Origin of the sequence: Citrobacter sp. Cf087 (assembly GCF_030334285.1) — a bacterium.
GTDB classification, from domain to species: Bacteria; Pseudomonadota; Gammaproteobacteria; order Enterobacterales; family Enterobacteriaceae; genus Citrobacter; species Citrobacter freundii.
On record NZ_JAOWED010000031.1, the window covers coordinates 808328 to 994847 of the forward strand.

The 186520-nt window shown below is 51.4% G+C and carries 192 protein-coding genes, 2 tRNA genes, 2 other RNA genes, 3 pseudogenes and 1 riboswitch; of the genes and pseudogenes, 106 read left to right on the forward strand and 93 right to left on the reverse strand.

Going from position 1 to position 186520, the window contains the following annotated elements:
* Positions 1–279 (forward strand): HumD family translesion DNA polymerase (locus tag OGV57_RS20610; protein ID WP_286531637.1); only part of this gene is annotated, 279 nt, incomplete at its 5' end.
* Positions 280–326: 47 nt separating this feature from the next.
* On the opposite strand, the gene OGV57_RS23735 is transcribed toward OGV57_RS20610, so the two are convergent.
* From OGV57_RS23735 to OGV57_RS20620, 3 genes and pseudogenes are all read right to left on the reverse strand, one after another.
* The gene (locus OGV57_RS23735) at positions 327–443 is read right to left on the reverse strand and encodes a YnaM/YnfT family protein (protein WP_349813808.1); all 117 of its coding nucleotides are present in this window, start codon (positions 441–443) and stop codon (positions 327–329) included.
* Between the two features lie 348 nt (positions 444–791).
* Positions 792–887 (reverse strand): annotated as a pseudogene (locus OGV57_RS20615) (hypothetical protein); the annotation flags it as partial.
* The gene (locus tag OGV57_RS20620; protein WP_003841685.1) at positions 884–1450 is read right to left on the reverse strand and encodes a hydrolase; all 567 of its coding nucleotides are present in this window, start codon (positions 1448–1450) and stop codon (positions 884–886) included. The gene OGV57_RS20620 and the pseudogene OGV57_RS20615, both read right to left, overlap by 4 nt.
* Before the next feature lie 266 nt (positions 1451–1716).
* Between OGV57_RS20620 and aspS the strand changes: the two genes are divergently transcribed.
* The 6 genes from aspS to ruvB all read left to right on the forward strand — a co-directional run bounded on the left by aspS (position 1717) and on the right by ruvB (position 6973).
* Entirely contained in the window at positions 1717–3489 is a 1773-nt protein-coding gene (gene aspS, locus OGV57_RS20625) for an aspartate--tRNA ligase (protein WP_003034862.1), read from the forward strand.
* 1 nt (position 3490) lies between these two features.
* Positions 3491–3934 (forward strand): dihydroneopterin triphosphate diphosphatase, encoded by a 444-nt coding sequence (gene nudB, locus OGV57_RS20630; protein ID WP_003034863.1) that lies wholly within the window; start codon positions 3491–3493, stop codon positions 3932–3934.
* 28 nt (positions 3935–3962) lie between these two features.
* Positions 3963–4706, forward strand: a complete 744-nt coding sequence (locus tag OGV57_RS20635) for a YebC/PmpR family DNA-binding transcriptional regulator (protein WP_003034865.1) — start codon at positions 3963–3965, stop codon at positions 4704–4706.
* Between the two features lie 34 nt (positions 4707–4740).
* The gene (gene ruvC, locus OGV57_RS20640; protein WP_003034867.1) at positions 4741–5262 is read left to right on the forward strand and encodes a crossover junction endodeoxyribonuclease RuvC; all 522 of its coding nucleotides are present in this window, start codon (positions 4741–4743) and stop codon (positions 5260–5262) included.
* 80 nt (positions 5263–5342) lie between these two features.
* On the forward strand, positions 5343–5954 hold the full coding sequence (gene ruvA / locus OGV57_RS20645; protein ID WP_003034869.1) for a Holliday junction branch migration protein RuvA: 612 nt from the start codon (positions 5343–5345) through the stop codon (positions 5952–5954).
* An 8-nt stretch (positions 5955–5962) separates the two neighbouring features.
* Complete coding sequence (ruvB, locus tag OGV57_RS20650; RefSeq protein WP_003034872.1) at positions 5963–6973, forward strand: Holliday junction branch migration DNA helicase RuvB; 1011 nt, start codon at positions 5963–5965, stop codon at positions 6971–6973.
* A 78-nt stretch (positions 6974–7051) separates the two neighbouring features.
* On the opposite strand, the gene znuB is transcribed toward ruvB, so the two are convergent.
* Complete coding sequence (gene znuB, locus OGV57_RS20655) at positions 7052–7837, reverse strand: zinc ABC transporter permease subunit ZnuB (protein WP_003034874.1); 786 nt, start codon at positions 7835–7837, stop codon at positions 7052–7054.
* Positions 7834–8589 (reverse strand): zinc ABC transporter ATP-binding protein ZnuC, encoded by a 756-nt coding sequence (znuC, locus tag OGV57_RS20660; RefSeq protein ID WP_003034877.1) that lies wholly within the window; start codon positions 8587–8589, stop codon positions 7834–7836. The genes znuB and znuC overlap by 4 nt, the downstream gene beginning before the upstream one ends.
* A 78-nt stretch (positions 8590–8667) precedes the next feature.
* Between znuC and znuA the strand changes: the two genes are divergently transcribed.
* The 3 genes from znuA (at position 8668) to lpxM (ending at position 12038) form a co-directional block, all read left to right on the forward strand.
* Entirely contained in the window at positions 8668–9612 is a 945-nt protein-coding gene (gene znuA / locus OGV57_RS20665; protein WP_003844151.1) for a zinc ABC transporter substrate-binding protein ZnuA, read from the forward strand.
* A gap of 15 nt (positions 9613–9627) precedes the next feature.
* On the forward strand, positions 9628–10947 hold the full coding sequence (mepM, locus tag OGV57_RS20670; RefSeq protein ID WP_003034883.1) for a murein DD-endopeptidase MepM: 1320 nt from the start codon (positions 9628–9630) through the stop codon (positions 10945–10947).
* 119 nt (positions 10948–11066) lie between these two features.
* Positions 11067–12038, forward strand: coding sequence for a lauroyl-Kdo(2)-lipid IV(A) myristoyltransferase (gene lpxM / locus OGV57_RS20675; RefSeq protein WP_032935377.1), 972 nt, complete (start codon positions 11067–11069; stop codon positions 12036–12038).
* Positions 12039–12081: 43 nt separating this feature from the next.
* Here the strand turns inward: lpxM and pyk are convergent, their stop codons facing one another.
* The gene (pyk, locus tag OGV57_RS20680) at positions 12082–13524 is read right to left on the reverse strand and encodes a pyruvate kinase (RefSeq protein ID WP_003034890.1); all 1443 of its coding nucleotides are present in this window, start codon (positions 13522–13524) and stop codon (positions 12082–12084) included.
* A gap of 118 nt (positions 13525–13642) precedes the next feature.
* Positions 13643–14512: a MurR/RpiR family transcriptional regulator gene (locus tag OGV57_RS20685; RefSeq protein ID WP_003034893.1), complete on the reverse strand. Its 870-nt coding sequence runs from the start codon at positions 14510–14512 to the stop codon at positions 13643–13645.
* A gap of 367 nt (positions 14513–14879) precedes the next feature.
* Between OGV57_RS20685 and zwf the strand changes: the two genes are divergently transcribed.
* The 3 genes from zwf (at position 14880) to kdgA (ending at position 19076) form a co-directional block, all read left to right on the forward strand.
* Entirely contained in the window at positions 14880–16355 is a 1476-nt protein-coding gene (gene zwf / locus OGV57_RS20690) for a glucose-6-phosphate dehydrogenase (protein WP_003034896.1), read from the forward strand.
* A 233-nt stretch (positions 16356–16588) separates the two neighbouring features.
* The gene (edd, locus tag OGV57_RS20695) at positions 16589–18400 is read left to right on the forward strand and encodes a phosphogluconate dehydratase (protein WP_003841668.1); all 1812 of its coding nucleotides are present in this window, start codon (positions 16589–16591) and stop codon (positions 18398–18400) included.
* Positions 18401–18434: 34 nt separating this feature from the next.
* The gene (gene kdgA, locus OGV57_RS20700; RefSeq protein ID WP_003034901.1) at positions 18435–19076 is read left to right on the forward strand and encodes a bifunctional 4-hydroxy-2-oxoglutarate aldolase/2-dehydro-3-deoxy-phosphogluconate aldolase; all 642 of its coding nucleotides are present in this window, start codon (positions 18435–18437) and stop codon (positions 19074–19076) included.
* A 67-nt stretch (positions 19077–19143) separates the two neighbouring features.
* Here kdgA and purT read toward each other — a convergent pair whose 3' ends face one another.
* The gene (purT, locus tag OGV57_RS20705) at positions 19144–20322 is read right to left on the reverse strand and encodes a formate-dependent phosphoribosylglycinamide formyltransferase (RefSeq protein WP_054528504.1); all 1179 of its coding nucleotides are present in this window, start codon (positions 20320–20322) and stop codon (positions 19144–19146) included.
* A gap of 131 nt (positions 20323–20453) precedes the next feature.
* Here purT and yebG point away from each other — a divergent pair, with 131 nt between their 5' ends.
* The 4 genes from yebG (at position 20454) to ptrB (ending at position 24114) form a co-directional block, all read left to right on the forward strand.
* Positions 20454–20744 carry a DNA damage-inducible protein YebG gene (gene yebG / locus OGV57_RS20710; protein ID WP_003034906.1) on the forward strand — a complete coding sequence of 97 codons (291 nt, stop codon included), beginning with the start codon at positions 20454–20456 and terminating at the stop codon, positions 20742–20744.
* A 121-nt stretch (positions 20745–20865) separates the two neighbouring features.
* Positions 20866–21219 carry a protein YebF gene (yebF, locus tag OGV57_RS20715; protein ID WP_054528503.1) on the forward strand — a complete coding sequence of 118 codons (354 nt, stop codon included), beginning with the start codon at positions 20866–20868 and terminating at the stop codon, positions 21217–21219.
* Positions 21220–21313: 94 nt separating this feature from the next.
* Complete coding sequence (locus tag OGV57_RS20720; protein WP_054528502.1) at positions 21314–21973, forward strand: tellurite resistance TerB family protein; 660 nt, start codon at positions 21314–21316, stop codon at positions 21971–21973.
* A gap of 86 nt (positions 21974–22059) precedes the next feature.
* Positions 22060–24114, forward strand: coding sequence for an oligopeptidase B (gene ptrB / locus OGV57_RS20725; protein WP_191218788.1), 2055 nt, complete (start codon positions 22060–22062; stop codon positions 24112–24114).
* On the opposite strand, the gene exoX is transcribed toward ptrB, so the two are convergent.
* From exoX to OGV57_RS20740, 3 genes are all read right to left on the reverse strand, one after another.
* Entirely contained in the window at positions 24105–24767 is a 663-nt protein-coding gene (gene exoX, locus OGV57_RS20730) for an exodeoxyribonuclease X (RefSeq protein ID WP_003833802.1), read from the reverse strand. The genes ptrB and exoX overlap by 10 nt on opposite strands.
* Positions 24768–24790: 23 nt before the next feature.
* A complete protein-coding gene (locus OGV57_RS20735) occupies positions 24791–25447 on the reverse strand; it encodes a carbon-nitrogen hydrolase family protein (protein ID WP_003841657.1) in 657 nt (218 codons plus the stop codon).
* A 106-nt stretch (positions 25448–25553) separates the two neighbouring features.
* Positions 25554–25784, reverse strand: coding sequence for a DNA polymerase III subunit theta (locus tag OGV57_RS20740; protein WP_003034925.1), 231 nt, complete (start codon positions 25782–25784; stop codon positions 25554–25556).
* Positions 25785–25927: 143 nt separating this feature from the next.
* On the opposite strand from OGV57_RS20740, the gene yobA reads away from it, so the two are divergent.
* The 4 genes from yobA (at position 25928) to pphA (ending at position 28591) form a co-directional block, all read left to right on the forward strand.
* Positions 25928–26302 carry a CopC domain-containing protein YobA gene (yobA, locus tag OGV57_RS20745; RefSeq protein ID WP_003034928.1) on the forward strand — a complete coding sequence of 125 codons (375 nt, stop codon included), beginning with the start codon at positions 25928–25930 and terminating at the stop codon, positions 26300–26302.
* A 3-nt stretch (positions 26303–26305) separates the two neighbouring features.
* Positions 26306–27178: a copper homeostasis membrane protein CopD gene (copD, locus tag OGV57_RS20750; protein WP_032935389.1), complete on the forward strand. Its 873-nt coding sequence runs from the start codon at positions 26306–26308 to the stop codon at positions 27176–27178.
* 20 nt (positions 27179–27198) lie between these two features.
* Complete coding sequence (locus tag OGV57_RS20755; protein ID WP_003034934.1) at positions 27199–27537, forward strand: YebY family protein; 339 nt, start codon at positions 27199–27201, stop codon at positions 27535–27537.
* A 412-nt stretch (positions 27538–27949) separates the two neighbouring features.
* Positions 27950–28591 (forward strand): protein-serine/threonine phosphatase, encoded by a 642-nt coding sequence (pphA, locus tag OGV57_RS20760; RefSeq protein ID WP_054528459.1) that lies wholly within the window; start codon positions 27950–27952, stop codon positions 28589–28591.
* Here the strand turns inward: pphA and OGV57_RS20765 are convergent, their stop codons facing one another.
* The 5 genes from OGV57_RS20765 to yebS all read right to left on the reverse strand — a co-directional run bounded on the left by OGV57_RS20765 (position 28592) and on the right by yebS (position 34609).
* Entirely contained in the window at positions 28592–28783 is a 192-nt protein-coding gene (locus OGV57_RS20765) for a YdfD/YebW family protein (RefSeq protein WP_003034941.1), read from the reverse strand.
* A 102-nt stretch (positions 28784–28885) separates the two neighbouring features.
* On the reverse strand, positions 28886–29122 hold the full coding sequence (locus OGV57_RS20770; RefSeq protein WP_029139506.1) for a YebV family protein: 237 nt from the start codon (positions 29120–29122) through the stop codon (positions 28886–28888).
* Between the two features lie 100 nt (positions 29123–29222).
* Positions 29223–30644: a 16S rRNA (cytosine(1407)-C(5))-methyltransferase RsmF gene (gene rsmF / locus OGV57_RS20775; protein WP_071684131.1), complete on the reverse strand. Its 1422-nt coding sequence runs from the start codon at positions 30642–30644 to the stop codon at positions 29223–29225.
* A 79-nt stretch (positions 30645–30723) separates the two neighbouring features.
* The gene (locus OGV57_RS20780) at positions 30724–33357 is read right to left on the reverse strand and encodes a PqiB family protein (RefSeq protein WP_054528458.1); all 2634 of its coding nucleotides are present in this window, start codon (positions 33355–33357) and stop codon (positions 30724–30726) included.
* The gene (gene yebS, locus OGV57_RS20785) at positions 33326–34609 is read right to left on the reverse strand and encodes a membrane integrity lipid transport subunit YebS (RefSeq protein ID WP_003841983.1); all 1284 of its coding nucleotides are present in this window, start codon (positions 34607–34609) and stop codon (positions 33326–33328) included. Before yebS ends, OGV57_RS20780 begins: the two co-directional genes overlap by 32 nt.
* Before the next feature lie 128 nt (positions 34610–34737).
* Between yebS and msrC the strand changes: the two genes are divergently transcribed.
* The 4 genes from msrC to htpX all read left to right on the forward strand — a co-directional run bounded on the left by msrC (position 34738) and on the right by htpX (position 39160).
* The gene (gene msrC / locus OGV57_RS20790) at positions 34738–35235 is read left to right on the forward strand and encodes a free L-methionine (R)-S-oxide reductase MsrC (RefSeq protein ID WP_003034953.1); all 498 of its coding nucleotides are present in this window, start codon (positions 34738–34740) and stop codon (positions 35233–35235) included.
* A 96-nt stretch (positions 35236–35331) separates the two neighbouring features.
* Positions 35332–36018: an RNA chaperone ProQ gene (proQ, locus tag OGV57_RS20795; RefSeq protein WP_003034957.1), complete on the forward strand. Its 687-nt coding sequence runs from the start codon at positions 35332–35334 to the stop codon at positions 36016–36018.
* A gap of 19 nt (positions 36019–36037) precedes the next feature.
* Positions 36038–38086 (forward strand): carboxy terminal-processing peptidase, encoded by a 2049-nt coding sequence (gene prc, locus OGV57_RS20800; protein WP_054528457.1) that lies wholly within the window; start codon positions 36038–36040, stop codon positions 38084–38086.
* A 192-nt stretch (positions 38087–38278) separates the two neighbouring features.
* Complete coding sequence (gene htpX, locus OGV57_RS20805) at positions 38279–39160, forward strand: protease HtpX (RefSeq protein ID WP_286531642.1); 882 nt, start codon at positions 38279–38281, stop codon at positions 39158–39160.
* 46 nt (positions 39161–39206) lie between these two features.
* Here the strand turns inward: htpX and OGV57_RS20810 are convergent, their stop codons facing one another.
* On the reverse strand, positions 39207–40580 hold the full coding sequence (locus OGV57_RS20810) for an MFS transporter (protein WP_054528456.1): 1374 nt from the start codon (positions 40578–40580) through the stop codon (positions 39207–39209).
* Between the two features lie 174 nt (positions 40581–40754).
* On the opposite strand from OGV57_RS20810, the gene kdgR reads away from it, so the two are divergent.
* On the forward strand, positions 40755–41546 hold the full coding sequence (gene kdgR, locus OGV57_RS20815; protein WP_003833778.1) for a DNA-binding transcriptional regulator KdgR: 792 nt from the start codon (positions 40755–40757) through the stop codon (positions 41544–41546).
* A gap of 114 nt (positions 41547–41660) precedes the next feature.
* On the opposite strand, the gene OGV57_RS20820 is transcribed toward kdgR, so the two are convergent.
* Complete coding sequence (locus tag OGV57_RS20820; RefSeq protein ID WP_003841988.1) at positions 41661–41900, reverse strand: YobH family protein; 240 nt, start codon at positions 41898–41900, stop codon at positions 41661–41663.
* Positions 41901–42064: 164 nt separating this feature from the next.
* On the opposite strand from OGV57_RS20820, the gene mgrB reads away from it, so the two are divergent.
* The 6 genes from mgrB to rlmA all read left to right on the forward strand — a co-directional run bounded on the left by mgrB (position 42065) and on the right by rlmA (position 46407).
* Positions 42065–42208, forward strand: a complete 144-nt coding sequence (mgrB, locus tag OGV57_RS20825) for a PhoP/PhoQ regulatory lipoprotein MgrB (protein ID WP_003034977.1) — start codon at positions 42065–42067, stop codon at positions 42206–42208.
* A 74-nt stretch (positions 42209–42282) separates the two neighbouring features.
* On the forward strand, positions 42283–42567 hold the full coding sequence (locus OGV57_RS20830; RefSeq protein WP_003034980.1) for a YebO family protein: 285 nt from the start codon (positions 42283–42285) through the stop codon (positions 42565–42567).
* 636 nt (positions 42568–43203) lie between these two features.
* Complete coding sequence (locus OGV57_RS20835; protein ID WP_003034983.1) at positions 43204–43347, forward strand: DUF2627 domain-containing protein; 144 nt, start codon at positions 43204–43206, stop codon at positions 43345–43347.
* A gap of 12 nt (positions 43348–43359) precedes the next feature.
* On the forward strand, positions 43360–43569 hold the full coding sequence (gene cspE, locus OGV57_RS20840) for a transcription antiterminator/RNA stability regulator CspE (protein ID WP_001062678.1): 210 nt from the start codon (positions 43360–43362) through the stop codon (positions 43567–43569).
* A gap of 219 nt (positions 43570–43788) precedes the next feature.
* Entirely contained in the window at positions 43789–45534 is a 1746-nt protein-coding gene (gene ftsI2, locus OGV57_RS20845; protein WP_003021017.1) for a peptidoglycan DD-transpeptidase FtsI2/PBP3(PARA), read from the forward strand.
* A 63-nt stretch (positions 45535–45597) separates the two neighbouring features.
* On the forward strand, positions 45598–46407 hold the full coding sequence (gene rlmA, locus OGV57_RS20850) for a 23S rRNA (guanine(745)-N(1))-methyltransferase (protein WP_054528455.1): 810 nt from the start codon (positions 45598–45600) through the stop codon (positions 46405–46407).
* Here the strand turns inward: rlmA and mntP are convergent.
* From mntP to manX, 5 genes are all read right to left on the reverse strand, one after another.
* On the reverse strand, positions 46404–46970 hold the full coding sequence (gene mntP / locus OGV57_RS20855; protein ID WP_003021013.1) for a manganese efflux pump MntP: 567 nt from the start codon (positions 46968–46970) through the stop codon (positions 46404–46406). The genes rlmA and mntP overlap by 4 nt on opposite strands.
* Positions 46971–47100: 130 nt before the next feature.
* A riboswitch (yybP-ykoY riboswitch) is annotated at positions 47101–47205 on the reverse strand.
* 197 nt (positions 47206–47402) lie between these two features.
* Positions 47403–47861, reverse strand: coding sequence for a DUF986 family protein (locus OGV57_RS20860; RefSeq protein WP_003021010.1), 459 nt, complete (start codon positions 47859–47861; stop codon positions 47403–47405).
* Positions 47862–47921: 60 nt separating this feature from the next.
* A complete protein-coding gene (locus OGV57_RS20865; protein WP_008322630.1) occupies positions 47922–48773 on the reverse strand; it encodes a PTS mannose transporter subunit IID in 852 nt (283 codons plus the stop codon).
* Positions 48774–48785: 12 nt separating this feature from the next.
* Positions 48786–49586, reverse strand: coding sequence for a PTS mannose/fructose/sorbose transporter subunit IIC (locus OGV57_RS20870; protein WP_003021004.1), 801 nt, complete (start codon positions 49584–49586; stop codon positions 48786–48788).
* A 58-nt stretch (positions 49587–49644) separates the two neighbouring features.
* Positions 49645–50607: a PTS mannose transporter subunit IIAB gene (manX, locus tag OGV57_RS20875; RefSeq protein ID WP_003841624.1), complete on the reverse strand. Its 963-nt coding sequence runs from the start codon at positions 50605–50607 to the stop codon at positions 49645–49647.
* A 313-nt stretch (positions 50608–50920) separates the two neighbouring features.
* Between manX and OGV57_RS23855 the strand changes: the two genes are divergently transcribed.
* On the forward strand, positions 50921–51079 hold the full coding sequence (locus OGV57_RS23855; RefSeq protein ID WP_370766360.1) for a protein YoaL: 159 nt from the start codon (positions 50921–50923) through the stop codon (positions 51077–51079).
* Positions 51067–52626 carry a CNNM family cation transport protein YoaE gene (yoaE, locus tag OGV57_RS20880; protein ID WP_003844070.1) on the forward strand — a complete coding sequence of 520 codons (1560 nt, stop codon included), beginning with the start codon at positions 51067–51069 and terminating at the stop codon, positions 52624–52626. Before OGV57_RS23855 ends, yoaE begins: the two co-directional genes overlap by 13 nt.
* Positions 52627–52632: 6 nt before the next feature.
* On the opposite strand, the gene pdeD is transcribed toward yoaE, so the two are convergent.
* The 4 genes from pdeD to pabB all read right to left on the reverse strand — a co-directional run bounded on the left by pdeD (position 52633) and on the right by pabB (position 57856).
* The gene (gene pdeD, locus OGV57_RS20885; protein WP_054528454.1) at positions 52633–54234 is read right to left on the reverse strand and encodes a cyclic di-3',5'-guanosine monophosphate phosphodiesterase PdeD; all 1602 of its coding nucleotides are present in this window, start codon (positions 54232–54234) and stop codon (positions 52633–52635) included.
* 130 nt (positions 54235–54364) lie between these two features.
* On the reverse strand, positions 54365–55729 hold the full coding sequence (gene sdaA, locus OGV57_RS20890; RefSeq protein ID WP_003020994.1) for an L-serine ammonia-lyase: 1365 nt from the start codon (positions 55727–55729) through the stop codon (positions 54365–54367).
* A 183-nt stretch (positions 55730–55912) separates the two neighbouring features.
* Positions 55913–56491: a CoA pyrophosphatase gene (locus tag OGV57_RS20895; protein ID WP_003020991.1), complete on the reverse strand. Its 579-nt coding sequence runs from the start codon at positions 56489–56491 to the stop codon at positions 55913–55915.
* Positions 56492–56494: 3 nt separating this feature from the next.
* The gene (gene pabB, locus OGV57_RS20900; protein ID WP_054528453.1) at positions 56495–57856 is read right to left on the reverse strand and encodes an aminodeoxychorismate synthase component 1; all 1362 of its coding nucleotides are present in this window, start codon (positions 57854–57856) and stop codon (positions 56495–56497) included.
* An 83-nt stretch (positions 57857–57939) separates the two neighbouring features.
* Between pabB and OGV57_RS20905 the strand changes: the two genes are divergently transcribed.
* A complete protein-coding gene (locus tag OGV57_RS20905) occupies positions 57940–58119 on the forward strand; it encodes a YoaH family protein (RefSeq protein ID WP_003020986.1) in 180 nt (59 codons plus the stop codon).
* A gap of 6 nt (positions 58120–58125) precedes the next feature.
* Here OGV57_RS20905 and OGV57_RS20910 read toward each other — a convergent pair whose 3' ends face one another.
* A complete protein-coding gene (locus tag OGV57_RS20910; RefSeq protein WP_003020984.1) occupies positions 58126–58470 on the reverse strand; it encodes a RidA family protein in 345 nt (114 codons plus the stop codon).
* 140 nt (positions 58471–58610) lie between these two features.
* Here OGV57_RS20910 and yoaA point away from each other — a divergent pair, with 140 nt between their 5' ends.
* From yoaA to rnd, 5 genes are all read left to right on the forward strand, one after another.
* Positions 58611–60521 (forward strand): DNA repair helicase YoaA, encoded by a 1911-nt coding sequence (gene yoaA / locus OGV57_RS20915; RefSeq protein ID WP_003020980.1) that lies wholly within the window; start codon positions 58611–58613, stop codon positions 60519–60521.
* A gap of 58 nt (positions 60522–60579) precedes the next feature.
* Positions 60580–61275, forward strand: coding sequence for a tRNA (adenosine(37)-N6)-threonylcarbamoyltransferase complex dimerization subunit type 1 TsaB (gene tsaB / locus OGV57_RS20920; protein ID WP_054528452.1), 696 nt, complete (start codon positions 60580–60582; stop codon positions 61273–61275).
* A 94-nt stretch (positions 61276–61369) separates the two neighbouring features.
* A complete protein-coding gene (locus tag OGV57_RS20925) occupies positions 61370–61954 on the forward strand; it encodes a Slp family lipoprotein (protein WP_003020975.1) in 585 nt (194 codons plus the stop codon).
* A gap of 204 nt (positions 61955–62158) precedes the next feature.
* Positions 62159–63844, forward strand: coding sequence for a long-chain-fatty-acid--CoA ligase FadD (gene fadD / locus OGV57_RS20930; protein ID WP_003020970.1), 1686 nt, complete (start codon positions 62159–62161; stop codon positions 63842–63844).
* Positions 63845–63928: 84 nt separating this feature from the next.
* Positions 63929–65044 carry a ribonuclease D gene (rnd, locus tag OGV57_RS20935; protein WP_044711056.1) on the forward strand — a complete coding sequence of 372 codons (1116 nt, stop codon included), beginning with the start codon at positions 63929–63931 and terminating at the stop codon, positions 65042–65044.
* 49 nt (positions 65045–65093) lie between these two features.
* On the opposite strand, the gene OGV57_RS20940 is transcribed toward rnd, so the two are convergent.
* Entirely contained in the window at positions 65094–66179 is a 1086-nt protein-coding gene (locus OGV57_RS20940; protein ID WP_044711053.1) for a tartrate dehydrogenase, read from the reverse strand.
* 103 nt (positions 66180–66282) lie between these two features.
* Between OGV57_RS20940 and OGV57_RS20945 the strand changes: the two genes are divergently transcribed.
* Positions 66283–67200, forward strand: coding sequence for a LysR family transcriptional regulator (locus OGV57_RS20945; protein WP_286531647.1), 918 nt, complete (start codon positions 66283–66285; stop codon positions 67198–67200).
* 86 nt (positions 67201–67286) lie between these two features.
* On the opposite strand, the gene minE is transcribed toward OGV57_RS20945, so the two are convergent.
* The 3 genes from minE to minC are packed head-to-tail and all read right to left on the reverse strand — an operon-like array spanning position 67287 to position 69100.
* Positions 67287–67553, reverse strand: coding sequence for a cell division topological specificity factor MinE (minE, locus tag OGV57_RS20950; RefSeq protein WP_001185666.1), 267 nt, complete (start codon positions 67551–67553; stop codon positions 67287–67289).
* Positions 67554–67556: 3 nt separating this feature from the next.
* On the reverse strand, positions 67557–68369 hold the full coding sequence (gene minD / locus OGV57_RS20955; protein ID WP_003020956.1) for a septum site-determining protein MinD: 813 nt from the start codon (positions 68367–68369) through the stop codon (positions 67557–67559).
* A gap of 23 nt (positions 68370–68392) precedes the next feature.
* Positions 68393–69100 (reverse strand): septum site-determining protein MinC, encoded by a 708-nt coding sequence (gene minC, locus OGV57_RS20960; protein ID WP_003020951.1) that lies wholly within the window; start codon positions 69098–69100, stop codon positions 68393–68395.
* 126 nt (positions 69101–69226) lie between these two features.
* On the opposite strand from minC, the gene OGV57_RS20965 reads away from it, so the two are divergent.
* From OGV57_RS20965 to ycgN, 3 genes are all read left to right on the forward strand, one after another.
* A complete protein-coding gene (locus tag OGV57_RS20965) occupies positions 69227–69520 on the forward strand; it encodes a YcgL domain-containing protein (RefSeq protein ID WP_003020949.1) in 294 nt (97 codons plus the stop codon).
* Positions 69521–69589: 69 nt separating this feature from the next.
* Entirely contained in the window at positions 69590–70249 is a 660-nt protein-coding gene (locus tag OGV57_RS20970; protein ID WP_048217905.1) for a fumarylacetoacetate hydrolase family protein, read from the forward strand.
* Between the two features lie 92 nt (positions 70250–70341).
* A complete protein-coding gene (gene ycgN / locus OGV57_RS20975; protein ID WP_003020944.1) occupies positions 70342–70788 on the forward strand; it encodes a cysteine cluster protein YcgN in 447 nt (148 codons plus the stop codon).
* A 29-nt stretch (positions 70789–70817) separates the two neighbouring features.
* Here ycgN and OGV57_RS20980 read toward each other — a convergent pair whose 3' ends face one another.
* The 3 genes from OGV57_RS20980 to nhaB form a co-directional block, all read right to left on the reverse strand.
* On the reverse strand, positions 70818–71159 hold the full coding sequence (locus OGV57_RS20980) for a TehB family protein (protein ID WP_003020940.1): 342 nt from the start codon (positions 71157–71159) through the stop codon (positions 70818–70820).
* A gap of 110 nt (positions 71160–71269) precedes the next feature.
* Positions 71270–71800: a disulfide bond formation protein DsbB gene (gene dsbB / locus OGV57_RS20985; protein WP_003844060.1), complete on the reverse strand. Its 531-nt coding sequence runs from the start codon at positions 71798–71800 to the stop codon at positions 71270–71272.
* 141 nt (positions 71801–71941) lie between these two features.
* Entirely contained in the window at positions 71942–73486 is a 1545-nt protein-coding gene (gene nhaB, locus OGV57_RS20990; RefSeq protein ID WP_054528450.1) for a Na(+)/H(+) antiporter NhaB, read from the reverse strand.
* 236 nt (positions 73487–73722) lie between these two features.
* Here nhaB and fadR point away from each other — a divergent pair, with 236 nt between their 5' ends.
* Positions 73723–74442, forward strand: coding sequence for a fatty acid metabolism transcriptional regulator FadR (gene fadR, locus OGV57_RS20995; RefSeq protein WP_003020931.1), 720 nt, complete (start codon positions 73723–73725; stop codon positions 74440–74442).
* A 102-nt stretch (positions 74443–74544) separates the two neighbouring features.
* On the opposite strand, the gene OGV57_RS21000 is transcribed toward fadR, so the two are convergent.
* The gene (locus OGV57_RS21000) at positions 74545–76077 is read right to left on the reverse strand and encodes a SpoVR family protein (protein ID WP_003844058.1); all 1533 of its coding nucleotides are present in this window, start codon (positions 76075–76077) and stop codon (positions 74545–74547) included.
* A gap of 322 nt (positions 76078–76399) precedes the next feature.
* On the opposite strand from OGV57_RS21000, the gene OGV57_RS21005 reads away from it, so the two are divergent.
* Positions 76400–77698 carry a D-amino acid dehydrogenase gene (locus OGV57_RS21005; RefSeq protein WP_003841565.1) on the forward strand — a complete coding sequence of 433 codons (1299 nt, stop codon included), beginning with the start codon at positions 76400–76402 and terminating at the stop codon, positions 77696–77698.
* Between the two features lie 12 nt (positions 77699–77710).
* Positions 77711–78781 (forward strand): catabolic alanine racemase DadX, encoded by a 1071-nt coding sequence (gene dadX, locus OGV57_RS21010; RefSeq protein WP_054528449.1) that lies wholly within the window; start codon positions 77711–77713, stop codon positions 78779–78781.
* A gap of 105 nt (positions 78782–78886) precedes the next feature.
* Here dadX and OGV57_RS21015 read toward each other — a convergent pair whose 3' ends face one another.
* The gene (locus OGV57_RS21015) at positions 78887–80620 is read right to left on the reverse strand and encodes a potassium/proton antiporter (RefSeq protein ID WP_054528448.1); all 1734 of its coding nucleotides are present in this window, start codon (positions 80618–80620) and stop codon (positions 78887–78889) included.
* A gap of 97 nt (positions 80621–80717) precedes the next feature.
* Positions 80718–81632 carry a muramoyltetrapeptide carboxypeptidase gene (gene ldcA, locus OGV57_RS21020; RefSeq protein ID WP_054528447.1) on the reverse strand — a complete coding sequence of 305 codons (915 nt, stop codon included), beginning with the start codon at positions 81630–81632 and terminating at the stop codon, positions 80718–80720.
* Positions 81633–81730: 98 nt separating this feature from the next.
* Between ldcA and emtA the strand changes: the two genes are divergently transcribed.
* On the forward strand, positions 81731–82342 hold the full coding sequence (gene emtA, locus OGV57_RS21025) for a membrane-bound lytic murein transglycosylase EmtA (RefSeq protein ID WP_003020914.1): 612 nt from the start codon (positions 81731–81733) through the stop codon (positions 82340–82342).
* Between the two features lie 11 nt (positions 82343–82353).
* Here emtA and ycgR read toward each other — a convergent pair whose 3' ends face one another.
* On the reverse strand, positions 82354–83088 hold the full coding sequence (gene ycgR, locus OGV57_RS21030; protein ID WP_003020911.1) for a flagellar brake protein YcgR: 735 nt from the start codon (positions 83086–83088) through the stop codon (positions 82354–82356).
* A gap of 201 nt (positions 83089–83289) precedes the next feature.
* On the opposite strand from ycgR, the gene OGV57_RS21035 reads away from it, so the two are divergent.
* Positions 83290–83544, forward strand: a complete 255-nt coding sequence (locus tag OGV57_RS21035) for a GlsB/YeaQ/YmgE family stress response membrane protein (RefSeq protein ID WP_003020908.1) — start codon at positions 83290–83292, stop codon at positions 83542–83544.
* A 41-nt stretch (positions 83545–83585) separates the two neighbouring features.
* Here the strand turns inward: OGV57_RS21035 and OGV57_RS21040 are convergent, their stop codons facing one another.
* The 17 genes from OGV57_RS21040 to OGV57_RS21120 all read right to left on the reverse strand — a co-directional run bounded on the left by OGV57_RS21040 (position 83586) and on the right by OGV57_RS21120 (position 104254).
* The gene (locus tag OGV57_RS21040; protein WP_054528446.1) at positions 83586–85556 is read right to left on the reverse strand and encodes a TonB-dependent receptor plug domain-containing protein; all 1971 of its coding nucleotides are present in this window, start codon (positions 85554–85556) and stop codon (positions 83586–83588) included.
* A 23-nt stretch (positions 85557–85579) separates the two neighbouring features.
* Entirely contained in the window at positions 85580–86437 is an 858-nt protein-coding gene (gene modD / locus OGV57_RS21045; protein WP_054528445.1) for a ModD protein, read from the reverse strand.
* A complete protein-coding gene (locus tag OGV57_RS21050; RefSeq protein WP_032935412.1) occupies positions 86434–87246 on the reverse strand; it encodes a class I SAM-dependent methyltransferase in 813 nt (270 codons plus the stop codon). Before OGV57_RS21050 ends, modD begins: the two co-directional genes overlap by 4 nt.
* A 9-nt stretch (positions 87247–87255) precedes the next feature.
* Positions 87256–88017, reverse strand: a complete 762-nt coding sequence (locus tag OGV57_RS21055; protein WP_054528444.1) for an ABC transporter ATP-binding protein — start codon at positions 88015–88017, stop codon at positions 87256–87258.
* Positions 88014–88973, reverse strand: a complete 960-nt coding sequence (locus tag OGV57_RS21060; protein ID WP_369700862.1) for a FecCD family ABC transporter permease — start codon at positions 88971–88973, stop codon at positions 88014–88016. The genes OGV57_RS21055 and OGV57_RS21060 overlap by 4 nt, the downstream gene beginning before the upstream one ends.
* 26 nt (positions 88974–88999) lie before the next feature.
* Positions 89000–90022, reverse strand: coding sequence for an ABC transporter substrate-binding protein (locus OGV57_RS21065; RefSeq protein ID WP_044700219.1), 1023 nt, complete (start codon positions 90020–90022; stop codon positions 89000–89002).
* Between the two features lie 207 nt (positions 90023–90229).
* Entirely contained in the window at positions 90230–91942 is a 1713-nt protein-coding gene (locus OGV57_RS21070) for an alpha,alpha-trehalase (RefSeq protein ID WP_003841545.1), read from the reverse strand.
* A 170-nt stretch (positions 91943–92112) separates the two neighbouring features.
* A complete protein-coding gene (dhaM, locus tag OGV57_RS21075; RefSeq protein WP_054528443.1) occupies positions 92113–93543 on the reverse strand; it encodes a dihydroxyacetone kinase phosphoryl donor subunit DhaM in 1431 nt (476 codons plus the stop codon).
* Between the two features lie 10 nt (positions 93544–93553).
* Entirely contained in the window at positions 93554–94186 is a 633-nt protein-coding gene (gene dhaL / locus OGV57_RS21080; protein ID WP_003020881.1) for a dihydroxyacetone kinase subunit DhaL, read from the reverse strand.
* An 11-nt stretch (positions 94187–94197) separates the two neighbouring features.
* Entirely contained in the window at positions 94198–95268 is a 1071-nt protein-coding gene (gene dhaK, locus OGV57_RS21085) for a dihydroxyacetone kinase subunit DhaK (protein ID WP_003020880.1), read from the reverse strand.
* A 325-nt stretch (positions 95269–95593) separates the two neighbouring features.
* Entirely contained in the window at positions 95594–96868 is a 1275-nt protein-coding gene (locus OGV57_RS21090; RefSeq protein ID WP_003841543.1) for a Glu/Leu/Phe/Val family dehydrogenase, read from the reverse strand.
* Between the two features lie 321 nt (positions 96869–97189).
* The gene (locus OGV57_RS21095; RefSeq protein ID WP_032941266.1) at positions 97190–98158 is read right to left on the reverse strand and encodes a Csu type fimbrial protein; all 969 of its coding nucleotides are present in this window, start codon (positions 98156–98158) and stop codon (positions 97190–97192) included.
* A 13-nt stretch (positions 98159–98171) separates the two neighbouring features.
* Positions 98172–100457, reverse strand: a complete 2286-nt coding sequence (locus OGV57_RS21100) for a fimbria/pilus outer membrane usher protein (protein WP_054528442.1) — start codon at positions 100455–100457, stop codon at positions 98172–98174.
* 55 nt (positions 100458–100512) lie between these two features.
* Entirely contained in the window at positions 100513–101235 is a 723-nt protein-coding gene (locus tag OGV57_RS21105; protein ID WP_003020869.1) for a fimbrial biogenesis chaperone, read from the reverse strand.
* Positions 101236–101249: 14 nt separating this feature from the next.
* Positions 101250–101780 carry a Csu type fimbrial protein gene (locus OGV57_RS21110; RefSeq protein WP_003020867.1) on the reverse strand — a complete coding sequence of 177 codons (531 nt, stop codon included), beginning with the start codon at positions 101778–101780 and terminating at the stop codon, positions 101250–101252.
* A gap of 309 nt (positions 101781–102089) precedes the next feature.
* On the reverse strand, positions 102090–102821 hold the full coding sequence (locus tag OGV57_RS21115) for a MerR family transcriptional regulator (protein ID WP_003020862.1): 732 nt from the start codon (positions 102819–102821) through the stop codon (positions 102090–102092).
* A gap of 203 nt (positions 102822–103024) precedes the next feature.
* Positions 103025–104254 (reverse strand): diguanylate phosphodiesterase, encoded by a 1230-nt coding sequence (locus tag OGV57_RS21120; protein ID WP_286531654.1) that lies wholly within the window; start codon positions 104252–104254, stop codon positions 103025–103027.
* 317 nt (positions 104255–104571) lie between these two features.
* On the opposite strand from OGV57_RS21120, the gene ycgZ reads away from it, so the two are divergent.
* The 4 genes from ycgZ to OGV57_RS21140 all read left to right on the forward strand — a co-directional run bounded on the left by ycgZ (position 104572) and on the right by OGV57_RS21140 (position 106107).
* On the forward strand, positions 104572–104808 hold the full coding sequence (gene ycgZ / locus OGV57_RS21125) for a regulatory protein YcgZ (protein ID WP_003020856.1): 237 nt from the start codon (positions 104572–104574) through the stop codon (positions 104806–104808).
* A gap of 41 nt (positions 104809–104849) precedes the next feature.
* Complete coding sequence (locus OGV57_RS21130; RefSeq protein WP_003844030.1) at positions 104850–105122, forward strand: hypothetical protein; 273 nt, start codon at positions 104850–104852, stop codon at positions 105120–105122.
* A gap of 34 nt (positions 105123–105156) precedes the next feature.
* The gene (locus OGV57_RS21135) at positions 105157–105423 is read left to right on the forward strand and encodes a biofilm development regulator YmgB/AriR family protein (protein WP_003020849.1); all 267 of its coding nucleotides are present in this window, start codon (positions 105157–105159) and stop codon (positions 105421–105423) included.
* Between the two features lie 132 nt (positions 105424–105555).
* On the forward strand, positions 105556–106107 hold the full coding sequence (locus OGV57_RS21140; RefSeq protein WP_032935433.1) for a LuxR C-terminal-related transcriptional regulator: 552 nt from the start codon (positions 105556–105558) through the stop codon (positions 106105–106107).
* A 78-nt stretch (positions 106108–106185) separates the two neighbouring features.
* Here the strand turns inward: OGV57_RS21140 and OGV57_RS21145 are convergent, their stop codons facing one another.
* The 3 genes from OGV57_RS21145 to OGV57_RS21155 all read right to left on the reverse strand — a co-directional run bounded on the left by OGV57_RS21145 (position 106186) and on the right by OGV57_RS21155 (position 109925).
* Positions 106186–107445, reverse strand: a complete 1260-nt coding sequence (locus OGV57_RS21145; protein ID WP_016150363.1) for an MFS transporter — start codon at positions 107443–107445, stop codon at positions 106186–106188.
* Positions 107446–107510: 65 nt separating this feature from the next.
* Positions 107511–108458 carry a PfkB family carbohydrate kinase gene (locus tag OGV57_RS21150; RefSeq protein WP_003844025.1) on the reverse strand — a complete coding sequence of 316 codons (948 nt, stop codon included), beginning with the start codon at positions 108456–108458 and terminating at the stop codon, positions 107511–107513.
* Positions 108459–108488: 30 nt separating this feature from the next.
* Positions 108489–109925, reverse strand: a complete 1437-nt coding sequence (locus tag OGV57_RS21155) for a glycoside hydrolase family 32 protein (protein WP_054528440.1) — start codon at positions 109923–109925, stop codon at positions 108489–108491.
* Positions 109926–110099: 174 nt separating this feature from the next.
* Between OGV57_RS21155 and OGV57_RS21160 the strand changes: the two genes are divergently transcribed.
* Positions 110100–111095: a LacI family DNA-binding transcriptional regulator gene (locus OGV57_RS21160; RefSeq protein ID WP_054528439.1), complete on the forward strand. Its 996-nt coding sequence runs from the start codon at positions 110100–110102 to the stop codon at positions 111093–111095.
* Between the two features lie 200 nt (positions 111096–111295).
* Here the strand turns inward: OGV57_RS21160 and ychF are convergent, their stop codons facing one another.
* The gene (gene ychF, locus OGV57_RS21165; RefSeq protein WP_003020818.1) at positions 111296–112390 is read right to left on the reverse strand and encodes a redox-regulated ATPase YchF; all 1095 of its coding nucleotides are present in this window, start codon (positions 112388–112390) and stop codon (positions 111296–111298) included.
* A gap of 115 nt (positions 112391–112505) precedes the next feature.
* Positions 112506–113090, reverse strand: coding sequence for an aminoacyl-tRNA hydrolase (gene pth, locus OGV57_RS21170; RefSeq protein WP_003020814.1), 585 nt, complete (start codon positions 113088–113090; stop codon positions 112506–112508).
* Between the two features lie 274 nt (positions 113091–113364).
* On the opposite strand from pth, the gene ychH reads away from it, so the two are divergent.
* Positions 113365–113646 carry a stress-induced protein YchH gene (ychH, locus tag OGV57_RS21175; RefSeq protein ID WP_003020810.1) on the forward strand — a complete coding sequence of 94 codons (282 nt, stop codon included), beginning with the start codon at positions 113365–113367 and terminating at the stop codon, positions 113644–113646.
* Positions 113647–113760: 114 nt separating this feature from the next.
* Here ychH and lysC read toward each other — a convergent pair whose 3' ends face one another.
* Entirely contained in the window at positions 113761–115122 is a 1362-nt protein-coding gene (gene lysC / locus OGV57_RS21180) for a lysine-sensitive aspartokinase 3 (protein WP_054528438.1), read from the reverse strand.
* Between the two features lie 608 nt (positions 115123–115730).
* On the opposite strand from lysC, the gene OGV57_RS21185 reads away from it, so the two are divergent.
* Positions 115731–117116, forward strand: a complete 1386-nt coding sequence (locus tag OGV57_RS21185; RefSeq protein ID WP_008784983.1) for a diaminobutyrate--2-oxoglutarate transaminase — start codon at positions 115731–115733, stop codon at positions 117114–117116.
* 15 nt (positions 117117–117131) lie between these two features.
* Positions 117132–118595: a pyridoxal phosphate-dependent decarboxylase family protein gene (locus tag OGV57_RS21190; RefSeq protein WP_054528437.1), complete on the forward strand. Its 1464-nt coding sequence runs from the start codon at positions 117132–117134 to the stop codon at positions 118593–118595.
* Positions 118596–118715: 120 nt separating this feature from the next.
* Here the strand turns inward: OGV57_RS21190 and dauA are convergent, their stop codons facing one another.
* The 4 genes from dauA to lolB form a co-directional block, all read right to left on the reverse strand.
* Positions 118716–120398 carry a C4-dicarboxylic acid transporter DauA gene (gene dauA, locus OGV57_RS21195; protein WP_071684132.1) on the reverse strand — a complete coding sequence of 561 codons (1683 nt, stop codon included), beginning with the start codon at positions 120396–120398 and terminating at the stop codon, positions 118716–118718.
* A gap of 124 nt (positions 120399–120522) precedes the next feature.
* On the reverse strand, positions 120523–121470 hold the full coding sequence (prs, locus tag OGV57_RS21200; protein WP_001518537.1) for a ribose-phosphate diphosphokinase: 948 nt from the start codon (positions 121468–121470) through the stop codon (positions 120523–120525).
* 266 nt (positions 121471–121736) lie between these two features.
* Positions 121737–122588 (reverse strand): 4-(cytidine 5'-diphospho)-2-C-methyl-D-erythritol kinase, encoded by an 852-nt coding sequence (gene ispE, locus OGV57_RS21205; RefSeq protein ID WP_032935447.1) that lies wholly within the window; start codon positions 122586–122588, stop codon positions 121737–121739.
* Complete coding sequence (gene lolB, locus OGV57_RS21210; RefSeq protein ID WP_032935449.1) at positions 122585–123208, reverse strand: lipoprotein insertase outer membrane protein LolB; 624 nt, start codon at positions 123206–123208, stop codon at positions 122585–122587. The genes ispE and lolB overlap by 4 nt, the downstream gene beginning before the upstream one ends.
* Before the next feature lie 211 nt (positions 123209–123419).
* Between lolB and hemA the strand changes: the two genes are divergently transcribed.
* From hemA to kdsA, 6 genes are read left to right on the forward strand one after another with little or no spacing between them, the layout of a single operon-like run.
* Entirely contained in the window at positions 123420–124676 is a 1257-nt protein-coding gene (hemA, locus tag OGV57_RS21215) for a glutamyl-tRNA reductase (protein WP_003020789.1), read from the forward strand.
* 41 nt (positions 124677–124717) lie between these two features.
* On the forward strand, positions 124718–125800 hold the full coding sequence (prfA, locus tag OGV57_RS21220) for a peptide chain release factor 1 (RefSeq protein ID WP_003020786.1): 1083 nt from the start codon (positions 124718–124720) through the stop codon (positions 125798–125800).
* A complete protein-coding gene (prmC, locus tag OGV57_RS21225; RefSeq protein WP_048232145.1) occupies positions 125800–126633 on the forward strand; it encodes a peptide chain release factor N(5)-glutamine methyltransferase in 834 nt (277 codons plus the stop codon). The genes prfA and prmC overlap by 1 nt, the downstream gene beginning before the upstream one ends.
* Complete coding sequence (gene sirB2 / locus OGV57_RS21230; protein WP_048232144.1) at positions 126630–127022, forward strand: invasion regulator SirB2; 393 nt, start codon at positions 126630–126632, stop codon at positions 127020–127022. Before prmC ends, sirB2 begins: the two co-directional genes overlap by 4 nt.
* A 2-nt stretch (positions 127023–127024) precedes the next feature.
* Positions 127025–127834, forward strand: a complete 810-nt coding sequence (sirB1, locus tag OGV57_RS21235) for an invasion regulator SirB1 (protein ID WP_003020775.1) — start codon at positions 127025–127027, stop codon at positions 127832–127834.
* A 35-nt stretch (positions 127835–127869) separates the two neighbouring features.
* Positions 127870–128724 (forward strand): 3-deoxy-8-phosphooctulonate synthase, encoded by an 855-nt coding sequence (kdsA, locus tag OGV57_RS21240; protein WP_003020772.1) that lies wholly within the window; start codon positions 127870–127872, stop codon positions 128722–128724.
* Positions 128725–128822: 98 nt separating this feature from the next.
* On the opposite strand, the gene chaA is transcribed toward kdsA, so the two are convergent.
* Positions 128823–129923 (reverse strand): sodium-potassium/proton antiporter ChaA, encoded by a 1101-nt coding sequence (chaA, locus tag OGV57_RS21245; protein ID WP_003020769.1) that lies wholly within the window; start codon positions 129921–129923, stop codon positions 128823–128825.
* A gap of 403 nt (positions 129924–130326) precedes the next feature.
* Here chaA and OGV57_RS21250 point away from each other — a divergent pair, with 403 nt between their 5' ends.
* Complete coding sequence (locus tag OGV57_RS21250; protein WP_032935458.1) at positions 130327–131022, forward strand: gamma-glutamylcyclotransferase; 696 nt, start codon at positions 130327–130329, stop codon at positions 131020–131022.
* A 54-nt stretch (positions 131023–131076) separates the two neighbouring features.
* Here OGV57_RS21250 and OGV57_RS21255 read toward each other — a convergent pair whose 3' ends face one another.
* Complete coding sequence (locus OGV57_RS21255) at positions 131077–131322, reverse strand: DUF1883 domain-containing protein (RefSeq protein ID WP_003020763.1); 246 nt, start codon at positions 131320–131322, stop codon at positions 131077–131079.
* A gap of 262 nt (positions 131323–131584) precedes the next feature.
* Positions 131585–131938, reverse strand: a complete 354-nt coding sequence (locus OGV57_RS21260; protein WP_003020761.1) for a DsrE/DsrF/TusD sulfur relay family protein — start codon at positions 131936–131938, stop codon at positions 131585–131587.
* 175 nt (positions 131939–132113) lie between these two features.
* Here OGV57_RS21260 and OGV57_RS21265 point away from each other — a divergent pair, with 175 nt between their 5' ends.
* Positions 132114–133499, forward strand: coding sequence for a YchO/YchP family invasin (locus OGV57_RS21265; RefSeq protein ID WP_054528435.1), 1386 nt, complete (start codon positions 132114–132116; stop codon positions 133497–133499).
* Positions 133500–133520: 21 nt separating this feature from the next.
* On the opposite strand, the gene narL is transcribed toward OGV57_RS21265, so the two are convergent.
* Positions 133521–134171, reverse strand: a complete 651-nt coding sequence (narL, locus tag OGV57_RS21270; RefSeq protein ID WP_003020756.1) for a two-component system response regulator NarL — start codon at positions 134169–134171, stop codon at positions 133521–133523.
* On the reverse strand, positions 134164–135960 hold the full coding sequence (gene narX / locus OGV57_RS21275; protein WP_003020754.1) for a nitrate/nitrite two-component system sensor histidine kinase NarX: 1797 nt from the start codon (positions 135958–135960) through the stop codon (positions 134164–134166). The genes narL and narX overlap by 8 nt, the downstream gene beginning before the upstream one ends.
* Positions 135961–136300: 340 nt before the next feature.
* On the opposite strand from narX, the gene OGV57_RS21280 reads away from it, so the two are divergent.
* The 5 genes from OGV57_RS21280 to narI all read left to right on the forward strand — a co-directional run bounded on the left by OGV57_RS21280 (position 136301) and on the right by narI (position 144869).
* A complete protein-coding gene (locus OGV57_RS21280; protein ID WP_003020752.1) occupies positions 136301–137692 on the forward strand; it encodes a NarK family nitrate/nitrite MFS transporter in 1392 nt (463 codons plus the stop codon).
* A 514-nt stretch (positions 137693–138206) separates the two neighbouring features.
* Positions 138207–141950, forward strand: a complete 3744-nt coding sequence (locus OGV57_RS21285; RefSeq protein WP_054528434.1) for a nitrate reductase subunit alpha — start codon at positions 138207–138209, stop codon at positions 141948–141950.
* Positions 141947–143485 (forward strand): nitrate reductase subunit beta, encoded by a 1539-nt coding sequence (narH, locus tag OGV57_RS21290; protein WP_044710948.1) that lies wholly within the window; start codon positions 141947–141949, stop codon positions 143483–143485. Before OGV57_RS21285 ends, narH begins: the two co-directional genes overlap by 4 nt.
* Positions 143482–144192: a nitrate reductase molybdenum cofactor assembly chaperone gene (gene narJ, locus OGV57_RS21295; protein ID WP_054528433.1), complete on the forward strand. Its 711-nt coding sequence runs from the start codon at positions 143482–143484 to the stop codon at positions 144190–144192. The genes narH and narJ overlap by 4 nt, the downstream gene beginning before the upstream one ends.
* Complete coding sequence (narI, locus tag OGV57_RS21300) at positions 144192–144869, forward strand: respiratory nitrate reductase subunit gamma (RefSeq protein WP_003020743.1); 678 nt, start codon at positions 144192–144194, stop codon at positions 144867–144869. The genes narJ and narI overlap by 1 nt, the downstream gene beginning before the upstream one ends.
* A 235-nt stretch (positions 144870–145104) precedes the next feature.
* On the opposite strand, the gene OGV57_RS21305 is transcribed toward narI, so the two are convergent.
* The 6 genes from OGV57_RS21305 to OGV57_RS21330 all read right to left on the reverse strand — a co-directional run bounded on the left by OGV57_RS21305 (position 145105) and on the right by OGV57_RS21330 (position 147172).
* Positions 145105–145236, reverse strand: a non-coding RNA gene (locus OGV57_RS21305) — RtT sRNA.
* Between the two features lie 44 nt (positions 145237–145280).
* Positions 145281–145365: transfer RNA gene (locus tag OGV57_RS21310), tRNA-Tyr, on the reverse strand.
* A 36-nt stretch (positions 145366–145401) separates the two neighbouring features.
* Positions 145402–145533: non-coding RNA, RtT sRNA (locus tag OGV57_RS21315), on the reverse strand.
* 44 nt (positions 145534–145577) lie between these two features.
* Positions 145578–145662 (reverse strand) — tRNA-Tyr (locus tag OGV57_RS21320).
* Positions 145663–145818: 156 nt separating this feature from the next.
* On the reverse strand, positions 145819–146661 hold the full coding sequence (gene purU / locus OGV57_RS21325; protein WP_003020737.1) for a formyltetrahydrofolate deformylase: 843 nt from the start codon (positions 146659–146661) through the stop codon (positions 145819–145821).
* Between the two features lie 55 nt (positions 146662–146716).
* Positions 146717–147172 (reverse strand): YchJ family protein, encoded by a 456-nt coding sequence (locus OGV57_RS21330; RefSeq protein WP_016150345.1) that lies wholly within the window; start codon positions 147170–147172, stop codon positions 146717–146719.
* A gap of 111 nt (positions 147173–147283) precedes the next feature.
* Here OGV57_RS21330 and rssA point away from each other — a divergent pair, with 111 nt between their 5' ends.
* From rssA to galU, 3 genes are all read left to right on the forward strand, one after another.
* Positions 147284–148195, forward strand: coding sequence for a patatin-like phospholipase RssA (rssA, locus tag OGV57_RS21335; protein WP_054528432.1), 912 nt, complete (start codon positions 147284–147286; stop codon positions 148193–148195).
* A 90-nt stretch (positions 148196–148285) separates the two neighbouring features.
* Positions 148286–149299, forward strand: a complete 1014-nt coding sequence (gene rssB / locus OGV57_RS21340; protein WP_003841305.1) for a two-component system response regulator RssB — start codon at positions 148286–148288, stop codon at positions 149297–149299.
* A 204-nt stretch (positions 149300–149503) separates the two neighbouring features.
* Positions 149504–150412: a UTP--glucose-1-phosphate uridylyltransferase GalU gene (galU, locus tag OGV57_RS21345; RefSeq protein ID WP_003020727.1), complete on the forward strand. Its 909-nt coding sequence runs from the start codon at positions 149504–149506 to the stop codon at positions 150410–150412.
* Positions 150413–150549: 137 nt separating this feature from the next.
* Here the strand turns inward: galU and hns are convergent, their stop codons facing one another.
* Positions 150550–150963 carry a histone-like nucleoid-structuring protein H-NS gene (hns, locus tag OGV57_RS21350; RefSeq protein ID WP_003020723.1) on the reverse strand — a complete coding sequence of 138 codons (414 nt, stop codon included), beginning with the start codon at positions 150961–150963 and terminating at the stop codon, positions 150550–150552.
* A 610-nt stretch (positions 150964–151573) separates the two neighbouring features.
* Between hns and tdk the strand changes: the two genes are divergently transcribed.
* Positions 151574–152191, forward strand: coding sequence for a thymidine kinase (gene tdk, locus OGV57_RS21355; RefSeq protein WP_003020720.1), 618 nt, complete (start codon positions 151574–151576; stop codon positions 152189–152191).
* A gap of 237 nt (positions 152192–152428) precedes the next feature.
* Here tdk and adhE read toward each other — a convergent pair whose 3' ends face one another.
* The gene (gene adhE, locus OGV57_RS21360; protein ID WP_054528431.1) at positions 152429–155107 is read right to left on the reverse strand and encodes a bifunctional acetaldehyde-CoA/alcohol dehydrogenase; all 2679 of its coding nucleotides are present in this window, start codon (positions 155105–155107) and stop codon (positions 152429–152431) included.
* A 487-nt stretch (positions 155108–155594) separates the two neighbouring features.
* Between adhE and ychE the strand changes: the two genes are divergently transcribed.
* The 7 genes from ychE (at position 155595) to OGV57_RS21395 (ending at position 163519) form a co-directional block, all read left to right on the forward strand.
* Positions 155595–156242 (forward strand): NAAT family transporter YchE, encoded by a 648-nt coding sequence (ychE, locus tag OGV57_RS21365; protein WP_003020714.1) that lies wholly within the window; start codon positions 155595–155597, stop codon positions 156240–156242.
* A gap of 771 nt (positions 156243–157013) precedes the next feature.
* Positions 157014–158645, forward strand: coding sequence for an oligopeptide ABC transporter substrate-binding protein OppA (gene oppA, locus OGV57_RS21370; protein WP_003844005.1), 1632 nt, complete (start codon positions 157014–157016; stop codon positions 158643–158645).
* Between the two features lie 122 nt (positions 158646–158767).
* Positions 158768–159688, forward strand: a complete 921-nt coding sequence (gene oppB / locus OGV57_RS21375) for an oligopeptide ABC transporter permease OppB (protein ID WP_003020708.1) — start codon at positions 158768–158770, stop codon at positions 159686–159688.
* 14 nt (positions 159689–159702) lie between these two features.
* Entirely contained in the window at positions 159703–160611 is a 909-nt protein-coding gene (oppC, locus tag OGV57_RS21380; protein WP_003020701.1) for an oligopeptide ABC transporter permease OppC, read from the forward strand.
* Positions 160612–160622: 11 nt separating this feature from the next.
* Positions 160623–161636, forward strand: coding sequence for a murein tripeptide/oligopeptide ABC transporter ATP-binding protein OppD (gene oppD, locus OGV57_RS21385; RefSeq protein WP_003833364.1), 1014 nt, complete (start codon positions 160623–160625; stop codon positions 161634–161636).
* Positions 161633–162637 (forward strand): murein tripeptide/oligopeptide ABC transporter ATP-binding protein OppF, encoded by a 1005-nt coding sequence (oppF, locus tag OGV57_RS21390; RefSeq protein ID WP_003020696.1) that lies wholly within the window; start codon positions 161633–161635, stop codon positions 162635–162637. Before oppD ends, oppF begins: the two co-directional genes overlap by 4 nt.
* A gap of 45 nt (positions 162638–162682) precedes the next feature.
* Positions 162683–163519 carry an ion transporter gene (locus OGV57_RS21395; RefSeq protein ID WP_003020693.1) on the forward strand — a complete coding sequence of 279 codons (837 nt, stop codon included), beginning with the start codon at positions 162683–162685 and terminating at the stop codon, positions 163517–163519.
* A gap of 37 nt (positions 163520–163556) precedes the next feature.
* Here the strand turns inward: OGV57_RS21395 and OGV57_RS21400 are convergent, their stop codons facing one another.
* Both OGV57_RS21400 and cls read right to left on the reverse strand, forming a co-directional pair.
* Entirely contained in the window at positions 163557–163886 is a 330-nt protein-coding gene (locus tag OGV57_RS21400; RefSeq protein WP_003020691.1) for an HI1450 family dsDNA-mimic protein, read from the reverse strand.
* 34 nt (positions 163887–163920) lie between these two features.
* The gene (gene cls, locus OGV57_RS21405; RefSeq protein WP_003020687.1) at positions 163921–165381 is read right to left on the reverse strand and encodes a cardiolipin synthase; all 1461 of its coding nucleotides are present in this window, start codon (positions 165379–165381) and stop codon (positions 163921–163923) included.
* A gap of 142 nt (positions 165382–165523) precedes the next feature.
* Here cls and OGV57_RS21410 point away from each other — a divergent pair, with 142 nt between their 5' ends.
* Positions 165524–165697 (forward strand): YciY family protein, encoded by a 174-nt coding sequence (locus OGV57_RS21410; RefSeq protein ID WP_003020684.1) that lies wholly within the window; start codon positions 165524–165526, stop codon positions 165695–165697.
* Between the two features lie 254 nt (positions 165698–165951).
* Positions 165952–167145, forward strand: a complete 1194-nt coding sequence (locus OGV57_RS21415) for a tyrosine-type recombinase/integrase (RefSeq protein WP_048998011.1) — start codon at positions 165952–165954, stop codon at positions 167143–167145.
* Here OGV57_RS21415 and OGV57_RS21420 read toward each other — a convergent pair.
* From OGV57_RS21420 to OGV57_RS21465, 10 genes are all read right to left on the reverse strand, one after another.
* Positions 167138–167341: an excisionase gene (locus OGV57_RS21420; protein WP_286502323.1), complete on the reverse strand. Its 204-nt coding sequence runs from the start codon at positions 167339–167341 to the stop codon at positions 167138–167140. The two genes, OGV57_RS21415 and OGV57_RS21420, sit on opposite strands and share 8 nt — an antisense overlap.
* 42 nt (positions 167342–167383) lie before the next feature.
* Positions 167384–167626 (reverse strand): DUF4060 family protein, encoded by a 243-nt coding sequence (locus tag OGV57_RS21425; RefSeq protein WP_048998010.1) that lies wholly within the window; start codon positions 167624–167626, stop codon positions 167384–167386.
* A 181-nt stretch (positions 167627–167807) separates the two neighbouring features.
* Entirely contained in the window at positions 167808–168152 is a 345-nt protein-coding gene (locus OGV57_RS21430) for a hypothetical protein (RefSeq protein ID WP_048998009.1), read from the reverse strand.
* A gap of 34 nt (positions 168153–168186) precedes the next feature.
* Positions 168187–169278 carry a RecT family recombinase gene (locus tag OGV57_RS21435; protein WP_286531660.1) on the reverse strand — a complete coding sequence of 364 codons (1092 nt, stop codon included), beginning with the start codon at positions 169276–169278 and terminating at the stop codon, positions 168187–168189.
* A gap of 12 nt (positions 169279–169290) precedes the next feature.
* On the reverse strand, positions 169291–172143 hold the full coding sequence (locus OGV57_RS21440) for a RecE family exodeoxyribonuclease (RefSeq protein WP_286531662.1): 2853 nt from the start codon (positions 172141–172143) through the stop codon (positions 169291–169293).
* 139 nt (positions 172144–172282) lie between these two features.
* Complete coding sequence (locus OGV57_RS21445; RefSeq protein ID WP_286531664.1) at positions 172283–172444, reverse strand: YdaE family protein; 162 nt, start codon at positions 172442–172444, stop codon at positions 172283–172285.
* 7 nt (positions 172445–172451) lie between these two features.
* On the reverse strand, positions 172452–172649 hold the full coding sequence (locus tag OGV57_RS21450; protein ID WP_286531666.1) for a DUF1482 family protein: 198 nt from the start codon (positions 172647–172649) through the stop codon (positions 172452–172454).
* On the reverse strand, positions 172649–172849 hold the full coding sequence (locus OGV57_RS21455) for a hypothetical protein (protein WP_286531668.1): 201 nt from the start codon (positions 172847–172849) through the stop codon (positions 172649–172651). Before OGV57_RS21455 ends, OGV57_RS21450 begins: the two co-directional genes overlap by 1 nt.
* Entirely contained in the window at positions 172846–173004 is a 159-nt protein-coding gene (locus tag OGV57_RS21460) for a hypothetical protein (RefSeq protein WP_286531707.1), read from the reverse strand. The genes OGV57_RS21455 and OGV57_RS21460 overlap by 4 nt, the downstream gene beginning before the upstream one ends.
* The gene (locus tag OGV57_RS21465; RefSeq protein ID WP_286531670.1) at positions 172964–173113 is read right to left on the reverse strand and encodes a hypothetical protein; all 150 of its coding nucleotides are present in this window, start codon (positions 173111–173113) and stop codon (positions 172964–172966) included. The genes OGV57_RS21460 and OGV57_RS21465 overlap by 41 nt, the downstream gene beginning before the upstream one ends.
* A 220-nt stretch (positions 173114–173333) precedes the next feature.
* On the opposite strand from OGV57_RS21465, the gene OGV57_RS21470 reads away from it, so the two are divergent.
* Positions 173334–173540 carry a hypothetical protein gene (locus tag OGV57_RS21470; RefSeq protein WP_047715892.1) on the forward strand — a complete coding sequence of 69 codons (207 nt, stop codon included), beginning with the start codon at positions 173334–173336 and terminating at the stop codon, positions 173538–173540.
* A gap of 459 nt (positions 173541–173999) precedes the next feature.
* On the opposite strand, the gene OGV57_RS21475 is transcribed toward OGV57_RS21470, so the two are convergent.
* Together OGV57_RS21475 and OGV57_RS21480 are read right to left on the reverse strand one after the other, a co-directional pair.
* On the reverse strand, positions 174000–175010 hold the full coding sequence (locus tag OGV57_RS21475; protein WP_153647154.1) for a hypothetical protein: 1011 nt from the start codon (positions 175008–175010) through the stop codon (positions 174000–174002).
* 86 nt (positions 175011–175096) lie between these two features.
* Positions 175097–175564, reverse strand: a complete 468-nt coding sequence (locus tag OGV57_RS21480; protein WP_149382773.1) for a helix-turn-helix domain-containing protein — start codon at positions 175562–175564, stop codon at positions 175097–175099.
* A 13-nt stretch (positions 175565–175577) separates the two neighbouring features.
* On the opposite strand from OGV57_RS21480, the gene OGV57_RS21485 reads away from it, so the two are divergent.
* The 22 genes and pseudogenes from OGV57_RS21485 to OGV57_RS23745 all read left to right on the forward strand — a co-directional run.
* Positions 175578–175802: a transcriptional regulator gene (locus OGV57_RS21485; protein ID WP_016066201.1), complete on the forward strand. Its 225-nt coding sequence runs from the start codon at positions 175578–175580 to the stop codon at positions 175800–175802.
* A 2-nt stretch (positions 175803–175804) separates the two neighbouring features.
* Positions 175805–176344 (forward strand): toxin YdaT domain-containing protein, encoded by a 540-nt coding sequence (locus tag OGV57_RS21490; protein WP_286531674.1) that lies wholly within the window; start codon positions 175805–175807, stop codon positions 176342–176344.
* 184 nt (positions 176345–176528) lie between these two features.
* Positions 176529–177521, forward strand: coding sequence for a phage replication protein O (locus OGV57_RS21495; RefSeq protein WP_286531706.1), 993 nt, complete (start codon positions 176529–176531; stop codon positions 177519–177521).
* A complete protein-coding gene (locus tag OGV57_RS21500) occupies positions 177505–178197 on the forward strand; it encodes a replication protein P (protein WP_099531223.1) in 693 nt (230 codons plus the stop codon). Before OGV57_RS21495 ends, OGV57_RS21500 begins: the two co-directional genes overlap by 17 nt.
* A gap of 11 nt (positions 178198–178208) precedes the next feature.
* The gene (locus tag OGV57_RS21505) at positions 178209–178961 is read left to right on the forward strand and encodes a hypothetical protein (protein WP_110497744.1); all 753 of its coding nucleotides are present in this window, start codon (positions 178209–178211) and stop codon (positions 178959–178961) included.
* A 2-nt stretch (positions 178962–178963) separates the two neighbouring features.
* Positions 178964–179275 carry a hypothetical protein gene (locus OGV57_RS21510; protein WP_286531679.1) on the forward strand — a complete coding sequence of 104 codons (312 nt, stop codon included), beginning with the start codon at positions 178964–178966 and terminating at the stop codon, positions 179273–179275.
* Entirely contained in the window at positions 179272–179847 is a 576-nt protein-coding gene (locus OGV57_RS21515; protein ID WP_286531681.1) for a hypothetical protein, read from the forward strand. Before OGV57_RS21510 ends, OGV57_RS21515 begins: the two co-directional genes overlap by 4 nt.
* Positions 179844–180089, forward strand: a complete 246-nt coding sequence (locus tag OGV57_RS21520; RefSeq protein ID WP_181533173.1) for a DUF7446 family protein — start codon at positions 179844–179846, stop codon at positions 180087–180089. Before OGV57_RS21515 ends, OGV57_RS21520 begins: the two co-directional genes overlap by 4 nt.
* Positions 180086–180658 (forward strand): hypothetical protein, encoded by a 573-nt coding sequence (locus OGV57_RS21525; RefSeq protein WP_234105139.1) that lies wholly within the window; start codon positions 180086–180088, stop codon positions 180656–180658. Before OGV57_RS21520 ends, OGV57_RS21525 begins: the two co-directional genes overlap by 4 nt.
* 1 nt (position 180659) lies before the next feature.
* Positions 180660–181037, forward strand: a complete 378-nt coding sequence (locus tag OGV57_RS21530; RefSeq protein WP_071684213.1) for an HNH endonuclease — start codon at positions 180660–180662, stop codon at positions 181035–181037.
* Positions 181034–181822 carry a hypothetical protein gene (locus OGV57_RS21535; RefSeq protein WP_286531686.1) on the forward strand — a complete coding sequence of 263 codons (789 nt, stop codon included), beginning with the start codon at positions 181034–181036 and terminating at the stop codon, positions 181820–181822. The genes OGV57_RS21530 and OGV57_RS21535 overlap by 4 nt, the downstream gene beginning before the upstream one ends.
* A gap of 127 nt (positions 181823–181949) precedes the next feature.
* Complete coding sequence (locus OGV57_RS21540) at positions 181950–182117, forward strand: YdcA family protein (RefSeq protein ID WP_071845320.1); 168 nt, start codon at positions 181950–181952, stop codon at positions 182115–182117.
* A 62-nt stretch (positions 182118–182179) separates the two neighbouring features.
* A pseudogene (locus tag OGV57_RS23860) lies at positions 182180–182278 on the forward strand (DNA methyltransferase); the annotation flags it as partial.
* A 145-nt stretch (positions 182279–182423) separates the two neighbouring features.
* On the forward strand, positions 182424–182657 hold the full coding sequence (locus tag OGV57_RS21545; RefSeq protein ID WP_016236996.1) for a DinI family protein: 234 nt from the start codon (positions 182424–182426) through the stop codon (positions 182655–182657).
* 117 nt (positions 182658–182774) lie between these two features.
* Positions 182775–183023, forward strand: a complete 249-nt coding sequence (locus OGV57_RS21550; protein ID WP_001568777.1) for a hypothetical protein — start codon at positions 182775–182777, stop codon at positions 183021–183023.
* A gap of 34 nt (positions 183024–183057) precedes the next feature.
* The gene (locus tag OGV57_RS21555) at positions 183058–183657 is read left to right on the forward strand and encodes a DUF1367 family protein (protein ID WP_213180595.1); all 600 of its coding nucleotides are present in this window, start codon (positions 183058–183060) and stop codon (positions 183655–183657) included.
* Positions 183657–183863 (forward strand): hypothetical protein, encoded by a 207-nt coding sequence (locus OGV57_RS21560; protein ID WP_048233510.1) that lies wholly within the window; start codon positions 183657–183659, stop codon positions 183861–183863. The genes OGV57_RS21555 and OGV57_RS21560 overlap by 1 nt, the downstream gene beginning before the upstream one ends.
* A 2-nt stretch (positions 183864–183865) precedes the next feature.
* Complete coding sequence (locus tag OGV57_RS21565; protein ID WP_128317033.1) at positions 183866–184471, forward strand: recombination protein NinG; 606 nt, start codon at positions 183866–183868, stop codon at positions 184469–184471.
* A gap of 211 nt (positions 184472–184682) precedes the next feature.
* A complete protein-coding gene (locus OGV57_RS21570; protein WP_286531691.1) occupies positions 184683–185372 on the forward strand; it encodes a bacteriophage antitermination protein Q in 690 nt (229 codons plus the stop codon).
* 155 nt (positions 185373–185527) lie between these two features.
* Positions 185528–186043, forward strand: coding sequence for a hypothetical protein (locus tag OGV57_RS21575; protein WP_019076556.1), 516 nt, complete (start codon positions 185528–185530; stop codon positions 186041–186043).
* Between the two features lie 156 nt (positions 186044–186199).
* On the forward strand, positions 186200–186478 hold the full coding sequence (locus OGV57_RS21580; protein ID WP_230127276.1) for a phage holin: 279 nt from the start codon (positions 186200–186202) through the stop codon (positions 186476–186478).
* Positions 186450–186520, forward strand: a pseudogene (locus OGV57_RS23745) (lysozyme); the annotation flags it as partial. The gene OGV57_RS21580 and the pseudogene OGV57_RS23745, both read left to right, overlap by 29 nt.

Consider the following 186520-nt stretch of genomic DNA (forward strand, 5'->3'; position numbering starts at 1 on the left):
TTCAGGGAAGGGATAATCCAGGGAGCGTTGCTTGTTGTGGATGCGTCACTTTCTCCCTGTGATGGTTCACTGCTGATATGTGCAATCGACGGGGAATTCAGGATCAAGCGATATCGGACTCATCCTCAGCCGCACCTGGTTAATCTGGATAACGGGAGAAGGGAAGCGCTGCCAGCAGATGATGATGGTTACAGTTCTGCACCCGCTATATTTGGAGTGATCACGTACATCATTAATGATGCCAGGAATGCGGAGTTTGATGACTGCCCGGTAATGTGAGCACATCACTGTTAAGTGAAGTATGAAGTGTGGTTACGTGGTTGAGGTTAATTATCATTTCTGTCTGGATTGTTAGACAAACCAATCCCTACCTTTACTGTAGCGAACACCATGATACATAGAGTGACTATTACAGAAGATATCAATGAGAGGCTAGTGATCATAACGCTTCTTAATTTTAGATGGATTCGACTATTAGACTACTACATTGTGGAAAGGTTCCTGGTAATTCTCGCACACTCAATAAAGTAGGTATTGTCGACACCCCGGATGCAAGAATGTAACTCGGTGTGCTATGGATATAGACGACTTGAAGACGTGACTTGTGGGGCATACTTGGGGCAAAAATGTCTGCTTTGGGGCATTTTGGGGCATTTTGGGGCATGAATGGGACATTATTGCACACATGAAGTTTACCGAATTTCATGCGAAACTATTTTTTAATGCATTGAATAAACTAAAGAAAACACATGCTCTTGGGCGTTCTTTAGTGATTTTTAAAATGCCCGCGTCACGCAGTTAAAGTGGCGGGCATACTCTTCAAGACTTGTGATCCCCAAACGCACCCATTTTGGATGCGACCACTGGGGTAAACCGATATAGATCATAGCGCTTGCAAAATCTCTTCCACGCTGCGAACGCGCGCAATGCGGGGGAAAATGTGAGTCATGCTGCCCAGGTGTTGCTCAGCACTGGCGGCACTACAGGCATCCTCTGCAATGATAAGACTGAAACCCAGCTCCCACGCATTTCGCGCCGTCGACTCAACGCCAATGTTCGTAGAGATGCCGCACAGGACGATGGTATCGATACCCCGGCGACGCAGCTGCAATTCCAGATCGGTGCCGTAGAATGCGCCCCACTGGCGTTTGGTTACTTCGAGGTCGCTGGTGCATTTACCCAGAGCAGCCGGGTAATCCCACCAGTTTTCGGGCAATGCTTTTGCTGGAGTCTGAGCATCTACTGGTTGTTTTAGCGCTTCGGCGTAATCGTCAGACCACCCGACGCGCACCATTACCACCGGGGAACCGTGGGTACGGAATTTTTCCGCCAACTGCGCGGCGCGGGCAACCACAGCGTGTGCCGTATGAGGTCCGCCAGCGAAAGGCAGGATCCCTTCCTGTAAGTCAATCACGACAAGGGCGGTTGTTTTTGCGTTCAGTTCCAGCATGGTCACTCCAGTAAAAAAATAGAATTCCGTTACACCTTAAGCGCGAATCAGTGTGAAAGGGGCGACAATTTTTGTTATTTTTTGTGAGATTACGCAATGCCCGTCCAGGAAACAGGCGTACAGTCAGTACCGGACTTATCGTGCGGCAGAATTTCCAGTATAATAGCCGCCTTTTTTCATTCAGTTGTGACATTCAGCTAAAGCTGCGACTTCGTCATCTGCGAGACAGGTGACAATCCGCCTGCGGCAAAGTTAAGGGATATCTCATGCGTACAGAATATTGCGGACAGCTACGTCTGTCCCACGAGGGGCAGCAGGTGACTCTGTGTGGTTGGGTCAACCGTCGTCGTGATCTTGGTAGCCTGATCTTTATCGATATGCGCGACCGCGAAGGTATCGTGCAGGTATTTTTCGATCCGGACCGTGCGGACGCGTTAAAGCTGGCCTCCGAACTGCGTAATGAGTTCTGCATCCAGGTTACGGGCACCGTGCGTGCGCGTGACGCGAAAAACGTCAACGCCGAGATGGCGACGGGCGAAATTGAAGTGCTGGCCTCCGATCTGACCATCATCAACCGTTCAGACTCGCTGCCGTTGGACTCTAACCACGTCAACACCGAAGAAGCGCGACTGAAGTATCGCTATTTAGATCTGCGTCGCCCTGAAATGGCGCAGCGCCTGAAAACGCGTGCCAAAATTACCAGTCTGGTGCGTCGTTTTATGGACGACCACGGCTTCCTCGACATCGAAACACCGATGCTGACCAAAGCGACGCCGGAAGGCGCGCGCGATTACCTGGTACCTTCTCGCGTACATAAAGGTAAATTCTACGCGCTGCCGCAATCACCTCAGTTGTTTAAACAGCTGCTGATGATGTCTGGCTTTGACCGCTACTATCAGATCGTAAAATGCTTCCGTGATGAAGACTTACGTGCTGACCGTCAGCCTGAATTTACCCAGATCGACGTTGAGACTTCCTTCATGACCGCACCGCAGGTGCGTGAAGTGATGGAAGCGCTGGTGCGTAATCTGTGGCTGGAAGTTAAAGGGGTGGATCTGGGTGATTTCCCGATCATGACCTTTGCCGAAGCTGAGCGTCGTTACGGTTCTGATAAACCAGACCTGCGTAACCCGATGGAGCTGGTTGACGTTGCCGATCTGGTGAAAGACGTTGAGTTCGCAGTGTTCTCTGGTCCGGCAAACGATGCGAAAGGCCGCGTAGCTGCTCTGCGTGTACCGGGCGGTGCCGCACTGAGCCGTAAGCAAATTGACGATTACGGTAACTTTATTAAGATTTACGGCGCGAAAGGTCTGGCTTACATCAAAGTCACCGAGCGTGCGAAAGGTCTGGAAGGTATCACCAGCCCGGTAGCTAAGTTCCTGAACGCAGAAATCGTGGAAGCGATTCTGGCGCGTACCGGTGCGCAAGATGGCGACATGATTTTCTTCGGTGCCGACAACAAGAAAGTGGTTGCCGACGCGATGGGCGCGCTGCGTCTGAAACTGGGTAAAGACCTGAACATTACCGACGAAGCCAAATGGGCGCCGCTGTGGGTTATCGACTTCCCAATGTTTGAAGACGATGGTGAAGGCGGACTGACCGCAATGCACCACCCGTTCACCGCGCCGAAAGATATGACAGCTGCTGAGCTGAAAGCTGCGCCAGAAGACGCGGTTGCTAACGCATACGATATGGTTATCAACGGCTACGAAGTGGGCGGCGGTTCCGTGCGTATTCACAACGGCGACATGCAGCAGACCGTATTTGGTATTCTGGGCATTAACGAGCAAGAGCAGCGTGAGAAATTCGGCTTCCTGCTGGATGCGCTAAAATATGGTACACCACCGCATGCGGGCCTGGCGTTTGGTCTGGACCGTCTGACTATGCTGCTGACCGGTACTGACAACATTCGTGACGTTATTGCTTTCCCAAAAACCACTGCTGCAGCGTGTCTGATGACTGAAGCGCCGAGCTTTGCCAACGAAGCTGCGCTGGCGGAACTGAGCATTCAGGTTGTTAAGAAGGCCGAGAATAACTGATATGACATACAAACAGCCTGTCTCGGTGTTAGTCGTGATTTATGCAAAGGACACCGGGAGAGTGCTGATGTTACAGCGACGCGACGATCCTGATTTCTGGCAGTCGGTCACCGGCAGCCTTGAAGAGGGTGAAACCGCGTCGCAAGCCGCTATGCGCGAAGTAAAGGAAGAGGTCGCCATTGATGTTGCATCTGAGCAACTGACCTTAATTGACTGTCAGCGCACGGTGGAGTTTGAGATTTTTAGCCATTTACGTCATCGCTATGCACCGGGAATTGAACGTAATACTGAATCCTGGTTTTGCCTGGCACTTCCCTCAGAACGAGAGATCGTGTTCACCGAACATCTGACCTATCGTTGGGTTAATGCGGTTGAAGCCGCCCAATTAACCAAGTCGTGGAGTAACCGGCAGGCGATTGAAGAGTTTGTAATTAACGTCGCCTGAAAAGGCGCGCTTTTTGGAGATATTATTTATGGCAGGTCATAGTAAATGGGCCAACACCAGACACCGTAAAGCAGCGCAGGATGCTAAACGCGGTAAAATTTTCACCAAAATAATTCGTGAGCTGGTGACGGCGGCAAAACTCGGCGGCGGCGATCCGGACGCTAACCCGCGTCTGCGTGCAGCGGTTGATAAAGCGCTGGCTAACAACATGACCCGTGACACCCTGAACCGTGCAATCGCGCGCGGTGTGGGTGGTGATGAAGATTCCAACATGGAAACCATCATCTATGAAGGTTATGGTCCTGGCGGTACAGCCGTTATGATTGAATGTCTGTCTGACAACCGTAACCGTACTGTTGCGGAAGTGCGTCACGCGTTCACGAAAACGGGCGGCAACCTCGGTACCGACGGTTCCGTGGCTTACCTGTTCAGCAAAAAAGGCGTGATCTCCTTTGAACAAGGCGACGAAGACGCCATCATGGAAGCGGCGCTGGAAGCAGGTGCTGAAGACGTGGTGACCTTCGACGACGGCGCAATTGACGTTTACACCGCGTGGGAAGAGATGGGTAAAGTGCGTGACGCGCTGGAAGCGGCAGGTCTGAAAGCGGACGCGGCTGAAGTGTCTATGATTCCATCCACCAAAGCAGATATGGATGCAGAAACAGCGCCGAAGTTGTTGCGTCTGATCGATATGCTGGAAGACTGCGACGACGTGCAGGAAGTTTACCATAACGGCGAGATCTCTGATGAGGTTGCAGCTACCTTAGAATGAGGTGGCTGTACCGCAACCTGACAGGAGGTGCGTGATGTCTATCATTCTCGGCATTGACCCGGGGTCGCGCATCACCGGTTATGGCGTTATTCGTCAGGTCGGAAGACAGCTGACCTACCTCGGCAGCGGTTGTATCCGCACCAAAGTCGACGATCTCCCGTCACGCCTGAAGTTAATTTACGCGGGCGTGACGGAAATCATCACCCAGTTCCAGCCGGACTATTTTGCCATTGAGCAGGTCTTTATGGCGAAGAACGCTGACTCGGCGCTAAAGCTTGGACAGGCACGCGGCGTGGCAATCGTTGCGGCGACCAATCAGGATCTACCGGTATTTGAATACGCGGCCCGCCAGGTAAAACAGACTGTGGTGGGGATCGGTAGTGCGGAAAAAAGCCAGGTCCAGCATATGGTACGCACGCTGCTAAAACTCCCGGCGAATCCGCAAGCGGATGCCGCGGATGCGCTGGCGATTGCTATTACCCACTGCCATGTCAGTCAGAATGCCATGCAAATGAGCGAGTCGAGGCTGAATTTGGCGCGAGGTCGATTACGTTAGTGACAAATGAGGCTGGATATCTATCCAGCCTTTTTTTATGATAGTGCATTACCTTTTAGCCCTTAACGCAGGAGCGTCACGTGATAGGCAGACTCAGAGGCATCATTATTGAAAAACAACCCCCGCTGGTCCTTCTGGAAACGGGTGGGGTAGGCTATGAAGTGCATATGCCGATGACCTGTTTCTACGAGTTGCCGGAAGCCGGGCAGGAAGCGATTATCTTCACCCATTTTGTGGTGCGTGAAGACGCTCAACTGCTGTATGGCTTTAACAACAAGCAAGAGCGCACGCTGTTTAAAGAGTTAATCAAAACCAATGGCGTGGGGCCGAAGCTGGCGCTGGCGATCCTCTCCGGAATGTCTGCGCAGCAGTTTGTTAATGCCGTTGAGCGCGAAGAGCTTGGCGCGTTAGTGAAATTACCGGGCATTGGTAAGAAAACCGCAGAGCGTTTGATTGTTGAAATGAAAGACCGCTTTAAAGGCCTGCATGGTGACCTCTTTACCCCGGCGGCGGATCTGGTTCTGACCTCTCCGGCCAGTCCGACAACGGACGACGCCGAGCAGGAAGCGGTTGCTGCGCTGGTGGCGTTGGGCTATAAACCACAAGAAGCCAGCCGCATGGTGAGCAAAATTGCCCGCCCTGATGCCAGCAGTGAAACCCTGATTCGTGAAGCGCTTCGCGCGGCATTGTGAGGTAAAGCATGATTGAAGCAGATCGCCTGATTTCGGCTGTCAGCACGACCCCTGAAGACCTGGTGGATCGTGCGATCCGCCCTAAATTGCTGGAAGAGTATATTGGCCAGCCTCAGGTCCGTTCGCAAATGGAGATTTTTATCCAGGCGGCGAAGCTGCGTGGTGACGCTCTCGATCACCTGCTGATTTTCGGTCCTCCAGGGCTTGGTAAAACCACGCTTGCCAATATTGTCGCCAATGAAATGGGCGTTAATCTGCGCACCACGTCCGGTCCGGTACTGGAAAAAGCGGGTGACCTGGCGGCAATGCTTACCAACCTTGAACCCCATGATGTGCTGTTTATCGATGAAATCCATCGTCTTTCACCGGTGGTGGAAGAGGTGCTATATCCGGCGATGGAAGATTATCAGCTGGATATCATGATTGGTGAAGGACCGGCTGCACGTTCGATCAAGATCGATCTGCCGCCGTTTACGCTAATCGGGGCGACGACGCGCGCCGGGTCGTTAACGTCTCCGTTACGTGATCGTTTTGGTATTGTACAGCGCCTGGAATTCTATCAGGTGGCTGACCTGCAGCACATTGTAGGACGCAGTGCGCGTTTTATGGGCCTGGAAATGAGCGATGAAGGCGCGCTGGAAGTGGCACGCCGCGCTCGCGGTACGCCGCGTATCGCCAACCGCTTATTACGCCGGGTACGTGATTTCGCCGAAGTGAAGCATGACGGCACGATTTCAGCAGATATCGCCGCTCAGGCGCTGGATATGCTCAATGTGGATGCGGAAGGATTTGATTATATGGACCGTAAGTTGCTGCTGGCGGTTATCGACAAATTCTTTGGCGGACCGGTCGGACTGGATAACCTGGCAGCGGCGATCGGGGAAGAGCGTGAAACCATTGAGGACGTGCTTGAGCCATATCTGATTCAGCAAGGTTTTCTGCAGCGTACGCCGCGTGGACGTATGGCAACCGTGCGCGCCTGGAACCATTTTGGCATTACACCGCCACAGATGCCTTAATGCATGATGTCGCTACGCTTATAAGGCCTGGGCGATTTTGTAGGCCCGGTAAGCGCAGCGCCACCGGGCAACGCATGCTTAGCTCGCTTGCTTTTTCATCATGCTGAAAATAAACAGCAGCGCGGCACACAGCACCACGGAGGGACCTGCCGGGGTGTCATAGAAGGCCGAGAAGGTCAACCCGCCTGTAACCGCTATCATTCCCACACCAACGGCAACTCCTGCCATCTGTTCCGGCGTACGGGCAAAGCGACGGGCGGTCGCCGCAGGGATAATAAGCAGCGAGGTGATAATCAACGCCCCGACAAACTTCATCGCCACGCCAATCGTTAACGCCGTAACCAGCATCAGCAGCAGCTTCACGCGTTGCAGCTTCACGCCATCGACAAATGCCAGATCCGGACTGATGGTCATCGACAGCAGGTTACGCCACTGCCAGAACAGAATCGCCAGAACAATAACCACGCCGATGGCGATGGAGATAAGATCTTCAGGCGTCACGGCGAGCAAATCACCAAACAGGTATGCCATCAGATCCACACGGATGTTGGACATCAGGCTGACGACAACCAGCCCCAGCGACAATGCACTATGCGCCATAATGCCCAGTAAGGTATCGATCGCAAGGTGAGGGCGCTTTTCAAGCCATACCAGACCGCCAGCCAGCAACAAAGTGACGGCGATAACCGCATAGAAAGGGTTCACATCCAGCAGCAGGCCAAAGGCGACTCCCAGCAGCGAAGCGTGGGCCAGCGTATCACCGAAATAAGACATTCGACGCCAGACCACAAACGAGCCGAGTGGGCCAGCAGCACAGGCCAGCATGATCCCGGCTAACCAACCGGGTAATAACAATTCAATCATGAGTGACCATTTCCCCGGCGTAAGACGATACGACCCTGTAAATCGTGGCGGTGGTTGTGATTATGACGGTAAATTCCGAGTTGTTCGGCGCCGCGTTGCCCGAACATTGAGATGAATTCCGGGTGCATGGAAACCACTTCCGGTGCACCGGAACAGCAAATATGATGGTTCAGGCACAGTACTTCATCGGTTTTGGCCATCACCAAATGCAGGTCATGGGAAACCATCAGTACGGCGCAATCCAGTTCACGTCGCAACTGGTCGATAAGGTCGTACAGTGCGACCTGCCCATTGACATCCACGCCCTGGGTCGGCTCATCGAGCACCAGTAGCTGAGGTTTATTCAATAAAGCACGGGCTAACAGGACGCGTTGCGTTTCCCCGCCAGAGAGCTTTTGCATCGGCGCATTCATCAGATGTCCGGCCTGAACGCGCTTCAGTGCCGGAAGGATATCCTCTTTTTTGGTGCCGGGACGTAAGCGCATAAACCGGCTTACCGTCAGCGGAAGCGTAGTATCGAGGTACAGTTTTTGCGGTACATAGCCAATCCGCAATTGGCCATTACGCTTGATAACTCCCTCATCAGCCGCTACCAGTCCTAATACAACGCGTACCAGCGTAGACTTCCCGGCACCATTTGGGCCGAGAAGCGTTAAAATTTTACCGGGTCGAAGTTCAAGCGATACGTCAGACAGGACGCGGCGTTGACCATAAGAGACCGAGACATTTTCCAGTGAAACCAAAGTCGTCATATCAATTTTAGTCTTGCAGAAGTTATAGAATGTTATAATATCACATTTCTTACATTCATTACGATGATTGGTCGCATTATGTTACATAAAAATACGCTTCTTTTCGCAGCATTATCCGCTGCTCTTTGGGGTAGTGCAACACAGGCAGCAAATGCTGCTGTGGTGGCCTCGCTCAAGCCGCTGGGATTTATTGCTTCGGCCATTGCGGACGGGGTAACAGACACTGAAGTTTTGCTGCCTGACGGGGCTTCCGAACACGACTATTCACTGCGTCCATCAGACGTAAAACGCTTACAGGGCGCGGACTTAGTCGTTTGGATTGGACCTGAGATGGAAGCGTTTATGGAAAAGTCAGTCAAGAATATTCCTAACGCGAAACAGGTAACGATTGCGCAGCTCAATGACGTGAAACCGTTACTCATGAAAGGTGCTGACGACGACGATGACGATCATGGACACAATGATGCTGGCAGTGAAAAAAGTGACGAGCATCACCATCACGGCGATTACAACATGCATCTTTGGCTTTCCCCAGAGATAGCGCGGGCCTCAGCGGTTGCAATCCATGAAAAATTAGTGGAACTTATGCCGCAAAGTCGAGCCAAACTTGACGCCAACCTGAAGGATTTTGAGGCGCAATTAGCCGCAACCGATAAGCAGGTAGGTAACGAGCTCGCACCGCTCAAGGGAAAAGGTTATTTCGTTTTTCATGACGCCTATGGCTACTACGAAAAACACTACGGACTAACACCGCTTGGTCACTTTACCGTGAACCCTGAGATTCAACCTGGTGCGCAGCGTTTACATGAAATAAGAACACAGTTGGTTGAGCAAAAAGCAACCTGCGTTTTTGCTGAGCCACAGTTCAGGCCAGCGGTCGTTGAAGCCGTCGCGAGAGGGACATCCGTTCGAATGGGAACGTTGGATCCGCTCGGTACGAATATCAAACTGGGTAAAACAAGCTATTCAGCGTTTTTGAACCAATTAGCCAACCAGTATGCGAGCTGCCTGAAAGGAGATTAATGAGGAAGTGAATACGTGCAACAGATAGCCCGCTCTGTCGCTCTGGCATTTAATAATCTGCCGCGACCCCATCGCGTTATGCTGGGGTCGCTTACCGTACTGACATTGGCCGTCGCCGTCTGGCGGCCTTATGTTTACCATCCCGATTCTGCACCCATCGTTAAAACTATCGAGCTGGAAAAAAGCGAGATTCGTTCACTGTTGCCTGAGGCAAGCGAACCTATTGATCAGGCTGCACAGGAAGACGAAGCCATTCCGCAGGATGAACTGGATGACAAAACGTCTGGTGAAGCTGGTGTGCATGAGTATGTCGTCTCCACTGGCGATACGCTGAGCAGTATTCTGAATCAGTACGGCATCGATATGGGCGATATCAGTCAACTCGCTGCTTCCGATAAAGAGCTGCGTAATCTGAAAATTGGTCAGCAGCTTTCCTGGACCTTAAGCGCGGAAGGTGACCTGCAGCGTCTGACCTGGGAAGTATCCCGCCGTGAAACCCGTACTTACGATCGCACTGCGACGGGTTTCAAAATGAGCAGCGAAATGCAACAGGGCGATTGGGTTAACAGTCGTATCAAAGGCACGGTGGGCGGAAGCTTCGTCGCCAGCGCCAAAGATGCCGGGCTGACCAGCTCTGAAATCAGCGCAGTGATTAAGGCCATGCAGTGGCAGATGGATTTCCGCAAACTGAAAAAAGGTGATGAGTTCTCGGTGCTGATGTCTCGCGAAATGCTGGACGGCAAGCGCGAGCAAAGCCAACTGCTGGGCGTGCGTTTACGTTCTGAAGGCAAAGACTATTATGCCATCCGTGCTGCAGACGGTAAGTTCTATGACCGTAACGGTACCGGGCTGGCGAAAGGCTTCATGCGTTTCCCGACGGCGAAACAGTTCCGTATTTCCTCGAACTTTAACCCGCGTCGCCTGAATCCGGTGACTGGACGCGTAGCGCCGCACAAAGGTGTCGACTTTGCGATGCCGCAGGGGACGCCGGTACTGTCGGTGGGCGATGGTGAAGTGGTTGTAGCGAAGCGTAGCGGCGCTGCCGGATACTATGTTGCGGTTCGTCATGGTCGCACCTACACCACGCGTTATATGCACCTGCGTAAGCTGTTGGTGAAACCAGGTCAAAAAGTGAAACGTGGCGATCGTATCGCGCTGTCAGGTAACACCGGGCGTTCAACGGGGCCGCATCTGCACTATGAAGTATGGGTTAACCAGCAGGCCGTGAACCCTTTGACGGCGAAACTGCCGCGTACAGAGGGTCTGACCGGCTCGGATCGCACCGATTACCTGGCGCAGGTGAAAGAGGTTATGCCTCAGCTACGTTTTGATTAATTAGCACACTGACAAAGCCGGTACGCTATGCGTGCCGGCTTTTTTATTTTGTACGGCGCACGGTGCGCCGCTACACTATCAGCAGATTTACTTTTCGCGGCACCAGACACTGGAAGAGCATGGAAACGAAAAAAAAGAATATTGAGTATATCCCTGAGTTTCACAAATCATTTCGCCATCCGCGCTACTGGGGCGCCTGGTTGGGGGTGGCGGCGATAGCTGGTATTGCGTTAACGCCGGCAGCATTTCGTGATCCTATTCTGGCAAAACTCGGACGGCTCGCAGGAAGACTGGGAAAAAGCTCCCGTCGCAGAGCATTGATCAATTTATCCCTCTGCTTTCCTGAACGTAGCGAAGCTGAGCGTGAAGCCATTGTTGATGATATGTATGCAACTGCGCCTCAGGCGATGGTCATGATGGCTGAATTAGCAATACGTGGCCCGGAGAAGATTCAAAACCGTGTTGACTGGCAAGGCCTGGAAATCATCGAAGAGATGCGGCGCAACGATGAAAAAGTTATTTTTCTCGTTCCACATGGCTGGGGTGTAGATATCCCGGCGATGCTGATGGCGTCCCAGGGACAGAAAATGGCGGCGATGTTCCACAATCAGGGGAACCCGGTATTCGATTATGTCTGGAACACGGTACGCCGTCGCTTTGGTGGTCGTTTGCATGCGCGTAATGATGGCATCAAACCGTTTATTCAGTCTGTCCGTCAGGGATATTGGGGATACTACCTGCCGGATCAGGACCATGGGCCTGAACACAGCGAGTTTGTCGATTTTTTTGCTACCTATAAAGCAACGTTACCGGCGATTGGACGTCTGATGAAAGTCTGCCACGCGCGCGTGGTACCGCTGTTCCCCGTATACGATGGGAGAACGCACCGCCTGACGATCCATGTTCGTCCACCGATGGATGACATCCTGACGGCGGATGACCACACCATTGCCAGACGGATGAACGAAGAGGTGGAGATTTTTGTCACGCCTCATGTCGAACAATACACCTGGATTCTGAAACTGCTTAAGACACGTAAACCCGGCGAGATTGAGCCCTATAAGCGCAAAGATCTCTATCCGAAGAAATAAAAAAAAGCCTCTCAAACGAGAGGCTTTTTTACATTTAAGCGACTTATTCTACGGTCAGGATACGCGTGGTATTGGTTGAGCCAATGGTGCTCATCACATCGCCCTGGGTCACGATCACCAGGTCACCAGAAACCAGGTAGCCTTTATCGCGCAGCAGGTTCACCGCTTCATTGGCGGCAACGACGCCGTCAGTTTCGCTGTCGAAGTGAACCGGGGTGACACCGCGGTACAGGGAGGTCAGATTCAGCGTACGCTCATGACGGGACATCGCGAAAATCGGCAGGCCGGAACTGATACGAGAAGTCATCAGCGCAGTGCGACCGGACTCCGTCATTGCGATGATAGCGGTGACCCCTTTCAGGTGGTTAGCAGCGTACATCGCTGACATCGCAATCGCTTCTTCAACGTTATCAAACTGCACGTCAAGGCGGTGTTTAGAGACGTTGATGCTCGGGATCTTTTCAGCGCCGAGACAGACGCGCGCCATTGCCGCGACGGTTTCCGCCGGGTACTGACCTGCTGCTGTTTCTGCAGAGAGCATCACGGCATCGGTGCCGTCGAGGACGGCGTTAGCCACATCCATCACTTCCGCACGAGTCGGCATTGGGTTGGTAATCATCGACTCCATCATCTGCGTAGCGGTAATGACCGCACGGTTCAGCTGACGCGCGCGACGAATCAACGCTTTCTGAATACCTACCAGCTCAGGGTCACCGATTTCAACGCCCAGGTCGCCACGTGCCACCATCACTACGTCGGAAGCCAGAATGATGTCATCCATCGCATTCTGGTCGCAGACGGCTTCTGCACGTTCTACTTTGGCGACAATTTTCGCATCGCAACCGGCATCGCGTGCCAGACGGCGGGCATAGTTCAGATCTTCACCGCAGCGCGGGAAGGAGACGGCCAGGTAGTCAACGCTGATTTGCGCTGCGGTAATGATGTCGGCTTTGTCTTTTTCGGTCAGGGCTTCAGCAGAGAGACCGCCGCCCAGTTTGTTGATGCCCTTGTTATTGGATAGCGGGCCACCGACGGTGACTTCGGTGAAGACTTTCATGCCCTGAACTTCCAGCACCTTAAGCTGTACGCGACCGTCGTCGAGCAGCAGGATATCGCCAGGCACGACGTCAGCAGGTAGCCCTTTATAATCAATACCGACTTTTTCTTTGTCGCCTTCGCCTTTGCCGAGGTTGGCGTCTAACAGGAACTTGTCGCCAACGTTAAGAAATACTTTACCTTCTTTAAAGGTGGATACGCGGATTTTAGGTCCCTGCAGGTCACCCAAAATAGCTACATGACGTCCCAGTTTTGCGGCAATTTCACGGACTTTATCCGCCCGCAGTTTGTGATCTTCTGGAGAGCCGTGGGAAAAGTTCATACGTACGACGTTCGCACCCGCGGCGATAATCTTCTCAAGGTTGTTATCGCGGTCAGTTGCCGGGCCTAACGTGGTAACGATTTTGGTTCTGCGAAGCCTTCTGGACATGTAATACTCCGTTGACTGAAACAACTTGGTGTTGCGTGAACATTGATCCGGCCGTTCTCAAACATTAACGGTAAATGAACAACCCGGATGATAAAAGGGTAGAACATTGTTATTGCTTTTAGCGGTCATCACTCTTGATGAGTAATTCTTTATCAAAACGCGATTCCTTGAGCGCTTCCTTGACACGCTTCAAGTTATCTCTAAATTTTGCCCCTCGGCGCAAAGTAAATCCTGTAGCCAGCACATCTATCACGGTCAGTTGAGCAAGTCGAGAGACCATGGGCATATAAATGTCAGTATCTTCCGGTACATCGAGGGTAATTGCCAGCGTGGCTTCCCGCGCCAGTGGTGTACCGGGAGAGGTGAGGGCGATAACCATGGCATCGTTTTCCCGCGCTAACTGCGCCAGTTCAACCAGACTTTTGGTTCTTCCGGTATGAGAAATAAGCACAATGACGTCGTCGTCGCTACAATTCATACAACTCATGCGTTGCAGAACAATATCGTCGGAATAAATTACCGGCACGTTAAAGCGGAAAAATTTATTCATCGCGTCATGCGCTACCGCGGCGGAAGAACCTAAACCAAAGAAGGCAATTTTCTTCGCCTGGGTTAATAAATCTACCGCCCGGTTTACCGCCGCGTTATCCAGCGACTGGCGAACGTGATCGAGGCTTGCCATCGCTGACTCGAAGATTTTCCCCGTGTAAGATTCTACGCTGTCATCCTCATCCACATTGCGATTAACATAAGGGGTGCCATTTGCCAGACTTTGCGCCAGATGCAGTTTAAAATCAGGAAAGCCGCGGGTGTCCATGCTGCGACAGAAACGGTTCACCGTTGGCTCGCTGACATTCGCTTCTACAGCAAGTGCGGCGATGCTTGAATGGATTGCCCGCTCGGGAGAGGCAAGAATAATGTCGGCGACTTTACGCTCTGACTTGCTCAAATGTTCCAGTTTTAACTGGATTTTTTCCAGCATATTCATGATGTAGGTAGACTCATGGGTCATGGGCAAAAACGATTTCAGCGATACGGGGAAACCGATACACAATTTAGTGTATAGATATTACCCCTGCTAATGCAGCAACGGGGCAAAATGGACAGAATAGTTGTTGTTTTTTTTCATTACATGATCGGAGTCGGATTTTCATACTTCGTCATGGGTACGGAAAATACGACTTTTTTATCCATTTTGATGGGTTATACGCCAATAAAGCGGCTGTTCGCGGTAACAGCACGGCTGGATAAGCGTTTACGGTTTCCGGATTCACGTAAAAGCAGTACAGTGCACTGTAATAAAATTACAACCAGTGTCTGGCAAAAGCACCAGGCACTTAATTGAGGAGAATGACATGGCGGTAACGCAAACAGCCCAGGCATGTGACCTGGTCATTTTCGGTGCGAAGGGCGACCTGGCGCGACGGAAATTGCTGCCTTCCCTGTATCAACTGGAAAAGGCCGGCCAGATTAACCCGGAAACCCGTATCATTGGGGTTGGGCGTGCCGACTGGGACAAAGCAGCTTATACCAAGGTTGTGCGCGAAGCGCTCGAAACCTTCATGAAAGAAAAAATCGATGAAGGTTTATGGGAGACCCTCAGCGGTCGTCTGGAGTTTTGTAATCTGGACGTCAATGATACCGCCGCATTTAGCCGTCTGGGTGAAATGCTGGATCAGAAATCACGTACCACTATTAACTATTTCGCGATGCCGCCAAGCACTTTTGGCGCAATCTGCAAAGGTTTGGGTGAAGCAAAGCTGAATGCTAAGCCTGCCCGCGTGGTGATGGAAAAACCGTTAGGAACGTCACTGGCAACATCGCGCGAAATCAACGATCAGGTCGGCGAGTATTTCGAAGAGTGCCAGGTTTACCGCATCGACCACTATCTCGGCAAAGAGACGGTACTGAACCTGTTGGCACTGCGTTTTGCCAACTCCCTGTTTGTGAACAACTGGGATAACCGCACTATCGATCACGTAGAAATTACCGTGGCGGAAGAAGTGGGCATTGAAGGGCGCTGGGGCTACTTTGACCAGGCCGGTCAGATGCGCGACATGATCCAGAACCACCTGCTGCAAATCCTATGCATGATCGCGATGTCTCCCCCGTCCGATCTGAGCGCTGACAGCATCCGTGATGAAAAAGTGAAGGTACTGAAATCACTGCGTCGCATCGATCGTTCGAACGTGCGAGAAAAAACGGTTCGCGGTCAGTACACCGCCGGTTTTGCCCAGGGCAAAAAAGTTCCGGGATACCTGGAAGAAGAAGGTGCGAACAAGAGCAGCAATACGGAAACGTTTGTGGCAATCCGTGTGGATATCGATAACTGGCGCTGGGCGGGTGTTCCATTCTACCTGCGTACCGGTAAACGTTTACCGACCAAGTGCTCTGAAGTCGTGGTTTACTTCAAAACGCCTGAGCTGAACCTGTTCAGAGAATCCTGGCAGGACCTGCCACAGAACAAGCTGACCATCCGTTTGCAGCCTGATGAAGGTGTCGATATCCAGGTACTGAACAAAGTGCCGGGTCTGGATCACAAGCATAACCTGCAAATTACCAAACTTGATCTGAGCTACTCCGAAACCTTCAATCAAACACATCTGGCCGACGCTTATGAGCGTCTGCTGCTTGAAACGATGCGCGGCATTCAGGCGCTGTTTGTGCGTCGAGATGAAGTTGAAGAAGCATGGAAGTGGGTCGACTCTATTACCGAAGCCTGGGCAATGGACAACGACGCACCGAAGCCTTATCAGGCCGGGACCTGGGGACCGGTTGCCTCTGTGGCCATGATTACCCGTGATGGTCGTTCCTGGAACGAATTCGAGTAAAATATCATCTAGCCCATAGGTGTTATTTTACCGGTAACATGATCTAACACAGATTGTAGAATAATTTTTGCACTTTTAAGCCTCGCGTGGATTCACCCGCGGGGCTTTTTTTATTACACTGCCTGAAACGATTTTGCCCCTGAGCTACGGCTAACAAGCGATTCAGCTGTTTTTAACCCAACTGAAACACATTGTTTTTCCAACGCTCTGACAGATAAATTTTAGGAGCCTCTATGAATCCGAATTTGTTACGCGTAACACAACGTATCGTCGAACGTTCTCGCGACACACGTTCCGCCTACCTTGCCCGTATTGAACAAGCGAAATCGACTACCGTTCATCGTTCACAACTGGCGTGCGGTAACCTGGCGCATGGTTTTGCTGCCTGCCAGCCGGATGACAAGGCTTCGCTGAAAAGCATGCTGCGTAACAATATCGCGATCATTACCTCCTATAACGACATGCTTTCCGCGCATCAGCCGTACGAACATTACCCGGACATCATTCGTAAAGCGCTGCATGAAGCCAATGCGGTAGGCCAGGTTGCTGGCGGTGTTCCTGCGATGTGCGACGGTGTGACCCAGGGACAGGATGGGATGGAGCTTTCGCTGCTTAGTCGCGAAGTGATTGCTATGTCGGCTGCTGTGGGACTCTCACACAATATGTTCGACGGCGCGTTATTCCTTGGCGTGTGCGACAAAATTGTCCCGGGTCTGGTGATGGCGGCACTGTCATTTGGTCATCTGCCTTCGATCTTTATTCCCTCTGGCCCGATGGCGAGTGGTCTGGCGAACAAAGAAAAAGTGCGTATCCGTCAGCTGTATGCTGAAGGTAAAGTCGATCGTATGGCGCTGCTTGAATCCGAAGCTGCGTCTTATCACGCACCGGGTACCTGTACGTTCTATGGCACGGCAAACACCAACCAGATGGTAGTGGAGTTTATGGGGATGCAACTGCCAGGATCCTCATTCGTGCACCCGGATGCGCCGCTGCGCGAAGCGTTGACCGCCGCTGCGGCTCGTCAGGTAACGCGTCTGACCGGCAACGGCAATGAATGGATGCCGATCGGTAAAATGATCGATGAAAAAGTAGTGGTCAACGGTATTGTCGCGCTGCTGGCGACCGGGGGCTCCACTAACCATACAATGCACCTGGTCGCGATGGCGCGCGCAGCCGGTATTCTGATTAACTGGGACGACTTCTCCGATCTGTCCGATATCGTGCCGCTGATGGCGCGTCTGTACCCGAATGGTCCGGCAGACATTAACCACTTCCAGGCGGCGGGTGGCGTGCCGGTGTTAATGCGTGAACTGCTTAACGCGGGTCTGCTGCATGAAGATGTGAACACCGTTGCCGGGTTTGGTTTATCGCGCTACACCATGGAACCCTGGCTCAACGAGGGTGAGCTGGACTGGCGTGAAGGTGCGGCGAAGTCGCTGGACAGCAACGTGATAGCCACCTTTGACCAGCCTTTCTCCCACCACGGCGGCACCAAAGTGCTGAGTGGAAACCTCGGCCGCGCAGTGATGAAAACGTCGGCGGTACCGGTAGAAAATCAGGTGATTGAAGCGCCCGCGGTTGTTTTCGAAAGTCAGCATGATGTATTACCTGCCTTCGATGCGGGACTGCTCGACCGTGATTGCGTAGTGGTTGTGCGCCATCAGGGACCAAAAGCAAACGGAATGCCAGAATTACATAAACTCATGCCGCCACTTGGTGTATTATTGGACCGTTGTTTCAAAATTGCGTTAGTTACCGATGGACGACTTTCAGGTGCTTCAGGTAAAGTGCCTTCAGCAATCCATGTAACCCCAGAAGCCTATGATGGCGGGCTGCTGGCAAAAGTACGCGATGGCGACATCATTCGTGTGAATGGACAGACAGGTGAATTGACGCTGCTGGTTGATGAAGAGGAACTTGCTTCTCGTCAGCCTCATATTCCTGACCTCAGCGCATCGCGCGTGGGCACAGGCCGTGAAATGTTCAGCGCGTTGCGTGAAAAGCTGTCCGGTGCGGAACAGGGCGCAACCTGTATCACTTTTTAAGACTTATTTTGTAATCAGGCGAGAGAAAACTCTGATGAAAAACTGGAAGACAAGTGCAGAAGCAATCCTGACCACTGGCCCGGTTGTACCGGTTATCGTGGTTAATAAACTGGAACACGCAGTGCCGATGGCAAAAGCGCTGGTTGCAGGAGGCGTGCGCGTTCTGGAAGTGACCCTACGTACCGCATGTGCGATGGATGCCATTCGCGCGATCGCAAAAGAAGTTCCGGACGCTATCGTTGGTGCAGGTACTGTACTGAATCCACAACAGCTGGCTGAAGTTACCGAAGCCGGTGCACAGTTTGCTATCAGTCCGGGTCTGACCGAGCCGTTGCTGAAAGCCGCAACTGAAGGCACTATTCCGTTGATCCCTGGTATCAGCACCGTATCTGAACTGATGCTGGGTATGGACTACGGTTTGAAAGAGTTCAAATTCTTCCCTGCTGAAGCAAATGGCGGTACTAAAGCGCTGCAGGCGATTGCGGGTCCGTTCTCACAGGTCCGTTTCTGCCCAACCGGTGGGATCTCTCCAGCGAATTACCGCGACTACCTGGCACTGAAAAGCGTGCTGTGCATCGGCGGTTCCTGGCTGGTTCCGGCGGATGCTCTGGAAGCGGGTGATTACGATCGTATTACCAAACTGGCTCGTGAGGCTGTTGAAGGCGCGAAGCAATAATTGCGCAAAATGCCCGGTAATCACTACCGGGCATGGGAATCTGTAACGGGCCATTCGGCCCGTTTTTTTATCCAGTAACTTTCACCTGTGCGGCCGCGTCTTTCGCGCGTATCACCGCATCTTCAATGCTCTGTGCTGTGGCCAGCACAACGCCCAGACGACGGCTCCCGTCGATTTCCGGTTTGCCGAAGAACCTAACTTGCATACCCGCACCTACAGCGGCCTGCACGTTATCAAACGTGATATTCTGACTGGTAAGTTTCGGCAGAATAACAGCGGAAGCAGAAGGCCCATACTGGCGGATTTCGCCAACGGGCAGACCGAGAAATGCACGTACGTGCAGGGCAAACTCAGACAGATCCTGCGAAATTAAGGTCACCATACCCGTGTCGTGAGGGCGAGGGGAGACTTCGCTGAAAATCACCTCATCACCGCAGACAAACAGCTCCACGCCAAATAGTCCGTGACCACCCAGCGCCAGCACCACCTTGCGGGCAATCTCCTGAGCTCGCGCCAGCGCCAGTTCACTCATCTGCTGCGGCTGCCAGGACTCGCGATAATCGCCATCTTCCTGTCGATGTCCAACCGGCGCGCAGAAATGCACGCCATCAACGGCGCTAACGGTTAGCAGGGTGATTTCAAAATCAAAATTCACTACGCCTTCGACGATAACGCGTCCGGCACCAGCCCGACCGCCCTGTTGAGCATAGTCCCAGGCTGCAGTGAGCTGATCGGCTGAACGGATAAAGCTTTGTCCTTTACCGGACGAACTCATTACCGGTTTCACGATGCAGGGATAGCCGATTTCAGCGACGGCTTCGCGAAAGCGGACTTCACTGTCGGCAAAGCGGTAAGAAGAGGTCGGTAGAGACAATTCTTCGGCGGCGAGGCGACGGATTCCTTCCCGGTTCATGGTCAGTTGCGTTGCTCTTGCACATGGCACAACACGCTGGCCTTCCTGCTCCAGTTTTACCAGCATATCCGTGGCGATCGCCTCAATTTCCGGCACGATATAATGTGGTTTTTCACGCTCGACGAGCTGGCGTAATGCTTCGCCATCCAGCATGTTGATAACGTATGAGCGATGGGCAACGTGCATGGCTGGCGCGTCGGGGTAACGATCCACGGCAATGACTTCCACACCCAGGCGTTGACATTCAATTGCCACTTCTTTACCCAGTTCTCCCGAACCTAATAACATCACTCGCGTTGCTGCTGGACGCAGCGCTGTGCCTAATAACGTCATAAATTAATCCCCTGTTTTATCTGGGCGCAGTATATACGAAAACGTTTGCGTCTGTCTTTATTACCAGGTTGATTTCAGGGCTTAAAAAGAATATACTGTACATAAATACAGGTAATTTAAGAGGCTGCAAAATGGCGGTTGAAGTTAAATACGTTGTCATTCGGGAAGGTGAGGAAAAAATGTCGTTTACCAGCAAAAAGGAAGCCGATGCGTATGACAAAATGCTGGATACAGCAGATCTGCTCGACACATGGCTGGAGCAATCGCCGGTAGCGCTTGAAGACGAGCAGCGCGAAGCGCTTTCCCTGTGGCTGGCTGAGCAAAAAGATGTGCTGAGCGCCATTCTGAAAAATGGCAAGCTGCCTTCGCCGCAGGCTGTCGAAAACGATGCGCACGCTGGGGATGATACTCAGGCTGCCTGAAACGACTTGCGCTCCTGACGTTTTGTACCATGCTTTTCCCTGAATCATTGTGCAATCCCTGACGTTATTTCACGTTGCTACAGGCAATCTGAATGACGAAGGGGAGATTAAGGAGAAAAGAATGTATAAAAAAAGAGCGTTATTGAGCCTGCTGCTGCTGTCTGCCAGCGTATCTGTATTTGCGGCAAATATGGAAAGCAAAAACGTCCAGTTCCCCAAGTGTGAGGGACTGGACGCTAACGGTATTGCGGCGAGCGTGAAACGTGATTATCAACAAAATCGCATCGCGCGCTGGGCTGACGATCAAAAGCGCGTCGGGCAAGCCGATCCTGTCGCCTGGGTAAACACGCCCGATATTGCGGGCAAAGACGGGAAATGGTCAGTTCCCCTGACGGTTCGCGGTAAAAGTGCGGATATTCACTATCAGGTAAAAGTCGACTGCAAAGCCGGAACAGCGGAGTATCAGCCGCAGTAACGGAGGTATTTGCACATCTTTTGATGACCTGAACACTTCCTGACATCCCCTCGGGTACGCTTTGATGATTATTCGTCTGTACTTGAGGGGCAAAATGGCTAACTGGCTAAATCAACTACAATCTCTTCTTGGGCAAAAAGGTTCCTCCGCGTCATCTTCTGGCGAGCAAGGGCTGAGTAAACTTCTGGTTCCAGGCGCGTTAGGCGGTCTGGCAGGATTACTGGTTGCCAACAAATCTTCTCGTAAATTACTGAGTAAATACGGCACCAGCGCGCTTCTGGTGGGCGGCGGCGCGGTTGCCGGGACTGTGTTATGGAACAAGTACAAGGATAAAGTTCGCGCAGCGCATCAGGATGAGCCGCAGTTTGGTGCACAAAGCTCACCGCTGGATGAGCGAACCGAACGCCTGATTCTGGCGCTGGTTTTTGCGGCGAAAAGCGATGGCCATATTGATGCCAAAGAACGTAGCGCTATTGAGCAGCAGCTCCGTGAAGCGGGCGTGGAAGAGCAGGGCCGCATTCTGATTGAACGCGCCATAGAACAACCGTTAGACCCTCAGCGTCTGGCGCATGGGATCCGTAACGAAGAAGAAGCGCTAGAAATTTACTTCCTCAGCTGTGCGGCGATTGATATCGACCACTTTATGGAGCGTAGTTATCTCAATGCGCTGGGCGATGCGTTGAAGATCCCGCAGGATGTTCGTGAAGGCATTGAACAGGATCTCAAGGAACAAAAACAGGCGTTACCGGGTTAATTACTTACCGCTAAGGCGCATGTTTCGCTTGCATCATTGCTGTCTTTTGCCACCCTTATAGGATGTTTAAGCAAAAGAACAATGACATGCTACCAAAAGCTTCTCGTATTCCCCACGCCATGACGCAGCATGGCGATACTCGTGTTGATAATTATTACTGGTTGCGAGATGACACTCGCTCGCAGCCAGAAGTGCTGGATTATCTGCAACAAGAAAATGCGTATGGTCGTCAGGTTATGGCCTCGCAGCAGGCTTTGCAGGGTCGCGTCCTGAAAGAGATTATCGACCGTATCCCGCCTCAGGATGCTTCTGCCCCCTATGTGAAGAATGGTTATCGCTACCGGCATATTTATGAACCGGGGTGCGAATATGCCATTTATCAGCGTCAGTCTGCCTTCAGTGAAGAGTGGGATGATTGGGACACTCTGTTGGATGGGAACCAGCGCGCGGCACACAGCGAGTTTTATACGCTGGGAGGGCTGGCGATATCACCGGATAACACCATCATGGCACTGGCCGAAGATTATCTCTCTCGCCGGCAATATGGCGTGCGTTTTCGCAACCTGCAAAGCGGCAACTGGTATCCGGAAGTGCTGGAAAACGTCGAAGCGGATTTGGTATGGGCGAATGATTCTCAGACTTTCTATTACGTGCGCAAGCACGAAACGACGTTATTGCCGTATCAGGTCTGGCGACATACAGTCGGCTCGCCATCGTCACTGGATGAGCTGGTGTATGAAGAAGCCGATGACATGTTTTATGTCAGTCTGCATAAAACCACATCATTGCATTATGTGATTATCCACATTGCCAGTGCGACCACCAGTGAAGTTTTGTTGCTTGATGCAGAACTGGCAGATGCCGAACCGTTGGTCTTTTTAGCGCGACGCAAAGACCACGAATACAGTCTCGATCACTATCAGCACAATTTTTATCTGCGCTCCAACCGTCAGGGGAAAAATTTCGGCCTGTACCGTACCCGTGTTCGTGATGAGCAAGCCTGGGAGATGCTGATCCCACCGCGTGACAACGTGATGCTGGAGGGCTTTACGTTATTCACCGACTGGCTGGTGGTAGAAGAGCGTCAGCGGGGCTTAACCAGCCTGCGGCAGATTAATCGTAAAACGCGCGAAGTGGTCGGGATCGCCTTTGACGATCCGGCATATGTGACCTGGCTTGCCTATAATCCAGAGCCGGAGACATCGCGCCTGCGCTATGGCTATTCCTCCATGACTACCCCGGACACATTGTTTGAACTGGATATGGACACCGGGGAACGTCGTGTGCTTAAGCAGACGGAGGTCCCCGGATTTGATGCGGCGAATTACCGTAGCGAACACGTATGGATAACGGCACGTGATGGCACCGAGGTTCCGGTTTCGCTGGTATATCATCAAAAGTATTTCCTGAAAGGAAAAAATCCGTTACTGGTTTATGGCTATGGCTCATATGGCGCCAGCATGGATGCCGATTTCAGCAGTAGCCGTTTAAGCTTACTGGATCGCGGCTTTGTTTACGCCATTGCCCATGTGCGTGGCGGTGGTGAATTAGGACAACAGTGGTACGAGGACGGTAAGTTTCTGCGCAAGAAAAATACTTTTAATGATTACCTCGACGTCTGTGATGCGCTGCTAAAAATGGGCTATGGCGCGCCTGAGTTATGTTATGGCATGGGAGGAAGCGCCGGGGGCATGTTAATGGGCGTCGCCATTAATGAGCGCCCGGAACGCTTCCATGGTGTTATTGCTCAGGTGCCGTTTGTCGATGTGCTGACCACAATGCTGGATGAATCAATTCCCCTGACGACCGGTGAGTTTGAAGAGTGGGGTAATCCGCAGGACGAAGAGTATTACACCTATATGAAAAGCTACAGTCCGTATGACAATGTAACCGCGCAGGCGTATCCGCATCTGCTGGTCACGACGGGATTACACGATTCCCAGGTGCAATACTGGGAACCAGCAAAATGGGTGGCAAAACTGCGTGAGCTGAAAACGGACGATCGTTTGCTGCTACTTTGCACGGATATGGATTCCGGACACGGCGGTAAATCCGGGCGTTTTAAATCTTACGAAGGTGTGGCTCTTGAGTACGCTTTTTTGATTGGACTGGCGCAGGGAACACTGCCTGCTCAGGCGTGATCCAAATAGTGTTTTAGCGTTAATCGCAGTTCCGGGCTCATATTATCAAGGTTATTAAATAACCAGCGCAGATAGCCCGGATCGCGTTCAGCCACTTCTGATACCGGTTTTCCGCGGTACTTACCAAAAGTGAAAGTAGTGAGTAACGCGGGACGGCCGGTAATATCGACCATTTGATCGGCTGTCCAGCCTGACGTCTGCATGATGTCGATCAGGAGTGCAGCAGTGATGTAGCAGTCGTACAGGGCGCGGTGATGGTGGAGACCCGCTGGCGTCTGTACGCTCAGCTTGCGCGATTTATACAGCGCCATGTTGCTGTATTTGATCCCCGGCCACAAACGACGGGAGAGCTTCATGGTGCAAATCCACTCTCCGGGCATATCGGGTAATACACGGCGGTCAAAGCTGGCATTGTGCGCCACGTACCACTCGCTGCCGTAATACTGCGGGATGACGTCTTCAATCCACGGCTTATCGGCCACCATTGCTTCAGTAATGCGATGGATAGCCATCGCCTGTGGGCTGATGGGGCGGTCAGGGCGTACCAGGTGGCTCATTGGGTTGACTATTTTTCCGTCAACCACATCGACAGAAGCAATTTCAACAATGCCTCCCTGTAGACCACAGGTTTCTGTATCTATTATGCGCAACATGCCATGCTCCTGACCCAAAACGACTAGCGTAATGGAATGATATCACCTTGCCAACCCCGTGGCGTGCGTTGACCGGTTAACAGCAAAGAACCGCTGTCTGCGCGAACAATCAATCGGCCTCGCTCATCCCATAACGCGCTGCTGCCACGCGCGTTGGCCATTAATACAGCTATGGCAAACTTATGCGAGAAACTCTGTAGACGAGATGTGGAGGAGAGCAATTCGGGTTCGCTAATGGACTGACTGCTCGTGAACAGGGAGTAAGCCGGGTCGATATCGATTCCTTCCGGTTGGCTATCCACTACGCTAATGGCATTTTGCTGTCTGGCGATACAGGCTCCGTGACTTTGATGAAACGTTAAGGGCGAGGTCATCCAGGGAGAAAAGAGCGCGATGCCTTTTACGAACCGGTTGTTATGTTCCACCGGTAGTCCCGCAATGATTGTCATACGATAAGTCACGGCGGCATGGGCGAGAGGTTCTAACAGCGCTTCATCGGGCGGGGCAGGAAGCGCGTCATGTTCATCAACACAACCTAACAAGGAGAGGGAAGGAAAGACCAGCAATTCACATTGGCATTGGGCGGCTGCCTGAATGAATTGCAGGTGATGTGCGACATGCTCGGTAACTGAGGTGTGAAGAGGTTCGTACTGCGCTGCTGCGATTTTCCAGTGTGACATAATGATTTCCTTTTCATAGTGTCTACAATCATCCTGAAAGTATAGATTAAGAATATACTTATACTGTAGCAGCCATCATGTAAGGAATCGTAACGTAGTATAAGTTTTATTTAACTTTAGGCTCGTAAGGTAAACGTGAAAGGGAAACGGATGCCAGTCGGTGCGCGATGAGTCTTTCGCGAAACCAGTCGCGTAAATGTTCGGGCTGTTCACGCTCAACAACTTCGGCAACAACCGGCATGTTGTATCGCTCCTTAAACGCTACACCCGCAGCGGCCAGGTCAACATTGACCTTATCCATTTCCGCTTGCTCAAGTTTGGCCAGATTGATGTTCATGGGCTTCTCCTTTTCTCTGTCTTTCGGCGCGCAAAGTTACTAAGAGTGTGCATTAATGGCAAGACCGAAATGATGATTCTCGACTCGATCATTGTAGAAGGTTATTCTCTATAGATTAGACATAACAAAAAGGAATAGTTGAAATGGCTTCATCTGCATCTATGCTTCGCAGCGCTCTCATCGTACTTGCCAGCGTGCTGGCAACGCCCGCCGCCCTGGCGCATGCCCACCTCACAAAACAAAGCCCGGCGGCTAATGCCGAGGTTGCGGCATCTCCTCAGGCGTTGACGCTGAATTTTTCTGAAGGCGTAGAGCCGGGATTCAGCGGCGCAAAGCTAACAGGTCCAAACAAAGAACAGATCAAAACGGGTAAGGCGTCACGCAGTGAGCAGGACAAAACACAGCTGATTGTTCCGCTTGATCAAACACTTGAAGCTGGAAAATATACGGTCGACTGGCACGTTGTTTCCGTGGATGGTCACAAGACGAAGGGGCAATATACCTTTAGCGTGAAATAACCGATGCTGGCATTTACCTGGGTTGCATTACGGTTTATCCATTTTACCACGTTGATGCTGGTGTTTGGCTGTGCGCTTTACGGCGCATGGCTGGCTCCCGTTTCGGTTCGTCGTTTAATGATGCGTCGTTTTTTGCGTCTGCAACGGCATGCCGCAACGTGGAGCTTTATCAGCGCGACGCTGATGCTGGCGATCCAGGGCGGGTTAATGGGCTCAGGCTGGCGGGATGTTATCTCTACAGATGTATGGGGCGCGGTGTTGCAAACGCAGTTTGGCGGCGTCTGGTTATGGCAGATTATCCTCGCGCTGGTCACTCTGGTGGTGGTTATTATCGTACCGCGTAGCATGCCGCGACGGCTGTTAATGCTGACGATTGCGCAGTTTATTTTGCTGGCTGGCGTCGGGCATGCGACGCTGCATAGTGGTATTACTGGGGCAATCCAGCAGGTTAACCATGCCTTGCATCTGATATGCGCCGCCGCCTGGTTCGGTGGCCTGCTACCCGTACTTTACTGTATGCGAATGGCGCATGGCCGCTGGCGAGAACAGGCCATCAGCACCATGATGCGTTTCTCCCGCTACGGGCATCTTTTTGTTATTGGTGTTTTACTTACCGGTATTATGAATGTGCTGTTTATTGTCGGTTTTTCTGTTCCCTGGCACATGGCTTACGGGCGACTGCTTTTGTTAAAAGGTGCCCTGGTCATGCTAATGGTGGCGATTGCGCTGGTGAATCGGTATGTTCTGGTACCACGCATGCAGCAGGATAACCGCGGCATGACTCTCTATTTTATTTGGATGACCAAGCTGGAATGGGGTATAGGAGCCGTTGTGCTGGCAATTGTCAGCCTGTTTGCAACCCTTGAACCTTTCTGATTGATGGACTGGCGAAACGCATGAAAAAAATCATTATCTCTTTATTACTCCTGGCAAGCTCCGGAGCCGCGCTGGCTGCGCCGCAGGTCATTACCGTCAGCCGTTTTGAGGTTGGCAAAGATAAGTGGGCGTTTAATCGGGAAGAGGTGATGCTGACCTGCCGCCCGGGTAACGCGCTGTATGTCATCAATCCCAGTACGCTGGTGCAATACCCGTTGAATGATGTTGCCAGACAGCAGATGGAGAGCGGAAAAACCACGGCAAAGCCGATCGAGATTATCCAGATTGATGATCCGGCGAAACCGGGCGAAAAAATGAGCCTGGCACCGTTTGTGGAGCGTGCAGAAAAGCTCTGCTAATTGTCAGATGTAGCGCTCTGATTTCCAATAAAAAACCGCAAGGTTCTCGCACGAGAACTTGCGGTTTTTGCGTTTGGATGTGTAACAAACGTCCTTTTTTTCCGGCCACTTTAGTCGCGGACTGGAAAACCTGGCGCTGTCATCTATTCTTAAATGGCAGGGTAACTTAGCCTGCATTAATGCCAACTTTTAGCGCACGGCTCTCTCCCAAGAGCCATTTCCCTGGACCGAATACAGGAATCGTATTCGGTCTCTTTTTATGTGGCGAATGCGATGCCATCCAGGGCAAAACACGGCTTATCGCATGCTGCATTCTCCATAAACCATACCATACTCCTGCCCACGATCGTCCAGGCTTTTTTACCATCATTGCTAAAATTATAATCAGGTACCCTTGTACTCTGGAGGCGACATGGGACGACCTGACAATATCTATCAACGAATCGACGGTACGCAGTGGCGTCACGTCTGGGTGGTTGGGGATATCCACGGCTGCTTCTCGATACTGATGGCTAAACTGCGCCAGTACCGTTTTGATCCCTGGCTGGATCTGCTGGTTTCAGTGGGGGATGTTATTGACCGTGGACCAGACAGTTTGCGTTGCCTGAAATTATTGCGTAAACGCTGGATTGTCGCGGTCAGGGGGAATCATGAACAGATGGCGCTGGACGCGCTGGCGACGGGGGATAAATTCATGTGGTTAATGAATGGTGGCTCGTGGTATGCGCAGGCGGAGCAACCGGCAGCGAAATTCGCTCTTGAAGAGTGTTGGCAATTACCCTGGATTCTGGAGCTGCACTGTCAAAACGGCATACACGTTATTGCTCATGCCGATTACCCGGATGATGATTATCAGTGGCTAAAAAAGATCGATTTACAGCGTGTGCTGTGGGATCGTTCGAGGCTAATGAACAACGGTTGTGGGATTCGCGGTGCGGATCACTTCTGGTTTGGCCACACGCCGTTGCGCCATCGGCTGGATCGCGAGAATCTGCATTATATTGATACCGGTGCTGTATTTGGCGGCGAGTTAACGCTGGTACAACTGCAATAATCAAAAATCGCTGTATTCCTGGGCCGGGTGCCAGAAACTATCGATGTAGTCATCCGCGGGTAAACACCCTCCGTTACGAATACGTTGATCGTCCATCGATATCAGGCACTGCTGCTCAGTTTTGTAGACATCAACCACGATATCTTCACAACCGCCATCCAGGTAGCACACAAAAAGAACCAGCGTGAACATTCCATCCTCAAATGGTAAAGCCATAGCTGTAGTGTAGAAGATGTTGATAGATGAGGGAAATTAACCAGGAAATAACCCGTCTGGCGACGGGTTCTTTTTGAATCAGGCAAGGCGCATGATCCAGGCATCTGACTTACGATCGTAGTGTTCGCGAAATAGTACTGAATGTTCTCCGTTCAACAGGGCCGGGACACTGGTATCGGCATCCCAGGCATCCAGTTGCATACATAAATCCGGGTCGGATTTACACGGAATGGTTAACGTTCGGTCCCCCGGCGATTCGCCATGTAACTCGGCGTCGTCGATTTCAAAAGCGCCAATGCGCACACTGGTTTTCATCATCGTGCTCTCCGTTAATTTGCTAATTGTGGTACGACCAGTTAGGTCGTCCATTTTTCAGCGTAGTCAACGTTAGCAAAAGCGCCAGTAAAAACGTGCGTTATCCCGTAAAGAGTTTGCCATCCCGGACAAGATCGCGTGGGTAGCTATTCTTCAGTCGCGATCCAATACGTTTTGCCAGACCGATAGGCTGATGCTGGAATGTAACCAGTACGTCGTCACTCGTCGGTGTGGCTTGTGGGTAGACATCCCGGCCGCGGTACCACTCTTCAGCTTCGGCAAGCGTCAGTTCAAACGCATGGCTGTGATTTGGGTTGGCGAACGCGATGACGGCTTCATGCTGCCAGCGGTAACCTTTATTGTGCGTTTCCGCTAATTTGACGCCGAGTCGGGAAAAGCGGACTTTGCCGATCAGTGGCTCAATTTCTGTTGGGAATAGCCAAATCTCTTTATCGCGCTGCCACAGGCGTAAATTATCTTCCCACTGCAGTCCACAAGCGCTCGCGGCTTGCGCGACAAGCGCGGACTCGCGTCCTTTCAGCGGGCTAAACGGGAAGTTACCGACTTTATATGTCGGCGCAGGTAGTGGAGGGATGGCGGCTGTTTTGCGCAAACGCGCAACGAAGAAACCTTCGCAATCGTAAATTTGCGGAAACACATGCAGGAATCCTTCCGGCGTCAGAGCGCGTTCGGCCTGTGGAAATAAATCGCCGAGTGGTAAAAACTCGACGGCGTCCGGGTAGGTTTCAATCAACCACTGCATGACGTTTTCATTTTCTTCACGGTTAAGTGTACAGGTGGAGTAAACCAACGTGCCGCCGGGGCGCAGAGCGTGAAAGGCGCTGTCGAGCAGTTCGCGCTGAGTCGCGGCAATTTCCAGATTACTTTCTGGTGACCAGTTTTTTAGCGCATCGGGGTCTTTACGCACTACGCCTTCCCCGGAACACGGGGCGTCGAGCAATATGGCATCAAATGATTCCGGCAACGCAGCGCCAAAAACCCGGCCGTCAAAATGGGTCAGGGCGACGTTGGCTATCCCGCAACGGCTGATATTGGCATGCAGAACTTTGACGCGACTGGCAGAAAATTCATTCGCCAGAATGGCGCCTCGATTATTCATTTTTGCGGCAATTTGCGTGGTTTTGGAGCCAGGGGCTGCCGCGACATCCATTACGCGTTCCGGGGTATTGCCTTCGGCAAACAGCGCAGCGACTGGCAGCATTGAGCTGGCTTCCTGAATATAAAACAGGCCGCTTAAATGTTCTGCTGTGCTACCGAGCGGCACTGACTCTTCTTCATCGCGTTCGATCCAGAAACCTTCAGCGCACCAGGGAACCGGAGTGAGAGACCAGTTGTAAGGTGCTGTCAGTGTGAGGAAATCGGCAACGGAGATTTTCAGCGTATTGACGCGAATGCTGCGGCGCAACGGGCGCTGACAGGCAGCGAGAAAATCATCGAATGAGAGCGTGGAAGGCATTGCTTCACGCATTTGGGTCAGAAAGGCATCGGGAAAATAAGCCACTTGGTACCACCGGCAAAAAAACAGGTGCGCAGTGTAGCATAAGTGCTCCGGCGCGAGTACGCCGGAGCAAGTGGAGAGATTATCGTGGCAGGGCTGTTCCCCATTCACGCCACTCTTTCGGTTCGCTTTCGAGCAACAGGAAGTGTTTACCTGCCTGCGCTTTAGGAGCCAGCGGTGTGCCTGGTGGAGTCGCGAAGGCGATGCCGCCGCGGATGAACTGATTGAAGGTACCGGTCTTCACGACACCGCCAGTCAGGCCGAAGTCAAGATTGTAGCCGGATGCCAGCCAGAACACGGAGTTGTTGCGCACCAGATGCTGATAGCGCTGGCTAATGCGCATGGCAACCATCACACGATCGGAAAGCGAGCCCAGCGTCAGCCCGGTGACGGTCCCCACTTCAATACCTCTGAACAAAACTGGGGTTCCGATATTCAGTGAACCTGCTTCCGGTGCTTCCACCACAATACTCAGACCATCGAGGTAACGAGAGTCGGTAATGGTGGCTTCCTGCAGCTCAAAATCACGGCGCGGATTACCGCGTCCGGGTTCAACGTTGATGTACGGTTGCAGGATTGTATCCAGATGCTCCACGCCAGCTGCCGAAATTTGCGGGGTGATCACGGAGAAACGGGTACCGCTTCGCGCGAAGGTCTGCACGTATTCCGGGTACAGAACTGCTTTTGCCTGCACTTCGTTACGGGCGGTGATCAGCTCAAGCGTCTGAATCTGGCCGATATCGATTCCCAGGTAGCGAATCGGCATGCCAGCAGCGAGTTTACCGGCATCGAACGCATGCAGCGTTATCTGGCCACCTACCGCACGCGCGGCGGTTTCCGAAGCATACAGAATGCGCTTGTCGCCTTTGCGTTGGCTGGCGCTGGCACCGCTTAAATTATCGAAGCTAATTGCCCCTTTGAGCGCGCGCGAAAGGGGAGATGCCTGTACGGTTAATCCGCTGCCGTTAAGCTGAACTTTTGCTCCGCCTTCGGCCCAGAACACGCTGTTGCTGGTCAACAGGTTGCGATATTCCGGTTTAATATGCAGATCGATATCAAATGCATCGGCGCGAGGACGAACGCTGATCACTTCACCGACCTCGAATTTGCGGTATAGAACCACCGAGCCGGCCTGCACATCAGGCAGCGTTTCGGCGCTCAGGCTGACCGTGGTGGTTGGCAGATCGCTCAGGCTGTTTTCAATCGCTTTTTCCAGGTTGGCATACAGCGGGTAGCTTTTTTTCATTTCCCCCTTCGTACCGGGCAAAATACGAATGCCGCCGCTGAGCCACTCGCTGGCGCTGGCGCCAAGGAACTCCACGCCATCAAGTCCGACTTTGACGTCCACGCGGCTGTTGACCACGAACTTACTGTCACCTTGCACCAGGTCACGATGCTGCGGTTCGATGGCAACGGTAAATGAAACGCCTTTGCTGGAAAGCGTGCGCTCAATCACCTGACCGACCTGTACGCCGTGGAGAATCAGCGGCTGGCCAGCATCAATACCGTAACTTTCCGGTGCGGTGAGCGTAAATGTCATGACTCCTGGATCGTGTAACAACGACTTCTCTGCGGGGATAACCACAAACTGGCTACGCGGCTCGCCTTCGCCGGGGACCAGTTCAAACGTTTTACCCGTCAGCAGTGAGCTGAGATTGACATCGTTTAACGATAATTTAGGGCTGTGTAATTCAATCCGCGTGTTGTCGCGCAGCAGCGTTACGACGCTGGGGTCGACCGTCATTTCTCCAGTCACTTTACCGCCTGGATTTAAATCCAGTTTGGTGAGTTGGCCGACTTGTAATCCTTGATACATCAGCGATGTTGAGCCAGCTTTGAGTCCGTCCCCGCTGGGTAAGTCAAGCTTGACGATCACCCCGCGCTGGCTGTGCGCGAGATCCTGATATAAACCAAACGTGTCGTCGGCTGCGGCGGGTTTTGAGTCTTCAGGCGAATCAAAAGCAATGGCGCCGTTGACCAGCGCGGCCAGACTCTCCAGTTTGATCTTCGCGCCGCTGAGACTGACATCCGCATTCACACCGGAGACGTTCCAGAAGCGGCTGCCTTTTTTCACCAGATTGGTAAACCGACGTTCAATCAGCACGTCGATAGTTACGCCCTGATTGTTGGGGTTGATAGTGTAGTCATACACTCGGCCCACCGGAATCTTACGGAAATAAACCAGCGAACCGCTATTGAGCGAACCGAGGTCAGGCGCCCGCAGATGCAGCATCAAATCGCCATTATCCAGACGGTATTTGGGCTGTGTGTCGAGGGCAACAAAATGATCTTCTTCCTCGCCGGTTCCGGGCATCATGCCGATATAGTTACCACCAACCAACGCATCCAGACCCGAAACGCCGGCCAGCGACGCTTTCGGCGTGACCAGCCAGAACTGGGTATCTTTGCGCAGTGCATCTTTCATGCTCGATTTGATGCTGACGCGGACTTCAATTTTACGCAGATCTTTGCTGAGGTTGATATCCTGCACCGTGCCCACTTCAACGCCCTGATAACGAACGGGCGTGCGTCCTGGTACAATGCCGTCCGCGGACATGAAGTCAATGGTTACGGTATTGCCGCGATCTTCATAGCTTCCCCAGATAAGCCATCCTGCGATCATCAGTGCAATGAACGGCAGCAGCCAGAACGGAGAGATACGGCGTTTTGTTTTAATCTGCGCTTCAGTCTGCGAAGCGGGCGTTTCCTGACTCATGTGCATCCCAAAGTAAGCGGCTGTCCAGCCATTCCACAGCAAGAATAGTCAATATTACCGCCGCGCCGAAATAAAACGCAGCCGGTCCCATAGTAAAAGCAAGTATCTGATCGCGATTAATCAGCGACATGGTTAAAGCGATAACAAAGAGATCCAGCATCGACCAGCGGCCAATCCAGGTCACCATACGCAGCAGTTTTATGCGGGTACGCAATCCTTGCTCGCAGTTAAAATGGATGCTGATGAGCAACGTAAACATCACAATCACTTTGGTGAATGGCACCAGAATACTGGCGATAAAAACGATCGCCGCCACGCCGACGTTGCTGTTTGCCAAAGACATTATGCCTGACAGGATAGTGTCTTCCTGCCTACCACCGTTGACATAAATTACCGAGATGGGCAGCAGATTAGCAGGCAAAAGTAGGACAATCGAGGCCAGTAGCGCCGCCCAACACTTTTGGATGCTTTGATTCCTGCGCCAGCGCAGCGGGATATGGCAACGAGGGCAGCGACCCCGAGCGTCCGGATAACCTGTAAAGTGACAACCGAGGCAGACGCGGAGCTTTTCATCAGGGCGACGGGCTGGTCTTTGCGGGTAAAATCGGTCCCAAAGCTGCTCTACGTTGAGGTGCGACAGCGTCAAAATACTGAGGATCACCAGCGCAATAAAAGCAAACAGCCCCACACCGGGTTGCAAAAAAGCATAGTCCTGAACTTTGATCGACGCGACGCCAATGCCCACAAGATAGATATCGAGCATCACCCACTCTTTGAGCCTTTCCAGCATCAGCAGCACCGGGCGCAGGTTCATCCCAAGAATATTGCCAAACCACAGATAAGCAATTGAGGTCACGAGAATTAGCGGCGCGCCAGCGACGCAAAAAAGCACGAAAGAAGCAGTGAGGGGGTCACCTTGTCGGGTCATTTGCCAGATGCCTTGCATAACATTGGCATCAATGCGCACGCCTAATAAATAGATGTGCAGGAGTGGCTCTCCCCAGGCAAAGGGCATCAGCAGCAACATGGTGAAAGCCATTGCCGCCAGTCGCGTTAATGACCAGTCGCGTCCGTCGCGAATTTTTGCCTGGCAGCGTGGGCAAAAGGCACTTTGGTGCGAACGCATTTTAGGCAAGCTAAATATCAGGTCACATTCAGGGCAGCGATGATAATGTGCACGAGGTAGTGCCTCACCGATGGACCTGATGGCTATTTTTTTAGTTGGCGTGATGCGTGGTGTCGTTAAGGCCATGTATCGCGAATCAAATTGTTGAAGTAATGTTATCTTAACTCATGACGGGAATGATCTTGAGCATTAACGCATTTAATGTTTATTTTAGTAGGCTGCAGTTTTAAGTAAGACAACTAAGTGATTACATAATGAACAAAATAGAGCTATACACGGATCTGAACCGTGATTTTCAGGCATTGATGGCAGGTGAAACCAGTTTTCTGGCAACGCTGGCGAATACCAGCGCATTGTTGTACGAGCGTCTTGCAGAAGTGAATTGGGCCGGTTTTTACCTGCTTGAGGACGATACGCTGGTGCTTGGTCCCTTCCAGGGCAAAATTGCCTGCGTGCGGATCCCGGTAGGGCGTGGTGTGTGCGGTACAGCAGTGGCGCAGAACCAGGTTCAGCGTATTGAGGACGTACATGCTTTTGATGGGCACATTGCTTGTGATGCCGCCAGCAACGCTGAAATCGTCCTGCCAATCACCGTCGAAAATCAGATAATCGGCGTGCTGGATATCGATAGCACGGCGTTTGGCCGCTTTACTGAGGAAGATGAACAAGGTCTGCGTACACTGGTGGCACAGCTTGAAACCGTGCTTGCAACGACGGATTACAAAAAATTCTTTGCGCACGTCGCAGGATAATCAACGGATAACGTAGCAATTACTGATGACGTCATTATAATGTCGCCTGTTCATGCCTGCGCTTGTTGGCTACGTCCGTTGTAATCAGGAAATTTCATGGAAAATCAACCTAAGTTGAATAGCAGTAAAGAAGTCATCGCGTTTCTGGCCGAACGCTTCCCGCAGTGTTTTAGTGCGGAAGGCGAAGCGCGCCCACTGAAAATTGGCATTTTTCAGGATCTGGTAGAGCGTGTTGAGGGCGAAATGAACCTCAGCAAGACTCAGCTCCGTTCTGCCTTACGTCTCTATACTTCAAGCTGGCGCTATCTGTACGGCGTTAAATTGGGCGCAACGCGTGTTGATCTCGACGGCAACCCTTGTGGTGAGCTGGATGAACAACATGTTGAACATGCGCGCAAACAGCTGGAAGAAGCTAAAGCCCGTGTTCAGGCGCAACGCGCAGAGCAACAGGCGAAAAAACGCGAAGCGGCTGCTGCTGCCGGTGAAAAAGAAGGCGCACCGCGTCGCGAGCGTAAGCCGCGTCCTGCACCGCGTCGTAAAGAAGGTGCAGAGCGTAAACCTCGCGCTGAAAAACCAGCAGCAAAAGCACCGCGTGCTCCTCGCGAAGAACAGCATACCCCGGTATCTGATATTTCAGTACTGACGGTAGGGCAGTCTCTGAAGGTGAAAGCAGGAAATAATGCGATGGATGCCACCGTATTAGAAATCACCAAAGATGGCGTCCGTGTACAGCTGAATTCGGGTATGTCTTTGATTGTACGCGCAGAACACCTGGTGTTCTGAAACGGAGGCCAGGCCTGGCATGAACACTTTTTTTAGGCTTACTGCGTTAGCTGGTCTGCTTGCATTAGCAGGCCAGGCACTTGCTGTGGAAGACATCACGCGTGCCGATCAAATCCCCGTTTTAAAGGAAGAAACCCAGCATGCGACGGTAAGCGAACGTGTGACTTCGCGTTTTACGCGATCACACTATCGCCAGTTCGATCTGGATCAGGCGTTTTCGGCAAAAATTTTTGACCGCTATTTGAATTTGCTCGACTACAGCCACAATGTGCTGTTGGCGAGCGATATCGAACAGTATGCAAAAAAGAAAACGGTCCTCGGCGATGAACTGCGCACCGGCAAGCTGGATGTCTTTTACGATCTCTATAATCTGGCGCAAAAACGCCGATTTGAACGTTATCAGTACGCATTAAGCGTACTGGCACGTCCAATGGATTTTACCGGTAACGACACGTTTAACCTCGACCGAAGCAAAGCGCCGTGGCCGAAGAGCGAAACAGAGCTAAATGCGCTGTGGGACGGCAAGGTTAAATTTGACGAACTCAGCCTGAAGCTGACCGGTAAAACCGATGCGGAAATTCGCGAAACGCTGACGCGCCGCTACAAATTTGCGATTCGCCGTCTGGCGCAGACCAACAGCGAAGATGTGTTCTCACTGGCGATGACAGCGTTCGCCCGTGAAATCGACCCGCATACTAACTATCTCTCTCCGCGCAATACCGAGCAGTTCAATACTGAAATGAGCTTGTCTTTGGAAGGTATTGGCGCGGTTCTGCAAATGGATGATGACTACACCGTCATTAACTCCATGGTGGCAGGTGGTCCGGCAGCCAAGAGCAAGTCGATCAGCGTTGGCGATCGTATTGTCGGCGTCGGGCAGACGGGCAAGGGCATGGTCGATGTGATTGGCTGGCGTCTGGATGACGTCGTGGCACTGATCAAAGGACCTAAAGGCAGCAAGGTACGCCTTGAAATTCTGCCTGCCGGTAAAGGTACCAAGACGCGCACCGTGACGCTAACGCGTGAACGTATTCGTCTCGAAGACCGCGCCGTAAAAATGTCCGTGAAAACCGTTGGCAAAGAAAAAGTTGGCGTACTGGATATTCCTGGCTTCTATGTAGGCCTGACTGATGATGTCAAAGTCCAACTGCAGAAACTGGAAAAACAAAATGTCAGCAGTATTATCATCGATCTGCGTACTAACGGTGGTGGAGCACTGACTGAAGCGGTTTCGCTTTCCGGTCTGTTCATTCCTTCCGGCCCGGTGGTTCAGGTTCGTGATAATAACGGTAAAGTGCGTGAAGACAGCGATACCGACGGCGTTGTGTACTACAAAGGCCCGCTGGTGGTATTGGTCGATCGCTTCAGCGCCTCAGCATCAGAGATTTTCGCTGCGGCAATGCAGGATTATGGCCGAGCGTTGATCGTTGGTGAACCAACCTTTGGGAAAGGCACCGTCCAGCAGTATCGCTCCCTGAACCGTATTTACGATCAGATGCTGCGTCCGGAATGGCCTGCGCTGGGCTCTGTTCAGTATACGATCCAGAAATTCTACCGTGTAAACGGTGGCAGCACGCAGCGTAAGGGCGTTACGCCGGATATCATCATGCCGACAGGTAATGAAGAAACTGAAACCGGCGAGAAGTTTGAAGATAACGCACTGCCGTGGGACAGCATTGATGCTGCGACCTACACTAAGTCAGATAATTTGACGCCGTTCGGACCTGAATTGCTGAAAGAGCACAATGCACGTATTGCGAACGATCCTGAGTTCCAGTACATCATGAAGGACATTGCGCGTTTCAATGCGATGAAGGATAAGCGCAACATCGCTTCTCTGAATTACGCTCAGCGTGAAAAAGAGAATAACGAAGATGACGCAATGCGTCTGGCGCGTATCAACGATCGGTTTAAACGTGAAGGCAAACCGCCATTGAAGAAACTGGACGATTTGCCGAAGGATTACCAGGAGCCGGATCCGTACCTGGATGAAACGGTAAAAATCGCGCTCGACCTGGCGCATCTTGAGAAAGAGAAGCCAGCGGAACAGCCCGCAACCAGTCAATAACCTCGAACAGGCACAAGAAATTGTGCCTGTTTTTTTAACAAGTGCATGAAGACGTCAGCCTGATACGATAAAATGTAAAGTTGTGTCTTTCTGGTGACTTAGCACCTATGGATGCTTGAAAATAGTCATAAGACCCATACGATATGGGTAATCGCATAGTGCGTTTTGTTAAATTGAGGTTAAAAGAAAATTATGATGCGAATCGCGCTCTTCCTGCTGACGAACCTGGCTGTGATGGTCGTTTTCGGGCTGGTATTGAGCCTGACAGGGATCCAGTCAAGCAGCGTTCAAGGCTTGTTGATCATGGCACTGCTGTTTGGTTTTGGTGGTTCCTTCATTTCGCTGCTGATGTCCAAATGGATGGCGTTAAAGTCCGTTGGCGGGGAAGTGATCGAACAGCCTCGCAATGAAAGAGAACGCTGGCTGATGAATACAGTTGCGAATCAGGCCCGCCAGGCCGGGATCGCTATGCCACAGGTTGCAATCTACCACGCGCCAGATATTAACGCGTTTGCGACCGGTGCCCGCCGGGATGCCTCGCTGGTGGCTGTAAGTACTGGCCTGTTGCAAAACATGAGCCCGGATGAAGCCGAAGCGGTTATCGCGCATGAGGTCAGCCACATTGCCAATGGCGATATGGTGACCATGACGCTCATTCAGGGGGTAGTAAACACCTTCGTTATCTTTATCTCACGTATTCTGGCGCAAATTGCCGCTGGCTTTATGGGCGGGAACCGTGATGAGGGTGAGGGTAGCAACGGTAACCCGTTGATCTACTTTGCGGTGGCGACTGTGCTGGAACTGGTGTTTGGTATTCTGGCGAGCATCATTACCATGTGGTTCTCACGTCATCGTGAATTCCATGCGGATGCCGGTTCTGCAAAACTGGTGGGTCGTGAAAAAATGATCGCCGCGCTGCAGCGCCTGAAAACCAGCTATGAGCCGCAGGAAGCGACCAGTATGATGGCGTTCTGCATCAATGGTAAATCCAAATCGTTGAGTGAGCTGTTTATGACTCACCCCCCGTTGGACAAACGTATTGAAGCGCTGCGCAGCGGTGAGTACCTGAAATAATCTGCAGCAGACAACAACAAAAAGCGCGTCGACAGACGCGCTTTTTTTATGACTGAACCCGCGGTTGTGTAATACGTAAGCCACTCACGATTGCGGCCAGCGAAGCCAGAATGCCCGCTGTTATCAGCGAGATGTGCGTTCCACTGTCACCAAACTGATTTAGCATCAGCGCAACCAGTGCGGCCCCGGTACTTTGACCCAGTAAGCGCGCCGTTCCGAGCATACCGCTCGCGCCTCCGCTACGATCTCGCGGCGCGGAGGTGATGATGGTGTGATTATTCGGTGACTGGAACAAGCCAAAACCCGCACCACACAAAATCATTGGCCAGATGATATTAAAATCGGAAGGTGATGCGGGCAGTAACACCAGCGAAAACAGCCCACACGCCATTACTGCCATGCCCAGCGCGCCAAGCAGACCTGCATGAACACGTTCAATCAAATATCCCGCCAGTGGGGCCATCACCATGGTTGCCAGCGGCCACGGCGTCAGCAGCAGGCCCGTTTCAACTTCGCTGCGTCCGAGAACCGTTTGCATAAAAAAGGGCAGGGAAACCATCGCCAGCATTTGTGCGCTGAATGAACAGATTGAGGTGCAAATAGAGAGTGAAAACAGCGGAATGCGTAGTAGATCAACCGGTAATAACGGTACTGGCAATGCGAGCTGGCGGCGGATAAAGAAAAACCCTACCACGAGAAGCCCCACAAGTTCACCACCAATCAGTTTTAGTGACTGTCCCTGTGCAAATCCGCTGAGTGCCGTGATCAACAAACCGAATGTTAAGGCGTTCATTATTGCGCTGGGCAGATCAAAGCGCGGTTTATTGCTACGTGATGAATTGGGTGGCAAAAAACGCATAGCCAGCAGCAGGGCGATGATCCCCAATGGAACGTTAATCAGAAATAGCCATTTCCACGAGGCAATAGAAAGAATTGCCGCCGCAATAGTCGGACCCGCTGCCGAGGATACAGCCACGATAAAGGAGTTAATACCCATCCCGCGGCCAAGCTGGCGCTGAGGATAAATGAGTCGGATCAATGCCGTATTAACGCTCATCAGCGCCGCGCCGCCAAAACCCTGAGCCACGCGCGCTAACGTCAGCATATGCAGCGAGTCTGACAAGGCACAAAACAGCGATGCCAACAGAAACACGACCAGACCACACTTATAAATGCGTCGGTAGCCAAACATATCACCTAAAAAAGAGAGCGATAACAGCGAAACAACGATCGCAATTTGGTAGGCGTTCACAATCCAGATTGAGCTGGCGGGTGAGGCCTGAAGATCGGTGGCGATAGTGGGGAGGGCAACGTTTGCTATTGCGCCGTCGAGTACTGCCATAGAGATGCCAATAACAATGGTTAAAATTGCGCCATATCGCTGGGGCAATGGCAGACCATCGGTCTGAGTTTTTTCCATAGGAAGTCAATACTGTTGGAATTTATGATGAGAATAATAATTTTAGCATTGATATTCAGGCGTTAGGTCGCAGATTTGTAACTAAGTAAGCAAAGAGCGATTGCGAGGGCTGATACGTGAAATTATAATAAAAACCGGTTCTGATTTTTATAAAACACTCGAAAGGGGTGATAAATGGCAATCGCAGATCTGGATAAACAACCCGATTCTGTATCTTCCGTGCTGAAGGTTTTTGGCATTCTGCAGGCGCTGGGTGAAGAGCGCGAAATTGGTATTACCGAGTTGTCGCAACGCGTCATGATGTCAAAAAGCACCGTTTATCGCTTTTTGCAGACCATGAAAACGCTGGGTTATGTGGCACAAGAAGGGGAGTCTGAGAAATACTCACTGACCCTGAAACTATTCGAGCTGGGTGCTCGCGCGTTACAAAACGTCGATCTTATCCGTAGCGCTGATATTCAGATGCGCGAACTTTCGCGCCTGACCAAAGAGACAGTGCACCTTGGTGCACTGGATGAAGACAGCATCGTCTACATCCATAAAATCGACTCTATGTACAATCTGCGCATGTATTCTCGCGTAGGTCGCCGTAATCCGCTGTACAGCACAGCTATCGGTAAAGTTTTGCTGGCATGGCGTGACCGCGATGAAGTGAAGCAGATTCTGGATGGTATCGAGTACAAGCGCAGCACCGACCGTACTATTACCAATACTGATGAGCTGCTGGTATTGCTGGATAAAGTACGCGAGCAGGGCTACGGTGAAGATAACGAAGAACAGGAAGAAGGTCTGCGCTGCATCGGTGTACCTGTGTTTGACCGTTTCGGTGTAGTGATTGCAGGCTTGAGTATTTCATTCCCGACGCTGCGTTTCTCAGAAGAACGTTTGCACGAGTATGTGGCGATGCTGCATACGGCTGCGCGTAAAATTTCAGAACAAATGGGTTATAACGACTATCCGTTCTAATCTGATGTAATAACGTCAACGTAAAAACCCCAGGTATTTTTGTATCTGGGGTTTTTTATGAACAGTCATAATGTTAGTTGGTGCAAATAACGTAGCGGATGTATTGCTGCTATATTAACCGTTATCAATAATGACCGTGCTTTTTCTTAACAAGGGGCAATCCGACAGGCCAATGATACCGCTGTCTGTGTGGACGTATTGCGCAGTGCTGGTTCCGCGGGCGGTCAGATATTGGCATTGCAAGCCCAGGCCTGCTGCATTCTCCTTACTTCCAATCAAAATTCCGTAGCCGCTCAGTAATAAACCGATCCAAACCAGAGCTAACAACACAATAGCGCGGATTATCAGACGCATTACAACCTCTTATCTTTTCTCGTTATTATTAGATTAGCCTGTACATGGGATGAAACAAGTGAATCATTCCTAAAAAGATTGAATGCCGATACAGTTAACGCTGGGTTTAGGTAACGCATGATAATTTATAGGCATAAGATGTTGATTCGAAGAGTGGAGCTGGAGTGAAAAAAATTCGCTGGGTAGTGCTGATAGTTGTCGTGCTGGTATGCATACTGATGTGGGCGCAAGTGTTCAACATCATGTGCGATCAGGATGTACAATTTTTCAGCGGTATTTGTGCCATTAATAAATTTATTCCCTGGTAAGCGCATTTTTGCCACAGTTGATTACCTTCTTGTGCGGCAGTGGTAAACTACGCTGTCTACATTGAGGTGGTGAAATGAACGAAGTTTTGAATTCTGGCGCGTTGAGTTTGGCGTCTTTGGCTGTATCGGTGGTGATTCTGGTTGTCGGGCTTGTACTGTGGTTTTTCGTCAATAGGGCAAGTTCGCGTACTAATGAGCAGATTGAGTTGCTTGAAGCATTGTTAGATCAGCAAAAAAGACAGAACGCATTGCTCCGTCGCCTTTGCGAAGCTAACGAACCTGAAAAATCGGCAGAGCCTGCTGTGGTCACAGCGAAGGACGAAGATGATGACATCATCCGCCTGGTAGCTGAGCGGTAAAAACGGTATGACAGGGTGAGGATCTGTTGCTTACGTTCTCAGATGTTTCATCCTGTCGCCAACATGCCAGATTATTTTCTTCTGCATATGTCGTGTAATTAGCACTCTGATTCTCGTGTTAACTCAGTATTTTCAGATGCTCCAGCCAATTAATATCTTATCCCCGGTCTGATATAAATATAATTTCCCATACGATAAAAATATGATTATGTCATTTTTGTGATAGCGATCGTCTTATTAACAGCGAAACGTTTCTCTTACTTTTTTTGTGCATTGTCATCATTCTTTCATTATTTTGGTGCAAAAGCAGAAGGCAGATCTCATTTTTACGCTTGTGACATTTTATGCATTACTAAGCATAAAAAATGATATTCGGCACACCCTGTAACAGCTAATCTGGAACAACCGAAGCTATTGAGCTATGGTAGAAATGTCCCGGCTATGGTGCAAGCCTGGCGGGGGATGGGGCGAGCGGCGGGAATATAACACTACTCAGTGTGGCGCATAACTGTGCAGTTGCTGTTTGATGAACGACAGGATTTGTGCGACCGATCGAGACACGTTTAAAAATGGCTTGCCATTATTAACGTTGTATGTGATAACACGTTTTGGGTTAAACGAGGTACAGTTCTGTTTATGTGTGGCATTTTCAGTAAAGAAGTCCTGAGTAAACACGTTGACGTTGAATACCGCTTCTCTGCCGAACCTTATATTAGTGCCTCAAGCAGTAATGTCTCAGTTTTATCTATGTTATGCCTGCGGGCGAAGAAAATACTCTAAGGAATTTTGCAAATGGCAAAGATTAAAGGTCAAGTTAAGTGGTTCAACGAGTCTAAAGGTTTTGGTTTCATTACTCCGGCTGATGGCAGCAAAGACGTGTTCGTACACTTCTCCGCTATCCAGGGTAACGGCTTCAAAACTCTGGCTGAAGGCCAGAACGTTGAGTTCGAAATTCAGGACGGCCAGAAAGGTCCGGCTGCTGTTAACGTAACAGCTATCTGATCGACACCACTGATTTGAAGCGCATATGCGCAACCATCTCAGATATAAAGCCTCGCCTATGCGGGGCTTTTTAATTCAAAATACGTCTAAATATTTCTAAATGCCCTCCCATTAGCGCTTTGTTGCAAAGGCGTGATGTTCGTAGCATAGTTTTCCCCGCTTTCTTACGACATTTCTCGTTAAATCAGACACCTGAAAAACTATCTTGCTGGAGTTCAGGTGAAAAAGAAAAACGACGGCGACGCGCGCAATTTTACTCCCGTACGTTTTGCCCTGCTTTGTGTGGCAATATTATTGAGTCTGGGATTGCTGCTGGGTCGGGTTGCATGGCTGCAAATTGTCACGCCGACAAGTCTGGTGAAACAGGAAGACATGCGTTCATTACGTGAGGTAACTATTGCCTCGCCGCGCGGGATGATTACCGACAGAGAAGGGCGACCGCTGGCGGTAAGTGTTCCGGTTAACGCCGTATGGGCCGATCCTAAGACCATCATCAGCAAGGGAGGCGTGGGTTATAACGAACGGTGGCAGGCTCTGGCAAGGGCTCTGCATCTGTCACTGAGTACGCTGGCGGAACGCGTTAACAGTAATCCTGGCGGACGTTTTATTTACCTGGCACGACAAATTTCCCCTCAGCAGGCTGAGTGGGTCGATGATCTTAATCTCCCGGGCATTAACCTGCGCGAGGAATCCCGCCGGTTCTATCCTGCAGGCCACGTAGCGGCGAATCTCATAGGTTTTACCAACATTGATGGACAAGGCATTGAAGGGCTGGAAAAAAGCTTTAATAACCAGTTGATGGGTAAACCTGGCTCCCGTCTGGTACGTAAAGACAAATTTGGCCATGTAATCGAGAATATCACCGAAGTCACGCCTGTTCCTGCACACCAATTACAGCTCAGCATCGATGAGCGCCTGCAGACGGTCACCGAAGATGCGTTGGACAATGCCGTTACGTGGAATAAAGCGGAATCAGGAGCCGCAGTGCTGGTCAACATTGCTACCGGTGAAATACTGTCCATGGCGAGCTTTCCTGACTTCAACCCCAATAACCGTGAGGGCGCGGTACTGGATGATTTTCGTAACCGCGCAATAAGCGATACGTTTGAACCCGGTTCAACCGTTAAACCGCTGGTGATCATGACTGCACTCCAGCAGGGGATAGTACAACCGGACAGCGTGATTGATACCCATCCTTTTTACCTTGATGGACATCGCATTCGCGACGTCGGATTTTACCCGGAACTGTCGTTGACCGGAATTTTGCAGAAATCGAGCGATACCGGCGTGTCGCACCTTTCACTGGCTATGCCTGTTCAAAAGTTGCTGGATACCTATAAGAGCTTTGGTTTTGGCGATCCAACCGGACTGGGATTAACCGGTGAAAGTAGCGGTTTAATGCCTCAACGCCGCTACTGGAGCGATTTGGATCGCGCGACCTTTGCATTCGGCTATGGATTAATGGTAACGCCGCTGCAGTTAGCGCACGTATATGCAACCATTGGTAGTTTTGGTATCTATCGACCCCTTTCGATTACCCGTATTGACCCGCCGGTAATCGGTACCAGAGTGATGCCGGAGGCGCTGGTTCACCAGGTTGAACATATGATGGAAAGCGTCGCGTTACCCGGTGGTGGGGGAACTAAAGCCGCGGTCAGAGATTATCGCGTGGCGGTTAAAACAGGAACGGCAAAGAAAATTGGTGATGACGGTAAGTATGTCGATAAATACGTGGCCTACACGGCAGGCGTTGCGCCAGCGAGCGACCCGAAATTTGCACTGGTGGTCGTCATCAATAATCCGCAAAACGGTGCTTATTATGGTGGGGCTGTCTCTGCGCCTGTCTTCAGCCAGATAATGGGTGATGTCCTGCGTCTGGAGAACGTTAAACCGGATGGCATGCCTGCCGACTCTGATCATCTGCTGGTGATGCACGGCAGTAACGTATCCTCGCCGTCGCTGTAAGTTATTTTCCCTGGGCGCAATTCGCGTTACACTTGCGCCCTTAAGTCACCTGCCGGAGTTGTCATGTCGTTTTCCTGTCCTCTTTGCCACCAGCCTCTTACTCAAGCGAATAACAGTTTTGTCTGCCCCGGGCGGCACCAGTTTGACGTGGCGAAAGAAGGGTATGTCAACTTACTGCCGGTTCAGCATAAGAGGTCGCGCGATCCAGGTGATAGCGCTGAAATGATGCAAGCCAGACGGGCATTCCTTGATGCTGGGCACTATCAACCGTTGCGTGATGCGATTGTGAATGTGCTTAAAGAAAAGTCGAATTCAGAAGATGCAGCGATCCTGGATATTGGCTGTGGGGAAGGGTATTACACCCATGCGTTTGCCGACGCGCTGGCGGGCTGTACAACCTTTGGTCTTGACGTCTCCAAAGTGGCAATTAAAGCCGCAGCCAGACGCTATCCGCAGGTGACCTTTTGCGTTGCCTCCAGCCATCGTCTGCCGTTCGCAGACGAATCAATGGATGCCATCATCCGGATCTATGCGCCCTGTAAAGCGCAAGAGCTGGCTCGCGTGGTTAAACCGGGTGGATGGGTGATCACCGCCACGCCGGGACCGCGTCATTTAATGGAACTGAAAGGGCTGATTTATGATGAGGTGCGTTTGCATGCACCCCATACTGAGCAACTGGACGGTTTTGTTCTGCAACAGAGCATTGCTCTTGGATATCAGATGCAGCTTCAGGGCAGCGAGGCCGTTGCGTTACTGCAAATGACGCCGTTCGCCTGGCGGGCAAAGCCGGAAGTGTGGGAAACGTTAGCGGGGAAAACGACGTTTGACTGCCAGACCGACTTTAGTATTCATGTCTGGCAGCGTCTGAATTAACCGTGGAAGTGTGCCCAGAGGATCTGGGCACCGATACCAATCAGCACCACCCCACCCAAAATTTCAGCTCGTTTGCCCAGCATTGGGCCAATGAAACGACCAATCATCATGCCGAGCGTGGACATAATCAATGTGGCGCAGCCGATGGCCAGCGCTGTGGCAATAATGTTGACCTGCAGGAAAGCCAGACCCACCCCGACGGCCATTGCGTCGAGACTGGTGGCAATGGCGGTGGTAACCAGCAGCCAGAAACCGTGGCGGCGCTGCGGTTCTTCCTCTTCATCGCCGTTGTCGCGAAAACCTTCGATTATCATTCGTCCGCCTAAAAAAATCAGCAGAATGAAGGCGATCCAATGGTTCCACTCCAACACGAATTTGCTGGCCAGCATCCCCATGCCCCAGCCAATCAGTGGCGTAAGCGTTTCAACTGCGCCGAATATCAGTCCGGTGCGCAATGCTTCAGAAAATTTGGGTTTATGCAGGGTGGCGCCTTTGCCAATTGATGCGGCGAAAGCATCCATCGACATGCCGAAAGCGAGAAGAACGGTAGCGGTGAGATTCATAACAGCGTCCTGACCGGGGTATCCATAAAACACATCACTGCCCCCAGTAACCATGCATACAGGCTGGAATCACTGTAAATACAGCGCCATTCAAATATGCATTGCAGTTGATGTGCCTATGGTCTCGCCTGACTGAACCTGTAAGTTCAGTCCGTACGTGCCACGTTTTTCAACGAGTATGTTGACACGTACATTTCCGGAGTCTGGAAATCGGCTACTCCCCAACGACGGGCGCAACCTTAACATATTTTGAGAATATAAAACAAGAAACGCAGAAATAATATTTGACTTCTAGTTGAAAACGATTTTCATTTAGATTTATTTATAAATAAAACGTTAAAATAAATAACATTGAGGACAGTGAAATATAGCCTTGGCTATGTTTGCTTTTACACTGATATATAAAAACATAGTTCAGGCTATATTTATAAGCTATTGATTTGAAATTAATAGTTTATATATTCTCTCAAGATCGTCTATATTTCGTACGCGAATCAACAATCTTCGATGTTCTAATTGCATCACCAATACACCGTCTTCAGATAAATTCATCTCTTTAATGCGGTTATATTCAATCCAGACGTTGGCGAAGAAAAAACCTTTCTGCTTGAAGATGATTTTTGGCGTACGGATCCAGAACAGATACAAACCCATCAATACCAGTGCACATAATAACCATGTGGTAAATTGCGCGCCGTGGCTGGTGATGTTGTTGTAGATAAGAATAGCTACCAGGCCAAGGAAGATAACGCTGTCGACTCTGCTGCGGGGAAGCAGGGCGACAGTAAGCAGAGTAGGGCCATTACGGCGGGGCATGATGAACTGATCGTAAATGGCATACGCCAGCAGCGAAAAGATAAATAGAACCAGCACCAGGTCCGTGATAGTCATGAATCCTCAACCCTCTAAATAGAAAAACCGGGGGCAAGCCCCCGGTGACGTACAACAGTTTTACAGGCCGAGCAGTCCGACAGCGTAGCCCGCGATACCGATGACGAAGAAGCCAACGATGATCCACAGCGGATTCACTTTCTTACGCAGCAGCCACATACAGGCGAATGTCAGCAGCAGAGGAACCAGACCCGGCATCAGCTGGTCAAGGATAGTCTGCACAGTGGTAACACGAGTCTGACCATCCTGACCGGTGATAGTAGAAACCACCAGTGGAATGTTTACGTGCGTCCACTTGTTAACCAATGCCCCCATGACAAACAGGCCGAGGATTGACGCCCCCTCAGTCAGTTTCTGCAGGAAGCCGCCGCCCATATCTTTAACGATATCGACACCTTTACGGTAGCCATATGCCACACCGTAATAACGGGTTGCCAGACGAACCAGGTTAAACAGAACGAAGAACAGCAATGGCCCCAGCAGGCTGCCGCTCATCGCGATACCTGCGCCGAGCGCGGCGAATACTGGGCGAACGGTACCCCAGAAGATCGGGTCGCCGACGCCTGCCAGCGGACCCATCAGACCAACTTTGATACCGTTGATGGCACCATCGTCAATCTCTGCGCCGTTTGCACGCTGTTCTTCCATCGCCAGCGTAACGCCCAGTACTGGAGCCGCTACGTACGGATGGGTGTTAAAGAATTCCAGGTGACGCTTAATCGCTTGCTTACGTGCGTCGTTGTTTTCCGGGTACAAGCGGCGGATAGCCGGCACCATGGAGAAACAGAAACCCAGCGCCTGCATACGTTCGAAGTTCCATGAACCCTGAAACAGGTTAGAACGAATGAACACGCCACGAATGTCACTCGGAGTGAGTTTTTTCTCGGTGGTAGTTTTAGTCATATCAACCATTTCGCTCACCTGCTAGTCCAGTTCGTTATCGAGATCGTTATTGCCAGCCGCCGCAGCAGGTGCACCGGCTACGCGGTTATATTTCGGGCTCAGCTGAATGTAGAGGATCGCCATTACTGCGCCAATCACACCCAGAGCAACCAGGTTGAAGTTAGTAAATGCCGCGGTGACGAAGCCGAGGTAGAAGAATGGCATCAGGTAGCCTGCGCGCATCATGTTGATGACCATCGCATAACCAACCACCACGATCATACCGCCTGCGATGTTCAGACCGCCGGTCACGACTTCCGGAATGGCGTTAAGCATGCTCTGAACTTCACTGGTACCAACAGAAATCGCTACGATTACCGCTGGGATAGCGATACGCATAGCCTGCAGGAACAGAGAGGATACATGCAGCCAGGAGAGTGCCGTCAGGTTACCGTTTTCGGCCGCCTTATCCGCTGCGTGCTGGAATGCTACGGTGATAGTACGAACGATAATGGTCAGTACCTGGCCTGCGGCTGCCAGTGGGATAGCCAGCGCGATACCGGCACCAATGCTTTGGTGACCTGCGATAACCAGAACGGTAGAGATAATTGAGGCCAGTGCCGCATCTGGTGCAACCGCAGCACCGATGTTCATCCAGCCCAGGGCGATCATTTCCAGGGTACCACCGATGATAATACCGGTTTTCATGTCCCCGAGAACGGCACCAATCAGCGTACAGGCCACCAACGGACGGTGGAACTGAAATTCATCGAGTACCGATTCCATACCCGCGATACATGCGACGATGAACACCAGCACAATCTGAAGAGTGGTAATCTCCATTGTACTTCTCCTATTGCTATACAGACTTAAGTGTGAAAACTAAGTAAATGCCAGGGAATTATTTCACCTTGGCAATCAAATCCATCATTTTCAGTTTCTGATCGGTAGAAACCTTACGTGCCTCAAGCTCAATACCGCGTTCGTTGAGTTTCTTGAAGGCTTCGATGTCTTTGTCATCGACAGAAATTGCGTTGTTTACCTGCGTTTTACCCTGACGGAAAGCCATACCGCCAATGTTTACGGAGGTAATTTTCACACCACCTTCAACGATACGTTCTACGTCGGTTGGGTTGGTGAACAACAGCATCACACGCTCACCTGCATATTTAGGGTTGTTGTAGACGCGGATCATTTTCGCGACATCAACCACATGCGCCGTCACACCCGGAGGTGCTACCTGAGTCAGCAGCGTTTTACGCACGGTATCGGCGGCAACTTCATCACTGACGACGATAATGCGTGTTACGTTGGTTTCTTTGGTCCAGCGAGTTGCCACCTGACCATGGATTAAACGGTCATCAATACGCGCCAGGCCGATCTGCATATAATCGTTCGGACCCATCGGTTTGGCGGGAGCTGCTGCTTTGGGTGCTGCTACTGGGGCAGGAGCGGCTTTCTCAACCGGTTTGGCTTTCAGCGCTTTCACGCCTTCGCTACCGGTTTCAACGGCCAGTGCCACTAATTCATCAAAGCTCGGGTTGTCATCACGCGCCATGAAGGTTTCAACCAGCATGGGAATGTTCACACCGGCGATAACTTCGTAATGCTCTTTATCGACGACAATGCGGCTTGCAGCGTTAAACGGGCTGCCTCCCCATGTGTCAACGAGAAACAGCACGCCTTTACTGGTATCGAGTTTTGCCAACTGAGCGTTGTACTTTTCGATCAGCGTTTCGGCATTTTCGCCTGGAACGAAATCTATCCAGCCGACATTTTCCTGCTCGCCTAACAGCATTTCTGCCGTCTTAAGTAACTGCTCTGCAGCCCAACCATGTGTGCCTATTACAATAGCAATGGTCACTTGCTACCTCCTTTATTATCGTTAACACATCAACGTGAAGATGTATTTGAATCGTCGTCCGCAATCGAATCGATTCAGATAAGGGTTACAAAGAAAAACCTATGATTTTCGTGAATTATTTTAGATATCGAAAAAAATATTTTATGTGATGAAGATCCGTAATTTAACTTCCGATTAAAAGAAATTTCGAAGGGTAAAATATCTCCGAAACAACTTATTGCAAAGGAAGGTAAATCTTTGCTAAAAACCGCTTCTCTCTGTTATGTTTAGCATCTGTTTAATTACTCAGGAGTATAGGGCAGTAGCCCACCATATGGATCGTCACCGACGTCATTTCACCTTCAGGCCGTATCAAGCCTGTCAGATTGGCACTTTTTGCCACAAATTTTCTCTGCATATCGCTTTAACGCCTGAGATCCTCAGCGCGCAGTTTGGTCATTCCTTAAGCAGGAGCTTGTCATGGAATTATTAATGGACCCGCAGATTTGGGTGGGTTTGCTCACGCTTGTCGTTCTTGAAATTGTTCTGGGTATTGATAACCTGGTCTTCATTGCGATCCTGGCTGATAAGCTGCCGCCGAAACAGCGAGATAAAGCGCGTTTAATCGGTTTGTCACTGGCACTGATTATGCGTCTGGGCCTGTTGTCCGTGATTTCGTGGATGGTGACGCTGACAAAGCCGCTGTTCACGGTAATGGACTATGCGTTCTCGGGGCGCGATCTGATTATGCTGCTGGGGGGTATCTTCCTCTTGTTCAAGGCTACGACAGAGCTGCATGAGCGGCTGGAAAACCGTGAACATGATACCGGGCAGACGAAAGGGTATGCGAGCTTTTGGGTTGTCGTAACGCAGATTGTCATCCTCGATGCAGTGTTCTCGCTGGATGCTGTGATTACGGCGGTCGGTATGGTCAACCATCTGCCAGTGATGATGGCGGCAGTAGTGATTGCCATGGCCGTGATGCTGTTGGCCTCTAAGCCGTTGACCCGATTTGTGAACCAACACCCGACGGTGGTGGTGCTGTGTCTGAGCTTCCTGTTGATGATTGGTCTGAGTCTGGTTGCCGAAGGGTTTGGCTTCCACATTCCGAAAGGCTATCTGTATGCGGCGATTGGTTTCTCAATCATCATTGAGCTGTTTAACCAGATTGCCCGTCGTAACTTTATTCGTCACCAGTCGACGCTGCCATTGCGTGCTCGTACTGCCGATGCGATTCTCCGTCTGATGGGCGGTAAACGTCAGGCCAGCGTGCAGATGGAATCCGACAATCCGGTACCGGTTCCCGTCCCGGAAGGCGCATTTGTAGAAGAAGAACGCTATATGATCAACGGCGTCCTCTCTTTGGCGTCGCGTTCATTACGCGGCATTATGACGCCTCGTGGGGAGATCAGTTGGGTTGATGCAGACCTGAGCGTGGAGGAAATTCGCGAGCAGTTGCTTTCGTCACCTCATAGCCTGTTCCCGGTATGTCGTGGTGAACTGGATGAAATCATCGGTATCGTGCGTGCTAAAGAGCTGCTGGTGGCGCTGGAAGACGGTGTGGATGTGGCGGCGATTGCCTCTGCTTCTCCGGCTATTGTTGTTCCGGAAACGCTGGACCCGATCAATCTGTTAGGCGTTCTGCGTCGTGCCCGCGGTAGCTTCGTTATCGTCACAAACGAGTTTGGCGTAGTACAGGGTCTGGTCACGCCGCTGGATGTATTAGAAGCCATCGCCGGTGAATTCCCTGATGCCGATGAAACGCCTGAAATTATAGCTGATGCAGGCGGTTGGTTGGTCAAAGGCGGTACCGATCTGCATGCGTTGCAACAGGCGCTGGACGTGGATACGTTAGTGAATGAAGACGAAGACATCGCTACGGTGGCAGGTTTAGTCATTGCGGCTAACGGCCATATTCCTCGTGTAGGTGATGTTATCGAGGTCGCACCGCTGAGCATTACGATTGTCGAAGCGAATGACTATCGTGTGGATTTAGTTCGCATTGTTAAAGAACAACCCGCTCACGACGAAGACGAGTAACCGGGTTTAGCGAAACGGCATGACGGGCATACTGTGTCTCCCGTTATGCCGGGTGGGCGGCGGCGTGCTGCCCGCCAGCCATTTTGGAAAATCGCGCAGCGGCATTGGCTTGGCATACAGAAAACCTTGCAATAAATGTACGCCGTGTCGGCGCAAATGCTGAGCTTGCGCCTGTGTTTCAACGCCTTCCGCCACCAGTTCTATATTCAATTTTTTCCCCAAAGCGATAATGATGTCTGTGACGGTTGAGTTCACGGCGTCTGTTCCTATTGCCGAAGTAAATGATTTATCGATCTTCAGCACATCCGGGCGGAGCTTTTCCAGCCAGGAGAGCGAGCTATTGCCGGTACCGAAATCATCAATCGCCAGTTTTACGCCAAGCCGATTTAATTCGCGTACGACCCGATAATCCACATCCAGTAACGCATCGCGTTCGGTCAGTTCGATAACCAATTGCTGGATTGGGTGCTGGCTGAACCAGTACTGATTAAGATCTTTTAGCAACGTACCATTACGAAAATGGCTGGCGGCGACATTAATCCCAATATGAAACTGGCTGCTCATCGGGAAAACGTGTCGTTGCTGAATGGTTTCTGCGATGACATGGCGGGTAAGCGGTACAATCAGGTTGTGCTCCTCAGCGATGGGAATAAACACTTCCGGAGAGATCCAACCCTGGCGCGGGTTATTCCAGCGTAAAAGGATTTCCACGCCCATGCATTGCTGGGTTTGCGCATTAAGCAGCGGCTGGCAAAATAGTTCGAATTCCCGAGCAGCAAGGGCCAGATTAATCTCCCATGAGAAACTCATTCTGCTGGCGGTAGCCAGCCATGCCAGATAACCCACTAATAAACTTAGGATAACCGCCAGCGGCAGCTGTGTTGGCAGGTGTTTTACCGCCAACTCACTGGGACCGGGGCCGGTGACGCTAATGGTAAACGGAAAATGTTGAGATGAAAGCTGGTAGCGTTTTTCATCATTTAGCTTAGGCAGAGTATCGACAACACCTTGATCATACAGTAGATGCCGATTACCAACGGTTAAGCTGGCATCGGTGATCTGCGGCGGCTGGGGTTCAAGCAACATAGACGACAATAAGTCAATATTGACGATTTCCAGCACGCCATCTTCACCATCGGCAGAGGACGGATACCACTGAGTCAGAATCGGACTGCCTTTAATCAACGAATGGTCGGTAGACAGCAGCAGTTGCGGTTCCCTGCTGGGTAATTCGGGCTGCAGTTGACTAATGGGAACATTACGATAACCAAAAATGCTGGAGCAATAGAGGATCCCGCTTTGAATCAGATTAATAGAACGCACCGTTTGCAACCTTGCGGCATGTTTGCTTAAGGGTAAACGCGCCACTGAGCAGGGGAGGCCAATCAACGGCAGCAATACATCCCGTCCGGTCTGCAAGGGTAAAAGCACGTCATCCAGTTCTTCTACAGCATGGTTGGCAAAGGTGACGATATTTCGGTGATTTAAATTACGCTCCGAAATAAATCGGATAGTTAATGTGAGGATGAGCGTCAGTAGTGCACATACTGTGCAGACGATTAAGCGATTCCGGCGATAATTTTTAATGATCCGTTGTGCTGTTTGCATGCGGGCCGCCCGATAAGCCGTTGGTCACAGAAGCCAACAGCAACAGAGCAAGTGTAGTGGGGAAAATTACAGTAGACGAGGGAGAGGGGGCAAATTCGCCCATCCGTCGCAGATGGGCGAAAATTAAGTATTAGTCACATTGAACTTTGATCGCCAGGCCACCGCGTGACGTTTCGCGGTATTTGGCGTTCATGTCTTTACCCGTTTCGTACATAGTCTCAATGACTTTATCCAGCGAGACGCGCGGCGCGCTGGTACGGCGCATTGCCATACGCGCAGCGTTGATCGCCTTCACTGAAGCAATTGCGTTACGCTCAATGCACGGAACCTGTACCTGACCGGCAACCGGATCGCAGGTTAACCCGAGGTTATGTTCCATGCCGATTTCAGCAGCAACACACACCTGCTCCGGGCTTGCGCCTAACAGTTCAGCCAGACCCGCGGCAGCCATGGAGCAGGCTACGCCCACTTCACCCTGACAACCTACTTCTGCACCGGAGATAGAGGCGTTCATTTTGTACAACGCGCCAATCGCACCGGCCGCCAGGAAATAGCGGGTATAGATATCCGGGCTAACGGACTCAATGAAATGATCGTAATAGGCCAGTACCGCAGGCACGATACCGCAGGCACCGTTGGTTGGCGCTGTCACTACGCGACCGCCCGCGGCGTTTTCTTCGTTAACGGCCAACGCAAACATGTTCACCCAGTCGATCACGTTCATTGGATCGTTGGACAGCTTATCGCTGGAAACCAGCATACGACGCAGGGCTGAAGCACGGCGAGGAACGCGCAGCGGACCCGGCAACACACCTTCGGTGTTCATGCCACGATCGATACATGCCTGCATGGTTTGCCAGACGTGGCCAAAGTACTCTTCAATCTCTTTTTTACTGTGCAGCGCAAGTTCGTTCTGCATTGCCATGCCAGAGAGAGACAGGCCGGTGCTGTTACAATATTCCAGCATTTCAGTAGCGGATTTGAACGGATAAGGCACGCTGACCTCGCCCGAGGCATCCTGACCAAAATGTTCTTCATCAACGATGAATCCACCGCCGATTGAGTAGTAGGTTTTGCTATAAATGACGGTTTCGCCATTGTACGCATGGATCTGCATTCCGTTTTCATGCAGCGGCAGGTTGCCGTTGTGAAAACGCATCCCGTCATTCTGCGGGAAATCCACTTCGTGCTGACCCTGCGCAAGCAGCAGGCGTCCACGCGTTTCTACGTCGCGGATAAATCCTGGGATGCTATCAATATCCACGGTAGCAGGCTCATTGCCCGCCAGACCCATAATAATGGCGATATCGGTGTGGTGACCTTTACCCGTGAGCGACAGTGAACCATACACGTCGACGGCGACACGAGTAACGCTGTCCAGTAATCCTTTTTCGACCAGGTCATCGACGAACTGTTTACCCGCCTTCATAGGCCCTACGGTATGGGAAGATGAGGGACCAATCCCCACCTTAAACATGTCGAATAGACTAATCACGATAATACTCCTACAGGGCGACTGGGCTTTCCAGTAACGATGTTATAACTGCGCATAGTGTAAGAGGGAACGCGGCGATCGGCTTAACTATTCACATGAATTAAACTAATAGATAACCGCGGTTTTACTAATGTTGTGACCTGAGTTTCAAGTTGTCTATTGTGTGCGTAAAGATAAGTATAGTCAGGGCTTGACGCCAATTTGCAGCGCCAGCTCACGAATTATTCCGGCAGTCATTCCCCAGACGAAATATTGCTCATACCAGGAAAGCCATACGCGATGTGAATCGCCACGACGGTAAATATCCAACGGGTGGTAACGACCTAAATGCAGGGCCTGGGCCAGCGGCATTTCGAACACTGCGGAAACTTCATCTTCACTGGCGCGATACGGCAGATTAGGCGGGATAATGCCTACCACAGGGGTGACCTGGAAACCGGTCACGCTGTCGACAGGCGGCAGAACGCCAATCACTTCTACGCATGAAGGTGGGATCGCCACCTCCTCCTGCGCTTCGCGAAGGGCGGCGGCAATTAACGAGGCATCACTGCTATCCACCGCCCCACCGGGGAATGCGACCTGTCCGGCGTGCTTGCGCAGGTGAACGGAACGCTGGGTTAACAGCAACCCCGGCTGTGGGCGACGCACGACGGGGATCAGTACGGCGGCCTGGCGCTGGTTTAACGCGGCATGATTGACCTGCGGGCGCAGGAGTTGAAAGCGCGATAAAAAATCATCAAGCGTCAGGCTGCTGTATTCCACGTGTCAATTCTCCAGTTGGTGCAAAATGCGATTCACTTTATCAAATGTTTCCTGATATTCAGCGTCTTCCTGACTGTCTGCAACAATACCACCGCCTGCGGAGCAATAAATTTTTCCGTTTGTGGCTGTCAGCGTGCGAATGGTAATGCTGGTATCCATATTGCCGCAAAAGCTCAGATAACCAATGCTGCCGCACCAGGCGTTGCGTCTTTGCGGCTCAAGTTCGTCGATAATTTCCATCGCCCGCACTTTCGGCGCGCCGGTAATAGAGCCGCCGGGGAAGGCGGCGCGTAACAGATCGGTGGCGTATAATGACTCTGGCAGACGTGCGGTAATGGTGCTGACCAAATGATGAACGGCAGGGAACGGTTCGACGATAAACAGCTCCGGAACCTGTACCGAACCCGGTACGGCAACGCGGCCAATATCATTACGCATCAAATCGACGATCATTAGGTTTTCCGCACGATCCTTCGGCGAATTCGCCAGTCGCCGGGCCTGCTCACGATCGGCATCGGTATCTTCAAGCCTCGGTAGCGTGCCTTTAATCGGACGCGTCTGTATGTGCTGGTTTTCCAGCAGAATAAATCGTTCCGGCGAAAGGCTGAGGATTGCACCTTCCTCAAGACGAATAAATGCACTAAACGGGGCGCGGTTGGCGTGATTGAGTGTGACAAATGCCTGCCACTCATCGCCCTGGTAATGCGCCTGAAAACGCTGGGCAAGATTGACCTGGTAACAGTCTCCGCTGTGCAGATAATCCTGCACCTGGCGGAATTTTTCGCCGTACTGAGCACGGCTCATATTAGACTGCCACGCCGAAGTTAATGTAAACGGCTCACGCGTTGGCGGTTGTTGCGCGTCGAGCCATTTCAGGCGAGCCTCGACATCGGTATGGCTGAGCAGCGATACGGTCTGCAACTGGTGATCGACAATCAGTGCCCAGTCGTAAATGCCAACGGCCATATCCGGTAGCGTAATATCGCGCTCTGCAATAGTGGGCAGAGATTCGAAGCGTCGGCCAAGATCGTAGCCAAACAGACCTAACGCACCGCCCTGAAACGGCAGGTCGGGGTGATATTCGGGGTGAATCTTGTGTGCGATTAGTGCGGAATGTAATACCGTCATGGGATCATCAAGCGAGCGCGAGGTTGCGTGCCCGTCCTGCACTACGGTCTCTGTAGCTCGCGTAACAAGCGTGGTGACGGGATCCGCCACCAGAATATCAAAGCGGTTATGCGGATGGTCGGCTTGACCCGAATGCAGCAGCATCGCCCAGGGCAGATGGCTTAATGTCGAAAAATAGCGTTCAGCGGCGTCCTGACGCCAGGGTAATGTGATTACTGCGGGAGATAACGTCTTCATCAGTCCTGACTCGTTGCTACTCTACTGGCTAACTGCCCGGTAGCATGAAATAATTAGCGCAGACAATTTAGCAGGAGTTAACAATGTTTGCAGGTTTACCTTCACTCAGTCATGAGCAGCAGCAAAAAGCGGTAGAGCGTATTCAGGAGCTGATGTCGCAGGGGATGAGCAGCGGACAAGCCATTGCTCTTGTTGCTGAAGAGTTACGCGCCAGTCATACCGGCGAGCGGATTGTGGCGCGTTTTGAAGATGAAGACGAATAACGCCGCTTAAACTGCAGCGATAATCTTAATCTCAACTTTGTATTTCGGGTTCATCAACCCGGCCTGAACGGTACAACGTACCGGCGCGTGACCCGCAACAACCCACGCGTCCCAGGCTTTGTTCATGGCGGCAAAATCGTTTTTGTCTGCCAAAAACAGGGTGGCATCAAGAATACGTGACTTGTTGCTGCCTTGTTTTTCCAGCACCGCATCAATTTGCGCCAGCGTATTTGCCGTTTGCTCAAAAGCGTCTGCATCCAGATTTTCCGGCACGCCAGTGTAATACAGCGTGTTGTTGTGGATAACCACGTCGGACCAACGCGCTTCGGCATCAATGCGCACAATCGTCATAAATCATTCCTCATTTACGTGTTTTCAAATGGCTTTGGGTTGCGCCAAGACTGCCATAATGTTGTGCCCACGTCACCTCTTCAACTGGCGAAAGAGCTGCTGGCCTGACATAATCCCTGTTCAAATGAACAGGGGGCAGTGTGACGGACGATTTTGCAGCAGACGGTCAGTTGGCTAAAGCAATACCGGGTTTTAAACCGCGAGAACCACAGCGGCAGATGGCCATCGCCGTCAGTCATGCCATCGAAAAATCACAACCGTTGGTGGTAGAAGCCGGAACCGGGACGGGTAAAACCTATGCTTATCTTGCCCCAGCGCTGCGTGCCGGAAAGAAGGTCATTGTCTCCACGGGCTCGAAGGCGTTGCAGGATCAGCTATACAGCCGCGATCTCCCGACCGTCGCTAAGGCACTAAAGTTCACCGGTAAACTGGCGCTGCTGAAAGGGCGTTCAAACTATCTGTGCCTTGAACGTCTCGAACAGCAGGCGCTGGCGGGTGGTGACTTGCCGGTACAAACGTTAAGCGACGTCATCCTGCTGCGCTCCTGGTCAAATCAAACCCTTGATGGGGACATCAGCACCTGCGTCAGCGTGGCGGAGGACTCTCAGGCCTGGCCGTTGGTCACCAGCACTAATGACAACTGTCTGGGTAGCGACTGCCCGCTATATAAAGAGTGTTTTGTCGTGAAAGCGCGTAAAAAAGCGATGGATGCAGATGTCGTCGTGGTTAACCACCATCTGTTTCTCGCTGATATGGTGGTAAAAGAAAGCGGGTTTGGCGAATTGATCCCGGAAGCTGATGTAATGATCTTCGATGAAGCGCATCAGCTACCGGATATCGCCAGCCAGTACTTTGGTCAATCGCTCTCCAGTCGCCAACTGTTAGACCTGGCGAAAGACATCACCATTGCCTATCGCACCGAGCTGAAAGACACTCAGCAGTTGCAAAAGTGCGCCGATCGCCTTGCACAAAGCGCTCAGGACTTCCGCTTGCAACTTGGTGAGCCGGGCTATCGCGGAAACCTGCGGGAACTGCTGGCCGACCAGCGCGTACAGCGCGCGTTTTTGCTGCTCGATGACACGCTGGAGCTATGTTATGACGTGGCGAAGCTGTCTCTTGGGCGTTCGGCGTTGCTGGATGCCGCGTTTGAACGCGCCACACTTTACCGTGCGCGCCTGAAGCGTCTGAAAGAGATAAACCAGCCAGGCTTCAGCTACTGGTATGAATGCACCTCCCGCCATTTCACTCTCGCGCTGACGCCGCTCACTGTGGCGGATAAATTCAAAGAAGTGATGGAACAAAAGCCGGGCTGCTGGATTTTTACTTCCGCGACGCTGTCGGTAAACGATGACCTTCATCATTTTACCGCGAGGTTGGGGATTGAAGATGCCGAGTCGATGTTATTGCCGAGTCCATTTGATTACACGCGCCAGGCGCTGCTGTGCGTGCCGCGTAATCTCCCGCAAACCAACCAGCCGGGGGCTGCGCGTCAGTTAGCATCCATGCTGCGACCTATTATCGAAGCGAACAACGGTCGCTGCTTTATGCTGTGCACTTCGCACGCGATGATGCGCGATCTGGCGGAACAATTCCGCGCCACCATGACGCTTCCCGTTCTGCTGCAGGGCGAAACCAGTAAAGGGCAACTGTTACAGCAGTTTGTCAGCGCAGGTAATGCGCTACTGGTTGCCACCAGCAGCTTCTGGGAAGGCGTGGACGTGCGCGGTGATACGCTGTCGCTGGTGATAATCGACAAACTTCCGTTTACCTCGCCGGACGACCCGCTGTTAAAAGCCCGAATGGAGGATTGTCGACTGCGCGGCGGCGATCCGTTTGAAGACGTCCAGTTGCCGGATGCGGTAATCACCCTGAAGCAGGGGGTAGGGCGTCTGATACGTGATGCTGACGATCGCGGCGTGCTGGTGATTTGCGACAATCGTCTGGTTATGCGGCCATACGGCGCCACCTTCCTGGCGAGTCTTCCTCCTGCGCCGCGGACGCGTGACATAGCTCGCGCGGTTCGCTTTCTTGCCATACCAACGACTGAGTAATTTGTTACGGAGTGTGGTAAGATGCGCGCCAAATTTATTGATCTGATCACAAACACCCATGCGAATTCTGGCTATCGATACCGCCACAGAGGCGTGCTCTGTTGCCCTGTGGAATGACGGTACTATCAAGGCTCACTTTGAGCTTTGCCCACGAGAACACACCCAACGAATTTTACCGATGGTTCAGGAAATCCTGGCCGCTGCCGATCTCACGTTAACCGATATCGACGCCCTGGCGTTTGGTCGCGGTCCCGGCAGTTTCACCGGCGTACGTATCGGTATTGGCATTGCTCAGGGGCTGGCGTTAGGCGCAAACTTACCGATGATCGGCGTCTCCACCCTGGCGACCATGGCGCAGGGCGCCTGGCGTAAGTCGGGCGCGACTCGTGTACTGGCGGCGATTGATGCGCGAATGGGCGAAGTCTACTGGGCCGAATACCAGCGTGATGACAACGGCAACTGGCACGGTGAAGAAACCGAAGCGGTGTTAACCCCCGAGCAGGTACATGAGCGTTTACTGCAGCTTTCTGGCGAGTGGGTAACTGTTGGGACGGGATGGCCAGCCTGGCCTGAGCTTGGTAAAGACAGCGGTCTGACGTTCAGCGATGGTGACGTGCTGCTTCCTGCGGCTGAAGATATGCTGCCTGTCGCCACGCAAATGCTGGCTGCGGGTAAGACCGTAGCGGTCGAACACGCGGAACCGGTTTATTTACGTAACACCGTGGCGTGGAAGAAACTTCCCGGTAAAGAATGAATCTTAGTAGTACATCCCCGGTTAATTTTCATAGACGTCGGTGCACAGCATTGTGAACAGGCCGGGGCAGAAGCTAAGAAAAGGGAGTCGCAATATGGCGGTGCAAAAGCAGTTATTGAAAGGTGTGTTGGCGGGGGCCTTGGCGTTAATGCTTAGCGGCTGCGTCACCATCCCGGATGCGATTAAAGGTTCGAGCCCGATGCCGCAGCAGGATCTGGTGCGGGTGATGAATGCGCCGCAGCTGTATGTCGGACAGGAAGCGCGTTTTGGTGGCAAAGTGGTGGATATTCAGAACCAGCAGGGAAAATCCCGTCTGGAAATTGCTACCGTTCCGCTCGATAGTGGTGCGCGTCCAGTGCTGGGTGAAGCCTCTCGCGGGCGGATTTATGCTGACGTAAATGGCTTCCTCGACCCGGTGGACTTTCGCGGGCAACTGGTCACCGTCGTCGGCCCGATTAGCGGTACGGTGGACGGAAAAATAGGTAATACGCCGTATAAATTCATGCTGATGCAGGTAACCGGTTATAAACGCTGGCATATTACTCAGCAGATTGTCATGCCGCCTCAGCCTATCGACCCCTGGTTCTACGGTGCGCGTGGCTGGCCTTACGGTGGCTATGGCGGATGGGGCTGGTACAATCCCGGCCCGGCACAGGTTCAGACCATAGTAACAGAGTAACTCTTTGTTTTATTGGTAAAAGAAACAGCGGCCTGTCCGCTGTTTCTGCATTAACGTGGATATAAGAAAAATAAATAGTGACGTGCTTCGCAACCTTGTCTTTGTGTAATAAACAAACTGGTACGCTGAGTTAATATTATGTTAATAGTTTGTTTATTGTCTGGGGTTGTGATGACGACGAATACGCATTTTAGAGGTGATGTATTGAAAAAGGTTTGGCTTAACCGTTATCCCGCTGGTGTTCCTGCGGAGATCAATCCTGACCGTTATCAATCCCTGGTGGAACTCTTTGAACACTCAGTAAGACGGTATGCCGATCAGCCCGCGTTTGTAAACATGGGGGAGGTGATGACCTTCCGCAAGCTTGAAGAGCGTAGCCGTGCGTTTGCCGCTTATTTGCAACAGGGGCTCGGGCTGAAAAAGGGCGATCGCGTCGCGCTGATGATGCCGAATCTGCTGCAATATCCGGTCGCACTGTTTGGGATTTTACGTGCCGGCATGATCGTCGTGAACGTAAACCCGCTGTACACGCCTCGCGAGCTGGAACATCAGCTCAACGATAGCGGTGCGTCGGCGATTGTCATCGTATCTAACTTTGCCCACACGCTGGAAAAAGTAGTCGATAAAACGTCTGTGCAACACGTGATCCTGACGCGTATGGGCGATCAGCTGTCCACCGCCAAAGGGACGCTGGTTAACTTCGTCGTCAAGTATATCAAGCGTCTGGTGCCGAAATATCACCTGCCGGATGCCATCTCGTTTCGCAGTGCGCTGCAAAACGGTTATCGCATGCAGTATGTGAAGCCCGAAGTCGTGTCGGAAGATTTGGCGTTCCTGCAATATACTGGCGGGACAACCGGCGTGGCGAAAGGCGCGATGCTTACACACCGCAACATGCTGGCTAACCTGGAGCAGGTTAACGCCACCTATGGCCCGTTGCTGCATCCGGGTAAAGAGCTGGTGGTAACGGCCCTACCGCTGTATCACATTTTTGCGCTAACGATGAACTGCCTGCTGTTTATTGAGCTAGGTGGTCAAAACCTGCTGATTACTAACCCGCGTGATATTCCGGGGCTGGTAAAAGAGCTGGCGAAGTATCCATTTACCGCGATGACTGGCGTCAATACGCTGTTTAACGCGCTGCTGAATAACAAAGAGTTCCAGCAACTGGATTTCTCTTCACTGCACCTCTCGGCAGGTGGCGGAATGCCGGTTCAACAGGCGGTAGCTGAACGTTGGGTGAAGCTGACAGGTCAGTATCTGCTGGAAGGCTACGGCCTGACGGAGTGCGCGCCGTTGGTAAGCGTCAACCCTCACGATATCGACTACCACAGCGGCAGTATCGGGTTACCGGTGCCTTCCACCGAGGTCAAGCTGGTGGACGACGACGACAACGAAGTGCCGCCGGGAGAACCGGGGGAGCTCTGCGTGAAAGGCCCGCAGGTGATGCTGGGCTACTGGCAGCGACCAGACGCCACTGACGAAATCGTCAAAGACGGCTGGCTGCACACCGGCGATATTGCAGTGATGGATGATGAAGGCTTCCTGCGTATTGTCGATCGTAAGAAGGACATGATCCTCGTGTCCGGCTTTAACGTCTATCCGAACGAAATTGAAGACGTGGTTATGCAACATCCTGGCGTGCAGGAAGTGGCTGCGGTTGGTGTTCCGTCCGGCAGCAGCGGTGAAGCGGTAAAAATTTTCGTGGTGAAGAAAGACGCCTCGTTAACCGATGAAGCGCTGGTCACTTTCTGTCGTCGTCACCTGACGGGCTATAAAGTACCGAAGCTGGTGGAGTTTCGCGATGAGTTGCCGAAATCTAACGTCGGTAAAATTTTGCGACGAGAATTACGTGACGAAGCGCGCGCCAAAGTGGACAATAAAGGCTGAGCGTTAAGTCAGCCAGCAGAAAACGCCGGGTAATCCGGCGTTTTTTTTGGCGCAAACCTAAGAGAGCACGATTTGAATTATCAAATGATCACCACGGACGACGCGTTGGCCACGCTGTGCGAAGCCGTCCGTGAATTTCCGGCGATAGCCCTGGATACAGAATTTGTTCGCACGCGTACCTATTATCCGCAGTTGGGGCTGATCCAGCTGTTTGATGGCAAACACGTTGCTCTGATTGATCCGCAGGGGATCACCGACTGGTCGCCGCTGCGCGATATTCTGCGTGATACTGCCATCACCAAATTCCTACATGCAGGTAGCGAAGATCTGGAAGTGTTTCTCAACACTTTTGGCGAACTGCCGCAGCCGTTGATTGATACACAAATTCTGGCTGCTTTTTGCGGTCGTCCGCTGTCGTGGGGCTTTGCCGCGATGGTGGAAGAGTTTACGGGCGTGGCGCTCGACAAAAGCGAGTCGCGTACCGACTGGCTGGCCAGACCGCTGACCGAGCGTCAGTGTGAGTACGCGGCGGCTGATGTCTGGTATCTATTACCGATCACCACAAAACTGATGGTCGAAACTGAAGCCAGCGGCTGGCTGCCAGCCGCACTGGACGAATGTCGCTTAATGCAGCAGCGTCGCCAGGAGGTTCTGGCACCTGAAGACGCATGGCGCGACATCACCAACGCCTGGCAACTGCGTACCCGCCAGTTGGCCTGCCTGCAACTGCTTGCCGACTGGCGACTGCGTAAAGCTCGTGAGCGCGATCTGGCGGTGAACTTTGTGGTGCGTGAAGAACACCTGTGGTCGGTCGCTCGTTATATGCCAGGGAGTCTGGGTGAGCTGGATAGTCTGGGACTTTCCGGGAGCGAAATTCGCTTCCACGGCAAGACGCTGATCTCCCTGGTAGAGAAGGCACAGGCCTTACCGGAAGAGTCGCTGCCGCAGCCGCTGCTGAATTTGATGGATATGCCAGGCTATCGCAAGGCGTTCAAAGCCATTAAGACGCTGGTTGCTGAAGTGAGTGCGGAACATAATCTTAGCGTCGAGCTGCTGGCTTCACGCCGTCAAATCAACCAGCTACTCAACTGGCACTGGAAATTAAAGTCACAGCAGACTCTACCGGAGCTGATTTCCGGTTGGCGTGGCGAGTTGATGGCAGAACGACTCAACGCGCTGCTGCAGGAATACCCACAGTAGAAAACCTAAAAAAACGGGAGCTGGGCTCCCGTTTTTAATCGGATTCGCGTTAGCGACACAGTGCCTGACGAATGGCTTCACCTACCTGTTGGGTGGTGGCGAAGCCTTTCATATCTGGCGTTTTCGGGCCGCTGGCAATGACCTGCTCAATTGCCGCCAGAATACCGTCGTGGGCGGCTTTATAGTTGGCATCACCGTTGCCAAGGAAGTCGAGCATCATGGCTCCAGCCCAGATAGTCGCTATAGGGTTGGCGATATTCTGACCGTAGATATCCGGGGCCGAACCGTGTACCGGCTCGAACAGGGACGGGAAGGTGCGTTCCGGATTTAAGTTGGCAGAAGGCGCAATGCCAATCGTTCCGGTACAGGCTGGACCGAGATCGGAGAGGATGTCACCAAACAGGTTGGAAGCAACCACGACGTCAAATCGCTCAGGCTGCATGACAAAGCGGGCGCACAGAATATCAATATGCTGTTTATCCCAGCGGATCTCAGGATAGTGTGACGCCATCGCTTCGACGCGTTCATCCCAGTAGGGCATGCTGATGGCCAGCCCATTGGATTTGGTCGCCGAAGTCAACGTTTTGCGTGGTCGACTTTGTGCCAGTTCAAAGGCATAACGCAAAATTCGGTCGACGCCACGGCGGGTGAAGACCGACTCCTGGATCACCATCTCATGTTCAGTACCTTCGCTCACGCGTCCGCCGAGGGCAGAGTATTCTCCCTCGGTGTTTTCGCGTACGACGTAGAAATCAATGTCGCCAGGCTGCTTGCCAACCAGTGGGCAAGGAACTCCCGGAAACAGGCGCACCGGTCGCAGGTTGACGTACTGGTCGAATTCGCGGCGAAACTTAAGCAGCGAACCCCATAATGAGATGTGGTCAGGCACGGTGTCCGGCCAGCCAACCGCGCCAAAATAGATAGCATCGAAGGATTGCAACTGCTCATGCCAGTCATCGGGCATCATCTTGCCGTGATGGGCGTAGTATTCGCAGCTGGCCCATTCCATTTGCTCAAAGCTGAGCGACAACCCCCAACGCTCGGCGGCTGCCTGCAACACATGAATGCCCTCAGGCAGGACTTCTTTACCAATGCCATCTCCGGGGATAGCGGCGATACGCCAGGTTTTCTTCATAGCAGCTCTCACTTGTGCGCCATCAAAATTGACTTTCCCCTTATCCTATAATTGACTGATTAATAGTTAATCCCCCTAACTGGTGAAACATAAAACACAGATCATGAATAATCTGCCGCTGCTAAATGATTTACGCGTCTTTATGCAGGTTGCCCGTCGTGCAGGATTTGCCGCCGTTGCCGAGGAACTGGGCGTATCACCGGCTTTTATCAGTAAGCGCGTTGCCCTGCTGGAGCAAACGCTGAATGTAGTGCTGCTGCATCGAACAACGCGGCGCGTAACAATCACGGAAGAGGGGGAGCGGATCTACGAATGGGCGCAGCGGATCCTACAGGATGTCGATCAAATGATGGACGAGCTTTCTGATGCCAGGCAGGTTCCGCGGGGGATGCTGCGTATAATTAGTAGCTTTGGTTTTGGCCGCCGGGTGGTGGCTCCGGCGCTGTCTGCGCTGGCAAAAGAGTACCCGCAGTTAGAACTGAGGTTCGATGTTGAAGATCGTCTGGTGGATATGGTGAATGAGGGCATCGATCTTGATATTCGTATCGGGGATGATATCGCGCCGAACCTGATTGCCCGCAAGCTGGCGACTAACTACCGTATTTTGTGCGCCTCGCCGGAATTTTTGAGGCAGCATGGGACGCCGAAGCAACTCAACGATCTTGCCACTCTTCCTTGTCTGGTCATCAAAGAGCGCGACCATCCGTTTGGTATCTGGCAAATGCGTAATAAAGAGGGCGCGCATTCGATTAAAGTTACGGGGCCTCTGTCGTCTAATCATGGCGAAGTGGTACATCAGTGGTGCCTTGATGGGCAGGGAATAGCCCTGCGGTCATGGTGGGACGTTTGCGACAACATTGCCAGCGGAAACTTGATACACATATTGCCCGAGTATTATCAACCAGCAAATATTTGGGCGGTGTATGTTTCCCGGCTGGCGACGTCGGCAAAAATCCGTATTACGGTTGAGTATTTGCGCCGCTATTTTACCGAAAACTATCCAAAGTTTACTTTGGAATAAAGGTGCAGCAGCCTGGCAAGAAACAGAAAATAAAAAAGGCAGAATAATCTGCCTTTTTTGTAACGATGACTCTCTGAGCAAAGCCGTTATTTAGATTCTTCGGCTTCAGGTAATGTCACGTTAAGTTCGAGGATAGAAATATCGCCGTCTTTTTGCTCAAGCTGTACGGTGACCATTTCAGGATCAATTTGTACATACTTGCAGATAACCTCGAGAATATCTTTCCTCAACTGCGGTAAATAATGTGGCTCGGCGTCACTACGACGGCGTTCCGCAACAATAATCTGCAGTCGCTCTTTAGCGATGTTCGCTGTGCTCTTTTTCCGCGAGAGAAAAAAATCCAGTAATGCCATAACTTATCCTCCGAACAGGCGTTTGAGGAAACCTTTCTTCTCTTCTTCAATGAAGCGGAAAGGACGTTCTTCTCCCAACAGACGGTCTACGGTATCAGCATAGGCTTTACCGGCATCGGCATTGATGTCGAGAATAACCGGCTCACCCTGGTTAGACGCGCGCAGGACTGACTGATCTTCAGGAATCACGCCAACCAGCTTGATTCGCAGAATTTCCAGTACGTCTTCCATGCTCAGCATGTCACCTTTATTTACGCGGCCAGGGTTGTAGCGCGTCAGCAACAAATGCTCTTTAATCGGATCTTCACCGTTTTCCGCACGACGAGATTTCGACGCCAGAATACCCAGAATACGGTCAGAGTCACGTACAGAGGAAACTTCCGGGTTAGTGGTGATTATCGCTTCATCGGCAAAATACAGGGCCATCAGCGCACCGGTTTCAATACCCGCCGGAGAGTCGCAGACAATGAAGTCGAATTCCATCGTTTTCAGATCGTCCAGAACTTTCGCGACGCCTTCACGCGTCAGCGCGTCTTTATCGCGAGTCTGTGAGGCCGGAAGAATAAAGAGATTTTCGGTACGCTTATCTTTGATTAACGCCTGATTTAACGACGCATCTCCCTGAATAACGTTGACGAAGTCATAAACGACGCGGCGTTCACAACCCATAATCAGATCAAGGTTACGCAGGCCGATATCAAAATCAATAACGACAGTTTTCTTTCCCTTCTGGGCCAAACCTGTAGCGATGGCCGCGCTGGAGGTGGTTTTGCCAACGCCCCCTTTACCCGAAGTAACAACAATAATGCGTGCCATAGAAATTCCTTGTTAAAAAGGGATCAATTCAACGGTTGAACTGTCAAAGCGTTCTCTGCTAATTGCAGACGTGCCGCTTTGCCATAAAATTCTGCTGGGATTTTATCACTCAGCCAATAAACACCTGCGATAGACACCAGTTCTGCCGTCAGATGGGTACAAAAAATTTGCGCTTCCCGATCACCGCTAGCGCCTGCCAACGCACGGCCTCTCATCATTCCATAAACATGAATATTGCCATCAGCGATAAGCTCTGCGCCTGCACTGACGTGGCTTGTAACAATCAGATCACATTGTGGTGCATAAATGCGCTGACCGGAACGAACCGGCACATTTATTAATCGTGTTTTTGTGATGGGAGTAACGTTTTGCGGCGGAGCGACGTGAGTCGGGGCCTCAACGGGCGCAGGACGAATAGCTTTTTCTTTACCTTCAGTCAGTAAAGGAAGACCCATTTCGTCGATTTCAGCCTTGAGTCTGGCGTCTTTGCATCCGCTAACGCCGATAATGCGCAATCCAGTAGACGCGACAACTTTCTGCAACGCTGACCAGTTTACTGGGCTTTCAAGACCACTCACGTTAACCACGACGGGAGCATGTTTTAAAAAAGCAGGTGCCTGCGCGATTTTGTCTTCCAACGCCTGACGAATAACCTCGGGTTCTGCTTCATGTAAGTGAACCACTGATAAGGTGAAGCTACTGCCTTTAAGCTCGATTGGCGTGTTTGACATCCTGGCCTTACTCAATTTGCTATTTATCATCCCCAGCGCGGGGTGATATTCCGAAGACTATAAGGCATGTTATAGTCAGTATTATATTGAGGCAAGCCACCATTCCGTGAATTCAGAGTAAAAGATATGTTTTGTGTGATCTACCGAAGCAGTAAACGTGACCAGACCTATTTATATGTCGAAAAAAAAGACGATTTCTCGCGAGTTCCTGAAGAACTGATGAAAGGATTTGGTCAGCCGACGCTGGCAATGATGTTGCCGCTTGATGGCCGTAAAAAGCTCGTTAATGCCGATCTGGAAAAAGTAAAACAGGCACTCACCGAGCAGGGCTATTATTTACAAATACCACCACCGCCAGAAGATTTACTTAAACAGCATCTGGCTGCGGCGAAACAAAATACACCAGACGCTAAACGTTAAACTGCATCCGGCAGAAGCACGCCCCATCGATGCAGTACCTGAAATCGATAACTACGTTAGGGGAAAATAATGTATCAACATCATAACTGGCATGGTGCTCTGCTGGATTATCCGGTGAGTAAGGTGGTTTGCGTGGGGAGTAACTATGCCAACCATATTAAAGAGATGGGCGGAACCCCTCCGGAAGAGCCGGTGTTGTTTATCAAACCGGAAACTGCGCTGTGCGATTTGCGCCAGCCGCTGGTGATTCCATCTGATATGGGTTCAGTTCACCATGAAGTTGAGCTGGCGGTACTGATTGGCGCGACCCTACGTCAGGCGACGGAAGAACATGTGCGCAAAGCCATCGCGGGCTATGGCGTCGCGTTGGATCTGACCTTGCGTGATATTCAGGGCAAAATGAAGAAAGCGGGGCAGCCGTGGGAAAAAGCGAAGGGTTTTGATAACTCTTGTCCGCTGTCGGGTTTTATTCCGGTGGCCGAGTTTAACGGCGATCCGCAGGATACGATGCTGGGGTTAACGGTCAACGGTGAAACACGCCAGCACGGCTCCACGGCGGATATGATCCATCACATCGTTCCTTTGATTGCCTATATGAGTCGTTTCTTTACCCTCAAAGCGGGCGATGTTGTGTTGACGGGGACGCCAGCAGGTGTTGGGCCGTTAAACAGCGGTGATGAGCTGGCCATCAGTTTTCATGGTCAAACGCTGACGACACGCGTGCTGTAATCTCTTCTTGCCGCCTTTTCGGGCGGCAAAACTTGCATCAGCGTGCCAGACTGGTTATAAGGTGCAGCTTTATTGCAATAGCGGATACCCTGATGAGCGACATACCTTTCTGGCAAAGTAAAACCCTGGATGAAATGACCGATGCCGAGTGGGAGTCATTATGTGACGGGTGTGGTCAATGCTGCCTGCATAAGCTGATGGATGAAGACACCGACGAAATTTATTTTACCAACGTCGCGTGTAAGCAGCTCAATATCAAAACCTGTCAATGCCGTAATTACGAACGCCGATTCGAGTACGAGCCTGACTGTATCAAACTGACGCGCGATAATCTGCCTACCTTTGAATGGCTGCCGATGACCTGTGCGTATCGTCTGTTAGCGGAAGGTAAAGGGCTGCCGGAGTGGCATCCACTGCTGACGGGGTCCAAAGCGGCAATGCACGGCGAGCGTATTTCAGTACGTCATATTGCGGTGAAAGAATCGGAAGTGCGTGACTGGCAGGATCATATTTTGAACAAACCTTCATGGGCGGACTAAGCCGCCCATCGATTAGCAGGCGTAAGGGCTTAAGACTTTTTCGCCTGATACATCTCATCTCCATGGTTGTCATCTTCAACCCAGAAATTGATGTTGAATTGGGCGTCGTCGCTTAATTCAACGCGATGCCAGTACTGCGGCGGGCTGGTCGCGAACTGACCGGCATTAATTACCACTTTTACTTCAGGCTCTTTTGCGTCTTCATTGGCAAAACCGTAATACGTTACCGTACCTTCCATCACACAAAGCTGGCCAAAAACGCCTGCTGCAGTGTTATGGTGAGAAAGAAGTGCTGCGGGGACATTGTCTTTGGTAAAGAAGGGAGTAGAGCGTTTAACTTTCCAGTTTGCCGGGATGCGTAAATGGGACATAAGACATCTCCTTGGTGTGGCATCTATAAGATGTATTTAATATACATCTTATAGATGCCAGCAGGCAATGAATTTAAGCCAAAAAAAACGCTCCCGAAGGAGCGTCTCTGTTAGCGACCGAAGAGGTCACGTTTTTTCGGTTTGAACGGCTGTGCTATCACCACCAGCACGGCGACTACCAGGTAGGCGGCGAAGATCCCCAACAGCCACTGCGGCATTTCCAGGGTTAAAAAAGACCACTGGCGCTCAGCACAGTCACCGGACGCTAAAAACACCTGCGGCAGCCATTTGTCCAGTGGCAGCCAGCTTGGGAAGCGTGCGGCAAAATCACAGGTCATAAACGGGGACGGGTGCAGCTGAATCATGGTGTGCTCATATGCTAACTGAAGTCCGCGCCAGGCACTGTAAATCCAGATTATCATCGCCACATAGCGCAGCGGTGTTTTTGGTGCAATAGCACCCACCAGCCCTGCACCCATCACGCCAAATAATGCGCTACGTTCGTAAATACACAACACGCAAGGTTTTAGCAGCATGACGTGCTGGAACCACAGCGCAACGAGCTCCAGCGCAAAGGCGGTTAACGCCAACAATAACCATGCCCCACGACCTCGGGAGCACTGGTTTAAAAATCGCAACATAATCATTTCCCTGCAACATGCGTAGAGACCGCAGTTTAAACCAATTCACTTTATGCGCCACTAGCGGGAATTGAAAATTTGCGTAATCGGATAATTATCATGCAAAAAGTCAAACCGGGCAGTGATTTGCCCGGTTAATTGTTATGAAAATGTAGCTAACCAGCCCGTTTGGGTCATCCACTCGGTCACCGGGACAAGCGTGAACTCGACGCAAAGCAGACCGACGAGCGTCAGGACGAGAGTATAAGGCAGAGCCATCCACACCATGCGACCATACGAGAGGCGAATTAACGGCGCCAGTGCAGAGGTCAGCAGGAACAGGAATGCAGCCTGGCCGTTCGGAGTTGCCACCGAAGGCAGGTTGGTCCCGGTATTGATCGCCACCGCTAACAGCTCATACTGATTGAGGCTGATGGTCCCCTGTTCCAGCGCGGCTTTGGCCTCGTTAATGTAAATGGTGCCGACAAATACGTTATCAGAAATAGAAGACAGCAGGCCATTGAAGAGGTAGAACAGCGTCAGTTGGGCATGTTCGGAGGATTGCAATACAAACTGAATGATCGGCGAAAAGAGCTGTTGATCGATAATCACCGCAACAACAGAGAAGAACACGGTCAGCAGGGCGGTGAAGGGCAGCGACTCGGTAAAGGCTTTACCTATCGCATGTTCGTCGGTGACTCCCGTCAAGGAGGTTGCCAGAATGATGACCGACAAACCGATCAATCCGACTTCTGCCAGATGCAGGGCCAACGCAACTACCAGCCAGACGCCAATAATAGCCTGGACAATCAGTTTGATTTTGTCCTGGCGGGTACGTTGCTGGCGGCTCTGATCGTCAAACTGTTGCAGGACATCACGAACGGTCTCCGGCAGCGTTTCGCCATAGCCAAACCAGCGCAATTTCTCGACCAGTACACAGGTTAACAGGCCGCAAATCAGTACCGGGACGGTAACCGGCGACATGCGTAGGAAAAAGTCGCCAAAATGCCAGCCAGCCGCTTTGGCGATAATCAGGTTTTGTGGCTCGCCCACCATGGTCATCACGCCGCCTAACGCCGTACCGACACCCGCGTGCATCATCAGGCTACGCAGAAAACCACGGAACTGCTCAAGAACGACCTTATTGTGCTGATCGATATGGCTGTCATCGAGCATGTTGTTGTCTTCCGCGCGGGAAGAGGCAACGCGATGGTAGATGCCATAAAAACCGACCGCAACGCTGATTACCACGGCCACGACGGTCAGCGCATCAAGGAACGCCGAGAGGAAAGCGGCCGCAACACAAAATGCCAGCGACAGCAGCGTTTTGGAGCGAATAGTGAGTAGCAGACGCGTGAAAATAAACAGTAGCAACTGCTTCATAAAGTAGATGCCTGCCACCATAAACATCAGCAGCAATAACACCTCAAGGTTTGCGGCAACCTCTTCACGAACATGCGTTGCGCTGGTCATACCAATAATGACAGCTTCGATAGCCAACAGCCCGCCAGGCAGCAGTGGGTAGCATTTTAACGCCATCGCCAGCGTGAAAATGAACTCGGCCACCAGCAACCAGCCGGCGATAAAGGGGTTGATGAAAAAAATAATCGGGTTAACGACTAAGAAGACAAGCAGTGCAAGTTTGTACCAGTCTGGTGATTGACCTAAAAAATTGCGCCACATCGCGCGGCCCCATGATAGCTCCATGGTGATTTCCCTACCTTTAAAAATGAAATCATATTTTTATGTTTGACCGCAAAGCTTAGCGGGAGGAGGGAGTACAGGCAAGCTATTCACAAGACTGGCAAGATTGGCTGTATTGCAGCGTTATATGGAAAATGAAGCCTTGATCCACTTTTTCTTCATTGCGTCAGCTATCAGCTAAGATACCCATCTGGTATGATGTGTGTAACTATGTTTTGCTGTGTAATGGAATTTTTACTATGGTCATTAAGGCGCAAAGCCCGGCTGGGTTCGCGGAAGAGTACATCATTGAAAGTATCTGGAATAACCGCTTCCCACCTGGCACTATTTTGCCCGCTGAACGTGAACTCTCCGAACTTATTGGGGTGACACGTACCACGCTACGCGAAGTATTGCAGCGTCTGGCGCGAGATGGCTGGTTGACCATTCAACACGGCAAACCGACGAAGGTAAATAACTTCTGGGAAACCTCCGGGCTGAATATTCTTGAAACGCTGGCGCGCCTCGATCACGAGAGTGTTCCGCAGCTGATTGATAATCTGCTGTCTGTGCGTACCAATATTTCGACGATCTTTGTTCGTACTGCGTTTCGCCAGCATCCTGATAAAGCGCAGGAGGTTCTGGCGACGGCAAATCAGGTGGCTGACCACGCTGACGCATTTGCCGATCTGGACTATAACATTTTCCGCGGTCTGGCATTTGCCTCCGGCAATCCGATTTACGGTTTGATCCTCAACGGTATGAAAGGATTATATACCCGCATTGGCCGCCATTATTTTGCCAACCCGGAAGCGCGCGCGCTGGCGCTGAGCTTCTACCACAAGCTGTCAGAACTCTGCGAGCAGGGTGCTCATGAGCAGGTGTATGAAACGGTGCGCCGCTACGGTCACGACAGTGGCGAGATTTGGCATCGTATGCAGAAGAATCTGCCGGGCGATTTGGCGATTCAGGGCCGTTAATCGCTCAAAGCCGGATGGCGACGCCAAAGCGTCTTATCCGGCCTGGAATGCATGCACTTCGTAGGCCGGATAAGGTGTTTACACCGCCTCCGGCAATAAGATTTACAGACCGTTCATCCTTGGCGGACAACGCTCCAACAGCTCCACGCTGCCATCTTCATTCTGCTGCTCCAGCATCACATCAAAACCCCAAAGCCGGTGTACATGCTTGAGCACTTCTTTGCGTCCTTTATCCAACGGTGCGCGGTTATGCGGAATATAGCGCAAGGTGAGCGAACGGTCGCCACGCAAATCGACATTCCAGATTTGAATATTCGGCTCCAGGTTGCTCAGGTTGTATTGCGACGACAACCTGTTGCGGATCTCACGATATCCTTCCTCGTTATGAATCGCAGAAATCTCCAGATAGTTGTGACGATCGTCATCCAGCACGGTGAACAGGCGGAAATCGCGCATTACCTTCGGTGACAGGAACTGGCTGATAAAACTCTCATCTTTGAAATCGCGCATCGCGAAATGCAGGGTTTCCAGCCAGTCGGAACCCGCTATATCCGGGAACCAATATTTGTCCTCCTCGGTCGGCGACTGACAAATACGTTTGATATCCTGGAACATGGCAAACCCCAGGGCATAAGGGTTTATCCCGCTATACCACGGGCTGTTGTAGGGTGGCTGAAATACCACATTGGTATGGCTATGCAGAAACTCCAGCATAAACCGTTCGGTGACTTTACCTTCATCATAAAGGTGGTTCAGGATGGTGTAATGCCAGAAAGTGGCCCAGCCCTCGTTCATCACCTGCGTCTGTTTCTGCGGATAAAAATACTGGCTGACCTTGCGTACAATGCGTAGCACTTCACGTTGCCAGGACTCCAGCAGCGGGGCGTTCTTCTCCATGAAGTACAGCAGGTTTTCCTGTGGCTCAGAGGGATAACGCCGGGCTTCCGCCACGCTTTTCTCTTCCTCTTTCTTCGGCAGCGTGCGCCACAACATATTGACCTGACTTTGCAGATACTCTTCACGACTTTTCTGCCGGGCTTTCTCTTCCTGTAGGGAGATTTTTTGCGGGCGTTTGTAACGGTCAACGCCGTAGTTCATCAGCGCATGACAGGAGTCGAGGAGCTTTTCGACTTCATCCACCCCGTAGCGTTCTTCACACTGGGTTATATAGTTTCGTGCGAAGATTAGGTAATCGACGATGGAACTGGCATCCGTCCAGCTACGAAACAGGTAGTTGTTTTTGAAGAAGGAGTTGTGTCCGTAGCAGGCATGCGCCATCACCAGCGCCTGCATGGTGATGGTGTTCTCCTCCATCAGATACGCGATACACGGATTGGAGTTGATAACAATCTCATAGGCCAGTCCCTGCTGACCATGCTTATACAAGCGCTCGGTTTCAATAAACTTTTTACCAAACGACCAGTGAGGATAGTTGATCGGCATCCCGACGCTGGAGTAAGCGTCCATCATCTGTTCGGAGGTGATCACCTCGATTTGGTGCGGGTAGGTATCCAGTCTGTAGAGTTTCGCCACGCGGTCTATCTCTGCCAGATAGACATCCAGCAGATCAAACGTCCAGTCGGGTCCATCGCTTAACCGTGTGCTGTCCTTGTTCATGGAATCAATCGTAGCCATTCGCGCACCCTCATTGTTGGCGGCACTCTCTGTCTGGAGTACCTCATTTCAAGCATAGATCATGGTGTTAAAAAACGTGCTGCGGCAGAAATTTTTTCTTTGCGATTTCTCGTTAGCGAGGCGTTGAAAAACGGCATGGTCGCAAAATTTTATGCTGGATAAAAATAACGCACAGCAGGAGATGCCAAAGCAGAGAGTTCCCCGCCATCACCGCTATATGTGAGATAAGTCACCATAAAAAAGCCATATGTTGAATAATATTTTCAACTGAGTTATCAAGATGTAATTAGAAGATTGTTCTTTTACTGTTAACGGAGTGGCTATGCGAGTTGTCATACTGGGAAGTGGTGTCGTTGGCGTGACCAGCGCCTGGTACTTAAGTCAGGCTGGACACGATGTCACCGTCATTGATCGTGAGCCCGGTCCGGCACTGGAAACCAGTGCGGCGAACGCGGGGCAAATATCTCCAGGTTATGCGGCACCATGGGCGGCACCAGGCGTACCGCTTAAAGCAATCAAATGGATGTTTCAGCGCCACGCTCCGCTGGCCGTTCGTCTTGACGGAACCCAGTTCCAGTTGAAATGGATGTGGCAGATGCTGCGCAACTGCGACACTAGCCACTACATGGAAAATAAAGGACGCATGGTGCGACTGGCGGAATACAGCCGTGATTGTCTGAAAGCGCTGCGCGCCTCTACCGGTATTGAGTATGAAGGACGTCAGGGCGGAACCCTGCAACTGTTCCGTACCGCTCAACAGTATGAGAACGCCACTCGCGACATCGCCGTGCTCGAAGACGCTGGCGTGCCATATCAGCTCCTGGAAGCAAATCGTCTGGCGGAAGTCGAACCGGCACTGGCAGAAGTAGCGCACAAACTGACCGGCGGTCTGCGTTTACCGAATGATGAAACCGGCGACTGCCAGTTGTTTACCCAGCGTCTGGCGCAGATGGCGGAGCAGGCGGGCGTTAAGTTTCGCTTTAACACCCCGGTCGATAAGCTGCTGAGCGATGGTGAGCAGATTTATGGCGTCCAGTGCGGCGAAGAGATTATCAAAGCCGATGCCTATGTGATGGCGTTTGGTTCGTATTCCACGGCGATGCTGAAAGGGATCGTTGATATCCCGGTCTATCCGCTCAAAGGCTATTCGTTGACTATTCCGGTAGCGCAAGACGACGGTGCGCCGGTTTCTACTATCCTTGATGAAACCTACAAAATCGCTATTACCCGCTTTGACAATCGTATTCGGGTTGGCGGCATGGCGGAGATTGTCGGTTTTAATACAGAGCTGCTACAACCTCGTCGTGAAACGCTGGAAATGGTCGTACGCGATCTCTTCCCGCGCGGCGGTCATGTGGAGCAGGCAACCTTCTGGACTGGACTGCGTCCGATGACGCCGGACGGTACGCCGGTGGTGGGGCGCACCCGCTTTAAGAATCTGCTGCTCAATACCGGCCACGGCACGCTGGGCTGGACCATGGCCTGCGGTTCCGGTCAGTTGCTGAGCGATATCCTTTCTGGCCGTACGCCAGCCATACCTTATGACGATCTGAGCGTGGCGCGTTACAGTCCGGGGTTTACCCCCTCTCGTCCACGACATTTACATGGCGCACATAACTGATAAGGACGTGAGATGACCCGCCCGATACTGGCCAGCATTGACCTGCAGGCGTTGAAACAAAATCTGACCATTACCCGCCAGGCAGCGCCGGACGCTCGCGTCTGGTCGGTGGTGAAAGCCAATGCATATGGACACGGCATTGAACGCGTCTGGAATGCGCTGGGCACAACCGATGGTTTTGCCATGCTCAATCTTGAAGAGGCGATAACCCTGCGCGAGCGCGGATGGAAAGGCCCGATACTCATGCTGGAGGGTTTTTTCCACGCTGAAGACCTGACGGTATATGACAATTATCGACTGACCACCTGTGTACACAGTAACTGGCAGCTAAAAGCATTGCAGAATGCCCGCCTCAAAGCACCGCTCGATGTTTACCTGAAGGTGAACAGCGGTATGAACCGGCTTGGGTTTTTACCGGAAAGAGTTCCAACGGTCTGGCAACAGCTGCGGGCGATGCCCAACGTCGGCGAAATGACGCTGATGTCGCATTTTGCAGATGCAGAGCACCCGGAAGGTATCCAGGAAGCAATGGCGCGTATTGCGCTGGCAACAGAAGGACTGGAGTGCAGACGGTCACTGTCGAATTCGGCCGCCACGCTGTGGCACCCTGAAGCGCATTATGACTGGGTTCGTCCGGGCATTATTTTGTATGGCGCGTCGCCTTCGGGACAATGGCGGGACATCGCCAACACCGGCCTGAAGCCAGTGATGACTCTGAGCAGCGAGATAATCGGCATACAAACGCTGAAAGCTGGCGATCGGGTGGGTTACGGTGGCCGTTACACCGCCAGCGGCGAGCAGCGCATCGGAATAGTGGCTACCGGCTATGCAGACGGTTATCCGCGCCATGCGCCAAGCGGAACGCCTGTGCTGGTGGACGGTGTACGTACCGGGACGGTAGGGATAGTCTCAATGGATATGCTGGCGGTAGATCTGACACCGTGCCCGCAGGCAGGGATCGGGACGCCGGTAGAGCTGTGGGGCAAAGAGATTAAAATTGACGATGTAGCTACCTCAGCAGGAACGGTGGGCTACGAGTTAATGTGTTCTTTGGCGCTGCGCGTACCGGTTGTGACGGTGTAACATTTACGGGGCTGCCTGATGGCGCTGCACTGATCCGGCCTGTAGATTCAGTGCATTTTACAGGCCGGGTAAGGCGCTGCCGCCACCCGGCAAACAACATCCTCTTTACTCATCCTCGTCTTCAGCAACGCGAACACCGACCTTCAGCACTGCATTATCTTCCTTCTCGGCCACCGTCCAGATCATGCCAGCGAATTCCACCTGGTCACCGACGACCGGCGCGGCACCAAGCAGATGCTGGACAATTTCACCCAGCGTTTGCTGCTTATCACGATACTCTGTGCCATCATCCAGGCCATAAATCAGCGCCACATCGGCATATTTCGCGCTGGCTTCCAGAATAAAATCACCGAAGAAGCGCTGGTCTAACGACACTGGTGGTGACTGGCTGAATAGCTTGCCGAGAGCGGGGAGATCGCGCTCGCGACCAATAACACACAATACGTCGCCTTCGCGCAGACGCGTGCTGCCGGAGGGGTGAAACAGCACGTTGTCACGAAACAGGGCGGCTATTCGCGTTTCTTCCGGCATATGCAGGTCGCGCAGCGCGGCACCCACACACCACTTATCTGCGCTGAGCTGATAAACAAACTGCTCCCACGGGTTATCTGGGTGAATATCGAGACCAATGCGCGAAACGGGCCAGCCGACGGGAGGGACCACCACCTTGGCTTTTTTCGCGGCCCATGAAAGTGATGTTCCCTGAAACAGCAACGAGATCAGTACCACGAAGAAGGCGACGTTAAAGAACAAGCGCGCGTTCTCCAGGCCCGCCATCATTGGGAAGACGGCGAGGATGATCGGCACCGCGCCGCGCAAACCCACCCAACTGATGAAAATACGCTCGCGCAGATTAAAGCCACGAAACGGCAGCAGTCCGGCGAAGACCGAAAGCGGGCGGGCAATGAATATCATCCACGCAGACAAAATCAGCGCAGGGATTGTGATAGGCAGCAGGTCGGACGGCGTAACCAGCAGTCCAAGCACCAGGAACATGGCGATTTGCGCCAGCCAGGCCAGACCGTCGAAGTTTTGCAGAATACCAAATCGGTTGCGGATGGGGCGATTCCCCAGCAGGAAACCACACAGATAAACCGCCAGAATACCGCTGCCTTCCAGCGCAGTGGTCAGGGCAAAAATCAGGATCCCACCGCTTAACGCCAAGAGTGGATACAGTCCGGCAGGCAGAGAAATGCGGTTAATCATCTGCTGGAGCATATATCCACCGCCAAGACCGATAACGATTCCTAAGCCAAACTGCTGGATAATGTGCACCGCGAACATCCAGCTTAAACCGGTCTCGTGATTTTGGATCATGGCGATGAGTGTGATGGTCAAAAACACGGCCATCGGGTCATTACTACCGGATTCAATTTCCAGCGTAGAGCCAACGCGTTCGTTAAGCCCCTTACCGCCAAGCAGGGAGAAGACCGCCGCGGCGTCAGTTGAACCAACAATCGCGCCAATCAGCAGCCCTTCGATAAGATCCAGATGAAACAGCCACGCGGCCATCATGCCAGTGAGTCCGGAAGTAATCAGCACACCGACCGTCGCCAACGATAGCGCCGGGCCTAACGCAACGCGAAAAGAGCTGGCCTGAGTGCGCATGCCGCCGTCGAGCAGGATAACCGCCAGTGCCAGGTTACTCACCATGTAGGCGAAAGGATAGTTATCGAAAGGTATGCCGCCAATACCATCCACACCCGCTAACATACCGATAGCGAGAAATATCACCAGAATTGGGATACCGAGACGTGATGAGAATGAACTGAGTAAGATACTGCAGGTGACGAGAACGGAACCTAAAATGAAAAGGCTAATAATTGCTGCGGCATCCAACGTTCGGTTACTCCTGAATTACGCTGTTTCGTATTAATAAACCCTACCATAATAACGACAGAAACAGCGTTTTACTTAGCCCTATTAGCCGCTTTTTTTACGATTTTAGTACCGGATGCCCACTTAAGGTGAGCTGAGTGCTGTTTTTATCGTTTTTCAGCACCGCTCTGGCTCCCAACGGCAGGGTGACGGTGCGTTGTTCATGGCCAAAATCGAGGCCGCCGATCAACGGAACGGACAGTCTGGCGCGCAGAAAATCACAAACTGAATCAAGATTGTAACCAGCGTCGTAATCATTCGGCGCGCTGCCGCTAAAACTGCCGAGGATAATGGCGTTTTGCTGGGCCAGTATTCCCGCGTGGTACAACTGCAGCAGCATGCGCTCGACACGGAATGGATGCTCGTTAATGTCTTCCAGCACCAAAATGCCGTTTTTGATGGCCGGCATCCACGGTGTACCCATCAGCGAAATGATCATCGCCAGATTTCCGCCCCACAGTGTACCTTCAGTCGCGCACTGCGGTCCGTCACCCTGCCATTCGAGGGTGAATTGGGCATTACGCAATGCTTGCCAGAAATGGTGCTCGGTGAATGCGTTCATCTCTTCGGCACCGAAGTTGGCCGCCAGCATCGGGCCGCTGAAGCTAATCACATTCCCTTGAGCCAGCAGACCACACTGGATCGCCGTAAAATCGCTGTGTCCGCACAGCAGCAGCGGATCTTGTTGCTGGCGGGCTGCCAGCCCTTGCCAGTCAATATCTTCCAGTAAACGGCTCGCGCCATAGCCGCCACGTACCGCCATCACAATGGTATCGGGGGTTTTCAGAGTAACGAGCGAGTTCACATCAGCAAGCCTTTCTGCCTCAGTACCCGCAAAACGCTGGCAGCGGCGCGCAATGACCGCTGAATTATCGACCTGATGACCGGCCTCAGTAAGACGTGCAAGCCCACGTAAGGCAGCCTGCTGATTGATACAGTAGCCCGACGGGGCAATTAAGTGAAACCGGGACATGGCATTTCCTTGCTACAACTAAAACCAAATGTATATCATGCCGCGTAGGTATGTCGTTGTCACCTCAGCGACAGGTTCCGGCTATAAGGATAGATGACGTGAAATTGAGATGGTTTGCTTTTTTGGTTGTATTACTTGCGGGCTGTAGTTCAAAACATGATTACAAAAACCCGCCGTGGAATGCTGAAGTTCCGGTTAAACGCGCAATGCAATGGATGCCGATCAGTGAAAAAGCCGGTGCGGCCTGGGGTGTCAGTCCACAATTGATTACCGCTATTATTGCCATTGAATCAGGCGGTAATCCGAATGCGGTCAGTAAGTCTAATGCGATTGGTCTGATGCAGTTAAAAGCCTCGACTTCAGGCCGCGATGTTTATCGTCGCATGGGATGGAGCGGAGAGCCGTCGACCAGCGAGTTGAAAAACCCCGAACGCAATATCTCCATGGGGGCCGCATACCTGAGCATTCTGGAGACCGGGCCGCTGGCAGGGATTGAGGATCCGCAGGTGATGCAGTATGCACTGGTAGTATCGTACGCTAACGGAGCGGGAGCATTGCTGCGAACGTTCTCTTCCGACAGGAAGAAAGCCATCAATAAGATCAACGATCTCAGCCCGGATGAATTTATTGAACATGTTGCGGACAATCATCCGGCGCCGCAGGCTCCGCGCTATATCTGGAAGCTTCAGCAAGCGCTGGATGTAATGTAATTCAGGTGATGTTAATCGCGTACTTTGTTCGACTTTTCCCGGGCCTCGCGCTCAAGGGAAAAAATAATCCGCTGTAAGTTCCGCTCCACCGCCGGGCCGACGTTGAGAAAACGAAAGCTCAGGCGGGGAGTGGTAATGGTTTCGTTTTTACTGTCGATAACTTTGCGTTCGCTAATGGAAATAAGCTGGGCGTCAACGTGATACACTCCCCATTGTTCCATGTTCAGTTCAACCTGCGCGAAGCGTATACCTTCTACCAGTCCTTCTGGTTTTGCCGTTTCTAACAGCCCGCCCATACCGCCAAGCGACAAATCGAATAAGCGAAAGCACAGCGTGCTGTTGTCCGGCATTTTTGCCGTGCAGCGATAGGGAGGATGCAGCGGAGCGCCGATGCGGAAATATTCCCGACGCTGAACAAACCACAGGGAAGGCGGCAAGGATGAAATAAACGCTGGTAGTTGCTGATACTCACCTTTTTTTAACTGTGGCAGGGTGAATTCTACTTTGGCTCCCTGCGTTTCGGCGATAATCGAGATCTGACTGGCCCGCTGTACGGCCTGGTTTTCATATTCCTGGCTACCAAAATCCATGACCAGCTCGTCCGGGCTGACGGCCAGAACTTTGCTGATGAACTGGCCGCCCGACCAGGAGATACGCAGTGGAACCTGCTGCGATTTTAAGTCCCGAAGTACACCTAACACCGCTAACGGATTTTGCTTCAGGAACTGCTCATTGTAGTTACTCACACCTAATGACTCCCGGATGCCTGGTTTGTCGTTGGATTATCGGCATCAATCAACGGAACTTAATACAAATGGATGAAATTTTTTACCAACGCCAATGAATTAAGTCTGCGTGAAAACAGCATATAGCGATGGTTTGCCTATACTTTAAAGGCTGGCGCAAGAATGTCTTGCGCGTGCGTTCACTGGAAAGAGGGCCTGAAAATGGGAATTATTGCCTGGATTATTTTTGGTCTGATTGCGGGGGTTATCGCCAAACTGATTATGCCGGGGCGCGATGGCGGTGGATTTATCCTGACCTGTATTCTCGGTGTTGTCGGTGCTGTGGTCGGTGGATGGCTGGCAACGATGTTTGGTATCGGCGGCGATGTCAGCGGGTTTAATCTCCACAGCTTCCTGGTGGCCGTGGTCGGCGCGATTGTTGTGCTGGGTGTCTTCCGACTGGTGCGGCGAGATTAATCGAACGGCCCCCGCGGGGGCCGTTTCTCTGTATTGCTAAGTCAGAACTGATACTCAATCCCCGCCCAGTAATTACGGCCTTCTTCAATAAATCCTTCACTATAAACGTACTGCGTATCGAACAGGTTATTGACCGACGCGTTAACGCTGAATCCGTGACCGATGGCGTAGTCAGCGCGTAAATGGGTAATGGCGAAACCAGCGGCTTTCTGTGAGCCGTCGCTATTGCTATAGCTCGACGATCGGGCCTCTTCTGACAGCGTAATACTGAGCGGATCCCATGGCTTCAGCGTCATCCAGGCAGTCAGGGTTTGCGTTGGCAGGTCGGTAATCTTGCCGATGTCGCTGCGTTTGACGTCTGCATGAATAAGGCCGTAGCTCAGACCGACATCCAGCATATCAAAGACTTTACCTTTAACGCCTGCATCCAGACCGGTGTAATCCACCCGGCCACTGTTCTGATTCTGGATGGTGTCGGCATCAATATTGTGTGAAAGGATGGCGTCGCTGATGCGGTTGTAATACACGCTGGCTTCGAATCCCCAGTTCTGACTAAGTGACCCATTCCAGGTCAGATCCACGCTGCGGGCGCGTTCAGGTTTAAGCTGCGGATTGACCAGCGCCACCTGGTTATAGGCCGGTTTTGAGGTCGTGTAGCGTTCTTTCAACGTAGGGAAACGCGTTCTGTCAGAATAGGACAGCGCTAATGTGTCTGCATTTTCGAAGTGATATTTGGTCATCATCTGCCAGTTGAAGGCCGACTGATTGTTGTCATCATAGTGGGTGACGCTACCATTTTTTTCGTGCTTCATGCCTTCCAGACTGTCACGCCAGTCATAGCTTATTCCCGCCACTACATCGACATTATCCGCCGCCGCCCACTGATATTCACTGGCAACAGACCAGGTGCGATCTTCGTAGCGGTCATAAGCGGCATTTGGAGCCCCTTTTTCGCGATGAACATCGTCTTTCCAGTTCACGGCGAAAGAGAGCAGGTCGTTCTCCCGCATATCAGCGGAAAGCTGCAAACCTGCGCCGTCGCTATAGTCAGAATAATGGCTGTAGCTGCCTTTCTTATTTTTCAGATCGGCAAGGGAATTGTACATCATCAGTGTATTTTCAAAGGTGTCGCGATACAGGCGGCTTTTCAATGTAAAGCGATCGCCCAAATGCGTGGTGCCCTGATAGTAATAACTTTCTTTATCATATTGCGGCCATTGCCAGTAACGTGATTTCTGGCTGCTGGTCCCGGCATATGGCGGGTTATCTTTTTCGCCGTCCTGATTAATGTAGGTCAGAACATACTCATCATCACCGCGTGGCGTGAACCCCAGTTTCACGATGCCGCGTTTATCATCGGCTGATGAGTTAATCATCTTGCCATTGCTGCCCGCTACCGGGTTATCAACACCATGAGGTAATCCGAGGAAATCCTGTTTTAGCTGGCTACCGCTGAGCTGGATATATCCCAGATCGTTACTGGCGCCAAATGAAGCGTGCATATCGTGAGCGTTGTCTTTGCTACGACTCCAGCCCTGGCGATAACCGATGCTGCCTTCAATTGGTTTGGTGGGCTTTTTGGTGGTGATATTAATGGCACCGCCCATCTGGTTAGGCCCTTGTAGCAGAGATGAGTAGCCTTTGGATACTTCAACTGAAGCGATATCGGATGTCAGAAAACGGCCTAAATCGAGGTTGCCGTCATAGGGGATGTACACCGGCACACCGTCAAAAAAGACGGGAACCTGACGGCTGTCAAAACCGCGTACTTTCACCTGCTGCTCATTGCGGTTGCCCGACTTTTGCAGCACCACGCCGGGGACGACGCTTAGCGCCTGCGCCACGTTTTGTTTATCCAACTGTTGGATCGTTTCCTGGCCGAGAACCGTAGTGGTTGCCGCAGAGGCCGGGCTTGACCAGACGGTCATGGTTTCGCTTTCTTGCCCAGCAAAAGCACTGTGCGCGAAAGCAAACGACAGGGCTGTGTAAAGACAACTTTTGTTGAAATTCATTATTGTTAGTCCATTTTTTAATGTTATATGCCACGTGCGTCCGGGCTCAGGCTAACTTTGATATCCGCAGGTGGAGCGTAATAAGGTGCGGAAGTGATAAAGAGCCTGATGCCACAGTCGAGATAACTCGCCAGCGAGGCGAGGGTAATGCCGCCAGTCAGCGCCAGCGTGCAATGAGGGGCCAGTGAAGGTGCCAGGCGGGCAATGTCTGTCGCCTGCTCAGGGGTGAATTTGTCGAGTTGCAGAACATCGGGCGCGGCGCGTAGCGCGGCTAATGCTTCATCTGGCGTATCCGCCTCGACGACGATCTTTTTTTCTGGCGCATGGCTGCGTAAGCGCGCAACCGCGTTTGTCCAGTCGTTTGGGTTGGTAAGAAAACGGCGGTGATTAGCGAACAGCAGCACCGTTTCGGCGCATCCTCCGCGATGAATAATGCCCCCGGCGGCGAGTATTGCCTGAGTCGCCAACGAACGCGTGCCGGGAATGGCTTTGCGGGTGCAGGCAATCTGCCCATCAGGATAGCGTTGGCGCAGTTGGCTCAACATGCTCTCAAGATAGCCCGAAACTCCGCAGCTCCACTCCAGGACATTTTGTACCGCTTTCCAGCCCTGGTGCAGCGCCGCCGCATTCCCATGCGCACAAATCAATCGCTGTCCTGCACTTACCTGTTCACCATCGGCCACCATGTCGCTGACTGTCAGCCCTAATGACGTCAGCATTTGTCTGGCAACGGCGGTGCCGCTAACACACCCGCCCTGGCGATGGTAAAACGCCATAACGCCCGGCTGTGCGCCAATTCCCAACGCGCGGGTAGTCAGATCGCCGCCCTGAATATCTTCCAGCAGCAGCGCGTCGGTTTGCGCCTGCGAAAAGTAGATCATCGCAGCGCCTCCCGTGGGACGCTGTCCCACCAGATAAGCGCCCAGTCACGGCTGGCAGGGGCAATCGCGCGTGGATCCTGCTGCTGATACCAGGTTTCCAGACGTTCGACCTCGTCGGCGCTTAGTTCGCCCATACTCCAGCGCACGTTTTCCAGAAAGCGCGTCCAGGTACTGTTGTCCTGCTGACAGTTGGGGCCGCGGATAAAATCAACGTGCGCGTGGATCCCCATCTGATACAGGACATTAAGCGCATAGATATAGTTGGGAAGCTCAATCACCTCGCGGCCCAGCGCACGTTGAATGGTGGGGGAAACGAAAGATGAACTGACGAGATGGGTGGTGTAAACCCGCAGCCGGGCCTGATTATTCAGTTTGGTCATCGCCTGGCGCATATCGGCAACCAGCGTAGAGCGCGAGGCGACGGCGATATCGCACTGGGGTAAATCATCCCAGTGTTCTTCCCAGGCCCGCTGCACCCACTGTACGTGACGGGCGTTCATTTGCACAGCGCGGCGGGCAGCAACGCTCAGCATTCCCTGGCTGTAATCTACGCCGTAAATTATTGGTATCTTTTTAGCCAGCGCCAGCGAGACCGTACCGGGACCGCAGCCCATATCAAACAGCGACTCCGCTCCTTGCAGGTCGATTTTCCCCAATAGCTGTAGCAAATAGCTGTCGGTTAATGAGGCGCAATTCTCTGCCATTTTTTCCGCACGTTTATCCCAGTGCTCCGGCTTTTTCTCGGTTCTGTTCGCCAGTTGTAACTGTTTACGGTAAAGATCGGCAAAATCAATGTCGTCAATGAGCATTCTTATTCCTTAATTGTGAGAGCCAAAGAGGTGGTGGGCAATTTGTGACGGTGTAACGTGATACAGCGCAGCCAGGCGATTGGTGGCGAGCTGGTGTTCAGGAAGCCCCTGCGAAACCTCACCGTTCGGTTCAACGCGTACCACGCTGTCGGCGATTGCCCGGGCGTGCAACGGATGATGCGTCGACATCAGCAGGGCCATACCCGAATTTTTCAGCGTCACCAGCGTGTCGAGCAGACGGATCTGATGCCCAAAATCCAGGCTGGAAGCGGGTTCATCCAGCAACAAAAGGCGCGGACGTTGCGCCAGCGCGCGGGCAATCAATACCAGTTGGCGCTCTCCGCCGCTCAGAGTGTTCCAGCGCCGGGGCGCCAGGTGAGAGATCCCCAGCATCGCCAGTTGTTGATGAGCAATTTCGTGTTCTTTAGCCCCGGGAACCGCAAATGCCGCCAGTTGCGGGGCCAATCCCATCATCACCATGTCCAGTGCGCTAAAGGCAAATGCGCCGTCATGCGCCTGAGGGACCCAGGCAATAGTGGCGGCGCGTTGCCGATCGTTGAGATGATTTATGGCGATGCCATCAAGCAAAATGTCACCGTGAAGCGGCGAAAGAACGCCGAGAATGGTGCGCATCAGGGTGGTTTTTCCGCTACCGTTGGCACCAAGCAGACAACAGACTGAGCCGGGCGAAACCTGAAATGAGACATCGCGTAGCACGGGCTGGTTACTGTGGTATCCCAACGACGCATGGAGGACGGTCAGTAGCGTCATGGTCGATTTCCTCGCAGCAAAAGCAGCAAAAAGAACGGTGCGCCAATAAATGCAGTCAGGATCCCCAGCGGAATTTCCGTGCTGCTCAGCGTACGGGCGAGGGTATCGGTGAGCAGCAGCAAAATGGCGCCGACCCCCATGGAAACCGGCAGTAGCTGCTGGTGGTTATTGCCACTGAGGAGTCGGCCGATATGTGGCACAACCAGCCCAATCCAGCCGATGATGCCCGCGATGGCGACGGTGCAGGCGGTGATTAACGTTGCGCAGACGATCAGTACCAGACGCAGTCGGGCGACGTTGATGCCAAGCGATCGTGCTTCATCATCCGACAGGGTGAGCAGGTTCATGCGCCAGCGCAGCAGCAATAGCGGGACCAGTCCTGCCAAGATCAGCGGTGCCGAGAACCACAGATCGTGCAGCGTAATCGTTGATAAACCGCCGAGCAGCCAGAAAGTGATGGAGGGAAGTTGGGTATACGGGTCGGCCAGCGTTTTGATGAGTGAAATTCCCGCGCCGCATACCGTGCCCAGCGCAATCCCGACCAGCACCAGCGTTAACACCGGGTCGTGACGCTTGACTCGCCGGGTAATCAACCAGACACCGGCGACCACGAATAAACCGCCGGTGAACGCATACAGCTGAATGAAAAGGATCGGTAATCCGAAAAGTATTGCCGTACAGGCACCTAAACCGGCACCCGCCGCCACGCCGAGGATATCCGGCGAGACTAGCGGGTTGCGGAACATACCCTGATAGGTGGTTCCTGCGCTTGCCAGCGCCGCGCCAAGCAGCAATGCGGCCAGAATGCGCGGCAGGCGGATTTGCCAGAAGACGATTTTGTCCTGCATCGGGACGTCATCAGTACCTGTAATAAGATTCACAACCTGTTGTGCATTCAGGCGGTATGCGCCCGATACCGCGGCGACGCTCGCGCAAAGCACCACCGTAGCAATCATCAGAAAACCGAGAGTAGATGTTTTCATCAGACTGCCACCAGACGTTGATACTGTGCATCGCTTAGCGTGGTATGCCAGAACAGTTCGCTGTAGCGCTGCATATCGGCTTTAAAGCTCGCGTTAACCTGCGGATCAAGCCAGGCGTGCAGGCGGCGTAATCCCAGTAAGCGGTTGATGCCAGGAGGTGCATCCAACCAGCCAAACGGCAGACCGCTGAGAAACAGAATGCGCCGGTCCGCAACTGCTTTGACTCCTTGCCAGATCGGATCTTCTCGTAGGTGCTGCGCTGTCATCGTATCCTGCACCAAAATAATATCGGGCTGCCAACTGAGCAGATTTTCCATTGAAACCTGTGTGAGCCCCTGTCGTCCGGGGATGTGCGCCACATTCTGTAGCCCCAGCAGTTCTGCCGCTTCGGTATGCAGAGAACCTTGTAAACCTGTCTCCAGTCCTCTGGCACCGCGCGCGGCATAAAAACGCAGATTCGCCGCAGCTGTATGCGAGAAAGCTATTGCATTATCGATAAATCGACGGGCCAGCGCGGCCTGCATTGCGGTACGCGAGACGACGCCCAATGCTTCACCGGCTGCGTGCAACTGCTCTGGGGTATGGCGCAGTTCGCCGTTAATCAGCAGCCAGGGTATGTGAGTTTGTGCGCTCACTTGTCTGGCCTGAGAAAGCCAGGTTTCATCGGCATTACCGCAGTCAATAACCAGATCAGGTTTAAGCGCCAGGAGTGCTTCAAGCGAGAGCGTGCTGGCGCGGCCCGCCAGCCTGCCCAGTTTCGGTAAACTCCGAATATCATCGTGAAACGGGATGGCGGTCTGGCGAGAGAAATCAAAGGAGGAAAAACCCACCACTTTTTCTGGCGCGACAGCCAGCAGTAGCATGTCAGCGGGCGCGCCAGCACTGACCACGCGTTGGGTTATATTCGGCCCTGGCGAGCCTCCAACGGCAACGGTTAGCGGCGTTTGCGCCAATGCGGGAAGATGGCGTAGCAGCAGTGCAGATGCCACGAGTTGGGCAAACATCCGTCTTGTCATTGCCATTATCAGTATCCTGAAGGTTACAAATTCGCTATATATTTACATATACAGCGAATAAAAACATGTTCAGAATCAAATTCTCACGGATGAAAACACCGGATACCCCATAAGGGCTAGAGGGGTTAGAGGCAGCTTAAATGGCGAAAAATATGACAGAAAAATCCGCGACGAAGCGCGGATTCGGGGAGTAAAACGGCTCAGGTAATGACGTTATGGCGTCGGTTGAGTCTGTTTTTTAGGCTCGGCTGGTGGTGTACTTGTCGGTGTTGGCCGCGATGCGGGTACGCTGTCACAGGGCTTCTCTTTGGCGCAGATCAGGTCAAGCATTTTTAGCGTGACGCCGTTGGTCCAGCCAAAACCATCCTGCAATGGATATTCCCCGCCACCACCGCCGGTGCCGGTGGTGCTCACGTCATATTTTTCAACCAGCTTTTTCTCTCGATCGTAGGTGTGCTGCACATTGGTAAGGAATCGCCAGGTCACATCCATCGCAACGTTATCCTGACCGTAATTCTGTAACCCGGATGCTGCGACCCACTGGAGCGGGGCCCAGCCGTTGGGGGCATCCCACTGCTGGCCGCTTTTCACCGACGTGGTAGCAAGGCCGCCCGGTTGCAGCAGATGTGCCTGGGTAGCTGTGGCGACTTTACTGGCGCGATCTTTTGCCGCCGCATTGACATACAGCGGGAACAGGGCGGCGGCCGTGAGCTGATTGCGTACTTTATGGCTTTTCAGATCGTAGTCGGCATACCAGCCTTCTTTGTCGTTCCACAGGTACTTTTCGATCCCTTTTTGTCGGGCATTAGCGAAGCCATCGTACTGCGCCGCTTTGGCATCATCACCGGCAGCCTTGCTGGCGAGGGCGATCATTTTTTCCATTTTGTACATCAACGCATTGAGATCGACCGGAACGATGCTGGTGGTGCGCAGAGTGCCCAGCTGATTAGGATTGTCCATCCAGCGGGAGCTAAAATCCCAGCCGGACGCAGCCGCTGAACGCAGGTCGCGGTAGATTTCTGTGGCAGGGCGATTGGGGTTGCTTTTAGCGGTGGCGATATCCTCGACCCAGGACTCTGGCCTCGGCGTATCGCGGTCATCCCAGTAGCGGTTCAAAATGGTACCGTCATCCAGTTTAACCACGCGCTTATTTTGCTGACCGGGCTGGAGTGTTTCGACGCCTTCCATCCAGTAACTGTACTCTTTGAGCATCTGCGGGAGGTATTTTTTCAGCACGTCATTCCCGTCATGCTGCGCCAGCAGTTCAACCATAAAGGCAAAGAACGGCGGTTGCGAACGGCTCAGGTAGTAGGTGCGGTTGCCGTTAGGAATGTGTCCCCAGGAATCAATCTCGTAAGCGAAGTTTGCCACCATATCCGAGACCTTATCCCAGTGATTGCTTTCGGCAAGCCCCAGCATGGTGAAATAGCTGTCCCAATAATATATTTCGCGAAAACGCCCGCCAGGCACCACATACGGCTCTGGAAGTGGCAGTAGCGAGTCCCATTTTTCAGCGTCAGTTGTCGAGCGGGTGAGGACCGGCCACAGTCCGTCAATATGTTCGCGTAATGATTGCCCGGCCGGGGGAACGTATTTCTCGCCTTCTTTCGGTAAGGTGAAATTCACCTCCACAAAATGGCGTAAGTCGAATCCGGACTGATTTTTCTGCATCCGGTAATCGGCAAGGATCATGAGAGGATCGCTGTTAGGAACTGCGTCAGCAAAGGTTTTCTGGTCTGGAAACAGTTTAGCCGTTTGTACATCGTTAAACAGAGGTCCAAGCAGGATATCTGGCGGCTGCGGTGTAGCGGCTGGCGCGTCTTCTGCATTGACGGCAAAAGAGGAAAGGGCAAAAAAGGTACTGGCGAGAGTCAGTTTTATTGCAACAGAAAGCAGGCCTGGATGGCGAGTTGCAGGCGTTATCATCGGTTAATCTCCTTAGCGGTGTGCCGAAGTAGCGGCATTTACCATGAGAAAACCTTAGTTCAGGATCGACCGTTGCGCGTGATCGACACCCCATTTTGCGAACAAACAGACATTTCCCGACGCGAATAGGGAAGAAGCACACCCTTTGTCGAAAAGGGTGTGCTTCGGTATCAGTTTGCGCGGGTTATCCGCTGTGTGACACAGTCAATGGTCAGAGTATCGCCCATCTTTATGCTATCGAGAGCAGCGCCTTGCTGACACATCCAGCACAGACCCATTTCACGAGCGATAATCGCCGGATGAGAGGCTTCGCTGCCGTCCCGCAGGCAGATACCTTTGATGGTCTTCGGATCGAGTTGCAGTACCGTAGACGGATAAATGACATCAGCGACCAGGATAGTGGGGCGCAAGAACGCGGGAATTTGTGCGCTCTCTCCCGTCAAATGTTGCAGTGAACGAGACAGCAAATCTTCAATATCAATGTATCGCGCCTGCAGATAAGGGTCATCGAGCTGTAAATACTGCTGGCTGAGATCGCTCAGCACCTGATGCCAGGCCCAGGCGGCGCTGCATTGTTTTTCACGCATTACATCGCAGGCCATTTCAAACAGTTCAGGATCGTCCAACAGCGTGTGGTGACCGGAGAAGATGGCGGCGACATCTGCGAAATATCGTTCTTCAGCAAGAGCGGTGAGTTTGCTCAGATCGTTCAGCGTACTTTGGATGGCGGTCTGTAATCGCTGCTGCTCAGCCTGCAGTGATGCGGCGGACTGCGGGTTTACCTTTGGCGAGAACGGCGTGTGACAAAATGCCGTCCCCGTGACTTTTGAGGGAGCCAGAGTTGCCTTGTTATCAGTATGCGCGGGCTCGAGCGATTCACCAAAATTCTCTGCCGCCAACTGTTTAAATGCGGCCAGCGCATCCTCTGCCTGTTCGCCCTTAGCAATCAGGCGTAGCGTGTCATTACAGCGTACCTGCAGCAGGGCTATTTGATTCAGGCTATCAGGGACCACACACTTGCCGTTTTTCTCCAGCCACATGTCGGCGTTAAAACCAGACAACGCAGAAACCAGCCGCGAAGCCGGGCGGACGTGGATGCCGTTAGGGTTTTTCACCACAATGGCAACAGAACGGGCATCAGCGTCGGGAGACAGTTCAGCGGATGCGGGTTTCGCTGCGGATGGCGAAGGTAAACCCAGTTGTTCACATTTGGCGTCGAGGGCGTTCATGGCATCACGGATGACCCGATCGATATCAGCACCTGCGGCGGCGCTAACCGTCGCGGCCAGTGTGCCTTCAACCAGTGGTGCTGCGCACAAACGCACTTTGGCGGCAATGTTAGGGTCGAGCAGTTCCAGCGCGGTTTCCGCACTCAGTAATGCACTACCGATATCCATCATCACCAGCACGTGGTCCGTATCGGCCACGGACTCGATGGCTTCCATCACCTTAATCGGATCGGTGCCAATCGGATTCTCAGGATCGTCAATGCCTGCGGCAATGGCGATTTTGCAACCATCACCCATTAACATCTGCCGGGCCAGCACGCCGACGCCTTCGCCCAGTTGGGCGCTGTGAGAAACAATAACCAGGTTTACCATCGCTTTATCCTTACTCTCTGGACGCCTGAGCCAGCATTTGCATCATAAACATGACCGACGTTGCGCCGGGATCCTGATGCCCAATGCTGCGCTCACCTAGATAGCTGGCGCGGCCTTTGCGAGCCTGCATGGTGATGGTGCTTTGCGCTGCGACTTCCGCTTGTTGGCTTGCCGCTTCCAGAGCCGCCTGGACGCTCAGCTTCTGTTCGCATGACTGGCGTAAAGACTCCACTACCGGCAGCCAGACATCGCACATGGTTTTATCGCCAGGTTCAGCCTTACCGCGGCTAATCACACCTTCTGCGCCATCACGAATCATTTGATACAGCTCTTCAAGCGTCAGGCTTTGATGAGCCTGAGTAACCTGGGCGGCGCGGATAAAAAACGTGCCAAACAGCGGTCCACTGGCCCCGCCGACGCTTGAGAGCAGCACCATACCGGTGTTTTTCAAAATAAAGCCGATGTCTTTGTCTGCGATGGACGGCAGCTTTTCAACGACTTTGCTGAAACCACGATGCATGTTCAGACCGTGGTCGGCATCGCCGATCTCCCGGTCAAGTCCGGTGAGAAAATCACTTTCAGTGGTGAATATTTCACCGCAGCGATAGAGCCAGTTAACAATCTGTGTTCTGTTGAGGGACATCATTAATCTCCTTATTTACCCCAGTTGAGGGCAGGGGTGTGAACCGGTGCATCCCATAAGTTCAGCGTTTCGTCATCCACCTGTAACAGGGTGATGGAGAAGCCGGTCATATCCAGAGAGGTACAGTAAGAACCGATCAGGTTGCGCTCAATGACGATGCCTGCATCCTGGCAACGGCTTTCGAGGCGGTTATACACGCCGAAGAGTTCAGACAACGGCGTCGCACCGAGATTATTGACCAGCGCAATAACCCGATCGCCACTTTGTAACGCACGCTTGCTTTCTTTACCTTCATGCCACGCGCCCTGGACGTTGTCCCAGTGGCGGAGCGTACGGCTGTAGTTACCGTTTTCCAGCAGGGTGTCGAACATTTCATCAACGGTCTGATCGAGAGAGGTGAAGGTGCGGCGGTCAATGCCCGGTTCCCCGTGGATACCTACGCCAAACTCCATCTCGTTATCCTGTAACGTGAACGACGGTTGTCCGGCTGCCGGAACGGTACAGGCGCCAATGGCTATGCCAATGGAGTGGCCCTGGTTATTCAGCTTACGACCCAGAGCCGCACAGGCTTCCAGCGAGTCACCGCGTTCGGCGGCCGCGCCGACCAGTTTTTCGATCAATACGGTATTAGCCACACCACGACGTCCGGCGGTATACAAACTGTCTTTCACCGCCACATCGTCATCCACCACCATGGTGGTGACTTTGACGCCGCTTTCGTGCAGCAGCTCGGTAGCGGTTTCGAAATTAAGAATGTCGCCGGTGTAATTTTTGATTATCAGCAGCACGCCTTCGCCGCCATCAATTTGCATGGCGCATTCGAACATTTTATCCGGCGTGGGGGAGGTAAAAATCTCACCCGGGCAGGCGCCGGAGAGCATGCCCTGACCAATGTAGCCGCAATGCATAGGCTCGTGCCCGCTGCCGCCGCCGGAAAGCAGCGCCACTTTGCCCATCACCGGTGCATCTGCGCGGGTGACATACACTGGGTCCTGATGCAGTGCCAGGGAAGGATACGCTTTCGCCAGTCCGGCGAGTTGTTCATTCAGTACGTCTTCAACACGGTTGATCAATTTTTTCATTATTTATGCTCCGCAGACAGTCCTGGATGGCTGCCAAATTCGGGCAGGCATCTGATGTAGGGTATCGGTTTGTACAACGTCACGGCGACCGCTCGCTGCCGATAAGGTAATTTTGCACACGGGTTTGCAAAAGAAAATTGCTGTGAACAGCGTTTCAATACGAAACATAGCAGCATAATAATGTTCCGTATTGGAACGTCATGGTGCATAAAACAGCGAAAGTGAGAGGTCGGGCGGTATTTGTGCGGAAAGTTTTTGAACGAGTTTTTATGGAAAACAAACCACCTGCAGAACAGGTGGTTTGTAGGCATGGTCGATTTCGGCGTTAACCCGGATAAATTCCGCGATCTTTTCGTGCCAGCAGAATGCGTTCGCAGGCAACGATGTAGGCTGCGGTACGCAGGGAGCAGGATTTCTCAGCTGCTTTTTCCCAAACATGCACCATCGCATCAGTCATAATTTTGTCCATGCGATTGTTGATCTCTTCTTCACTCCAGAAGAAGCTTGCCATATCCTGAACCCATTCGAAGTAGCTGACGGTTACGCCGCCGGCGTTACAGACCACGTCAGGCACAACCACGATACCACGGCTTGCCAGCACATCATCGGCATCCGGATAGGTTGGGCCGTTAGCGCCTTCAAGTACCAGTTTACAGGTCAAGGTTTCCGCACGGTGACGGGTGATCTGACCCTCGAGCGCGGCAGGAATAAGAATATCCATATCCAGGCTCCAGAAGGCCTCGCTGGCGATGGTTTCAGCGCCCGGGAAACCGGCAATCTGTTTGTGCTCTAACTGCCAGGCAGACAACGCGGTCATGTCGATACCTGTGGAGTTAAACAGCGTAGCGGTGTGATCCTGAATCGCGACTACGCGTGCACCAGCTGCCGCGAACAGTCGGGCGGCTTCGCTGCCGACATTACCAAAACCTTGCACTGCAACGCGAGCACCTTCAACTTCGATGTTGGCACGGCGCGCGACTTCCAGACCGCTGACGAAAACGCCGCGACCGGTGGCTTTATCACGACCTAATGAACCGCCAAGGTGAATAGGTTTACCGGTGACCACGCTGGTCACGGTGGTGCCGTGGTTCATGGAGTAGGTATCCATCATCCAGGCCATGACTTTTCCGTTAGTACCTACATCCGGCGCAGGAATGTCTTTCTGCGGCCCAATGATAATGCCGATTTCGCTGGTATAACGACGAGTTAAACGCTCCAGTTCGCCTTCAGACAGCGAGAACGGATCGACGCGCACTCCACCTTTGGCACCGCCGTACGGCAGGTTCAACGCTGCGCATTTGATGGTCATCCATGCGGACAGGGCCATCACTTCATTAAGATCAACATCAGGATGATAACGCACACCGCCTTTGCCCGGCCCGCGGGAGAGGTTATGTTGCACGCGATACCCTTCAAAATGACGGATAGTGCCGTCATCCATCTGCACCGGGATATCGACAATCAGCGCGCGTTTTGGGTGGCGCAGGGTATCCACCCAATGGGAAAGTTCGCCCAGGTAAGGGGCCACACGCTCGATTTGTTGCAGGTAGGTATTCCAGGCAGATGTGCTGCTATCTGAAGCGTAAGATAACTTATCCATGATAAACCTTAGTTATAAAAGTAATATGTTCTTAATTTGGCCGTGGTATACAGTGAATCTCACCATATAAACCTAAATTTAACATTTTTTTCATAGAAGGGCCTGCCCGACCAGCACGAATTATCGCCATGATTAGTATGGGCTTTAACTTGCGATTGAATAGTTATTCTGTGTCTTTGCTTGTAATTGGGTTGTTTTGCAGGGCGCGTAATTTAATATGCAGAATATATAAAAATCGTAATTTGTTAGATTTATGACGCACCTCTAAAAGTAAATAATTTGATAACAAAATGTATTTGCTTTATTGCGGTTAAGATGAGGTCAGTAGGTTACGGCGATGGTAACGGTATCGGCATAGTTGTCTGGCGTGTAGTTCGCGCTGGGGACGGTGGCGTAAACCGGGTAGGTAGTCGTTGTCCCCGTACCGTTACCCGCGACGGTATTGAGTGATGTATTGCCCCAGACCGTACCGGAAGGACCTGGCGTCGAACTAAGCTGGTAGGGGACTTTATCCGTATTTGACCCCGTGCCCGCCATCACGCCGCTGCCTGCCGTATTACCGTTGGAGGGCTGAAGCCCGATGGTGTAAGGCGTGTTATTGGAACATGCTACGCCCACGGTATTTGAAGCCGTAAGGTTACGCCCGGTCGCCCTGGCTGGCGCAAAGCTAATATCGGTTGCAGAGGTGATATTGCACTGTTTGCTTACGGTCGCCGATACGGTGAAAGGCAGCCTGGCGGCAACCGTATCGCCACAGGTTGTTGGCGGGAAAAGCAATCCGGGATTGAGAGTGACAAGGGCTGTTGCCGTCGTATAGTTATCCTGATAATTTCCGGGGACGGCTGCGGTTTGTGGTGTGACGATCTGCGCCGATACCGTGAGTGAACCCGTCACTGGCGTCAGATTCAGCAGGTTAAGCTGTACCATGGGAAAAGTGGTTCCCGACTGATACTGGCTGCCCCAAACTTTGGTGCGCCCGCTATCCTGGTAAAGCTGGTATGCCAGTGTACTGGCAGGCGTTCCGCTTAATGACATATTTCGCGGTGTCACCTGGCCGCTGACGGCCGAGGCGCCAATATTAAAACAGAGATTGATCCCTGCCAGCGCGTCACCAAGCTCTTTGGTGCAGGTGTAACTGAACGTCATTGATGACGTTGCGCCTGTTGCAGACAGTGGATTGACCGAACCTAAATTTATGGGTTGAACATTGCTCACTGAACAGGTAACCGCATGGCTAATAGCCGGACAAAAAAGTACGGCAGCGATGAGTAGCAGATGTCTTAACCTCATGAACGTACTCCTGTTAGTGTGGGCGACAAACCAGTGGGCCTATTTGCATAATCCCCTTTGCTGACACGGGATAGTCAAATTGCACGCGACAACTACCGGTGTCCGTCTCAACGCGCAGCGTGTTGTGCTGCTCCAGGGTGTCGAACCAGGTCATCCCATCAAAACCAACGACAGACGATTGTCCTTTTCCATTGATAGCGTAAGCCATGCTGCCTTCAGGAATTGGCTTACCCTGATTGTCGACGAGGATAACCTGCGCAGCACGTACAGGGGTGATGCCAAAACTAACCAAAGTACCGGAACGATCGGCAGGCGTGGCATTCGTCTCAACGCGTGCGATCCGCATATTGGTGGGGAGATCCATCGGGTCAATGCTGATCAGGTTTTTTTGATAACTGTTGAGCGGCGTGACCAGCAGTAGTCCCTGGTCATCGCTGCGACCAATCAGGTTATTTTGCAATTTGACTGGAACATCAGGCACGCCGTCAGTTGAGACGACGGCAAAACCATTGTTGATTTCTCTTGCTGCAAACAGGCCGCCTCCCATGGTCACCAGCGATCCGGTTGCGCCTGCATAGCCGTAATGGTTATCCGGTAAACGACTGAATCCCGCGTACGCTTTGCCATAACGCCCCAGATATCCTACTTCTCCTTGGCCACTTTGCCGGGAAGCCTGCTGACTGGCGGCCAGATTCCAGCCCCAACCGCCGTCGGCAGGCGGCGTCTTGCTGGCGTTGAGCTGATAGCCGGTTTCATCGTTGGTGCGTTGTAGCGTGCTGCTGGCGCTCAGATTGTTATCAGTGGTAATCGTTACCATCAGATAGAGACTGCGATCGCGGTTATCGTCAATGTTCTGGTTGAGTCCGGCATTCAGTGAGATGTTGTCTGTAACGGATTTGAACCAGCTGGCGTTGGCGTAGCGCACCGCATTTTCGTGTGGATAACGAAACTGCAGGTAACTCAGGCTGACATTTCCGGCAGATTCCAGCGAATAGCCAATGACCGTGTTGCTGTTAAGCGTTGGGGGCGGCTCACCATAATGGGTGGCGACATCGCGGTAATCGCCAGAAGTTGCCGTGGTACTGGTACTGAAATTAAACCGTTCGCCGGACCAACGATAACCAAAACTATACAGAAATCCGTTCTGCCCTGAATCGCTACTTGCGGCAAGGGAGGTCGAAAATGTGCCGCTGCGGGTTCCCGGGATCCAGTCGTTACTGAAGCCTGCATTAATCAGTCCATCGCTGGTTTCCGCGTGAGTCCCGGCGGTGAATGTATTGCTAAACCCACGACGCCACGTAGCGCTCAATACCGGTGTGCTGGCATAGTCAAAAGAGGAATAACCATAATTTTCGCGTACCGTGCCCAATTCTGCCGACCAGGCGGTTAATCCTTCCCGCAGGAGTTGTTGATCGTTGTAGAACGAGAAATTTTGTACGCTCGTTCTGCCCAGCGCGTCTGTCATCATCACCTGACCCGTTCCCGCGCCGCTGATGTTAGGCATGGTGTTGATCTGAAAACTACCTGCGGGGACTTCTCCGTTGTAGTACCTGACGCCGTCCACGTACAGCTCAACGTTTGATGGCAACGTCGCGGATCCCAGATATGCAGGGAGCGGGGTGGTTGGCATATAGGGCTGTAAACCAAAATCGGTGCCTATCTGAATGCCGCCAATACGCGTAGGTCGGGACCAGATGAGTGAACTTGTCAGGGTATCGCCAACGGTTAACGCCAACATCGTATCAGGAAATGAGGTACGCCAGCTGGTATCAAGGCGCTCAAAGCTGTTATCGGCGTATTCCTCGGTGGAGTACTGCGTCAACTGGGTGGTGCTGAGAACGCCGGCAGCATTGAAGGCGCGAAGTTCACTGAAGGTATTGATTGCGCTCTCATCCCCCTGCTGGGTATAGATATCATAATTGAGCAGCGCCCCGCGTGATGTTGTCGCCGTTGGCGCGGTTTCGGTGGGCGAGTTAAGCTGCGTGGTCGCAAGATCGAGTGAACTGAGTGGCGCAGTAAGCGAGAGCGTTTGCAACTGAACGTTGTAGTCAATGGTTAGCTGGGGGATATCGTTCAGGCAGACGGCGTTAGTGGCGTCTGGAGCAAAGCGAAAGCCCATTTTACTCAGGGTATTAGCTCCCGCATAAAGCTTTCCATTATCGTAGCCAAAATGTACCAGCCCAACGGGATTCCCATTTAAGGTGACATCGAGATACAAATCGACTCCCGTAATTTGTGAGGTACTATTAATAACACCATTCTCACTCTGGTTATTATTCAGCGTTTGTGCGCAAACCATTCCCGATATTAATACTCCATTGAGAAAGCAATATTTCACCAGAAGCCAGAATCTGTTACAGATCTTGTACTGTTTTTTGGCCATTGATTGTGACTTCAATTTTCCCGCCATAATGGTTATTACTGGCCGACGGGGAGACTATCCAGCGCATTGTTGAGCCTGGTAAAACGTAGCCTAATAGTCCGGGTGTAATGACTTTTTTAGTACCGTCAGGGCTTATAAATGTTGCAGCAGATAACTGTGCATGCCCATTTCCCTGATTACTGACTTCAATAAATTTTTTGCCATCCAGTTGTTGTAATTTCCATTGCAGTTTTGCCTGCGTTTGTGCCGCTGATGTTGGCTGAATGAAAACGGGAACGGAATAATGCAGCACAAACTGAAGCTTATTTTTTTCAACTTTTGCAGGCGGTAACTCATCTATCGACAAACGATAAGCGTCTTCGGCATGTGCCGAGGGAGGGCTTGTGCGAATAACTCGAATCAACTGACGTTCTCCAGGGGCTAATGCCAACATCGGCGGGCTTATCACCAGCCCCTGAGAGGGGGAAAGTTTGTTGTCATAAGCACTTTGACTCCAGCGAAAAACCCGAACCTGGGCATTGAGCACATTTTCACCTGCGTTACTCAGCCAGATACCATCGGCATTTTGCGTCGCTTGCAACGTTAACGTGACCGGGGCTATTTGCAGCCCACTGGCGGTGGCAAGGTTGGCGCTCGCAACCATCCCTAGCAGGCATGCGCAGGCACACTGCTTAACAGGCAGTTTTACTCTCATTTAGCTTCCTGAAGTTAGTAGTTAACGTTAACCGTTACCGTGTCGGCATAGTCGTCAGGAGTGAAGTTGGCGCTCGGTGCGGTGGCATAAACAGTAAAAGTTTGCACCAGACCGGTCCCTGTCGCTGCTACGCCATTCCCAGGTGCGGTGTCGGTGGCGGTATTTCCCCATACCGGACCTGTTGCTGACGTGCGATTTAGCTGATAGGGCACTTTATCGGTATTGGTGGCAGCGTTAGCCACAGAGGACATAGCGCCCGAGCCCGTCGTCGTCCCTCCATTGGCAGCCGACGGCGCCAGGCCGATAAAATAGGGCGTGGTTTTTGAGCAATTAATTGAAATAGTGTTGCTTGCACTGGTATTTGTCGCCGTGGTATTCACCGGACCAAGTGTGATATTTGAAGCCGAACCCGCAGTCACGGTACAGGCCTTTTGAATCGTCATCAGCACCTGAAATGTTCCGTTAACGGTTGCTGCATTTGCCACAGAGATAATGGAAAAGGCGCAGCAACAAAGAATTAAGCGTTTGTCTAAGACTAGAGCCATATCCTTTACCTTTTTCAAATAACCACATTTATTACTTTAGAAAAACAATAATGTGGCACAAGAAGACATAATTTAACCCTAGAATAAGTATTAGGTGTACGCCAGTTGATCTAATGAATTTTACTTAGGAAAAAGGTGATGTCGTCGACAAAAAAATAATACCAACGGGTGAGTATGTTGTTTTATTTTTATGCTATAGCGGGTGTTAAGTCAGGAGAATAGGGGGCAACATATTCCTTGGATGGTACTCAAAATAACCACCCAAAAAATGAGAGTTGTATGATTTATCTTACACGTATTACGTAATGGCTACGGGCTGTGGAAAATGACCTTATAACCTTGCTCATTCCAGTGTTGTAGCAGTTCATTTTGTCTGCGGGTTGGCGCGATACCGGTCCAGACAAAAAGCGTTTGCCCAGGGAAAAGTTCAGGTCTTGGCGATTCAATGGGTTCAGCCAGAACGGCAATATGCCAACCAGATTGCGATAAACGCCAGGCTTCGAGCCACAGACGGGTTCTGTCTTCAACATCCCAGGCCATCAGGAGAGCATCCTTTCCTGACTTGCGCCGCGTTTCAGACAGCAGTGTTGCAACATATTCAATCAATGCGCCATCAAGCATGCTGTTCATTATGCGGGATGTATTATGGTCAAGTATCAGCCGTTGACGTACGGGAAGATAAACGTGATCAATCAGCGCATCTACGGGGTGAACCCGACCGAGTGCGGTAATTTTGGCTCGCAGCTTCGGTGGATGCGCCATGCGAAGAATGCTCATCATCTCTTCTTGTAATTGATTCCAGTCGTCGTCAGCTTGACGGGTACTGGTTTCCAGCAACGCCTTAACTTTGCCAACAGGTATGCCATTGCTAATCCAACGTTTTATTTCTTCAATACGCTGAATATCTTCTTCATCAAAGAGTCGGTGGCCACCTTCACTGCGTTGAGGTTTGAGTAAACCGTAACGTCGTTGCCATGCCCGAAGGGTGACAGGATTTATCCCGCAACGTTCTGCGACATCCCCAATGCTGTAATAAGCCATAGTTCCCCCGGACACTCCTGATTCTCCGTCACCGATATTCGGTTCCTGCTACTTTGTACAACATTCATCAAATTGTACAAAACATATATAAGATTCTAGCAAAATTAAGATTTACTTTACTATCATGCAAGGAGTAAATGCTGTTTTTTTATGTTCAGCATGAGGGCGGTTGTGGTGATTGTTGATTTATAACAATGCGTTAGTTATTTTGACGCTGAGAAATCATTTTTCTCTGGCCATGCAACAGATGGAATACCATTCAGGCGGGCTTGTGCAAAAAGGTTACCCTGGAAGATTTCAATGCCCGCGGATTCAAGCCACATCCACTCTTCGGGTTTTTCAACGCCGACTGCGGAAATCATAATTTCCAGTGAGGCGCAGCATTTGATAATTGCCTGAATGATAGCCTGCCGCGGTCCACTTTTATGCACATTCGTGATCAGCTCGCGGCTTATCTTAATTCGGTCGGGTTGAAAACGAGACAGAAGCTGAAGCCCGGCAAAACCTGCCCCAAAATGGTCTATCGCCACACAGATCCCCGCAGCCTTGAGTGACTTCACGGCCTGCGCGAACGTATCAAAGCGAGAAATAACTTCACTTTCGGTAAACTCTACAATGATTTGTTCAGGCACTAGCCCGTGCGCAGCGATTTCGTTTATAAGAAAGCTGACTGCATTGGGTTTGTTTACCAGGGTCATGGGGAGCAGATTGACTGACAGCATTTTGTCGTTAAGTCCCAGCGCGCTTGCCATTGCAAAAGCAGTCTTTTTGCTCTGCAGATCCGCGGTATACAGTTCCTCAGGATTTAAGTTGTCAAAATAAGTTGCGGGCGTTTCACCGTCTCTACCACGAATAAGTGCTTCCAGAGCAATGACGCGTTGCGACATAGGATCGATAATTGGTTGAAAAGCAAAGCTGAAATCGATATCGGATGGGAGTGTGTTTTCATCCAGGAGAGTACAAGAGTTGTCGGCAATAAAACTCCAGCAATCTGGCGCTGGTATTTCAAAATAGCTCGATTTTTCCGTCGCAAGGACAAATGTGCGGAAAAACTGTAACGCCCTGTCATCATAGGTGAGCTGAAATTTTGATGTTCCCTTATTCAGCACAGCTTGCAGAACGTCATTGCGTTCATGTTTTTGTAGATCAAATAACTCCATTCCCACTTTTCCGAATCTTCTCGCAGGAGCGTAATCACACATCAGCTCAACGATATTGTGGTGCCGTGGATCGTTACAAATACAACAATAAATCTCTTTTACCTGCTCCTCAGGGCCTTCAAGCAGTTGGAAAAAGTGGTGACCGTTAAAGAGTAAGATTCCCGTAACATCAGATCGCCTGTTTTTGATATTTGCGGCTGTCACCATATCCTCAAGCGCTTTGAGGGGGGCGTCATCACGTAGATGGCTGCGGTAAATAATGGTCGTGAGCATGGACAGTCCGGGAATAAGGGAGAGGAAGATATATGACAGTATCAGACAACCCAGGTTATGTCCTGATTTTAATACATTATTCTAACTTTAATTTCACAATTGAACGGTCTGATTAAGATGAAATTTAGCCATGTTACGACGTGGTTTGTACAGTGATCCTAATGTTTATATCAATCGATACAACTATAACTAATTGATTTATATCATTTAGCACATTTTGGTAAAAACAAATTAATCTTGTTGTACACATTTTTGGTACAACTTTGCTACTGTTATAAAACTTAATATTCACCAGCATTTTGATACAGGAGCATGACATGCAGCAGCATAACGTTCGCACTGATACTGCAAGCGCGATTTCTCGTTACTTTGCAAAGGCGCATCTGCCAACTCAACAGGAAACATTGGGAGAAATCGTCACTGAGATACTCAAAGATGGACGTAATCTGAACCGCAAATCACTTTGCACTAAGCTTTTGTGTCGTCTTGAAAAAGCATCAGGGGAGAAAGAACAAAAACATTACAATGCGTTAATTGGTCTGCTCTTTGAATAAAATAAACCCCTTATATGATAGGGGTAAGTAGTGAAGGCGTTATGAAGAAAACTGATAGTGAACGCTTGAAACATGAAATTACAGGTTTGGCTGTGCTAGAAATTCTGCGAATGCATAGAGACGTTTCGTTAGCTGCAGTGATTAAGCAATTGCGACTTATGCAGGCCAGTGAAATAGATGGCACACGCAAGCAATTAATTGACAGCGTTATCAATGATTTTACAAACATTAATCCGGAGAAAATAAGCAGAAAACCGGATAAAACCAGAGATGAGAGTGCATTCAGTGCCAGCAAAAACCCTAAATTACATTAAAGATAATCTTCCAGACTATACAAGCGAGGTTACCATGCTCCATGAAATTAATGTCCACAACGTAATGACGGATAAAGCTTTATCAAGTTACTTCCATAATGCAGGTGAGCTATTAGCAGATGAGTCTGTGGTATTGGGGCAGGCGGTAACAAATGTAATTCTGGCAGGTGATAATGTTAATAATAAAAACATCATTTTAAGCCTGATTGGTTCTCTGGAGTCAACTGTTGACGTTGTCCAGGCAGATGTTATCAGAAAAACCCTGGAAATAGTGTTGCGCTACACAGCTGACGACGTTTAATAAGTCTTCATATTAACAAAATATGTACAGTACCCTTGTTATATGCTGAAAGCCCTTATGCTAAGCATTTTTTGAATTAAGACTATACATAGCACCCCTCTAAATCAATTATGATTTTTCATTGAGGCCATAATGATGAACATCGTTCAGGAACATACTCTAAACGCAGAGTTATGGATTGATGATATTTTTGTCAGGCAAGGGTTAATGAATATTCTTGCAGATATCATTTTTGAAGATGACAATGCGCGACTTGTATTCTTTACCGCGAATCACTTTGAGGCGGTAAAAAAGCAAAATTACAATCTGAAAACGCATCGTCTGGTATTGCTGATTGATGGTCATTTGTATCAGTATCTTAATGATGTTTCGCTTTACAGACTACCAGTAGATATCGGAGTTGCCTCAATCAAACAATTTATTATTGATATTACTCGTGCTGGTGGTAATCACGAGAATCAATCTGATTCAAATATCTCATTAACCGCGAGAGATAAATATATTTTAACGCAGTTAGGAGAAGGTCGAACTATTTTTGAGATATCCGCATTGTTAAATCTACACTTAAAAACGATTTACCAGGCCCGGCAGAATCTGATCAAGAAGCTTGGTTGTTCTGGGCTGATTGATTTTCAGGGAATACTGCGAGCGCAAATATTCCGCAACTGGCTGGAACATGCCTGAGTAAATCGACAGTTCGAACTTACTGTTGAGGGGGTACGACAGGGCTAATGGCCCTGTCGCGATATTAATAAAACTTCGCTACTCAGTCACCAGTTCATTGATACCCTTCTGCTGATGATGCTTTTTACTCAGCGAGAAGTAGCCAAATATTAGTGTTATTACCACGATGCTCGCCATAATCAGGAAGATTTCCTGATAGCCCACTTTATCAAACAACTTACCGACAGGCAGTGACAGCACGATGATGCCAATGGAACTGGCGATATTGAAGCCAATAAGATATATCGTTGACGACAGGCGCTTATCAAAATTCGCTACGCTGAATTTAAACACTGAAATAACAAACAGTGGGACCTCCAGCGCATGGAGCATTTTAATCAAAGAGATAATATATATATCGGTGAACAGTGCTGACCCCAGGATTCGACAGGTCATGATTGTTCCACCCAGCAGCAATGCGGATTTAGGCCCGATGCGGTTAATCAGGAACGGAACCAGCGCCATACCGACGGCCTCCATAAAGACTTGTACCGAGTTGAGGTAGCCGTATACGCGTGGTGCCAGTTCGGGATCGTCAAATAAGCTGGCGTAAAACACCGGGAACATCTGCTGATCGTAGATGCTATAGAACGACCAGGTGCCGACGACAAAGATAACGAAAAACCAGAACTGCGAATCTTTAAAGATGGTGAGAAAATCCTTTCGGGTCAGCGCGTCTGGCTCGGGCGAACGTGTATCCGTGGATGCCGGGGCCGGTGCGTCGGTTTTGAACACCACGTTAATCACCAGGAATAACACCCCCATGACCGACACGCACCAGAAGTTAATGTGTGGGTTGATGCTGAAGAAGATACCGCCAACAAAAGTCCCTGCGGCGTAGCCAAGCGATCCCCAGAAACGAGCAGTGCCGAATTCAAAGTTGAATTTACGGCTCACTTTCTCGACGAAGCTTTCCACCAGACCGCAACCGGCGAGATAGCCAAGGCCAAAGAAAATGGCGCCTAGCACCATGCCAAGCTTGAAGTTGGAGACCAGCAGCGGTTCATAAACATAAATCAGGAACGGACCGCTGAGCGTGATGACAGTCCCCATCATCCAGATAAGGGGTTTGCGGGTACCGAGCTTATCCTGCAGAAAACCGTAGCCCAGCATAAACAGCATGCTGAAAAACTGGTTTACGGCATACAGCATTCCCAGCTCCGTTCCGGACAGGCCAAGTTTATTTTTTAGCCATATTGCATAAAAAGACCACCACAACGACCAGGCGGCAAAGAAAAAGAGCAGATACCCGGATGAGTATCGATATTTATCATTACTGAACGGCATATTTATCTTCATGATTTTTCCAATCCAGATCAGGTCATTGTAAGGTCTTTCTGATACGACGTAACGAGTGCGCTTTATTACGAGGTAATCGTTCTCCGTAGCGACGGTTGCGACTGAATAAAGCTGCTCAGGTGTTGGCTGTCGGGAAACGCGCTTAGCGCGCCACGCCGGGTGGTCGCCAGAGCACCACAAGCGCTGGCCTGCTCGATAAGCGGAAGTAGCGTTGACGTCGATGTGGGCCAGCCTTCTCCGGCGAGTGCCGCCAGCAGCCCGGCCATAAAGGCATCACCGGCGCCGGTGGTATCGATGCTGTCGACGTGATAGCCGCTTAAAGTCAGCCTATGGTTTTGCCAGAAAGCGATTGCGCCATCGGCGCCGCGGGTGATGATTTTCAGGCGTGCGGGAAAATCAGCCAGGCGTTCGCAGGCGCTACTAAGACAGTCAGTTTGTGTTAGCCATAGCAGCTCTTCTTCCGACATCTTCAGAATGTCGCTCTGCCGGGCAAACTCGCTGACAAGGTCAAACATCTGCATCTCGTTGCTCCACATCTGCGGACGCAGATTAATGTCAAAGCTCAGCGTACCGCCGGCCTGTCGCAATGCGGCCATTGCCTGGGTGAGGGTGGCGCGGCACTCAGGGGCAACCAGCGCCAGCGAGCAGAAGTGCAGAATATCGGCACCAAAGTCGGGCAGACTCGCCGGGCTGAGAAATTGATCGGCAGACGGATTAACTAAAAACTCAAACTGCCGCTCACCGTTGGGAGCCAGTGAAACCAGTACGGTACTGGTGTGCTGTTGTGCATCAAACTCCAGACTTCCTGTATCCACCTGCGCTGTTACCAGCGTCTGATGCAGAAAGCGGCCAAAAGTGTCATTGCCCACACGGCCGATAAAGCCGCTGTCATGGCCGAGGCGGGCGACGCCGATGGCCACATTGAAGGGCGCGCCTCCCGCACAGGCTTCAAACTGCATATTGTCGCGCGGTAGCAAATCCACCACGGCATCTCCGAGCGTCCAGATTGTCATTATTTTTCCCCAAAGCAATGAGACGGGTGGTTAATTGGCGACGAGCGGCCAGGCATGCCCGTTATTAAAAATGGCATGTCCGTTCTGGCTAAATAAGGTCAGTTGGCGATCGTCCGGTTCAGGATAAATACGACTGCTAAGGGTGTACTCGCCGTGATTAACAAAGACTTCTACCGACGAACTATCGATAAATAGACGTAGGTCCAGCACATCATTGGCGGGCAGCGGTACGCTACGGCAGCCCGACAGGCCGTGTTGCGGATAGCGGCGTTCCAGCACCAGACGCTGTGCCTGGGTATCGACGAAGACGCGTAGCCCGTCACCCAGCGCGATGCCATACTGTTCAGCATGGCTGCGGGCGATATCGAGGCTCAGTTCGACTTCGAGAGCATGCGCCTGTTCTTCTATCATCAGGGTGCGATTGTTCAGGTCACTGACCGGCCAGACATGAAGCTGACCGCGTAATGTCTCCAGCTCTTTGACCGGGTTCATGCGCAGCCGCAGATCTGCATCGAGCGTCACTTCCCGGGGAAGAGTAAGCATGCCCGCCCAGCCGTCGGCCTGTTCTGGCATCGGCGACTCCCACATGGATAGCCAACCGATCACCACGCGGCGACCGTCCGGAGTGATAAATGACTGAGGGGCGTAAAAATCATGCCCGTGATCCATCTCCTGGAAGGGGTGGGTAACGTGGAACTGATGGTTATCCTGCCATTCGCCGACCATATAGCCGCTCTGGAACAGGTTACGGTAATCGTATCCGTCCGCGGCGATGCCCTGCGGCGAGAACATTAAGACGAGCTTATCGTTCAGTGGGAAGAGGTCCGGGCACTCCCACATGTAGCCCATACCGTCATAGGCCTGGGCGAGCGTACTGGCAAACTGCCAGTGCTGCAGATCCTGCGAGCGATAGAGCTGTACTTCACCGACGTCGTCGACCCGGGCACCCACCACCATGTACCAGCTGTCTCCCTCTTGCCAGACTTTCGGATCGCGAAAATGGTGTACGCCTCGCGGGGTATTCAGAATCATGCCTTGGCGTTCAAAGTGAATCCCGTCGGTGCTGGTAGCCAGGCACTGTACCTGATACAGGTTTTCCTCTTTCGCTTCGCCGTCGAATTTGTGCCCGGTGTAGATCAGGGCCAGTTTATTGCCGTCAACCACCGCTGAACCGGAAAAACAGCCGTCTTTATCTTCCGGCCCTTCTGGTGCCAGTGCGATGGGTAAGTGCTCCCAGTTCACCATATCGCGGCTGCGCGCATGACCCCAGTGCATTGGTCCCCAGACCGGCTGCCGCGGATAGTGCTGATAGAACGCATGGTAGTAACCATCAAACCAGGACAGGCCGTTAGGGTCATTCATCCAGCCCGCCGGAGGGGCGAGGTGATAGCGTGGATACCAGCGCGGGTTTACAAGGTCTTTCTGCTGGCTTAAGGCTTCGTTGGCTTTGGAAAGTAGTGACGTCATTTGCTGGTCCCTGTAAGTGAATTGAGCAAAAGATAACGTTAACATTCTCGGTTTTCTCGCAAAATTAATGGTAATATCGATGTTAATCACAAAAGTTAACGTTAACATTTTGCGGGTGTTATCAAGATCGCATTTTCAGAACCCGGCAAAGTGAACACCGGCGAAGGAGAGGGTATGGCATCTTTAAAGGATGTGGCGCAACGGGCTAACGTCTCGTTAATGACCGTATCGCGAGCGATTAACGAGCCCGAACGACTGCGGCCAGAAACCTATAAAAAGGTGATGGAAGCGGTAGATGCGCTGGGGTATGTCTCCGATCTCTCCGCGAAAAAAATTCGTGGCGCGAAAACCACGGCTAACACTATTGGGGTGTTAGCGCTGGACACCATGACCACGCCATTTTCCGTGGAGATAACGCTTTCTATCGAAGAGACCGCGCGGGCGCACGGTTGGAATAGCTTTGTGGTGAATATGTTCAGCAATGACCAGCCAGAGAAAATGGTGGATCTGCTGCTGGCGCATCGCCCTGACGGCATTATCTACACCGCGATGGGGCTGCGTCAGGTTCCGGTGCCGGAAAAGCTGCATAAGCATCGTTGCGTGCTGGCGAACTGCGAAAGCATCAGTGGCCCTTTTCCCACCTATATTCCTGATGATGAGCAAGGGCAATACCTTGGCGTGAAAGCGCTGTTGGCCGCAGGCTACCGTCGGCTGCTGTGCATCCACCTGCCAAAAGGGATTGTGGCCACCGATCGCCGCCGGGCGGGAATGGAGCGCGCCTGTCGTGAAGCGGGCGTCGACCCTGATGCCATGTTCCACCACTATCTTCCGGCGGGCGAGAGTCACCATATTGATGCGGCGGAGATTGCCGGGCATTACCTGAGTGGCACGCGTCCGATGTTTGATGCGGTGGTATGCGGTAACGACCGCGTGGCTTTTGTTATCTACCAGGTCTTGCTGGGGCGAGGGCTGCGCATTCCGCAGGATGTTGCCGTACTGGGCTATGACAACATGGTAGGCACCGGCGAGCTGTTTTTGCCGCCGCTATCCACAGTACAGCTGCCGCATTATGAAATTGGCCGTCTCAGTGCACTGCATCTTATCCAGGGGCTCGATCACCGCGATACCGTGCGGGTAGACAGCCCCTGGCTTCCGCGCGCCTCAATATGAGTACGTTCACGTGGCAACTGCTGCTTTGCCAAAATAGCTCAGCCTTTTTGGTCATCGTGTTTGGTACCAACTTTCAGATGCGCAACAGAGAGAACCTCTGAGATGCTATGAAATAAAAAATCCACGCAATTGCGTGGATTTTTTAGCTTTTTGCGATTCTTATGAGATGTGTTGAGATCTCATGAGACAACAAATTTTATTTAGACATTGAACAGGAAGTTCATGATATCGCCATCTTTGACGATATAGTCCTTACCTTCGGCACGCATTTTCCCAGCTTCTTTCGCACCCTGCTCACCTTTATAGGTGATGAAATCTTCAAACGCGATGGTTTGTGCGCGGATGAAGCCTTTCTCGAAGTCGGTATGGATTTTACCTGCTGCCTGCGGAGCCGTGGCACCGACAGGAATGGTCCATGCACGGACTTCTTTCACGCCAGCGGTGAAGTAGGTCTGCAGGTTCAGCAATTCGTAACCAGCACGGATAACGCGGTTCAGGCCCGGCTCTTCCAGACCCATTTCAGCCATGAATTCTTCACGGTCAGCATCATCGAGTTCTGCGATGTCAGCTTCAACGGCAGCGCAAACGGCAACCACAACAGAACCTTCGGCAGCCGCGATTTCGCGCACTTTGTCGAGGTACGGGTTGTTCTCAAAACCGTCTTCGTTGACGTTAGCGATATACATGGTTGGCTTCAGGGTCAGGAAGCTCAGGTATTTGATGGCCGCTTTGTCTTCGTCAGTCAGCGTTTTCAGCGCGCGCAGCATGCCGGCGTTTTCCAGCTGTGGCAGGCATTTTTCCAGCGCAGCCAGTTCCGCTTTAGCGTCTTTGTCGCCGCCTTTTGCCTTCTTCTGCACACGATGGATAGCGCGCTCACAGGTGTCGAGGTCGGACAACGCCAGCTCGGTATTGATAACCTCGATGTCGTCAGCCGGATCCACTTTGTTATTAACGTGGATGATGTTGTCGTTTTCAAAGCAACGCACCACGTGGCCGATAGCTTCGGTTTCGCGGATGTTGGTAAGGAATTGGTTACCCAGACCTTCACCTTTGGACGCGCCTTTTACCAGACCGGCAATGTCGACGAATTCCATCGTTGTAGGCAGGATACGCTGTGGTTTGACGATTTCGGCCAGCTGATCCAGACGCGGATCGGGCATCGGGACAACACCCGTGTTCGGCTCGATAGTACAGAACGGGAAGTTTGCCGCTTCAATACCCGCTTTTGTGAGCGCGTTGAACAGGGTGGATTTGCCTACGTTTGGCAAACCGACGATACCGCATTTGAATCCCATGTTTAAATCACCTTAATCTTTTGATATTCAACCTGTTATGGAAAACAGATTGTAGAAATGTAAATAACTTTGCCTATTATACACAGCACGCGAGAAAAATGCCGCACATCACTGCTTATTGCGCTTTAAAGGTGTGTAACCGGCTCGTAGCTTTGGTCAGGCCATCTTTGAACAAAATCTCGGTACAACGTGCCGCTTCGTCAATCGCTTCATCAATTAACTTCTGTTCTGAAACAGGCGGTTTGCCTAAAACAAATCCGACAACTTTGTTTTTATCGCCCGGATGGCCAATTCCAACGCGTAAACGATGAAAGTTGGGGTTATTACCTAACTTGCTAATGATGTCTTTCAGGCCATTATGTCCGCCATGACCGCCGCCAAGCTTAAATTTGGCCACGCCAGGAGGCAGGTCTAATTCATCGTGCGCGACCAAAATTTCATCGGGGTTGATACGATAAAAACTGGCCATCGCACCGACGGCCTTGCCGCTAAGATTCATAAATGTGGTCGGTACCAGCAGACGGACATCTTCACCTTCAAGCGTTACTCTGGAGGTGTAACCGAAGAATTTCGGCTCATCGCGCAGGGGGGCGCGTAATCTCTCTGCCAGTAGATCGACATACCATGCGCCTGCGTTGTGTCGCGTTGCCGCATACTCTGCGCCGGGGTTCGCCAGGCCGACAATCAATTTAATCGCCACTTGTTTTGTCCTGAGTGTTTCGATAAACGACGTGTAGTTTACTGTCTGACGGTGCGCTTGACAAAAAACTGCGTGCTTATCGCCAAAAGCTGAATAATTGCACAAATGGACTATTAGAAAATGAGTATGTTCAGTGGCTTATTTGTAAAGTTTTGTTGCATGAGTGTTTGTAATTGTGATCGCTCCCGCACTTGCGAACGGCAGTGTTGTCTATACTTTACACATAAGGATTAGGGGTATTCCCTGTAACAACCCAAAGTTCCGGAGGTGACACATGAAACGCAAAAACGCTTCGTTACTCGGTAACGTGCTCATGGCTTTAGGGTTGGTGGTAATGGTTGTGGGTGTGGGTTATTCAATTTTAAACCAGTTGCCGCAATTTAATCTGCCGCAGTTTTTCGCACATGGTGCGGTGCTCAGTATTTTTGTTGGCGGTATTCTCTGGTTAGCAGGTGCCAGAGTGGGTGGACACGAACAAATCAGTGACCGTTACTGGTGGGTACGTCATTATGACAAACGCTGTCGTCGTGGTGACACCAATCACCGTCATAACTAAATCCTCCCTCTGTTGAAAGGGCGGGGGTCAGAATGAAGAGCCTTGGTTATAAAACCAGGGCTCTGCTTGTTCATGATCATTGCTTAAACTGGATGCGACAGAATAAGAGAAGAATTATTCGAATAACCGGTAATGTAATGCTCTAACCGCGCTGTCTGCATCGTCAGCCGGTAACAGGATGCACAGGTTGTCGTTCGATGCTCCATGGCAAATCATTCGTACCGTATGCTCTTCAAGCCAGGCAAAAACGTCTTTGCAAACTCCCGCAGCCTGTGTGAGTTGATTCCCCACCAAAGTGACCAACGCCAGCCCGGTTTCCACTTCTACACGACAGTGGGAGGATAATGCGGTAAACAATGCGGTGGTCAGCACATGGTCTTCACCTGAGGTTGCATGAGTGGCGTCCAGCGCCAGCGCAATACTATTTTCTGAGGTTGTAACCAAATCCACCGTGACAGCGTGGCGAGCTAAAATGGCGAAGGACTGCGCCAGAAAAGAGCAGGAAGGTTGCTTCTCCAGACTGTGTAACCGCAACAGCGTCTGTTTACGACGCACGGCGATCGCACGATAGCGAGGTGGATTATCGGTGGTGTTGTGCACCAACGTACCTCCGGCGGCAGTATCCTTACTTGAGCCAACAAAGACCGGAATGCTTTTACGCATTGCCGGGAGTAGCGTAGCCGGGTGGAGGACCTTCGCACCGTAGGCGGCCATATCGCTGGCCTCGGAAAATGAGATATGGTCGATTCGTTTGGCCCGCGGTGCAATGCGTGGGTCGGTGGTGTAGATCCCTGCGACGTCGGTCCAGATGTCAACGCGTGTGGCGTTAAGTGCCTCACCGAGAAGCGTAGCCGTGTAATCACTACCGCCGCGTCCAAGCGTTGTGGTGTGTCCTGCGGCATCTCGCCCGATAAATCCCTGAGTCACCATAATCGCTTGCTCAAGACGAGGGCGCAGGTGAGTCTCCACCTGGTGGTGCAGTGTGCCAAGCTCGGGTTCGGCGCAGCCGAAGTTCGCGTTAGTACGCATCACGCTGCGGGCATCAAACCACCCGGCCTCGGCCTGCCGTTCACGTAAGACTTCAGTAAACAGTAGTGAGGACATCAGCTCGCCATGGCTGACTAATTCATCGCTTAACGCATCAGACGGTGAAACCATCGCCGTTTGTGCAAGACGCTGTATGTTGTTGAGAAGATTATCGATTTCCGTGCTGATAACGGAAGGCTGCTTCAGGCGGGAAATAATTTTGTATTGGATGGCGCGTAAAGTCTCAAGCTTATCTAATTGTTGATGCGTTTCCAGACCTTCAGAAAGCTCGACCAGTAAGTTTGTCACGCCTGCTGAAGCAGACAAAACGACTAAACGGACATCTTGATCAGCAAGGACAATGCTGGCGCTTCGGTTCATCGCATCAAAATCAGCGACGCTGGTGCCGCCAAATTTGGCAACGACGGATGGTGGATAAATGCGAGTCATAACAATCTCATATCAGGGCGCCATAAAAGTATGGCTAGAAAATTTTCATTCTCGGCATAAGGGAACAAAGTTCGCCTTACGAAATGTCCGCCCGCGAACATTTCTGCTGACAACCCAGGGTATACCTGTTGTCGATAACGAGTGTCGCCTGTACGCGTTACCGGGTGCTGCGCATTAATTTTATTTACAAAGCCTGCAAATAAGCGCGCCATACTAAGTGATTTATATTAAGGGATCGACTTTTTTATTCGATTTATAGGCAAATAAGTGAAAAATCATGTCGTAACAAGAAAGCGTCTACATTATTAATGGTAAAAACGTGTAAAAAAATAATAAAAACATGAAAATCTCATGGTTTTTATAACATCGTAAGCGCTGCAATTGGCTACAGTATTGTTAATTTAATAGCTATATTTGTTTAGGATTTAGTAATGATTGAAGAAGGTTATGCGCTGAAATTTAAGGAAAAAATGCTTATTTGAGACGTCTAAAAATAAATGATTGAGTCCCAAGCTAAAACAACATATATTAGCCGCGCTTTTTTACAGGTAATCCTTATAACCATTTATTCAATCAGGCGTTAATCTACACCTGGTTGTAGGAGTGATATGATGACGGATAAAGTCCGTATTGATACTTTAAGTGCTAATTCATTACCACAGAGCAATGATACCTTTTTAGCAAGACAGGCTGAGTTTGAATCTAATGTCCGCAGCTATCCACGTAAACTGCCATTAGCGATCGCTAAAGCGCAGGGCGTCTGGATTACTGATGTAGAAAATAATCAATATCTTGATTGCCTGGCAGGTGCCGGAACCCTGGCGCTTGGTCATAACCATCCTGAAGTGCTGCAGAGCATTCAAAGTGTCATCACAAGCGGCTTACCGTTACATACGCTTGACCTTACCACGCCGTTAAAAGATGAATTCTCATCATATTTACTTTCTTTATTACCGGGCCAGGGCAAAGAATATTGCCTGCAGTTCACCGGTCCGTCCGGTGCAGATGCTGTTGAAGCGGCGCTGAAGCTGGCGAAGAAAGTGACCGGCCGTTCCAGCATCATTAGTTTCTCCGGCGGCTACCACGGGATGACCCACGGCGCGCTGTCCGTGACCGGCAACCTGTCGCCGAAAGAAGCGGTCAGCAATATGATGGCGGAAGTGCAGTTTATGCCGTATCCACATCAGTACCGTTGCCCGCTGGGTATCGGCGGCGACGCTGGCGTCAAAGCATTAACCTACTACTTCGAAAACCTGATCAACGACGTTGAAAGCGGCGTGCGTAAACCGGCTGCCGTAATCCTCGAAGCCGTGCAGGGCGAAGGCGGCGTGAACCCGGCTCCGGTCGAATGGCTGCAACGCATTCGTAAAGTGACTCAGGAACACGGCATTCTGCTGATCATCGATGAAGTTCAGGCTGGCTTTGCACGTACCGGTAAACTGTTCGCCTTCGAACACGCCGGTATTGAACCTGATATCATCGTGATGTCCAAAGCGGTTGGCGGCGGTCTGCCACTGGCGGTACTGGGCATTAAAAAGCAATTCGATGCGTGGGCTCCGGGCCACCACACTGGCACTTTCCGCGGCAACCAACTGGCGATGGCGACCGGTCTGACAACGCTGAAGATCCTCAAAGACGACAAGATTGCCGATAAAGTTGCCGCCCAGGGCGAGTGGCTGAAAGGCAAACTGGCTGACCTGCAGAAACGCTACCCGGTTATCGGCCAGGTGCGTGGTCTGGGCCTGATGATCGGCCTGGAAATCGTGAAGCCGAACGAAGCGCAGGATCACATGGGTTGCTACCCGGCTGATGGCGAGCTGTCCGCGTTGCTGCAGAAGAAATGCTTCGAAAACGGGCTGATTCTGGAGCGTGGTGGCCGCAACGGCTGCGTGCTGCGTCTGCTGCCGTCTCTGCTGATCACCAACGCTGAGCTGGAAATTTTCCTCGATAAATTCGAAAACGCCCTGCTGGGCGCTGGCGTGAAGCCGGTTTAAACGGAGTTGGATCGAATGTCAGACGTAAACCCGATTCTGTCCGGCTCGGCGCAAAGCATCGCCGCCTATCAGGACGCTATCGAGCAGAGTACGCAAGCGGTCGTTGGATGGTTGAAGCAGCCTGAGATGTATCAGGGCAAAACCGTTGAGCAACTGCGTGAACGTATCAACCTGAATTTTACGTCTCAGGGCCTGGGCAACCAGGCCGCTATTGAGCGTGCGGTTGAATACTTTCTCAAAGACAGCCTGTTGGTTCACCATGCTCAGTGCGTGGCGCACCTGCACTGCCCAAGTCTGGTGATTAGCCAGGCGGCGGAAGTGCTGATCAACGCCACTAACCAGAGTATGGACTCCTGGGACCAAAGCCCGTCGGCCACGATCATTGAGATCAAACTGATCGAATGGCTTCGTGAGCAGGTGGGTTATGCGGCAGGCGATGCGGGCGTATTCACCAGCGGCGGCACCCAGAGTAACCTGATGGGCCTGATGCTGGCGCGCGACGCCTTCTTTGCTCGCCAGGGACATTCCATTCAGCAAGATGGTCTGACCGGTGATCTGAGCAAAATTAAAGTGTTCTGCTCTGAAAGCGCGCACTTCTCCGTGCAGAAGAACATGGCGCTAATGGGGCTGGGCTACCGCTCCGTCACCCAGGTGAAGACCGATGCGTTTTCACGCATGGATCTGGCTGACCTGAAAGACAAGCTGGCCCAGGCGAAAGCCAATGGCGAGCAGGTGATGGCCATTGTCGCGACGGCTGGCACGACAGATGCTGGCGCCATCGATCCGTTAGCGGATATTGCGGCGCTGGCGGCAGAACATCAGGTCTGGATGCACGTGGATGCGGCATGGGGCGGGGCGTTACTGCTTTCTGAACAGTATCGTCACTTCCTCAACGGCCTTGAGCTGGCAGATTCCGTGACGCTGGATTTCCACAAGCAGTTCTTCCAGACCATCAGCTGCGGTGCGTTCCTGTTAAAAGATGCGCGCCACTACGAGCTGATGCGTTACCAGGCGGCGTACCTGAACTCTGATTTCGATGAAGAGGCTGGCGTACCAAACCTGGTATCGAAGTCGCTGCAGACCACGCGTCGTTTCGATGCGCTGAAGCTGTGGATGGGCCTCGAAGCGCTGGGCAAAAAGCAGTATGCCGAAATCATTGATAATGGCGTAACGCTGGCGCGTGATGTTGCTGAGTTTGTCAAAACCCAGTCGCATCTTGAACTGGTGATGGAACCACAGCTGGCAAGCGTGCTGTTCCGCTTCCGTCCTGAAAGCGATGATATGGCGTTCGTTGCGCTGCTGAACCAGCGTATTGGCGACGTGCTGCTGGCTTCCGGTAGCGCCAACGTCGGCGTGACCGAAGCGGATGGCATCACCTGCCTGAAGCTGACGCTGCTGAACCCGACGGTGTGCCTGGAGGATGTGAAAGTCCTGCTGGCCAGCGTTAAGGCAACGGCATTGAGCATTTTAAACGCGTAATTGCCTGGTGGCACTGCGTTTACCGGGCCTACGGGTTCGGTGCAATGTTTGGGTTTTGTGGGCCGGATAAGCGAACCTCATCCGGCAATAAAAAGGCTCCCGTTCACGGGAGCCTTTTTGCTATTTAATATCCGCTAAAGCGGCGTCTTTATTCGGGAAGAATGCCAGACGACCGGGGATCGGCTGAATACCCGCGCGCGCCATGGTGCGCAGCGGCTGAAATTCCAGGTTAGATACCCGCAGCTCGCAGCCTTCAGGCAGTTTTTTCACAAAACGCTGGAAAGCGTCCAGACCACCGGCATCCAGTACCGGGACCGCGTCCCACTTCAAGACTACGATGCGTTTACCTTCAATACGCGACTCGAGATCGGTAAATAATCCTTCCGCCGCGGCAAAGAATAGCGGGCCAATGACGCGCAACACCAGCACATCGTCCGGTACGTCTACGTTGACCGGCGCCAGACGCGTCATGCGCGCAATACGACGCATAAACAGTAGAGATGCAAGAACGATACCGACACTGATGGCGATAACCATATCGAACAGCACCGTCAGCGACATACACATCAGCATGACGATGATGTCGTCTTTCGGCGCATGACGCAGCAAATCCACCACTTTATGCGCTTCACTCATGTTCCATGCCACCATTAGCAGCAGGGCGGCCATGGCGGAAAGCGGTAACCAGGAAAGCAGCGGTGCAAGCACCAACAGGGCTAGGATCACCAGAATCGCGTGAATGACCGCAGAAATTGGCGACGTTGCGCCGGCACGAACGTTAGCCGCAGAACGGGCAATTGCCGCAGTGGCAGTGATACCGCCAAAGAACGGTGCGACGATGTTGCCCAGACCCTGACCAATCAATTCGCTATTGGCCTTATGCTTGGTGCCGGTCATCCCATCGAGGACGACAGCGCACAGCAGAGATTCGATTGCTCCGAGCATTGCCATCGAAAAGGCTGCGGGTAACAGTGCCTGTAATGAACTCCAGCTCAGCGTAAAGTTGGAGCCAGGCATATCCCATGGCAGTACCAACTGCGGCAGCAGCTGTGGGATACCGTTACCCTGCGAGCCATCGGCCAGAATGTAATGGAACTGAGACCCGATGGTCGCTACATGGCCACCCGTCAGGTTCACGATACCCATCACCGCGCAGCCAGCCAGCAGTGCAGGAAGGTGGCCCGGCAGGCGGATCCCCAGACGCGGCCAGAAAATCAGGATCCCCAGTGTGACCACGCCAATCGCGGCATCCCCCACGTTGATGGTTGGCAGGGCCATAAACAGCGCGCCGACCTTCTGCAGGTAGTGCTCAGGGACATGAGCCATCTGCAGGCCAAGAAAATCTTTAATCTGCATGGTACCGATGGTGATACCAATACCCGAGGTAAAACCTAACGTAACGGACACCGGAATGTATTCGATCAGGCGGCCAAATCGAGCGAGGCCGAAAAGGATCAGGAATATCCCGGACATTAGCGTGGCGACCAGCAGACCTGCCAGTCCAAACTGTTGCGACACCGGATACAAAATCACCACGAAGGCGGCAGTTGGGCCTGATACGCTAAAGCGTGAGCCCCCGGTGAGGGCGATAACAATCCCAGCCACGGCAGAGGTGTACAGGCCGTACTGTGGTGCAACGCCACTACCGATTGCCAGCGCCATCGCCAGCGGAATGGCAATTATCCCAACCGTTATCCCGGCGATCAGGTCGCGGGTAAAGCGAGAAACGGTATATTTTTCTTTCCAACAAGCGTCGATGAGGGCGCGGAAAGGCATCACATGTGAGGAAAATAATCTGTTCACAATAATGTTTCATCCATGGGCGCATCATCTGTCAATTGAATGGCAGGTGAAGGAGGCAAAAGTCATACAAATAAATATTACAGATAAAAAAACCCGCCGCAGCGGGTTTTTGAGCCGGGTTCGATTAATGCTCGAACATAGCAGAGATGGATTCTTCGTTGCTGATACGACGAATCGCTTCGGCCAGCATACCCGACAGAGTCAACGTACGCACGTTTGGCAGTGCTTTGATTTCGTCGGTCAGTGGAATGGTGTCACAGACAACGACTTCATCAATTACTGAGTTGCGCAGGTTGTTTGCCGCATTACCTGAGAAGATCGGGTGAGTTGCATAAGCAAATACGCGTTTAGCACCACGCTCTTTCAGCGCTTCAGCTGCTTTACACAGCGTACCGCCGGTATCGATCATGTCATCAACCAGCACGCAGTCACGGCCCGCAACGTCACCAATAATGTGCATCACCTGAGAAACGTTCGCACGCGGGCGACGTTTGTCGATGATAGCCATATCGGTATCGTTCAGCAGTTTAGCGATAGCGCGGGCACGCACGACGCCACCGATATCCGGAGAAACCACAATCGGGTTGTCCAGGTTCAGCTGCAGCATGTCTTCTAACAGGATCGGGCTACCAAATACGTTATCAACCGGTACATCGAAGAAGCCCTGGATCTGTTCAGCATGCAGGTCAACGGTGAGGACGCGGTCAACGCCAACGCTGGACAGGAAATCAGCGACGACTTTAGCGGTAATCGGTACACGAGCGGAACGTACGCGACGATCCTGACGTGCATAGCCGAAGTAAGGAATAACGGCGGTGATACGACCTGCGGAAGCACGGCGCAGCGCATCAACCATAACGACCAATTCCATCAGGTTGTCGTTAGTAGGGGCACAAGTGGACTGGATGATGAAAATATCACCACCGCGTACATTTTCATTAATTTGTACGCTGACTTCGCCGTCGCTAAAGCGACCTACAGCGGCGTCGCCGAGTGAAGTGTACAGGCGGTTGGCAATACGTTGTGCTAGTTCCGGGGTGGCGTTACCAGCAAAAAGCTTCATATCAGGCACGAGAAGAACCTCAGGCATGCGTCCATTGGTGGAAAGAATCTGCCGAAAACTGTGCGGGCCAGGCAGTATCCTCTCCATGCGGTGTATTAAAGAGCGCGATGCAACGTCTGGAACAGGGTGACGTTGTCACCGCAACTCAGCTTGCCCGGCTTACTCGTTATCCTTCGTGTTTCATGTTCGCTGGCATTAATTCCTCACATCAGTCACATACTTTTGTATGCTCCTGGCGGTTCGTCATTTCGCCATCTTCCTGAAACCAGAAGGATTTAGAGTAACGCTCTGTGCAATGGGGAGAGGTTGACGCCTTTCGCCACAAAGCCTTTGAGCCATTCCGGGGCTTGCTCAAGCACCTGGCGAGCACGAGACTCAGTGTCAAATTCAGCAAAGACACAAGCCCCTGTACCAGTCAGGCGCGACGGCGCGTATTCTAACAGCCAGGAAAGCGCCGCATCAACCTCGCGAAAACGTTTTCTTGCGATAACCTCGCAATCATTGCCGAATTCACATTTTAGTAACGTTTTTATTGACCTTTTTGGCGTGTTGCGCGGGAGGTCGGGATCGTTAAAAATCACCGGTGTCGGAATGCTGACTCCTGGGTGAGCAACCAGATACCACTTTTCTTCAGGCTCGACCGGCGTCAGAATTTCTCCAACACCTTCGGCAAAGGCCGCATGGCCGCGCACGAACACGGGAACATCCGCCCCTAGGGTTAAACCGAGTGCCGCCAGTTCATCAATCGAAAGTCCACACTGCCAGAGATGGTTAAGCGCCACCAGAACGGTTGCCGCATTTGATGAACCACCGCCGAGGCCGCCGCCCATCGGCAGGCGTTTGTCGATACTGATGTCCGCACCGCTCCCTTTGGGAAGGCGATTGCTTTCAGATGCTACCTTCATCAGCAAACGTGCCGCACGGACGATCAGGTTGTCTTCGTGCGCAACGCCTTCCACCGGGGTTAACAGGCGAATTTCGCCGTCGCCACGCAGCGCAATATCTATCGTGTCGCCATAATCAAGAAACTGAAATAGCGTTTGCAGCGAGTGGTAACCGTCCGCACGTTGCCCGGTGATGTATAAAAACAGATTCAGTTTTGCCGGAGAGGGCCAATGAGTCATCATTTCACAATCCAGTTGTCCATTTTCAGCTTAATACGCTGGGAGCCGTCCGACAGCTCCATGTTTGCCGGCATCGCTGGCTGGGTTTTGCTGTCGTAGCCGCTATAGACCACTTTCCAGTTTTTACCGTCTTTGCTGTAATTCACTTCACTTAGACGGTATTGATCATCGAGTTTGTAATCGGTGGCATCTCCCGGCAGACCAAGGATCCACTGGCGCAGGCTATTCAATGGGATAGGCATGCCAGTCAGTTTGCCGATCATCTCTTCAGCGTCGTCGGCAGTGTAGTGCTTGCCTTTGTTATCGACCAGTTCGACGTTACCCGGCTGCGCATTGAGTTCCAGTTCAGTGCTGCCCAGTGGGTTGGTCAGCAGGAGACGATAGCGATCCTGACCGGTTTGCTGCCAGAAAAAGCGGGCATACACTTTCTGTTGATCGGAAATATAGGCAAACGCACCGCGCGTCTGATATTGGTTCAGGGCGCGTACTTCCTGCTGGTGCTGGCGCCACTGCGGGGAATCGGGGCTTTTGCCGGGACCTTTCGGCGCGTTGAGGGTACAGGCACTAAGAACCAGGGCCGCAAGGGGCAGCAGGCGAATCAGGCGAAAATCAGGCAGGGTCATAATGATGACAAATCCTTGAGATACGTTGCAGTTATAACTCTTAATGCTAGCGCCGCCATCAGACATCGTCTACGTTCAAGTTATCTTAAATCGCTTAAATTTGTGCACTAAGCTATTACTCCAAAAGGGGTCAGTCTCTTTTATTGACCGCACGCATCCTGTATGATGCACCCAGTCTAACCTTATCAACGCTGGTACTATTCCCGCACACATGACCCTTTTAGCGCTTGGTATTAACCATAAAACGGCACCTGTATCGCTGCGAGAACGCGTAACGTTTTCGCCGGATACGCTCGATCAGGCGCTGGACAGCCTGCAAGCGCTGCCAATGGTGCAGGGCGGGGTAGTGCTGTCGACGTGTAACCGCACAGAGATTTACCTCAGCGTGGAAGAGCAGGATAACCTGCGAGAAGCGCTGATTCGCTGGCTGTGCGAATACCATAACCTCAATGAAGAAGACCTACGTAATAGCCTGTACTGGCACCAGGACAACGACGCCGTCAGTCATTTGATGCGCGTTGCCAGTGGTCTGGATTCACTGGTGCTCGGTGAACCGCAAATTTTGGGGCAGGTGAAAAAAGCATTTGCGGATTCGCAAAAAGGCCACCAGAACGCCAGTGCGCTGGAGCGCATGTTCCAGAAATCATTCTCTGTTGCTAAACGTGTACGTACAGAAACTGACATCGGTGCCAGCGCCGTGTCGGTGGCGTTTGCCGCCTGTACTCTGGCGCGGCAGATATTTGAATCGCTCTCAACGGTAACCGTGCTGTTAGTCGGTGCGGGCGAAACCATCGAACTGGTAGCGCGACACTTGCGCGAGCATAAAGTGAAGAAGATGATCATCGCCAACCGTACGCGCGAGCGTGCGCAGGTGCTGGCGGATGAAGTCGGCGCCGAGGTGATTTCACTGAGTGATATCGACGCGCGTTTGCAGGATGCCGATATCATTATCAGTTCTACTGCCAGTCCGCTGCCGATTATCGGTAAAGGAATGGTGGAACGCGCGCTTAAAAACCGTCGCAATCAGCCTATGCTACTGGTGGATATCGCCGTACCGCGCGATGTCGAGCCGGAAGTGGGTAAATTGTCTAACGCCTATCTGTACAGCGTTGATGACCTGCAAAGCATCATTTCGCATAACCTGGCCCAGCGTAAAGCGGCGGCGGTGGAAGCCGAAACGATTGTGGAGCAGGAAGCCAGCGAGTTTATGGCCTGGCTACGCGCCCAGGGCGCAAGCGACACTATCCGCGAGTATCGCAGTCAGTCAGAACAGATCCGTGATGAACTGACCGCTAAAGCGTTGGCCGCTCTTCAGCAGGGCGGTGATGCGCAAGCCATTATGCAGGATTTGGCCTGGAAACTGACCAACCGCCTGATCCATGCACCAACCAAATCACTTCAACAGGCCGCCCGTGACGGGGATAGTGAACGCCTGAATATTCTGCGCGACAGCCTCGGGCTGGAGTAGCAGCACACCAATCTTATTTTTTACAGGGTGCATTTACGCCTATGAAGCCTTCTATCGTTGCTAAACTGGAAGCCCTGCATGAACGCCATGAAGAAGTTCAGGCGCTGCTCGGTGATGCGGGTACTATCGCAGATCAGGATCGCTTTCGTGCGCTGTCGCGCGAATATGCGCAATTAAGCGATGTCTCTCGCTGTTTTACGGACTGGCAACAGGTTCAGGAAGATATCGAGACGGCTCAGATGATGCTCGACGATCCTGAAATGCGTGAAATGGCGCAGGATGAACTGCGCGAAGCAAAAGAGAAATGCGAGCAGCTGGAACAGCATCTGCAGGTCCTGCTGTTACCTAAAGACCCCGATGACGAACGTAACGCCTTCCTCGAAGTGCGTGCGGGAACCGGTGGTGATGAAGCGGCGCTGTTTGCCGGCGATCTGTTCCGCATGTACAGCCGTTACGCTGAATCGCGTCGCTGGCGGGTAGAGATCATGAGCGCCAGCGAAGGCGAACATGGCGGGTTTAAAGAAGTTATTGCCAAGATTAGCGGAGAAGGCGTTTACGGGCGACTGAAATTTGAGTCCGGCGGCCATCGCGTGCAGCGCGTACCTGCGACGGAATCGCAGGGGCGTATTCATACTTCTGCCTGTACGGTCGCTGTCATGCCGGAACTGCCGGATGCCGAACTGCCGGACATCAACCCGGCCGATCTGCGTATTGATACCTTCCGTTCATCAGGCGCGGGCGGTCAGCACGTTAACACCACCGACTCCGCAATCCGTATTACCCACTTACCGACCGGTATCGTGGTGGAATGCCAGGACGAACGTTCACAGCATAAAAACAAAGCCAAAGCGATGTCGGTGCTGGGGGCGCGAATTCGTGCCGCCGAAGTGGCAAGACGTCAACAGGCGGAAGCCTCTGAACGTCGTAACCTGTTGGGCAGCGGCGATCGCAGCGATCGTAACCGCACCTATAACTTCCCGCAGGGTCGTGTGACCGATCACCGCATTAACCTGACACTCTACCGTCTGGATGAAGCGATGGAAGGCAAACTGGATATGCTGATTGAGCCGATTGTCCAGGAATACCAGGCCGACCAACTGGCGGCGTTGTCCGAGCAGGATTAATGGATTATCAGCACTGGCTGCGTGAAGCGATAAGCCAATTACAGGAAAGCGAAAGCCCGCGACGTGACGCCGAGATTTTACTCGAGTTTGTCACCGGTAAGGGGCGCACCTTTATTCTGGCGTTCGGCGAAACGGTGTTAACCGAGGCGCAGCGTCAACGGCTCGATACATTACTGGAACGCCGTCAGCGGGGTGAGCCGGTGGCACATCTGACCGGCGTGCGCGAGTTCTGGTCGCTGCCGCTGTTTGTCTCTCCGGCTACGCTTATTCCACGCCCGGATACTGAGTGTCTTGTTGAGCAGGCGCTGGCTCGTCTGCCTGCCTCTGCGTGTCGTATTCTCGATTTGGGAACCGGCACGGGCGCCATCGCGCTGGCGCTGGCAACTGAGCGTCCGGATTGCGCGGTGACCGCGGTTGACCGCATGCCCGATGCCGTGGCGCTGGCAACTCGCAACAAACAGCATCTGGCCATCGACAATGTTTGCGTGCTGCAAAGCGACTGGTTCAGCGCTTTGCAGGGGCAGCAGTTTGACATGATTGTCAGCAATCCGCCGTATATCGACGAACAGGACCCGCACCTGGCGCTTGGCGATGTACGTTTTGAGCCGCTATCGGCACTGGTGGCGGGCGAGCAGGGTATGGCGGATATCGTGCATATCATTGACCAGTCTCGACAAATGCTAACGCCCGGCGGATATCTGTTGCTGGAGCACGGCTGGCAGCAGGGACAGGCAGTCCGCGACGCCTATACTCATGCCGGTTACCAGGCGGTTGAAACCTGCCGCGACTATGGCGGCAACGAGCGAATTACGCTTGGACGCATCCCATCATGAGTACCTTCAGCGTGTTACTCAACGTCCATCTCATCAGCATTGCGCTTTCTGTTGGTCTGTTAACGCTGCGTTTTTGGTGGCGTTACACCGACTCGCGCCTTGCCTGCGCGCGCTGGACGCGCATCGTGCCGCCGGTTGTCGATACCGTTTTATTACTCAGCGGCATAACGTTAATGGTTAAAGCGCACATCCTGCCATTCACTGAGCACGGGACATGGCTGACTGAAAAGCTGTTTGGGGTTATCATTTACATCGTTTTGGGTTTTATTGCGCTCGATTATCGTCGGGCGCGCAGTCAGCAGGCGCGATTAGTCGCATTTCCGCTGGCGCTGGTGGTGCTGTACATCATCATTAAACTCGCCACCACAAAAATACCGTTACTGGGGTAAGCATGAGGTCGTTAGCTGATTTCGAATTTAATAAAGCGCCATTGTGTGATGGGATGATCCTGGCGTCGGAGTCTATCCGTCTGGATTTTCCAACACAAACTGTGTATGACGAACTGGAACGTCTGGTTAGTCTGGCGCAAGAAGAAATTAGCCAGCTCCTGTCTCAGGATGAGCAACTGGAAAAACTGCTGGCACTTTTTTACGGCGAATGGGGGTTTACGGATACCCACGGCGTCTATCGTCTTTCTGATGCATTATGGCTTGACCAGGTACTGAAAAATCGTCAGGGCAGCGCTGTATCTCTGGGCGCTATCTTGTTGTGGATTGCCAACCGACTGGAGCTACCGCTGGTGCCGGTGATTTTCCCGACACAACTCATCCTGCGTATTGAATCGCTCGATGGCGAAATGTGGCTAATCAATCCGTTCAATGGCGAAACGTTAAATGAGCACACGCTGGAAGTGTGGTTGAAGGGGAATATCAGCCCGGTCGCGGAGCTGTTTAACGAAGACCTGGATGAGGCGGATAATGCAGAAGTAATCCGCAAGCTGCTCGACACGCTGAAATCATCGCTGATGGAAGAGCGGCAAATGGAGCTGGCGCTGCGTGCCAGCGAAGCACTATTACAGTTTAATCCTGAAGATCCGTATGAAATACGCGATCGTGGATTAATCTACGCGCAGCTCGAGTGTGAACATGTTGCGTTGACCGATTTAAGTTATTTCGTTGAGCAGTGTCCGGAAGACCCGATCAGCGAAATGATTCGTGCGCAGATTAATACTATTTCGCACAAGCAAATTGTATTGCATTGATTAATGACACTTTACCTACCGTTTAAGGCGATCCTATGAAACAAAAAGTGGTTAGCATTGGCGACATCAACGTGGCAAATGACCTGCCGTTCGTGCTGTTTGGCGGAATGAACGTGCTGGAATCCCGCGATCTGGCGATGCGCATTTGTGAGCACTACGTAACCGTTACTCAAAAGCTGGGTATCCCTTACGTGTTCAAAGCCTCCTTTGATAAAGCCAACCGTTCTTCCATCCACTCTTACCGTGGACCGGGCCTTGAAGAAGGGATGAAAATCTTCCAGGAACTGAAGCAGACTTTTGGCGTAAAAGTGATCACCGACGTTCACGAAGCCAGCCAGGCGCAGCCTGTTGCTGACGTGGTGGATGTGATTCAGCTGCCGGCATTCCTCGCGCGTCAGACCGATCTGGTGGAAGCGATGGCGAAAACCGGTGCCGTTATCAACGTGAAGAAACCGCAGTTCGTAAGCCCTGGCCAGATGGGCAATATCGTGGATAAATTCCATGAAGGTGGTAACGATAAAGTTATTCTGTGCGACCGTGGCGCGAACTTTGGTTATGACAACCTGGTTGTGGACATGCTGGGCTTCAGCGTGATGAAGAAAGTCTCCGGCAACTCACCAGTGATTTTTGACGTTACCCATGCGCTGCAATGCCGTGATCCGTTTGGCGCAGCAAGCGGCGGTCGTCGTGCGCAGGTTACCGAACTGGCTCGCGCCGGTATGGCGGTAGGTCTGGCGGGTCTGTTTATTGAAGCGCATCCGGATCCAGCCAATGCGAAATGCGATGGCCCATCCGCGCTGCCGCTGGCGAAACTGGAACAGTTCCTGACGCAGATTAAAGCGATTGATGACCTGGTGAAAAGCTTCGACGAGCTGGATACCGAGAACTAATTCATTTTGTGTGCCTGATAGAGCTTGCGCTTATCAGGTATACGAAAGGAAATAAGAAGCCGGACCCGACAAGTTATGTCGGTGTCCGGCTTTTTTCATCAGGCAAATATCGTCATCAGATAGGCGATAAACAGCGCCAGATGTGCCGCACCGTTAAGCACATTGGTGCGTCCGGTGGAGAAAGAGATATGGCACAGTACCAGTGAAGAAACCATCACAATCATCTCTGGCGCGCCCAGCGCAAACACCAAATCATTCCCGGTTGCCCATGCGATCAGCGTCACCACTGGTACGGTCAGTGAAATAGTGGCTAATACTGAACCGAAGAACAAATTCATCGCCCGCTGTACCTGATTGCTCAGAACCGCTTTCAGCGCGCCCAGCCCTTCAGGAGAGAGGATGAGTAACGCAACCAGGAAACCGGTAAAGGCCACTGGGGCATTCAGTTCAGTCAGCAAGGTCTCCAGTGGGCTGGCGTTCATCTTGGTTACGGCAATAACGGCAATCAGATGAATGATAAGCCAGGCGGCGTGCCACATATTGCTGTGTGCTGATGGCTTGCCGTGATGCGGGTCGTCATCGTCGCCTTCATCTTCATGCTCGTAAATGAACAGGCTTTGGTGCGTTTTGGTTTGAATCAGTAAAAATACGCCGTACATCGCTGCAGAAATTAATGCTACCAGCAGCGCCTGGGCGGTAGTGAAATTCGCTCCCGGTAAAGCCATTGGGAACACCAGTACAATAATGGCCAGTGGGAACAGGGCAATTAAATACTGTTTAATACCAAACAGATTCATATACTGAGTAGCAAATTTACGGCCACCCAATAGTAACGAAAAACCGACCAGACCGCCGGTGACGATCATAATGATTGAGTACAACGTGTCGCGCATGAGCGTAGGTGCAGCATCACCGGTCGCCATTAATGCGGAGATTAAGCTGACTTCGAGAATAACGACGGACAGGCTGAGGATCAGTGACCCGTAGGGTTCGCCAAGTCGATGTGCTAATACATCCGCATGACGGACAACGCTGAATGCGCTGCTTAATATACCAATAAGGGCCAGCGCATTAATACCGATGACCACTGGTAGTGACTGACTGCTCCCCCAGAAGAACAGGACTACCAGCGCCAAAATCGGGAAGACGAGAGAGGTCTCCTTGTGGCGGGTTTTTACCGCCTCATGTACTTGTGTCATTGAACTAATTCTCCATCTCTGCAGGTATTTATAATTATAAAAGTATTAAAGAATGTAAAAAATAACAGATCTTTCGGTATTTCCGATCTAGTTTTACGTAATTTTACGGCATGGACCAATTTTTGCATCCAAGCGGATAAAATTGCATATCTTGTTTATAGAGTATTTAAATAACAAAGCATTAGATTTTAACGTCAACAAAAATTGCTGATACTACTGATACAAATGATAGTGCAGAGCTTAGCAACGCGAGAGGATATAAAGTGCCGTTGACGCTTTGTTGCCTTGCAAGCTAGCGGCGAATTGCCTATTGTCCAGCTATTGGTTTCAAAATGAGCAGTAAAAAAGCCCGGAAGGCGTCAAAAAAGTTGTCGCAGGGAAGCAGCAGTGGCGGAGGTGTAAGGTGTTAACGCGTGATTTTTTATTGAATGCCGACTGTAAGACGGCATTTGGTGCTATTGAAGAATCACTACTCTGGTCAGCGGAACAACGGGCAGCCTCACTGGCGGCCACGCTTGCTTGCCGACCCGATGATGGACCGGTGTGGATCTTCGGTTATGGATCGTTGATGTGGAATCCGGCCTTAGAGTTTGATGAGTCCTGTACCGGGACGTTAGTTGGCTGGCACCGTGCTTTTTGCCTGCGCCTGACGGCGGGGCGAGGAACGGCGGGTCAGCCAGGACGCATGTTGGCCTTGAAAGAGGGCGGACGCACTACCGGTGTAGCCTACCGCTTACCTAACGCATCGCTCGAACAAGAGCTTTCTTTACTGTGGAAGCGTGAAATGATCACCGGATGCTATCTGCCCACCTGGTGCCAGTTGGCGCTGGATGATGGTCGGAAGGTGAACGCGCTGGTCTTTATTATGGATCCTCGCCACCCGCTGTTTGAGTCAGACACGCGCGCGCAGGTGATTGCGCCGCTTATCGCTGCGGCGAGCGGACCTTTAGGCACCAACGCCCAGTATCTGTTCTCGCTGGAACAAGAGCTGGTCAAGTTGGGGATGCAGGATGACTGTCTTAACGATCTGGTGATCACGGTCAAACGATTGTTGGGAGAGAATCTGCCGGAAGGAGTTATGCGGCCAGGGTTTGCCTGAATCCAGCCGGGAACTGAATGCCCGAAAGCCAGGCGCTTTTCGGGCAATTAACGCTTAGGCTGCAATATAACTTATTGAATGCTCTAGCGACTGGCTGTGGCTGTCGATCAGCACATTCCAGATGCCGGTATAGGGCACGGTCAACCATGCGTTATCACGATCCTGCACGCTTAAGATGTCGGACTGCGTGTCTTTGACGTGATTTTTCTCGCTCATCAGATGGATGTGACAGCGCTCGGAACAGCGCACAACCACCGTATCGCCACCAAATAACTTTAAACTTGCCTTCACTAATGCCATTTTTCACCCCGTTCTTGAAAACAACGTACTTTCTGTCGAAAGTGCTGCGTGATGTTGTTCACATTTCACTCATTGCATAACACCAAAGGGGGAGCAACGGGATGCTGATTTTGATCAAAAAATGGCATAACGATTAAACAAAAGTGACAAAATCCCTCAAAAGGATTGAAAGGGCGTGCTAACGTTCAACGAAACCGCGCCCATCTACGATTAAATCCGGAAATTATCGACACTTTCAGTGTGCTTGCCTGAAAGCGGTGTATCAGAAGGTCAGCACTTTATCTGCAGCCAGCGTCCATTGAGCCAGTTCAACCAGCGTGCCGACGGCTACTCCGTCAATTAACGGCAGCGTGGTGATTCCACGGCCATCGGTGCAGGTTTTGCACAGTTTGACCGGCACATTTTGCGCCGTCAGAATCTCCAGCATTTGCTGAATATTGTATCCTTCCGCGGGTTTTTGACCACGCAATCCCGCGGTTACCGCGTCCGACATTAAAAACAAACGCAGATCGAGATCCCCTTCCTGCTCGCGCAAGGCGATAGCCAGACGTAGGCTGTTAAATAACGATTCGCTTCCATAGGCTGCACCGTTCGCGACGATCACTATCTTTTGCATTTTTACTCCTTTTGCTGCATGTGAGCGTTAAAAACTGACACGTATGTTACACCTATTTCTAGATGCCAGGATAATGCCGAAAAAGGAAGGAAGGGCTGAAAATCAATACTGAAGACGTTATGGTTTAAGATAAGTATGCCGCTGTGGCTAATAGATATAAGAAACCACTAACGATTTGAGCCGTAATATTTATTTATCTCTCGCTGTATTTGCACTCTTGCCGTTGGCAGGCGGTACTGCCAGCGCGCAATCGTCATTTATTCACCAGGCGGAAAACCCTTTCGATAACAATAGTGATGGCTTGCCCGATCTTGGTATGGCGCCGGAGTCGCGGGCAGGCGAAAAGCACTTTGCCGAAATGGTCAAAGCGTTTGGTGAAGCCAGCATGACCGATAACGGGCTTGATACAGGTGAACAGGCGAAGCAGTTTGCGTTTGGCCAGGTGCGCGACAGGGTCAGCGAACAGGTGAATCAGCAACTGGAATCCTGGCTCTCTCCCTGGGGAAACGCCAGCGTCGGGTTGCAGGTGGATAACGAAGGCAGCTTTACCGGGAGTCGGGGAAGTTGGTTTATCCCGTGGCAGGACAATCAACGTTATCTCACATGGAGCCAGTTGGGGCTGACGCAACAGGACGGAGGCCTGGTCAGTAATGCGGGGATTGGGCAGCGCTGGGTTCGTGACGGTTGGTTACTGGGTTACAACACCTTTTATGACAACCTGCTGGATGAGAATCTGCCTCGGGGAGGCGTGGGAGCAGAGGCGTGGGGTGAATACCTCCGTTTATCTGCTAATTACTATCAACCGTTGTCCTCCTGGCAGGATCGTTTTGCAACTCAAGAACAACGGATGGCCCGGGGATACGACCTGACCGCGCAAATGCGCATGCCGTTCTATCAACATCTCAATACCAGCGTCAGCGTGGAGCAGTATTTTGGTGACCAGGTGGATCTGTTTCATTCCGGAACCGGGTACCACAATCCTGTGGCGGTGAATCTGGGATTGAGCTATACGCCGGTGCCGCTGATCACCGTGACAGCACAGCATAAGCAGGGTGAAAATGGCGTCAGTCAGAATAACCTCGGATTAAAGCTAAATTATCGTTTTGGTGTGCCGCTAAAAAAACAGCTGATGGTAAGCGAGGTGGCAAACAGCCGATCGCTGCGCGGCAGTCGTTATGACGATCCACAACGTAACAATCTGCCGACGCTGGAGTATCGCCAGCGTAAAACACTGTCGGTATTTTTGGCCACGCCCCCCTGGGATCTCAAGCCTGGTGAGACGGTGGCGTTGAAGGTGCAGGTGCGTAGTTTGCATGGGATCCGTCGTCTGGCATGGCAGGGTGATACTCAGGCGTTGAGCTTAACGGCGGGCAGCAATAGCCGAAGCGCTCAGGGTTGGACGATTATTATGCCGAAGTGGGACAACAGAGAAGGTGCGACAAACCGCTGGCGGTTGTCTGTGGTGGTAGAAGATGAGCAGGGCCAGCGTGTCTCTTCCAATGAGATCACGCTATCACTGACCGAACCGTTTATTACCGTTTCGGAAAATGATCCTCGTTAACAATGACGCATGAGCGCGTTATCAGAAAATGCGTTCCTGGTGCACCCATACCGCGGCTTCAACGCGTGATTTGAGCTTCATTTTCTTCAGCATATGCTTCACGTGAACTTTTACTGTGCTTTCGGTGATGTCGAGGCGGCGGGCGATCATCTTATTAGGCAGACCCTGGGCGATGAGTTTAAGAATATCGCGTTCGCGCGGCGTCAGTTGAGTAACATCACGGTCGGATGTTGCGCGATTGGCGCGCAGGCTGGCGGCCAGAACCGGGGTTAAGGCTTCGCTCAGCACCATTTCACCAGCGGCAGCCTGCTGCAATGCTTTCAGTAAATCTTCCGGCTCCATATCTTTCAGCAGGTAACCGTCGGCACCACGCTTCAGTGCGGTAACCACATCTTCTTCATGATTGGATACGCTAAACACAACGATACGGCCCGACAGTGATTTTTCACGCAGCTTATCGAGGGTTTCCAGACCGTTCATGCCGGGCATGTTGAGATCAAGCAGGATCAGATCGGGATCAAGGGATTCAGCCAGCTCGATACCCTGCTCACCATTGCTGGCTTCGCCGACAACGGTAATATCGGGCGCCATGCTGACAAGCTGTTTTACACCGGTTCTCAGCATCGGATGATCGTCGATCAACAGGATAGTTGCCGGTTCCAGATTACTCATGGGTATCTCCTTGGACTTCTGTGAAGTTTGTTTCGGGAATAAAAGTGACAGCAACTTCAGTACCGCCCGTCTCGCGACGGCGTACGCGGCAATCGCCGCGCAAGCTCTGCGCGCGGTCGCGCATTATTATCATGCCGTAGTGGTTACTGCGTTCGGCGTTTTCCGGTACGCCGCAGCCGTTATCTTGCACTGTCAGTTTGACCTGCTTGCCATTTTGCACCACCGTCACGACCACTTCATTGGCCTGAGAGTGTTTAAGTGCGTTGCTCAGGGCTTCGCGCGCAATTTGTAGCAGGTGAATCGCCTGATGCGAAGGGACCAGGCGTGGCGGTAGCTGATAATCCAGCTTAACCGTAAATCCAAAACGGGCGCTGTACTCCTGACAGCTGGCTTCCAGCGCCGGTCGTAATCCAGGTTCTGTGAGCTGTAAACGGAAGGTGGTTAACAGTTCTCGCAGTTGTGCCCATGAAGCATTTAGCTCGTTACGAATCTGGCTGAGCAACTCGCGACAGTTATCTGAAAGCGCATCGCCCTGCATCTGTAAACAGCTAACCTGCATCTTCATACAAGAGAGCGATTGTGCAATAGAATCATGAAGTTCGCGCGCAATGGTGGCACGCTCTTCCATCACAATCAACTGCTGTTGACGCTCCTGATGCCTGTCGAGCGCAAGCGTTGCGGTCAGTTGCTCAACCAGAGTATCAACCAGCTGCTGCTGATCGTGGCTGAGATGGCGTCCGTTCGGCAAGGTGGCGAGCAGAATACCATACTGGGTATGCGCATCGGTCAGCCGCCATTTCAATGTAATCCCGCCGTCAATCGCGGGCAGCGTTCCGCGAGGACACAGATGGCAACCTTTCTCATCACAGCTGGCATTTGACTGACAGGTAAATTCCTGATGATTGTCTTCATCTTCCAGGTCGTAAACCCGGAGCTCAATATCATGCAGCAAGGTCAAATTTTGCAGACCATTCAGTACCGGAGAGAGGCGTTCGCACAACGGCACCTGAGAGTGCAGGCGGCGGTTAGCTTGCCACAGAAAAGAAAGAATCTGATTTTTGTGCTCCAGCCCCGCCGTTTTCTCCTGTACTCGCTGTTCCAGCACAGCGTAACTTTCGGCCAGTTCTTCCGACATATTATTTAGCGCCGAGCCCAAAGCCGCCATCTCATTACGACCGCTGATATGCGCGCGTTGGGTAAAATCACGCTGGCTGACGGCTCGCGCCATCGACAGCAGCTGTTTCCACGGTTCTAACAGGCGCACGCGCAGCCAGATAATGGTGAAAACCAGCAGCAATGCCATAAATACGGCCATCAGGCGATGCAGCAGGACGACGCGTTCAATGCGTAATTCGGTGGTATGGTCAAAGGCGGTGACCAATTTATCCAGTCCGCCCACAAAGCGCGTCACATCCTGCGCTACCGCATCAGGCGTTTGCGCATGCGCAAGTCCCGGCGCAAGTTCAGTGTGCCAGTAATCCTGTAATGCTTTTAACTGCGCCTGTTGTCCATCTCGCTTTGCGGCACGCGTCAACTCCGGGCTAAACGCCGTTTGCTCCATTTCATCCAGCAGCGGTTGATCGCTAGCGTCCAGCGGTACGGCTGCCAGCAGGCGATAACTCTGCATGCGCAGCGATCCCGCTTTGTTGATTGCATGGGCGCTACCCTGAACGCCCTGAACCAGCCAGCCGGAGACAGCCATACCCGCCACGCCGATGGCTGTGGACAATAAAACAATCAGCGCCACCTGGTTGACCAGCGTAAGCGGGGAGAGACAACGTTTAAACATGGTGACTTGTTCCTTCGGGTTTTCGTCGAACAGAAAACCTTATTGAATGACGATTCTGCTGCAGGCAGTGGCGTTATTCTCGGCGATACACTGGAGTATACCCATACCTCAAACGGGCTACCTCTTAATTGCCAGTGGAGGGAGAGATCCTGGGCGAGGGGGAGTAGGGGGCGACAGAAGCGTGAAAAACCACATCTTTTTTACCGAAGTTATGTACTCATTAAGGGTAATAATAAATTTTAGGCATGAATAATGACACCTTTTCCTTTGATTTATATCAACTTACCTCCAGCTGTAAACCCTAATGTTGCAGGCATCGAAACAAGTATCAGAGGTGTCTATGAGTCACTCATCTGCCCCGGAAAGGGCATCTGGAGCTGTAATTACCGAATGGCGGCCGGAAGATCCCGCCTTCTGGCAGCAGCGTGGTCAACGAATCGCCAGCCGTAATCTGTGGATTTCCGTCCCTTGCTTGCTGCTGGCGTTTTGCGTGTGGATGTTATTTAGCGCCGTGGCGGTGAACTTACCGAAAGTCGGATTTGATTTCACCACTGAACAGCTGTTCATGCTGACGGCATTACCTTCGGTGTCCGGCGCGCTGCTGCGTGTTCCGTACTCCTTTATGGTCCCCCTGTTTGGTGGACGTCGCTGGACGGCATTTAGCACCGGCATCCTGATCATTCCTTGCGTATGGTTAGGTTTTGCGGTGCAGGATACCTCCACGCCGTTTAGTACCTTTATTATTATCTCCCTGCTGTGCGGCTTCGCTGGTGCGAACTTTGCGTCCAGTATGGCAAACATCAGCTTCTTCTTTCCAAAACAGAAACAGGGCGGCGCGCTGGGTCTGAACGGTGGCCTGGGCAACATGGGCGTCAGCGTGATGCAGTTGGTCGCGCCGCTGGTGGTTTCATTGTCAATCTTTGCCGCATTTGGTAGCCACGGGGTTGAACAACCGGATGGTACACAGCTGTATCTGGCAAACGCCGCATGGATTTGGGTGCCGTTCCTCGCTATTTTCACGCTGGCCGCATGGTTCGGTATGAACGAACTGGCAACCTCCAAAGCCTCGCTGAAAGAGCAATTGCCGGTGCTGAAACGCGGGCATTTGTGGATTATGAGCCTGCTGTATCTGGCGACCTTCGGTTCCTTTATCGGTTTCTCAGCTGGATTTGCGATGCTGTCGAAAACGCAGTTCCCTGAGGTGCAGATCCTGCATTACGCCTTCTTTGGCCCGTTCATTGGTGCGTTGGCGCGTTCTGCGGGCGGCGCAATCTCTGACCGTCTGGGCGGGACCCGCGTCACGCTGGTGAACTTCATTCTGATGGCTATTTTCAGTGCCTTACTGTTCCTGACGCTGCCATCAAACGGTGTCGGCGGCAACTTTATCGCCTTCTTTGCGGTATTCCTGGCGTTGTTCCTGACGGCTGGTCTGGGGAGTGGTTCAACCTTCCAGATGATCTCTGTAATCTTTCGCAAACTGACGATGGACAGAGTGAAAGCTGAAGGTGGTTCAGAAGAGAAAGCGATGCGCGAGGCGGCAACCGATACGGCGGCAGCATTGGGCTTTATCTCTGCTATTGGTGCGATCGGCGGCTTCTTTATCCCGAAAGCATTTGGCACGTCCCTGGCATTAACCGGTTCTCCGGTCGGTGCGATGAAAGTATTTCTGATCTTCTATGTCGCTTGTGTGGTTATCACCTGGGCGGTATACGGACGTCATTCTAAAAAGTAAAAAAGAGGTATACACAAAATCATTCTAACTGCATCAAGGCGGCAAGTGAGAAATCCCCAGGAGCTAACAGAAGTAAGTGACTGGGGAGAACGAGCGCAGCCAACGCGAAGCAGTTTGAAGGATGAAGTGTAAGTTGATTATCCATTGCGCGGTGTTAGACCGCGCTTTTTTTTATCTGTAATTAGTTACAACATACTTTTGTATTGTGGCATGACAACAGTCTGTGAGAACGGCGAACGCAACCTGCTAAGCAGGGGGGATACCCCTTAATACCCACTTATAAAGAATTTAACATTTGCATGATAATTGAATTATTAAAAATCCTTTAAATTCAATTTATTACGTTAATTATCAATATCCCACTTTGGGGGTATGTAAAAACCAACCCTCATTTTTCATCCCTGCCTGCCTTGATCGTTATCAATTCTCACGCCCTTTCAGAGCGTTACCTTCGCTCTCAATCAAGCAATGTCGATTTATCAGAGAGCCGTCAGGCTCCTACAGGAGAAAACCGATGAGTAAATTCCTGGACCGGTTTCGCTACTTCAAGCAGAAGGGCGAAACCTTTGCCGATGGGCATGGCCAGCTTCTCAATACCAACAGGGACTGGGAGGACGGATACCGCCAGCGTTGGCAGCATGACAAAATCGTGCGTTCAACCCACGGGGTAAACTGCACTGGCTCATGCAGCTGGAAAATCTATGTGAAAAATGGTCTGGTGACCTGGGAAACCCAGCAAACCGATTATCCGCGTACCCGTCCGGACCTGCCAAACCACGAGCCTCGTGGTTGCCCTCGTGGTGCAAGCTATTCCTGGTATCTCTACAGCGCTAACCGTCTGAAATACCCGCTGATGCGCAAACGCCTGATGAAAATGTGGCGTGAAGCGAAAAGACTGCACAGCGATCCGGTAGACGCATGGGCCTCCATCATCGAAGACGCCGATAAAGCAAAAAGCTTCAAACAAGCGCGTGGTCGTGGTGGTTTTGTGCGTTCTTCCTGGCAGGAAGTGAATGAGCTGATTGCCGCTTCTAACGTTTACACCGTTAAAACCTACGGTCCTGACCGCGTGGCGGGCTTCTCGCCGATCCCTGCGATGTCGATGGTTTCCTACGCCTCCGGTGCACGATATCTGTCGCTGATTGGCGGCACCTGCCTGAGCTTCTACGATTGGTACTGTGACTTGCCGCCTGCGTCTCCGCAGACCTGGGGTGAGCAGACTGACGTTCCGGAATCTGCCGACTGGTATAACTCCAGTTACATTATCGCCTGGGGTTCAAACGTTCCGCAGACCCGTACCCCAGATGCGCACTTCTTCACGGAAGTTCGCTACAAAGGGACTAAAACGGTCGCCATCACCCCGGATTACGCCGAAATCGCCAAACTCTGCGATCTGTGGCTGGCTCCGAAGCAGGGCACCGATGCCGCAATGGCGCTGGCAATGGGCCACGTCATGCTGCGCGAGTTCCACCTTGATAACCCGAGCCAATACTTCACCGACTACGTGCGTCGTTACACCGACTTCCCGATGCTGGTGATGCTCGAAGAGCGTGACGGGTATTATGCGGCGGGTCGTATGCTGCGTGCCGCCGATCTGGTTGACTCCCTGGGTCAGGAAAATAATCCAGAGTGGAAAACCGTTGCCATCAATACCGACGGCGAAATGGTTGCGCCAAACGGTTCAATTGGTTTCCGCTGGGGTGAAAAAGGTAAATGGAACCTTGAACAGCGCGACGGCACGTCCGGTAACGAAACCGAACTGCAGCTCAGCCTGTTGGGCAGCCAGGACGACATCGCTGAAGTCGGCTTCCCGTATTTTGGCGGCGAAGGCACCGAGCACTTTAGCAAAGTTGAACTGGAAAATGTTCTGCTGCACAAACTGCCGGTAAAACGCCTGCAACTGGCAGATGGCAGCACCGCGCTGGTGACCACCGTTTACGATCTGACCATGGCCAACTACGGTCTGGAACGCGGTCTGAACGATGAAAACTGCGCCTCCAGCTACGACGATATCAAAGCGTATACTCCGGCATGGGCAGAGAAAATCACTGGCGTATCGCGCGCTCAGATCGTGCGTATTGCCCGTGAATTTGCCGATAACGCAGATAAAACGCACGGCCGCTCAATGATTATTGTTGGCGCGGGTCTGAACCACTGGTATCACCTCGATATGAACTATCGTGGGCTTATCAACATGTTGGTGTTCTGTGGTTGCGTCGGCCAGAGCGGCGGCGGTTGGGCCCACTATGTGGGTCAGGAAAAACTACGTCCGCAGACCGGTTGGCAGCCGCTGGCGTTTGGCCTTGACTGGCAGCGTCCGGCGCGTCACATGAACAGTACGTCCTATTTCTATAACCACTCCAGCCAATGGCGCTATGAGACGGTCACCGCGCAGGAACTGCTGTCTCCGCTGGCAGACAAATCCCGCTACAGTGGCCATTTGATTGACTTTAACGTTCGCGCTGAACGTATGGGCTGGTTGCCATCTGCGCCGCAGTTAGGTACTAACCCGCTGTACATTGCGCGTGAGGCAGAAAAAGTCGGGATGACACCGGTGGATTACACCGTTAAATCTCTGAAGGAAGGTTCTATTCGCTTTGCGGCTGAACAACCAGAGAACGGTAAAAACCATCCGCGTAACCTGTTTATCTGGCGTTCTAACCTGCTCGGCTCTTCCGGTAAAGGCCACGAGTACATGCTGAAGTATCTGCTGGGTACTGAACATGGTATTCAGGGGCTGGATCTGGGTAAACAGGGGGGCGTGAAGCCAGAAGAAGTGGAATGGCAGGATAACGGACTGGACGGCAAGCTGGATCTGGTCGTTACCCTGGACTTCCGTCTGTCGAGCACCTGTCTGTACTCCGACATCGTGCTGCCGACCGCCACCTGGTATGAAAAAGACGATATGAATACCTCGGATATGCATCCGTTTATTCACCCGTTGTCTGCCGCCGTTGATCCAGCCTGGGAATCGAAGAGCGACTGGGAAATCTACAAGGCTATCGCCAAGAAATTCTCTGAAGTTTGCGTGGGCCACCTTGGCAAAGAAACTGACGTAGTGACGCTGCCTATCCAGCACGACTCGGCCGCCGAACTGGCGCAGCCGTTGGATGTTAAAGACTGGAAGAAAGGCGAATGCGATCTGATTCCAGGCGTTACCGCGCCGCACATCATGACAGTTGAGCGTGATTACCCGGCAACCTACGAACGCTTCACGTCCATCGGCCCACTGATGGATAAAGTCGGGAACGGCGGGAAAGGGATTGCCTGGAACACCCAGAGCGAAATGGACCTGCTGCGTAAGCTCAACTACACCAAGGCTGAAGGCCCGGCAAAAGGCCAGCCGATGCTGAATACGGCGATTGATGCCGCTGAGATGATCCTCACCCTGGCACCGGAAACCAACGGTCAGGTGGCGGTGAAAGCCTGGGCGGCGCTGAGTGAATTTACCGGCCGTGACCATACGCATCTGGCGCTGAATAAAGAAGACGAGAAAATCCGCTTCCGCGATATTCAGGCGCAGCCGCGCAAAATTATCTCCAGCCCGACCTGGTCAGGACTGGAAGATGAACATGTTTCTTACAACGCCGGATACACCAACGTTCACGAGCTGATCCCATGGCGTACGCTGACTGGTCGCCAGCAGCTGTATCAGGATCATCAGTGGATGCGAGACTTCGGTGAAAGCCTGCTGGTTTACCGCCCACCAATTGATACTCGTTCGGTGAAAGAGGTGATGGGCGAGAAATCAAATGGTAACCCTGAAAAAGCGCTCAACTTCCTGACGCCACACCAGAAGTGGGGTATCCACTCCACCTACAGCGATAACCTGCTGATGCTGACGTTAGGCCGCGGCGGTCCGATCGTGTGGATGAGCGAAGCGGATGCGAAAGAACTGGGTATCGAGGATAACGACTGGATCGAAGTCTTTAACAGTAACGGGGCACTTACCGCCCGTGCGGTTGTGAGTCAACGTGTCCCGGCCGGGATGACCATGATGTACCACGCCCAGGAACGTATTGTGAATATTCCGGGGTCGGAGATTACCGAGCAGCGCGGCGGGATCCATAACTCGGTGACCCGTATCACACCGAAACCGACGCACATGATTGGTGGTTATGCCCACCTGGCCTACGGCTTTAACTACTACGGCACCGTAGGTTCGAACCGTGATGAGTTCGTGGTGGTTCGTAAGATGAAGAACATTGACTGGTTGGATGGCGAAGGCAATGACCAGGTACAGGAGAGCGTAAAATGAAAATTCGTTCACAAGTCGGCATGGTGCTGAATCTCGATAAGTGCATCGGTTGCCACACCTGTTCAGTAACCTGTAAAAACGTCTGGACCAGCCGTGAAGGTGCGGAGTATGCCTGGTTTAACAACGTTGAAACCAAACCGGGTACTGGCTTCCCAACTGATTGGGAAAACCAGGAAAAATGGAAGGGCGGTTGGATCCGTAAGATCAACGGTAAACTGGTGCCGCGCATGGGTAACAAAGCGCTGCTGCTGGGTAAAATTTTTGCTAACCCGCATTTGCCAGGTATTGATGACTACTACGAACCGTTTGACTTCGATTACCAGACTCTGCACAACACCCCGGCAGACAGCAAAGCACAGCCGATTGCCCGTCCGCGCTCGCTGATCACCGGTCAGCGTATGGATAAAATCACCAAAGGTCCGAACTGGGAAGATGACCTCGGCGGTGAGTTCGAGAAGCTGGCGAAAGACAAAAATTTCGAGAACATGCAGAAGGCGATGTACGGTCAGTTCGAAAACACCTTCATGATGTATTTGCCGCGTCTGTGCGAGCACTGCCTTAATCCGGCGTGCGTGGCGACTTGCCCGAGCGGTGCCATTTACAAGCGTGAAGAAGATGGCATCGTGCTGATCGATCAGGACAAATGCCGCGGCTGGCGTATGTGCATCACCGGTTGCCCGTATAAAAAAATCTACTTCAACTGGAAGAGCGGTAAGTCAGAGAAGTGCATTTTCTGCTATCCACGTATCGAAGCCGGTCAGCCGACCGTGTGCTCCGAAACCTGCGTCGGTCGTATCCGTTACCTCGGCGTACTGCTGTATGACGCGGATGCGATTGAAAGCGCGGCAAGCACCGAGCATGAGAAAGATCTTTACCAGCGTCAACTGGACGTGTTCCTCGATCCGAACGATCCGGCTGTTATTGAACAGGCGCTGAAAGATGGTATTCCGCTGAGCGTTATCGATGCCGCACAGCAGTCTCCGGTTTATAAAATGGCGATGGACTGGAAGTTGGCGCTGCCGCTGCATCCGGAATACCGCACATTGCCGATGGTTTGGTACGTGCCGCCATTGTCACCGATTCAGTCTGCCGCCGATGCAGGCGAGCTGGGCAGCAACGGTATTCTGCCGGACGTTGACAGTCTGCGTATCCCGGTTCAGTACCTGGCGAACCTGCTGACCGCAGGCGATACTCAGCCGGTGCTGTTGGCGCTGAAACGTATGCTGGCAATGCGTCACTACAAACGTACGGAAACCGTTGACGGTAAAGTCGATACCCGTGCGCTGGAAGAGGTGGGCTTGAGCGAAGCGCAGGCACAGGAAATGTATCGTTATCTGGCGATCGCGAACTACGAAGATCGTTTCGTGGTACCGAGCAGCCATCGTGAACTGGCGCGTGAAGCGTTCCCGGAGAAAAGCGGTTGTGGCTTTACCTTCGGTGACGGTTGCCACGGTTCTGATACTAAATTCAATCTGTTCAACAGCCGCCGCATCGACGCTGTCGATGTGACCAGCAAAACGGAGCCGCACCAATGATTGAACTCGTCATTGTTTCGCGTTTGCTCGAGTACCCGGATGCTGCCCTGTGGCAGCATCAGCAGGAGCTTTTCGATGCACTCGCGTCATCTGAGAACCTGGATAAAGAGGATGCCCAGACTCTGGGCGTTTTCCTGCGCGATCTAATCGCGCAAGACGTGCTGGATGTGCAGGCAAGTTACAGCGAACTGTTTGATCGTGGCCGTGCCACCTCGCTGCTGCTGTTTGAACATGTACACGGTGAATCCCGCGATCGCGGTCAGGCGATGGTTGACCTGATGGCACAGTATGAACAGCACGGTTTGCAGCTCGACAGCCGCGAACTTCCCGATCATCTGCCGTTGTATCTGGAATATCTTGCGCAACTGCCGAAAAGCGAAGCGCTAGGTGGCTTGCAGGATATCGCGCCGATTCTGGCTTTGCTCAGCGCTCGTTTGCAGCAGCGTGGAAGCCGTTATGCAGTACTGTTCGATTTGCTGTTAAAACTGGCGAATACCGTTATCGACAGCGATAAAGTGGCTGAAAAAATTGCGGATGAAGCCCGTGATGATACCCCACAAGCGCTGGATGCGGTCTGGGAAGAAGAGCAGGTAAAATTCTTCGCCGATCAGGGGTGTGGCGAGTCGGAAATCTCCGCTCACCAGCGTCGTTTTGCCGGGGCCGTTGCGCCGCAGTATCTGAATATCACCACCGGAGGACTGCACTAATGCACTTCCTGAATACGTTCTTCTTTGACATCTATCCGTACATCGCGGGTTCTGTCTTTCTGATCGGCAGTTGGCTGCGTTATGACTACGGGCAGTATACGTGGCGTGCGGCCTCCAGTCAGATGTTGGATCGCAAAGGGATGAACCTGGCGTCAAACCTGTTTCACATCGGGATCCTGGGGATTTTTGCCGGGCACTTCTTGGGTATGTTAACGCCGCACTGGATGTATGAAGCGTGGCTGCCGCTTGAAGTGAAACAAAAGATGGCGATGTTCGCGGGTGGCGCCAGTGGCGTAATGTGTCTGATTGGCGGTGTACTGCTGTTGAAACGTCGTTTGTTCAGCCCACGAGTGCGGGCCACCACCACCGGAGCGGATATTCTGATCCTCTCTCTGTTGGTTATCCAGTGTGCGCTGGGTCTGCTGACCATTCCGTTCTCCGCCCAGCATATGGACGGCAGCGAGATGATGAAGCTGGTGAACTGGGCGCAGACAGTGGTGACCTTCCATGGCGGAGCGTCTCAGTATCTGGATGGCGTCGCATTTATTTTCCGTGTGCACCTTGTGCTGGGTATGACGCTGTTCCTGTTGTTCCCATTCTCGCGTCTGGTACACATCTGGAGCGTCCCGGTCGAATATCTGACACGCAAATACCAGATTGTTCGTGCACGTCACTAATCGTATTTCTGTGAAAGATAAACCCTGCTTCGGCGGGGTTTTTTTATGCCTGTTTGCCGGATGGCGGCGCAAGCGCCTTATCCAGCCTACGCAGGTTTAAGCGAGCGCCGTAGGCCTGCGTAGTGCATCAGGCAATTTGTGGGCATGTGTCGAGTTTGTAGGTCTGATAAGCACAGCGCATCAGGCAAATAAAGGGCATTGCAGATTGATTTTGTGTTGGTGCTTTATGAAGTGATGGTGGTGGGGGAAGGATTACTCAGCGCTGCGCGCTTCGCCCTTCGGGTCGTTGCCTGCGGCAACGCTTTCTCGCTAACGCTCGAATCGAACCTTGTTCGAAGCTTCTCATCCTTCCCGAATAGGAAGAATTTGGGGCATTGCAGATTGATTTTGTGTTGGTGCTTTATGAAGTGATGGTGGTGGGGGAAGGATTCGAACCTTCGAAGTCGATGACGGCAGATTTACAGTCTGCTCCCTTTGGCCGCTCGGGAACCCCACCAGGGGTATACTAATTTTGTGAGTCTAAAAGAATGAATGGTGGTGGGGGAAGGATTATTCGTCGCTTCGCTCCTCACCCTTCGGGCCGTTGCCGTTGGCAACGTTCTCTCGCTTTCGCTCGAGTCGAACCTTAATCGAAGGTTCTCACCCTTCCCCGACAAGTGCAAACTTCTGTATTGCTCACCGGGATAACTACATCGCTGTAGTAAATAATGGTGGTGGGGGAAGGATTCGAACCTTCGAAGTCGATGACGGCAGATTTACAGTCTGCTCCCTTTGGCCGCTCGGGAACCCCACCACGGGGTAATGCTAATTACTGGCCTGCTTCCGTTGGAAGCGGGGCGCATCATATCAAATGATGCGCCCCTGTAAAGCATTCCGTTGATAAAAAAGAACTGGTTGCCTGATTTTTACACGCAAAGATGTAAAGGTAACCAATTAACTTATCAATCGATTACAGAATAATCGTTCGGTTACCGTAAACAAAGACGCGCTGAGCCAGAACCTGATACAGCGCACGGCTTAAAACATTTTTTTCAACGTCGCGACCCGCGCGCATCATATCTTCGGCAGTGTAGGTGTGATCAACATGGATCACGTCCTGCATAATGATTGGGCCTTCATCAAGGTTATCATTCACGTAGTGGGCCGTCGCGCCGATGATTTTTACGCCGCGCTCATAAGCTTGATGATACGGGCGAGCACCAATGAATGCTGGCAGGAATGAATGGTGAATATTGATAATTTTATTTGGGAAGCGTGAAACAAATGTCGGGGTCAGAACGCGCATGTATTTAGCCAGCACGACATAGTCCGGCTGATGGGCGTCGATAGCGTCAGCCATTTTCTGATCATGTTCGTCACGTGTTAAACCTTCATGGCTGACCAGCTCAAACGGAATATCAAACCGTTCAACCAGAGGACGCAACGTCTCGTGATTGCCGATCACCGCGGCGATTTCAACATCCAGCCCGCCATAATTGGCCTTCATTAACAGATCGCCCAGGCAATGCGCTTCCTTAGTGACCAAAATGACGATGCGGCGGCGGCCTGCTGGGGTTAATTCACGAATTGAGCCTTCAGGTAAGGCGCTGTCCAGATCGGCAAGCAGCGTGACGTCGTTAAAAATGCCCTCCAGTTCGGTGCGCATAAAAAAGCGTCCGGTGCGGTGGTCCACAAACTCATTGTTCTGCACGATGTTCAGTTCATGCTTGTAACAGATATTCGTAATGCGCGCGATCAGACCTTTTTGGTCCGGGCAAATAGTACGCAGCACTTTTCTTTGTAATGAATGCATTTGCAGCGGTGATCCTGTTGAGAATGTTTGCAAAATTGATACTGTCGGGCGTTGATTAGCCGCAGCACTTTTTAAATTTTTTACCGGAGCCACAAGGGCAGGTATCGTTTCGTCCAATTTGAGGGCGTGTACCGTCTATATAGTACCACTGACCGTTTTCTTTTAAAAAACGAGAGCGCTCGATAATTGCACCTGTTTTACCTTGTTCAGAAAACCGCGCGACAAAACTGACATAGCCGATATCTTCTGTGTCTGCCGTCTCTTGTTCAAAAACGGTCAGTCCGAGCCATTCTGTATGACTAAATCCTGCGATAATGTCGTCGCGAAACGAGGCCGCATGACAATCTGGATGCCAGGTTTTGATCAGGTAATCTGCGTCTTTCATCACAAAAGCACAGTAACGAGAACGCATGAGGTGTGACGGCGTAGGTGCTACTTGCGCGCCGGACACATAACGGTAGCAACATAGGCTATACTCGACAGCGCTACCACAGGGACAAAGCTGAGACACAAAGTACTCCCTGGAATATAAAAACGGCGTAAAAACGCCAGAGTGGCACTATGTTAACTGAGCGGTAGCGATGTTGCTACGTCTGCAAGCCAGGGGAAGTTTGTACGTATAATGAGAAAAATAAAAATTGGGCTGGCGCTAGGTTCCGGCGCGGCGCGAGGTTGGTCGCATATTGGGGTTATTAAAGCCCTTAAGCATATGGGCATCGATGTTGATATCGTGGCAGGGTGCTCCATCGGTTCGCTGGTTGGCGCTGCCTACGCCTGCAACAAGTTGCCTGCTCTTGAAAAGTGGGTATGTTCTTTCAGCTATTGGGATGTTTTACGGCTGATGGATCTCTCGTGGCGCAGGGGAGGTTTACTGCGCGGTGAACGGGTATTCAATCAGTACCGTAATGTCATGCCGGTAGAAGCAATTGAGCAATGCACACGCCGTTTCGCAACAGTTGCTACTAATCTGAGTACGGGGCGGGAGCTGTGGTTTACCGAAGGTGATTTGCATCTGGCTGTCCGAGCCTCCTGTAGTATTCCTGGTCTGATGTCTCCCGTGGCGCATAATGGTTACTGGCTGGTCGATGGCGCGGTGGTGAATCCCGTCCCTGTATCCCTGACTCGTGCGTTGGGGGCCGATATTGTTATCGCGGTCGACCTGCAACACGATGCGCATCTCATGCAACAAGATTTACTCTCCTTCAACGTCAATAGCGATGCCGAATCGGGTAATGATGCTGACGAGCTTTCATGGCATGCCCGTCTGAAAGAGCGATTGAGCAACATTACGGCCAGGCGTGTGGTCACGGCACCGACGGCGATGGAGATCATGACGACGTCTATTCAGGTTCTGGAAAATCGTCTGAAACGTAACCGCATGGCCGGCGACCCTCCAGACATACTGATTCAGCCGTTTTGTCCACAAATATCCACGCTGGATTTTCACCGCGCCAGTGCAGCAATTGCTGCCGGGCAGTTGGCGGTCGAGAAGAAAATGGATGAACTTCTACCCCTGGTGAAAACCAACGTCTAACGCATTTTTTATCAACACTTAAGCTAATTCTGACAGGCGTGAGTGGCAATAGCATGCCACTATTTATTAAAGCCAGTCAGGGGGGAGAATATGACGCAGCCATTGGTCGGAAAACAGATTCTTATCGTTGAGGATGAGCCGGTATTTCGCTCACTCATGGACTCATGGTTTTCCTCTTTGGGAGCGACAACGGCGGTGGCTGGCGACGGGCTTGAAGCACTTGAACTACTTGGACACTTCACGCCAGATCTGATGATTTGCGATCTGGCTATGCCAAGAATGAACGGCCTCAAACTGGTTGAGTATCTACGCAATCGTGGCGATCAGACCCCGATACTGGTGATTTCTGCGACGGAAAACATGTCCGACATAGCCAAAGCGCTACGACTCGGGGTGGATGATGTCCTATTGAAGCCGGTGAAAGACCTTAATCGCTTGAGAGAAACCGTCTTTGCATGTCTTTATCCCAACATGTTTAATTCACGCGTGGAAGAAGAAGAGCGGCTGTTTCGCGACTGGGATGCGATGGTGGACGATCCTGCCGCCGCCGCGAAGCTGCTAAAAGAATTACAGCCTCCAGTGTCGCAAGTGATTTCGCACTGCCGCATTAACTATCGACAATTGGTAGTAGCTGACCAACCGGGGCTGGTGCTGGATATTGCGCCGCTGTCGGATCATGACCTTGCATTCTATTGCCTTGATGTGACGCGGGCAGGGGATAATGGTGTTTTGGCTGCATTATTATTGCGGGCGCTATTTAATGGTCTACTGCAGGAGCAACTGACACAACAAAATCAGCGGTTGCCGGAGTTAGGTACGTTATTGAAACAGGTAAATCATTTGTTGCGGCAAGCAAATTTACCAGGGCAGTTTCCCTTGCTGGTGGGGTATTACCACAGCGGATTAAAAAATCTGATTCTGGTATCTGCAGGGCTGAATGCGACATTAAATACAGGTTCCCACCAAGTGCAAATCAGCAATGGCGTTCCGCTGGGTACCTTAGGTAATACGTATCTTAATCAGTTGAGCCAACATTGTGAGTCATGGCAATGCCAAATATGGGGGGCGGGGGGGCGCCTGCGCTTGATGTTGTCTGCGGAATGAACAATTGAGAGGCGTGCAAATGAAATTGGTTCACCCTCCCCGTGCTGTGAGTGCTACTATCAGCGCCAGATTTATTCGTATTTATCTTAATTATACCGACGCGCGTCCTTTTCAGACCAGAAGTTTGTCGCTGTACTGATATACTCGGATGCGATACAGAATGATGAACACGTTCAATACATGAACAGTCCAGGAGAGTTTTAAATGGCTGCCCTTAATTCAAAAGTCAAAAAAGCCGTTATCCCAGTTGCGGGATTAGGAACCAGGATGTTACCGGCTACGAAAGCAATCCCGAAAGAGATGCTACCGTTGGTTGATAAGCCATTAATTCAGTACGTCGTAAACGAATGTATTGCTGCGGGCATCACTGAAATTGTACTTGTAACTCACTCGTCTAAAAATTCTATTGAAAACCACTTCGATACCAGCTTTGAACTTGAAGCGATGCTGGAAAAACGTGTAAAACGTCAGCTGCTGGAAGAAGTGCAATCTATTTGCCCGCCGCATGTGACTATTATGCAGGTGCGTCAGGGTCTGGCAAAAGGTCTGGGCCACGCAGTATTGTGCGCGCACCCTGTGGTTGGCGATGAACCGGTTGCTGTAATCCTGCCGGACGTAATTCTTGACGAATACGAATCAGATTTATCCCGCGACAACCTTGCCGAAATGATTCATCGTTTTGATGAAACAGGTAGCAGCCAGATTATGGTTGAACCGGTAGAAGATGTTACGGCTTATGGTGTTGTTGATTGTAAAGGCGTTGAATTATCCCCGGGCGAAAGCGTCCCGATGGTTGGCGTGGTTGAAAAACCAAAAGCTGATGTAGCGCCTTCTAATCTGGCCGTTGTGGGTCGTTACGTTCTTAGTGCCGATATCTGGCCTCTGCTGGCTAAAACCCCTCCGGGAGCGGGTGATGAAATTCAGCTGACAGATGCAATCGATATGCTGATTGAAAAAGAGACGGTTGAAGCTTATCACATGAAGGGCAAAAGCCATGACTGTGGTAATAAACTGGGCTATATGCAGGCGTTCGTCGAATATGGTATTCGCCATAACACTCTCGGCGCTGAATTTAAAGCCTGGCTGGAAGACGAGATGGGGATTAAGAAGTAACCTTCTGGTATTATCTGGTCAGAACGGTGCTGTATTAACAGCGCCGTTTTTTTTATACCTAATCCGGGTAGGGCTGAGCGAAGTACCAGTAAAAAAAATCCCGCCAATGGCGGGATTTTAAGCAAAGTATTTCTGAATTATTCCTTGATCAGGAAATCGTCCAGTTGTTTACCTTGCTCTTCCATCGCTTTTTTGATTACTGCCGGTGTACGACCCTGACCAGTCCAGGTTTTAGTTTCACCGTTTTCGTCAACATAGCTATATTTAGCCGGACGTGCAGCGCGTTTAGCTTTGGTGCCAGATTTAACAGCAGCCATGCTATTCAGCAGTTCGTTCGGATCAATGCCGTCAGCGATCAGCATTTCACGATATTGTTGCAGTTTACGAGTGCGTTCTTCAACTTCAGCGGCAGCAGCGCTTTCTTCTTCGCGACGCTCGCTAACTACAACTTCTAATTTTTCCAGCATTTCCTCAAGCGTTTCCAGAGTGCATTCTCTTGCCTGCGCACGAAGAGTACGGATGTTGTTCAGAATTTTAAGTGCTTCGCTCATTGTAGTAATCTCAAACTTATATTGGGGTGGTTTGTTGAGCTAATAATAGAGCGATAAATTCAGTTGTGCAATAGCCAGGAATGTAAGGAATTCAAAATTGCGCTTTATTTAGTAACAGAATTAATTCTCCTGTCTTAAATTCCTCATGATGTTGGGCATAAAAAAGGCTTATTGGCGAGGGGGCTTCTCAGCGGCTGAGAGTAAAAATTCAAGATTCAGGTCACATTTTATGGTGTACAAATAGTATCTCTTTGCAGTGATTTCAACCTTTTGTATTAGTTTTGCTTACGTGAATTCGCTAATACATGGTGAGAGTGGGTAGATTCAATAACAATATGGGAAGGGTTTCTTTATTGCCGTATGATGATAAGTGACATTGATAAATTTCATGAGCACTATTTGTGAAAGAGAGTGTATATACGCGTCCGAGCTCGGGCTGTATGGTCGATGGTTGTATGCTCTCTCACAACCTGCTACTTAAATTCAGGCGGCACTGAGCGGGCTTGCCCGCGCATTTATACGCCTTTGGGCGCAACGCTACACCGACACTTTCGTGAAATATGATACAATCCCGCGCATATTTATTTCCCCATGTGAGGGCCTTCGGTCAATGGCACAGCTATATTTTTACTATTCTGCAATGAATGCCGGTAAGTCGACTGCATTGCTGCAATCTTCGTACAATTATCAGGAACGTGGGATGCGTGCTGTTGTATATACAGCGGAAATTGATGACCGTTTTGGTGCTGGAAAAGTAAGTTCACGTATAGGTCTGTCGTCGCCTGCAAAATTGTTTAACCAAAATTCATCTTTGTACGAAGAGATTCGTGCTGAAAATGAGCAGCAAAGAATTCACTGTGTACTGGTTGATGAGTCGCAGTTTCTGACTCGACAACAGGTTTATGAATTATCAGAAGTTGTCGATCGGCTGGATATTCCTGTGTTGTGCTATGGCTTACGCACAGATTTCCGTGGTGAATTATTTGGCGGTAGCGAATACCTGCTTGCGTGGTCAGATAAGCTCGTTGAATTAAAAACCATTTGTTTCTGTGGGCGTAAGGCCAGCATGGTTTTACGTCTTGATCAGTCTGGAAGGCCCTATAACGAGGGCGAGCAGGTGGTTATTGGCGGGAATGAACGCTATGTGTCGGTATGTCGTAAACACTACAAACAGGCGCAGTCTGAGGGCTCTCTGACGGCGATACAAGAACGACACAGCCACGATTAACCCTGCAGGCTTCTGAGCGTTTATAAACAAAGGGTAGGTCGGGACATTCGTCAATGTCCTCTACCCTGTCAGACTCTCTTCTGACGGCTATTCTCACATCTTCCTGAATACATCTCTTACCGCGCCATTCTATTCACATGGTTAAATTGGGGATCACTCATTTTTCATAACACAAGACGAAAAAAAACGGTCCCAACTGGGACCGTTTATGATGAAACTAAAACTTATCTGAGAAAATTAAGCGGATTTCTTCACTTTCTTTTCTGCTTTCGGTGCAGCTACTGCTTCAGTCTTAGCGGTTGTCTGGCCTTCGCTGTACTCACGACCGTAGTATGTATCCAGCAGGATCTGTTTCAGTTCAGCAATCAGCGGGTAACGTGGGTTTGCACCAGTACACTGGTCATCAAACGCATCTTCAGACAGTTTGTCCACGTGTGCCAGGAAGTCAGCTTCCTGAACGCCAGCTTCACGGATAGACTTAGGAATACCCAGCTCAGCTTTGATTTCTTCCAGCCAGCCCAGCAGTTTCTGGATTTTCGCGGCAGTACGGTCGCCCGGTGCGCTCAGACCCAGATGGTCTGCGATTTCAGCGTAGCGACGGCGTGCCTGCGGACGGTCGTACTGGCTGAATGCAGTCTGTTTAGTCGGGTTGTCGTTCGCGTTATAACGAATAACGTTGCTGATCAGCAGGGCGTTCGCCAGACCGTGAGGAATGTGGAACTGAGAACCCAGTTTGTGCGCCATTGAGTGACATACACCCAGGAAGGCGTTAGCAAACGCGATACCGGCGATGGTTGCTGCACTGTGTACACGCTCACGTGCTACCGGGTTCTTAGAACCTTCATGGTAGGACGCCGGCAGGTTTTCTTTCAGCAGTTTCAGCGCTTGCAGAGCCTGACCGTCGGAGAACTCAGAAGCCAGTACGGAAACGTAAGCTTCCAGAGCGTGAGTTACGGCATCGAGACCACCGAACGCACACAGGGACTTCGGCATATCCATCACCAGGTTGGCGTCAACAATCGCCATATCCGGAGTCAGCGCATAGTCTGCCAGCGGGTATTTCTGCCCAGTTGCATCGTCAGTAACAACCGCAAACGGAGTCACTTCAGAGCCGGTACCGGAAGTGGTGGTGACGGCGACCATCTTCGCTTTCACACCCATTTTCGGGAACTTGTAGATACGTTTACGGATGTCCATAAAGCGCAGCGCCAGTTCTTCGAAGTGAGTTTCCGGGTGCTCGTACATAACCCACATGATTTTCGCGGCGTCCATCGGGGAACCGCCGCCCAGCGCGATGATGACGTCTGGTTTGAAGGAGTTAGCCAGCTCAGCACCTTTGCGAACAACGGTCAGAGTCGGGTCAGCTTCAACTTCAAAGAACACTTCGGTTTCAACACCAGCAGCTTTCAGAACGGAGGTGATCTGGTCTGCATAACCGTTGTTGAACAGGAAGCGGTCGGTCACGATCAGCGCACGTTTGTGACCATCGGTAATCACTTCATCCAGTGCGATTGGCAGAGAGCCACGACGGAAGTAGATAGATTTCGGAAGTTTGTGCCACAACATGTTTTCAGCTCGCTTAGCAACGGTTTTCTTGTTGATCAGGTGTTTAGGACCAACGTTTTCAGAGATGGAGTTACCACCCCAGGAACCACAACCCAGAGTCAGGGAAGGTGCGAGTTTGAAGTTGTACAGGTCACCGATACCACCCTGAGAAGCTGGGGTGTTGATCAGGATACGTGCGGTTTTCATCATCTGGCCGAAGTAAGCAACACGTTCTGGCTGGTTGTCCTGGTCAGTATACAGGCAAGAGGTATGACCGATACCGCCCATCGCAACCAGTTTTTCAGCTTTAATGACTGCGTCTTCGAAGTCCTTCGCACGGTACATTGCCAGTGTCGGAGACAGTTTTTCATGCGCAAACGGTTCGCTTTCATCGACAACCGTCACTTCACCGATCAGAATCTTAGTGGTTTCTGGTACGGAGAAGCCTGCCAGTTCAGCAATCTTGTATGCCGGCTGACCAACGATAGCTGCGTTCAGCGCGCCATTTTTCAGGATAACGTCCTGGACTGCTTTCAACTCTTTGCCCTGCAGCATGTAGCCGCCGTGAGTCGCAAAACGCTCACGTACTGCATCATATACAGAGTCAACCACGACGACAGACTGCTCAGAAGCACAGATTACGCCGTTATCGAAGGTTTTAGACATCAGAACAGATGCAACAGCACGTTTGATATCAGCGGTTTCGTCGATAACAACAGGGGTGTTACCTGCGCCTACGCCGATAGCCGGTTTACCGGAGCTGTATGCCGCTTTAACCATGCCTGGACCACCGGTCGCAAGGATCAGGTTGATGTCCGGGTGGTGCATCAGCGCATTAGACAGTTCAACGGAAGGTTGATCGATCCAGCCGATCAGATCTTTCGGTGCGCCAGCAGCGATTGCTGCTTGCAGAACGATGTCTGCTGCTTTGTTAGTTGCATCTTTTGCACGCGGATGCGGAGAGAAGATGATGGCGTTACGGGTCTTCAGGCTGATCAGTGATTTGAAGATCGCAGTAGAAGTTGGGTTAGTGGTTGGAACGATACCACAGATGATACCAATTGGTTCCGCAATGGTAATGGTACCGAAAGTGTCGTCTTCAGACAGCACACCACAGGTTTTTTCATCTTTGTAAGCGTTGTAAATGTATTCAGAAGCAAAGTGGTTTTTGATCACTTTATCTTCGACAATACCCATGCCGGATTCGGCAACGGCCATTTTCGCGAGAGGGATTCGAGCGTCTGCGGCAGCCAGAGCGGCGGCACGGAAGATTTTGTCAACCTGTTCTTGAGTGAAACTGGCATATTCACGCTGGGCTTTTTTTACGCGCTCTACAAGTGCGTTAAGTTCAGCGACATTAGTAACAGCCATGATGCTCTCCTGATAATGTTAAACTTTTTTAGTAAATCATCTGCTCGATACGAGAGTATAGACAGACCGACGAAAATTTGTGTAACGGTTTGAAAATCAAACGGTTAATTAACGTCCACTTTACTTTGATTTACTAAAAGAGCTTATACGCTAGTGCCAGTTAACTCTAACGCGTTACCTCCAGGTGGCGTAAGCAAGATTACTCACTTCTGAGTAGTAATTGCGTGATCTGGATCAAAAATTCGCAAAGCTGACACCTTTCAGCAGGCCCTTTTAGCGTTTCTCGTCAAGTGTTAATAAATTGACGTAATGAATGCTAATAACGTTAGCATAATTAATACATATTAATAACACTGAGTATTGGTAGCGTATTTACGTAGATATACGAAGATAGAAGGTGAAGTATGCTGACAAAAGGCGTATCTTCAGCGCGGATTTTATCAATTTTTATGACTCATTTTATCCGGCTAACGCTTCGGAGCTAACCGTGATCCAAACGCTATTTGATTTTCCTGTCTATTTTAAATTTTTCATTGGGTTATTTGCGTTGGTCAACCCGGTAGGGATCATCCCTGTCTTTATCAGTATGACCAGTTATCAAACTGCTGCAGCGCGAAACAAAACCAACCTTACGGCAAACCTGTCAGTCGCTATCATTCTGTGGACTTCGCTGTTTCTTGGTGATGGTATTCTGCAACTTTTCGGTATCTCAATAGATTCGTTCAGGATTGCCGGCGGCATTCTGGTTGTGACTATCGCGATGTCAATGATTAGCGGAAAACTAGGGGAAGATAAACAAAACAAACAGGAAAAATCAGAAACCGCAATCCGTGAGAGTATCGGCGTTGTACCGTTGGCATTGCCGTTGATGGCGGGACCGGGGGCGATAAGCTCAACTATTGTTTGGGGTACGCGATATCACAGTGCGATTAACCTGTTTGGCTTTTTTGTCGCGATTGCGCTGTTTGCCCTGTGCTGCTGGGGGCTGTTTCGCATGGCGCCATGGCTGGTACGACTGTTGGGACAAACTGGCATCAACGTCATTACGCGTATTATGGGGCTACTGTTAATGGCCTTGGGTATCGAATTCATTGTTACAGGTATCAAATCCATTTTCCCAGGTTTGCTGGCCTGATATCTCTCTTCTGTACAAACGGAGTCGGTCCCGGCTCCGTTTCCTTTCATTATCAGTAAAACTTCTCACTAAAGTTGAAAATCAGCATAGTGATAATAAAAAATGCTGATGGTTATTCATTTGTTTATTCATTGATTTTATGAATGTAACACTCATCCATCTGCCAGAGAGAGCCTGATATCGCTGTTATTTAATTAACATCATACTCTGGGGCTTGCTGTAGGATTATCGAAATGTTATTAGTTATTTCAGCGTTTTTTTCAGTTGAATGTGCTAATTAATAACCAATTGTTAAATTTATGTGTATTTTGACGTGGTGTTGACACCTGACAGGGTAGTTAACACCTGGCTTGATGTAATTTATTGTTTTTCATGGTTTTATTATAGAAAACCTTCATTCGTAAGACTTTCTTTGTAAGATTTATTTCCAATAAAAGAGAATTGGTTAACAAATTTGTAAAATGTATTGGCGGTTAAGAAACGCATTTGATACTTTCCGGCCAGGTATTATGCAGAAGAATTCACGTTGATGAGAATCATTTGCAGTTAGTTTCTCTCAACAGGGTAATAGCGTGTTTCCGGCAGGGGAGGCACGTAGATAATCGACGTAAGGCAGTCATACGAACCGCCAGAATAAATAAAGTCGGTGATAGCAAGCAGTAAAACAAAAAACGACCTGACGGCAGAAAATCTCCGGTGCCGTACAGTGATCCTGACAGGATTAACAGTCTGGTTAAAAAACCAGCCATAATAATGAGGGAGTACAACACAATGACTAACATCACTAAAAAAAGTTTAGTAGCTGCGGGGATCTTAACTGCGCTAGTCGCTGGAAATGTTGCCACGGCGGCAGTAGTGCCAGCGGGTGTGCAGCTTGCTGAAAAGCAGACTCTGGTGCGTAATAACGGTTCGGAAGTGCAGTCACTCGATCCCCACAAAATCGAAGGTGTACCTGAATCCAACATTAACCGTGACCTGTTTGAAGGTTTATTAATCAGTGATGTCGATGGCAAACCATCGCCTGGCGTGGCTGAAAAATGGGAAAATAAAGATTTTAAAGTCTGGACATTCCATCTGCGTAAAGATGCTAAGTGGTCTGACGGCACGCCTGTTACCGCGCAAGATTTCGTGTATAGCTGGCAACGTTTGGCTAATCCAAATACTGCATCACCGTACGCCAGTTATTTGCAGTACGGTCATATCGTCAATATTGATGATATTATCGCCGGTAAAAAACCGATCACCGATCTCGGTGTAAAAGCTCTCGACGATCATACTTTTGAAGTCACCCTCAGCGAACCTGTTCCTTATTTCTACAAACTTCTTGTGCACTCTTCCGTTTCACCGGTTCCTAGAGCTGCTGTTGAAAAATTCGGCGAGAAGTGGACCCAGCCCGCTAACATCATTACTAACGGTGCGTATAAACTGAAAGACTGGGTTGTGAACGAGCGCATTGTGCTTGAGCGTAATACCAACTATTGGGACAACGCCAAAACGGTTATTAACCAGGTAACCTACCTGCCTATTTCTTCTGAAGTGACTGACGTTAACCGCTATCGCAGCGGTGAAATCGACATGACCTATAACAACATGCCGATTGAGTTATTCCAGAAACTGAAAAAAGAGATCCCGAACGAAGTCCACGTTGACCCGTATCTGTGCACCTATTATTACGAAATCAATAACCAGAAAGCACCGTTCAACGATGTTCGTGTTCGTACCGCCCTGAAGCTGGCGTTGGATCGTGACATTATCGTCAATAAAGTGAAAAACCAGGGTGACCTGCCGGCGTATAGCTTTACTCCTCCATACACCGATGGCGCGAAACTGGTTGAGCCAGAGTGGTTCAAGTGGTCTCAGGAAAAGCGTAATGAAGAAGCGAAGAAACTGCTGGCTGAGGCCGGATATACCGCTGAGAAACCGCTGACCTTTGACCTGCTGTATAACACTTCAGACCTGCATAAGAAGCTGGCTATTGCCGCGGCATCTATCTGGAAGAAAAATCTGGGTGCTAATGTGAAGCTGGAAAACCAGGAATGGAAAACGTTCCTCGATACGCGCCATCAGGGCAACTATGATGTTTCACGTGCGGGCTGGTGTGCGGACTATAACGAACCGACGTCCTTCCTGAATATGGTGCTGTCCGACAGCTCGAATAATACCGTCCACTATAAGAGCCCGGCATTTGATAAGCTGATTGCGGATACGCTGAAAGTGACTGATGAAGCGCAGCGCAGCGAACTGTATTCGAAAGCGGAACAGCAGCTGGATAAAGATTCTGCGATTGTACCGGTTTATTACTATGTCAATGCCCGCCTGGTGAAACCATGGGTTGGCGGATACTCCGGTAAAGACCCGATGGATAATATCCACGTTAAAGACTTGTATATTATCAAGCATTAATGGCAAGACGTGGGGCAATCATTTTTGCCCCACAGTGTCTTTTTTCTTCGAACTATTAATACCGCTTTACCTGAACGTCGGGGTTAAAGAGGTATAAAGGCACACGCCAGAAGGTACGGGCAATGTTAAAATTCATATTACGTCGCTGTCTGGAAGCGATTCCGACGCTGTTTATTCTTATTACGATTTCATTCTTTATGATGCGCCTTGCGCCCGGAAGCCCATTCACCGGGGAACGCGCGTTACCGCCAGAGGTGCTGGCGAATATTGAAGCGAAATATCATCTTAACGATCCTATCTCGACGCAGTATTTCAGCTATCTGAAACAGCTGGCGCATGGCGATTTTGGACCATCCTTTAAATATAAAGACTACACGGTTAACGACCTCGTTGCTTCGAGTTTTCCGGTTTCTGCGAAGCTGGGTGCGGCAGCCTTTATTCTGGCGGTACTCGTCGGCGTTAGCGCCGGGGTGATAGCCGCGCTGAAGCAAAATACACGTTGGGATTACACGGTGATGGGGGTGGCAATGACTGGGGTAGTTATCCCCAGTTTCGTGGTCGCTCCCTTATTGGTCATGATATTTGCCATAACTTTGAAATGGCTGCCCGGCGGGGGCTGGAACGGTGGGGCGTTGAAATTTATGATCCTGCCAATGGTAGCCTTGTCACTGGCCTACATCGCCAGTATCGCTCGTATTACTCGCGGTTCGATGATTGAAGTGCTGCACTCTAACTTTATTCGTACCGCGCGCGCCAAAGGGCTGCCGATGCGGCGGATTATTTTCCGCCATGCGTTAAAACCTGCGCTGTTGCCAGTGCTGTCCTATATGGGACCGGCATTTGTCGGCATTATCACTGGTTCGATGGTTATTGAAACCATCTATGGTTTACCTGGCATTGGTCAGTTGTTCGTCAATGGCGCGTTAAACCGCGACTATTCGCTGGTTCTGAGTCTGACCATACTGGTGGGTACTCTGACCATCGTGTTTAACGCGATTGTCGATGTGCTTTATGCCGTTATCGACCCGAAAATTCGTTACTGATACTGGAGCTCGCTATGATGTTAAGTAAGAAAAACAGCGAAGCGCTGGAGAATTTCAGTGAAAAGCTGGAGGTCGAAGGCCGCAGCCTGTGGCAGGACGCGCGTCGACGCTTTATGCATAACCGAGCTGCGGTAGCAAGCCTGGTGGTGCTGGTAATTATTGCGCTGTTCGTGACGCTCGCGCCGATGCTGTCGCAGTTTACCTACTTCGATACTGACTGGGGCATGATGTCCAGCGCGCCGGATACGGAATCAGGCCACTATTTCGGTACTGACTCGTCGGGACGTGACCTGTTGGTACGCGTGGCGATTGGCGGGCGCATCTCGCTAATGGTCGGCATTGCGGCGGCGTTGGTCGCGGTTGTTGTCGGTACACTGTACGGTTCTCTGTCGGGCTACCTCGGCGGAAAAATCGACTCGGTGATGATGCGTCTGCTGGAAATTCTCAACTCCTTCCCGTTCATGTTCTTTGTGATCCTGCTGGTCACCTTCTTTGGGCAAAATATCCTGCTGATTTTTGTCGCTATCGGGATGGTCTCCTGGCTGGATATGGCGCGTATCGTGCGTGGACAAACGCTGAGCCTCAAGCGCAAAGAGTTTATTGAAGCGGCGCAAGTGGGTGGGGTGTCTACCGTGCGTATCGTTATCCGCCATATTGTGCCGAACGTGCTGGGTGTGGTGGTGGTATACGCTTCATTGCTGGTGCCGAGCATGATCCTGTTTGAATCCTTCCTGAGCTTTTTGGGATTAGGTACGCAGGAGCCGTTAAGTAGCTGGGGCGCTCTGCTCAGTGATGGTGCCAACTCAATGGAAGTCTCACCATGGCTGCTGCTGTTTCCGGCAGGTTTCCTGGTGGTCACTTTGTTCTGTTTTAACTTTATTGGCGATGGCTTGCGTGATGCCCTCGACCCGAAAGACCGTTAAGGAGTGCAGCCATGAGCGTAATTGAAACCTCAACCGCGCCGCTCGCGCAACAACAGGCTAACGCACTGCTGAACGTAAAAGATTTGCGTGTGACGTTCGCTACCCCCGACGGCGATGTAACTGCGGTCAACGATTTAAACTTTTCTCTGCGAGCTGGAGAAACGCTGGGTATTGTCGGAGAATCCGGCTCAGGTAAATCGCAAACGGCCTTTGCCCTGATGGGCCTGCTGGCGGCTAATGGTCGTATCGGGGGCTCCGCTACGTTCAACGGACGTGAAATTCTGAACTTACCGGAACGTGAACTGAACAAACTGCGCGCCGAGCAGATCTCGATGATTTTCCAGGACCCGATGACGTCTCTCAATCCGTACATGCGGGTCGGGGAGCAGTTGATGGAAGTTCTGATGCTGCATAAAGGCATGAGCAAAGCGGAAGCTTTTGAAGAGTCGGTCAGAATGCTGGATGCGGTGAAAATGCCGGAAGCGCGTAAGCGCATGAAAATGTATCCGCATGAATTCTCCGGTGGTATGCGTCAGCGCGTAATGATCGCTATGGCGTTGCTGTGTAGGCCCAAATTACTGATAGCCGATGAACCGACCACTGCGCTCGATGTGACGGTACAGGCGCAAATCATGACGCTGCTGAATGAACTGAAAAGCGAATTCAACACCGCGATTATCATGATCACCCACGATCTGGGGGTTGTTGCCGGTATTTGCGATAAAGTTCTGGTGATGTACGCCGGTCGTACGATGGAATACGGCAGTGCGCGGGATGTCTTTTATAAGCCCGTTCATCCGTATTCGATTGGTTTGCTGAATGCCGTACCTCGTCTGGATGCAGAAGGGGAAGAGATGCTCACGATCCCGGGCAACCCACCGAACCTGCTGCGTCTGCCAAAAGGCTGTCCATTCCAGCCGCGTTGCCCGCATGCGATGGAAATCTGTAGCAGTGCTCCGCCACTGGAGGAATTTAGTCCAGGCCGTTTGCGCGCCTGCTTTAAGCCGGTGGAGGAACTGGTATGAATGCGGTAACCGAACAACGTAAAGTGCTCCTTGAGATTGCTGACCTTAAAGTCCATTTCGATATTAAAGATGGCAAACAGTGGTTCTGGCAACCATCTAAAACCCTTAAGGCAGTTGATGGCGTAACCCTGCGACTGTATGAGGGCGAAACCCTGGGCGTGGTCGGTGAATCAGGCTGCGGGAAATCGACCTTTGCCCGTGCGATTATCGGCCTGGTGAAGGCCACCGATGGAAAGGTTGCCTGGCTGGGTAAAGATTTACTCGGCATGAAACCCGATGAGTGGCGGGAAGTACGCAGTGATATCCAGATGATTTTCCAGGATCCGCTGGCATCGTTAAACCCGCGCATGACCATTGGTGAAATCATTGCCGAACCGCTGCGTACATATCATCCGAATCTTCCTGGTCAGGAAGTCCGCGATCGTGTGAAAGCGATGATGATGAAGGTAGGATTACTGCCCAACCTGATTAACCGCTACCCACATGAGTTTTCAGGTGGCCAGTGTCAGCGTATTGGTATTGCCCGCGCGCTGATCCTAGAACCGAAGTTGATTATCTGCGATGAACCCGTTTCGGCGCTGGACGTGTCAATCCAGGCCCAGGTGGTTAACCTGCTGCAACAACTTCAGCGAGAAATGGGATTATCGTTAATCTTCATTGCCCACGACCTCGCGGTGGTTAAACATATCTCCGACCGTGTGCTGGTTATGTATCTCGGACATGCGGTGGAATTAGGGACCTATGACGAGGTGTACCATAACCCGCTGCATCCTTATACCAAAGCGCTGATGTCTGCGGTGCCGATCCCCGATCCGGATCAGGAAAGGAACAAGGTTATCCAGTTGCTGGAAGGCGAGTTACCGTCCCCGATTAACCCTCCTTCCGGTTGCGTGTTCCGTACGCGCTGCCCGATTGCAGGGCCGGAATGCGCAAAAACGCGCCCGGTTCTCGAAGGAAGTTTCCGACACGCAGTTTCCTGCCTGAAAGTAGACCCGCTATAATTCCGAGGGCTGACAAAAGTCAGCCCTTTTTTTGGTGAGGTATCTGTGCCAGGTTTAGTCTCTTCTGTCCGCCGCGCGCTCTTTCGCAAATTATTCGATTTAAACACCCGTTCAGGGCGTCGCTTTGAAGGTATGTGCGCGCTATTCGCCTTGCTCAGCGTTATTGTTATCTTCATTGAGTCCGGAGTAGGGACACAATACCATTTAACCTTTGAGGAATGGCGCGTTTTTGTCTGGCTGGAGATCTTTATTACTCTGGTCTTTACTCTCGAATATCTTCTGCGCTTATGCTGTTGGGCCAATCCCGCCAAATATGTGTTTAGTTTCTGGGGGATAGTTGACCTTGCCACCATCCTGCCGCTGTATGTGATGTGGCTATGGCCGGAAATCAGTCTGAGTTATGTTTTCGCCTGGCGGGCGATGCGTGTCCTGCGTGTACTGCGTATTCTCAAGCTGTTGCGCTTTATGCCTTCTCTACGGGTGTTCTGGAATGCGTTAAAAAGTGCCCGACATCAGCTGATGTTGTTCTATTCCTTTATCGCTATTCTGATGGTGGTTTTTGGTGCGATGATGTATCTGATTGAAGGGCCAAAATATGGATTTACTACGCTGAATGCGTCGGTGTATTGGGCGATTGTTACTGTAACCACCGTCGGCTATGGCGATATCACACCGCACACCCCGTTGGGGCGCATGGTGGCGTCCGTGCTTATCCTGATTGGCTACTCGGTGATTGCGATACCGACGGGATTGATTACCACGCACATGAGCAGTGCGTTCCAGCATCGCGGGCACCAACGAAAATGTCCCCAGTGTCAGCAGGCGCAGCACGAACATAGCGCGCAGTTTTGTAACCGTTGCGGAAGCAAACTACCGGGCTAAAAATGAAAAAAGCTGCGAGAGCAGCTTTTTTGTTTGATTATTCGCGCCAGAGAATATGGCAGAGCTTATGATCTTTTTCGCGACATAATAAAACGCGCGCAAAAATATCGTTAATCTCGCCGTCTTCTGTATCTGCCAGACCAATCACCACTTCGGCAAAGAAATCAGGGTTCAGGTCAAAATCAACATGCTCCTGCCAGTCTTCTGCCGGATCGAATAACTCGGCACCGCCGCGTTCTTCAAACTGCAAATTGAACAGAATGATATCTGCCGGATCGAGGTTATCCGCAGCCAGTTCGAGAAAAATGTCGTAAGCCTGCTCAAGCGTTTCGTCTTCGGTCAGGCGATTGTTCAAATCCATATCCATAATGACTACCTGTTTACTGTCTGATGGGCACGTTTTACAGCAACGGACTAAAGAAGTAAAACAGTCGCTCTGCTATCCGCTGCCAGAGTGGTCGTTTTACCCACAAACGGGCATCAAGCAGGCGGGAACGCGAAATATAATCATCCTGCACGGCGGCGAGGTCGCCGCCGAATCCGGCATCGTCAATGACCAGCGTGATTTCAAAATTGAGCCACAGACTGCGCATATCCAGGTTAACGGTACCGACCAGGCTCAGCTCGCCATCGACCAGTACGCTCTTGGTGTGCAGCAGGCCGCCTTCGAACTGATAAATTTTAACGCCAGCTGCCAGCAACTCAGTGAAAAAGGCCCGGCTTGCCCAGCCAACCAGCAGGGAATCATTCTTACGTGGAAGAATGATACTGACGTCGACCCCGCGCTGTGCTGCCGTACAAATTGCATGCAGCAAATCGTCGCTGGGAACAAAGTAGGGCGTGGTCATAATTAAATATTCGCGCGCTGAATAAGCTGCGGTTAACAGCGCCTGATGAATCAAGTCTTCTGGGAAACCAGGACCCGAGGCAATTGTGTGAATGGTGTGCCCGCTGGCCTGCTCAAACGGCATGATATTGACGTCCGGTGGCGGGGGCAAAATGCGCTTTCCGGTCTCAATTTCCCAGTCGCAAGAATAGACGATGCCCATAGCGGTGGCTACCGGGCCTTCCATTCTTGCCATTAAATCAACCCATTGCCCAACGCCTGCATCTTGTTTGAAGAAGCGCGGATCGACCATGTTCATGCTGCCGGTATACGCAATGTAGTTGTCGATCATGATCATTTTGCGGTGCTGACGCAGGTCCATACGGCGTAAAAATACACGCATCAGGTTCACCTTCAGCGCCTCTACAACCTCGATGCCTGCGTTACGCATCATCGCCGCCCAAGGGCTGCGGAAGAATGCCACGCTGCCGGCGGAGTCCAGCATCAGGCGACAGTGAATGCCACGCCTCGCGGCAGCCATTAACGACTCGGCTACCTGATCGGCCATACCACCCGGCTGCCAGATGTAGAACACCATCTCTATGTTGTGGCGCGCCAGTTGAATATCACGGATCAGCGCCTGCATCACGTCATCTGAACTGGTGAGCAGCTGCAGCTGATTTCCCTTAACGCCGGCGATTCCTTGACGACGCTCGCACAGTTTAAATAAGGAGGAGGCGACGCTGCTGTTTTCCTGCGCAAAAATATGCTTACAGGCTTTAAGATCGTTCAGCCACTTGGCCGTTGACGGCCACATTGCCCGGGCGCGTTCGGCGCGGCGTTTACCCAGGTGGAGCTCACCGAAGGACAGATAAGCAATGATCCCTACCAATGGCAGAATATAGATGATCAAAAGCCAGGCCATTGCGGAGGGCACTGCGCGTCGTTTCATTAGAATGCGTAATGTTACGCCAGCAATGAGTACCCAGTAACCCAGAATGACCAGCCAACTCACCACGGTGTAGAAGGTTGTCATAAATTTAAAAATCCTTTTGAAAGCGTATTGTTAAGAGTTTACGCATCAGGATTAATCTGGCAAATAAAAACACGGGAAAACCGCTGGTCTGCATTCGGTGTGGCGTTATAATGGCCACTCAGTGACTGAAAGAGTAGTAAACATGAAGCGTAGTAGAACGGAAGTGGGACGCTGGCGGATGCTGCGTCAGGCTAGCCGCCGTAAAGCACGTTGGCTTGAAGGACAATCGCGTCGTAATATGCGTATCCACACTATCAGAAAGTGCATTCTCAACCATCAACGCAACTCGTTGCTGTTTGCGATCCACAGCATCTGATCCCAAAAGGGCACCGCTGGCGGTGCCCAATGTCTGTTTTTGTTTTGTTTTTAAAATACTTTTTTGTATTGTCATTCAGCCCATTTCGAAGAATTTCGCACAAAAACGTTCTGTTACGCTGAACCCTTCTGCCGCCTGCCTTTCAGCCTTCCAATTATCACACTCCGAGTACAAGTGTTACATTGCGGGTATCTTTGAGCAATGAGTTTTGTGTACACTTTTGCGTACTCAAAAGCCAAATGTGTACCCATTCAATGATCACTGACACAAAGCTCAGGAAGGCCCTTGGCAAGAAACGCGATGATATCGAAACTATTTCAGATTCTCACGGACTCAACGCAAGGATCAGTCAGGCCGGAAAGGTCTCTTTCTTCTACCGGTACAGATGGGCTGGCAAAGCTGTAAAACTCAATGTCGGCGATTATCCAGCAATGAGTATTGCTCAGGCAAGGGAAAGGCGTCAGCAATTCAGAACCTGGCTTACTGAAGGACTCGATCCCCGAGAGCAAGTAAAGCTGGAGAAATTGACCCGCGAAGGTTCCATGGCCGTATCGGAAGCATTCAATTATTGGATCGAGAAACACTGCATCGCTAATCAACTGACAAAGACAGATTATTATCAGTTGGTATTTGCCAAGCATATCGCCGAGCCGATGCGAAACGTCAAAGTAGACAATTCGACAAAAAGGCACTGGATAGATGTTTTTGATCAGATTGAAAGCAGGGTGATGGCTCATTATATGCTTTCGCTGTGCAAACGCTCATTCAGGTTCTGTATTAACCGAGGCGTAATATCGACCAATCCGCTCGAGGGATTGCTACCCACTGACGTTGGCCAAAAACCGAAAAAGAGAACGCGGCGCTTGGATGATCGTGAACTGGTGGCTATTTATCGGTGGCTGCAAAACCGCATGTCCATAGAGTCCGTGTTTCTTGTGAAATTTATTATGTTGACCGGCTGTAGGACGGCAGAGATTCGGTTGAGCGAAAGGTCATGGTTCAAGCTGGATGAAAATGAATGGATAGTTCCTGCTGGAAGTTACAAAACGCGAGTGCACATGAGAAGGGCTCTTTCTGATGCTGCGGTGGGACTGGTAAAAAATCATCTTGAGAAGATCAACACAAAGCATTTAGTCACTTCACAGCGCTTACTGGATGGGGAAATTAAAGACGTCCCGGTTCATCCGCCAGTTGCTTCGAACTATGCCAGGTATATTTGGTCAGAATCCGGCATGGAGCCCTGGTCTCTCCATGATATGAGAAGAACGATCGCAACAAATCTTTCAGAACTTGGCTGTCCGCCGCATGTGATTGAAAAGTTACTTGGTCACCAAATGGTTGGCGTGATGGCGCACTATAACCTGCATGACTACATCGATGATCAAAAACACTGGCTCCACGTTTGGCAGAGCCATCTTGAAAACATCATCGGTGAGCCGTTCAGTTAATTGACTGTTTCACACCTTCCCACTCTTTGACTGACTCCGACTTCCAGCGGTTAGGATTACCAGGAAAGTCCGGGGCGGGGAACGGCTTCGCAAAACCCCGCGGCATCGTGTCTGTGCTTTGCCATGACCAAAGGGTTTTACGTGAGATTTTGTATCGACTGGTCAGGTCTGACGTCAGCAAAATATCATCCATCATTTTTCTCCAATGGCCCGAACTGGGCCATTTCCAAAAGTAATATCAAGAAACCTGACCAGGCAACGCGCGCAACCGGCGCATACCTGTCATCGCCGTGGCCACGTAGCTAGCCTTACGGTTCACTACCTCCACCCAGACCTTCACACCTTCAACTCTCACCGTGTACGTCTCTTTCATCTTGCTGCGGCCATAGTCGCCGTAACGTTCTGCATGAGTGGCCAGTGCTATGTCGCATGCCTTACGCGCTAACGGGGATTGCTGGTTGCCTCGGTTAATCAGTCGCATGGTCACCGCCTTCTGGATTAGATGGTTGACGGAAAACCGCTCGGGACGGCGACAATCGCAATATGCATCGGTTTCGGTATGCCCGAAAATTGCCTTACAGCGACGGATATGGGCGCAGTCGCCGCAGGTCTTACCCTTCGGGAGTTGCATTTTATCGGGGTCTGCCGGGTTATAATTTAGCTCAGTCATTCCAGGCCTCCAGCTCGTTCTGGATTTCCTCGTCGATCTCGTCATTGGTGGCGTCTTCGTTTAGATAGTCGCGCGCCTCTTTAAGATACTGTTCTCGGCGTTCGTGGTACCAGGCAGAGAACTCCGGTGACCAGCCGCGACCATTACCTTGAAAATCAACCAGAGCGTTGTCCTCAGCCATACGCTCAACCATGCAGTCGGCAGTTGTCAGGGCGCATTCCCGGATGTAACCGCGAAGGTGGTGTTTGCGCCACCAAGGACTTACTTTCGAATCGCAACGTCCTTTGAACTCAATTTCCCAGCGGCGGATGCAGCGTGCGTTTAAAGATTTACTCATCTCGTTACCGGGAGGGTTCGCCCTCCCGCCTCCCTTAGGCCACGTATTCCGGTTTCATATCCGCCAAGGTGATGCTGAACTGATCGTGCAGTTCGTCGCCCAGATGACGTTTCGCCGTTGCAAGAACTCGCTCAACTTCCCCAAACCGTTCAGCTGCATCCGGTTCATCCGGAGACGGCAGGGAGTTTATCGCGGCTTCAACCTTGTTACGTGAATCAACCAGGTAGTAGCGCTTCACTGCCTTATTCTTCAGCTCGGTGAACAGGGCAGATCCGAGCGTGGCCTTCGCGCTTTCGATATCAGCACGCAGTGCTTTGGCGCTATCAACATCCTGTGCTGCCTCGATGCGCTCGCGGAAATCATCGGCAAGAGCGTCGATATTTACCGACGATTCGTGTGCGCTTTGCGTAGTTGTGACGGTGTCACCTGCGATTTCAGCAACGCTCATTCGTTGGGCTGAGCCAGGGTTAATAACTTTTTCTTCTCGTTCTTCGACTTCATCGGCACTGTAAACACCAAGAATCACATCAGGGCAGTACAAGCGAGCCCAGCGCTTTACCGCGAGATAAGCGAGCTGCTGACGCGGATCACTTGCCCATAGTGTCGAATTACGAACCTGAGCCTGAGAAAGCATGAGTACCAGTTCGCGTGGCTCATCCTCGCCTTTCATCGTTGCCCACACACGAATTCCTACACCGGCCTCATCCTTTAAATCCCAACTGGGCGCGATGTACTTATTGCCTTTAGAACTGGTTCTCTCTACAAATCGACCAATGATGTTTTCCCATGGGCCAAACCAATCGTAATGAAGGCGATCTTTTGTAGGCGACATGTTGGTAACAACCGCATTAACCAGTTGAGCTTCGTAACCCAACACTCCGCTATTACCGACGATGTGGGTCTTCTGAGCTACGGCAAAGGGGTCCATACCCCATCGTGCGGCCTGCATGACCACAGCCATGCAGGCATCTGGTTTTCCGCGGAAGTGGTCAGGTACAAAAGCGCCACTATTTGCCATCACTGTCGACAAGGTGCGTAGGCGGTCGAAAAGTTCCCCATTAGTCAAAATTGAGATGTTATCGATCATTTGCGTCTTGTTTTCGTTGGTAGTAATTGCAGTAGACATGTTCTTTTCCCCTTATGCCTGAGTACGCAGCGCTTCAAGGCGGCGCAGGTCGAAGTCGTTCAGTTCGTCGGTGTAATCAGCGGTGATCGGTGCTGGCCATTCGCCAGTGTCAAAGCCGGTAGCGATGGCGCGCATCGCCTTGCGGTACTCAAGCATGCCCAGCTCCAGCAGTTCGGCTGATGCCTCGATGATGGCGATCCAGTGGTAGTTCTCGTCTTTGTTAACGAAAATCCAGAAGAACTGGTCCAGCGCTGCGGTCTCGCAATACATGGCCGCGCTCAGGTGGTAGTCACGATCGATGATTTCGCGGTGCAGTTTGGCGCGCAGGCCTTCCTGCTTAATGTTCCACATACTGATGGTTTTCAGGTCGGCACCGATGCGTACCCCGTCCAGGTCGATCTCAAGGTCTGGACGAACGCGGACTTCCAGACCGGTTTCATCGTCAAAGCCAAAGTAGCTGACCTCAACGGCGCGACTCGGGTGCTGGAGCAGCATCCCGGCGGTTGGGTGCTGTAGCAGGGCTTTCTGAATAGCCAGTGCGGTGCTCAGTTGCTGACGGGTGACCAGCACTTTCCCTTGCGGATTCTCACGCCAGGCATCCAGCAGTTCGTCGGCAACGACGGCGTCCGGATTAACAGACTTCACGGTCTGGATCAGATCCGCTTTGGTACCGGACACTTTCAGTGGTTGGGGCTTCTGCGCCTCCTGTGCAACCAAGTCAGGATTGATGATTGCCAGTTGCTCGAGTAACGCATCACGGCTACCGCTGGTTTTCACCTGTGCTGGCAGAGTGGCGTTGTATTCCTTGATGCAGGCTTTCATCGCCGCTGCGGTCTGCTTCTGGTCCGCTTCGATACGCTGATACTCTTCAGGAAGCGACATATAGCTCTGACCAGTTTCCTCGACTGAACCACCCAGCGGCACCTGTGCTGGCAGAGTGGCGTTGTATTCTTCGAGCAAGGCTTTGATCTCATCTGCACTCAGCAGCGCTTGCAGACCTGCGTTGTAATCATCGATAAACGCGCGGATCGTTGCCGTCGTGGTGAATGCGCCTTCCGGAATTACCGGTTCAACGCTGAATTCCTCATCGAGCTGCTCTGGCTGCAACGCCAGTGCATGAACCAGGTTACCCATGTCCAGCACCGGAGAACGCTCTTTGGTGATCGTTTTGGCAACGTGGCGCGCGTTGAAGTACATCAGGCTAACGCGGGCATCTTTTACCTGCGTGCTGCTGATCCCGTTCGCTGCGTGATAAACCTCGTTCGGCAGACCTTCATAGCGACCTGGCTCGAAGTAAGCGGGATACACAACAGCCGGTTCGTCAGATTGCGCTTCTGGCTCGGTTTGATTCACTTTTTGGGCGTTTTGATGCGCAGATTCATCATTCTGATGCGCATTTTCTGGTTTTTGTTTCACATCGGCTTGCTGGCCGGTATGTGACTCTTCACCAGTTTCCAGACTGCTTTCGCCTGACTGCACTTCATTACCAGTCTGTTCTTCATCACTGACAGTTTCTTCCATCTGCACATTGCTGGTGGTTTCCTCATTAAGTGGTGAACGGTCATCTTTTTGTTGGGCGGTTGATGCGAGGTCTTCTGTGATCCATTTCGGGTCTGTAGCGTCACTAATCCCCTCAACATATTCGCCGCGGGAAGCTGCAAGAATTTTGTTTACCTCTTCAGCTGTTACTTTTTCCTGTTTCATAGGTACAGGCATAGACGAACGACCGCAGGCTATATCAACGAGCAATGGATCTGGGTTGGCGTGGTCGGTTTCCGTCAGTACTCTATTCAAATATTCTTGGTGTTTTACAGGATTAGCATAAAGCCCTTCTGGTGTGGTTTTTACTGTTGCGATAATGCAGGCACGTGAGTAGTCCAGGCTACCAGGCATTGAAACGAATCTCTCTCGAGTCGCCAGCCATTCGGGATCGTCCATCTTATTCATGATGGAGTTTGCCTGTAGTTCTATATCCAGCGGGACGTTGTAAATATCAAATTCGCGGTCACGGGCACGTAACGCCAGAGCAATTTCATGCTCCAGCCCGAGAATGGTTTGCGGGAATTTGCGGTCAGAGGCAATACCGCCACCGGCGTTCGCACCTGTAGGTGTGCGATTAATGGTTGTTACACGGTTGCCTTTCTGCCATTCCTTGACCAGCAGGCCGCGATCGATGTATTCAGTTTTGAACCACACCGTCAGGAACTGGATAACTGTCGCCAGCTCCGGTTTTTTACCGTCGACAGGGAAGACTTTCTTAACGGCATTCACGACTTTATGAATATCGTGCTCAATGGCTTTTTTGAATGCTTCTACATTCCCAGCAGCCAGCAGCAGGTTTTGGGCGTACGCGTTATCAGTGTCCATCTCAAGGCGGACAATCTCGTTTTTCTGACCAGCGTCGACGTGATAGAGATATTCACCATCACCGATGAACTGAGCCAGTACGCGCTGACGGAATGGCAGGGTGGCTACGACGATCAGGTTCGGCTGCTCTGGCTGCTGAGATTGTTCTTCGGTACCGACTTCACTATTAACGACATTATCATCAGCCTGACTATTTTCTTCCTGCGCCGCGTTATCAGCTTTCAATTTCACATTCCAGGTACGCTGGTCTTCGGCCAGTTCGTAACGATCGCACCAGGTGAAATCAACTTCGCCTTCTTCCGGCAGATCATCAACAACCGGGAAATCAGTGCGAATTGGTTTGGCATAGTCCTTACCGCGACCCGTTTCTATGCCAGCATCTTCCAGCGCAACGTCCAGCATTAGATTGGCGCGAGCCTCGGTTTTCGCAGTGAACCAGACCACTGCATCTTGCTTTCCGGATTTCTGAGTGGCTTTTACCACATTAAAGAATTCCATGTGAGATCCTCATTTTTGGGTGTTAGAATCCCCGGACCATTGATAGCGCCCATTGGGTTAACTTTGGTTTTAATGTTGTTTCCGGTGTAACTTTGGTCGGTACCACCGGACGTAGATCCCGCCTTGCGCGGGTTTTACGTTAGCCTTCGTGAGCCATCTGGTCGTGCGAAGCGCAACGTTTGGAACAATACTCTTTCTCTTTGCGCGCTAGCTGTGAGCCGTTGCGATAGAGAAGGGTGCTTTTGATTACTTCTTCTGTTTTAACCGGCTTGCCGCAATAACCGCATTTGGTCTGCATCATCATTTCCTCAGAACTTAACGTCTGCCTGAGCAGGTAATTCGTCGCTGCTGATGATCCTTTCAACTGGGTAGCAATTCCCTGAAACTTGCTGTTCAACGGCAGCCTGTTCACACAGTTTCTGGTCGTCATAAACACCCAGAACCACATCCTGAAAATCGCCGTTGGTCATGCCAATGGTCAGCACTAACGCGAAAAGGGTGTTCATCAGTGCGTACCTGCTGGAACCAGATTCGGTCCAATGGTGCGCGAAGCATACGGGCTGCGGATATGACGCAGATTTCCCTGCGGTTCGTGCCAGTAGGTGCCGTTGATATGGTCATAGGAAACCTGCCAGGCTGCGCCGGTACGGCTATTTCTCATTGGGACGGCGCGACCGTTGTTTGGTATTGCATTCGCGGTTTTCATGACAGAGCCTCTTTAAATTCTGCAAAACTGAGTGCTTCCTCGCCATCGGCGAGACCTTCAAAATATTCCTCGTATGCTTTTTCCATCTCACCCTCGATACCTTGTTGCTGGAACTCAGTGAACTTCGCTGGTGGTGCCGTGACGCTGATCTTCACGGTTGAGCTTTTTCACTCTGCAATTCGCCACCGCGAAGCTCACTCGTGCTTTGCCCTTGTCGCCAGGCTGGCGGAACGTTTCAAACCTACTGCGCGTTAATCTCGCCACCTCATTCCGGTCTTCGTATGCCCCGGACGGCTACTTCGTGGGCGTCCTTCCTCGGTGGTTGTGTTGATGAATAGAGTAAAACACCACTTTACTTTTTAGTCAAGTAATGCGGATTAATAAAGTAAAGTGATGCTGTACCTGTGCGAAATTTATGCAGATTATTGCTGCGAAAGTGGGCTTAAAATGTATATGATTAAAAAAACATCAATGAGGGTGAGTTATGGATCGTGACGAACTGGAAGAAGACCGCGCAGCATTCATTGCGGGTGAGATTGGCGGTGCAGTTGTCAGTCTGATAGCTAATGGGATAGTGATCAGCCGTGATGCAATAGTTGATAGCCTAGAAGCTAAGCGTAGGGCAGTGGGAAATGTAATTCACAAGGGGGTATTGCGGGATGCAGCTGCTATGGTGCGAAAAGGGCAATAAAAACCCGGCGCAGTGGCCGGGATTTAACGAGATTCTTTGTTCACCTCATCAAATATGTCGTTATTTAGTCGCTGTAACTCTATGAAATTTATTATGAAATATATTGCACAGTATATCATTACAAGACATAGGAAAATTGAAATACTGAAAAGTATTGTCACTTTCTGCAGCAAGAAGAATGAAAACTCATGGCCTGCAACATACTGATTTATAATGTAACAAAGCGTAGATAATCCAAAATGCAGAAGAAATGAATTTCTGACTTTAGCAACATTCGATCTGATTGCTCGAAGATAGTTAGTGTTTTTTACACCACTTGGATTGAATGTGACGATCAACCCAAGTCCGATAGAAAACATAATCCCTGCAACTGTAAAAACAGTGGATGCGAAGAAGCTGTCCGGACGAACACTCCAGACTGTGCTGCTAAACATTGTTAGCATTGATATGATAATCGCACTAACTGTTAATTTTATCATTGCTCAATTCTACCAGAAATCTGCTCATTTCCTGTAGTAATTGATGCTCAACTAGCTTTCCAGATTGAGTGGTCTCGATACTGACTCGTTTTGTAAGAAGCAAATCCTTACCTTTTACTTCAGTTTTGTTGTCCTTACGCTTAAAAGAAATGTTATCAAGATCACTGACTGGCTTTAAATAAGCACCAAGAGCTTTTTTATACTCATCTTCGGACATTCTTCGTGGCTTTTTAAATTTAATCAATAGCTCTGCAGATATCATTTGGCTAAGGGCAATATCATTAAGTTGCTCAGTATCCGACATGGAGCTTCTTATAATATCTAATACTTTCTGCGTTAACTTAATTGATTTTTTCCCTTCAGTTGTTGCAGGTAAGTTTGTATGGCTGTCCTGTGGTACAACATCTATCGCTTGACCACTCAAAGGTTCAGGATCTCTAACAACAATGGCCTTCAGGTCACTTAATTTAGTTTTGCCTTTAGCTGATATTAAAGGTGTAAATTCTAGTAAATCATTATTGGTGAACCAACTTAGGTAAGTTTGAAGACGAGCGATTGTCTTATTTAATGGTAGATTAGTAACTAAGTACTCATCAGACATTGAAAAATAATAATGATTTTTACAAATGGCCGTGGCATCAATATGAGCGGTCTCTATATCATTCATAGAGAAAACCTCTTTCTCAAAAAGAGTGTCCGTTATATGTTGAACCTCTTTATCAGAAGTAATCCTTAGCATCGTACAAAATACAGAATTTGATATGGGTGATTCTTTAAAGTAGGACAGAACATCTCTTTCTTGATTAGGATCTTCAGGGTTAAGAACCATACATCTTTCTTTAGATAATTTTACTTGTTCCAATCTGGATGTTAAGGATGCTTTAGCATTACTTGATGCTTTTGATAGGTTAGGATTCTTTATCTCAAAAGCGCGAAGAGTAACCTGCTTTGGTTTGCTCAGAGGTAATGATATTTCTTCATTTGGTGACATAAAAAATCCTTATCTTTACTGTCAAAAAAATAGTCATTTGCTAAAGGGAGCAGTAACAATCATCAATTTCTTTATGTATGGCTCAACTAATCAGCATCACCCTTAATCCGCCGTCCCATGTACTTGGCGTACAGTTCGTCGAGTTCTTTCAATCGAAGAGATACGATCCGCAACATGTTCTGTTGTTCTTCTTCTGGCAGTTGGCGGTAGAGCTCTAGCAGGCGCTGTTCATCAGGCTTAAGGCCATCCTTCTCTCCAACATCCTCACCAAGTAGCCAGGGGACAGATACCCCAGCAGCGTCAGCAACCGCTAATGCAGAATTTTTGCTGATTCTTCCTGTTTTGAACCAACTGGAAACAGCCTGCTTACTGACACCAGCAACCCTGGCCATCTCTGTTTTAGAGAAACCTTTCCGGTTCAGTTCTGTAAGCCTGGAGATCAGCCCAGTAGTCATTGTGTTTTCGCTCATTTCACTAGTGTAAATGATTGCTTTACCAGTCGGTAGGCATTCATTGATTGACTCATTGGTAAAATGATGCTTTACTTTTTCCATCTAAGGAGGTCCTATGACTGGTATTGAGAAAGCTATTCAAAAGTTCGGCACAGGTGCGGCACTCGGAAGAGCGCTTGGATTTTCAAAAATGACAATTTCCAACTGGAAAAAAACTGGCATTCCGCCCGATCACATTCGCTCTGTTTTTGAGCTTACGGGAGTCACCCCGCATGAGTTGCGGCCTGACTTATATCCCAATCCAACCGATGCCTTACCAGTGCAAGAAACGAGGGCATAACCATGCAGTCACTGTCACTTCATCAAAATAGCGGATATCAACCGGCTGCGATGATAAATCGCAATCAACCTGTCTCGGTAGATAAACATGACCAGATCCGCGATGCCGTTCGTGCGTGGGCGGGTGTCGATGGTCAGGATGTCGTATCTGCTCTGATCGTCGAAGAGTACCAGGCGCGAGGGGGGGACGAGATCACTTTCCCTGATGACCTCAGCCGACAGCGTCAGAAGCTTTTCCGCTTCCTGGACAACCATTTCAACAGCGAACGGTACCGCGAAAACGTTCGCCAACTGACTCCGGCAATTCTTGCTGTTCTGCCGCTCAAGTACCGCAACCGTCTGCTACCAGAAGACAACGTTATGGCTCGTCTGGCTCGGCTGGAGAAAGAAACCAGTGAAGCAAAGATTGCCGTCGCGCTGGATGCGCCACGGCATCAGAAGCTGAAAGAGTTGAGCGAGGGGATCGTGGAGATGTATCGCGTTGACCCTGGGTTAACCGGTCCGCTGATGGAGATGGTGCAGATGATGCTGGGGGCTATATGACGGGTTCAAAAAAAGGTAAAGGTCGGACCGCGCCAACGGAACCGACCTTCGGTGTAATTCCAGGCAGAAATTACGAGAGCATTATGACAAACGTATGTACAAAACACCAGGCGAAAGGGGCATAGCTATGTCGAATGTTGCTTACGCCGATTTTGCGGCGCGTACCGCCGTCAGGAGCAACCGGATGGAGAACCAGAAGACCGGATTCATCCCGTTGTACCGGAGTGTACTGAAGAAGCCCTGGGCTAAAGATGTCTTCCTGCGCACGCTATGGGAGAACCTTCTGTTGGGCGCCGCCCGCCAGCCCTACACGGCAAACTTTAAAGGCCGGCAGTGGCCATTACAAACCGGACAACTGGTGACCACGTCGGCAGATCTCGGGCTGAAATTATGCGACCGAAATGGGGAGCCAACCAGCCGTCATGCAGTGGAACGAATGCTGGCTCATTTTGTGAAAGAGGGGATGATTTCAACCGCCGGGGAGAAGAGAAAAGGCACTGTGATTACCATCACAAATTATGTGCAATATGCTCAAAAAACAGACGATGTACCCGCGCAATTCCCCGCGCATTACGGCGAGCATTACGCCGCGCATGACGAAGCCAGCAATGGCGGGGCTTCCGGTGGCGATGCCGAGCATTTACCCGCGCATAAGGCCGCGCAATTCCCCGCGCATCATGAACAACAATATAATAACAACAATATAAATAATAAGATCTCTTCGTCTCGGAATTCTGAAGAATCCCGAAACGAGGCGACTGAAAAATTCCTCTCTCGTCACCCGGAAGCTGCTGACGGAATCTACACCCCGGCAGGTAAGTCCTGGGGAACAGCCGATGATCTCAAAGCGGCACGCTGGATACATACCCTGCGCCTGACTGTCAATGCCAGCCTGAGCGAACCAAATTGGGTCGAATGGGCTAACACAATCCGCCTGATGCGTGTGCAGGACAACCGCACGCACTTCGACATTTGCGATTTGTTCAAATGGGCCAACAAAGATGATTTCTGGAAAGACAACATCCTGAGCCCTTCAAGTCTGCGCAAGCAGTGGGACCAACTGACGACCAGGCGTATACGTTGCGGTGACCATGCGGCCCCGGCAACCGGGAAAAACAAGGTCGATTACAACAACACAGACTGGATCAACGGGGTGTTCGATGAAAAACCTTTCTGAGCAGATGGTCAACTTCGACCGCGAAAACTTTGTACGTGTAGCTCACGGTATGCAGGAACAGCAGGACGTGCAGGCTCCCGACGTTGAGCAAACTGCGGAAATCTTCAACTCCCTGTTCAGCGCCCTTCGAGCTGCGTTCCCGGCCAGCGCTCACAGCTTCAATAATCAGGCTGAGTTCGACGAATTGCGACGCCAGTGGTTGCTGGCTTTCAGTGAAAACGGGATCACAACCATGGAGCAGGTCAACGCTGGTCTTCGTGTGGCGCGTCGCCAGGAGCGCCCGTTTCTGCCATCTCCTGGGCAATTTGTTGCCTGGTGCAGGGAAGGGCGTTGTGTGCTCGGTATCACGGTTGCTGATGTCATGGCTGAGTACTGGAAGTGGCAGAAGCTGGTTTTCCGTTACACGAGCAGTGAGAAATATCCATGGTCCAGGGATGTTCTGTATCACATCTGTCTCGAACTACGTCACCGTAGCACCGAAGGGCAACTGAGCCGACAGGAACTGGAGCGCGAAGCTGTGAAGGTGCTGGAAATGTGGGAACGCCGTGTGTTGTCAGGAAAACCGATACCACCAGTACGACGCGCTCTGGCTGCGCCTAAACCAGTAACCGGGCCAACACCGGCAGAGATGCTGATGGCTCAGTACAAACAACGCAAAAACGCTGGTCTGATTTGACGGGAGACGCTATGAAAACTGTAATTTACGCACTGAAAGCAATGGGCAAATCTACCTGTCGCGAAATTTCCGCCAGGCTGAATAAAGACGTACGCGACATGCTTAAGATTCTGGAAAACATGGAAGACCAGGGGGCGGTAAAATTTGTTAACGGTTACTGGTCAGTTGCCTGTGCAGAAGACAAAAAACAAGCGCTACCAGCAGAACCAGCTAAAACTGTCCTGCGTGCGAAAAATTTGAACGACACTCCAAAAAAGCCGCTGCGTGGTGAAGTTGCCGAACCGATAAAACCTGAGGCCATAGTCGCACTACTGACTGAAAGCGGGAATATGGGCACCGTAGCACTCGCGTTGGCGGTGGAACGCGATCCAAGAGGTTTAGCATCAAATCTATGCCTGATGGCAAAGCGCGGATATATCCAAAAAATCGGTCAGGGGAAAGGTGTTAAATGGGGACTTCCCGACTACAGGGCTGTTCCCGTGGTGCCGGAATTTGCAGAGTTGCCAGATATCGAAATCACACCGAAGGTTGCGGCGCCAGCCGTGGCGGATACGGACCGTGTTCAGGTTGAAGAGTTTCTGGACAGCATCCCTGTGCTGAAAAAGGCGAGTCAGCCAGTACTGGTCCCGACACTGCGTGAAATCAGTAATGAAATCCGCAAAACAAAATCCAATCTCGATAGCCTGGAAAAACTCCGAGACGCTGTTCGTGAAGTGAACCGGAATCGCCGTGTGCTGCGCTTATTTGTCGGGGAGGCTGAATAACGATGGCAAGCAAATCACTGTGGGCGATCGTCGATTTCCTTCGGGTTAACCAGACCATAACACCTCGTCAGGTTCAGAGCCTGCTGGGTTGCGACTGCAAGAAGGCGCACAACCTGCTGCTTCACCTGACACGCAAAGCGGTAGTTATCCGTACTGGCGAGCCGCATCGCCCGGTCTATTCACTTCAGCCCGGCGGGGAGCTGAACATCAAGCAGCTCAAATCGAACATGAGCAAAAACATGGTCGCATCAGTATGCCGCACAAGTCCGGCTATGCAGCGTGTACTGGCATTTTACGGGAGAGCATCAGCATGAGCAGCAGAGAAAAATTTGAAGCGTGGGTAATGACTGAAGTCTGTATTTCTAAATCAACGCTTGAGGGATTGCGAATTGATAATGGATACCGGAACAGCACACTTTCTGGAACAGATTACAACCGCATGTGGAGTTGCTGGCAAGCCGTAGAATCAGCATCAGAGCAAAAACTCACAGACATGGCAGTACAGCTCGCTAACGCCGAGAGCAAGTGCAGGGAGCTGGCGGTGGAGAATGCGGGGCTTAAAAATCCAGATAACTGGTTGTCACAGAGTGATTACGGTTACGAGGCATCTGAGGTTGCCACACAAAATGGCGCAACTGAAGATGAATCACTGAGGGCCGGGATGATCGCAATTATTAATCGAATCGGAACCCCAGCCACAGATGCTTTCCTGGCTGAAGTGCGGGCGCAGGGTGTTGATATGTTTGCCTTGATGTTCGCTGAAGAGGCGATTAAGTCCAACAACATCACTACCGGATGGAGAGCTAAGGCCAGCAGAGCAGCATCTGAATACGCTGAAGCCCTTCGAGAGGATGCCGCCCAACTTCGCAAAGGAGCCGCGCTATGAGCAATACAGCAAAACTGCAACTCGGGTTCTCCCCGCTGAGCAAAACAATCACCCTGGCGAAAATGCGCGATGTAGAAGGCGGTCGTCTACGCGTTGGCAATGATCGTGGGCGTGATGTGACAAACGAAGCTGCGCAACTCGTGTGGCAACTGGTTATGGCTGAAGGTGGAGAGATTGGCTGGGAACTTGATGATGGTTCTCGCATGATTCTGAAGGCAGAGAAACGAGAGGCAGCCCAATGACAGCACTCAACAAACAGGCGCTGCGTGAAAAAATAAAGAGCAAGCGCGAATTTTTCGACATTCAGACCATCATCGATGTTGATGTGCTGGAAGCTCTGCTGGATGAGAACTACAGGTTGACCGCGGAGCGTGATGCTCTGCGAGAAAACATAGGCGGCGACAATACCCGAGCAGCGGCTGATATCTATTTTCAGTTGGTAGAAGAATGCGAGATTCCCCCTGGTGGCTCACTGGTTGGATATGTCGACGACATCAAGGATCGCATGAGCAACGCGGAGAATCACTCCGCCGAACTTGGCAATGCCCTCTGCGAACTTCTACCCGGCACCCAGTACATGGACCCACCAGATGGTGGTAGCGTTACGCCACTTGAGCAAGTGCGAAGAATGGTTGCTGAATATCGGGAGCGGATTGAAGAGCTGGAATCACGGACGGTGACCGTTAAATTACCAGCCGATTACCGTAACTCTGACGGCAGCATCAACGATGACATGTTTAATACCTGTGCAGTTGTTGGTGCATTTCGTGAAGCGCTCCGCGCCGCTGGCATTGGCGTGAAAGGGGAGTGATATGGCACTGACGAAAAAACAACGCGCAGAGCTACGCATGAAGTTCGGGGGGCGCTGTGCTTATTGCGGCTGCGAACTTGGCGATAAGTGGCATGCAGACCATGTAGAAGCGGTGCGAAGAAATATCAGCAACGGCTACGCAATGGACAGGCCAGAAAATGACACGGTCAGCAACATGGTTCCAGCATGCATTCCATGCAACTTGTTCAAAATGTGCAGCACAGTAGAAGACTTTCGCAGCCGCATAGCCACTCAGGTTGATGTAACTCGACGTGCGTCAAGAAGTTACCGCACGGCGGAATCATTTGGCCTGGTTAAACAAACTAACGCGCCAGTTGTGTTCTGGTTTGAAAGATATCAAGAAGGAGCGTCAGCATGACAACTAACAACCACCCTGCACACGGTCCTGTATCACTCGATCGCCTGCACCAGATACGCGAAATACTCAGCAAAGCAGCGGCACAAAGTGACGGCGGTGGTCTCGGCTACGCAATGGCTGATGCTGTGAAGGTGATTGATGGGGCTATTGCAGCGTTTGATGCCGAGCCTGTGGCAGTCAACGACGATATGGCTTACACATTCCATCATGCGTTGTCTGATTCATCGTTAGGCGCTGATGAGATGGAGGAAATTAAGATTGGATTGCGAGCTGCGTTTGCCAATATTGCCGCCCCGCAGACAGCGCCGGTAGTGTCAGACATCGACACAATCGCGCTTAATACTGCTCGCAATGTCATGTGTGACATTAATCGTATGGAAGGCTGGCCAGGTGGTGACGTCCAGTTGCTGGCGCACATTCAGAGTCGCATTGACGAAGCCTGCCGCGCCGCCATGCTTCAGGGTGCCGAACCTGTAAGCCAGCCTTACATGTTGCCCCCACTCGACTACCTGGACACTGTGAAATTCAATGCTGATTGCGCAATCCAGGATCCAGATAGCATCTACACTAATGAGTTTTTCCTGTCGCTTGATGAGGTGTTTGGCGAGAGAGGTAATTACAGCGAACCCGTCCAGGCTAAGGCGGTATCAATGCTGATCGCCGAAGTATTCAGGCTGCGTGGATATTCGCGAGCAGCACCTCATCAGGAGGCGAAGTCAGCGCTTGAACATGGAATGCAGCGTTACGCTGGGGCTATGCAAAAACTCGCAGATGCTGGTGATTGATATAACCTGCCATACAAGCGATATGTGAATTCCCATATCGACAATATAACCCGCTACGGCGGGTTTTCTTTTTCGCTTCATCGATCCCTGCTACGATTCACTTACTTTTACTGATGGGAATAGGGATATGAAGAAAGTTCTTGTTGTTTTATTGGTGTCACTTTTTTCACTGACAGCAACGGCAGCAAACAAGCCATGCTCAGGTAAGAAAGGCGGGATATCGCACTGCTCGGGTGAAAAATTTGTTTGTAATGATGGCACTATCAGCAAGTCTAAAAAGGTTTGTCAGAAATAGTTGCCGATGAATGGCTCTTGCCGTCAAAATCAAACCTGCTATATGCGGGTTTTTTCTTTCTGGTAGCGGGCTGTGGTAACGCTGTGCCTCCAGCGCTCGCTGAGGCGCTGGTGCGTGCTAATTTGCCGGAGCTTTGTCAGCAGAAACAAATAGCGGCGTAATAAAACATTGCTAATTCAACCCGCTACGGCGGGTTTTCTTTTTTTAATACTGACAGAAAATTAACAATTTGTGCTCTTAAAACGTTGATCATTTCCGTGCATAGGTATACTGTATAAAAACACAGTACATGCAATGGAGGCTATTATGAAAGTTGAATTAACCATTGATCGCATGAAAGAACTTCCTAAAGGCGCAGTACCAGCACTGGAGAAAGAACTGCTTAAGCGCCTGAATGATCACTATGACAATTGCAGGCTCACAATCCGCCGTGCCGGGTCCGATGGGTTAAGTGTTTTTGGTGGTGACAAGGACGATAAAAAGAAAATTGAATCAATCCTCCAGGATACCTGGGAAAGCGCTGACGACTGGTTTTATTAGAATTGCGCTTAAGGCTGGCGCGCATTTTTCAGAATACCGCAATTTGCGTAACCCTCTGATGCTGCTGCCGACAATCTTTAATCGCGTCTGTTAGTCGCTCGAAGGGAGAAAATAAATGTGAGTGATTCAGCTTTGCAAACGTCAGAAGACAACTGGTATGACATTGTAAGAAGGTCTGACGGCTGCGTGGTGTTTAGCTTTCCTTCATCGGGCAGGCATCTAATTTATCGCGTCAATGGCATGGTTTCTATGCGGCCTTTGCTGGATGATGAAGAGGTCTTTACTCCTAATGGTTTTATGCAGTTTATTCACCGTCTCGGCTACCGGGTAACCCCACCTTCTGATAATATGAAATCAACGGTCTGAACAACCGTAACCTACTGCGCCACGGAGAGAAACCATGGCGCACGAACTACAACTCATCAAGCAGTCATCAGGAATCCTGATCCCCGCGACGCCGGAGACCAGCGATATTCTGCAATCAAAAATCAAACTAGGCGCCGTGCTGGTGGCCGAGTTCCGGCAGGTGAGGAATCCCGCATTCCATCGCCGTTTCTTTGCGCTCCTGAATCTCGGGTTTGAATACTGGGAACCTACTGGCGGGGCGATCTCCTCCAACGAACGCAAGCTGGTAACCGGGTACGCTAAATTCCTCGCCTCATTCGCGGGAAGTGAAGCCGCACTCCTGGATGCTGCTGAGCAATACCTTGAGCGTATCGCTGATAAGCGCGCCGGTAGTATCAGCATCTGCAAATCCTATGACGCATACCGAGCATGGGTGATCGTCGAGTCTGGCCATTACGACGCTATACAGCTTCCTGACGGCACCCTTCGCAAACACCCCCGCAGCATTGCCTTCGCCAATATGGATGAAACCGAGTTCCAGCAGCTGTACAAAGCCGCGCTCGATGTTCTGTGGCGCTGGGTATTGTCCCGGGCATTCAAGACTCAGCGAGAAGCGGAAAACGCCGCTGCGCAGCTTATGAGCTTTGCGGGGTGATGGCGATGAAATTTTCTTGGTTCCACCATCACGAATGCACAACCGAACAGGCAGACGAGCTGGTGGCAAGTTACCGCCGCCGTGGCGCCACAGTAGAACGTAGCCTGAATCGCGACAACATCACCTGGACTGTCAGCGCAAAATTACCTGAATGCGAGCATCCGGCGCGTACACCAAGAACCTTTCGACAAAAGGTCTGGGGGTGATTATGGCTAAGTTACCGCGCCGTAAGTGCGCCAACAAAGAATGCCGCCAGTGGTTCCACCCAATGCGCGACACGCAGACCGTATGCGGTTATGAGTGCGCCAGCGCAGTCGGGAAAGAGCAGACCAGAAAAGCCCGTGAAGATGCACAGCGCAAAGAGGTAAAGCGCCAGCGCCAGGAGGCGAAAGAACAGCGGGCGCAGCAGGCCGAACGTCACCAGGCGGTGAAGCCACTCAGCCACTTCGTCAAGCAGGCGCAACAGGCATTCAATGAATTCATCCGGTACCGGGATCGGCATCTGCCGTGCATCAGCTGCGGTCGCCACCATGACGGGCAATACCACGCAGGGCATTACCGCACCACCGGCGCCAACCCAGAGCTGCGCTTCAACGAGGACAACTGTCATCGCCAGTGCGCTCCCTGTAATAACTATCTCTCCGGCAACCTGACGGCATACCGCCCGGCGCTGATCGCCAAAATCGGCCAGGCGCGCTTTGATGCCCTGATGGGCTCTCACGAATTACCGAAATGGAAACGCGACGACTACATCCGAATCCGCGATGAGTACCGCGCAAAACTCAAAGAACTGAAACAGTGGGAGGCAGCGTGAAAATCACTTACAGCGACGAAGGAACCCATGCCCGTATCTGGTTGACCGGTCCTTTCTGGCAGTTTGGAAGAGCGAGGCGTGTTGCTGACGCTGGACTCATGGCTTCCCCAGTTAATTCGTGGGAATCGAAAGGATTGACCTTCCAGATAACTCTTTACGGGAAAAGCTCTCACATTCTGCGCGCATATAAAGCGATAGCTAAGGCGGCCGCATGAATACTCAATTTCTCGAATACGTCCGTCAGCAGCTGATTATGGCCACCGCCGATTTGAGTGGGGCGACTAAAGGGCAGTTGATAGCCTGGCTGGAGAACGCGCAGTTTGATACGGGAACGTATAAACGTAAGAAGCCTCGAGTCCTGGATGAAGTGACTGGGAAAATGATAACTCTGGATAACCCACCAATACCGGGTAAACAGTCCCATGCTAAGGGCTCGCATATTCCCCTGGTGCAACCGGTTGAATACTCCACTGCATCGTGGCGTCGTGCGCTGATGTCACTCGAAGAACATCAGAAGGCCTGGTTGCTATGGAACTACAGCGAGAATGTGCGCTGGTGCTATCAGGTTGAAATCACTCAGTGGGGTTGGCAACAGTTCAGCCAGCAACTGGCTGGGAAGAGGGTGGCGAAAAAGACTATCGAGCGGTTGCGTCAGTTGATATGGCTGGCGGCGCAGGATGTGAAAAACGAGTTAGCTGGGAGGGATGTGTATCAGTATGGTGATCTCGCTGCGCTGGTGGGCGTTAATAAAACAAACTGGTCTCAGAATTACGTGGAACATTACGATGCAATGGTCAGTCTGTATAAGGGGCTGGACTCACAGTCACTACATCATATTTCGCGATCACGTTCACAACAAAAGGCAGCAAATTATCAGCAAGGTATTGCAGAAATGAACTAATTAGCATATATTTCGTGTAAATCTGATATTGTGCCATTGTTGTATGCATTGGCAGTAAATGAGTTTTCGAGCCCGAGGTTAACGCCTTGGGCTTTTGCGTTTCTGGAGGTTTTAATTGTTTAACGTCAACGCGTTGGTGAGAAAAGGAGTCAAGAATGTTCGTTTCAGATGACCTTTTGGAGAAAGGAATGGACATTACTTACGATGACATTAGAGCCAGTAGAGAGGCGCTTGAGCAAAAATATCTCAAACGCAAAACTGAGTTGCATGAGTACGGGTATAAAATAGTAAGAAGTTATAAAGAGTCTTTAAAGCTTCCTGACAATCACTATGTCAAAGCTGATGGCTCCCAGCGGGCGTATGTAACTTGCGGTGTAATAAATAGTAAGCAGAATTATGAGTCTCGACCATTATCTGTCTTGCCTCTTGATGATAATTATGGTCTTCAATTTTTGATCAGCACAGCAGTTGAAGACTCTCCAGCAAGTAATGATCAATACGTCTATGTGGAAGTTTACATTTGGAAAGAAGCGGGGATATTGATGGTTACCATCGATAAGCAAGATACCCTGTCTGTTCCGTACCCAGAAGAAGATAATGCCTTTGCTGGCGTGGACGCACTGATTAAATCTCGAGTACTGTTTAAATGTACTGACGAACGACTTGATTAATTAACTTAAATCAACTTCAAGCCCCGGCACCCGCTGGGGCTTTTTTATTTCAGGCTTCCGGGAATCATCCGCTACGTGCTTTGTTGATAAATCCAGCCCGTGAAGCCTGACCTTTTCATCACACACAGCGCCATCCGAAAAATCGGAGGTGAGGCTATGACCAGAATGGGCACCATTTACAGCAGACTTTCATATGGAACAGGAACCACGCTGACCGGCTGCGGTGTATCAGCGAAGGCATATGCCGAAACAGCTAAAACAGCAAAAGAGGTGTCCTGGATGTTGGCCGACAGAATTGCAGGGTTAAGCCTGAGCGACTGGGCAATTATTGTCGGTATCGCATGCACCGTTATCACCTGTGCAGTGAACTGGTATTTCCGCTGGAAAGAACGGGAGGATCGGCGCAATGGCTATGCCACCAAAGCTGAAGAATAAACTGAGTGCAGCGGTCGTTGGTTTAATTCTTGCGGGGGCTTC

Bases quoted from the DNA above. Each gene is read 5' to 3' on its own strand.
- OGV57_RS20765 (WP_003034941.1), bottom strand. From the start codon at position 28,783: ATGTTCACGCTGGTTCTTTTTGTGTGCTACCTGGATGGCGGTTGTGAA.
- OGV57_RS21520 (WP_181533173.1), top strand. From the start codon at position 179,844: ATGAGCAATACAGCAAAACTGCAACTCGGGTTCTCCCCGCTGAGCAAA.
- OGV57_RS21185 (WP_008784983.1), top strand. From the start codon at position 115,731: ATGATGACGGATAAAGTCCGTATTGATACTTTAAGTGCTAATTCATTA.
- rnd (WP_044711056.1), top strand. From the start codon at position 63,929: ATGATCACCACGGACGACGCGTTGGCCACGCTGTGCGAAGCCGTCCGT.
- copD (WP_032935389.1), top strand. From the start codon at position 26,306: ATGCTGGCATTTACCTGGGTTGCATTACGGTTTATCCATTTTACCACG.
- OGV57_RS20720 (WP_054528502.1), top strand. From the start codon at position 21,314: ATGGCTAACTGGCTAAATCAACTACAATCTCTTCTTGGGCAAAAAGGT.
- OGV57_RS20835 (WP_003034983.1), top strand. From the start codon at position 43,204: ATGTGTGGCATTTTCAGTAAAGAAGTCCTGAGTAAACACGTTGACGTT.
- OGV57_RS20740 (WP_003034925.1), bottom strand. From the start codon at position 25,784: ATGAACATCAATCTGGCCAAACTTGAGCAAGCGGAAATGGATAAGGTC.
- OGV57_RS21485 (WP_016066201.1), top strand. From the start codon at position 175,578: ATGACTGGTATTGAGAAAGCTATTCAAAAGTTCGGCACAGGTGCGGCA.
- adhE (WP_054528431.1), bottom strand. From the start codon at position 155,107: ATGGCTGTTACTAATGTCGCTGAACTTAACGCACTTGTAGAGCGCGTA.
- rlmA (WP_054528455.1), top strand. From the start codon at position 45,598: ATGTCGTTTTCCTGTCCTCTTTGCCACCAGCCTCTTACTCAAGCGAAT.
- OGV57_RS21140 (WP_032935433.1), top strand. From the start codon at position 105,556: ATGATGAACATCGTTCAGGAACATACTCTAAACGCAGAGTTATGGATT.
- narI (WP_003020743.1), top strand. From the start codon at position 144,192: ATGCACTTCCTGAATACGTTCTTCTTTGACATCTATCCGTACATCGCG.
- OGV57_RS20620 (WP_003841685.1), bottom strand. From the start codon at position 1,450: ATGCTGGAACTGAACGCAAAAACAACCGCCCTTGTCGTGATTGACTTA.
- nudB (WP_003034863.1), top strand. From the start codon at position 3,491: ATGACATACAAACAGCCTGTCTCGGTGTTAGTCGTGATTTATGCAAAG.
- modD (WP_054528445.1), bottom strand. From the start codon at position 86,437: ATGATCTACTTTTCGCAGGCGCAAACCGACGCGCTGCTGCTGGAAGAT.
- sirB2 (WP_048232144.1), top strand. From the start codon at position 126,630: ATGAGTACCTTCAGCGTGTTACTCAACGTCCATCTCATCAGCATTGCG.
- OGV57_RS21425 (WP_048998010.1), bottom strand. From the start codon at position 167,626: ATGCGACTGATTAACCGAGGCAACCAGCAATCCCCGTTAGCGCGTAAG.
- ruvC (WP_003034867.1), top strand. From the start codon at position 4,741: ATGTCTATCATTCTCGGCATTGACCCGGGGTCGCGCATCACCGGTTAT.
- kdsA (WP_003020772.1), top strand. From the start codon at position 127,870: ATGAAACAAAAAGTGGTTAGCATTGGCGACATCAACGTGGCAAATGAC.
- prc (WP_054528457.1), top strand. From the start codon at position 36,038: ATGAACACTTTTTTTAGGCTTACTGCGTTAGCTGGTCTGCTTGCATTA.
- dhaL (WP_003020881.1), bottom strand. From the start codon at position 94,186: ATGTCCCTCAACAGAACACAGATTGTTAACTGGCTCTATCGCTGCGGT.
- OGV57_RS21440 (WP_286531662.1), bottom strand. From the start codon at position 172,143: ATGGAATTCTTTAATGTGGTAAAAGCCACTCAGAAATCCGGAAAGCAA.
- oppF (WP_003020696.1), top strand. From the start codon at position 161,633: ATGAATGCGGTAACCGAACAACGTAAAGTGCTCCTTGAGATTGCTGAC.
- OGV57_RS21445 (WP_286531664.1), bottom strand. From the start codon at position 172,444: ATGATGCAGACCAAATGCGGTTATTGCGGCAAGCCGGTTAAAACAGAA.
- chaA (WP_003020769.1), bottom strand. From the start codon at position 129,923: ATGACACAAGTACATGAGGCGGTAAAAACCCGCCACAAGGAGACCTCT.
- dadX (WP_054528449.1), top strand. From the start codon at position 77,711: ATGACCCGCCCGATACTGGCCAGCATTGACCTGCAGGCGTTGAAACAA.
- rssA (WP_054528432.1), top strand. From the start codon at position 147,284: ATGAGAAAAATAAAAATTGGGCTGGCGCTAGGTTCCGGCGCGGCGCGA.
- znuC (WP_003034877.1), bottom strand. From the start codon at position 8,589: ATGACGACTTTGGTTTCACTGGAAAATGTCTCGGTCTCTTATGGTCAA.
- OGV57_RS20970 (WP_048217905.1), top strand. From the start codon at position 69,590: ATGTATCAACATCATAACTGGCATGGTGCTCTGCTGGATTATCCGGTG.
- prfA (WP_003020786.1), top strand. From the start codon at position 124,718: ATGAAGCCTTCTATCGTTGCTAAACTGGAAGCCCTGCATGAACGCCAT.
- hns (WP_003020723.1), bottom strand. From the start codon at position 150,963: ATGAGCGAAGCACTTAAAATTCTGAACAACATCCGTACTCTTCGTGCG.
- exoX (WP_003833802.1), bottom strand. From the start codon at position 24,767: ATGTTGCGCATAATAGATACAGAAACCTGTGGTCTACAGGGAGGCATT.
- OGV57_RS20735 (WP_003841657.1), bottom strand. From the start codon at position 25,447: ATGTCACACTGGAAAATCGCAGCAGCGCAGTACGAACCTCTTCACACC.
- OGV57_RS21100 (WP_054528442.1), bottom strand. From the start codon at position 100,457: ATGGTTTGCGCACAAACGCTGAATAATAACCAGAGTGAGAATGGTGTT.
- aspS (WP_003034862.1), top strand. From the start codon at position 1,717: ATGCGTACAGAATATTGCGGACAGCTACGTCTGTCCCACGAGGGGCAG.
- OGV57_RS20905 (WP_003020986.1), top strand. From the start codon at position 57,940: ATGTTTGCAGGTTTACCTTCACTCAGTCATGAGCAGCAGCAAAAAGCG.
- znuA (WP_003844151.1), top strand. From the start codon at position 8,668: ATGTTACATAAAAATACGCTTCTTTTCGCAGCATTATCCGCTGCTCTT.
- OGV57_RS21035 (WP_003020908.1), top strand. From the start codon at position 83,290: ATGGGAATTATTGCCTGGATTATTTTTGGTCTGATTGCGGGGGTTATC.
- OGV57_RS21280 (WP_003020752.1), top strand. From the start codon at position 136,301: ATGAGTCACTCATCTGCCCCGGAAAGGGCATCTGGAGCTGTAATTACC.
- OGV57_RS21060 (WP_369700862.1), bottom strand. From the start codon at position 88,973: ATGATTGCTACGGTGGTGCTTTGCGCGAGCGTCGCCGCGGTATCGGGC.
- ispE (WP_032935447.1), bottom strand. From the start codon at position 122,588: ATGATGACTCATTGGCCCTCTCCGGCAAAACTGAATCTGTTTTTATAC.
- OGV57_RS21145 (WP_016150363.1), bottom strand. From the start codon at position 107,445: ATGAAGATAAATATGCCGTTCAGTAATGATAAATATCGATACTCATCC.
- OGV57_RS21555 (WP_213180595.1), top strand. From the start codon at position 183,058: ATGGCGCACGAACTACAACTCATCAAGCAGTCATCAGGAATCCTGATC.
- narH (WP_044710948.1), top strand. From the start codon at position 141,947: ATGAAAATTCGTTCACAAGTCGGCATGGTGCTGAATCTCGATAAGTGC.
- lolB (WP_032935449.1), bottom strand. From the start codon at position 123,208: ATGACCCTGCCTGATTTTCGCCTGATTCGCCTGCTGCCCCTTGCGGCC.
- yobA (WP_003034928.1), top strand. From the start codon at position 25,928: ATGGCTTCATCTGCATCTATGCTTCGCAGCGCTCTCATCGTACTTGCC.
- rssB (WP_003841305.1), top strand. From the start codon at position 148,286: ATGACGCAGCCATTGGTCGGAAAACAGATTCTTATCGTTGAGGATGAG.
- OGV57_RS21505 (WP_110497744.1), top strand. From the start codon at position 178,209: ATGAAAACTGTAATTTACGCACTGAAAGCAATGGGCAAATCTACCTGT.
- OGV57_RS21120 (WP_286531654.1), bottom strand. From the start codon at position 104,254: ATGCTCACGACCATTATTTACCGCAGCCATCTACGTGATGACGCCCCC.
- OGV57_RS21535 (WP_286531686.1), top strand. From the start codon at position 181,034: ATGACAACTAACAACCACCCTGCACACGGTCCTGTATCACTCGATCGC.
- OGV57_RS21580 (WP_230127276.1), top strand. From the start codon at position 186,200: ATGACCAGAATGGGCACCATTTACAGCAGACTTTCATATGGAACAGGA.
- zwf (WP_003034896.1), top strand. From the start codon at position 14,880: ATGGCGGTAACGCAAACAGCCCAGGCATGTGACCTGGTCATTTTCGGT.
- narX (WP_003020754.1), bottom strand. From the start codon at position 135,960: ATGTTTAAACGTTGTCTCTCCCCGCTTACGCTGGTCAACCAGGTGGCG.
- OGV57_RS21420 (WP_286502323.1), bottom strand. From the start codon at position 167,341: ATGATGGATGATATTTTGCTGACGTCAGACCTGACCAGTCGATACAAA.
- OGV57_RS21570 (WP_286531691.1), top strand. From the start codon at position 184,683: ATGAATACTCAATTTCTCGAATACGTCCGTCAGCAGCTGATTATGGCC.
- yebS (WP_003841983.1), bottom strand. From the start codon at position 34,609: ATGGCCTTAACGACACCACGCATCACGCCAACTAAAAAAATAGCCATC.
- OGV57_RS21515 (WP_286531681.1), top strand. From the start codon at position 179,272: ATGAGCAGCAGAGAAAAATTTGAAGCGTGGGTAATGACTGAAGTCTGT.
- OGV57_RS21055 (WP_054528444.1), bottom strand. From the start codon at position 88,017: ATGACGCTACTGACCGTCCTCCATGCGTCGTTGGGATACCACAGTAAC.
- OGV57_RS21530 (WP_071684213.1), top strand. From the start codon at position 180,660: ATGGCACTGACGAAAAAACAACGCGCAGAGCTACGCATGAAGTTCGGG.
- OGV57_RS21545 (WP_016236996.1), top strand. From the start codon at position 182,424: ATGAAAGTTGAATTAACCATTGATCGCATGAAAGAACTTCCTAAAGGC.
- pabB (WP_054528453.1), bottom strand. From the start codon at position 57,856: ATGAAGACGTTATCTCCCGCAGTAATCACATTACCCTGGCGTCAGGAC.
- ruvB (WP_003034872.1), top strand. From the start codon at position 5,963: ATGATTGAAGCAGATCGCCTGATTTCGGCTGTCAGCACGACCCCTGAA.
- OGV57_RS21005 (WP_003841565.1), top strand. From the start codon at position 76,400: ATGCGAGTTGTCATACTGGGAAGTGGTGTCGTTGGCGTGACCAGCGCC.
- OGV57_RS20925 (WP_003020975.1), top strand. From the start codon at position 61,370: ATGGCGGTGCAAAAGCAGTTATTGAAAGGTGTGTTGGCGGGGGCCTTG.
- OGV57_RS21560 (WP_048233510.1), top strand. From the start codon at position 183,657: ATGGCGATGAAATTTTCTTGGTTCCACCATCACGAATGCACAACCGAA.
- galU (WP_003020727.1), top strand. From the start codon at position 149,504: ATGGCTGCCCTTAATTCAAAAGTCAAAAAAGCCGTTATCCCAGTTGCG.
- OGV57_RS21470 (WP_047715892.1), top strand. From the start codon at position 173,334: ATGGATCGTGACGAACTGGAAGAAGACCGCGCAGCATTCATTGCGGGT.
- tsaB (WP_054528452.1), top strand. From the start codon at position 60,580: ATGCGAATTCTGGCTATCGATACCGCCACAGAGGCGTGCTCTGTTGCC.
- ptrB (WP_191218788.1), top strand. From the start codon at position 22,060: ATGCTACCAAAAGCTTCTCGTATTCCCCACGCCATGACGCAGCATGGC.
- hemA (WP_003020789.1), top strand. From the start codon at position 123,420: ATGACCCTTTTAGCGCTTGGTATTAACCATAAAACGGCACCTGTATCG.
- OGV57_RS20820 (WP_003841988.1), bottom strand. From the start codon at position 41,900: ATGCGTCTGATAATCCGCGCTATTGTGTTGTTAGCTCTGGTTTGGATC.
- msrC (WP_003034953.1), top strand. From the start codon at position 34,738: ATGAACAAAATAGAGCTATACACGGATCTGAACCGTGATTTTCAGGCA.
- OGV57_RS21135 (WP_003020849.1), top strand. From the start codon at position 105,157: ATGCTCCATGAAATTAATGTCCACAACGTAATGACGGATAAAGCTTTA.
- prmC (WP_048232145.1), top strand. From the start codon at position 125,800: ATGGATTATCAGCACTGGCTGCGTGAAGCGATAAGCCAATTACAGGAA.
- pphA (WP_054528459.1), top strand. From the start codon at position 27,950: ATGGGACGACCTGACAATATCTATCAACGAATCGACGGTACGCAGTGG.
- fadR (WP_003020931.1), top strand. From the start codon at position 73,723: ATGGTCATTAAGGCGCAAAGCCCGGCTGGGTTCGCGGAAGAGTACATC.
- cls (WP_003020687.1), bottom strand. From the start codon at position 165,381: ATGACAACCTTCTACACCGTGGTGAGTTGGCTGGTCATTCTGGGTTAC.
- oppC (WP_003020701.1), top strand. From the start codon at position 159,703: ATGATGTTAAGTAAGAAAAACAGCGAAGCGCTGGAGAATTTCAGTGAA.
- ychF (WP_003020818.1), bottom strand. From the start codon at position 112,390: ATGGGATTCAAATGCGGTATCGTCGGTTTGCCAAACGTAGGCAAATCC.
- ldcA (WP_054528447.1), bottom strand. From the start codon at position 81,632: ATGTCCCGGTTTCACTTAATTGCCCCGTCGGGCTACTGTATCAATCAG.
- lpxM (WP_032935377.1), top strand. From the start codon at position 11,067: ATGGAAACGAAAAAAAAGAATATTGAGTATATCCCTGAGTTTCACAAA.
- ycgZ (WP_003020856.1), top strand. From the start codon at position 104,572: ATGCAGCAGCATAACGTTCGCACTGATACTGCAAGCGCGATTTCTCGT.
- pyk (WP_003034890.1), bottom strand. From the start codon at position 13,524: ATGTCCAGAAGGCTTCGCAGAACCAAAATCGTTACCACGTTAGGCCCG.
- OGV57_RS20780 (WP_054528458.1), bottom strand. From the start codon at position 33,357: ATGAGTCAGGAAACGCCCGCTTCGCAGACTGAAGCGCAGATTAAAACA.
- kdgA (WP_003034901.1), top strand. From the start codon at position 18,435: ATGAAAAACTGGAAGACAAGTGCAGAAGCAATCCTGACCACTGGCCCG.
- OGV57_RS21115 (WP_003020862.1), bottom strand. From the start codon at position 102,821: ATGGCTTATTACAGCATTGGGGATGTCGCAGAACGTTGCGGGATAAAT.
- OGV57_RS21480 (WP_149382773.1), bottom strand. From the start codon at position 175,564: ATGGAAAAAGTAAAGCATCATTTTACCAATGAGTCAATCAATGAATGC.
- OGV57_RS21430 (WP_048998009.1), bottom strand. From the start codon at position 168,152: ATGAGTAAATCTTTAAACGCACGCTGCATCCGCCGCTGGGAAATTGAG.
- OGV57_RS21155 (WP_054528440.1), bottom strand. From the start codon at position 109,925: ATGACGTCACTACTTTCCAAAGCCAACGAAGCCTTAAGCCAGCAGAAA.
- yebG (WP_003034906.1), top strand. From the start codon at position 20,454: ATGGCGGTTGAAGTTAAATACGTTGTCATTCGGGAAGGTGAGGAAAAA.
- OGV57_RS23855 (WP_370766360.1), top strand. From the start codon at position 50,921: ATGGATCGTCACCGACGTCATTTCACCTTCAGGCCGTATCAAGCCTGT.
- ycgN (WP_003020944.1), top strand. From the start codon at position 70,342: ATGAGCGACATACCTTTCTGGCAAAGTAAAACCCTGGATGAAATGACC.
- OGV57_RS20860 (WP_003021010.1), bottom strand. From the start codon at position 47,861: ATGACTATCACGGACCTGGTGCTGGTTCTATTTATCTTTTCGCTGCTG.
- OGV57_RS21450 (WP_286531666.1), bottom strand. From the start codon at position 172,649: ATGAACACCCTTTTCGCGTTAGTGCTGACCATTGGCATGACCAACGGC.
- OGV57_RS20945 (WP_286531647.1), top strand. From the start codon at position 66,283: ATGAATAATCTGCCGCTGCTAAATGATTTACGCGTCTTTATGCAGGTT.
- OGV57_RS20940 (WP_044711053.1), bottom strand. From the start codon at position 66,179: ATGAAGAAAACCTGGCGTATCGCCGCTATCCCCGGAGATGGCATTGGT.
- OGV57_RS23735 (WP_349813808.1), bottom strand. From the start codon at position 443: ATGATCACTAGCCTCTCATTGATATCTTCTGTAATAGTCACTCTATGT.
- OGV57_RS21160 (WP_054528439.1), top strand. From the start codon at position 110,100: ATGGCATCTTTAAAGGATGTGGCGCAACGGGCTAACGTCTCGTTAATG.
- OGV57_RS20685 (WP_003034893.1), bottom strand. From the start codon at position 14,512: ATGAATATGCTGGAAAAAATCCAGTTAAAACTGGAACATTTGAGCAAG.
- sirB1 (WP_003020775.1), top strand. From the start codon at position 127,025: ATGAGGTCGTTAGCTGATTTCGAATTTAATAAAGCGCCATTGTGTGAT.
- OGV57_RS21495 (WP_286531706.1), top strand. From the start codon at position 176,529: ATGGAGAACCAGAAGACCGGATTCATCCCGTTGTACCGGAGTGTACTG.
- OGV57_RS20755 (WP_003034934.1), top strand. From the start codon at position 27,199: ATGAAAAAAATCATTATCTCTTTATTACTCCTGGCAAGCTCCGGAGCC.
- proQ (WP_003034957.1), top strand. From the start codon at position 35,332: ATGGAAAATCAACCTAAGTTGAATAGCAGTAAAGAAGTCATCGCGTTT.
- OGV57_RS20830 (WP_003034980.1), top strand. From the start codon at position 42,283: ATGAACGAAGTTTTGAATTCTGGCGCGTTGAGTTTGGCGTCTTTGGCT.
- OGV57_RS21510 (WP_286531679.1), top strand. From the start codon at position 178,964: ATGGCAAGCAAATCACTGTGGGCGATCGTCGATTTCCTTCGGGTTAAC.
- OGV57_RS20980 (WP_003020940.1), bottom strand. From the start codon at position 71,159: ATGTCCCATTTACGCATCCCGGCAAACTGGAAAGTTAAACGCTCTACT.
- OGV57_RS21190 (WP_054528437.1), top strand. From the start codon at position 117,132: ATGTCAGACGTAAACCCGATTCTGTCCGGCTCGGCGCAAAGCATCGCC.
- znuB (WP_003034874.1), bottom strand. From the start codon at position 7,837: ATGATTGAATTGTTATTACCCGGTTGGTTAGCCGGGATCATGCTGGCC.
- OGV57_RS21050 (WP_032935412.1), bottom strand. From the start codon at position 87,246: ATGCTCATTGACGACATTGATTTTGCCGATCTTTACCGTAAACAGTTA.
- dsbB (WP_003844060.1), bottom strand. From the start codon at position 71,800: ATGTTGCGATTTTTAAACCAGTGCTCCCGAGGTCGTGGGGCATGGTTA.
- OGV57_RS20865 (WP_008322630.1), bottom strand. From the start codon at position 48,773: ATGGTTGATATGACTAAAACTACCACCGAGAAAAAACTCACTCCGAGT.
- cspE (WP_001062678.1), top strand. From the start codon at position 43,360: ATGGCAAAGATTAAAGGTCAAGTTAAGTGGTTCAACGAGTCTAAAGGT.
- OGV57_RS21455 (WP_286531668.1), bottom strand. From the start codon at position 172,849: ATGAAAACCGCGAATGCAATACCAAACAACGGTCGCGCCGTCCCAATG.
- lysC (WP_054528438.1), bottom strand. From the start codon at position 115,122: ATGACTCGCATTTATCCACCATCCGTCGTTGCCAAATTTGGCGGCACC.
- yoaE (WP_003844070.1), top strand. From the start codon at position 51,067: ATGGAATTATTAATGGACCCGCAGATTTGGGTGGGTTTGCTCACGCTT.
- OGV57_RS21130 (WP_003844030.1), top strand. From the start codon at position 104,850: ATGAAGAAAACTGATAGTGAACGCTTGAAACATGAAATTACAGGTTTG.
- OGV57_RS21565 (WP_128317033.1), top strand. From the start codon at position 183,866: ATGGCTAAGTTACCGCGCCGTAAGTGCGCCAACAAAGAATGCCGCCAG.
- nhaB (WP_054528450.1), bottom strand. From the start codon at position 73,486: ATGGAGCTATCATGGGGCCGCGCGATGTGGCGCAATTTTTTAGGTCAA.
- tdk (WP_003020720.1), top strand. From the start codon at position 151,574: ATGGCACAGCTATATTTTTACTATTCTGCAATGAATGCCGGTAAGTCG.
- OGV57_RS21435 (WP_286531660.1), bottom strand. From the start codon at position 169,278: ATGTCTACTGCAATTACTACCAACGAAAACAAGACGCAAATGATCGAT.
- OGV57_RS21525 (WP_234105139.1), top strand. From the start codon at position 180,086: ATGACAGCACTCAACAAACAGGCGCTGCGTGAAAAAATAAAGAGCAAG.
- OGV57_RS21095 (WP_032941266.1), bottom strand. From the start codon at position 98,158: ATGAGGTTAAGACATCTGCTACTCATCGCTGCCGTACTTTTTTGTCCG.
- OGV57_RS21040 (WP_054528446.1), bottom strand. From the start codon at position 85,556: ATGAATTTCAACAAAAGTTGTCTTTACACAGCCCTGTCGTTTGCTTTC.
- narJ (WP_054528433.1), top strand. From the start codon at position 143,482: ATGATTGAACTCGTCATTGTTTCGCGTTTGCTCGAGTACCCGGATGCT.
- purU (WP_003020737.1), bottom strand. From the start codon at position 146,661: ATGCATTCATTACAAAGAAAAGTGCTGCGTACTATTTGCCCGGACCAA.
- OGV57_RS21400 (WP_003020691.1), bottom strand. From the start codon at position 163,886: ATGGATATGGATTTGAACAATCGCCTGACCGAAGACGAAACGCTTGAG.
- OGV57_RS21415 (WP_048998011.1), top strand. From the start codon at position 165,952: ATGATCACTGACACAAAGCTCAGGAAGGCCCTTGGCAAGAAACGCGAT.
- OGV57_RS21150 (WP_003844025.1), bottom strand. From the start codon at position 108,458: ATGACAATCTGGACGCTCGGAGATGCCGTGGTGGATTTGCTACCGCGC.
- oppD (WP_003833364.1), top strand. From the start codon at position 160,623: ATGAGCGTAATTGAAACCTCAACCGCGCCGCTCGCGCAACAACAGGCT.
- OGV57_RS20870 (WP_003021004.1), bottom strand. From the start codon at position 49,586: ATGGAGATTACCACTCTTCAGATTGTGCTGGTGTTCATCGTCGCATGT.
- minE (WP_001185666.1), bottom strand. From the start codon at position 67,553: ATGGCATTACTGGATTTTTTTCTCTCGCGGAAAAAGAGCACAGCGAAC.
- pdeD (WP_054528454.1), bottom strand. From the start codon at position 54,234: ATGCAAACAGCACAACGGATCATTAAAAATTATCGCCGGAATCGCTTA.
- OGV57_RS21500 (WP_099531223.1), top strand. From the start codon at position 177,505: ATGAAAAACCTTTCTGAGCAGATGGTCAACTTCGACCGCGAAAACTTT.
- minD (WP_003020956.1), bottom strand. From the start codon at position 68,369: ATGGCACGCATTATTGTTGTTACTTCGGGTAAAGGGGGCGTTGGCAAA.
- OGV57_RS21285 (WP_054528434.1), top strand. From the start codon at position 138,207: ATGAGTAAATTCCTGGACCGGTTTCGCTACTTCAAGCAGAAGGGCGAA.
- oppA (WP_003844005.1), top strand. From the start codon at position 157,014: ATGACTAACATCACTAAAAAAAGTTTAGTAGCTGCGGGGATCTTAACT.
- OGV57_RS21105 (WP_003020869.1), bottom strand. From the start codon at position 101,235: ATGAGAGTAAAACTGCCTGTTAAGCAGTGTGCCTGCGCATGCCTGCTA.
- OGV57_RS21260 (WP_003020761.1), bottom strand. From the start codon at position 131,938: ATGCAAAAGATAGTGATCGTCGCGAACGGTGCAGCCTATGGAAGCGAA.
- oppB (WP_003020708.1), top strand. From the start codon at position 158,768: ATGTTAAAATTCATATTACGTCGCTGTCTGGAAGCGATTCCGACGCTG.
- OGV57_RS21255 (WP_003020763.1), bottom strand. From the start codon at position 131,322: ATGGCATTAGTGAAGGCAAGTTTAAAGTTATTTGGTGGCGATACGGTG.
- OGV57_RS20965 (WP_003020949.1), top strand. From the start codon at position 69,227: ATGTTTTGTGTGATCTACCGAAGCAGTAAACGTGACCAGACCTATTTA.
- edd (WP_003841668.1), top strand. From the start codon at position 16,589: ATGAATCCGAATTTGTTACGCGTAACACAACGTATCGTCGAACGTTCT.
- OGV57_RS21065 (WP_044700219.1), bottom strand. From the start codon at position 90,022: ATGGCAATGACAAGACGGATGTTTGCCCAACTCGTGGCATCTGCACTG.
- OGV57_RS20910 (WP_003020984.1), bottom strand. From the start codon at position 58,470: ATGACGATTGTGCGCATTGATGCCGAAGCGCGTTGGTCCGACGTGGTT.
- OGV57_RS21000 (WP_003844058.1), bottom strand. From the start codon at position 76,077: ATGGCTACGATTGATTCCATGAACAAGGACAGCACACGGTTAAGCGAT.
- OGV57_RS21110 (WP_003020867.1), bottom strand. From the start codon at position 101,780: ATGGCTCTAGTCTTAGACAAACGCTTAATTCTTTGTTGCTGCGCCTTT.
- purT (WP_054528504.1), bottom strand. From the start codon at position 20,322: ATGACGTTATTAGGCACAGCGCTGCGTCCAGCAGCAACGCGAGTGATG.
- dhaK (WP_003020880.1), bottom strand. From the start codon at position 95,268: ATGAAAAAATTGATCAACCGTGTTGAAGACGTACTGAATGAACAACTC.
- OGV57_RS21490 (WP_286531674.1), top strand. From the start codon at position 175,805: ATGCAGTCACTGTCACTTCATCAAAATAGCGGATATCAACCGGCTGCG.
- OGV57_RS21540 (WP_071845320.1), top strand. From the start codon at position 181,950: ATGAAGAAAGTTCTTGTTGTTTTATTGGTGTCACTTTTTTCACTGACA.
- OGV57_RS20635 (WP_003034865.1), top strand. From the start codon at position 3,963: ATGGCAGGTCATAGTAAATGGGCCAACACCAGACACCGTAAAGCAGCG.
- OGV57_RS20770 (WP_029139506.1), bottom strand. From the start codon at position 29,122: ATGAAAACCAGTGTGCGCATTGGCGCTTTTGAAATCGACGACGCCGAG.
- OGV57_RS21090 (WP_003841543.1), bottom strand. From the start codon at position 96,868: ATGGATAAGTTATCTTACGCTTCAGATAGCAGCACATCTGCCTGGAAT.
- OGV57_RS20810 (WP_054528456.1), bottom strand. From the start codon at position 40,580: ATGGAAAAAACTCAGACCGATGGTCTGCCATTGCCCCAGCGATATGGC.
- ychH (WP_003020810.1), top strand. From the start codon at position 113,365: ATGAAACGCAAAAACGCTTCGTTACTCGGTAACGTGCTCATGGCTTTA.
- yebF (WP_054528503.1), top strand. From the start codon at position 20,866: ATGTATAAAAAAAGAGCGTTATTGAGCCTGCTGCTGCTGTCTGCCAGC.
- OGV57_RS21070 (WP_003841545.1), bottom strand. From the start codon at position 91,942: ATGATAACGCCTGCAACTCGCCATCCAGGCCTGCTTTCTGTTGCAATA.
- narL (WP_003020756.1), bottom strand. From the start codon at position 134,171: ATGAGTAATCTGGAACCGGCAACTATCCTGTTGATCGACGATCATCCG.
- htpX (WP_286531642.1), top strand. From the start codon at position 38,279: ATGATGCGAATCGCGCTCTTCCTGCTGACGAACCTGGCTGTGATGGTC.
- OGV57_RS21475 (WP_153647154.1), bottom strand. From the start codon at position 175,010: ATGTCACCAAATGAAGAAATATCATTACCTCTGAGCAAACCAAAGCAG.
- OGV57_RS21575 (WP_019076556.1), top strand. From the start codon at position 185,528: ATGTTCGTTTCAGATGACCTTTTGGAGAAAGGAATGGACATTACTTAC.
- kdgR (WP_003833778.1), top strand. From the start codon at position 40,755: ATGGCAATCGCAGATCTGGATAAACAACCCGATTCTGTATCTTCCGTG.
- minC (WP_003020951.1), bottom strand. From the start codon at position 69,100: ATGTCAAACACGCCAATCGAGCTTAAAGGCAGTAGCTTCACCTTATCA.
- dhaM (WP_054528443.1), bottom strand. From the start codon at position 93,543: ATGGTAAACCTGGTTATTGTTTCTCACAGCGCCCAACTGGGCGAAGGC.
- OGV57_RS21410 (WP_003020684.1), top strand. From the start codon at position 165,524: ATGAAGCGTAGTAGAACGGAAGTGGGACGCTGGCGGATGCTGCGTCAG.
- mntP (WP_003021013.1), bottom strand. From the start codon at position 46,970: ATGAATCTCACCGCTACCGTTCTTCTCGCTTTCGGCATGTCGATGGAT.